The 214226-nt window shown below is 49.3% G+C and carries 179 protein-coding genes and 1 riboswitch (1 of these 180 cut by a window edge); of the genes, 32 read left to right on the top strand and 147 right to left on the bottom strand.

The window, feature by feature from the left end; all coding sequences use genetic code 11:
• Nucleotides 1-364 (top strand): LPXTG cell wall anchor domain-containing protein (locus ADU23_RS32080; protein WP_197286058.1); only part of this gene is annotated, 364 nt, incomplete at its 5' end.
• A gap of 154 nt (nucleotides 365-518) precedes the next feature.
• On the opposite strand, the gene ADU23_RS11110 is transcribed toward ADU23_RS32080, so the two are convergent.
• The 17 genes from ADU23_RS11110 to ADU23_RS11030 all read right to left on the bottom strand — a co-directional run bounded on the left by ADU23_RS11110 (nucleotide 519) and on the right by ADU23_RS11030 (nucleotide 30364).
• On the bottom strand, nucleotides 519-1247 hold the full coding sequence (locus ADU23_RS11110; RefSeq protein ID WP_053373810.1) for a response regulator: 729 nt from the start codon (nucleotides 1245-1247) through the stop codon (nucleotides 519-521).
• Nucleotides 1248-1251: 4 nt separating this feature from the next.
• On the bottom strand, nucleotides 1252-2412 hold the full coding sequence (locus ADU23_RS11105; RefSeq protein WP_053373809.1) for a sensor histidine kinase: 1161 nt from the start codon (nucleotides 2410-2412) through the stop codon (nucleotides 1252-1254).
• 77 nt (nucleotides 2413-2489) lie between these two features.
• A complete protein-coding gene (locus tag ADU23_RS11100; RefSeq protein ID WP_053373808.1) occupies nucleotides 2490-5198 on the bottom strand; it encodes a stalk domain-containing protein in 2709 nt (902 codons plus the stop codon).
• 177 nt (nucleotides 5199-5375) lie between these two features.
• On the bottom strand, nucleotides 5376-9761 hold the full coding sequence (locus ADU23_RS11095) for an Ig-like domain-containing protein (RefSeq protein WP_053373807.1): 4386 nt from the start codon (nucleotides 9759-9761) through the stop codon (nucleotides 5376-5378).
• A gap of 171 nt (nucleotides 9762-9932) precedes the next feature.
• Nucleotides 9933-11147, bottom strand: a complete 1215-nt coding sequence (metK, locus tag ADU23_RS11090; protein ID WP_053373806.1) for a methionine adenosyltransferase — start codon at nucleotides 11145-11147, stop codon at nucleotides 9933-9935.
• Between the two features lie 162 nt (nucleotides 11148-11309).
• Nucleotides 11310-11585 carry an alpha/beta-type small acid-soluble spore protein gene (locus ADU23_RS11085; RefSeq protein WP_053373805.1) on the bottom strand — a complete coding sequence of 92 codons (276 nt, stop codon included), beginning with the start codon at nucleotides 11583-11585 and terminating at the stop codon, nucleotides 11310-11312.
• Nucleotides 11586-11698: 113 nt separating this feature from the next.
• Nucleotides 11699-12178: a hypothetical protein gene (locus tag ADU23_RS11080; RefSeq protein ID WP_053377579.1), complete on the bottom strand. Its 480-nt coding sequence runs from the start codon at nucleotides 12176-12178 to the stop codon at nucleotides 11699-11701.
• Between the two features lie 86 nt (nucleotides 12179-12264).
• The gene (locus ADU23_RS11075; RefSeq protein WP_053373804.1) at nucleotides 12265-14367 is read right to left on the bottom strand and encodes a hypothetical protein; all 2103 of its coding nucleotides are present in this window, start codon (nucleotides 14365-14367) and stop codon (nucleotides 12265-12267) included.
• 201 nt (nucleotides 14368-14568) lie between these two features.
• Complete coding sequence (locus ADU23_RS11070; protein ID WP_053373803.1) at nucleotides 14569-17271, bottom strand: S-layer homology domain-containing protein; 2703 nt, start codon at nucleotides 17269-17271, stop codon at nucleotides 14569-14571.
• Between the two features lie 490 nt (nucleotides 17272-17761).
• Nucleotides 17762-21871: an S-layer homology domain-containing protein gene (locus tag ADU23_RS11065; protein ID WP_053373802.1), complete on the bottom strand. Its 4110-nt coding sequence runs from the start codon at nucleotides 21869-21871 to the stop codon at nucleotides 17762-17764.
• A 259-nt stretch (nucleotides 21872-22130) separates the two neighbouring features.
• Entirely contained in the window at nucleotides 22131-23273 is a 1143-nt protein-coding gene (locus ADU23_RS11060; RefSeq protein WP_053373801.1) for a glycosyltransferase family 4 protein, read from the bottom strand.
• Nucleotides 23274-23376: 103 nt separating this feature from the next.
• On the bottom strand, nucleotides 23377-24081 hold the full coding sequence (locus tag ADU23_RS11055; protein ID WP_082198476.1) for a WecB/TagA/CpsF family glycosyltransferase: 705 nt from the start codon (nucleotides 24079-24081) through the stop codon (nucleotides 23377-23379).
• Between the two features lie 64 nt (nucleotides 24082-24145).
• Nucleotides 24146-25324 carry a polysaccharide pyruvyl transferase CsaB gene (gene csaB, locus ADU23_RS11050; RefSeq protein WP_053373799.1) on the bottom strand — a complete coding sequence of 393 codons (1179 nt, stop codon included), beginning with the start codon at nucleotides 25322-25324 and terminating at the stop codon, nucleotides 24146-24148.
• A complete protein-coding gene (locus ADU23_RS11045) occupies nucleotides 25288-27429 on the bottom strand; it encodes a DUF5693 family protein (RefSeq protein WP_053373798.1) in 2142 nt (713 codons plus the stop codon). Before ADU23_RS11045 ends, csaB begins: the two co-directional genes overlap by 37 nt.
• 35 nt (nucleotides 27430-27464) lie before the next feature.
• Nucleotides 27465-29189, bottom strand: coding sequence for a phospho-sugar mutase (locus ADU23_RS11040; RefSeq protein ID WP_053373797.1), 1725 nt, complete (start codon nucleotides 29187-29189; stop codon nucleotides 27465-27467).
• Nucleotides 29190-29222: 33 nt separating this feature from the next.
• Nucleotides 29223-29654: a 3-hydroxyacyl-ACP dehydratase FabZ gene (gene fabZ, locus ADU23_RS11035; RefSeq protein ID WP_053373796.1), complete on the bottom strand. Its 432-nt coding sequence runs from the start codon at nucleotides 29652-29654 to the stop codon at nucleotides 29223-29225.
• Nucleotides 29655-29830: 176 nt separating this feature from the next.
• Nucleotides 29831-30364 carry a CDP-alcohol phosphatidyltransferase family protein gene (locus tag ADU23_RS11030; RefSeq protein ID WP_053373795.1) on the bottom strand — a complete coding sequence of 178 codons (534 nt, stop codon included), beginning with the start codon at nucleotides 30362-30364 and terminating at the stop codon, nucleotides 29831-29833.
• 245 nt (nucleotides 30365-30609) lie between these two features.
• On the opposite strand from ADU23_RS11030, the gene ADU23_RS11025 reads away from it, so the two are divergent.
• Complete coding sequence (locus ADU23_RS11025; protein ID WP_053373794.1) at nucleotides 30610-32820, top strand: Ig-like domain-containing protein; 2211 nt, start codon at nucleotides 30610-30612, stop codon at nucleotides 32818-32820.
• 136 nt (nucleotides 32821-32956) lie between these two features.
• Here the strand turns inward: ADU23_RS11025 and ADU23_RS11020 are convergent, their stop codons facing one another.
• The 60 genes from ADU23_RS11020 to spoIIR all read right to left on the bottom strand — a co-directional run bounded on the left by ADU23_RS11020 (nucleotide 32957) and on the right by spoIIR (nucleotide 95414).
• A complete protein-coding gene (locus tag ADU23_RS11020) occupies nucleotides 32957-33271 on the bottom strand; it encodes a DNA-directed RNA polymerase subunit beta (protein WP_231637354.1) in 315 nt (104 codons plus the stop codon).
• A 16-nt stretch (nucleotides 33272-33287) separates the two neighbouring features.
• Nucleotides 33288-34130, bottom strand: coding sequence for a flagellar hook-basal body protein (locus tag ADU23_RS11015; RefSeq protein WP_053373792.1), 843 nt, complete (start codon nucleotides 34128-34130; stop codon nucleotides 33288-33290).
• A gap of 32 nt (nucleotides 34131-34162) precedes the next feature.
• On the bottom strand, nucleotides 34163-35026 hold the full coding sequence (locus ADU23_RS11010; RefSeq protein ID WP_053373791.1) for a flagellar hook-basal body protein: 864 nt from the start codon (nucleotides 35024-35026) through the stop codon (nucleotides 34163-34165).
• Nucleotides 35027-35193: 167 nt separating this feature from the next.
• Nucleotides 35194-36186 (bottom strand): rod shape-determining protein MreB, encoded by a 993-nt coding sequence (gene mreB, locus ADU23_RS11005; protein ID WP_053373790.1) that lies wholly within the window; start codon nucleotides 36184-36186, stop codon nucleotides 35194-35196.
• A gap of 124 nt (nucleotides 36187-36310) precedes the next feature.
• Nucleotides 36311-36598, bottom strand: coding sequence for a sporulation transcriptional regulator SpoIIID (gene spoIIID / locus ADU23_RS11000; protein ID WP_053373789.1), 288 nt, complete (start codon nucleotides 36596-36598; stop codon nucleotides 36311-36313).
• A gap of 191 nt (nucleotides 36599-36789) precedes the next feature.
• Entirely contained in the window at nucleotides 36790-37530 is a 741-nt protein-coding gene (locus ADU23_RS10995) for a M23 family metallopeptidase (RefSeq protein WP_053373788.1), read from the bottom strand.
• Between the two features lie 80 nt (nucleotides 37531-37610).
• The gene (spoIID, locus tag ADU23_RS10990) at nucleotides 37611-38810 is read right to left on the bottom strand and encodes a stage II sporulation protein D (RefSeq protein WP_053373787.1); all 1200 of its coding nucleotides are present in this window, start codon (nucleotides 38808-38810) and stop codon (nucleotides 37611-37613) included.
• Nucleotides 38811-38935: 125 nt separating this feature from the next.
• Nucleotides 38936-40126: an ABC transporter permease gene (locus ADU23_RS10985; RefSeq protein ID WP_053373786.1), complete on the bottom strand. Its 1191-nt coding sequence runs from the start codon at nucleotides 40124-40126 to the stop codon at nucleotides 38936-38938.
• Nucleotides 40068-40829 carry an ABC transporter ATP-binding protein gene (locus ADU23_RS10980; protein WP_053373785.1) on the bottom strand — a complete coding sequence of 254 codons (762 nt, stop codon included), beginning with the start codon at nucleotides 40827-40829 and terminating at the stop codon, nucleotides 40068-40070. Before ADU23_RS10980 ends, ADU23_RS10985 begins: the two co-directional genes overlap by 59 nt.
• Complete coding sequence (locus ADU23_RS10975; RefSeq protein WP_053373784.1) at nucleotides 40826-42319, bottom strand: efflux RND transporter periplasmic adaptor subunit; 1494 nt, start codon at nucleotides 42317-42319, stop codon at nucleotides 40826-40828. Before ADU23_RS10975 ends, ADU23_RS10980 begins: the two co-directional genes overlap by 4 nt.
• A gap of 208 nt (nucleotides 42320-42527) precedes the next feature.
• Complete coding sequence (locus tag ADU23_RS10970; RefSeq protein ID WP_053373783.1) at nucleotides 42528-43478, bottom strand: carbohydrate kinase family protein; 951 nt, start codon at nucleotides 43476-43478, stop codon at nucleotides 42528-42530.
• 12 nt (nucleotides 43479-43490) lie between these two features.
• Nucleotides 43491-44945 (bottom strand): glycoside hydrolase family 32 protein, encoded by a 1455-nt coding sequence (locus ADU23_RS10965; protein WP_082311063.1) that lies wholly within the window; start codon nucleotides 44943-44945, stop codon nucleotides 43491-43493.
• 24 nt (nucleotides 44946-44969) lie between these two features.
• Nucleotides 44970-45797: a carbohydrate ABC transporter permease gene (locus tag ADU23_RS10960; protein WP_053373782.1), complete on the bottom strand. Its 828-nt coding sequence runs from the start codon at nucleotides 45795-45797 to the stop codon at nucleotides 44970-44972.
• Nucleotides 45797-46681 carry a carbohydrate ABC transporter permease gene (locus ADU23_RS10955; protein WP_053373781.1) on the bottom strand — a complete coding sequence of 295 codons (885 nt, stop codon included), beginning with the start codon at nucleotides 46679-46681 and terminating at the stop codon, nucleotides 45797-45799. Before ADU23_RS10955 ends, ADU23_RS10960 begins: the two co-directional genes overlap by 1 nt.
• Nucleotides 46682-46789: 108 nt before the next feature.
• On the bottom strand, nucleotides 46790-48124 hold the full coding sequence (locus ADU23_RS10950) for an ABC transporter substrate-binding protein (protein ID WP_053373780.1): 1335 nt from the start codon (nucleotides 48122-48124) through the stop codon (nucleotides 46790-46792).
• 179 nt (nucleotides 48125-48303) lie between these two features.
• Complete coding sequence (locus ADU23_RS10945) at nucleotides 48304-49281, bottom strand: LacI family DNA-binding transcriptional regulator (RefSeq protein WP_053373779.1); 978 nt, start codon at nucleotides 49279-49281, stop codon at nucleotides 48304-48306.
• A gap of 143 nt (nucleotides 49282-49424) precedes the next feature.
• Nucleotides 49425-50858, bottom strand: a complete 1434-nt coding sequence (gene murA, locus ADU23_RS10940) for a UDP-N-acetylglucosamine 1-carboxyvinyltransferase (protein ID WP_053373778.1) — start codon at nucleotides 50856-50858, stop codon at nucleotides 49425-49427.
• Between the two features lie 301 nt (nucleotides 50859-51159).
• A complete protein-coding gene (locus ADU23_RS10935) occupies nucleotides 51160-51426 on the bottom strand; it encodes a DUF1146 domain-containing protein (protein WP_053373777.1) in 267 nt (88 codons plus the stop codon).
• Nucleotides 51427-51497: 71 nt separating this feature from the next.
• Nucleotides 51498-54578, bottom strand: a complete 3081-nt coding sequence (locus ADU23_RS10930) for a S8 family peptidase (RefSeq protein WP_231637353.1) — start codon at nucleotides 54576-54578, stop codon at nucleotides 51498-51500.
• 486 nt (nucleotides 54579-55064) lie between these two features.
• The gene (locus tag ADU23_RS10920) at nucleotides 55065-56615 is read right to left on the bottom strand and encodes an NADH-quinone oxidoreductase subunit N (RefSeq protein ID WP_053373775.1); all 1551 of its coding nucleotides are present in this window, start codon (nucleotides 56613-56615) and stop codon (nucleotides 55065-55067) included.
• 3 nt (nucleotides 56616-56618) lie between these two features.
• Nucleotides 56619-58250, bottom strand: coding sequence for a complex I subunit 4 family protein (locus ADU23_RS10915; protein ID WP_231637352.1), 1632 nt, complete (start codon nucleotides 58248-58250; stop codon nucleotides 56619-56621).
• Nucleotides 58247-60118 carry an NADH-quinone oxidoreductase subunit L gene (gene nuoL, locus ADU23_RS10910; RefSeq protein ID WP_053373774.1) on the bottom strand — a complete coding sequence of 624 codons (1872 nt, stop codon included), beginning with the start codon at nucleotides 60116-60118 and terminating at the stop codon, nucleotides 58247-58249. Before nuoL ends, ADU23_RS10915 begins: the two co-directional genes overlap by 4 nt.
• 8 nt (nucleotides 60119-60126) lie before the next feature.
• On the bottom strand, nucleotides 60127-60429 hold the full coding sequence (gene nuoK / locus ADU23_RS10905; protein ID WP_053373773.1) for an NADH-quinone oxidoreductase subunit NuoK: 303 nt from the start codon (nucleotides 60427-60429) through the stop codon (nucleotides 60127-60129).
• A 4-nt stretch (nucleotides 60430-60433) separates the two neighbouring features.
• Nucleotides 60434-60949, bottom strand: a complete 516-nt coding sequence (locus ADU23_RS10900; RefSeq protein WP_053373772.1) for an NADH-quinone oxidoreductase subunit J — start codon at nucleotides 60947-60949, stop codon at nucleotides 60434-60436.
• Nucleotides 60950-61399, bottom strand: coding sequence for an NADH-quinone oxidoreductase subunit NuoI (gene nuoI / locus ADU23_RS10895; RefSeq protein WP_053373771.1), 450 nt, complete (start codon nucleotides 61397-61399; stop codon nucleotides 60950-60952).
• Nucleotides 61400-61415: 16 nt separating this feature from the next.
• Nucleotides 61416-62432, bottom strand: coding sequence for an NADH-quinone oxidoreductase subunit NuoH (nuoH, locus tag ADU23_RS10890; RefSeq protein ID WP_053373770.1), 1017 nt, complete (start codon nucleotides 62430-62432; stop codon nucleotides 61416-61418).
• Entirely contained in the window at nucleotides 62432-63532 is a 1101-nt protein-coding gene (locus ADU23_RS10885) for an NADH-quinone oxidoreductase subunit D (RefSeq protein ID WP_053373769.1), read from the bottom strand. The genes nuoH and ADU23_RS10885 overlap by 1 nt, the downstream gene beginning before the upstream one ends.
• A 7-nt stretch (nucleotides 63533-63539) precedes the next feature.
• A complete protein-coding gene (locus tag ADU23_RS10880) occupies nucleotides 63540-64190 on the bottom strand; it encodes an NADH-quinone oxidoreductase subunit C (protein ID WP_082311062.1) in 651 nt (216 codons plus the stop codon).
• Entirely contained in the window at nucleotides 64187-64705 is a 519-nt protein-coding gene (locus ADU23_RS10875) for a NuoB/complex I 20 kDa subunit family protein (RefSeq protein ID WP_053373768.1), read from the bottom strand. The genes ADU23_RS10880 and ADU23_RS10875 overlap by 4 nt, the downstream gene beginning before the upstream one ends.
• On the bottom strand, nucleotides 64690-65061 hold the full coding sequence (locus ADU23_RS10870; RefSeq protein WP_053377574.1) for an NADH-quinone oxidoreductase subunit A: 372 nt from the start codon (nucleotides 65059-65061) through the stop codon (nucleotides 64690-64692). The genes ADU23_RS10875 and ADU23_RS10870 overlap by 16 nt, the downstream gene beginning before the upstream one ends.
• 98 nt (nucleotides 65062-65159) lie before the next feature.
• Nucleotides 65160-66383, bottom strand: a complete 1224-nt coding sequence (locus tag ADU23_RS10865; protein WP_053373767.1) for a GerAB/ArcD/ProY family transporter — start codon at nucleotides 66381-66383, stop codon at nucleotides 65160-65162.
• On the bottom strand, nucleotides 66380-66631 hold the full coding sequence (locus ADU23_RS10860; RefSeq protein ID WP_053373766.1) for a hypothetical protein: 252 nt from the start codon (nucleotides 66629-66631) through the stop codon (nucleotides 66380-66382). The genes ADU23_RS10865 and ADU23_RS10860 overlap by 4 nt, the downstream gene beginning before the upstream one ends.
• A 9-nt stretch (nucleotides 66632-66640) precedes the next feature.
• Nucleotides 66641-67891, bottom strand: a complete 1251-nt coding sequence (locus tag ADU23_RS10855) for a Ger(x)C family spore germination protein (protein ID WP_053373765.1) — start codon at nucleotides 67889-67891, stop codon at nucleotides 66641-66643.
• The gene (locus ADU23_RS10850; RefSeq protein ID WP_082311061.1) at nucleotides 67888-69501 is read right to left on the bottom strand and encodes a spore germination protein; all 1614 of its coding nucleotides are present in this window, start codon (nucleotides 69499-69501) and stop codon (nucleotides 67888-67890) included. The genes ADU23_RS10855 and ADU23_RS10850 overlap by 4 nt, the downstream gene beginning before the upstream one ends.
• Nucleotides 69502-69697: 196 nt before the next feature.
• Nucleotides 69698-71920 carry a methyl-accepting chemotaxis protein gene (locus ADU23_RS10845; protein WP_053373764.1) on the bottom strand — a complete coding sequence of 741 codons (2223 nt, stop codon included), beginning with the start codon at nucleotides 71918-71920 and terminating at the stop codon, nucleotides 69698-69700.
• Between the two features lie 265 nt (nucleotides 71921-72185).
• Nucleotides 72186-72584, bottom strand: a complete 399-nt coding sequence (locus tag ADU23_RS10840; RefSeq protein ID WP_053373763.1) for a F0F1 ATP synthase subunit epsilon — start codon at nucleotides 72582-72584, stop codon at nucleotides 72186-72188.
• A gap of 24 nt (nucleotides 72585-72608) precedes the next feature.
• The gene (atpD, locus tag ADU23_RS10835) at nucleotides 72609-74012 is read right to left on the bottom strand and encodes a F0F1 ATP synthase subunit beta (protein WP_053373762.1); all 1404 of its coding nucleotides are present in this window, start codon (nucleotides 74010-74012) and stop codon (nucleotides 72609-72611) included.
• Between the two features lie 78 nt (nucleotides 74013-74090).
• Nucleotides 74091-74951, bottom strand: a complete 861-nt coding sequence (gene atpG, locus ADU23_RS10830; RefSeq protein ID WP_053373761.1) for an ATP synthase F1 subunit gamma — start codon at nucleotides 74949-74951, stop codon at nucleotides 74091-74093.
• Nucleotides 74952-75069: 118 nt separating this feature from the next.
• Nucleotides 75070-76584 (bottom strand): F0F1 ATP synthase subunit alpha, encoded by a 1515-nt coding sequence (atpA, locus tag ADU23_RS10825; protein WP_053373760.1) that lies wholly within the window; start codon nucleotides 76582-76584, stop codon nucleotides 75070-75072.
• Between the two features lie 25 nt (nucleotides 76585-76609).
• Nucleotides 76610-77149 carry a F0F1 ATP synthase subunit delta gene (locus ADU23_RS10820; RefSeq protein WP_053373759.1) on the bottom strand — a complete coding sequence of 180 codons (540 nt, stop codon included), beginning with the start codon at nucleotides 77147-77149 and terminating at the stop codon, nucleotides 76610-76612.
• Entirely contained in the window at nucleotides 77146-77628 is a 483-nt protein-coding gene (gene atpF, locus ADU23_RS10815; protein ID WP_053373758.1) for a F0F1 ATP synthase subunit B, read from the bottom strand. Before atpF ends, ADU23_RS10820 begins: the two co-directional genes overlap by 4 nt.
• Nucleotides 77629-77712: 84 nt before the next feature.
• Nucleotides 77713-77928, bottom strand: coding sequence for a F0F1 ATP synthase subunit C (gene atpE / locus ADU23_RS10810; RefSeq protein WP_053373757.1), 216 nt, complete (start codon nucleotides 77926-77928; stop codon nucleotides 77713-77715).
• Nucleotides 77929-78012: 84 nt separating this feature from the next.
• A complete protein-coding gene (gene atpB / locus ADU23_RS10805) occupies nucleotides 78013-78771 on the bottom strand; it encodes a F0F1 ATP synthase subunit A (RefSeq protein ID WP_053373756.1) in 759 nt (252 codons plus the stop codon).
• A gap of 22 nt (nucleotides 78772-78793) precedes the next feature.
• Nucleotides 78794-79162 (bottom strand): ATP synthase subunit I, encoded by a 369-nt coding sequence (locus tag ADU23_RS10800; protein WP_053373755.1) that lies wholly within the window; start codon nucleotides 79160-79162, stop codon nucleotides 78794-78796.
• Nucleotides 79155-79388 carry an AtpZ/AtpI family protein gene (locus ADU23_RS10795; RefSeq protein WP_053373754.1) on the bottom strand — a complete coding sequence of 78 codons (234 nt, stop codon included), beginning with the start codon at nucleotides 79386-79388 and terminating at the stop codon, nucleotides 79155-79157. The genes ADU23_RS10800 and ADU23_RS10795 overlap by 8 nt, the downstream gene beginning before the upstream one ends.
• Nucleotides 79389-79578: 190 nt before the next feature.
• Nucleotides 79579-80727 (bottom strand): non-hydrolyzing UDP-N-acetylglucosamine 2-epimerase, encoded by a 1149-nt coding sequence (gene wecB, locus ADU23_RS10790; protein WP_053373753.1) that lies wholly within the window; start codon nucleotides 80725-80727, stop codon nucleotides 79579-79581.
• A 38-nt stretch (nucleotides 80728-80765) separates the two neighbouring features.
• Complete coding sequence (upp, locus tag ADU23_RS10785) at nucleotides 80766-81395, bottom strand: uracil phosphoribosyltransferase (protein ID WP_053373752.1); 630 nt, start codon at nucleotides 81393-81395, stop codon at nucleotides 80766-80768.
• 169 nt (nucleotides 81396-81564) lie between these two features.
• Nucleotides 81565-82674 carry a hypothetical protein gene (locus ADU23_RS10780; protein ID WP_053373751.1) on the bottom strand — a complete coding sequence of 370 codons (1110 nt, stop codon included), beginning with the start codon at nucleotides 82672-82674 and terminating at the stop codon, nucleotides 81565-81567.
• A 422-nt stretch (nucleotides 82675-83096) separates the two neighbouring features.
• Entirely contained in the window at nucleotides 83097-84059 is a 963-nt protein-coding gene (locus ADU23_RS10775) for an ABC transporter ATP-binding protein (protein WP_053373750.1), read from the bottom strand.
• The gene (locus ADU23_RS10770; protein WP_053373749.1) at nucleotides 84056-85054 is read right to left on the bottom strand and encodes an ABC transporter ATP-binding protein; all 999 of its coding nucleotides are present in this window, start codon (nucleotides 85052-85054) and stop codon (nucleotides 84056-84058) included. The genes ADU23_RS10775 and ADU23_RS10770 overlap by 4 nt, the downstream gene beginning before the upstream one ends.
• A gap of 13 nt (nucleotides 85055-85067) precedes the next feature.
• Nucleotides 85068-85991 (bottom strand): ABC transporter permease, encoded by a 924-nt coding sequence (locus ADU23_RS10765; RefSeq protein WP_053373748.1) that lies wholly within the window; start codon nucleotides 85989-85991, stop codon nucleotides 85068-85070.
• On the bottom strand, nucleotides 85988-86923 hold the full coding sequence (locus tag ADU23_RS10760; RefSeq protein WP_053373747.1) for an ABC transporter permease: 936 nt from the start codon (nucleotides 86921-86923) through the stop codon (nucleotides 85988-85990). Before ADU23_RS10760 ends, ADU23_RS10765 begins: the two co-directional genes overlap by 4 nt.
• A 132-nt stretch (nucleotides 86924-87055) precedes the next feature.
• Nucleotides 87056-88738 carry a peptide ABC transporter substrate-binding protein gene (locus tag ADU23_RS10755; protein ID WP_053373746.1) on the bottom strand — a complete coding sequence of 561 codons (1683 nt, stop codon included), beginning with the start codon at nucleotides 88736-88738 and terminating at the stop codon, nucleotides 87056-87058.
• A gap of 750 nt (nucleotides 88739-89488) precedes the next feature.
• A complete protein-coding gene (glyA, locus tag ADU23_RS10750) occupies nucleotides 89489-90736 on the bottom strand; it encodes a serine hydroxymethyltransferase (protein WP_053373745.1) in 1248 nt (415 codons plus the stop codon).
• A 79-nt stretch (nucleotides 90737-90815) separates the two neighbouring features.
• Entirely contained in the window at nucleotides 90816-91421 is a 606-nt protein-coding gene (locus ADU23_RS10745; RefSeq protein WP_053373744.1) for a TIGR01440 family protein, read from the bottom strand.
• A gap of 16 nt (nucleotides 91422-91437) precedes the next feature.
• Entirely contained in the window at nucleotides 91438-91896 is a 459-nt protein-coding gene (rpiB, locus tag ADU23_RS10740) for a ribose 5-phosphate isomerase B (RefSeq protein WP_053373743.1), read from the bottom strand.
• 98 nt (nucleotides 91897-91994) lie between these two features.
• Nucleotides 91995-92075, bottom strand: a riboswitch (ZMP/ZTP riboswitch).
• A gap of 71 nt (nucleotides 92076-92146) precedes the next feature.
• On the bottom strand, nucleotides 92147-92725 hold the full coding sequence (locus ADU23_RS10735) for a low molecular weight protein arginine phosphatase (protein WP_053373742.1): 579 nt from the start codon (nucleotides 92723-92725) through the stop codon (nucleotides 92147-92149).
• 41 nt (nucleotides 92726-92766) lie between these two features.
• Complete coding sequence (locus ADU23_RS10730; RefSeq protein WP_053373741.1) at nucleotides 92767-93327, bottom strand: manganese efflux pump MntP; 561 nt, start codon at nucleotides 93325-93327, stop codon at nucleotides 92767-92769.
• A 136-nt stretch (nucleotides 93328-93463) separates the two neighbouring features.
• Nucleotides 93464-94525, bottom strand: a complete 1062-nt coding sequence (locus ADU23_RS10725) for an L-threonylcarbamoyladenylate synthase (RefSeq protein WP_053373740.1) — start codon at nucleotides 94523-94525, stop codon at nucleotides 93464-93466.
• 124 nt (nucleotides 94526-94649) lie between these two features.
• On the bottom strand, nucleotides 94650-95414 hold the full coding sequence (gene spoIIR / locus ADU23_RS10720; protein WP_082311060.1) for a stage II sporulation protein R: 765 nt from the start codon (nucleotides 95412-95414) through the stop codon (nucleotides 94650-94652).
• A gap of 279 nt (nucleotides 95415-95693) precedes the next feature.
• Between spoIIR and ADU23_RS10715 the strand changes: the two genes are divergently transcribed.
• Both ADU23_RS10715 and ADU23_RS10710 read left to right on the top strand, forming a co-directional pair.
• Nucleotides 95694-96566 (top strand): RNA polymerase sigma-70 factor, encoded by an 873-nt coding sequence (locus ADU23_RS10715; RefSeq protein ID WP_053373739.1) that lies wholly within the window; start codon nucleotides 95694-95696, stop codon nucleotides 96564-96566.
• Between the two features lie 157 nt (nucleotides 96567-96723).
• Nucleotides 96724-97161 (top strand): carboxymuconolactone decarboxylase family protein, encoded by a 438-nt coding sequence (locus ADU23_RS10710; protein WP_053373738.1) that lies wholly within the window; start codon nucleotides 96724-96726, stop codon nucleotides 97159-97161.
• A gap of 139 nt (nucleotides 97162-97300) precedes the next feature.
• Here the strand turns inward: ADU23_RS10710 and prmC are convergent, their stop codons facing one another.
• From prmC to ychF, 3 genes are all read right to left on the bottom strand, one after another.
• Complete coding sequence (prmC, locus tag ADU23_RS10705) at nucleotides 97301-98245, bottom strand: peptide chain release factor N(5)-glutamine methyltransferase (RefSeq protein ID WP_053373737.1); 945 nt, start codon at nucleotides 98243-98245, stop codon at nucleotides 97301-97303.
• Between the two features lie 114 nt (nucleotides 98246-98359).
• On the bottom strand, nucleotides 98360-99430 hold the full coding sequence (gene prfA / locus ADU23_RS10700; RefSeq protein WP_053377571.1) for a peptide chain release factor 1: 1071 nt from the start codon (nucleotides 99428-99430) through the stop codon (nucleotides 98360-98362).
• A gap of 168 nt (nucleotides 99431-99598) precedes the next feature.
• The gene (ychF, locus tag ADU23_RS10695) at nucleotides 99599-100699 is read right to left on the bottom strand and encodes a redox-regulated ATPase YchF (RefSeq protein WP_053373736.1); all 1101 of its coding nucleotides are present in this window, start codon (nucleotides 100697-100699) and stop codon (nucleotides 99599-99601) included.
• Nucleotides 100700-100915: 216 nt separating this feature from the next.
• Here ychF and ADU23_RS33170 point away from each other — a divergent pair, with 216 nt between their 5' ends.
• Nucleotides 100916-101059: a hypothetical protein gene (locus ADU23_RS33170; RefSeq protein WP_176707811.1), complete on the top strand. Its 144-nt coding sequence runs from the start codon at nucleotides 100916-100918 to the stop codon at nucleotides 101057-101059.
• An 86-nt stretch (nucleotides 101060-101145) separates the two neighbouring features.
• Here the strand turns inward: ADU23_RS33170 and ADU23_RS10690 are convergent, their stop codons facing one another.
• The 7 genes from ADU23_RS10690 to ADU23_RS10660 all read right to left on the bottom strand — a co-directional run bounded on the left by ADU23_RS10690 (nucleotide 101146) and on the right by ADU23_RS10660 (nucleotide 107606).
• The gene (locus tag ADU23_RS10690; protein ID WP_053373735.1) at nucleotides 101146-103530 is read right to left on the bottom strand and encodes an S-layer homology domain-containing protein; all 2385 of its coding nucleotides are present in this window, start codon (nucleotides 103528-103530) and stop codon (nucleotides 101146-101148) included.
• Nucleotides 103531-103671: 141 nt separating this feature from the next.
• On the bottom strand, nucleotides 103672-104934 hold the full coding sequence (locus tag ADU23_RS10685; protein WP_053373734.1) for a phospholipid carrier-dependent glycosyltransferase: 1263 nt from the start codon (nucleotides 104932-104934) through the stop codon (nucleotides 103672-103674).
• Nucleotides 104935-104965: 31 nt separating this feature from the next.
• Nucleotides 104966-105310 (bottom strand): EamA family transporter, encoded by a 345-nt coding sequence (locus ADU23_RS10680; protein ID WP_053373733.1) that lies wholly within the window; start codon nucleotides 105308-105310, stop codon nucleotides 104966-104968.
• Complete coding sequence (locus tag ADU23_RS10675; RefSeq protein WP_053373732.1) at nucleotides 105310-105654, bottom strand: DUF2304 domain-containing protein; 345 nt, start codon at nucleotides 105652-105654, stop codon at nucleotides 105310-105312. The genes ADU23_RS10680 and ADU23_RS10675 overlap by 1 nt, the downstream gene beginning before the upstream one ends.
• 94 nt (nucleotides 105655-105748) lie before the next feature.
• The gene (locus ADU23_RS10670; protein WP_231637351.1) at nucleotides 105749-106531 is read right to left on the bottom strand and encodes a glycosyltransferase family 2 protein; all 783 of its coding nucleotides are present in this window, start codon (nucleotides 106529-106531) and stop codon (nucleotides 105749-105751) included.
• 270 nt (nucleotides 106532-106801) lie between these two features.
• Nucleotides 106802-107113: a thioredoxin gene (gene trxA, locus ADU23_RS10665; protein ID WP_053373731.1), complete on the bottom strand. Its 312-nt coding sequence runs from the start codon at nucleotides 107111-107113 to the stop codon at nucleotides 106802-106804.
• Between the two features lie 73 nt (nucleotides 107114-107186).
• Nucleotides 107187-107606, bottom strand: coding sequence for an RrF2 family transcriptional regulator (locus ADU23_RS10660; protein WP_053373730.1), 420 nt, complete (start codon nucleotides 107604-107606; stop codon nucleotides 107187-107189).
• A 293-nt stretch (nucleotides 107607-107899) separates the two neighbouring features.
• Between ADU23_RS10660 and ADU23_RS10655 the strand changes: the two genes are divergently transcribed.
• Nucleotides 107900-108109 carry a hypothetical protein gene (locus tag ADU23_RS10655; RefSeq protein WP_053373729.1) on the top strand — a complete coding sequence of 70 codons (210 nt, stop codon included), beginning with the start codon at nucleotides 107900-107902 and terminating at the stop codon, nucleotides 108107-108109.
• A 72-nt stretch (nucleotides 108110-108181) separates the two neighbouring features.
• Here the strand turns inward: ADU23_RS10655 and ADU23_RS10650 are convergent, their stop codons facing one another.
• Nucleotides 108182-108859: a serine/threonine protein kinase gene (locus ADU23_RS10650; RefSeq protein ID WP_053377569.1), complete on the bottom strand. Its 678-nt coding sequence runs from the start codon at nucleotides 108857-108859 to the stop codon at nucleotides 108182-108184.
• Nucleotides 108860-109140: 281 nt separating this feature from the next.
• Here ADU23_RS10650 and ADU23_RS34045 point away from each other — a divergent pair, with 281 nt between their 5' ends.
• Complete coding sequence (locus tag ADU23_RS34045) at nucleotides 109141-112203, top strand: FAD-dependent oxidoreductase (RefSeq protein WP_331459232.1); 3063 nt, start codon at nucleotides 109141-109143, stop codon at nucleotides 112201-112203.
• Nucleotides 112204-112286: 83 nt separating this feature from the next.
• Here ADU23_RS34045 and ADU23_RS10640 read toward each other — a convergent pair whose 3' ends face one another.
• From ADU23_RS10640 to ADU23_RS10590, 11 genes are all read right to left on the bottom strand, one after another.
• Entirely contained in the window at nucleotides 112287-112610 is a 324-nt protein-coding gene (locus ADU23_RS10640; RefSeq protein ID WP_053373728.1) for a DMT family transporter, read from the bottom strand.
• 1 nt (nucleotide 112611) lies between these two features.
• Nucleotides 112612-113040 carry a DMT family transporter gene (locus ADU23_RS10635; protein ID WP_053373727.1) on the bottom strand — a complete coding sequence of 143 codons (429 nt, stop codon included), beginning with the start codon at nucleotides 113038-113040 and terminating at the stop codon, nucleotides 112612-112614.
• Between the two features lie 6 nt (nucleotides 113041-113046).
• On the bottom strand, nucleotides 113047-113649 hold the full coding sequence (locus ADU23_RS10630) for a TetR/AcrR family transcriptional regulator (RefSeq protein WP_053373726.1): 603 nt from the start codon (nucleotides 113647-113649) through the stop codon (nucleotides 113047-113049).
• A gap of 165 nt (nucleotides 113650-113814) precedes the next feature.
• The gene (locus ADU23_RS10625; protein ID WP_053373725.1) at nucleotides 113815-114252 is read right to left on the bottom strand and encodes a hypothetical protein; all 438 of its coding nucleotides are present in this window, start codon (nucleotides 114250-114252) and stop codon (nucleotides 113815-113817) included.
• Complete coding sequence (gene hisC / locus ADU23_RS10620) at nucleotides 114252-115313, bottom strand: histidinol-phosphate transaminase (protein WP_053373724.1); 1062 nt, start codon at nucleotides 115311-115313, stop codon at nucleotides 114252-114254. The genes ADU23_RS10625 and hisC overlap by 1 nt, the downstream gene beginning before the upstream one ends.
• A gap of 70 nt (nucleotides 115314-115383) precedes the next feature.
• On the bottom strand, nucleotides 115384-115836 hold the full coding sequence (locus tag ADU23_RS10615) for a VanZ family protein (RefSeq protein WP_053373723.1): 453 nt from the start codon (nucleotides 115834-115836) through the stop codon (nucleotides 115384-115386).
• A 31-nt stretch (nucleotides 115837-115867) separates the two neighbouring features.
• A complete protein-coding gene (locus ADU23_RS10610) occupies nucleotides 115868-116581 on the bottom strand; it encodes a metallophosphoesterase (protein ID WP_053373722.1) in 714 nt (237 codons plus the stop codon).
• The gene (locus ADU23_RS10605) at nucleotides 116578-117084 is read right to left on the bottom strand and encodes a GNAT family N-acetyltransferase (protein WP_053373721.1); all 507 of its coding nucleotides are present in this window, start codon (nucleotides 117082-117084) and stop codon (nucleotides 116578-116580) included. The genes ADU23_RS10610 and ADU23_RS10605 overlap by 4 nt, the downstream gene beginning before the upstream one ends.
• A 198-nt stretch (nucleotides 117085-117282) precedes the next feature.
• Nucleotides 117283-117876: a molybdenum cofactor guanylyltransferase gene (mobA, locus tag ADU23_RS10600; protein ID WP_053373720.1), complete on the bottom strand. Its 594-nt coding sequence runs from the start codon at nucleotides 117874-117876 to the stop codon at nucleotides 117283-117285.
• 79 nt (nucleotides 117877-117955) lie between these two features.
• Nucleotides 117956-119629: a glutamine--tRNA ligase/YqeY domain fusion protein gene (locus tag ADU23_RS10595; RefSeq protein WP_053373719.1), complete on the bottom strand. Its 1674-nt coding sequence runs from the start codon at nucleotides 119627-119629 to the stop codon at nucleotides 117956-117958.
• 187 nt (nucleotides 119630-119816) lie between these two features.
• Nucleotides 119817-120614, bottom strand: a complete 798-nt coding sequence (locus ADU23_RS10590; protein WP_053373718.1) for a hypothetical protein — start codon at nucleotides 120612-120614, stop codon at nucleotides 119817-119819.
• Between the two features lie 195 nt (nucleotides 120615-120809).
• On the opposite strand from ADU23_RS10590, the gene ADU23_RS10585 reads away from it, so the two are divergent.
• From ADU23_RS10585 to ADU23_RS10570, 4 genes are all read left to right on the top strand, one after another.
• The gene (locus tag ADU23_RS10585) at nucleotides 120810-121760 is read left to right on the top strand and encodes a polyprenyl synthetase family protein (RefSeq protein ID WP_053373717.1); all 951 of its coding nucleotides are present in this window, start codon (nucleotides 120810-120812) and stop codon (nucleotides 121758-121760) included.
• Nucleotides 121761-121857: 97 nt separating this feature from the next.
• A complete protein-coding gene (locus ADU23_RS10580; RefSeq protein ID WP_053373716.1) occupies nucleotides 121858-122046 on the top strand; it encodes a hypothetical protein in 189 nt (62 codons plus the stop codon).
• A 66-nt stretch (nucleotides 122047-122112) separates the two neighbouring features.
• On the top strand, nucleotides 122113-124269 hold the full coding sequence (locus ADU23_RS10575) for an ATP-binding protein (protein ID WP_053373715.1): 2157 nt from the start codon (nucleotides 122113-122115) through the stop codon (nucleotides 124267-124269).
• Nucleotides 124253-124906: a response regulator transcription factor gene (locus ADU23_RS10570; protein ID WP_053373714.1), complete on the top strand. Its 654-nt coding sequence runs from the start codon at nucleotides 124253-124255 to the stop codon at nucleotides 124904-124906. The genes ADU23_RS10575 and ADU23_RS10570 overlap by 17 nt, the downstream gene beginning before the upstream one ends.
• A gap of 14 nt (nucleotides 124907-124920) precedes the next feature.
• Here ADU23_RS10570 and ADU23_RS10565 read toward each other — a convergent pair whose 3' ends face one another.
• Nucleotides 124921-126255: a sodium-dependent transporter gene (locus tag ADU23_RS10565; RefSeq protein WP_053373713.1), complete on the bottom strand. Its 1335-nt coding sequence runs from the start codon at nucleotides 126253-126255 to the stop codon at nucleotides 124921-124923.
• A 159-nt stretch (nucleotides 126256-126414) separates the two neighbouring features.
• Between ADU23_RS10565 and ADU23_RS10560 the strand changes: the two genes are divergently transcribed.
• From ADU23_RS10560 to ADU23_RS10550, 3 genes are read left to right on the top strand one after another with little or no spacing between them, the layout of a single operon-like run.
• Nucleotides 126415-127632 (top strand): hypothetical protein, encoded by a 1218-nt coding sequence (locus tag ADU23_RS10560; RefSeq protein ID WP_053373712.1) that lies wholly within the window; start codon nucleotides 126415-126417, stop codon nucleotides 127630-127632.
• Nucleotides 127633-127654: 22 nt separating this feature from the next.
• Nucleotides 127655-128401, top strand: coding sequence for a glycosyltransferase family 2 protein (locus ADU23_RS10555; protein WP_053373711.1), 747 nt, complete (start codon nucleotides 127655-127657; stop codon nucleotides 128399-128401).
• Complete coding sequence (locus ADU23_RS10550) at nucleotides 128398-129534, top strand: glycosyltransferase family 4 protein (protein ID WP_053373710.1); 1137 nt, start codon at nucleotides 128398-128400, stop codon at nucleotides 129532-129534. The genes ADU23_RS10555 and ADU23_RS10550 overlap by 4 nt, the downstream gene beginning before the upstream one ends.
• Nucleotides 129535-129608: 74 nt before the next feature.
• Here the strand turns inward: ADU23_RS10550 and ADU23_RS10545 are convergent, their stop codons facing one another.
• From ADU23_RS10545 to ADU23_RS10525, 5 genes are read right to left on the bottom strand one after another with little or no spacing between them, the layout of a single operon-like run.
• Entirely contained in the window at nucleotides 129609-131612 is a 2004-nt protein-coding gene (locus ADU23_RS10545) for a tetratricopeptide repeat-containing glycosyltransferase family 2 protein (RefSeq protein WP_053373709.1), read from the bottom strand.
• The gene (locus ADU23_RS10540; protein ID WP_053373708.1) at nucleotides 131609-133159 is read right to left on the bottom strand and encodes a tetratricopeptide repeat-containing glycosyltransferase family 2 protein; all 1551 of its coding nucleotides are present in this window, start codon (nucleotides 133157-133159) and stop codon (nucleotides 131609-131611) included. Before ADU23_RS10540 ends, ADU23_RS10545 begins: the two co-directional genes overlap by 4 nt.
• The gene (locus ADU23_RS10535; RefSeq protein ID WP_053373707.1) at nucleotides 133110-135263 is read right to left on the bottom strand and encodes a glycosyltransferase family 2 protein; all 2154 of its coding nucleotides are present in this window, start codon (nucleotides 135261-135263) and stop codon (nucleotides 133110-133112) included. The genes ADU23_RS10540 and ADU23_RS10535 overlap by 50 nt, the downstream gene beginning before the upstream one ends.
• A 46-nt stretch (nucleotides 135264-135309) precedes the next feature.
• On the bottom strand, nucleotides 135310-136257 hold the full coding sequence (locus tag ADU23_RS10530) for a DUF6385 domain-containing protein (RefSeq protein ID WP_053373706.1): 948 nt from the start codon (nucleotides 136255-136257) through the stop codon (nucleotides 135310-135312).
• 53 nt (nucleotides 136258-136310) lie between these two features.
• Entirely contained in the window at nucleotides 136311-136613 is a 303-nt protein-coding gene (locus ADU23_RS10525; RefSeq protein ID WP_053373705.1) for a DUF6385 domain-containing protein, read from the bottom strand.
• A gap of 340 nt (nucleotides 136614-136953) precedes the next feature.
• Between ADU23_RS10525 and ADU23_RS32070 the strand changes: the two genes are divergently transcribed.
• Together ADU23_RS32070 and ADU23_RS10515 are read left to right on the top strand one after the other, a co-directional pair.
• The gene (locus tag ADU23_RS32070) at nucleotides 136954-137487 is read left to right on the top strand and encodes a hypothetical protein (protein WP_082198452.1); all 534 of its coding nucleotides are present in this window, start codon (nucleotides 136954-136956) and stop codon (nucleotides 137485-137487) included.
• A gap of 1 nt (nucleotide 137488) precedes the next feature.
• Nucleotides 137489-138070, top strand: coding sequence for a hypothetical protein (locus ADU23_RS10515; protein WP_053373703.1), 582 nt, complete (start codon nucleotides 137489-137491; stop codon nucleotides 138068-138070).
• Nucleotides 138071-138950: 880 nt separating this feature from the next.
• Here ADU23_RS10515 and ADU23_RS10505 read toward each other — a convergent pair.
• From ADU23_RS10505 to ADU23_RS10495, 3 genes are all read right to left on the bottom strand, one after another.
• Nucleotides 138951-139496, bottom strand: coding sequence for a glutathione peroxidase (locus tag ADU23_RS10505; RefSeq protein ID WP_053373701.1), 546 nt, complete (start codon nucleotides 139494-139496; stop codon nucleotides 138951-138953).
• A 208-nt stretch (nucleotides 139497-139704) separates the two neighbouring features.
• Nucleotides 139705-141051, bottom strand: a complete 1347-nt coding sequence (locus ADU23_RS10500; protein ID WP_053373700.1) for a DUF2252 domain-containing protein — start codon at nucleotides 141049-141051, stop codon at nucleotides 139705-139707.
• 19 nt (nucleotides 141052-141070) lie between these two features.
• Nucleotides 141071-141553 carry a CcdC family protein gene (locus ADU23_RS10495; protein ID WP_442950605.1) on the bottom strand — a complete coding sequence of 161 codons (483 nt, stop codon included), beginning with the start codon at nucleotides 141551-141553 and terminating at the stop codon, nucleotides 141071-141073.
• Between the two features lie 164 nt (nucleotides 141554-141717).
• Between ADU23_RS10495 and ADU23_RS10490 the strand changes: the two genes are divergently transcribed.
• Nucleotides 141718-142254, top strand: coding sequence for a DUF5362 family protein (locus tag ADU23_RS10490; RefSeq protein ID WP_053373699.1), 537 nt, complete (start codon nucleotides 141718-141720; stop codon nucleotides 142252-142254).
• A gap of 16 nt (nucleotides 142255-142270) precedes the next feature.
• Here ADU23_RS10490 and ADU23_RS10485 read toward each other — a convergent pair whose 3' ends face one another.
• Nucleotides 142271-143887 carry a response regulator transcription factor gene (locus tag ADU23_RS10485; protein ID WP_053373698.1) on the bottom strand — a complete coding sequence of 539 codons (1617 nt, stop codon included), beginning with the start codon at nucleotides 143885-143887 and terminating at the stop codon, nucleotides 142271-142273.
• Entirely contained in the window at nucleotides 143865-145784 is a 1920-nt protein-coding gene (locus tag ADU23_RS10480; protein ID WP_053373697.1) for a cache domain-containing sensor histidine kinase, read from the bottom strand. Before ADU23_RS10480 ends, ADU23_RS10485 begins: the two co-directional genes overlap by 23 nt.
• Nucleotides 145785-145917: 133 nt before the next feature.
• Here ADU23_RS10480 and ADU23_RS10475 point away from each other — a divergent pair, with 133 nt between their 5' ends.
• From ADU23_RS10475 to ADU23_RS10465, 3 genes are read left to right on the top strand one after another with little or no spacing between them, the layout of a single operon-like run.
• On the top strand, nucleotides 145918-146799 hold the full coding sequence (locus tag ADU23_RS10475) for a carbohydrate ABC transporter permease (RefSeq protein WP_053373696.1): 882 nt from the start codon (nucleotides 145918-145920) through the stop codon (nucleotides 146797-146799).
• The gene (locus ADU23_RS10470; protein WP_053373695.1) at nucleotides 146799-147632 is read left to right on the top strand and encodes a carbohydrate ABC transporter permease; all 834 of its coding nucleotides are present in this window, start codon (nucleotides 146799-146801) and stop codon (nucleotides 147630-147632) included. Before ADU23_RS10475 ends, ADU23_RS10470 begins: the two co-directional genes overlap by 1 nt.
• 60 nt (nucleotides 147633-147692) lie before the next feature.
• Nucleotides 147693-148979 (top strand): ABC transporter substrate-binding protein, encoded by a 1287-nt coding sequence (locus ADU23_RS10465; RefSeq protein ID WP_053373694.1) that lies wholly within the window; start codon nucleotides 147693-147695, stop codon nucleotides 148977-148979.
• A gap of 108 nt (nucleotides 148980-149087) precedes the next feature.
• Here the strand turns inward: ADU23_RS10465 and ADU23_RS10460 are convergent, their stop codons facing one another.
• The 12 genes from ADU23_RS10460 to ADU23_RS10405 form a co-directional block, all read right to left on the bottom strand.
• Nucleotides 149088-149921, bottom strand: coding sequence for an IclR family transcriptional regulator (locus tag ADU23_RS10460; RefSeq protein WP_231637349.1), 834 nt, complete (start codon nucleotides 149919-149921; stop codon nucleotides 149088-149090).
• Nucleotides 149922-149962: 41 nt separating this feature from the next.
• A complete protein-coding gene (locus ADU23_RS10455) occupies nucleotides 149963-150214 on the bottom strand; it encodes an aromatic amino acid lyase (RefSeq protein ID WP_197286057.1) in 252 nt (83 codons plus the stop codon).
• 37 nt (nucleotides 150215-150251) lie between these two features.
• A complete protein-coding gene (locus ADU23_RS10450; protein WP_053373692.1) occupies nucleotides 150252-151349 on the bottom strand; it encodes a DUF917 domain-containing protein in 1098 nt (365 codons plus the stop codon).
• Nucleotides 151350-151375: 26 nt separating this feature from the next.
• Entirely contained in the window at nucleotides 151376-153028 is a 1653-nt protein-coding gene (locus ADU23_RS10445) for a urocanate hydratase (RefSeq protein WP_269433072.1), read from the bottom strand.
• Between the two features lie 13 nt (nucleotides 153029-153041).
• Nucleotides 153042-153956 carry a DMT family transporter gene (locus ADU23_RS10440; RefSeq protein ID WP_053373691.1) on the bottom strand — a complete coding sequence of 305 codons (915 nt, stop codon included), beginning with the start codon at nucleotides 153954-153956 and terminating at the stop codon, nucleotides 153042-153044.
• 31 nt (nucleotides 153957-153987) lie between these two features.
• Entirely contained in the window at nucleotides 153988-154815 is an 828-nt protein-coding gene (locus tag ADU23_RS10435) for a DUF427 domain-containing protein (protein WP_053373690.1), read from the bottom strand.
• A 19-nt stretch (nucleotides 154816-154834) separates the two neighbouring features.
• Nucleotides 154835-156193: an LLM class flavin-dependent oxidoreductase gene (locus ADU23_RS10430; protein ID WP_053373689.1), complete on the bottom strand. Its 1359-nt coding sequence runs from the start codon at nucleotides 156191-156193 to the stop codon at nucleotides 154835-154837.
• Between the two features lie 29 nt (nucleotides 156194-156222).
• The gene (locus ADU23_RS10425) at nucleotides 156223-157173 is read right to left on the bottom strand and encodes an ABC transporter substrate-binding protein (RefSeq protein ID WP_053373688.1); all 951 of its coding nucleotides are present in this window, start codon (nucleotides 157171-157173) and stop codon (nucleotides 156223-156225) included.
• Between the two features lie 27 nt (nucleotides 157174-157200).
• Nucleotides 157201-157851, bottom strand: a complete 651-nt coding sequence (locus ADU23_RS10420; RefSeq protein ID WP_053373687.1) for an ABC transporter permease — start codon at nucleotides 157849-157851, stop codon at nucleotides 157201-157203.
• The gene (locus ADU23_RS10415) at nucleotides 157848-158984 is read right to left on the bottom strand and encodes a betaine/proline/choline family ABC transporter ATP-binding protein (RefSeq protein WP_053373686.1); all 1137 of its coding nucleotides are present in this window, start codon (nucleotides 158982-158984) and stop codon (nucleotides 157848-157850) included. Before ADU23_RS10415 ends, ADU23_RS10420 begins: the two co-directional genes overlap by 4 nt.
• A gap of 256 nt (nucleotides 158985-159240) precedes the next feature.
• A complete protein-coding gene (locus ADU23_RS10410) occupies nucleotides 159241-160077 on the bottom strand; it encodes a DUF427 domain-containing protein (protein ID WP_053373685.1) in 837 nt (278 codons plus the stop codon).
• A 200-nt stretch (nucleotides 160078-160277) separates the two neighbouring features.
• Nucleotides 160278-161102, bottom strand: a complete 825-nt coding sequence (locus ADU23_RS10405) for an AraC family transcriptional regulator (RefSeq protein ID WP_053373684.1) — start codon at nucleotides 161100-161102, stop codon at nucleotides 160278-160280.
• 204 nt (nucleotides 161103-161306) lie between these two features.
• On the opposite strand from ADU23_RS10405, the gene ADU23_RS10400 reads away from it, so the two are divergent.
• Together ADU23_RS10400 and ADU23_RS10395 are read left to right on the top strand one after the other, a co-directional pair.
• On the top strand, nucleotides 161307-162539 hold the full coding sequence (locus tag ADU23_RS10400) for an alpha-L-fucosidase (RefSeq protein ID WP_053373683.1): 1233 nt from the start codon (nucleotides 161307-161309) through the stop codon (nucleotides 162537-162539).
• 140 nt (nucleotides 162540-162679) lie between these two features.
• A complete protein-coding gene (locus ADU23_RS10395) occupies nucleotides 162680-163201 on the top strand; it encodes a GNAT family N-acetyltransferase (protein WP_053373682.1) in 522 nt (173 codons plus the stop codon).
• Nucleotides 163202-163230: 29 nt separating this feature from the next.
• On the opposite strand, the gene ADU23_RS10390 is transcribed toward ADU23_RS10395, so the two are convergent.
• The 5 genes from ADU23_RS10390 to cls form a co-directional block, all read right to left on the bottom strand.
• Entirely contained in the window at nucleotides 163231-163905 is a 675-nt protein-coding gene (locus ADU23_RS10390; protein ID WP_053373681.1) for a hypothetical protein, read from the bottom strand.
• A gap of 1052 nt (nucleotides 163906-164957) precedes the next feature.
• Nucleotides 164958-166412, bottom strand: coding sequence for a catalase (locus tag ADU23_RS10385; protein WP_053373680.1), 1455 nt, complete (start codon nucleotides 166410-166412; stop codon nucleotides 164958-164960).
• Nucleotides 166413-166583: 171 nt separating this feature from the next.
• Nucleotides 166584-167477 (bottom strand): winged helix-turn-helix transcriptional regulator, encoded by an 894-nt coding sequence (locus ADU23_RS10380; RefSeq protein WP_053373679.1) that lies wholly within the window; start codon nucleotides 167475-167477, stop codon nucleotides 166584-166586.
• A complete protein-coding gene (locus ADU23_RS10375; protein ID WP_053373678.1) occupies nucleotides 167456-167848 on the bottom strand; it encodes a Fur family transcriptional regulator in 393 nt (130 codons plus the stop codon). Before ADU23_RS10375 ends, ADU23_RS10380 begins: the two co-directional genes overlap by 22 nt.
• Nucleotides 167849-168417: 569 nt before the next feature.
• Nucleotides 168418-169866, bottom strand: a complete 1449-nt coding sequence (cls, locus tag ADU23_RS10370) for a cardiolipin synthase (protein WP_053373677.1) — start codon at nucleotides 169864-169866, stop codon at nucleotides 168418-168420.
• A 238-nt stretch (nucleotides 169867-170104) separates the two neighbouring features.
• Between cls and ADU23_RS10365 the strand changes: the two genes are divergently transcribed.
• The gene (locus ADU23_RS10365; RefSeq protein ID WP_053373676.1) at nucleotides 170105-171421 is read left to right on the top strand and encodes a deoxyguanosinetriphosphate triphosphohydrolase family protein; all 1317 of its coding nucleotides are present in this window, start codon (nucleotides 170105-170107) and stop codon (nucleotides 171419-171421) included.
• A gap of 72 nt (nucleotides 171422-171493) precedes the next feature.
• Here the strand turns inward: ADU23_RS10365 and ADU23_RS10360 are convergent, their stop codons facing one another.
• Nucleotides 171494-172465: a nucleoside hydrolase gene (locus tag ADU23_RS10360; RefSeq protein WP_053373675.1), complete on the bottom strand. Its 972-nt coding sequence runs from the start codon at nucleotides 172463-172465 to the stop codon at nucleotides 171494-171496.
• A 72-nt stretch (nucleotides 172466-172537) separates the two neighbouring features.
• On the opposite strand from ADU23_RS10360, the gene ADU23_RS32065 reads away from it, so the two are divergent.
• A complete protein-coding gene (locus ADU23_RS32065) occupies nucleotides 172538-172693 on the top strand; it encodes a DUF1540 domain-containing protein (protein ID WP_076266302.1) in 156 nt (51 codons plus the stop codon).
• A 105-nt stretch (nucleotides 172694-172798) separates the two neighbouring features.
• Here the strand turns inward: ADU23_RS32065 and ADU23_RS10355 are convergent, their stop codons facing one another.
• On the bottom strand, nucleotides 172799-173701 hold the full coding sequence (locus tag ADU23_RS10355; RefSeq protein WP_157265721.1) for a M15 family metallopeptidase: 903 nt from the start codon (nucleotides 173699-173701) through the stop codon (nucleotides 172799-172801).
• A 341-nt stretch (nucleotides 173702-174042) separates the two neighbouring features.
• Here ADU23_RS10355 and ADU23_RS10350 point away from each other — a divergent pair, with 341 nt between their 5' ends.
• Entirely contained in the window at nucleotides 174043-175905 is a 1863-nt protein-coding gene (locus ADU23_RS10350) for an LTA synthase family protein (RefSeq protein ID WP_053373673.1), read from the top strand.
• A gap of 75 nt (nucleotides 175906-175980) precedes the next feature.
• Here ADU23_RS10350 and bcp read toward each other — a convergent pair whose 3' ends face one another.
• The 5 genes from bcp to ADU23_RS10325 form a co-directional block, all read right to left on the bottom strand.
• The gene (gene bcp, locus ADU23_RS10345) at nucleotides 175981-176451 is read right to left on the bottom strand and encodes a thioredoxin-dependent thiol peroxidase (protein ID WP_053373672.1); all 471 of its coding nucleotides are present in this window, start codon (nucleotides 176449-176451) and stop codon (nucleotides 175981-175983) included.
• Between the two features lie 13 nt (nucleotides 176452-176464).
• Nucleotides 176465-177145 carry a VOC family protein gene (locus ADU23_RS10340; protein WP_053373671.1) on the bottom strand — a complete coding sequence of 227 codons (681 nt, stop codon included), beginning with the start codon at nucleotides 177143-177145 and terminating at the stop codon, nucleotides 176465-176467.
• A gap of 1 nt (nucleotide 177146) precedes the next feature.
• Nucleotides 177147-178205, bottom strand: a complete 1059-nt coding sequence (locus tag ADU23_RS10335; protein ID WP_053373670.1) for an asparaginase — start codon at nucleotides 178203-178205, stop codon at nucleotides 177147-177149.
• Nucleotides 178206-178435: 230 nt separating this feature from the next.
• Complete coding sequence (locus ADU23_RS10330; RefSeq protein ID WP_053373669.1) at nucleotides 178436-179767, bottom strand: ABC transporter substrate-binding protein; 1332 nt, start codon at nucleotides 179765-179767, stop codon at nucleotides 178436-178438.
• A 134-nt stretch (nucleotides 179768-179901) separates the two neighbouring features.
• Complete coding sequence (locus tag ADU23_RS10325; protein ID WP_053373668.1) at nucleotides 179902-181461, bottom strand: helix-turn-helix domain-containing protein; 1560 nt, start codon at nucleotides 181459-181461, stop codon at nucleotides 179902-179904.
• Nucleotides 181462-181651: 190 nt separating this feature from the next.
• Between ADU23_RS10325 and ADU23_RS10320 the strand changes: the two genes are divergently transcribed.
• The gene (locus ADU23_RS10320; RefSeq protein WP_053373667.1) at nucleotides 181652-182227 is read left to right on the top strand and encodes a PadR family transcriptional regulator; all 576 of its coding nucleotides are present in this window, start codon (nucleotides 181652-181654) and stop codon (nucleotides 182225-182227) included.
• Nucleotides 182228-182331: 104 nt separating this feature from the next.
• Here ADU23_RS10320 and ADU23_RS10315 read toward each other — a convergent pair whose 3' ends face one another.
• A complete protein-coding gene (locus tag ADU23_RS10315; protein WP_053373666.1) occupies nucleotides 182332-185547 on the bottom strand; it encodes an MMPL family transporter in 3216 nt (1071 codons plus the stop codon).
• 27 nt (nucleotides 185548-185574) lie between these two features.
• Nucleotides 185575-186018, bottom strand: a complete 444-nt coding sequence (locus ADU23_RS10310; protein ID WP_053373665.1) for a MarR family winged helix-turn-helix transcriptional regulator — start codon at nucleotides 186016-186018, stop codon at nucleotides 185575-185577.
• 317 nt (nucleotides 186019-186335) lie between these two features.
• On the opposite strand from ADU23_RS10310, the gene ADU23_RS10305 reads away from it, so the two are divergent.
• On the top strand, nucleotides 186336-188972 hold the full coding sequence (locus ADU23_RS10305; RefSeq protein ID WP_053373664.1) for a putative bifunctional diguanylate cyclase/phosphodiesterase: 2637 nt from the start codon (nucleotides 186336-186338) through the stop codon (nucleotides 188970-188972).
• A 76-nt stretch (nucleotides 188973-189048) separates the two neighbouring features.
• Here the strand turns inward: ADU23_RS10305 and ADU23_RS10300 are convergent, their stop codons facing one another.
• A complete protein-coding gene (locus tag ADU23_RS10300) occupies nucleotides 189049-190221 on the bottom strand; it encodes an SHOCT domain-containing protein (protein ID WP_157265715.1) in 1173 nt (390 codons plus the stop codon).
• A gap of 309 nt (nucleotides 190222-190530) precedes the next feature.
• Between ADU23_RS10300 and ADU23_RS10295 the strand changes: the two genes are divergently transcribed.
• Nucleotides 190531-192276 (top strand): methyl-accepting chemotaxis protein, encoded by a 1746-nt coding sequence (locus ADU23_RS10295; protein WP_053373662.1) that lies wholly within the window; start codon nucleotides 190531-190533, stop codon nucleotides 192274-192276.
• Between the two features lie 54 nt (nucleotides 192277-192330).
• On the opposite strand, the gene ADU23_RS10290 is transcribed toward ADU23_RS10295, so the two are convergent.
• Together ADU23_RS10290 and ADU23_RS10285 are read right to left on the bottom strand one after the other, a co-directional pair.
• Nucleotides 192331-194358 carry an ABC transporter ATP-binding protein gene (locus ADU23_RS10290; RefSeq protein WP_053373661.1) on the bottom strand — a complete coding sequence of 676 codons (2028 nt, stop codon included), beginning with the start codon at nucleotides 194356-194358 and terminating at the stop codon, nucleotides 192331-192333.
• A gap of 22 nt (nucleotides 194359-194380) precedes the next feature.
• Nucleotides 194381-196126: an ABC transporter ATP-binding protein gene (locus ADU23_RS10285; RefSeq protein WP_053373660.1), complete on the bottom strand. Its 1746-nt coding sequence runs from the start codon at nucleotides 196124-196126 to the stop codon at nucleotides 194381-194383.
• Nucleotides 196127-196757: 631 nt separating this feature from the next.
• Here ADU23_RS10285 and hmpA point away from each other — a divergent pair.
• On the top strand, nucleotides 196758-197993 hold the full coding sequence (gene hmpA, locus ADU23_RS10280) for an NO-inducible flavohemoprotein (RefSeq protein ID WP_053373659.1): 1236 nt from the start codon (nucleotides 196758-196760) through the stop codon (nucleotides 197991-197993).
• Between the two features lie 16 nt (nucleotides 197994-198009).
• Here hmpA and ADU23_RS10275 read toward each other — a convergent pair whose 3' ends face one another.
• Nucleotides 198010-198510 carry a Crp/Fnr family transcriptional regulator gene (locus ADU23_RS10275; protein WP_053377564.1) on the bottom strand — a complete coding sequence of 167 codons (501 nt, stop codon included), beginning with the start codon at nucleotides 198508-198510 and terminating at the stop codon, nucleotides 198010-198012.
• 206 nt (nucleotides 198511-198716) lie between these two features.
• Between ADU23_RS10275 and ADU23_RS10270 the strand changes: the two genes are divergently transcribed.
• Nucleotides 198717-199199 (top strand): HPP family protein, encoded by a 483-nt coding sequence (locus tag ADU23_RS10270; RefSeq protein ID WP_053373658.1) that lies wholly within the window; start codon nucleotides 198717-198719, stop codon nucleotides 199197-199199.
• 5 nt (nucleotides 199200-199204) lie between these two features.
• Here the strand turns inward: ADU23_RS10270 and ADU23_RS10265 are convergent, their stop codons facing one another.
• Nucleotides 199205-201502 (bottom strand): ATP-dependent DNA helicase, encoded by a 2298-nt coding sequence (locus ADU23_RS10265; RefSeq protein ID WP_053373657.1) that lies wholly within the window; start codon nucleotides 201500-201502, stop codon nucleotides 199205-199207.
• Nucleotides 201503-201766: 264 nt separating this feature from the next.
• On the opposite strand from ADU23_RS10265, the gene ADU23_RS10260 reads away from it, so the two are divergent.
• On the top strand, nucleotides 201767-203089 hold the full coding sequence (locus ADU23_RS10260; RefSeq protein ID WP_053372664.1) for an IS4 family transposase: 1323 nt from the start codon (nucleotides 201767-201769) through the stop codon (nucleotides 203087-203089).
• A 202-nt stretch (nucleotides 203090-203291) separates the two neighbouring features.
• On the opposite strand, the gene ADU23_RS10255 is transcribed toward ADU23_RS10260, so the two are convergent.
• The 3 genes from ADU23_RS10255 to ADU23_RS10245 form a co-directional block, all read right to left on the bottom strand.
• Nucleotides 203292-203684 carry a hypothetical protein gene (locus ADU23_RS10255; protein WP_053373656.1) on the bottom strand — a complete coding sequence of 131 codons (393 nt, stop codon included), beginning with the start codon at nucleotides 203682-203684 and terminating at the stop codon, nucleotides 203292-203294.
• Nucleotides 203685-203872: 188 nt separating this feature from the next.
• The gene (locus ADU23_RS10250; RefSeq protein WP_053373655.1) at nucleotides 203873-205063 is read right to left on the bottom strand and encodes a PP2C family protein-serine/threonine phosphatase; all 1191 of its coding nucleotides are present in this window, start codon (nucleotides 205061-205063) and stop codon (nucleotides 203873-203875) included.
• Between the two features lie 395 nt (nucleotides 205064-205458).
• Entirely contained in the window at nucleotides 205459-208575 is a 3117-nt protein-coding gene (locus ADU23_RS10245; RefSeq protein WP_053373654.1) for a beta-galactosidase, read from the bottom strand.
• A 133-nt stretch (nucleotides 208576-208708) separates the two neighbouring features.
• Between ADU23_RS10245 and ADU23_RS10240 the strand changes: the two genes are divergently transcribed.
• Nucleotides 208709-211054: a helix-turn-helix domain-containing protein gene (locus tag ADU23_RS10240; RefSeq protein ID WP_331459231.1), complete on the top strand. Its 2346-nt coding sequence runs from the start codon at nucleotides 208709-208711 to the stop codon at nucleotides 211052-211054.
• Between the two features lie 91 nt (nucleotides 211055-211145).
• Here the strand turns inward: ADU23_RS10240 and ADU23_RS10235 are convergent, their stop codons facing one another.
• The 3 genes from ADU23_RS10235 to ADU23_RS10225 all read right to left on the bottom strand — a co-directional run.
• Complete coding sequence (locus ADU23_RS10235) at nucleotides 211146-212753, bottom strand: extracellular solute-binding protein (protein ID WP_053373653.1); 1608 nt, start codon at nucleotides 212751-212753, stop codon at nucleotides 211146-211148.
• Between the two features lie 119 nt (nucleotides 212754-212872).
• Nucleotides 212873-213784 (bottom strand): carbohydrate ABC transporter permease, encoded by a 912-nt coding sequence (locus ADU23_RS10230; protein ID WP_053373652.1) that lies wholly within the window; start codon nucleotides 213782-213784, stop codon nucleotides 212873-212875.
• A 19-nt stretch (nucleotides 213785-213803) separates the two neighbouring features.
• Nucleotides 213804-214226 carry the final stretch of an ABC transporter permease gene (locus ADU23_RS10225; RefSeq protein WP_442950649.1) on the bottom strand. 492 nt of this gene lie beyond the right edge of the window, so only the last 423 of its 915 coding nucleotides appear in the window; the start codon falls outside the window, past its right edge; the stop codon is at nucleotides 213804-213806.

The following is a 214226-nucleotide window of genomic DNA, read 5'->3' as shown; positions in this document are numbered from 1 at the left end:
ACCGCCATCATCAGAACCTACACCGGTGACTACGCCTCAGAATACGCCTAACTCAACGACGCCAACACCTACGAGTACGCCAACCTCAACACCTGTTGTCTCGACTGCACCTACTCCTACATCATCACCCGAGGTTACTACAATCGTTGAGATCGTGGATGAGGAGCCGCCAATCGGAGGAATCGATGATAACGAAAATGGCGAGCCGCCTACAGATACCGTTATCGATGTAGCCGAGGATCAAGTTCCGCTTGATACGCTTCCAAAAACGGGCGATTCCAGTCCTATCCCGTATTATCTCATTGGCGCCTTTGCCCTTTCAGCCGGCTTCCTATCGCTTCGCAAGAAACGGCAAGGAAGATAACCGGTAGGATCAAACCATCTGATAATTGTATTTTCATCTCCGGAGCAGCCTAAAAGGCAGCTTCGGAGTTTTTTTTCGCAGCTCACACCTAACGGGAGCTAAGCATACAAAAAATCCCGCATCATCCGATACGGGATTTTTAATGATTTGAAATTTAAAGCGTAACCCAGCCATATTTGATCGATTGAATAACAGCTTGCGTCCGGTCATCAACTTCCATCTTTTGCAAAATGCTGCTGACGTGGTTTTTAACTGTTTTCTCACTGATAAATAGAAATTCACCAATTAGCTTATTGCTCTTGCCTTCAGCCATAAGTCTCAGCACCTCTGCCTCGCGGCGCGTTAGAGGGCTCTCGTCGCCTGCAACGAACTTCACTCCCGGCTCTTGTGCAGCAGCTGCTCCCGATACGATTCCCATCTCGTCCAAATAAGTCATGCGGCGAAGCTGGTTAATCAGCTTGCCAGTAACTTTAGGATGAATGTAGGCATGTCCTTGAACGACAGAGCGGATGGCATTAATTAACGATTCCGCTTCCATATCCTTAAGCAGGTAGCCTGTAGCCCCTTTGCGAAGCGTTTCAAATACATAGCTCTCATCGTCATGGATAGATAGAATGATTACCTTAACATCGGGAAACAAGCTTTTCAAACGCTCTGTCGTAACGACACCGTTCTCGATTGGCATATTAATATCCATCAAAACGATTTCAGGAATCGTGTGATTACAGAACTCCATCACTTGAATGCCGTCGCCGCATTCGCCAATGACTTCAAGATCGTCTTCCATATTCAGAATCCGTTTAAGTCCTTCACGAAATAGCTGGTGGTCATCCGCAAGTAAAATTTTGATTGTATTTGCACTGCTTGCAGGTTTCTGGATCATCATCTTACTCCTTTCTAGATTCGGCAGTCGTAGGTATGTCTATCATAATTTTCGTCCCTCTACCGGGATTTGAGTCTATATCCATCCTTCCCTCTATCAGCTCAATACGTTCTCTCATCCCCACCAATCCAAAGTGTGCGTTTTGGCTAGCATCCTGCTCAATTAGTTCGCTATGAAAACCAACGCCGTTGTCCTGAATAACGATAGAAATCTGTTGTGGCTGATAGTTAATTTCGAGCAAAACATGAGTAGCACTCGCATGCTTCAAAGCGTTGGTAAAGGCTTCCTGAACCAAGCGGTAAATAGCCGCTTCCATTGCAGAGGGCATCCGAGCTTCTTTACCGATTAGCTCGAATACGGTATGTATTTTCGTTTTCTCTTCAAAATCCTGCGTGAATTTGCGAAGAGTCGGCACAAGTCCCAAATCATCCAGCGCCATCGGACGCAAATTAAAAATAATTTTGCGAATTTCTTCTAGGCCGGAACGGACCTGTCCTTTCAAATCTACTAATTCTTCCTGTACCATCACAAATTCCTGCTTGATAAGCATTCGTTCTGCAATTTCTGTTCGAAGAACGATATTGGCGAGCGATTGTGCCGGACCGTCATGGATTTCTCTCGCGATCCGCTTTCGTTCTTCCTCTTGCGCCAATATGATTTTTAAGCCTAGCAGCTGCCTTGTTTTGGCGGATTCAATGATTCGAGTAACCTGGTTCAGGTCACCCGCTAAATACTCAAGCACAACATTTATTTGCGAAGCAATCGTTTCAGCTCGCTCAATCGAATTTTCCACATTGCGGACGCGTTTTTGCAAATCATCCCGACGTGCCTTCAAGTAAGACTCTTTCTCGCGATACACCATCAAATCCAATTGAATTTGAGTAGCCTTCTCATACGCTGACTTAATGTCGTCTTCCTTGTAGCGTACAAAATCCCGGCTTACTTCTGTTAACCGTATACGCGCACGACGGTAGTCCAGCTCCAGCTGATCGACCTTATCGATCGTCTTCACCGTTTCCTGAAGAACGATCTCAAGCTCCTGCTCCAGCGACTCCAGCTCCGTGCGCGCCGATTCACATATTTCATAAATCTGATATTTGCTGTCTTCCATCACTTCGATTGCATTCTTAATAACTCGATTTATATCGACGGTTAGGTGGTCCACGATAGATCGGCAACCTTTCTCTACTTAAAGGTTTATCTATTCTATCATAACACAGAATATAGCTATTTCGTCCATCGTTAATCGATGGTAATCTTTTTGGCTTTGCCGTCATAGCCCACTTTTAATCCCAGCTTCTCCGAGAATAGACGAACCGGAATTAGCGTGCGGTCGTTTCGAACGATCGGAGTTACTTCTGAGGTTTGACGCACGCCGTTTAAAATTAGATCTTTTTTCCCAAGCGTCATTTCCATCAGCTTATTGCCGCGCAGCACCGTAACTTGCCCCGTTTTACCATCAAAAAGCAGCTTGGATCCCATTGCGTCCGAAACGAACCGAACCGGTACATAAGTGACTCCATTCAGCACGATTGGCGCCGAATCCAGCTTGATCGCTTTACCATTAACCGTAGCAGCAGTCTTGCCTACGATCATCTCTACTTTCGTTTTTGAATCAACCGTTACGGACGGCGGATATTGCAGCTTCATGTTATCTAGTCCAATTGAACCAGATGCTGCCCGCTCATCCTGTCCCTCGGCAATCGTAACGATGTAGATGCGTTTGAGCTTAACCGGGAATTTCATTCCAGCTGACGATAGGTTCAGCTTCACATTTTTCCAGCCGTTGAAGTCCAGCTGCTTGGCAAGATCCAGAAGATGCGCTTTTCCGTCCGCATCAATAAACTCCGCACGTACCCAGTTCAGGCTGTTATCTCCGTATAGGTCTACGGTCATTGAGATTGGCGAGCCTTCGATTGCACGGCCTGTCGAATTAAACACTGCATAAGATGCTTTCGTACCTGTTCCATTCGTAAAATCATAATCCAGCTTTAACGCCTTCGCGGACGTTTGGCCCGGCAAATCAGACACTAGGTTTACGCTGCCAGCCGTTTCAGCAGGTGTCACCTGTGAAGTAATCGGATAGGTCGATTTCTCAAAGTCCTCGAAGGTGCTGACCGATTCTCCTTGCGTAAATGGAATCATAGCCGGATAACCGTCATAACGGGCAATTGCGTATCCTACAGTCGTTCCTGCATTAACCGATTGAACCGTTAGGCTATCTCCTTTTTGCGCGGCTGTGAAGCCAACAAATTCCCATTTTACGGAGTCGCCGCTTAGCTTATAGGTATTGCCGTTTTTGAGCTTCATCGTAAGCGGAACGGAAATGGTTGCTCCCTTAGCCAATACGCCCGCTGCCGTATCAATGGATAGCGAGGCAATTTGGTCTTGGCCAATGACTTCAATATCCTGTTTTGTCGATATTCCGCCCGACTTCACGCTGAGCGTCGTTTTCCCTGCTTTTGTCGCCGTAAACTCATTGCCTTGGAAAGTTCCGATCGCCTTCTCAGAGCTCCATACTGCTGTTCCATTATCAACATCATAGGGATTGTAATACGTATCATAACCCTTCAATGAATAGGAAGACTTCTGCCCTATTAGCATGACTTTAGATCCACTTACAGAAATACCTTTAAGCGTTCCTTTTGGCGCTGTTGTGAATACGCCTATTCCGTTAGCCACGCTCCGCTGCGTTGTGCCGTATTGCGTAGAATGAGCAAGCTGCAGCGCACTATTACCAAGCGGACGCTCGATCATCGTCGTTGAACCGCCGCCATCGAGATTGACGCCTTTATAAACGCCTAGCTGCACCATAATCTGCTGAAGCTCCTTCAAGCTCACACCCGTATTGCTGCCATATCGCTCACTCGTAATGAGATAGACTTTCGTTCCGTCCTGTGAGTAGCCGACACCAGTCCGCGAGGTATAAGAGGAACCGCTAACCCCCGTAATATCACGAGAGAACGCAGCAGCAGCGCCGGCATTAACCAGAAGCGTATGACCGCCTGCCATCATCTCGAAGGACGCAGGATCTACCTTCGCTCCCGTTGTCTGTGACACAAGCGAGTAGTCGGCTGTAATCGATTGTCCGATCTGCAAATGCTCTTTTACGTATGTAGCTGCTAGGCCGTGCGTACGAAGGATGTATCCATCGGCTGGCGCTTGTCCGGCTATTGCTTTATCAATGGAAATTTCCTCGATAATTCCGTTGCGAACCAATACCTCCGTAGGTGTGGAGCCTGAATTTTTGGGCCGTTCCGCCCCGCCCCAGGCACTAGTATAAATATACATCTTATTGACATGGCTAAAGTTCGTGCCTGTCGTTTCCGGAACATAGGCCGATTGGTTCAATCCCTCAAGCGGGAAGCTAGACCCATCTGCAGCCGTCACTAAGCCGTCGAAGGTATAATTATCGATCATTGGCTTGCGATCCTTCGATATCGAAAATGCATGCATCCCCTTTAGCTTAGCTGGGCTCGACATGAACATGCCGCTCGAGACTTGCCCTCCAAGAGGCGCGCCTTCATTGCCCATTACGAAGACGTCAGCATTGATTGCAGCTACCGCTCCGTTTTCTTTTGTCATATTAAGAATCGTGTTGACTTGACCAATGCTATTATTTCTCCCGCTCATCGCATTTAAGGATACGTAGGGATTCGTTAGGTCGACTTCTATGACATGAACATCGGTTTGTACCTTCGAGCTGCCGCGCGTCGCCGTGTATACGTAGTCAAGCCGCTTGGCTCCCGCTGTAACATATGATTGTTGTGACAGCTTAAGAACAGTATTGCTAGCAGCCGCCTCTGTGGGCTCCACAAGTGCCGTTTGCCAGCTTCCAGGCAAAAGTGACGCTACTGGCTGTACTAGCAACGCTCCACCTAACACAACGATAATGACGCGCTTCCCCAAGCTTTCTGTCTGCCGTCCGATGATTTTCTTAACCTTACCCATTAGATTAGCAACTCTCCCATCCATTAATCTAATAGTTATAGACTACAAGAGTAGTAGAAAAGTTACGTCCGATAAAAGAGTACTATCGTATTCTCTAGACTGATAGATATCGCCTATGTAATAAAAAAGGCTCAGACCGCACATTTGATGCACGGACCGAGCCATATTAATTGCTTATTACGGAGTCAAAAATTTCACCTTTTGCAGCAAGCGCAGGATCATAACGGATCCTTCCGCGCGCGTTGCATTGGTTTGCGGACTCAATGTCGCCGCCGTTTTACCGCTAATGACACCGATATAAATCGATTTTGCTACGTCAGACTGCGCCCATGCGCCAACTTTCCCGCGATCCGTGTACTTCTGGAGGTAGGAGGAAGCCGATTGAGGCAGCTGAACCGTTAGACCTGCTACACTAGCGGCTCTAATCATCATCACGGCCATTTCCTGACGCGTAATCGGATTGTTAGGCTTAAAGGTGCCATCGGTATTGCCAGCCACAATTCCTGCTGCCGATGCGGCGCCAATATAAGCTCCCATTGTCGTATTCGTATTGACATCCTTAAATCTGGCCGCTGCCGTCTTGTCGCTGCTTAGCCCTAGACCTTTGGCGATGTATGTGGCAAATTCACCGCGCGTAATCGCTTTATTCGGCTCAAACTTAGATGCAGTCCGGCCCTCTACGATGAATTTCCGCGACAATGTATGAATATTGGCCGCTGCCCAGTGATTGGCTAAATCCGAGAAGCTCGCTGAGTTAGTCACAAGCGCATATGAGCTATTGCCCTTCCGCTTGAACGTTGCTGTCGTCTTGCCTGAGCTTGTCGTAAGCTCAGTCGGCACATAGGAAAGCCCGCCTGTCGTAGGGTCGAACCACACGACTGCCGCCTTGCTCGTGTCCACGGACTGGTAAGTCTGAATCGTACGCGACACATAGCTGTTAAAATCATTCAATGGCTTCTGCACGGAACCGCTGACAGCGGTAACGTCGAAGTGGTAAGGGCCGGCTAGCATACCGACATTGGAGCTATTGATTTTTGAGTTGAGATCTCCCGTAAGCGTTGATGAACCTTGGTCGATTCGGATCAGCAATTGCCCCATTGAACTGTTGCCATTAAGCAAAGTATTTATTTTCGCAAAATCCGTCGCATTTAATTGCAGCTCATAAGTCGCATCGCCATATTGCACAGCGAATACGGATTTAGCATTGATGCGGGATGCCATATCCAGCGTGCTTATTGGAACAGACACAATCGCTGCACGTTCTGAGGAAGGCACTTTAAACGCGACACGAGGTATTGCGATACCGGCTGTACGAGCGGTTGAAAATGCCGTAAGCAGCTTCTCGCTCGATATTACATAACGATTTGCTTGTACGCCTGCTGGAGAAGTGTCCATTACAGTGGATGCTACTGACGTTTTTAAGCCAATTCCTCCACCATCAGATTCTTCATACTCACCTGATAAGCCATCCAAGATCGTTGTTTGATTGGCCGCATTTAGATTAGTGAAGCTATTTATCGTCGTCCCGCTATTCGTGCGAAGACCGGTAGTGCTCGAATAGTAGCTCACCGTCACCGTCTCTCCCATGCCAACTGGGGAGGCTAGCCTTAAAATGACCGATGATCCGCTCAAATCTACTCGCGATACTAATCGTACTGCGTTATTCGAATTTACTAGAAACTGAGAAATGCCAGGCACATAACTGCTGTTCATTGACTCAGCGAAAGTTAAGGTTATTGTAGAGCCTTTTGCAATAACGCCATAAATGGTGCCGTTTTGCCCTCCTCCGCCGCTACCTCCACTTCCAGACGTAACATTGGTAAAGGAGGATGCAGCATTTCCTGCCAAGTCTGTTATCAACGACATCGAGGCCAAGTACGATACGGATGCCACTTGTCCAGTTGTTATAGCTGATGAAAGTATTAATAGCACGGAATCACCAGAAATATTGATTTGTAGTACAGGACGTACGATGTTATCGACCAATACATTGAACTGTCCCACTGTTGGTACACTCTGTGTGTTCAAGTTCTTATTGTATTTCAATGTGACAATGTTGCTGTTAACGCTAATATATTGAAGGGTGGGCGTACCAGTATCAGGCACACTGTAAATACTGTAATTGTTAAAAGCCCCCAAGTAGTTGCCAGCCTTATCTCTAACTGGATTAGAGCCAGGCGTATAAGTCACATAAACGTTTTGATAGCTTTGAATCGATCCGTTAATCGTAAGCAAAATATTGTTTCCGTTGCTTGAGATGGAAGTCGTACTGTAATTAACGCCTCCGATGTTAACTGAGAATTGCAGATATGCGTAACTATTTACTTGCATTAGTTCTTTATTAAAAGATAAAGTAATGGCGCTTCCTGAAGCGTTACCGCTTATTACCGTAGGTGCTGTGACATCTTTTGCACCAGGCACATCCTGATTGGCAATGCTTGCTGCTTGATTGCCTGATGTATCTTGAATAAGCCCTACGGCTGCTTTAGAATATGACAGCTTCACTTGTTGTCCCGCAACAATTGGGCTAGAGAGTGTTAGGTAAACAGCTTCTCCTCTTACCTGAACGCCAGTCACTGGTCGCGGAGCTCCATTTACCGTCACATAGAAACTCCCCGTTGACGGGACCGAATGTACATTTAAATCTTCGTTAAAAGATAGAGTGATCGTTGATCCGCTCCACTCTAGCTTGCTAATCGTTGGCGCTGTTGTGTCCGAACCAAACGTATGAAAAGTCCATTGATACTCGTTTAGTATTCCTGCAAAGCTGTTTCCAGCTAAATCGGTTACAGCACTAGCATCAATCGTTATATAGTAGGCGGTTTTGGCATTCAATGCCTGTGATGGCGTAATAACTAATAAACTATTATTATTGCCGTCAATATAAAAATTCCCTGGAATAGGCTGCAGCGTGTTATCCCCTACAGGATTAAACATGATCGATCCTGTGCCCTTTTTGACAGGCTCGTTGAACGAAGCCGTAAAGGCTTGACTCAGCCCAACCGAAACCGCATTATTTACCGGATTCAGTAATGATAGTGTAGGCCTCACTGTATCCTGCGCAACCGTAAAGGACCAAGCTGACGAGGATGAAAGCCCTGCATAGTAATTGCCTGCCGCATCGCGAATTGCGCGATTGCCGATTGTAACATAATATTTTGTATTATTTACGAATGCCTTCTCGGCCTCGCCACTAATCGCTTTATTCGGATCAATCGTAATCTGATATGTTCCGCCACCCGTTACTCGCTCCGAAGTGACTGGAATCGAACGGAATAATGCTCCTGTTGCTGAATCTCTAATTTCAATTGCGCCGCTGCTTAGAAAAACGGGCTCATTAAACGTAATTTGCAAGAGAGAGCTCAAGCCGCTGATCGTTCCACCCGCCGCCGGCAAGACCGCTGTTGCAAGAGGCGGGGTCGTTTCATTGCCAGGATCCGTACTAAAATTCCATACGGAGGCGCCGGCAATCCCATGATACCATTGATCGCCATTTGGGTCCTGCTGGGTGAACGCACCTGCATCAATTAACACATAATAAGCTGTATTAGCCTCTAGATTTGAGCTTGGAGATATATGTACTTGATTATTAGTAACAGTTACTCGAGATGACAAAGCGCTAAAGCGTTCAAAGGTTGTGTTATTGCTTATCCGTCGTATTTCAATATATTTATCTGCACGTGCTTGAACATTTTTGTCAAATGTAATATTTAGCGTTGCAGTGATCGGCACCGATGTCGCATTGTCTGCTGGAACGAAAGGCGCTGCCACATTCACTGGTGCAGTATCCGTTGTAAAGCTCCACGTTGTGCCATTATAAAGATTGCCCGCCGCATCCTGAAAGGCTGTACTCGGAATCGTAACGGAATACGACGTGTTTGGCTGCAGTGCAGCTGGAGGCTGAATGATGATTTGGTTCGTCCCGCTGCCCCTAACCGCATTCGAAGTCACTGCAATCGTTCTATTATCCTCTGTAGAGTTGATTTGGATGCTGCCGCTTGCAACATATACCGCCTCATCGAAGGTAATGATAATAGGTGTCGTAATTGCCGCAGGCGAAACATTAGGAATTAGCTTTGTATGCGACGGCCTGGTCACATCCACTTCAGCAACCGTTCGGAAATTCCAGCTGCTAGCGCTATTGATCCCCGCATAACCGACATTGTTCGAAGTGTTAACAAAGGCACCGGCATCAACCAAAACATAATAATTTGTATTTAGCGCGAAATGATATGTCGGGTCTATCGTCACCGTTCTCTGAGATGCATCAATGGAGATTTGATTAGACGATAAAGGAATCCTTTCCACCAAGTTGCTCGTTGCATAATCGTAAATGGAAATGGATGTTGAATTAGACCCTTTGCTCACATTTTCATCAAAGGTCATTTTCAAATCAGCCGTAATCGATACGTTAATAAGATCATCAGCCGGGCTGAGGCTTAATACGACTGGACCCGTAGATGCTGCAGCCGCTTGCTGCGTGCCAAGAGGCCAGCTTGCCAAGCTTAATTGGAGAAACAGCATTACGGCGATAAATGAAGAAAGCTTGCTGGTTCGGTTCATTTCAATTCACTCCTCAAAAAATTACACTCGTACTCTATTTGTCGGTTAGTTGACATGAAAAATTTAGGTTAAACTCCTTTTTTGTGTCGAAAGGCAAACAAAAAAAGCTGACCACGGAGTAGTGTAACTACTTCAAGGTCAGCTTTTTGGTTCATCTATTTTAAAATTTGCTTATACTCCGCTTTGAACGCCAGCCTCTGCTTTAAGCTTCTCAGCTTTGTCAACGCGTTCCCAAGGAAGATCAACATCCGTACGACCGAAGTGGCCGTATGCAGCTGTTTGTCTGTAAATTGGACGACGTAGATCAAGCATCTTGATAATGCCAGCTGGACGAAGGTCAAAGTTGCTAGTGATAAGGTCAACGAGCTTATCTTCGCCAATTTTACCTGTTCCATAAGTATCTACGTTGATCGATACAGGTTGAGCTACACCAATAGCGTATGCCAATTGGATTTCGCATTTGTCTGCAAGTCCTGCAGCTACGATGTTCTTAGCTACGTAACGAGCAGCATAAGCCGCTGAACGGTCAACCTTTGTAGGATCCTTGCCGGAGAATGCGCCGCCGCCATGACGAGCGTAGCCGCCATACGTATCAACGATTATTTTACGGCCCGTCAAGCCTGCATCACCTTGAGGTCCGCCGATAACGAAACGGCCAGTTGGGTTGATGAAGTATTTAGTATCTGCATCAAGCCATTCAACAGGAACAACTGGCTTGATAACATGCTCAAGAATATCCTGTTGGATTTGCTCAAGCGTAATTTCTTCCGCATGCTGAGTAGAAACAACAATCGTATCAACGCGGACTGGTTTGCCATCTGCGTATTCGATTGTAACTTGCGTTTTACCGTCAGGACGAAGGTAAGCAAGCGTTTCGTTCTTACGAACTTCAGACAAGCGGCGTGCAATACGGTGCGACAGAGCGATTGGAAGCGGCATAAGCTCAGGTGTTTCGTTCGTAGCAAAACCGAACATAAGACCTTGGTCGCCAGCGCCGATATCTTCGTTCTCTTGCTTCATGTCCTTGCCATCACGAGTCTCAAGCGCAGCGTTAACGCCTTGCGCAATATCAGCCGACTGCTCATTAAGCGATGTCAATACTGCACATGTGCTGGAGTCAAAACCATATTTGGCGCGTGTATAACCAATTTCTTTAATAGTACGACGCGCGATTGCTGAAATATCAACATAATCCGCGCGGCTGCTAATTTCACCAATTACCAAAACAAGACCTGTAGCGACAGAAACCTCACAAGCGACACGCGCGTGTGGATCAGCTTCAAGGAATGCATCTAAGACAGCATCGGATATTTGATCACAAATCTTATCCGGATGGCCTTCAGTTACTGATTCCGATGTGAACAAGTGGCGTCCTTTAACCGACATCCATATCAACCTCCTACAACCTCAATATGAAATAAGTGCGAACATTCTACACAAAAAATGAACCTTTTCCCGGAGGAAAAGGTTGTTTGACAACTCTTCTAAGACAGTATGATACCTAAAATGTCGCATTGTGTCAATGGAAGTCGGGATTTACACAATATGTTAGTAACCACCAAGCACCGATTCTGCTTGTGCGATCAACCTTTTTGTAATCTCTCCACCCACTGAGCCAGCTTGCCGTGTAGACAAGGCTGACCAATGCACGCTTTGACCTCCTGTGCCTCCAGAGGACGCTCCAAGCTCGCCGGCAAATTCAGTATCTGCACCAGTGCCTGCATAGGCTCCTGAAGTTAATCCAAATTCTGCTGCGATTTCATACTTCAATTGATTAAGCGCTGCTTTACTTTGTTGCACTACCACTTTATTCGAACGACTCATAAAATGACACCTCCAAATGAATGTAAAACACATATGTATTGTGCGTCGATCCATCATTTTTGAAGCGTATAATCTATTGTCAGTTCGGGTAAAATGTAGAGCATCTAACCATATTATTGCAATGTATAGCTTCCTTTTACCAATACAGTAAGACCGTTCTTCTGATTTGGATCAGGAAGGATGCCTCGACCTTCACGTGGGAACAATAACAAATGGTTCGTAGGAACAGCTTTGCCTTTCGTCAAATCAGTACCGCCTGTAAGATCGGCAATACCGCTGGCGTCAGAGCTATATGCAATGGCTTTGCCTACGCGTACAATGACCTCAGTGCCTTGTCCAGCCATTAACGTCTTCCCAGCGGGAACAGTTACTACTTCTAACGCTGACTCTGCAACTGGCGTAGTACCGCCGCCAGGGGTGCCACCGCCCAATTTTGCAAGCTGCTCGTCCACATAACTTTTGGTGACCACTGGATCTTCTACGGAGCCTGGAGAAGTACTAACTCCATCTGCTTCAATTGTATTGGAATTCATCATTCCAATGACCAATCCAGTAGATACTAAAACAGCTCCAATTGTGAGTCTTACCATCATTTTTTTCAATTTAAGGAACCCTCCTAGCAAAAATCGAATACCTTTATAAAGATACTCGATTTTCGCTTCTTAAACTAGGTAAATTATTACTTTACTGCGGGATCGGCCCAATTCAAATATGGAGACCATTTGATTTGTTTGGTAACCAGTCTCGTTTTAAAGCCATTGATCTCTTCATATATGCTTACATTAAATGTAGGTGAAATCAGCTTGTTAGACATATTTTGAACAATATTTGTATAGTTGCTACCGGCTTTCCATACATATTGTCCTGATGCTGCTTCAATCTCAAAAGGTATTTGCAGCATGACTAAATTGGTTGATAGATCCTCGAAAACAAAACTGAATTTCTTATTTGTGAATCCATCATAGCTAGTATCGCGTGTAACGGTACCGTTAAGATCTACGTCAATCGTCGTATCATTCAAGAAAGCGATAATATTATCAATGTTAATGTTATAGGCACCAATTTTTAGATTACTGAAACTACTTCCTTCTTGCAATGGCAATGGAAGAGCGTAGCGTGCTGCATTAATATATCCCTTTATAGCTGCATCTGTTGCTTTTACGATACCCTCATCATTATAAGCTAATCCTAAAACGAGGCTTGCATTGGCCAAATCAACTTCTTTAGGCAACTCGGCCGTAACCAGTACTTGCTCTTTTTTGGAAGCGTTAATTAAATTGTTCGTTTTAATAATAGATACCGTGTACTTATTTCCTGATGCGGTTTCTAGATAGCCTGCCAAACGCGATGTAGCAATTGCAGTCTCTTGATTATTTGTTATATCCATATAAGCAGCGTACAAATTATTAGTTGACCCTTCTAATACTTTAACTTCCGTAACTTTTGTAGTGAGTTTCTGTCCAAATATGTTGATAGTATTTTCTGATCCAACGGCAACTGTTTTATTAGTAAGAACAGCAGGTGTATTCAACGTAGTAAGCTCACGCTGCGTTTCTCCTTCTTTCTCAAACAGTTTAAGCTTTAACTCAGTCAGAGATGTGCTCGCTGGAACTGTCCCAGTATAGTAAATCGAAATAGATCCGGATGGTGTCAACGAAACTTGTGAATCCGATAAAATTGGTTTAGTCGGGATTTCGGCATTATTACCTAGATACATAGCGCCAGATATCTTAGGTACTGGTGCAGTTTTAGTTCCGGAATTTGTAATTTCCATTTTGCTGATAATATTCACTTCGTTCAACCAAGAATAACGTTCGATTGAGCTCACTTTGACATTATAAGTGTAGTCACCATTCACATAAGCATAATTATTCGCTGTTGTTGATGATGCCGCATTCAAGCTCAAGAGAAATTTAACGATAGGTAATGATATTGAAGTAGCTGCCTCTCCGTATGACTGTGTTGCAACCAATTTCAAGCCTGTACTCGAAACTGCTTTGGGTAGAGAAACGGTTAGCTTAATATTTTCCAGAATTTTGGAACGCAATGTAACGCCTTGTGTTGTATCCGTTGTCGTCTTAATCTGATACATCGCACCATTATTGGCTTGAAGGTAGAATGAAAGATTCGACAAATTAACCTCGAAATTTTCTGTATTTCTCATCGCTAATTCAACATTAACGACATTATTATCCGTACCTTTAGAAATTGTCGATTTATTGATTCTCATGTTTATAACCGCATTATTTATCTTAACGCCTTTATAACCATTAACTTTTACATCATTGGAGTAAGACGCTGGGAACGTGAATTTCCCTAATTGCTTTTCATAACCCGCTACAGAAAAGTCGAATTTAATAACATTTAAAACAAGATTAGTCAAAGAAATAGAAGCTGGAACCTCGCTGTAAAAAGTGAGTGTAACATTTGACTTAGCTGGTACCATCTTTTTGGTCTTATCGCTTTCAATCAAATTCGCAACATACTTTGTACCGCTTGTCGATTTCAATCGTACCCAATAATCACGCAAATTAATCGGAGCACTTCCGCCATTATAAAATGTAACTGCGAAACTGGCCATTCTTCCTTTGCTGCTTGGAATAATATCTGCATTTTCAAGCTTTACGTATGAGTTGCTCGTTATGTACACTGGTTTGAAGCTTGTAACAGCCGCTGCCGCATTAGCGTTTGAAGGCAGAGACGGTAATATAAGAGCCATTATCAACAATATCGCTAAAATAAATTGGCTCTTGAAAAATCTTTTTCTTTCTAACATGTTCATAATTATTATCACTCCGCATCTTTTTTTATATAGACGTATAAAGCAAGCAATAGGTTTCGTTTTATTTAAATTATTTATTGCAACCTCCATTCACTTCACCTTATTGCTTTATTTATTATAACAAGAATATATGAATTATGTATGAACACACAAAAAAGAATCCGGTGAGTTTCCTCACCGGATTCCTTCATGTTGTGTAACTTATTTTTTTACAAGAACAATTGCTTTAGCAAGTGTGAAGTCACCATAGTTCGAATCGCCAACTACAGCGATCGAATACTTGGAGTTAGCTTCGCCAGCATAAGCTGTTACGTCTGCAAAGATTCCATCAGTAGACAATGTGTCAGACACTTTGTCGTATACATAGATTGCAGTACCGCTGTTCACATAGTATTTAGTTGTATCGCCTACAAAAGTGATTGTACCGTCAGACAAGCTAGCAGTAGCAATGTTTTTGTTAGCTGGAACAACACCCAATGTGTCATAAGCTGTGCTTGCTTCTTTGTGATCTTGTGCAGTTGCAGTTGCATCAACTGTATCTTTCAATACTACAAGTGTTTTCGAACCTGATTTGTAAGTCGAGTTACCAGCTGTCAAATCAGCAGCGATTGCATTGTAGATTTTCTTACCTTCAGAACCAGTAAGAGCGAAAGTTTCGTTTGTGCCTTTGATGTTAAGAGTTACGGAGTAGTCGTCGCCATTCGAGCTAGCATTTACGAACAAGCCGTATTTTGTTTCTTTAGCATCTTTAGCTGCTTTTTCAGTAACAATTACATATTTAGCAAACGTAGAAGCACCTTCAGTAATAAGAGTTACTTTATTACCAGCAGAAAGGCTAGCTAGGTTGCTTACAGAGATTGAACGATCGCCTGCATTTGCAGCGAATGCTTTAGTACCGTCAAGAACAACAGTGTTTTCGTTAATGTCGAAAGTAGTAGTTCCTGAACCAGTTGTTACTTTAAGAGTTTTGTCAGTTTTCTCAGAAATCGTAGTTGTTTTTGTCAAAGTACGGATTTCGTCGATACCGTTGATGCTGTTATCCGATTTTTTCAAGTTCCAGATAACGATAGCAGCTTGTGAATTGTTAAATGCTGCTGTTGGAGTAGTGTTCTCAACATCATCACCTAGTTTAACCAACGTACCATCTGAACCGTTAGTGTCATTCCAAGTTGCTTTGTTAAGATTAACGTTTTTAGTTGCGTTCTCTTTAATGGAATAGTATTTGAATACATCATTCGTTGAAGAGAATGCATCGGAACCTTTAACATTACCAGCTACGTTAAGAATAATGCCGTATTTAGCGTCAGCAGTTCCACCGCTCAACAACTCAGCGCCAGCAATTTTTCCGTCTTTGTTCAAGAACAATTTGTAAGAAGCATCTTTAACCAATTCTTTCGAACCAGTAAGAGCGCCAGTTACGGAATTGTAGTTTTTGCCATCTACAGTGTAGATTACAGTATTATCAGCTTGAGTGCTTTTGCTAGCAATTTTACCTTCAACAACAGTACGTGTTGCAGAAATTTTTACTGCTACTTTATCTTTGTTATAAACTACGTCAAGAACATCGTTTTTAACAAGATCAGTTACAGCTTTTGCTTCACCATTGATTGTAACTGAAGTAGTGTCACCAACAGTTGCAGATACATTGGATTGAGTCAAGATACGTGCTTTAGTAGTAGAAGTTGCTGCAATGTAAGAATCGAACAATGCATCAGCAGCGTTTACTTTTGTAAATGCAACTGCGCGAACTTTACCTACAACGCCCGCTTGAACGTTTGCAGCTGTGTTATCAAACAAGAACACAGAAACTTCAGTATCTTTAGCAATCGGGAAGTCAGTAGTAGCAGTAGCGTCGCTGTTTACATAGTAAGCAGAAGATGTTACTGTGTCATACTTGCTAACAGCAGAACCGATTTTAACTTCAAGTTGACCTGCGTTGTTGAATTGAGCATTAAGTTTACCTGAAATTACGTTGTCAGCAACTTGGTTATCCGTAATAGCGCGGATTTTACCGTCTGTATCTGTAAGTACAGTCAAGTTGTGAGCAAGAAGGTCAGACAAAGTTTTGCCGCCAGTAACGATAAATTTAGGTGCCAATGTTTTTGGAACGTTGTTCAAAACGATGCGACCGTTTGAATCAAGAACTGCAGAGTTCAAAACTTGCTCCGAAGTTGTTCCAAGACGTGAAATCAGCAATTTTCCAGTGTTAGTGTACAATTGCGCGTCAGCATTCCATTGAACTAGATCTTCGCCAAGAGCGTTGCTTACTAGTTGTGCAACTACACCACGTGTAGTAACAGTGCCTTGTGCAAGTGTTGTTTTGTTGAACAGGTTAAGCGATTCAGCTTTCAACAAAACGTTGTATGGCCAAGCGCCAGTCAAGTTTTTGTCTTGGTAACCAAGAGCACGAACAATGATAGCTGTTACTTCTTCAAACTTGATGTTGTCGCTTGGACGGAATTTACCAGTGCCTTTGTCGCCAAGCAAGAAGCCTTTACCAGCTGCTACGTTTATGTAGCCAGTGTACCATTCGTTTGTTTTAACATCTTTAAATTGCGATTTAACGTTTTGAAGTGCAAGAGCGGCTTTTTCGCTACCAGTTGCAGCAACGATTACTTTTGCCAATTCAGCGCGAGTAATGTTGTTTTCTGGTTTGAAAGTACCATCTTCATAACCTTTTAGGATATCAAGTGCTGCAAGCTCTTCAATCGCGGATTGATTTGGCTTACCTACTACATCAGATGGTGTTGTTGCTGCAAAAGCTGTAAGAGATGTTGGAAGTACTAACGCTGCCGATAGTACAAATGCTGCTATTTTTTTCTTCATAACCTTTATTTCTCCTCCTCTAAATACATGCGGTTGTTGAGAGTTTTGTTTAAATAGTGAATTGCTCTTTTTCCTCATAGCTGATTCACCCCCTTTCCAGAGTTGAGCATAGATTTGATATAAATGATGTCCACGATCATGATAAACCCATTTGTAAAATCATGTCGTAGAAACTTGTAAAAAAGGCTAGAAAATTGCTAGAGTAGCGACACCACTATAACATTATACAATGGGCGCGCCGTACCGTAAAGAGGAAGTTGAGAATTCATTCCAATTTGTTACCAGCAAGAGTAGGTCTAGCGCATCAAATCATGTGTTTGTTACAACGTCATGTATTTAAACGCACGCGACAGTGAAAAGTTGCGATGATTTTAAAAAAACTTTTAAAGTTTTTTCGTTCGTCTTTTTTCTCACTTATGTACTCCATCTGTATACCTTACAGATTACTTTGTTAGTATAGCTTGTTTTCATAGATAGCGTCGATGCTAAAGTTTTTCCATGGATAATGTTTCTCTTTATTGAGAGTGATAAAAACAGACCGGCTCGAATGCCGGTCTGTTAGGGCTTCTTACTTGCTATAGATATTAGGCAGCTTCTTCAAATCAGCCATTACTCTAGCCATTATTATGGCAGCATCGCTGCGAAGCAGTTTTGCTTTGGGTTCGAATACAGATCCGGATTTTGGATTGCTTGGATCAATTAAGGATCCTTGGATAAAACCTTTTTTCTGAATAGCGATAACCGCTGGTATTGAATAATAGTCAAAGTTACCGGAATCTTTGAACGTTTTATCAAGCGTTGCTTTTGCTTTTTTCGCATCTGTCTCCAGCTTCAGGTTCAGAGCCCTGGCCAAAACAACCGATGCATCTTGACGGGATAAATCTATATCTTCATCGAAGAATCCTGGTCTTGTGCCCCTTACAAACCCTGCACGTGCCGCTGTTTCGATATAACGATAATCATAAATGGCATTTGCGTTGCTTGCATTTGTGATTGTTTCTGGATAATAAGAGAAATGCATAGCCCCGCCATAATTCATAGGAATGTCTAATGCGCGAATGATCATACGCGTGAATTCACCGCGGGTTACATAACGATCGGCACCAAAAACACCAATCGGATCAACAGCATTCATAACGCCTTTTGAATAAATAGCCTCCATAGCCTCACGAGCATAAGGGTGGTCATTAATATCGTTATATCCACGAGTTAGTTTAACTGCAACATAATAGCCGAATTTTGTAAATGGAACCGTAATCGTGTGCTTCTTCTCATCTACGACACCGCCAATATTTTCCCATGTACTATTGTAAGGGTCAAAGCGGAATACCGTTATTGTTGTACCTGCGCTTTGCGAAACATTGCTGTCGTAAGATAGCGTAAGCTTACCCGGTGCGGTTGGAGCTAGCTCAAGTCCGAATTTATTCCAGCGTTTAGCAAAACTGTCCGTTGCTTTCCCTACAATGTTTGGAAACGGGAACGGGTCTGTTCCTGTAGTCACAGGATCAAACGCAGGCGAGCTTGGATCTGGATTATCCGCTTGTCCGCCATCTATCCAAAATAGCGGGCTCGCCTTAATGAATTGTCTGGCTTGATCTTGGAATCTAAATCCAATATGCAGGTTGCCTTCAGCCAAGCTATTTGCTGAATAGTTAGGCGGCTGGCTTTCGAATTCGTGACGGTCAACGATACCATCATTTGGATTTGCAATAGCAAACAAGATGTCATTGCCGTTATAGACTTGTCCCGAATAATTGGTAGAAGAATTATATGACGGACGTACCAGCTTGCTGTTCTTGGCAAATGCTAGGACAAGGTTGCCATCAAATACTTTATGAGAGCTTTGCATCTTCTGAAGATACTGTGCGCCTGGAATATTTGCCGGCTGATAGACCATTTTAAAGGAATCGTTAATTTTATCCTGTCCGCGCGTAATGGTGAATTTAATATCAGTATCCTTATTCGGTTTCAAATCCTTCACCGTGATGCTGAAAGCATCAATGAATTGCGGCGTGCTTTGACTATAGTCAATGAATTTCACTTTTTTGGCAACTTCTTTGCCAATTAGTAGTGTGTCAGCTCCTGGTGAAGCTATCACTACTTCGACGAAATTCTGGTTAGTCGTGCGCTTTTCAACAAGCGGTGCCAAAATGGAGTATGGAATTGATGTGGAATCAATCTCCATTCGATAGGTTGCCCTAGGGCCTGCCTCGCCGCTATTGAAAACGGTCATCGAATATACTTGAGAGCTTCCATCCTCAGGCATTTTTTGGTTAATGATTTTAAAGTAAAAGTATTGACCTTCTACGTCATAGAAGAAATCTACTTTAGCATCTCCATTAGATACGTTTTGGCCAGAACCGCTATTGTACGGAACTGTTGCATACGCCGGCAATGGCACCCCTTTTTTGGTAGGCGTAAATTCCTTCGTCAGATCCCATTTTATATCTGATTTCCAGTTCGGTGAGGAAATTCTAATAATGTATTGACCTTGAGTTGTTCCCAAATTCGTATGACCATTGCTAAAAGAAGTTTCCCCTCCAAGGTCAACGAAATCAAATGTGCCATAAACATTCAAACGAGCTTCTTTAGTCGTATAGATGCTTCCTTGTTTTGGAAAATTCGCATCGTTCGGCAGCGGTTGCGGCAGATTCGCGCTATATGGATACACTCCATCAGTTCCAGGAGCTGGGATGACTGGTAAGTTCGTCGGTACGACACTGAATTTAAAAGTATTCTCATAGTTATTTTTTTGCGTGCGGAAAACAAATTTAACTGTGTTCTCCCCTGCTTTATTAAGGATATTAAATATAGTTGCTGCTGAGCCCGTTGGTTTAAACTTTGTTTTCACTACATCTGCAGTGAGCGGAATCTCGACATTATTAATGTAGAGGAATACAGACTGTCCCACACCACTGTAAACAACTTCCGACTCATTGGCTACATTAAATAATTGTCCGCTAAACATACCCAATCTATTTAACAAAATCGTTGGGTCTGTCTCTCTTACCGAATCGTAATCCACCTTCATTCCTTCAACTAAAGTATTGAACTTCACGTAAGGTCCATACAATAATTTGGCAATGATTGTTTTTACTTCGCTTGTGCCGTTATTCAACTTGAAAGTGATTGAATTCGTTCCGGATGTTGGCAGCTTATTGATTTCAATAAACAACCGCAAAAACGGCGTTTGTTGGTTATTTACCGTACGGTAAACAATTTCGGAATGGTTAATTTGCGAAAAGCCGGAATCGGTATCCGCTTGTTTTTTCCCGTTTATCGTGAATAGGTCAGCGTAAGGGCTGGTAAGGCTGCCATAATTGCCGACCAATACTTCTACCCCCATTGGCATCGAATATACATTGACGCCGTCATTAGGAATATCTGTACCTTGCAATCCTTGAAGCCTTCCTGCATTTATAGGAGTAATCATGGAATGATCGTAGCCTGACAAATAATTGATATCGTAAATATAGGATTTCCCGCTATCACGTACGACAAATGGTATCCAATCCGAGCCTTGAAGAGTATTTGCATTGGGAGCAATAAAACGAATTTGATTGGATTGGTCATACGCTAGTGCAGGTAAATTATACTTGTAGGATACCGTAATGAATTTAGTTGTGCTATCAATGGTTCCTGGAGTAAATGTAACTGAGCCGGTAATCGGACTTGCAGATGTTGCTGCTGATGCTCCTTGTTTCAGTTCCATGCTTAACATTTTTTCAAGATTAGCTGCGGATACGGTCACGGTTTCAGCTTTATCTCCGTCACCATCGATGTCCGTCACATCATATAAAGGAAGCGGCAATATCACATTGCCGGATACTTGGATCGCGTCAGCTGTAATGGCGTCAGAAGAGAAGTTCAAATTCGGCTCCAAAGCAGCCGTTTGCGTATTTCTTGTCATCTTCAAATCATAAAATGTCACTTCACCGTTATAGAAGGCAACCTCGCGTGTCGTCTCTACCACTTGACCATTATTGTGTACTTTTAAAACAATGGTATTGATCCCCTTCTGTATGCTCAGCAAAGAGGTGCTAAACCGGCTGTCGCTAGTAGAATTAGAGACATTAAATTCGTAGCTTCTACCATTAATAACTACTGTTATTTTTTGCGCATTTGGCGCTTTACCAGAAATAACGATCTCCCCGTTTTGGATAACAACAGGCGCCGTTGAATAAAGCATAGTCGGTTGATCTTCCGGCATTGCATAGTCTTTGTTCTCAAAAGTAGTTTTTAGATCATAAAGCATAGGACTGTTGCGATACTCAATATAGATAGATTCGCTGACCGTAGATGTGCCTGCGATTCCTTTGAACGTTATCTTATTTAGACCAGGAAAGAGAGTTAGGTTAGAAATCACGATGCTGTTATCCCCACTGGATGTGGAGATGCCCGTTGTGATCTCTTCTGTTGTGTTCGTTTCTTTTTCTGTAGTTCCGTTTAGAGTAATTTGTTTTACATTGTAGCTGATTGAATTACCAACAACTCCGTTAATCGTACCCTCGAGCCTTACGGATTGACTGGATACAATGCGTGCACTTCCCGCTGATGCATTTTCGTTGGAAAATAGAAAATAAGAGCCTGCAGCCATAGCTGGCTGAGAGTTACCGAACGGCGGCAACAATGTAATCAACAATGCCAGCGTAAGCGCTAATGAAAGTATTCTTTTCAAAACAATGTTCCTCCTTTATGTATATGACGAGCATGGGTATTTGAGTATGAGATGAACAGACGACAGTGCTACTTGCTTCCGAATAAACCTTCCTCCCTTTTCCTCTTTAGCCAGCTTTCGAGCATTGCAGCAAGATACGCTGACCGCAGAAAAGTTCTGTATTGTAGTTATCGGTTTTTGGCTTCCATTTTTTTAGTGAAATGAGCAATTTAGCACAAAAAAAAGAGCCCTGATCCCCTTACGGAGTCAGAGCCCTTGATTATTTGGATCTGGATTCAGCATCAACCTTGAGCCGAAGCCTCATTCGGTTTAAAAAGTTTATTAGCGGCCTGCGCGTTTTGTCTACGATTCCGGTTACCTCTGCCCCGATTTGCAGGAAGAACATCAGCAAGCAAATGACGGCGAAGGTGATCCAGTTCGCAGCGCTTGATTGCACGACTGCCGATTGCACGATAGCCAAAGCGCCGAATATCGCAGCAACTCCCCAAATGATCAAGACGGTGCGGCGGTGGCTAAAGCCAAGGTCGCGCAGCCTGTGATGCAAGTGGCCTTTATCCGGTGCGAAAATCGGGCGTTTGTTCACCCAGCGGCGAACGATTGCGAAGAAGGTATCCGAAAGCGGTACGCCGATAATAAGTAGCGGCGTTACAAACGATACGATCGTCACTTGCTTGAATCCAAGCATCGAAAGCGTTGCTAGGCTAAAGCCGAGAAACAGCGAGCCGGAGTCGCCCATAAATATTTTTGCGGGATGGAAGTTGAATACGAGAAACCCTACGATTCCTCCAAGCAGCAACGTGCTTAGCAGGATAACCGGTTGGAAGCCCATCAGCGATGCCATCACGACGATCGTTGCGATTGCAATGCCGGATACTCCGGCAGCGAGTCCGTCTAGGCCGTCGATCAAGTTAATCGCATTCGTGACGCCAACGATCCATAGAATCGTGAGCGGAATGCTGATCCAGCCGGCGATCGGCTGCATCGTTTCGCCGAACGGAATGTTCAGCAGGTCGATCTTTACGTTAAAGCCAAACACGACAACGCATGCTGCTGCGACTTGGCCTAGAAGCTTAACTTTTGCCGACAGCTCGAAGCGGTCGTCGAATGCTCCTAAAATAATGATCATCGTACCGCCGACTAGCAGCGCGTTGATCATATTCGAATCTTGAGGGCGAAGCAGTCCCTCCGGAATAAATGGCGACAGTATAAAAAATGCGCCTACGAATGCAATATAAATAGCTAGACCGCCAAGACGCGGCATAATGCGCGTATGTACCTTGCGGTGGTTTGGTTTGTCTATTGCGCCAACTTTAAATGCGAACTTCTTAACAAGCGGCGTCATCGCAATGGCAAGTACTAGAGCGATTATGAACCCAATTGAATACAGCAAGCCAACCGGCATGTGTGCAACTCCCCTTTTTTCTCTACCGAAGTGAATTATACTCCGATTGAAAAAGAAACTCCAACTCCGTTTTCAACCAATTTTCATGGTTTTAACGAGATTTTCACGGTGTAGGCCTAGGTTTTGTTACGTTTTCTTTGTCGCGAAGCACTTTCACTACGAATTTCGGCAAAACAAGCATTCTTTTGTATCTTTTTGGCTCTTGAAGCAAGCGATAAAACCATTCCAGCCGAAGTTTTTGGAAAAGAACAGGGGCTCGTTTCAGTTTGCCAGACACAACATCAAAGCTGCCGCCGACGCCCATGATAAGAGGCACGTCTAGTTTTTTCTTAAACTTAACAATCCACGGCTCCTGCGTATCTGCTCCTCGGGCAACGAACAATAAGTCCGGCGCTGCCTCGCGGATCGCAGCTACCACTTCCTCGTCCTGCTCCGGTCCAAAAAATCCGTTTCGGTAACCAACGATCCGCACCTGCGGATACTGCAGCTGCAGCTTCTCGGCTGCCGCTTCAATAACCTCCTGCGAAGTCCCGAGCAGATAGGCTTTCCATTTGCGCGATTCGCCCTGCTGCAATAGCCGGTGCAAAAGATCAAATCCCGTCACTCGCTCGGCTACCGGATGGCCAACATATTTAGCTGCCCATACGACGCCTGCGCCATCGGGGACAATAAGGTCCGCACGGCGCATCATTGCGCTGTAATTCGAATCCTCGACCGCGGACATGATCATGATTGGATTAGCTGTAATGACGTGGGTTACGCGTCTCTCTTCGATAGCTGTTGTTAAATAATCAACCGTCTCATCCATGCTGGCTTTCGAGAACGGAATGCCGTATATCGGCACAGTCGGTAAACGTTTCGACAAGAGGAACTCACCTCGATATGTTATGACGCAATAAATGTACAATTTGTTGCGCCGGTTTTTGCGATTGTTGTTTTAAAAGGTCGATTGCAGGCTTATGCTTCGCTTGCCAGCCAGCCTTGTCCGCCAGCAGCGAGCTTGCCGCGTCTGCAAAAGCTTCGGCATCCAGCGACTCCGTCGTGCCGATTGCACTTAGCCCTAATCGATTCAGAAACTGATCGATTTTGGGATCGTATGAGAGGCCAAGCATGGGAACCATTTGGCCTGCTGCATAGATGAGCGCATGGAGGCGCATGCCGAACAAAGCGTCGCACCGGCTGACCTCAAGCAGCATTTGCTGCGGGTCGTCGCCGGGGGCGGCCAGCTCGGCGGTGGAGCCGGAGCCGAGCCTGCCGCGCAGCCGTTCCATCACCTGCTCCGACGTTTCTTGGTCGGAGGGGGTGTGGAACGGCAGGAAGCGCAGCCGCACAGGCATGCGCTTCGACAGCGCGACTAGCGCTTCGACGGCGCGGGCGAGATCGGCGCCGTCGCTGCGCCAGTGGCGCAGCGACACGCCGACTAGCGGCGGAGCTTCCGTACTTGGCGGAGCCGAGGCTTGTCCGACCTGCAAGCTGAGCTGAACTTCAGCATGCGCGCCTCCCGGCAGCGGCAAGCCCATAACCGGATCGGGAACAACCTCGATCTGCTCCGCCGGAACGCCAATTCGTCCCAGCAAAGCAGCGGATTCTGCATCGCGTACCGATACATACGCGCTGCGCTTCATGACGCTGCGGATGAGAGGGTCCATCCAGCGGCGATTCACAGGGCCAATTCCCTGCGAATATGCAAATGTAGGCTTGCCAAGCATCTGTGCGAGCTTCATGACTCCCGTATAATAAGGAATCGTTTTGGCGCTGGTAGCATCCTGCAAGAGACTGCCGCCTCCGCTAATCAGACCATCGCTGCCCCGCAGCGCTTTCCATAAATCAGCTGGGTGCATTCGCCTTACGGATTCAACGCCATACATCTGGCTTGTCCACGCCGGATCAGCCGACAGGACGATCGGTTCAATCCGAACGCCCTGCGCCGCTCCTTCTTCCTCCAATGCAAGCAATATCGATCTGAGCACCGCTTCGTCACCGCTATTGCTGAAGCCATAATAGCCCGATATTACTATTCGACGAATTTGCGAACGATTGCCGGTGCCCATTTACGTATTGCCCCTTCCACGATCTGCCATGCCACGATCAAAATACAGCCTATTATTGCGCCTACACCCAATCCGAGCAGTACTCGAATGATTGAAATGTAGAGCGGCGTATGAAGATGCGCGAACGTATCAACCATCGACAGCTGTCCAATCGAGCCGATAATGATAAGCAGCCATGCTGCGCGGTATCTCAGCGATAGGAAAAGTCCCAGCAGCAATAGCGGATGCGCGAGCAAAAACTCTTTAAAGCGCGGCCGCACGCCAACGGTTGATTCCAAAAAGCGGCGAATAACCAGCTCAATGGACGATACTTGTCCGCTGTTGCCTGTACGAGACAGATAGTAGTAGCCGATGATTCCGATCACTGCCGCCAAAATAATCCATGTCAACGTTATTGGCTTCGTAAGCAGTGCTTTCAATCTACCCACAGTAATCTGACTGTTGTATAGCAACACATAGATAGCAACGAGTGCTATAGGTGCCAAATGAAGCAAGCCCACGCCTCTGAATTGCTCCAGCTTCAAATTGTACGTAATGTTATTCAACAATCCGAATAAAATAGGAACGGCCATTAGCGAGATCAATGTCGCTACGATAAACCAGTTCAACGCCAGTCCAAAACGCCTTCCCGTGGACAATGCGGGGAACAGCCATTTCATGCGGGAGCCATTCTCATAGATGGCGCCTGGCTGTGGAGCTTGTCCTTGCTGGCTGCGGCCCACAGACCAATTAGGTCCGCCAATGACGCGCCGATCGCCAACCGTACGGGCATAAATCCGGTTCATCACCCATACAAGCGCGAGCGTAGGAGCTGCGATTGCCGCACCTAGAGCAAGCCCTTGCTCCATGATCGAGCTGTTGAGCTTATACAAGCCTGCGCTTCCGACAAGGCCGATTGCGAAGACTGGAATATATACACCGGGAATGAACGCGCCAACCAGCAAGGCGATGAGAGCAATTGCACCCAAGGCAACCACTGCCCGCACCGGCTTATTCCATGATGGCGGATCAAAGTCGAACGGTTTTGGCGTACCTGGCGTAAAGCCATCCTTCGAAAGCTTCGCGACCACGCCGTCTTCTGCGCTCATCGCTTCAGCAAGCCTATCCAAGGAATGAACGACTTTAGCTTTTTCGGTATTTGACTCTACCATGCCGTTAATGAAAAACATACGGATATTCCGGTCTTTTGCCGCCAAAAGAAAACGGTCCGAAATCGCGCTTGTCGTCATGGTCATCCCATCGGTCTCCGACAAGGAATATAACCTTACTGCATTATAGTTTGTAATATATGCTAATTTATTTATGCCTTCTTGCGGTTTTTTTAAATTTTCGATTACGGCAACGCCCATATCGTATTTTTTTAACAGCTCGCCGAATTCAGTAAGGCTGTTATCCGTCGCTTGATCGGATGCGCCCTTTACTTTATCGCCATCAAACAATACGCGATTTACGCCGTAGCCTTTTAAATTCGCAAGAACCTCTTCTGTATCCGCTTGGTTGTAAGGCTTAACGCGGTCAGAGAAACGCGGCAATATGCCTAGGCCTGCGTCGTGGATCGTTTGCAGCGACATCGGGTCAAAATCCAACGTTTTCATAATCGCTTCCGCAATCGGAATCTCAACGACAATGCCGTTGCGTCCGCCGAATGACCAATCGCTGTATACCGCTTCCGAACGATCGAATGCTTTACGGACAATTGGCCCGATCAGCTCTTCTTCCTTAGGTCCACTAAATAAAATATAAGTAAAGTTCTGGCCGACAGCTTCAAACTTGCCTTGCAGCATGGCTGCATCCCTTGAGCTGTAATACGTCAATCTGCCCGATAATTGCAGTTCCTTAAGCGAGCTCTCATAGACGGCCATCGTCGTAATGCCGGATTCCTTCAGCAACGCTAGCTTCTCCGTCAGGAAAGATAGCGGCCTAGCCTGCTTCTCAGCTACCTCGGCAATATCCCGGTAATCAAACACATACTCCACTTGCTTCGATGATTTCTCCATTTCCATACGGACGGCGCCGAGCGGCAATGCTGCCGCTACCCCTATTATTGCAATTACCCATAATACAAACCTTGCCCGCCGATTCCATTGCTGCCAACGTAAAAACACGTAATTCCTCCGTTCTAAACAGGTTGATTATCGTTCTATTCGTTTCGGTCTACCCGTTCCATAACGGCTGTCTTCAACGTTTGCAGCGCAGCAGAAGCAGAATCGTTCGACTCGCCCTTGACCGCAAAATAAACCTTGATCTTCGGCTCCGTACCGGATGGACGCAAGCAGAACCATGAGCCGTCCTCAAGCAAATATTTCAATACGTTTTCTGGGCGAAGCCCGTCTTGGCCCTTGCCGTAATCGAGCACACGCTCTACCTTAACGCCGCTAATTTCTGCTGGCGGATTTTGGCGCCAATCATCCATAATGGCACCGATTTTTTGTACCCCGTCAAAGCCTTTAAGCGTGCGTGACTCTAGCCCTTCTAAGTAGAAGCCAAACTTTGCGTAGAGCTCAAGCAGCACGTCATACAATGTTTTTCCTTGGCTGCTATAGTATGCCGCAGCTTCCGAAATCAATAACGCAGCAACAATAGCATCTTTATCGCGCGCATAGGTTCCCGTTAAATAACCATAGCTCTCTTCATAGCCAAACAAGAAGGAACGCTCGCCTGTTTGCTCATAGCGAGTCATTTTTTCTCCGATATATTTGAAGCCGGTTAACGTGTTCTCAACGGCTGCCCCGTACGAGCGGGCAATCTCCGCGCCGAGCTCGCTAGTCACGATTGTTTTAACGACAACGCCATTGTCTGGCAGCTGGCCGCGCTCCTTCAACTGGCTAAGCACATAATGAACCATCAGCGCACCGGATTGGTTGCCCGTAAGCACCACATATTCGCCCTCGTTGTTTTTCACCACAGCGCCCATTCGGTCGGCATCGGGGTCCGTACCGATAATGATATCGGCATCCACCTCCTGAGCAAGCTTAATCGCCAGCGTGAACGCTTCCCGCTCTTCGGGGTTAGGCGATTTCACCGTGCTGAAATAGCCGTCTGGCTGCTCCTGCTCGGGAACGATGTGGACATTGTTGAAGCCGACTTTTTTTAGCACTTCACGTACGGGCATATTGCCCGTCCCATGCAGCGGCGTAAACACGACGCTAAACTTTTCGCCGATTCCACCTTTAATAAGATCCGCATTTAAGCTTTGTGCAACTACCGTATCGATATATTGTTGATCGGCTTCCTCGCCAAGCCAGCGAAGCAAGCCTTTTGCTTCCGCTTCCTCGCGGCTTACCCTTTTCACTTCATCGAAACCAGCAATTTGGCTGATCGCTGAAATCACTTGTTCAGCTTCCTCAGGGATGAGCTGGCAGCCGTCAGAGCCGTATGCTTTGTAGCCGTTATATTCAGGCGGATTATGGCTAGCCGTAATAACGATACCGCTGGAGGCCTTTAGCTCGCGCACCGCATAGGAAAGCTGAGGTGTCGGACGAAGCGCAGAGAACAAATAAGTGACAATGCCGTTGCCTGCAAGCACAAGCGCAGCATCAAGCGCAAATTCAGGCGAATAGTTACGGGAGTCATGCGCAATGACAACCGACGGCGCAGCTTCGGCTGATGCGCCTGCAAGCAGCCAATTGGCAAGTCCTTGCGTCGCTTTGCCGACTGTATAGGCGTTCAAACGGTTTGTCCCTGCGCCCATCACGCCGCGCAAGCCCCCCGTACCGAACTCAAGGTCACGATAGAAACGATCCGTAATTTCCTTCTCTTGCCCTTCAAGGCCGCGAAGCTCTTCCTTCGTCGCTGTATCGATAAGCGGATCATTAAGCCAAGCCTCATATTTAGCAATCACAGTATCATTAGTTGGAGTTGTCATAATTATCAGCCTCTCTCATTCATCATTTTTAATTTATGAAGGATTTGATAAAGCAAACATTAGCTCGCCTTCGGCAACGATTTGATCGCCTACTCTTGCTGTTCCTTGCCCTTTGCCGATAGAACCCTTCAGCCTGGTTATTTGCACTTCAAGCGTCAGCGTGTCTCCAGGCTTTACTTGCCCCCGGAAACGGAAACCGTCAATGCCCGCAAAAAAGCCCAGCTTGCCGCGATTCGCTTCAATCATAAGCATCGCAACTGTTCCGACCTGCGCAAGCGCTTCTACTATAAGTACGCCAGGCATAACCGGATAGCCGGGAAAGTGACCTGCAAAGTAAGGCTCGTTCATCGTAACATTTTTCAAACCGACTGCTCTTACGCCTGGCTCAACCTCCAAAATACGATCGATTAGCAGAAACGGCGGGCGGTGCGGAATGATTTCTTGAATTTGATTAATGTCCAACATGTTAGAAAAAAGCCCCTTTCAAAGGTTGAGTAGTATAAAAACGGTGTAATTGTACGACACTATGCATATCCCTCATAAAACTGCAGTTTATGGAGGTTAAGATAAGGGGCTTGGCTGCTTGGACCAGAAGTGTCCTTCGCCAAGCCTCTTTGTTCATATGTAGAAGCCTAGGTAGATCATGAATGCCCGGTCGGCGTTCCCGGGGCAGCTTTATTGAGCGCCTTAAACATAACGACATACATAATAGAAGTAATGAACGAAAAGGCAATAACCGCCCATAAATACGAATGGGCATTTGGCGCTTCAAAGAAGATGAGCATAATCGCCACATAGAACAACACGGTTGTCAGCTTTCCCATCCAATTCGCCGGCACTGTCTTCTTTCCTCGAAAATGAGAAAACAATCCTCCAGCTATCATACCCAGATCGCGCAAAAACATCGCTGCTGCCGCCGCCCACGAAATATGGCCGGAAATGAGCAACGATACAATAACGGTTATGAGCATCAGCTTGTCAGCGAGCGGATCGAGCATAATGCCTACCATCGTAACCTGGCCGCTTCTGCGCGCGATATAACCATCCAGCACATCGGTAATGCCTGCAGCAACCATAATCAAGAAAGCGGGTATCATATGCCCATTTACGAATACCGCAATGTACACGGGAATCAATACAAAACGCAATGATGTTAATAGATTCGGCAGATTCAAACTCGCACGCTCCTCTACCTATTACTGACGTCCACCATGGTTCCCAACTATTATACAACTACCTCCCCTAAAAATAAAACTGTCGCTGGTCCGAGAAAGCCGAGTTTTTATGCATCAGTCGCCCCATCCTGCCTCTTTCGCAAAAGTTTTATTACCATATTATACCTTTGTTCTTCATTTTCGCCATCTCTTTACCGTTATTAATAGAAGACCATTTACTTTAACCAAGAAAGGACAGGGATGTAGTGAATTTTAGTTTACGCTTTGGCAAATCGTTAAAAGAAACTCGTAGGTGGCTGGCAGCAGCGCTGGCATTCGCAATCGTCATGACTTCGCTTACCGGAATAGTAAACGCGGCAGAGGAAACCGTAACCGGCATCGAATTTTCTTATGATCCAGATGATTACAACAACAGCACATCTTCGCTCAAAGTATTCGTTGAGGATGACAAGGTGAATTTATCCGTGTTTGCCCTTATTTCAGGCGCAACTAGCAAAAATGTAACTGCGGATGTAACATGGAAATCGTCCAATACAGCTCTCGTCAAAGTGGATAAAGGCGTATTAACAGCTGTCGGTAAAGGCACGGCGACAATTAGCGCTACTTATAAAGGCTTCACATCTTCCATCAAAGCGACATCCGATTATGTGTATGACTCCGTTGTTCTGAAGTATCTAAACGGAACGGTCGCACCGACAACGCAAGATATTGAAATCGGGCAACCTTTGGCCTTCATTCTTGACGGTACAAAAGCAAATACTAAAGATGAGAATGTTACAAGTGAAGCCGTTTGGACGACTTCAAACTCTGCTATTGCAACCGTAGATGAAGGTACGGTTACGCTGCTAGGCGTCGGTTCCGTTACGATTTCAGCCAAGCTGAAAGGCAAATCCGATTCCATTACACTTAATGTATCCTCACCTTACAAATCGATTGCAATTGGAGCAGGAGATTCCGGCAATTTAGTCCAGTTCGATATGGGCTCAGAAGACAAGACATTAACAGCATCCGTCGTTGTGAAGACAGGCGAAACACTTAACGTCACGGATGCAGCCAAATGGGTGAGCGCCAATGAAAAGGTCGTAACCGTTAAAAAAGGTGTTGTCACTGCGGTAGGCATCGGCAAAACAACGATTACAGTATCCCATAAGGGCGTATCCGCTTCTATCGATGTTGTCGTTCGCGCGGCTTTCCAATCGATTAGATTAACGCCCGAGAAGGAATATCACCTGCTTTTGCAGAGTGATGGGATTCAAGTAAAAGCTGAAGTGCAAAATAACTCAGGCACTACAGATGATGTAACCCAGGCTGCGGATTGGACGTCCTCGAACGTCGTAGTCGCTACCGTCAAGGAAGGCAAGGTTACGCCTAAGGCTGTTGGTTCAACTAAAATTACTGCAAGCCACAAAGGCGTTAGCCGCAGCATCGACATTACAGTCTACCCTACAGTAAGCGAGCTAAGCGTAGAGACCGAAACCATCGATGGCTTTAATGAGATGAGCGGCGACCTTCCTAAAGTTATGGCAACAACGTTTGACGGCTCTAAGGTCGATGTTTCAAAAATCGTAACCTGGACGTCCAAAGACGAGAAGATCGCGAACATCAAAGACGGGCAATGGTCAGCCAAAGCGCTCGGCGAAACGACACTGACGGCTACCGTGCAAGGGTATAAAGCCGAAGTAAAATTAATCGTTCATGTGAAGCCGTTGAAGCTGATCGCAAGCGTGAAGGATCTTAGCATTATTTTAGGAAAAGAAACGCCATACCCTTCTGTAACCGTCGTGAATGAAGATGGGGATGAAGAAGACATCTCAAGCAGAGTCAAATGGAAAACAACGTCTGAGGATATCGTTTTGAAGGATACGGTAATGAAGGGCCTAGAGGTGTCCAGCGTCACTCTAACAGCCACTTACTTGACCAAGAGCGTAACCGTCCGCGTAAAGGTTGAAGAGGAGATCGTGAAGCTCGTCGTTGAGCCTACCGCTCTCGATCTTTATCCCGGCAGATCCAAATCAATTAAAGTTACAGGCTACTACAAGAGCGGCAAGCAAGTTTCCCTTGGTTCAAAAATGAACTGGGAGTCCGGAAATCCGGACATCGCTAGTGTAAGCAGTACTTCCGTAAAAGCTATAGCTATCGGCACTACAAAAATCACGGGCTCCTACCAAGGCAAAACGGTTGTTGTTCCCATCATTGTGTCGCCGAAGCTAAAATCGCTTGTTCTTTCAAGCAAATCGGTACAGCTAAGCCCTGGCGGGACTTATTCCGCTAAGCTGCAAGCTAATTTCACAACCGGCAACCCGACTAACGCGACAGATGCTGCAGTATGGACTTCATCCAAAGCTAGCGTAGCGACCGTAGTAGGCGGCAAAATCGTTGCAGTCGGCAAAGGCTCCGCATCCATTAAAGCAACCTATGCTGGCAAGAGCGTAACCATTCGGGTAACGGTAAAATAGTTCTCGAATAAGCAAAAAAAAGCAGATCAAAGGCGAGAGCCCTGATCTGCTTTTTTTCATTTTTGCCCAAACAAAAAAAGGCCGCCCGCCACGCCGCAAATACCGCTGGATAGACAACCTTTTTATCGTATGATTATTAAGAATCAGCAAATACCAGGTCATAGAGATGCTGCCAGGTGGCCCAGCTGAACACTTCTTCGTTAGGCTGCTTGCCCACCACTACGTAACCAACATATAGGCCTGCAACAAGCATAATAACCATAATGAGCGGTACGATGCTTTTGCGTAAAAACCACAGCAGCACCCTTACTCCTTTGGGCCGTTGCTTCTTCTCAGAGCTCCCGTCAGCCTTCGCGCGACTTTTGCGCTTCTTCCTCCCGGAGCCGCTCTCTTCAGCTTGACTCCCGACCCCGCTTGCTTCGCGGTCGATTCGTTCATCGGCCATACTCATCAACATCATCCTATCCTTATGCGCGCAGCCCGTTTGTCAGGCTCATCATCGTATCGCTTGACGATAACGCTCTAGCCGCCAGTTGATAAGCGCGCTGCACATTAATAAGCTCGGTCATCTCGTCCGTTAGCTCAACATTCGATTGCTCCAAATAGCCTTGGCGCAACGTGATGAGATTTTCCGAATTGGGTACGATCTGCTGCACCACATCTCCAGCATTGATGCCGTTAGCAATAACAAATAAGTTGTCATTAACCGCAGTCAGCGCTGCCGGACGCGAAGCTTGCAGCAGCTTAATGCTGCCAAGCTCGATGGTGCGGTCAGACGAGACCCCAAGCACGGTTCCATCTGGATTAACTCGCAGGCTGAAACCTTGAGGCACAACAATATTGCCCTCTACGACGTTACCCGTCAGAGGGTCTTTAACATTCGCAACGACCGGATATCCGTCTTCCGTTGCCAAAATCGTATCACCGTTTGCACCGACCGTCAACTGAAAGGCGCCATTGCGCGTGTATCCGCGGTTGCCGGCGTCGTCCACCTCGACTTCAAACAATGCGTTTCCTTCAATCGCAAGATCGGTTTCTTTATTCGTTCCCTGCATGGGACCTTGCGATAGATTCGGCTGAACCATCGTCATTCGCGAGCCCCAACCTTGCGTAAAGTCCATAGGCGTAAGACGGCCAGGCTGATTAAACGCTTCGGGCTGGTTTCTTAAGTTCGTTAGAAGATCCTCAAAGGTAGCTTCTTTCCGCTTGTAGCCAACGGTATTCACATTAGCGATATTATCTGCAAGCAAATCTAGCTTCTGCTGAAGCCCATTCATCGATACCATTGCGTTAATCATTGAACTGTTCATGCTTCGTGCACCTCCGCTGCTTCAGCCTGCTGTTATACGCGACCTACTTCATTAACTGCTTTGCTCAAGCTCTGATCATAAAATTGAATAACCTTTTGGTTCGCTTCATATGCCCGGAGCGCTGACATAAGGTCTACAGCCGCTTGCGCAGTATCGACGTTCGAACGCTCTACGTAACCTTGCCTTACCTCGACACGCTCACCTGGAGCAACCGCAACTGCCGCACCGTCCGCTGTGGCGAATCTAAAGCTTCCGTTCCCTTCGCGTACGAGCAGATTCGGATTATCGACCCGGCTAATTAGCAGTTGAACGCCAATATCCTGTCCATTTACATCAAGAAAACGTTGATCGTTTGTCAATTTTAGACTCTCTAGACCTACGCCAACAGGCATCTGAATAGGCCGGCCATCTGCACCGAGCACGTTCGAGCCATCACTTGCCATAAGGAAGCCCTGCTCCGTTAGCGTAAATTTCCCGCCCCGCGTATATCTTATATCGCCATTTTGATCCTGAACGGTAAAAAAGGCTTGCGGCTGGAAAGTGACCGTGCCGTCTGGCGCGACATTTTTGCCGGATGCGTCAAAGGACAGCCCGTTTAATTCGATGTTCGAAATCAGCGCAAAATCAGACGAATTGTTCGTCTGCATGAGATCGCCCTGCAAATGAATGGATAAGCTCTCTTCCGCAAATACGCCGGTTGTCAGCTTCCCGATCTTGTCGACGCTCTCAGGGCCCGCTCCAGTCAATGACAGCATCATTTCCGGAAAAGAACGGGTCACCGCATTCGTCTGCTTATAACCAGGCGTGTTTATGTTGGAAATATTATTCGTTACCGTATCATGTCTTCGCTGCTGAGAAATCATGCCCGACGCTGCGGTATATAATCCTCTTAACATAGTTGTTACCCCCTTGGCCGCTTGCCTTCCAACTTCCTATATATGTTATCGGTTGAAAGCAAGGCTGCCTGAATAGCTTGTCCTGCGACCAATGACTCATTTACGCCTCGGCTGCGCCCCCCTAAGGCTCCCTACCCGCGCAAATTCATACATGGCCGCTCCTGCCCTTACTTCTTCCCGAGCTTGTCCAAGTTATCTAGAAGGATGCCAGTCCCTTTGACCACGCAGTGCATCGGATCTTCCGCAATGAGCACCGGAACTTTAAGCTCCTCTGCCAGCAATGCATCAAGCCCGCCAAGCAAAGCGCCTCCGCCCGTCAAAATAACGCCGCGGTCAATAATGTCGGCAGACAGCTCTGGCGGCGTGCGCTCAAGCACAGCCTTAGCCGCAGATACGATCGACATTACCGGGTCCCAAAGCGCCTCGCGGACTTCGCCGGAACGAATCGTCAACGTAAGCGGAAGCCCAGATACCATGTCACGGCCGCGAATGTCGATCTCCTCTTGGCGTCCGCCCTCAAGTACCGTACCGATCTTAATTTTAATATCCTCACTCGTTCTCTCACCGATCAGAAGCTTGTATTTATTCTTGATAAACTTCATGATCGCATCATCGAACTTGTCCCCTGCGACTTTAATAGAAGAGGCGGTCACAACGTCGCCCATAGAAAGAACGGCCACATCCGTTGTGCCCCCGCCAATGTCTACGACCATATTGCCGCTAGGCTGGAAGATATCCATTCCAGCCCCTATAGCGGCAGCTTTCGGCTCATCCTCGAGAAATACTTCCTTTGCGCCGCTGCGCTCGGCAGCCTCGCGAATGGCCTTCTGCTCAACTGAAGTAATATTCGTTGGCGCGCAAATAAGAATTCGGGGACGGCTAAACCATTTCCGTCCCTCGACACGATCAATAAATGCTTTAAGCATAATTTCCGTAATCTCAAAATCGGCAATAACACCATCACGCAATGGACGAATCGCTATAATGTTGCCTGGCGTCCGGCCTACCATTCTATGTGCTTCCTCACCAACAGCCAGCACTTTCTTCGAGTCGCTTTCAATCGCAACGACTGAAGGCTCATCGAGAACAACGCCTCTTCCTTTTACATGAATGGAAACATTGGCTGTTCCAAGATCGATCCCAATATCCTTGCTCAACATAAGGCTTAAGTCCCCCAACGAATAATAATTACAAAACGTACATTTGGTTCCCTTGACACAGAAACCGCTAACGTTTATTATTCGCCAAAAAAGACAAATTTCCTCTATAATTCGAGAAAAAACTTCACAGCTTGCCAGCAGCGAGTACTTCACGTTTCTTCGTGCTCGTTTTCTTGTATTTAATCTTGGTCGCTTCTCCCCCCCTCAGATGCCTGATTGATTTGTGGTATTCGAGAATGTGCTTAACCTGATCGGCCAAATCGGGGTTTATTTCAGGAAGCCGCTCAGTCAAGTCCTTGTGCACCGTGCTTTTGGATACACCGAACTCCTTGGCAATCGTACGCACCGTGTGCTTCGTTTCCACGATGCAGCGGCCTATTTTAATGGTTCGCTCCTTAATGTAATCGTGCACGTTCCCGCCTCCCTACTCGAGATAGTTTGGTACATTATATGAGTAGGTCACGTATATATTCGTTATGGTCAAGCCTAACAAGCCCGAATGTGAATAAATTTTCATAAAAACGTAAAACAGGCAGGGAATCGCTCCCTGCCTGTACGTCTAAAGACCTATTTTTTTGAGGAGAAGTTAATCTCCAGCCGCCATTACTCTTTAATCAATGAGCTTGGGTTAATCGGCTTGCCATTGTTGCGTGTTTCATAATGAAGGTGAATGCCAAGGTCGCGTTCAAGATCGTTCCGGCCAGCTTTTGCAATGACAGTGCCTTGTGTAACATCATCGCCTTCAGCAACCTGAATGTCCGTTAAGCTTTGGTACACGGTCACAAGGCCGCCTTCATGTGTAATTTCAACTACGTTGCCGTTTGTTGGTTCAGTCTTTACATAAGTGACTTTACCGGAAAGTGCGGCAAGTACGTCAAAGGTTTGGCCGCTTGGGTCAACAAAGTCGATACCCATATGCGGTGAGAACGTGTCTCCCACTTGAACCAGTGCAGCTTCGCGCTCCGCGTCGCTTGATTTTTCATCATAAAACGGAAGTTCTTCCTTCAAAGCCGCTTTGTTAGCGATTGGCCATTGCATCAATTCGTCACCAAGTACCACTTCAGGATTTTCTTCACCCTTGCCAGGCGCTTTCGTTTCCCCTTGTGTAGCTTCAGTAGGGTCCGTTTTTCCTGTTGTCGTTTTCGCTTGATCGGCCCCCTGATAGATCCACATTAAGGTTACGATAATTGCTGCCGCGGCCATGAAGATTGCTGGAGATACCCATCGCTTTGCAAAAAGGTTCTTCCATCCACTGCTAGATTTGGCGGCAGACGTTCCTCCCAGAACAGTTTTGGGAGTTTCTTCTGGTTTTTGCTTCGGTTTACTTTGATTTTGATCATTCATTTTCTATCACCTCACTAGCCATTGTTGCCAGATCTGCTAGGTTTATACGTGAGGCAATACGAAAAATTGAAAGATTTAAATTACGAGTGGCGAGAGAGCTGTTTCGAAAGCTTTGAAGCTTGCTCCACTTGAACGCTAGAGTAATAATGTTCCAAAATATCCTCGGCGCTTGCTCCCGTCTTAGCCATGCCGTTTGCGCCCCACTGGCTCATTCCGACGCCATGCCCGTAGCCATAGGTTGTAATCGTAATGGCACTTCCTTTGATGCTCCACGTGAATTGAGAGGATGCGAGACCTAGCGCCTCTCTCACTTCACGTCCTGTAAAAGCGGTTTCTCCTATGATGATCTTGCTTATGCGATTGCCTTCCGTCTTCTCTACCACGCGAATCGAAGGTTTGGCAGAGCCCTTCTTCCTCACGCCAAGCTTGCTATAAAAATCGTTTAAAGACAGCTTCACCGTTTCTTTGTATCGAGGAGAGATCGCTTCATCCCATGGGCTTGCCACACTCCGCAAATAAGGAATCTCTTGGTTCCAGTAGTCCTCTGAATTTTCGGTATAACCGTTGCTGGTGGAGAAAAAAGAAGCCTCTATCGGCTCGCCTTTATACGTTATGATTTTTCCTTTTGTCTGAGCGATCACTTCATTCAGCTTGCCCATGTTTTTCTTCTGCTCGTTCTTTGGCCATTTCCGAGCGAGCTCCGCCAAAGGAATATATACTTGATGCTCGATGGTATCGGTCACATCGGCTCCCTCTACAGGCACTCCGCTGTCGTTTCCTTGAACGATTCGCCGCACCATATAGGTGCGTGCAGCAATCGCTTGCGCCTTCAACGCTTCAAGTTCAAAATCGATTGGCATTTCCGCTGCGACCACACCGCGGACGTAGGTTTCCAGCGGAACCTTCTCTATCCTTTTGTCCTTCGTCACATAGACGCGGACGGTGACATGATCAAGTGCGCTTGACGTCTCCGTCTGCGATGTTTCGCTAGAGGATGGCTTAGCCGTTTGCCGAGGTTGATCCACGCCCTTGGACGGCTTCGCATCTGCTGATCCATCCGCAATGCCCGCTGAGGGATCCGCTTGAAATCCGTCCTTTACGCCGCTGGCATCTGTTAAAGTTCGAGCCGCTTGTACATTTCTCAGCTCATTCAGCGATAGCCTTACTAGCAGCATGGATGCACCCAGCATGGCACCGATTGCAAATAGCGCCATCCATCTGCTCGTCCGCAAACGACCGATTATCGAAACTATTGAAATCTTCCCTATCCTTCGACTCATGAGCTCTCCTTCCACCTTTGACGGTAAGAGAAAGCAGGAATCAGCTTGCGCCAGGCTGTTCTCTCTTAAACCGTTCCTGATGGTTCATTCTATGAGTCTGAATGATAGGGTAGAACTCCAAATGGCTAATCGTGGCGAAGTGCGTCAACCGGCCGCAGGCTTGCCGCTTTATTCGCCGGCAAATAGCCGAACACCACGCCAACGAATGCAGAAAAAGCAAAAGCCAACAATACCGTATCGCCAGGAACCTCTGTTTCTGTCTGCATCACCAATCCGATAACGATAGAGGCAGCGTATCCGAGCCCAATCCCTAGCGCGCCTCCCAGTCCGCTTATACAGACAGCCTCTACTAGGAATTGAAATAATATGTCCCGCTTCTTAGCTCCAAGCGATTTCCGAATGCCGATCTCCCTCGTCCTTTCCGTTACCGACACGAGCATGATGTTCATGATGCCGATTCCGCCTACGATAAGCGAAATGATCGCTACATAAATAAGCTGTCTGTTCATCGTTTCATTAACAGAATTCAACGTCTTCATCGCTTCCTCTTGGTTGAAGACGCGGTACGCATTCTCGTTCCCTCTGAATTTCTCATAAAGAACGGCTTCAATAGCCGTGACGGTTTCCTTCATGAGGTCCGTATCCGTCACTTTTAAGTTAATTGTAGAAACGCCGCTTGTTTTAAATATTTTTTGAGCGGTTGTCACCGGAATTAATATTTTCTCGTCGTTCGATCCCGTAAGCGAGCTGCCTTGCGACTCAAGCAGTCCTACTATTGTGAAAATATAGCCGTTAATCGTTATTTTTTTGCCGACTGCCGCAGAGGGGTCCTCACCCTCATCCTCAAACAGATCCTTCGCGGTATCTACGCCAATGAGCGCGACCTTCGTATTGTTATTAAGATCAGGAGAGGAGATATACCTGCCATCCTGAACCGGAAAATCCTTAACGTCTTCGTACGCAGCCGTAATCCCTTCCACCGTGACGGATACTTGCGTTTTCCCGTATTTCGCATAACCTGTCGTGCTGATTACCGGAGCCACTCCCGCCACGTTGACAACGTCCCCAAGCTCATTGGCTTCGTCAACGGAAAGCGTCGTAACCGTCCCGCGTCCAAATATCGTTACGGAGAGGGAGTTGGGACTTCCTAGCGAGGAAACCTGCTTGGCCACCTCATTGGAAGACGCCTTCCCCATGGCGACCAGCGCAATGACAGTAGCAACGCCTATCAGGATGCCGAGCATCGACAGTATCGTTCTAAGCTTGTTGGACAATACGCTCTTTATTGCCATCTTGAGTCCTTGCGAGAGTTTCATGGCTGACCCTCCTTTCCTGCTCCGTCAACACCCCATCCCGTATAATGACCGTACGTCTTGCCCGGCTTGCTATTTCCATATCATGCGTAATCAGCACGATCGTCTGGCCTGCCCGGTTCAGCTCCTCCATCATATCGAGCACTTCCAAACCCGTCTTCGAATCGAGCGCTCCTGTCGGCTCATCTGCAAGCAGCATCGGCGGGTTAGTAGCGAGGGCGCGCGCAATCCCGACACGCTGCTGCTGCCCGCCTGACAGCTCATTTTGGCGGTGGTTCATCTTTTGTCCAAGCCCCACCCGCTCTAGCGCTTCCATGGCCCGCATCCTCCGCTCCTTGCCTGGCAGGCCGCGATAGATAAGAGGGAGCTCGCAGTTCTCCAGCGCCGTAAGCTTGGGAAGCAAGTGATAGCCTTGAAAAATAAATCCGATTTTCTTATTGCGCATTTCGGTCAACTTGTTGTCGTTTTGTCCCGTTACTTCAAGCCCTTCCAGCTTATAGCTGCCTTCGCTTGGCAGGTCAAGGCAGCCAATAATGTTCATTAGCGTCGATTTGCCTGATCCGGATGGACCTACGATCGCCAAAAAGTCTCCATGGTTAACCGTTAGCGAAACCTCATGCAAAACCGTCGTTTTTTCGCGCGCCATCATATAGGATTTTGTAATATTGGTCATCTCAATCAGCGGGATGTTTGGATTTATGCTCATCGCGCACCACCGGTGCTGCGCATGCCGCCTCCGCCCATTCCTCCGCCGCCTCCGGGGAACATCATAMCCCCGCCTGCAGGGAAGCCGTCACGCTGAATCGTCGTCTCTTGGGAGCTCGTTCCCATGCCCGGCGTTCCTTGAGCGATTGGAATAAGCACGCTGTCTCCCTCTTTCAACCCGGATACGATTTCCACAAAATTCTCATTGCTTAGCCCCGTCGTCACCTCAACCAATTGTCCTCCCAGCGCATTAGGCATCCGTCCGCCGGCACGTCCTCCTGCTGCAAAGCCGCCTCCAGCGGATGCTCCGCCTTGGACGCCAGCTGCCGCACTTTGCGCACCCTGACCGGCTGCAGCTTGGTTCCGACCGCCTTGGGTGCCTTGGGTGCCTTGGGCTGCCGCTGCATCTCCGGCTGCTCCGCGGTTTGGCCGCTCGCCGCTTGCCGCACCTTGACCGGCCGCGCTTCCTTGCTGATTGCCGCCCGTCATTGCAGCCCGATCGGGTGCTTGTCCCTGTTGTTGGCCTTCCGCTGAAGCGGAAGCGTCTCCGCCCTCTTCAGACGGAATACGAACGAATGAACGTTTACCCATTTCGACAACCGCATTTACCGGCACTAGCACGATGTTTTCTTTGGAAGCGATCGTAATGGCTGCTTCGCCAGACATGCCTACTCTTACGCCTTCAATGTCCTTAAGAAGGATGCTTACATCAAAGGCAGAGGAACCGTTATTCGAGGTGCCCTCCAGCGCGATGTCGGAAACCGTTGCATCAATCGTTTTATCCGTAATCGAGCTTAATGTAATATCTACAGCTTGGCCTACCTTTACGTTAGAAATATCGAGTTCGTCAACAGAAGTTACAAACTCTAGCAGCGTATAGTCCACTATCGTAGCTATTGTCGTATTGGAGTTTACCTCATCGCCGACCTCAATATCCATCTCGGTAATTTCTCCGTCAATCGAAGCGACCACCGCTTTTTCCACTTTTTCCTGCTCTGCATAAATATCCTGCAATTGGTCGTTGTAATCCGCTATCTCGTCATTCGCGCTTTCTATATTTTTTTGCAGAGATTTTTTTGTAACTTCTTCATTTTCCGTTCCTGTCGCTTCCTTATAGCTTTCTTGATAATCTGCAATGGATTCCTGCAGCTTTTTAATGCTTTTTTCAATCGTTTTCACTTTGTCTTCATTATCATTCGTATCCTCAAAGGTAACAAGAACTTGACCTGCCTTGATCTTATCTCCTTTTTTGACGTTCACAGTCGCAATCGTGCCGCTTTTGCCCGCAGTCACCGTTTCTCTGGAATTAGCCGCTACCGTTCCGGTTCCGCTAATCTGCTTTACGATAGATCCTTTAGCAGCAGCAACGGTCAGCGACGTAGGCGTTACCCCTGCCGCTTCCTTGTCTTTAACGAAAAAGAAATAATAGGCACCTGCTCCGGCTGCAGCCAGAATAATAACAATGCTGAGCCCTATCGTCCATTTCTTCATTTGCTTTAATCCACCCTCCATCGGTCTTAGTGAGATAGACTATAGCATTCAAAAATGAACGGAAGATGAACAAGCTTTCGCTCCCTAAACCCCTACGTACGCTTATGCCCACTACGCCTCACCAAGCTCTCTGTCAAACAAAAAAAGAGTATTGCTCCTTCTCCGCCCTGCTCGGCGAGAACAAACAATACTCTTATAGAAACCTTCTTTATAGTGGCGGAAGCTCACTCAATACCGGTAGTGATGAGATTGCTCCTGCTCTGGTCGTCGTTAGCGCTGCTGCGGTATTGGCGAACGAGAGAATTCGCTCCGCCTTTTCCGCTCCAATCGTCTCTACGACTCCTTTATTTAATAGAAGCTGATATAACATCGCTCCAATAAAAGCATCTCCAGCACCAGTCGTATCCATGACGGATACTTTTTGGCCGGGCACGGAAACGTCGTAGGAGCGCATATACCATGCTGCTCCATCGGAGCCGCGCGTATAGACGACAGCTTGCACGTCACCGACAAACAGCGAGGAGATCGCCTCCTGCTCGTCTTCGATTCCTGTAATAAAGGCAAGCTCGTCCGAGCTTATTTTGACAAGGTGGCTCAAAGGTACAAATTGAAGGATCGTTTGCCTGCACTGCTCATGATCCTCCCATAGCGGGAGCCTTACGTTTGGATCAAAGCTGATCAGGCCGCCTGCCGCCTTCATCGCCGCTATCGCTTTAAGATGGGCATATTTCACCGGTGCCTCAATTAGATCAACGGAGCAATAGTGCAAAATATCCCCTTTCGCGAACCAATCCTCACCGATCTCGTCCTCCGTAAGAAGCATGTCCGCACTCGGATTGCGATAGAAGGAAAAATCTCTGTCGCCGTCTGCCTTCAAGCTTACAAATGCAAGAGCTGTATTCGCCTCTTTCGTCCGAAGCACATGCCCCGTATCGACGCCCACCGCCTCCAACGTTTCCACGAGAAAATCCCCAAAAGCATCCTGACCCAGCTTTCCGATAAATGCGCTGCTGCCGCCTAGCTTCGCTACCGCACAGGCAACATTCGCAGGAGCCCCTCCGGCTTCCTTCCTGAAGTTAACGACATTCTTCAGCTCGACTCCCCGTGAATCTGGAATAAAGTCAATGAGCGCTTCCCCAATTGTATATAGCTTAGACAGTTTAATTCCCTCCTACTTTATATCCCATTTTTTAAAGGATACCATAGAACATGATCCTTCGGCATACGCTTGAATGCCCAGCGAACCCGCACCCGGGTAGATTCGGCCCGTCATGACCTTTTCACCGCCTTGAATGAACACTTCGACAGACGATTTATCTACAAATACGCGCAGCGTGAGCAGGCCGTCCTTTAACGCGACCTTCGTTCTGCGCTCGCCGCCCAAACCGATTCCCGAGCGATCACGATTGAATCGAAACCGGCCTTCTGCTTGTCTGTAAGAAAGAACAGTCTCCTCCTCGCCGCCCACTCGCAGCTTTAGACCAAACTCTTCAGCCTGCTCGGCCTGAAATACAACCTCAAGCTCGTAGCAGTCCCCGCTCACTTCCATATCCTTAACACCGCTCAGGCTCAAATTCCCAGCTTCAAAAGCGTTATGACGATAAGCGCTCGTTTCTTCCAGCGGTTTAAACAACAATGATTCCCCGTCCAAAACAACCTCGCGCGGCATCGTCATTGCCCCAGCCCAATAATGACCAAGCTGCGTTGGAATCTCCGTCTCCCATGTCTCCATCCAAGCCATGACGATGCGTCTTCCTTTGTCGTCAATCGTTGTCTGCGGGGCATAAAAATCAAAGCCGCAGTCAATCGGCTCATACCGATCATAGCGGAAGCTTCCGCCCTCGATATCCAGCCGACCGATCATATAAGTAGTGGAGTGCAGATTTTGATAGTCATCCCCTTGTGCCGGCATGCGCTGCGGCGACATCATCAACACATCACGCCCGCCCAGCTCAAATAGATCCGGACATTCCCAATTGTCTCCGAGCTTGCCGTCGCTGCGCGCAATTTCCCCAACCAAGCTCCAATTAGCCAGATCATGCGAGCGATACAATAAAATAAGCCCGTGTCCCTGCCCATCGTTTGAGCCTAACACCACATAATAAACACCGTCGCGCTCGAACACTTTCGGATCCCGGAAGTCCTTCCGGCTTAGACCTGCCGGTATTTGTTCCGGACCGATAACCGGATTGCTCGTCAGCTTCTCGAACCGGATTCCGTCCTCGGAGACGGCGATGTTCTGGTTTTGGCGGTAATCATTATCCTTATCCGGGCCTGTTACTAGATGACCGGTATACATCAAATACAGCTTGCCGTCACGCTCAAAAGCGCTGCCAGAGAAACAGCCGTCGCGGTCGTAAGCTTGATCCGGCGCAAGAGCTACAGGCAGTTGCTTCCACTTCATTAGATCATGACTTACCGCGTGCCCCCAGTGCATAGGGCCCCATACGGGCTGGTACGGATAGTACTGGTAAAACATATGGTATTCGCCGTTATAGTAGATAAAGCCGTTCGGATCATTCATCCAGCCGAATTCGCTCATTAAATGAAAGGTTAGCCGGTATTCTTCGTTCAGCAAATATTTACGGTCAGCAATAAATTTATCGGCATTTTCTCTCGTGTACAAAATAAAGCATCCAACCCTTACTTGTTATTTGATTGAGCCCTGCATAACCCCTTGAATAATATATTTCTGCGCGAATAAGTAAACTACCAGCACAGGCAATATGGTCAGCATAAGACCCGCCATAAGCGGCCCATAATCAACCGTGTACGTCCCGAAGAAATAGAAGGTCGACAGCGGCAGCGTTCGCTCGTTCGGCGAAATCAATACGAGGGATGGCAATAAGAAATCATTCCAAATCCATAATACATTTAAGATTGCAATCGTAACCGTGGTTGGGGCCAGCACTGGAAAAACAATTCGGAAAAACGTCTGCGTTCTCGTACAGCCATCGATAAGCGCCGCTTCTTCCAGCTCCGCGGGTATGCTTTTTACAAACCCGTGATAAATGAAAACAGCCAGCGGACTGCCAAAGCCGATATACATATAAATGAGGGCCCATTTGCTATTCAAAAAGCCGATGGAGCCGTATATTTTGACGAGAGGGATCATAATGGCCTGAAACGGAATAATCATAGCCGCGACCATTAAGAAAAAGGTGTATTGATTCAGCTTCGATTGATTTCTTACAAAATAATGAGCCGTCATGGCAGCTAAAAAGGAAATAAGGGCGACGCTAAGCACCGTTATAACAACCGAGTTCGTAAAGGCAGAGACGTATTCCATTTTGCCAAAAGCATTCGTGTAATTCGCAAAGCTAAATCGATCCGGCAAGGAAAGCGGGCTTGATGTAATCGCCTTGTTCTCCTTAAAGGAGTTGACGAGCAGCATCAAGAAAGGAAATACAAACAGCAGCAAGCCAATGAAGAGGGCGATGAACTTTGTCCATGCCAGCGTTCCGTTTTTGTTTGCCATCACGCCTCAACCTCCAGCTTCTTGCTAAAATAAACCTGAGCAATCGTTATCGTCGCTACAAGCAGGAACAGGACGAACGCCTCAGCTTGGCCTACTCCGTAATCTCTCGATAGGAATGCCTTCTCGTACACGTGCATAGATACCATCTCCGTGCTTTTGAACGGCCCGCCCTTCGTTAACGAGAGGTTCAGGTCATACACCATAAAGCATCTTTGCAGCGATAGAAAGATACAGACGATAAATGAAGGAACCATAAGCGGCAAAATCATTTTGCGCATTTTGGTCCATAAGCTTGCACCATCGATGCTGGCTGCCTCCAAAATATCCTTTGGCACATTCATGAGCCCGGCTACATAAATAACCATCATATAACCTGCGTATTGCCATACCGTAACGATGATCATCGACCAGAATGCTTTATTCGGGTCGGCCAGCCATGAAGCGCTGAACAATGGAATGCTCAATTCTTTGCCTAAGTACACGATCACATTGGAAAAAATAAATTGCCATACGAAGCCGAGCACGATCCCGCCTACTAGGTTGGGAATAAAGAAGCCTGCCCGGAAAAGGCTTTGCCCCTTTAAGCCGCTCGATAATACAAAGGCTAGCAGGAAAGCGACCACATTAATAAGGCCGACAGAAATGAAAACATATTTTAACGTCAGCATAAATGATTTCCAAAAAACAGCGTCTTTAAATACCGAAACGTAATTAGCAAACCCTACTAGGCTGCTTGTCGTCGAAATGCCATCCCAATTCGTAAAGGTCAAATAGATGCCATACAGGAAAGGAATAATCATTACAGCAAGAAAAGCAAACAATGTAGGTCCGGTAAACAGCAGCCGCAGTCGCAAGCGATTCCACAGCCCTTTTTCCGTTATCATCATGATCCCTCGCATTCATGCATGGTTTGTAAAAAATAATCGTGCTTAAGAGTAAACGGCTTACCCCGTCACCTATGCGGGGTAAGCCAGCAGCTAGCTTTTAATAGGTTACTTAACCGTCTTCCAATATTCTTCGACTTCTTTGGTTAGAACAGCACGGTCAGCCGCACCCGCCAAATACTTTTGCATCGATGCGCCAAGCTTCGCCCAGTGATCGGCAGGCAACGTGCTCATTGAATCCTCTGTTTTGCCTTTTGCGATATGTTCAGAGATCGACTTCGCAAGGGGATCCTTAGCTTCGAGCGTAATATTCTTGAATGCAGGGATAATGTTCGCTTTGTTTACAAGGAAGTCTTGTCCCTTCTCGCTGTACACCATCCACTCCAAAAACGTTTTGGCAGCCGCTTGCTGCTCGGCCGTATTTTTTTCCTTGTCCAGCACCAAACGTTTCGAAACGGCGGAAGAAATTTGCGTATTGCCAAAGTCATCCGCATTGTTGCTTATCGGTACAGGCAGGAACCCGTATTGTCCGCTTGCCGTATCGAAGCTGCTGATTTGCGGCCAAGCCCAGTTTCCTTGGAACCAGATGCCTACTTCCCCTTTGCCAAGCACTTCTGGACCTCTCTCATACGTACCGGACAATGGAGAAGCTTTGTCGATATTGTATTTGGCCATGACGTCAAACGTATCGATCAAGCCATTAAATACAGCATTGCTGGCAAGGTCGACTTTTCCTGCTTTCAGATCATCTACGAACTTCGCAACCGCTTCCGTATCAGCGGATTGGCCTGCGTAAGCAAGCGGCAAGTAGTGTGCGCCAAGCGACCAATCCATTGGAGAGATGATAAGCGGCGCTTTGCCTGATGCTTCGATTTTTTTGAACAGCTCTTCAAGCGCGCTCGTTGTGTTAATCGTTGCCGGATCAAATGTGCCGCCTACCGCTTGATCAACAACCGCTTTGTTATAAATGAAGCCATAACCTTCAATGGCCAGTGGGAATGCGTAGTTCTTGCCATCGAACGTCGTTAGCGACGTGCTGCGGTCAACGGCATCCGCCATCCATTTCTCACCGCTAAGATCAAGAATGCGATCCTTGAACTTCTCAACGTCACCCGTATCGAGCATCGTAATAGTAGCCGGATTGCCTGAAGCGTAAAGCGCTGAAGCCTTCTCGAAAGGAGATTGCCCAGCCGGAACCGGGATAATTTCAAGTGTGATGTTCGGGTTGTCTTCTTTAAAAGCTTTTGCCGCTTCTTCCAGTTGGGCTTGTATTTCTCCTTTAGAATTAAGCAGCGTTATCTTTACTGCAGAGCCTTCGTTTTTTGATCCGGATTTGCCGGAATTGCCGGAGTTGCCAGAGTTGCCAGAGCCGCCACATGCAGTAACTGTCATTACGACGATAAGTGAAATTGCCAGCGCCTGTATCCATTTCCATGATTTCATTTTAATGCCCCCGATTCTTCATATTCATAAACGGATTACCGATCGTGTAAACCGCTTTCATAACGTATTATATATTCGGCACTTTTGTATGTCAATCGTTTGACATGTCAAACGATTGACATTATTTTTAGACAGCAAAAAAACCCTTGCAGGACAAGGGTTTTCCGTCATTTCCTTACTTATGTAGTTGCTCGCTCAATCAGCGATATGGGCAAAATATTTTCCGCCTCGAAGGGCTCATCGTTCATTTGCTTCACGATCAAGTCTACCGCCGTTCTGCCGATTTCGGCAATCGGCTGCTTGATAGTCGTGATCTCCGGGGTCATCCATCTTGCCGCATTAATATCATCATATCCAATGATCTTCACGTCCTCAGGAATACGCTTGCCGGCGGCTGCACATTCCTTAACCGCAAACGCTGCGATAATGTCACTTGTAGCGAACACGCCGTCTAGATCAGGATGCTCCTGAAACAGCCGATGGATGATCTGCTCATACTGCAATTGATCAAAAACGTTCATGTCCGTCTGAATGATCACATGCTCGATTCCTTTCGCCTTCATAATGGCTTGAAAAGCAATCGTCCGCTGGTTGGCGAGCAGCTGCAGCTCCAGATTGCCGCATATATGCGCAATCTTTTTGCAGCCTTTGTTAACCAGCAGTTCAGCAGCTAGACTCCCGCCAGAAAAATTATCGGATGAGATGTAAGGAATATCGCTGCTGATTTGGCGATCGATGGTTACGATCGGAGAACTCAGGTTTTTGTACTCCTCTACCTGAAGGGTATGGCTCCCCATAATGATGCCGTCAACGCGGTTCCGCTTGAGCATCTCAATGTAATCCTTCTCCTTCACCTTATCCAGCTGGGAGTTGCATAGCAGCATTTTGAAGCCCAGCTCATACGCGTAGTTCTCCACATGATTTGCAAGCTCGCTAAAGAATGGATGGGCGACGCTTGGGATGATCAGCCCGATGACGTTGGATTGTTTTCGCAGGAGAGACCGCGCGATCTCGTTAGGCTGGTAATTGAGCTCATCCATGATCTTGAATACCTTGGTTCTTGTTGCTTCGCTAATATAACCGCGATTATTTAAAACGCGAGACACCGTCGTTACGGATACGTTCGCTAATTTCGCCACATCATGTATCGTTGCCATGGCCGCCCCTTTGCATCTTGCAGTAGTCCCATTCATTATAGCTAAATCGCAGATATATTCCTACGGCAGCAAAAAAGAAGCTGTTTCAGATAAGTCCATGACGGCTTATTTGAAACAGCTTCTTTTTGATAAAAAGGGAAACGTTAAGCCCAAGTCGGCTGTATTTTGAGAACGGCAACTTCTTTCTCACGCTTGTAGGAAGCGGCCGATTCGCTCTCAGACGATGCCGTAATCGCAACTACGGAAGCGATATCCCGAGCTGGCAGCCCGTGGCTGCTTGAAGCTTGCTTGCTTGTCGTAGCCATAGCTGCGGCAACCTCTTGCTCGACACGGTGAATATCAGCGCCAAGCGCTGCGAGCTTGCCCGTAATATTGACGTAACCGCGATCCACATGATGCAGACCCGTTACTTCCGTCTCGCCGTCTGCGCGCAAAGCCGCGCATATAAGCGCCGCTCCTGCCCTCAAATCGGTTGCGCATACTTTTGCCCCTGTAAGAGGCAAGCCGCCGCTAACGATAGCTGTACGTCCATCCACCTTAATTTGAGCGTTCATCTTCTGGAACTCCTCGACGTGCATGAAGCGGTTCTCGAACACCGTTTCCGTCACGACGCTCGTTCCTTCGGATACAAGCAGCAGTGCCATCATTTGGGATTGCATATCCGTAGGGAAACCCGGATGCGGCAATGTTTTGACGTCAACCGATTTCAGCACAGTGCTGGATTGTACGCGAATACCGTTGTCGCTCTCCGTAATATCTACGCCCATTTCCTGAAGCTTGGAAATAACCGGCGTCAAATGGTCCGCAATAGCGCCTTCGACGAATACGTCTCCGCCTGTGATGGCTGCAGCGATCATATACGTGCCTGCTTCCACGCGGTCAGGAATGACATTATGCGCTGCGCCAAACATTTTGTCCACGCCTTCGATACGGATTACGCCCGTACCTGCGCCGCGAACCTTACCGCCCATCGCATTGATATAATTTGCTAAATCAACGATTTCAGGCTCTTTGGCTGCATTTTCAAGAATGGTTGTGCCCTCAGCCAAAGCGGCTGCCATCATAATATTTTCAGTTGCGCCTACGCTAGCCACGTCGAGGTAAATTTTCGCACCTTTAAGACGTGTCTTTGTGCTTGCTTCAATGAAGCCCTGCCCAAGCGTAATTTCTGCGCCCATCGCTTCAAAGCCCTTCAAATGCTGGTCAATCGGACGAGTTCCGATCGCGCAGCCGCCTGGCAGCGAAATTCTTACCTTGCCAATACGGCCCAAAAGAGGCCCCATGACAAGAAAAGATGCCCGCATTTTGCGAATAAGCTCATACGGAGCTTCGTAGGACGTAATCTCTTGCGCTGTAATGCGCATCGTTTCATTGTTATAAGTTAATTGTGCGCCCAAAGAGGCAAGCACTTTCTGAATCGTCATAACGTCGTCGAGGAGGGGTACGTCACAGATGACGCTGTCTCCTTCTGTCGCCAATAATGAGGCCGCTAAAATGGGGAGTACTGCATTTTTTGCTCCGCTAACACGGACCGTACCATTTAAACGCTGGCCTCCGCGGACGATAATTTTGGTCATCTTTTGGTTCCCTCCGCGAACTGCAATTTCTATTTCCTATTCGTGAATATTCTGGAATAGCTCTCTTTACCCAAACTTCATCTTATCACTCAATTACACGAATCGACAAGCGTTAAATTATTACTACTTTGTGCACACGCTTCCGGTGGCAATTTATGACTTTTTTCACCATAAACGACTCTGTTTTTCGGTAAAAAGTACGTTCCTCATCCACATTCAGGTCCTAATTAATACCTATTCGTGGCTCGTTTGCTTTTTGAGTCCGTCATGTATTACCCATTGTTGACATGTTTCGCTTTTGTTATTCGACAAAGCTTTTGAGAAGCACCGTGTAACCCCAATATTCCAAAATAAATTTGGCGAGCAAATGTCCCATAATGATGGCGACGATGACCTGAAACAGACGTGCTTTGGGGCTGCGCGGAAAACGAAAAAAGGTTTCCCACTTTACCTCTTGAATGACAAACCAAACAAAAATAATGCTGAGAATGACAATGACAATGGAAAACAAACCGGTCATGCCCGTGTAGGTTTGCATGTCATTGTAGAGCTCGTTGTCGACGTTCATGTTGCCTCCCTGGCTTCGCAGCTTAGTTACCATTCAAACGAGTTTGGATGCGAAAAGGTTATATGCAAATATTAGGATACGAAGCGGTGCAAAAGGACGGTGAAGTCAGCCCTGCTTGCCTCCTGCTTCGGTTTGTAGAGATTGGACTGCACCCCATCGATTTGACCATTCAGTCTCATCGCAAACAGCAAGGGGGCTGGCCAATGCGTTTTGGGAACATCGCCAAACGGATCGAACGTCGGAAGCCGCGGCTGTACGCCTTCGGCATGGCCGATGATAAACGCCATTTCCGCCCGCGTAATCGGCTGATCCGGCCTGAATGTATCATCCGGGAACCCTTTGATCCAGCCCTGCCTCACCGCGCTTGCGATGGCGTCATTTGCCCAATGGCTCACCCGAACATCCTTAAACCGCTTCGCTTGCCCCATACCGCTAGGCGTTATTGGCTTGTAAGCCTTGACGACCATCGCTATCGCCTCAGCCCTTGTAATCGAACGCTTAGGCTCAAAGCGATTGTCGCCCGTACCGTTAATGATGCCCTTCTTGTTTAAAGCGATAATTTCTTTTTGTGCCCAATGGTCCTTAATATCGCGGAAACCGGCTATCAGCTCCTCTGACTTAATTTTCAACCGATAATACTGCTTGTCAAAGGGAGCGTCTGCCGTCAGCTTCACATAATACAAGCCTGGCTGCAGCAGCAGCTCGCTCGTCTGAAGCTTCCCGCTAGCGCCGGTTCGTCCTGTCGCCAGCGATTTCATCCGTTTGTCATATACTTGGAGATTCAAATCGACATCGAGCGGCGTACCTCTGACCGTCATGCTAACGATGCTTGCGCTCGAAATCCGGTATTGAAACCAATCCACATCGGTGTAGCTGCCGATTACCCCAAGGTACTCTGTGCCTGGATTAATCACGAACGCTTCATACGATTTATCGTTTGGTTCATTCGGATCATCATATTTAGGCGTATAGTTCATCTTGAGCGTATAAGTGCCTATAGCCGGACTCGCTTCCGAGGAGATCGCATTATGAACACGAATATAATATTTGCCGGGAGTCACAGTTATGACAGGTGACTGCTCGGTTGCCCCTTCTCCCTCGTCATCGTAAACGAGCAGCTGCTGGCCCGCTCTTTGGAGAGCCAGCCCGGGATCAATGCGAGCCGTATTCGCGCTGAGCACGAGGCTGAGCTTCCCGCTTTGCGTAAAGGTAACGGCAAACCAATCCCGGTCAGCAGTTTGATGGAAATTGCCTGTTATCGATTGGGTCCTGGGCTGAAGCGTCGAGGCTTCGTACGACTTATCGTTTTTCTCGTAATCGTCCGGCTTCATCGTAAACGTCGATGTAAGCAAATAAGCCAGATCATCGTCGCTGCTCTGATTGATTAGCTCTAATTGAATAAGCTGCGGCCCTTTTTTGACCTCGATATCTATGGATCTGCTTGCAAGCTTCGTATCGCTCACGCTTTGCTTCACGCCATTCGCATAATGGGTAAGGCGAACGGGCGGCACGATTTTGCCGCTGGCAACAAGTCCTTCATAATGTACCGTCAACGTACCATCATATGGCGCATCGATTCGGTACCAATCGCGATCAGCGGTTCCTTGCAGCATGGCTGAAATATTCGAGTTAAGCGGAAAACGAGCTGCCGTTGACATGCTGTCATTCGGCTCGAAAATATCCGGATTTAAAGTGGCGCGAACCGCTTGGTCAACTTGAAGCACGCCATAGCCTGAATTGCGGTCTGCTCCGGAAGTGCCAATGTCCTTAGCTGTCTGGAGCAGCAGCGAGCGTACTTGGTAAGGCTTCAAGTCCTTGTAGCGTGCCCATATTAGAGCTGCTGCCGCAGCAACCTGAGGCGCTGCCATCGAGGTTCCCTCCTCGGCTTTGTACAAACCGCCAATCGCAGTCGTATACACATTCCAAGGCGCGACCAGATCAAGCTCCGAGCCCCGGTTGGACCTGCTGTCCACGGAATTATCCGATTTGACCCCGCCAACCGCGAGAACCGTCGGATAAGCTGCCGGGTACTTCACTTCCGCCTTCTCGCCGAGCGAGACGCCATCATTACCCGACGCCGCAACAAGCAGCACGTTTTTGCTTTCCGCATACTGCACGATATCGAGCATATAAGGGGAGTAACGATGTAGGCCTACCGAAAGCACGACGATGCTTGCACCGCTGCGAACCGCATACAAGATGGCTTCGCCGAGCTCCTGCTCCGTACCGTCGCCGCTGTGATCAAGCGCCTTGATCGGCATTATTTTGGCTTTCCAGAGTATGCCTGATACGCCTACTCCATTATTCCCAGACGCTGCTATGACGCCCGCCACGCTTGTTCCGTGACCGTTATCATCATCCGGCGGCTTGCCCGGGCTTACCAGGTTAGCGCCGGGAACCAGATTATCCTTCAAATCTGGATGGTCCAAATCGACGCCCGTATCCACGATCGCAATCGTTAGCTGCTGCTGCTCGCGCACGGTCTCCCACGCCTTGGGCGCGCCGATTTGGCTTAGATATCGCTGCTTAGGCAGCAGCGGATCATTCGCCTGCAGCGCAGCAGCCGCCGCTGCTCCCGCAAGCCTCGCTGAGGGCGGAGGCGCTGTCTCCTCCGCCTCTGGCGCTGCGGCTGCTTGCGAATCGGCTTCTGCCTCGCTGGCAGGCAAAGACAAGGCGTGCACCCGGTAATTCGGGTGCACGTATGCCACGCCCGGCATGCTTTGCAGCCGGCGCAGCCACTCTTGCACGTCCGCGCCTTCATCGGCCGGACGCACGAGCATGACCGCCGCCTCATCCTGGCGGCGCAGCACTTCTGTCCCGCGCGGCTCATGCGCCAGCGCGGGATCGCTCCATTTGAGCAGCCAGCTTTGCGGCTGCTCTTCGCCTGCGCCGGCGGCGTCAGCAGCCGCGCTAGCTGCGGCGGGAGCGAGCCCTGCGGGGGCTATGCCCCCGAGGGTAACGCTCGCGAGCAAGAGCGCGAGCAGCGCGCGGCGCAGGAGCGTGCGCGCGCTCGGCGTGCTCTTGGCGGCCGCCCGCTTGCGCAGGCGCGCTATTTTATTTTTGAGCGCAGGCCGCATGCCTGCGCTCGCTGCCTTATCGCAGTCTTTATGCGATTCTCGCGCTGGTCTTGATGCTATTTCATTAATCATCATATTCTGCCTTTTCGTATTGGAACGATTATAGTTTGTTCCCACTTTCAAATGGATAATGCTGTACCTATTATTTCTATTTACAGCTATCATTTCCCTTGTTACATACAGACAAAAGGACAAAAGACCTAGGAGACAGCCCTTCCGTATGCACAAAATACGGTTTCCCGACGTCATACGATGTTTTCTCGGTCATGTAGAACTAGAACGACCAACAACCTCAGCAGCCCTTCCATATCTCCAATCCTATAGAGATGAATCTTTACTCCCCTGCTGCTCCTTACCCACATCCCCGACCGCTGAAACAGGCGCAGCAGAGTGCCGCGCTCCACTTTTTCTCTACTCATTTCATAGATGAAAAAAAAGCAAGGTCGCTCCCCGCCTGCGAAGACCATACGCCCTCGAGAGAGTCTCACCTTGCTTCTCCTGCTTTCGCTAGATTTCTCTAGCTATTTCCTGCCTTTTCATGCTTCTCTAGCCCCTAATCACTTAACCAACCATCAAATCGCCTTTTATCGAGAACACCGCATCAATCCATTCCATAAGCGGCCCAGGGAATAGGCCTAGCGCAATCGTCGCCGCTACGCATAGCCAAATCACGATTGCTGTGCCGCCCGGGATACGAATCTCGTTCTCGTCATTCCCGCTTCGCATGAACATTTGGCGCACGAGGCCAAAGTAGAAGTAATAAGAGATGACGCTGCTGATTACCATAATAGCTACGAGCCAATATGCCTTGGCGCTTGCCGCGCCCAGCAAGATGAACAGCTTGCCAAAAAATCCGCCGGATACCGGCAGCCCAGCCAGCGACAATACGAAGATAACCATCGCCGCAGCCGTCCAAGGAGCACGGTAGTACATGCCCGCGAAACCTTTTATCTCGTCATGCAGAGAGGCTTTGCTCACGACGGTAAACACCGCGAATGCCCCTATGGTCATAAATAAGTATGCCACTAAATAATAAACAAACTCTGAGAAATTGCTGCTGTGCACAACCGTAATCGAAATTCCGATCGGCACGAGCATATAGCCGGCATTCGCTACTCCTGACAAAGCGAGCAATCGCTTCATATTTTTTTGCCTTAGCGCTGTCGTTGTCCCGACAAGCATCGCAGCCGCCGCAATGACCAGAATGGCGAAGAATACATCTTTAAATACTTCGGCACCGTCGCCCGTTACGGCAATTAGCGCAGTGCTGAAAATAATTCGGAATATAGCTGCAAGCGCCGCGCCCTTCGCGACAATCGCTAGAAAAGCAGATACCGGAGTAGGAGCGCCTTGATACACGTCAGGTGCCCAAGCGTGAAACGGCGCCGCTGCTATTTTGATGCCGAAGCCGGCAATCATGAAGAAGAACCCGACATAAGCAAGCGCTTTGAAATCATTCAAAGCACGAGGCAACGCCTCCGCGATCGTGCCAAGATCAACCGAACCTGTGATCCCGTATATGTACGACATCCCGAACAGCACCATGGCGGAGGAAATACCGCCCGTCACCACATACTTGAACGCCGCCTCGGCGGACTGCAACGATTTGCGCCTCATGCCAACGAGCACATAGCTTGTTAGACTAAGCAGCTCCAGCCCGATGTACAGCGTCACCAAGTTGCCTGATGAGGCCATCATCATCGCGCCAATAAGAGCAGGCAGCAGCATATAATAATATTCCGACTTATCCGTTATCGCTTCCTCATCACGCGCCGATCCGAGCGCGAGCAGCACGATAAGCGCCGTTCCCGTCAAAAACACGAGCTTCAGCAGGCTGGCAAAATCATCAATGCGGTAGCTATTGCCCAGCAGATGGATCGCTTCAGCAGATGCTCCGCCAATGTTCATGTCGATCATTCGCAGGACAACAAATAGCAGCGAAACGAGTATGCCAGCTAACGTTAACCAACCAATCGAGATTCTGTTTACGCGCTTTGGCAATAGCAAATCCAGCAGAATTAAAATCAAAAAAGCAGCAGCTAGCGAAAACTCCGGGGCAAGGTAGCGCATATCCGTCCATGTCAGTGGTATGAAAGAAACGCCTTCGTACATGGTCTAACCCCCCGCCCTTGTTGCAAGTAATTGTTCGAATAGCCCGCGGGTGCTATGCTGCACCGTATCCGTAAGAATGGAGGGATAACAGCCAAGCAGCACGATGAATGCAAGCAGCACGATCATGGGAACCGCTTCGATAAGCCTCGCGTCTTTAAGTGCGCCATACTTTTCCGGCTGCGGGCCAAACGTGATTTTAAGCACAGCTCGCAGTACGTAGACAGCGGTCAAAATAACGCCAAGCACCGCGGCCGCAGTCAGCCAGCGCAGCGATTCAAACAGGCCAAGCAGCGATAAAAACTCGCCAATAAAACCCGATAAGCCCGGCAAGCCAAGCGAAGCAAGCCCCGCCGCAAGCAATACGCCGCTAATAAACGGCATAGAGCGTGCCAAGCCGCCCAGCTCACCCAGCTCGGTCGTGCCCGTTCGCTCATAGATACTGCCGACGATTAAGAACAGCAGCGCGGAGATCAGCCCATGCGATACGAGCTGAAACACCGCCCCTTGCAAGCCGATTTCATTAAAGGCAGCAATGCCGAGCAATACGATCCCCATATGGCTTATCGAGGAATAGGCGAGCACCAGCTTGAACTCCTTCTGCCGGAAAGCAAGCAGCGCCCCGTACAAAATATTAATGACTCCCAGCACGGCGATTGTGACTGAAAAATCCCGTGCCTGCTCCGGGAAGAGCAGCAATCCAAAACGGAGCAAGCCGTATGCACCCATTTTTAGCAGGATGCCGGAATGAATCATCACGATGGAAGGCGGTGCTTCCGCATGGACCTTGAGCATCCACGTGTGGAAAGGAAAAATCGGCAGCTTAATTCCGAAAGCAACAAGCAGCATGATAAAAAGTACCCACTGCATCGTATCCGTCATTTGAAAAGGATTGATTGTGCCGAGCTGCTCGGGCGTCATATTCACCCAAGCGGCGGGATCGGCCATGTTCCGGAAAATATCCTCATAGCTCCCGCTATAAATGAAGCTCACCTGCTCGCCAATCTGATCGATCCGGAAGCCTGCCGTGCTCACAAGCAGCACGAAAGCAAACAGCATGATCGCTGAGCCAACGCCGTTATAGATCAAAAACTGGTTGGCGGCACGCTCTCGATTGAAATAACCCCATATCCCGATTAAAAAGTACATCGCAATAAGCGTAACCTCGAAAAATACAAAAAACAAAAACAGATCGCGGGCAAGAAACACGCCCAGCATCCCGATCTCAAGGATCAGAAACCATATAAAAAAGGATTTCCATCGTTTTTTAACGTGAACGGCAGCAAGCGCAGCCATCGCTGTTACGAGCGTCGTCAGCAGCAAAAGCGGAAGCGACAGCCCATCTACGCCAAGCGCATATTGCAATTGGAACGTATATTCAGTAACGCTGGACTGTGCCTCTTTATTAAGCGGAACCATCGCCCAGCTATGCTGCTCATCGAATGCCGCTCCGCCTTGCTGCTTGTCGAAATCGACGTACAGCCAAAAAGACAACACAAGCGGAACTAGCGTCGTGACTACAACAGTGGTCTTCATCCAGCTGCTCCGATGCTTAGGAAGCAATAATAAGACGAGTATGCCAAGCAAAGGCGACAGCAAAATAAGCGAAAGGACAGGAAGGTCATTCAGGATGCTCATGGCAGGAACCTCCTTCCGACTATAGCAAGCACAATAATGACAAAGCCGATTACGGCTGCTACCCCATAGGTTTGCACCTGACCGTTCTGCAGCCGTGCTGCCGCTCTTCCGCCGGAGCTTACCGCCGCTCCAGCTAACCGGACGATTCCGCCAATGACATAAGCGTCAAAAGCCATTAAAGCCGAGCCAAGCAGCTTCAGCGGCTTCACAATAATTACGGCATACAGCTCATCGATGTAATAACTGCGCTCAAGCAGTTTATAGAGCCATGGCGCCCACTCCTGGAAGGTCGCTCTGCTGACACTTCTCTTCCCATATACGAGCCATCCGATATATAGGCCTAGCAAGCCAACCGCAATCGACGCAACGATCGCTACTCCGCTCTCATGCGTTTCTACGCTTCCATCGTAGATCCATGATCCGAACCAGCCGTTCCATGGCGTCTCTACAAAACCGGAAGCGATAGCAAGCAAAGACAGCACGATCAGCGGCAGCGTCATGGAGAAAGGCGCTTCCTTCGCGTTAGCGGCTGCCGCGCTCGGTTCTCCCGTAAAGACAAGAAAAAACAGTCGCGACATGTAGAGTGCCGTACAAAAAGCTGCCGCCAAGCCGGCGACGAATAACAGCGGATTAGTCTCCCAAGCAACCGACAATATCAAATCCTTCGACCAGAAGCCGGATAGCGGCGGTATGCCCGCAAGCGCCAAAGCGCCTATGCCGAAGGTCCACGCCGTCACCCGCATTTTCGAGCCTAAGCCGCCCATTTCATTGATGTTTTGCGTATGTACGGCATGTATAATGCTTCCTGCTCCGAGGAACAGCAGCGCTTTGAAAAACGCATGCGTGAATAAATGAAAGATCCCGCCCGTAAGGGAGCCGAGACCAAGCGCCATCATCATATAGCCTAGCTGGCTGACCGTTGAGTAGGCCAAAATTCGTTTAATATCCTTTTGCACCAGCGCAATCGTCGCTGCGAGCAGTGCGGTAAAGCCGCCCACGTAAGCTACCGTTTCCATTGCGGCTGCCGAATCCTGAAAGATGTCATACGTCCGCGCAATAAGAAATACGCCTGCCGCTACCATTGTAGCCGCGTGAATAAGCGCACTGATCGGCGTTGGTCCTTCCATCGCATCGGGCAGCCAGACATGGAGCGGAAATTGACCTGATTTGCCAACGGCACCTAGAAAAATCAACAAGGCGATAAGCGTCGTTATCCCATTCGTAATGGCGCCGGATTGCCCGTCGAACACGCTTTGAATCGTTGTGAAGTCGAGCGCGTGGTCCGGCATATACCAGAACAACAGCAAAATCGCGAGCAGCAAGCCCGCATCTCCGATTCGCGTCACGATAAATGCCTTTTTGGCAGCGGCGCGCGCTTTGGGCAGCGTAAACCAAAATCCGATTAGCAAAAACGAGCATACGCCAACCAGCTCCCAGAAAATATAAAGCGATAATAAATTATCAGACAGAACGAGTCCGAGCATCGAGAATGTGAACAAGGCGACATAACCGTAAAATACAGTAATCCGCTCATCGCCTTTCATATAACCTGCCGAGTATACGTTAACGAGCAAGCTGACAAGCGTGACGACCACAAGCATAAGCGCCGTCAGATTCGTTATCTCAAACCCGATGCGGAGCGTATAATCACCGATCGCGATCCAATCGAAGGAATAGTTGTAATCAACCTCATTGGCGCCCAGCCGATCAATGACAATCAACAAGGAAAGAATGAATGCGGCGAGTGAACCGATACAGCCGATCATTACGCCTGCTCGCCTGTAGCTGCGGCCAAGCGCTGTCAAAACGAGGAATGCCGCCAGCGGGAACAGCGGAATTAACCATGCCGCCTGTGTGAACTTATCCATTTGCCGCGTTACCTCCTCATTTTGTCAAATTCGTCGACATTAACCGTCCCGCGCAATCGGAACAACGCAATCAAAATAGCTACCCCTATCGCCGCTTCAGCCGCGGCAACCGTAATCGTAAATAACGAAAAAATTTGGCCTGTCAGCGATGGAACGACGCCATATTTGGAGAACGCTACTAAATTCAAATTGACCGCGTTAAGCATAAGCTCGAGAGAGAGCAGAACGACAACCGCATTTCTCTTTACTAAGGCGCCATAAAGCCCGATACAGAACAAAATGGCCGCCATGGTTAAATAAGATGGAAGCATATGATTAATCCGCCTCCTTTTTGGCAAGCACGATCGCTCCAATAAATGCAACCGTCAGCAGGACGGAGAGCAGCTCGAACGGTATGACATAGCCCGTATACAACAGCTCGCCAATCGCCATCGTATTGTCTTCAGGCGCATGGAAGGGCTGCGGCTCGGGAAACGTCGTCGTGCGAATCGCATAAAACAACACGCCGAACAAGCTAAGCGCGCCAACCGCCGCAAGCGTCTCATGCAGCGGCTTCGCAGGCTCGCGCTCCCCAGCCTGATGCTTCGTCATCATAATGCCGAAAATCATCAAAATTGAAACCGCTCCGGCGTAGATCAGCACTTGAACGAACGCAACGAACTCCGCCTCAAGCAGTACAAACATGCCTGCTAAACCGATAAACACAGCCGCCATGGAAATAACCATATGAACGACCTTCTCTAAACTGATCATCAGCACGGCCCCGCATATCATAATCGCCGAGAAGATGAAAAAGGCAACGAACTCGCCTGTAAATGCTATATTGAACAACTATTTGCCGCCCCCTTTGGCCGGCGCTCCGATATTGTTATTATCCTGCCGGGTAAGCGTATTATTATCTGTCAGCCACTGCGCATCCTTAAACAGATCATCGCGGCTGAAGGATGCCAGTTCAAAATGGTTAGACATTACGATCGCTTCAGTCGGACAAACCTCGGTGCACAGATCGCATAAAATGCAAATTTCAAAATTAATATCAAACGTGTCGATCACTTTGCCTTTTTTTTCGGGATCGGGATTCGGCTTGCCCGTCAGCGTAATGCAATCCGTCGGACATATGCGCGCGCATTGATTGCAAACGATGCATAGATCCGGAATAAAGTGCTGTATGCCACGGAAACGGTCCGGCATGACAAAGGGCACGTCAGGATAGGAAGTGGTCACTTTTGGAGCCGTCATCGATTTGAGCGTAACGCCGAGTCCCTGCAGCATTCCTTTCATTTCCATCTCCCCTTTGCTAGTTCTTAATAAACAGCTCTAAATAAATGGCCGTCAGAAATACGTTGAGCAGCGATATGGGCAGCAGCACCTTCCAGCCGAGCCCCATGAGCTGATCCACGCGAATGCGCGGCAGCGTTGCGCGAATCCAGAATAGGAAAAACACGATAAACGCAAATTTGAGCAGAAACCAGATGATGCCGGGCACAAAGTCAAGAAATGGCGCAGGCGCATGCCAGCCGCCAAGAAACAGCACTGTGGTTAATGCGGCAATCGCATATACGTACACATATTCCGAAAGCATAAAAAACGCGAAGCGGAAGCCGCTGTATTCGACATGATAACCCGCGACAAGCTCGGATTCTGCCTCAGGCAGGTCGAAGGGCGTACGATTGAGCTCTGAGACCGCAGCAATAATGAATATGACGAAGCCGACAATTTGGGGCAGGAAATTCCAGTCCCAGAACCAGCCGCCATCCTGCGCGTCAACAATATCGCGCAAATTCAGGCTGCCGCTGAGCAAAATAACGCCGACTACCGAAATAACAAGCGGTACCTCATAGCTTATCATTTGTGCCGCCGAGCGCATACCCCCAAGTAGGGCATACTTATTATTGGAAGCCCAGCCGCCCAGCACGATCGCAAGCGTCGAGATGCCCGACAATGCTACATAATAGAGTAGGCCGACATTCAAATCCGCGAAATAAAGATTTTGGGTGTAGGGGATTACGGCCAGCACGGAGAAAGCCGGTATGTAAGCCAGTGCAGGCGCGATAATGAACAATACCCGATCAGCCTTGCGCGGTATCGTATCTTCCTTAATCAGCAATTTAAAAATATCGGCTACCGTCTGCAGCAGCCCGAATGGGCCAACACGATTAGGTCCGATGCGCAGCTGCATCCAGCCGATCACCTTGCGCTCGAAATAAATGGCATAGGTTACGAAGCCAAGCACGATGAATAGAAATACGACCGCCCAAAGAAACAGCACCAGCGCGTTTCCCCACGTCAGCGATTGGTTAAGCCAGGACTGCATCAGCAATCGACCTCCCCAACGACAATATCAATGCCGCCCAGTATCGTAATGAGGTTCGTCATCGTTTCTCCTACGAGCAGCTTCGGCAGTATTTGCAAATTAACGAATGAAGGCCTTCGAAACTTGAGCCGGTAAGGCTCAGCTTTGCCCTTGGATACGATATGGCAGCCGATCTCGCCGCGCGGCGATTCAATTCGCACGTAAACCTCGCCAGCAGGCGGCCGGATTACGCGCGGCACCTTGCCCATCGTCTCCCCATCGCTTGGGAACTGCTCCAGCGCCTGCTTTAGAATCCGCAAGCTTTGGCGAATTTCTTCCAGCCGAATGCGGTATCGGTCATAGCAATCACCGACGGTGCCAACCGGCACATCGAATTCAAACTGGCTGTACAAGCTATAAGGCTCAGCCTTGCGAATATCAAAGTCTACTCCGGTGCAGCGCAAATTAGCTCCTGTTAAGCCATAATCGATCGCAGTTGCGGCATCATATTGCCCGATCCCTTTAATGCGGGCAAGGAAAATCTCATTGCCGCTGACCAGCTTATCGTACTCCTCTAGTTTATTCTCCATATAGGGAATAAAGTCGCGCACCTTATCCAGCCATCCTGGCGGCGCATCCCATTTCACGCCGCCGACTCTCATATAATTGTATGTTAATCTAGCGCCGCATAGCTCATTGAACAAATCGATTATGATTTCTCTATCGCGGAAGGCGTATAGGAAAGGGCTCATTGCGCCAATATCAAGCAGATAGGTTCCCCACCAGACAAGATGGCTCGCCACGCGCTGCAGCTCCATGACGATTAGCCGAAGATACTCCGCCCGCTGCGGGACGGCAAGGCCCATCATCGTTTCAACCGCATGCACCAGCACGTAATTGTTTGTCATTGCTGAGACGTAATCCATACGGTCCGTATAAGGAATGATTTGCGTAAAATTCAAATTTTCCGCGATCTTCTCGGTGCCCCGGTGCAAATAGCCCATAACAGGCGTCGCCTCGGTAATGACTTCTCCATCAAGCTTAACGATGATTCGGAATACGCCATGGGTGCTTGGGTGCTGTGGTCCAACATTCAAGAGCAGTTCTTCTGTTCGGATCAAGGGCTGCCTACACCTCCGAGTCTAACGGTTCATAATCTTTGCGCAGCGGATGTCCCACCCAGTCGTCGGGCATCATAATGCGCCGCAAATCGGGATGTCCAGGGAAATCGACGCCAAGCAGATCGTAAATTTCGCGCTCGTTCCAATTCGCCGTCGCCCAGACGGGCGTCGCGGAATAGACGGCAGCCGCTTCGCGGTCTGCCTTAATCTTAACGGCGACCTCTCTCCTGCTGCCAAGCGAGAGCATATGATAAACCACTTCCATGTGCGTTTCATAATCGATGCCTGACACATTGCGCAAATAGTTAAATTGCAGCTGTACATGCCCCTTTAGCAGCTTAGCCGCCTCGCGCCAATAGGAATTGTTTACGATGATCATCGGCATATCGCCATTTAATTCATTCACATAAGCATCCTCAACCGCTGACACGCCGATTTCCTGCTTCAGCAGCGCTACGATGGCCTCCAGCTCCGGCTGCCGCGGTGAAGGGGGCTTGGGCTCCTCTGGCGCAGCTTCCGCAGCCTCCGCCTCCGCCTTCGCTGCCGCCCTTGCTGCACGTGCCTCAGCCGCTGCTTTCAGCTTTGCCTCTCGCTCAGCATCGACGGGAGGCGAATCTGCGGGCGATTGTTCTTCTTTGTTATTCTGACCCTCACTCATCGACCGGTCACCCGCTTCCCGGTTTTCGCCTCGTACCGAATTTTCTCCTGCAGCTTGTTAATGCCATAGATCAGCGCAGCCGGGTTAGGCGGACAGCCTGGAATGTATACATCAACAGGCACGATCTGGTCGACACCTTTAATGACCGAGTAAGATTTAATATATGGCCCGCCTGCTGTTGCGCATGAGCCCATCGCGATCACCCATTTCGGCTCAGGCATCTGGTCATACAACCTTCTTAAGAGCGGTCCCATCTTCTTCGTGACCGTTCCGGCCACGATCATCACGTCCGACTGGCGCGGCGAAGTCCGGAACATAACGCCGAAGCGGTCCAAATCATAATGGGACGCTCCCGTCCCCATCATTTCGATCGCACAGCATGCCAGCCCAAACGTCAGCGGCCATAACGAATTGCTCCTTGCCCATGCTTTTAATTGCTCCAATGTTCCCATAAATACGTTGCGTTCCAGCTCTTTGCGTTCCTCTAGCGAAATTGACTCTAAACTGAATTCCATTTCAGCACCTTCTTTTTCCAGGCATATAGAAGACCAATAAACAGCATTCCCGCAAAAATCAACATTTCGACTAGCACAAATAAGCCGAGCTTATTATATGCAACGGCCCACGGATATAAGAAAACGGTTTCTACATCAAAGATGACAAACATCAACGCAAACAAATAATAACGAATGTTAAAACGGACCTGTCCCTCACCTACCGGCTCATTGCCGCTCTCATAGGTGGTTTGCTTCAGTTCAGTTGGCTTATTCGGTCTAAGCAATCTTCCTACAGTCAGTGCAACAACCGGAAGCAAAATGCCAAGCACGATAAAAATAGCCACGACGACATAGTTATTGGCGTAGTTTTCCACACGATCGCCTCCGTCAATTGAATAGGTACGGACCGCCTGCGCTTGGTCAATTTTCCTCACAATTATAACAAATGCTTCCACACACGTCTATGACGGAGTTACGCCTGTGCAGGCTCCTTCTCCAGCATTTCCCCCGCATCATCAGACGTTTTTTGATTGGCTGCCCCGCCCTTGCCTTGCTGCTTCACCTCAGGAAAACGGCCGTCGCTGTTATCGCGCTTCCCCCTAATAATAGCTATGACAAGCAGGAACGTCGGCAGAACAAAACCTTGAAACAGGCTATATACGGTCCATACGCCCATCGCAAACTCTTTGGCATGAGCTACGTTTCGATAGACGATTAAAGAAAGCGGAACAATTATAACGGCATAAGGCACAACCAATGTCCGGTAGGTAGACAGCTTCAGCATTTGGGCGGTAATCACGGTCAGCACATACACACAAAGCGCCAGCTTCATGAACACCGTTCCGATCCAGACCATCGCTACCAAAATTTCGACCCGCACCAATATTTCCTCGATGTTGATGTTCTTCGCCATATCATACACGGCAAAAGGGCTTCGGCTTGCCTCATCCACCCCCATCACGCCTACTAAAAATACCGTTATGAGAATGCTTATAAACGTAATCAACGCGGCTGAGAGCTTTAATGATTTTCTAAGCTTTTTGCGATCTTTCTCGCGTACAAGCGGAAATATCATCGTTATGAATACAAATTCCCCAATCGGAAATCCCAAAATCGGAAAAACGCCCTTGACCGGCCTCTCCCACCCCGCATATAAGAAAGGCTCAAAGTTATGGAAATCAAATTGATTAAATAAAGAAAAAATAACGATAACAATAACGAGCATACCCCAGCTAAACAAAATTTCTCCCGTTCGCGCAATCGTCTCAATGCCTAAGAAAACACCGTAAATGATCACGATCATAAACGTGCTGTCAATGAACCACTCCGGCGTAAGCGGCAGTACGGAGAGGTTCAAGAAATCAGAAATGTTGCGAAGAACCAGCGCGCTAAGCAGCAGGAAAAAGAAAATATAAAGCAGCGTCACGATCTTCCCCCCCCATACCCCAAGCACCTTTTCCGAATATTGAGCCAGAGATAAATTAGGAAAACGATCCGCCAGCGCTAAAAGCGCGATTAATACGAAGTAATTAAATGGGCCGGCCAGCAGCATCGATATCCATCCGTCCTGCTTGGCAATGGCTGTTACAGAGGTTGGCAAAATAAGCGCCGCGCTCCCAAGCGCGAATAAAAACAAGATTTTCGCGCATTGGCCGGAAGTGATTTCCGCATTGTTCATGCCAGCGTATTTACTCATCTGTTTTTTATATCCTCCTCAACCCATTTTGTAATTGGCCGTGACATAGGCGTAAAAACAGCCGAAATCCAGTCCGTCGGATTGGGAACCGGAATGCGGAACTGTAGCGCGATAATGAGCAGGGTTCCTATTAATAAAATAAACAGGGCCCAGCCTCTCTCGCGCAAGCGCTGCTTATCGCGATTCCGTTTCCAAATCACTGTGCCTGTAAAGGCCGCCAACAGAACAACTACGATAGGAGCCATCATTGTAATCACTCACTTCACGATAGATTCGCCTCGTATACCCGATCCTTCGATTTCAGTGCTGCAATTCACTTTGCTTTGCACATTCGGAAAAACCGTCTCCCAGTCGCCTTCTATCCGTTTCCAGATGCCGGGCTGATGCAAATAAATCTCTTTTCCCCAACCAATCGCATCAATCTTCAGCTTTTTTTGCAGCTTTACGATTGTCGCCTCCATCTCATCCTTAACGGCTTGACTAGTCATCGCGCCGATTTGCTTCAGCACTTTCTCCTCCGATACATTGATATCCGTGCACATGATCTCTTGTACGCTGCCTGAGATCTTTGCGTTAATGAGAATAACCGGTTCACCCTTCTCGTCTCGTTTGACGTTGAGCTCCGTGGTAACGCCATGAACCTCCACAATCAAGTTCTCCTTCGAATTCGGGCATGCCAGCTTGACGACAGTGCTTTTTACCTTTCCTTGCAGCCAAGACAAACCTCTCGACTCCTTCGGCTTCAAATATTCGACCAGCTTCCCGTTTCGAAATACGGCCATAGTTGAAAGTACGGGACTGGCTTTCGCCGGAATGCTGTTCACATTTTCATTGGAGTGGCCCATTTCCTTCTGGCCTTCGATTCTCATCGATGGCAGCACAGCCTGCTCTTTTCCTTCCCCGTTCAGCCTCGTTAAATCATTGACCTGGACGACATAATTCATGGCATACGCAGATTGATTGGTCTCTACGATCGCGTGAATCTGATTTATGGGAATAGACTCCATTTGGGTCGTTAATTGCAGCAGCTCCTCCGCTTTCACGCCGCGTGTGACGAGCACGTAAATATCAGTACGTATGTCCGGGTTTCGCTCGATCAAATCGACCAAAGGGAATATCCCTTTCCTCGCCATCTTCTCCCCGATGATCAACATTTGCGTATGGGAGAAAAACAGCCTCCTCGACGTTTTCGCCGACATTTTGCGAATCGCTTCAAAAATCGTGTCGCCCGTTTCCGTAAACGTCGTTACAGCGGTCCCCCCAATCCCGCCCTTGCTTTCAGCGGCTACATTTTGCGGAAGGACGACTTGGACCGTCAGTCGAAGCTTCTGCTTGCCGCTGGGATCCTCATCCACGCCCAAAGCCAGCACGACCCCAAGCTTGTCCAAATAACGCAAATCCCAGCAGCCGCTTAGCAGGATCAGCATGCAAGCCGTCCACAGCAGCACCGATTTGCGGCATGCCCGAATGACTAAGCGCACGCGTTTGTCGCTTTTTCCACCGCTCATTGCCCTGGCTCCTTCCTATGCTCTGGATGCACTTCTTGCCTCACGACATTTTCGGTGGCCAGCTTTTGGGGGCGGTCACGCATCTTCCAAAGAGGGGCGCGAATAAGCGTATCCTTCATATCCCTTGGGAACATCGGAGCAAATGGCTTGATATAAGGCATGCCAAATGACCTGAGATTACTAAGGTGCAGGATAAGAATCAGCACAACTAAGCCAATGCCATAAAAGCCCAGCGTCGAAGCGGCGAGCAGCAGGAAAAATCGCAGCAGCCGAGCGGAGATGCCAAGGCTGTAGGATGGCGATACGAAGCTCGCAATGGCGGTAAATGAAACGACGATTACGACTGCCGGCGATACGATGCCTGCCTCCACCACCGATTGACCGATAACGAGACCGCCTACGATTGAGATGGTATTCCCCGCGGCGCTCGGCATTCGAACGACGGCTTCCCGCAAAATTTCGAATACCAATTCCATAATAAAAGCTTCCAAATAGGCAGGAAACGGTACGCCCTCCCTCTGTGCCGCCAGCTTGAGCAGCAGCTGCGTCGGTATCATTTCCTGATGGTAGCCGACGATAGCCACATAAATGGATGGCATGAGCAGCGCAATCAGAAATGAAACAAAACGAAGCATGCGCAAAAAAGTAGCAATATCATACCTTTGGTAATAATCCTCTGAGGCTTGAAAAAACATGTTTAGTATGGCAGGTACAATGAGAACAAACGGGGTGCCATCTACCAAAATAGCAATACGTCCTTCAAGCAGATTTCCCGCTACCGCATCCGGCCGCTCGACGCTCAGAACCGTTGGAAATGGCGTCCACATTTGATCCGTTATCAGCTCCTCGATATAGCCGGATTCTAAGATGCCGTCTATGTGGATCGCCTTTAACCGTTCTCTTAAATCCATGAGCACATTTTCATCCGCCAAACCTTTGACGTACATAATAGAAACAGGAGTTTGCGAAACCTCCCCAATCGTCCACTGCTCCATCCAAAGCTTTGGGCTACGTATTTTCCTGCGAATCATAGACGAATTAATCCGGATGGATTCCGTAAAGCCTTCCCTAGGACCGCGAATAGCCATTTCCGTTTTGGGCTCTTCTACGCCGCGCCTGGCTCCGCCCACTACGTTTGTCCCGATCGCATGGCTGGCGCCTTCTATCATAATGATGCAATAGCCCATGAACAGCTTTTGGAACAGCATCTTCCAATCGCAGATATCGTTCACGATGCCCGTCTCCAGCTGGCTGCTCTTCATATGCTCTAACAGCTCTTTTGGCGGCATGATCTCTTCATCTGGAAATTTAACGCGGTGCATAGGCTGAATAACAAACTCGTTCATGCGCTCGTCATCTACCATCCCCTGCACATAAACGATAAGCGCCTTCGTTTGATTGACATCCTTTAGCTGCAGCTCGCGGAAAATAATGTCCTGGCTCTCCCCCAGCTCACGTTTGATTGCCTCCGAATTCTGTTCCAGCGAAGTGAAAAGAGGCTTGTCCGAGAACGCATCCAGCTGCTCTTGCTCATGCTTCTCAGCCCGTGCTAATTTCTTATTGGCTTTCTTGCTAGCTTTGCCTCTGCCGCCCATAAACGAACCGGACATCTGCCCCTCTCCTTTCCTGTTCAAGCATTCGTTTCTGTCTTAGGATAACTATTCCATGGCATAATTATGTACTCCGGCATAAATGGATAGCATTGCTCTAAGACAACACAGGCACGTTTTGATTAATCCGAGCACGACAAAAAGAGCCGCAGCGCCGTTGCTAGAACGGCCTCCTGCGACTCCCCTTTTGGTACTTTTATCGAATACGTGATTCTGTCAGCTTAAACTGTCCGACGAGCTGCTGCAAAAATGTCGTAATCGACTCCACGCTTTGCGACGTTTGCCGAACATTCATCATTTCGTAAATGAGCTCCTGTACCTTGCTCTCCACGTCAGATGACACCTTGCGGTTCTCTCTGCTTACGAGAGCGATTTTTTCCATGAGCTGCACGACCTCATCGACAACCTGCGTTTTGCGCAAATCCTCGGCATGCGCCGCTGCAAGCGTAGTCGCGGCAGCCGCAACAAGCTGGTTGCCTTCCTCTACGACTCTTGTTCCCTCGTCCATAGAAGCGTAGGCTTGCTTCGCTTCGTCATAGATATGCCGGGTAATCGCATGAACCTCTTCCGTCGATTTCTTGGTCATGTCCGCTAGCTTGCGTATTTCCGATGCAACAACAGCAAAACCTCTGCCTTGCTCGCCTACTCTAGCAGCCTCGATCGAAGCATTTAGCGCGAGCAAATTCGTTTGGGCTGATATTTCTTCAATCACCTGCAGAACGCCTTGAATCTCCTGAACGGTATCCATAAACCTGTGTATGGTATGGTTCGTTTCGCCAACCTTAGCCGAAATATGATGCATCTTGTCGCCAATCCGGTCGACCTCGGTTTTAGCTACCGCAATTTGCTCGGCAGCCTGCTCCTCGATCTGCCTTAGGGTAGCCTGCATATCGCCAGCCGCATCCTTAGCCGTATCGATATCCTTGAGCTGCTGCCTGATGCTTCCGATCATATCCGTTACTTTGCCGCTGACCCTCTCCGTAGAGGCTGACGTGACTGCCGCCGATTCGTTAAGCACATGCTGGCTGGATAACACATCCGCGGAGGTAAGCCTGACCTGAAGCATAATGCCTTCCAAGGAATCGATCATATTGTTAATCCACTTGGCCAGTTCCTTCGATTCGTCGTTATCAAATTCGCTAAGCGGCAGCCGCTGCGTCAAATCACCCTTGCCCTCAGCGTTTATGCGAATAAATCGGTTAATTTTTTGCAAGTGCGATACGACTCTCGTAGATTCCCTCTTCTGAAAAATACCGCTGAACAATAAACCGAATATGAGATTGAAAAAGCCCGCCGCCGCCGCCGTTAGCTGAACCGGCGCACTATCAGCCATTAAGACAACGAGCAATGTCGTTAGCACACTCAAGCTAATAACCGATATAAGCTGAAGCTTCCGCTGCCTCCATCCCACGCTGCGTATGCGGTATACCTCTTCTAAGTCGCCTTCGCACATCATCCCCCATTGATCCGGACAATGCGGAAGCTGAAAGGTCACGCCTTTGCCGATTACAGAAATATGCCGGTAGTCGGAATAACCCGGAAATTCAACGAATAGATTGCTTCCATTGCGGATCGTATTCGCTACGCCTGGATGCAGCTGGCCAGTAGCCGGATCGGTAAACATTATTTCAAGCTCGGTGTGTTCTTTGATGGATACCATGCCCCAGTCCGTTGTCACGCCATCCTTCAAGTTTTCCCCGTGCGTAAATGTCCGGTCCTCAAAGCGGCTGCGGGAAAGCGCAGTTCCTGGCGCAATATGTTTATTCAAGCCGGCTTTTGCCATAAATAGATAATTGTCGCCCGAATCCGGATACACATGCCCCGATTCGCGTTGAATCAAATCGCCCAAGACATCGTTTGGCACTCTGCCGCACAGCGTCCCAGCAAAGCTGCCGTTTACCGTTAACGGGAGCATGAACATTAGCGTCATTTTGTCATGAAAAGCGGACGAACGCGCTCCTAGCTTAAGCGTAATCGGATCACTATAAGGGCCGTATAAGCAGTTCCGCAGGCTGCTCGCTTGTTTGGTATAGGCAAGACCCATTTGCAGGCTGCTGTCCGCCTCATAAGCCGTTCCTACGTGCGCTGCATACGTTGAGTATGCGACCGTTTGTTTGTCATCCAGCAAAAACAACTCCGTAAAATCAATTGCGCGCGCGTATGTTTTTTCAAATAATCTTTCTATTTGTGACTGTACAGTAGAAGTAGGAGAACTCTCGCTTTGACTGAGCGCCTCTGTCATTTGGTCGCTAAGCCGCTCTAAATGAATCCAATAATCCGTTGCCCATGAGGTCAGAAGCTCCTTACGCGTCTCTGCAATACCCTCAAAGCATTGTTCAACATCCGTCTTCAACTCTTTGTTCAAGTTCCATGACACCCAGAGCGGAAACCCTACCTTCACACCCAACCAGTCAAACATAGCGCTCTCCTCCTGCAACTCTATCTCTTATAATGTTAACTATATTAACATATATTTTTGGAGAAAACATACATATTATTTGATTTTTCGTCGAAATATAGCTTTTTTTGCGAAATGTAACACCAAAACCGCCTCAAAACACGAATATTAAACAAACCTGACATCGTTTTATATAATAATTTCCAAATCCTCCGTAAAAATCTAACATAATAAAAAAAGCACCGCCGCGCCTATACGGCGCTAACGGTGCTTTTTGGGATAAATCTTATTTATGCTTGATGTTCAGACGATTCATAGCACGCTGCAAAGCAAGCTCTGCGCGGCGGAAATCGACCTGATCTTGCTTAGCGGCAAGACGCTGCTGGGCACGCTGTTTAGCGGCTTCAGCACGTTCAATGTTAATATCGGTTGCAAGCTCAGCGCTCTCTGCAAGAATAACGATCTTATCCTTGCGTACTTCGATAAAGCCTCCGTTAACCGCTACAACATCAACCGAATTGCCACGTTTGATGGTGACAGGCGCGATACGAAGCGGCGTTACGAGCGGAATGTGGTTTGGCAATATGCCAAGCTCACCTTCAACACCAGATACGCTTACCATATTCGCAGTTTCTGCATACACCTTGCGTTCAGGTGTTACGATCTCTACCAAAAACGAACTCATGTGGATTCCTCCCGCCTTTCGCTATTAAAGCGTTTTGGCTTTCTCCACGGCTTCTTCAATCACACCAACGTATCGGAAAGATTCTTCCGGAAGGTCGTCATGTTTGCCCTCGAGAATTTCTTTAAAGCTGCGAACGGATTCTTTAACAGGTACATATTTACCTTCGATACCTGTGAACGGCTCAGCAACGTGGAACGGTTGAGATAGGAAGAGTTGAATTTTACGTGCGCGAGACACGGTCAATTTATCTTCTTCGCTTAGCTCGTCCATACCAAGGATTGCGATAATATCTTGAAGCTCTTTGTAGCGTTGAAGAATTTTCTTAACGCCTTGAGCCACGTTGTAGTGCTCTTCACCCAAAACAGATGGGCTAAGGATACGGGAAGACGAAGCGAGTGGATCAACCGCTGGGAAAATACCCATTTCGGAGATTTTACGCTCAAGGTTCGTCGTTGCATCCAAGTGGGCAAATGTCGTTGCTGGAGCCGGATCCGTATAGTCATCGGCAGGTACGTAGATCGCTTGGATCGAAGTAACCGAACCTTTTTTCGTAGACGTGATACGCTCTTGCAATTGACCCATTTCAGTTGCCAGCGTTGGCTGGTAACCTACCGCGGAAGGCATACGGCCTAGAAGGGCCGAAACCTCGGAGCCTGCTTGCGTGAAACGGAAGATGTTATCGACGAACAATAGTACGTCTTTGCCTTCTTCGTCACGGAAATATTCAGCCATTGTCAGACCAGTCAAAGCAACGCGTTGACGTGCGCCTGGCGGCTCATTCATTTGTCCGAATACCATCGCTGTTTTGCTAAGTACGCCGGAGTCTTTCATCTCGTGGTAAAGGTCATTACCTTCACGAGTACGCTCACCAACACCCGCGAATACGGAGATACCGCCGTGCTCTTGTGCGATGTTGTTGATAAGCTCTTGAATCGTAACCGTTTTACCTACGCCCGCGCCGCCGAAGAGGCCGATTTTACCGCCTTTTGCGTATGGAGCGAGAAGGTCGATTACTTTAATGCCTGTTTCAAGAATTTCCGCTTGCGTGGACAATTGGTCGAAAGCAGGTGCTTCGCGGTGAATTGGAAGGTTGATTGGCGATGTAACAACGCCAGCTTCGTCAATTGGCTCACCAAGTACGTTGAATACACGGCCAAGTGTTGGAGCGCCAACCGGAATAGTAATTGGTGCGCCTGTATCAACAGCGATCATACCGCGTACAAGACCGTCTGTTGTACTCATAGCTACGGCACGTACCTTATTGTCACCGAGGTGAACAGCTACTTCAAGCGTCAAGTTAATATCAATGCCGCCTGCTTCGCCCTTTTGCTCGATTTTGACAGCGTTCAAAATTTCCGGCAAATTGCCGCGTTCGAACTCTAAGTCTACGACCGGACCCATGACGGATACTACGTGTCCTTTTTTCATGGTTTTCCCTCCTGGTTCCTTCTTGTTACCGCAAGCCGGTTCACTTATCACAAGCGCCTAGCTCTTGCAGTGTATCGATTACGATTGAGCATTTGCCCCTGCAACGATCTCAGAAATTTCCTGCGTAATCGCTGCTTGACGCGCTCTGTTGTAAGTGAGCGTCAATTGGTTGATGATCTTCGTTGCATTTTTCGTTGCGCTTCCCATGGCAGTCATACGAGCGCCGAACTCACTTGCTTTACCGTCAAGAACTGCGCTGTAGATAAGCGTTTCCGCATATTTAGGCAGCAGCACTTCAAGTACGCCCTCTGGAGACGGCTCGTATTCATACGAGGTGACAGCTGTGTTTCCGCCCACTTCTTCAAGCGGCAGCAAACGTACATCTGTCGGTATTTGCGTAATCGCGTTAACGAATTCGTTATAGTACAAGTAAAGCTCGTCATAAGCGCCTTCCGAGAAATTCTTAACCGCGGAATAAGCGACCGATTTGATGTCAGCGAAAGAAGGAGCATCTGGCAAGCCAGTCACTTCCTCTACGATTGGCATGTTGCGGCGGCGGAAATAATCGCGGCCCTTACGGCCGATAACGAATAGCACGTATTCATCTGTCGACTTATGCTTTTCACGAATGGTTTGCGTTACTTTACGAAGAATATTCGCATTGTAGCCGCCTGCAAGACCACGATCGGAAGTAATAACGAGATAACCCGTTTTCTTTACCGGACGCGTTTCCAGCATCGGATGCTTCACATCCTTGGTGCCGGCTGCGATGCTTGCCACAACTTCCTTCAGCTTCTCAGCATAAGGACGTGCTGCTTGCGCGGCTTCCTGTGCTTTTCTTAGGCGGGAAGCGGCAACCATCTCCATCGCTTTCGTAATCTGCTTCGTATTTTGTTTGCTCTTGATTTCGCGTTTAATATCGCGCATACCTTTTGCCATTTGGTTTCACCCGCCTTTGTTGCTTTGGAGCTGCTCCAAAGCCTGGTGTTGGTGGAGTAAGCGGTCTAAGCCCGGACAACATGAACGGGCGAAGACCTTTATTGAAAGATGAAGAGATTTATGCCGTTACAGCGAAGCTCTTCTTGAATTTATTGATAGCGTCAACGAGAGCTTTCTCGTTGTCAGCAACGATGTCTTTTGTATCGCGAATCGATTGACCGATTTCTGGGCTGTTCGAATCCAAATACGCGTGGAACTCTTTCTCGAAACGAAGGATGTCGCCAACCGGAATCTCATCCAAGTGACCTTTAACAGCGGAGTAGATCGAGATAACTTGCTTCTCAACCGGCATCGGCTTGTTAACGTCTTGTTTAAGAATTTCCATCGTACGAGCACCGCGGTTAAGGCGGGCAAGCGTCGATTTGTCAAGGTCGGATCCGAATTGCGAGAACGCTTGAAGCTCGCGGTAAGCCGCAAGGTCAAGACGAAGCGTACCGGCTACCTTCTTCATCGCTTTAATTTGTGCGGAACCACCTACACGGGATACAGAGATACCAACGTTAACCGCTGGACGTTGACCCGAATAGAATAGATCTGCTTCAAGGAAGATTTGACCGTCAGTGATCGAGATAACATTCGTAGGAATGTATGCCGATACGTCGGATGCTTGCGTCTCAATGAATGGCAATGCCGTCATTGAACCGCCGCCTCTTGCGTCGCTAAGTTTTGCAGCGCGCTCAAGCAAACGGGAGTGAAGATAGAATACGTCACCTGGGTAAGCCTCACGACCCGGTGGACGGCGAAGCAAGAGCGAAAGCTCACGATAAGCTGCCGCTTGTTTCGATAGATCATCATAAATAACGAGAACGTGCTCGCCTTTGTACATGAAGTACTCACCCATCGTACAGCCCGCATAAGGAGCTAGGAAGAGAAGTGGAGCTGGCTCAGAAGCACCTGCAGTAACGATGATTGTGTACTCAAGCGCGCCGTGGCGACGAAGAGTTTCAACTACGTTAGCAACAGTGGATTGTTTTTGACCAACGGCAACATAGATACATTTTACGCCGTTGCCTTTTTGGTTGATGATTGCATCGATAGCAATCGCTGTTTTACCCGTTTGACGGTCACCGATGATAAGCTCACGTTGTCCGCGGCCTACTGGTACCATCGCGTCGATTGCTTTAATTCCCGTTTGCATGGGCTCATGAACCGATTTACGGTCGATAACGCCCGGCGCTGGAGATTCAATCGCACGGAATTGAGTGGTATTGATTGGTCCTTTGCCGTCAAGCGGCTGACCAAGCGGGTTTACTACGCGGCCAAGAAGCTCTTCGCCGACAGGTACTTCCATGATACGGCCTGTACGTTTAACTTGATCGCCTTCACGGATATCCGTGTATTGTCCAAGAATAACGACACCGACATTGCTTTCTTCCAAGTTCAAAGCCATACCGACAACACCGTTGGAGAATTCGAGCAGTTCGCCCTGCATCGCATTTTCCAAGCCGTGTACGCGGGCGATACCGTCACCGACATTGATTACGGTGCCGACGTCTACGACTTGAATTTCGGATTTATATTGTTCGATCTGTTGTTTAATCAGCGTGCTGATTTCATCAGGTCTGATACTCAATTCGTTCACCCCTATCTACAGTGCATTAGATTTTAAACGATTTTTGTAAACGTTCCAGCTTGCCAGACAGGCTGCCATCGTATAGACGGTCACCGATGCGCACTTGTACGCCGCCGAGCAAAGCAGGTTCTACCACTTGCTGTGCAATAATAGTTTTGCCGGTCAATTGTCCGAACTGCGCCGCTACACCGGCAAGCTCGTCATCAGACAAAGCTTTGGCGGAGTAAACCGTCGCATGCGCTTGACCAAGCGAATCTCCCGCAACCTTGGTGTATGCTGCATATACATCAGCAATAACATCCTGGCGGCGACGAGTGATTAGAATTTGTACAGTATTGAAAACGAGCGCAGATACACGATCGCCGAATGCTGCTTTTAGAACCGCAATTTTGCTTTCTGGATCAATGCTTGGAAGTGATAGAAACTTTTGAACGTCAGCGTCCTGCTCAAGAGCTTGCACGATCAGCTTAAGCTGCTCTTCTACCTCTGAAACAACCTGCTGCTTCTCAGCAACCTCGAACAGTGCTTTAGCGTAGCGCTTCGCTACGACTGCGTCGCGGCTCATTTATTTCCAACTTCTTTCAAATATTGACCAACCAGCTGCTCTTGCGATTTTTCATCCACTTGCTTCTCGATAATTTTCGACGCGATTTTCACGGAAATGCCGCCAACTTCTGTACGAAGCGCTGCAATTGCTTTGTTTTTCTCGCTTTCGATATCTTTGAGAGCATCGTCTTTCAGACGGGATGCTTCCGATTTTGCAGTTTGAACGATCTCTTCCGCTTGCTTAGAGCTCGTAGTTCTCGATTGCTCGATAATTTCGTAAGCTTCCTTGCGAGCTTGCTGGAGTGCAGCCTTTTGCTCTTCCATTTGCTGCTCGGCTGCTTTACGACTGCTTTCTGCTGTATTCATTTGTTCAAGCACAAGCTGTCTGCGCTTCTCCATTACTTCAAACAATGGACCAAACGCATACTTGCTCAACAGCCAGTACAGCACACCAAACGCGATCATCGCGATTACTGTCGATTCCCAATGCCATGCCATAGATGCCACTCCTTTCTCACCACAATATTGTCTTAATCATAACGAAGGCGAAGAGGGCTAGGCCTTCCCCGCCAGTTGCAGTTATTAAGCTTGGAAGAAAGCCAAGAAACCGATAACTACGCCGATGATAGGCACAACTTCGACGATACCTACACCGATAAACATTGTTGTTTGAAGCTTGCCTTGAAGCTCAGGCTGACGAGCGATACCTTCAACTGTTTTACTAACGATCATACCGTTACCTACGCCTGCGCCAACTGCACCCAAACCTACTGCCAAAGCTGCTGCTAATAATTCCATTTTTAAAATCCTCCTCGAAAATTGTTGTTTTTTTGTATAACCAACCGCGGTATTTCTTAAATAAACCGAGGCATAAAGCGTAAATTAATGTTCCTCATCGTGGATGGCAGCTTGCGAAATATATACCATCGTTAGAATCGTGAACAAGAAAGCTTGAATACCGCCGACAAAAAGACTGAAGCCCTGCCATGCGACTAGGAACGGCGTACCATACCAGCCAAGCATCAGGATCGTTGCAATAAGCACCTCACCTGCAAAGATGTTGGCGAACAACCGGAGCGCAAGCGTAACCGGCTTCGAGATTGTCTCAATAATGTTAACAGGGAAGAAAATTGGAAACGGATGGAAATAATGTTTCAGGTAGTGCTTTCTATTCTGCTTCAGACCAAGGAAATGGACGATTACGAATACGATAAGCGCAAGACCGGCTGTTACCGAAAGATCGGCAGTCGGAGATTTCCACCACGCAAGTTCAACATGTCCATGCTTCTCTTCCAACAACTCGTGCGTAACACCGATATTCTCGTTTACGCTAGTCGCTTCGGTAACAATACCAAATGGCAATCCCAACAAGTTGGAGACGAAGATGAACATAATGAGCGTCATCCCTAAAGAGATGAAGGGTCTGACTCGGTTTGCCGGCATTGTGCTGGAAATGAAGTTGTGTACGAAATCAACGACCCATTCCAAAAAGTTCTGCATCTTCGAAGGGTTGTCCACCGAAAGGTTGCGAACAGCCAGCTTAGCGATCAGAAACGTCACAATGACTGAAACCACAATTGCTACTAAGGTCGAAATATCAATATTAAACGGCCCCAGTGGCATCACCGGAAATTCATGCATCTAAAATTTTCACCCCTTTCCGCTAAGATTGTCGTTTATTGTGGATAAAAGCTGTTACCAAAAGAACAAACGGCATGACCATGCAGCCAGCTAAAGCGGCCGGCATGCTGAGATCCTCCGGAAAACGATAGGCGATCATGGCTACCAGCAGCACGGTCGCGATGCGGTTTCCAAGACCTAGACCTCTCTTACGCGGTCCTACCCCCGCTGCTCCTAGGGTGACCATTTCCACTCGGCGTCTCAGTAAAAACGCATTCATGGAACCTGCTGCCAATCCAACTAGAAGGCCGAGAGACACAGTACGCCATTCCGGAAGGAAAGCCCATACAATTAGGCATACCGCCATTGCATAAACAAGCGTACGTAAGGCTGTCTTCATAATGTTATCCATCGGGTTCCTCCATAACCTTCTTAACAAGCAGAATGGCTGAGAGTAGACCGACAGCCAGACCGACCAGTATGCCACCGAGCGACCATCCCTTCACGTCACCAAAACGGTTCCCGAGGGACGAGCCGATCCAATAGCCTAAAAAGATACATGCAGCGACTTGCACTCCGAGTGCGCCGACTAGGCCGGCTGCAAACAGCGGATTGTCCCTTCTGCCCTTTTTATTCATGGATCATACCCCTGTCAATCCTCATTTATTTTATCCAAGCGGCGACACGTTTGTCAATTGAATTAACTGCAAACATTTAGTGAAAAGATGCCCCAAAACCCTTGATACATAAGGTATTGCGACCCCCGAAAACCGTACAGTACTACTGTATGCTGTACATTCGCCTATCAGGCTATCGCCGCTGGTCAATCTATGAACGTTGTGTGAACGAATCCGGACGCTCCTTCAGCCTGCCAAAATGATGCAAAATCGCGTCTACAATACGCTCGGATGCCCGGCCATCGCCGTAAGGATTTGCGGCTTGGCTCATGCGAGCGTACAGCTGCGAATCAGTTAAAAGCGCATGCGCGCGGCTGTATACGAGCTCCTCGTCCGTGCCCACCAGCTCAAGCGTTCCTGCCTCGATGCCCTCAGGGCGCTCGGTTGTATCGCGAAGCACCAGCGTCGGCACGCCGAATGATGGAGCCTCCTCCTGCAAGCCGCCTGAATCCGTCATAATCATATGAGCATGCGGATAGAAATTGTGGAACTCGAACACATCAAGCGGATCAATCAAGCGAATCCGCGGGTGGTCGCCCAAAATTTCATTCGCAGGCTCTCTGACTGCTGGATTTGGATGAACCGCATAAACGACAACGACATCCTCATGCTCGTCAGCGATCCGTTTGACAGCGCGGAAAATATTCCGATGCGGCTCGCCAAGCGCTTCCCTGCGATGCGCCGTCATCAGAATCATCCGTTTTCCTTTCGCCCAGTCAATGACCGGATGCGAGAAGGACTCGTCCACCGTATATTGAAATACGTCAGTAGCGGTGTTCCCAGTCACATAAATGGCAGCATCCGACTTATTCTCTTTGCGCAAATTGCCGGCCGACCATTCTGTCGGTGCAAAGTGAACATCAGAGAGCACGCCGGCAAGCTGCCGATTCATTTCCTCCGGATACGGAGATAGCTTGTTCCAAGTACGAAGCCCCGCCTCAACGTGACCGACTTGTATTTGCTTTAGGAACGCTGCATAGCTCGCCAGGAAGGTCGTCTGCGTATCGCCGTGAACAAGCACGATATCAGGCTTCGCCTGCGTCAGAACGGGATCCAGCCCCTCTAGAACGCGCACTGTCGTCTCCGTTAATGTCTGACGATCCTTCATGACATTCAAATCGTAGTTCGGATGGATCTCAAAAAAGTCGAGAACCTGGTCCAGCATCTGGCGATGCTGCGCCGTTACGCACACGATCGATTCGATTTCGTCTTCGCGCTTCTGCAGCTCAAGCACGAGCGGCGCCATCTTGACTGCCTCCGGACGCGTTCCGAAAATGGTCATTACCTTCAGTTTAGACAAAAGCTTCCACTCCTATTATAAATTCATGCGAAATAGCGTTAATTGGTTCCGAACATGCGGTCTCCAGCGTCGCCTAAACCAGGCACGATGTAGCCCTTCTCGTCCAGACGCTCATCCAAGGCTGCGATATAAATATCAACATCCGGATGCGCTTCCTGCACGGCTTTTACGCCCTCAGGAGCAGCTATCAGACACATTAATTTAATTTGGTCACAATTATGGTTCTTCAGCGAAGAAATGGCAGCGATAGCCGAGCCGCCGGTTGCCAGCATCGGATCAATAACGATAAGCAAGCGATTCGGCGCATCAGTCGGCAGGTTAATATAATATTCCTTCGGCTGAAGCGTCTCATGATCGCGCGCCAAGCCGATATGTCCCACCTTTGCGGATGGAATCAGCTTCAATATACCGTCTACCATGCCAAGTCCGGCACGCAAAATCGGCACAAGGCCAAGCATTCTTCCTGATACTACTTTTGAATCCGTCTCAGCGACAGGCGTTTGCACCTTGATCGTATCAAGCGGTATTTCTCTCGTTAGTTCGTATGACATTAATGTAGCAACTTCATCAACCAATTCCCGAAAATCTTTTGTATTCGTCTCTTTATCCCGAATAAAAGTCAGCTTATGCTGAATTAACGGATGGTCGCAAATAATTACTTTGCTCATGGAGCGGTATTCCTCCCGTTTGTTGTTGTAGGCCTTGACACAATCCCGTATATTATAGCACTGTAAACTATCCGTTGCATCCCGAGTTTTTACGATTGTGTAAATAAAGACTGGCGCATCCCTATAAGGATGAACCAGCCTCCGGCCTGTCATTTCCTAATGTTACCTATTAGCTGCTGCAACCGCCGCCGCAGGAGGAGCCGCAGGACGATCCTCCGCCACCGCTGTCTCCCCCGCCGCTGCCGCAGGATGAATCGCCGCCTGATCCTCCGTCGCTCCCACCGCTGCCGCCGGAATGGTCCCGCCCATCATCAGACGAGCCGCTGCATGCATAAGTCGAGTCACCGCTGCCATTTGCTTTGCGCTGTTCCTCGCTTTGGGCTTGGTCCATCTGCTGGGTAAAATCACTTGGACTCGATAACGAATGATAAATAAGCATGCCAGATAGCAGTCCCGTTGCGCCAAGTGCAGAATCATAACCTAAGCCGCTCGAAGAATGACGGGCATCTCTCGCGTATGGAGGCTTGCCGCTTGAAGCAGCCGCAAGCTGAAATTTAGCTCGTTCGATTAAATAGTTGGAGCTTGCAAGCAAGTCCGCATAGCGGGCCGCCGCTTTAACGTTAAACCATTGAACGCGCAGCTCCTCAGGACTTAATTCCCCAAGCTCCTTTAGCTTTTGCTCCGGCATCTGGGTTCGGTAGAATGCCCCCCAAACTCTGCCGCTTGCCGGCGCTTGCTCGAACAGCTCGCCATACACCCAGTCGAACAAGGCTCGTTCTCCTGGTTGAGGCGAAGCACCTGGCGCATGAGGCGCATGATGAATCATTTCGCCGCAGAAACGGGTGCAAAACTGCTCATACTCCCTAGTGAACATCAGCATCTCATGCCACACCGCGTCAACCTGGCTGCTGTACATCGGAACGCTGCGCATAATGCCGCACATTAGAAAATAACGCTTCAGCTCAAACCAAGTCCAGTTCCACTCTTTATCCGTTATTTTCGGAAATTCCTTTAACACCCGGTCCTTTACCCGGCTCTCAAAATCCAGGCCCAGCGCTGACTCCAGACGCTCTGCCGCAGATCTTGCGGGGTGGCCCTGCGGTACGCCAAGCGCCGCCGGCGGCTCCGCGTTCGGCCAAGGCGCAAAAACATTCGTCCTGCCGGCATAACCCCTGCCGCTTGCCTGCCTGTTTCTTCTAGAGCCCCTCGAATTATTAATTGAACTAACTACAACGACCAGAATTACCGCAATCATTACAAATATTATTAATTGAGTCATTTTATCCTCCTAAGCCAATTCGTCGTATCCATATTTTAACACAACTGCTTTCAGGAGGGAGAGGGTTTTATCATCTTTAGAAGATCATAACAAGATGGATATGCACATAAAATGATCCACAACTTATTCTTATATACAGCCAACTCAGCAAAAACAAAAAAGATATGCACAGATAAACCATTAGTTATCCACACTCATCCACAGCTTATCAACAGTTTTGTGCACAATCCACAATAACTTTATAAATCGAATGGTTATCAACCTGGTATATCGAGGAGAGACAAATCTAACTTCTATACCTAATTTCTATACCTAATTTTCGCCAAGCTAACATTTCCCGCTCGCCAAATACAAAAGAAGGAGCTGTCCTTCAAGGGATATAACCCCTGTGACAGCTCCTCGATCATGTTCCATTCATTTTCTTACACAGACGCATAGTGGCAAGCGGCAAAATGCCCCTTCCGCACTTCAAGCAAAGCTGGTTCGTCCACCTTGCACTTGTTTGTCGCAATCGGACAACGCGTATGGAATTGGCAGCCTGTAGGCGGATTGATTGGACTTGGCAAATCACCCGTCAATACAATGCGTTCACGGCTTTCTTCCACCTCTGGATCCGGAATCGGAATGGCCGATAGCAGCGCCCGCGTATACGGATGCGCCGGCTTATCGTAGAGCTCGCTGCTCTCAGCAAGCTCTACGATTTTGCCAAGGTACATAACCGCTACGCGGTCGCTGATATGCTTAACCATCGACAAATCATGCGCGATGAAAAGATAGGTGAGTCCCATTTTGCGCTGCAAATCCTGCATCAGGTTGACAACCTGCGCTTGAATCGATACATCAAGCGCCGAGATCGGCTCATCCGCAATAATAAAGCGCGGATCAACCGCAAGCGCGCGCGCGATACCGATACGCTGGCGCTGACCGCCGGAGAACTCATGCGGATAACGTGTAGCATGATCCGGGTTCAAACCAACGACATCAAGCAAATGCTCCACACGAAGCTTCCGCTCCTTCTTGCTGCTTACAAGGTTATGAATATCAAGCGCTTCGCCGATAATATCCATAACCGTCATACGCGGATTCAAAGAAGCGTACGGGTCTTGGAATATCATCTGCATGTCTCTGCGCATCGCCTTAAGCTTCGCGCCCTTTAGACTGTAAATATCCTGCCCATCGAAAGTAACGCCTCCGCTAGTCGGCTCGTACAGCCGCATAATCGTGCGTCCAGCCGTCGATTTACCGCAGCCGGATTCACCAACCATACCAACGGTTTCCCCTTTTTGAATGGAGAATGTTATATCATTAACGGCTTGGAGCGTCGATCCACCGCCCAAATTAAAAAATTTGCGCAAATGATTGATCTCAATTAACGGTGCGCTCATACCGACACCTCCCGATTTGCATAAGGATGCGCAAGCCAGCATGCCGAAGCATGGGATTCATTGCCGTCTACCGGGAGCAATTCAGGATCATTGTCCACGCAAACCCGCATCGCCTCATCGCAACGCGCGCAGAAGCTGCAGCCCGTCGGCGGTTTAATCAAATCCGGCGGCATGCCGTAAATCGGCACAAGCGGCTCTTCCTTCTTCTGATCGAGACGCGGCAATGAACGCAGCAGCCCTCTTGTATAAGGATGTTTTGGATTTTTGAAAATTTCCCACTTGGTTCCGGTTTCTACCACTTTACCGGCATACATAACGATAACGCGGTCACACATATCTGCTACAACGCCTAAATCATGCGTAATAAGAATAATAGAAGTGCCTAGCTTTTGCTGCAAATCCTTCATCACGCGCATAATTTGCGCCTGAATCGTTACGTCGAGCGCCGTTGTTGGCTCATCCGCAATCAACAGAGACGGATTGCAAGCAAGCGCAATAGCGATCATCGCACGCTGGCGCATGCCTCCGGAGAACTGATGCGGATATTGGTTCACACGTGAAGCCGCGTTTGGAATACCTACAAGATCAAGCATTTCAACAGCCCGTGCGGTTGCCTTAGCGCCGCTGATACCTTGATGCTTAATCAGGCCTTCCGTAATTTGCCGCCCAATCGTCAAGGTTGGATTAAGAGAGGTCATTGGATCCTGAAAGATCATTCCCATCTCTTTGCCGCGAATGTCTTCCATCTGTTTATTGGACTTATTCAATATTTCTTCGCCTTTAAACATGATCGATCCGCTGGTCTCCGCCGGAGGCGATGGAATCAAACGCATAAGCGATTGAGCGGTCACGCTCTTGCCGCAACCCGATTCCCCAACAATGGCTACTGCTTCTCCTTTATTAACATGAAAATTAACGCCGCGAACCGCTTTAACGATACCGCCGCGAACTTTGAAATTAACGCGAAGGTTTTTTACTTCAAGCAACTTCTCCATCCTTGTCCACCTCCTACTTCTTCATTTTCGGATCAAGCGCATCTCTCAGACCATCGCCAAAAATATTAAAGCAAAGCATCGTAATACTGATAACTGCCGCCGGGAAAATCATTCTCCACGGGTACAGCGTCCAGGCTTTAATAGCGTCATTGATCATCGTACCGAGCGAGGCTGCCGGAGATTGTACGCCTAGTCCCAAGAAGCTGAGGAACGCCTCTGCGAAGATCGCGCTTGGAACGGTAAGCGTCAACGTTACGATAATCGGACCCATCGCATTAGGAATGAGATGGCGGAACAGAATACGTGCCGTGCCTGCGCCGAGCGCTTGAGCAGCCATAACGTACTCTTGGTTTTTGAGCTGCATGATCTGGCCGCGCACGATCCAAGCCATACTGATCCAACCGGTTATACTAAGCGCAAGCACGATCGTGAACATGCTCGGCTCTAAAATGACAATCAACAGAATGATAATAAGCATGCTTGGAATGGAATACAGGATTTCGCAAAAACGGTTCAATATCTCATCGACACGTCCGCCGAAATAACCCATAATTCCGCCGATAATAACACCGAGAACCAAGTCGGCTAGCGCAGCATAGATACCAACCTGGAGTGAAATTCCTGCCCCCATCCAAGTACGGGTGAAGAGATCCCGCCCGAGATCATCTGTACCGAACCAGTAGGTGCCGTTAGGACTGAGATTCTTTTCCTTCAAGTGATTCGTTTGAAAATCTTGCTCCGATATAATCGGGCCAAAAATCGCCGTAAGGGAGACGAGCAGCAGAACAACTAAGCTGAACATCGCTATTTTGTTGGAACGTAGACGCAGCCAAGCATCTTTCCATGCCGAGATGCTCTCGCGAACGACAACTTCCGTCTGCTTCTCGTCTTTGTTCAACTTAGCGAATTGATCCGGCGTAAAGGTGTTATCCTTCATCCTTTTCCGCCTCCTCTACTCAGCTTGATACGCGGATCGACAAAGCCATAAGCAACGTCAGTCAAGAACCGCGCAACCATCAGGATAATTCCATAAAATAAAGTAAGCCCCATTATGAGCGTATAGTCGCGGTTAGTAATACTTTGTACAAAATATTTCCCAATTCCACCTATACCAAAAATTTGTTCGACAACGACAGATCCGGTAATAATGTTAGCGGTCATCGGTCCGATATAAGTTACTACTGGCAAAATAGCATTGCGTAGAGCATGACGAACCAAGATAATGCGGCCGCTGAGACCTTTGGCGCGTGCCGTCTTAATGTAGTCAGCGGATAGTACTTCCAGCATCGTCGAACGCGTCAGACGCGCGATAAATGCAGCCGGAAGGAACGAGAGCGCAAGCACAGGCATAATGAAATCCGTAGGATCGTTAAGACCCGATACATTAAGCCAACGCAGCTTGCTGCCTAGAACGAATTGTAAAATTGAAGCTGCCAAAAAGTTAGGAATCGATACCCCAAGCACCGCAATAACAATCGTGAAGCTATCCAAAAATTTACGATGATTAAGCGCGGCAATAATACCTAGAATCAAACCTAATGCGAGTGACACAATGACGGCGAAAAGGCCGATTTGCGCAGAATAGATAAAGCTCTCTTTGATAATACGAGTTACGGACATATATTGCTGCTTCATTGACATCCCTAAGTCGCCATGAAGCAAATTGTTCAAATACATCAAATATTGTTTCCATACCGGCTGATCAAGGCCGTACATTTGCAAGAGGTGCTCTCTTATTTTCTCAGGAATGGCCTTCTCCCTGATGAAGGGATCGCCCGGGATGATTTTCATAAGAAAGAACGTAGCCGACGCAAGTACAAACAACGAAACAAACATGGACAGAAACTTCTTGGATACATATTTTATCAACGCAATGGACACCTCCTTACAGAATATAAACAAGAAGAAATGCTGGCGTGCAAGAGTCTAAATCAGTCAATAAGAAAGGGATATATGCGGTCATCCCGCATATATCCCTGCCTTCAGATGCTCGAAGGATGACTAATTCGCTTGGTAGTAACCTCTTGTGTAGTCGATGTCCCCTTTGTAGTCCAAGAAGATGTTCTTGAATCCAGGTTTAAGCATGTAAACGTTGCTGTAGTAGTAGATCGGCATGATCGGCATATATTCCATAAGAATTTTTTCTGCCTCAGTCATAGCCGCAATACGTTCAGCTTGATCTCCGCTTGCATTCGCTTTTTTGATCAAAGCGTCATATTCAGGAGAAGCAAAGCCAGTGTTGTTTTGACCGCCGCCAGTTACGAACATATCCAAGTAAGTCATTGGATCGTTGTAGTCAGCTCCCCAACCTGCGCGAGCGATTTGGTAGTTCATTGCAGTACGGTTTTTCAGAAGAACGGCAAACTCTTGGTTCTCGATACCAACTTCGATACCAAGGTTTTGACGCCACATTTCAACGATCGCTTCAGCAATTTTCTTGTGGCCGTCGCTTGTGTTGAACGTCAATGTTACTTTAGGGAACTTAGCAAGCTTAAGCTCAGCTAGACCTTCAGCAAGCAATTTTTTCGCTTCGTCAACATTCTCAGTGAAGTAATCATCCTTCACTTCGTTACGGTAATCTTCTTTCAAACCGATGATGCCTGGTGGTACAAAACCAAACGAAGGAACTTCGCCGGCCATCGTTACGCTCTCAACGATTGCTTGACGGTCGATCGCCATTGCGAGTGCTTTACGAACTTTCACGTTGTTGAAAGGAACTTCTTCTGTGTTGAATTGGTAGTAGTACGAGCTTGCGATACCTTTTGTAACGATCTCGTCTTTTTTCGATTCTTTCAGAACCGGAATTTGTTCAGCTGGAATTTCACCAGTTGGTTTACCAGTGTAATCAAGTTTGTCTGTCTCATAGTTAGCAAGCTCAGTTGCAGACTCGGCGATCATTGTAAAGTCAACGCCAGTAAATTTCACTTGAGCTTTATCGTAGTAGTTTTCGTTAGGAACAAGCTTAATGGACGTATTGTGCTGCCATTCGCTCATTTTGAAAGGACCGTTACCGATGATTGTTTTCGCATCAGCAGCCCAAGCTTCGTTGTCTTTCACGGATTGGTGAACAGGGTTGTAAACATAGAAAGAAGTAAGGCTCAAGAAGTACGGAGTAGGTGAAACGAGCTTAACTTCAAGCGTTTGAGCATCAAGCGCTTTGATGCCTACAGCATCAGTGTTTGTCGTTTTGCCTTCGTTATAATCTTGTGCTCCAACGATGTAGTAGAATTGGTAAGCGTAAGTTGAACCTACAGCAGGATCAAGCGCACGTTTCCAAGAGAATTCGTAGTCATTTGCAGTAACAGGGTCGCCGTTACTCCATTTTGCGTCTTTACGGATTTTGAAAGTGTACGTTTTGCCGTCTTCTGATTTTTCCCAGCTTTCAGCAGTTGCAGGAATGGATTCACCATTCTCGTTTTTACGAGTCAAACCTTCGTAAATACCAGTTGCGAGTGTACCTGATACGTTGTCTTCCATTAGTGCCGGGTCAAGAGTTGAAGGCTCAGAGTGAATGTTCATTCTGAATACTTTCCCTTCGGATGATCCGCCATTAGTAGCACCGGATGTTTCTCCATTTGTAGCACCGTTGTTGCCTGTCTCTTGTTTCGGCGTACAACCTACTGCGACAATAGCAAGAATGAGTAAAGCAGCAATAAAGGATAAAGCAGACTTTCTTGTTCTCATTGTAATCCTCCCGTGTTTTTTCTTCCGTGTTCATCGTGGGCAGAATCGACCACCTCACTCGCGTTACATACAAACGTTTGCATTGCCTTACAGCTTGTACGATGCAAAAGCATGTATCCCCCTGAGTTGCAGTTTATGCACCCTTCCCCTTCAAACATAGAGATTATAGTTTACTAATATTTTTCACTATACATCCATGTTAATTATTTATCAACAAAATGTCAGGTGTAAATTTATGTATGAAATGACTTTTATACTACAGACTTTAGCACTTTGACGCGTTTATTCAGCTAATTATTTTGTTGCTTTAATGCTTTACAGCGTTTATTCAGTCTAATATTCTGCTACTTTAACGCTTTGAAGCAAATCAACATAAATTATCAATAAAAAAGTGATAATTTATGGAAATACAAAATATTGTTCTTATCCTTTTAATTACCATTTTAAGAGCATGTTTTTCGCTCTTTCACGATTTTAACTGCAATTGACTTACAAAAACCTGTGCAATTGTTAACAATTCATGACTTCACATAATTGTCACTCGCTATTATCAACTCGATTTTTAAGCAAATTCATTCAATAATTTTACTAAAAAAAGGACGAATCTTATGTCGAAATTGTCTCATTATCTTTCTTCCAGTGCCAACATTTTATACTGGACAATTAGCTGCAAGAAGACAAAGACAAAAAAAAGACCTATTCGGCACCTGGATGCCAAATAGGTCTTGCTTTTAAAAAAGGAGATTAAAATTAGTAAGTCATACCTGGATAAAGTGGGTACTGCGCAGTAAGATCACGAACCAATCCGCGAGCTTTGGCAAGCACTTCTTCATCTTGCGGGCTGTTAAGGACAAGTGCAATTACCTCAGCAATCACTTTCATTGCTTTCTCATCCATGCCGCGAGCCGTAGCTGCCGGTGTGCCGATACGGATACCGGATGTGACGAATGGGCTAGTTGGATCAAATGGAATTGCGTTTTTGTTTACCGTAATGCCTACTTCATCAAGCACATGCTCAGCTGCTTTGCCCGTGATGTTCAGGCTGCGCGTGTCGAGCAGCATCAAGTGGTTATCCGTACCGCCGGATACGATGTTGAAGCCTTTTGCGACTAGCTCTTCGGAAAGAACTTTTGCATTTTTTACGACTTGTGTCGCGTATTGTTTAAATTCCGGTTGAAGCGCTTCGCCGAAAGCAACTGCTTTAGCAGCAATAATATGCATTAACGGGCCGCCTTGCGAGCCTGGGAATACCGCTTTATCGATTGCCGCTGCCCATGGCTTACGGCAAAGGATCATACCGCCGCGAGGACCACGAAGCGTTTTGTGAGTTGTTGTCGTTACGAAATGTGCATGCGGCACTGGGCTCGGGTGCAAGCCTGCTGCTACCAAACCAGCGATATGCGCCATATCTACCATGAACAATGCGCCTACGTCGTTAGCAATTTGGCCAAGCTTTTCGAAATCGATGGTGCGCGGGTAAGCACTTGCGCCAGCTACGAGCATGCGCGGACGGTGTTTGAAAGCTAGCTTGCGCACTTCTTCGTAATCGATTGTGAAGGAATCCTCTTGCACGCCGTATGCAACGAAATTGTAAAGCAAGCCGGATGCGTTAACCGGGCTGCCGTGCGTCAAGTGACCGCCATGCGCCAGGTTCATACCAAGAACCGTGTCGCCAGGCTGCAAAGCCGCTAGGTAAACAGCCATGTTCGCTTGTGCGCCGGAGTGTGGCTGTACGTTCGCATGCTCAGCGCCAAACAGTTCTTTTGCACGGTTGCGAGCGATGTCCTCAACGATGTCAACATGCTCACAGCCGCCGTAGAAACGCTTGCTCGGGTAACCTTCTGCATATTTGTTAGTCAGGACGCTTCCCATTGCTTCGAGCACCGCTTCGCTAACGATGTTCTCGGATGCGATAAGCTCGATATTGTCGCGTTGACGGCCAAGCTCTAGGCCTAGCGCTTTTAGAACCTCAGGATCTTGCTTGCGTAAATTTTCCATTTCAGTATTCCTCCTCAAGTTAGATAGCCTGTATTTTAAAATGGTTAAAAATCAACTCATTATGGCTCAAAAATGTAACCTAATCGCATGTTCCAGCAGCTTGATCAGCCGTTATATTCGTCTCCAGCTCATATACCGCACGGGAACCGCCTATAAGCTTCGGCCTTGTAACGGCCATCGTCACATGCGCCTCGCCAATGCGGCGAATCGTCGGACGAACCGGTACGGCCACTCTCTTCAAATGCATGCCGATGAACGTATCTCCGATATCGACGCCCGCGTGCGCTTGCACAGCTTCTACTAAACAAGGTGACTCGAGCTGACGATAGGCGTATGCCGCCATCGACCCGCCTGCTTTTGGCACAGGTACCGCACCTACAATGTCTAATCCATAACGCTCAGCGGCAGCTTGCTCGATAACGAGCGCGCGATTCAGATGCTCGCAGCATTGATACGCCGGAATGAAACCAATATCCCTGCGGACAGCTTCCACGCCTGCATAGATCTGCTCAGCCGTCTCCGTTGTCCCTGCTGTACCGATGCGATGCCCAAGCACTTCACTTGTACTTACACCAATGACAAGCAACTGACTCATACCGATTCCGCCAGCGGACACCAGCTCTCGAACAATCGTCTCTACTTGCTCTGCAATGACTCCTGGCTGTAATTGGATGTTTTCACTCATTGCGATGGCCCCCTAATTAGGACTGGCTAATATATTGCTCTTCAATTTGCTTGACTTTATTAACCCGGCCAACATGGCGCTCGCCGTTTGAGAACGGCGTTTCAAGCCAGATCCGAACAATCTCCAGCGCAATCCCAGGGCCGATAACTCGCTCCCCAAGCGCCAATACATTCGTATCGTTATGCTCGCGAGTGGCTTTCGCCGAGAACATATCATTTACTAGCGCGCAGCGGATGCCCCGCACTTTGTTGGCAGCAATCGACATGCCGATTCCTGTCCCGCAAATCAAGATACCGCGCTCTGCTTTGCCGCTCGTAACAAGGTCGCATACAGGCAATGCATAGTCCGGATAATCAACCGATTGGTCGCAGCTGCAGCCAACATCTTCAATTTCATGACCGAGCGATTGAAGAAAAGGAACGACCTCATCCTTCAAACGATAACCTGCATGATCGGCACCAATAGCAATTTTCAACGCAAAAGACCTCCTTCGAAATGATACATCACAGTGCTAGTATACCTATTTTTGCAAAAAAAGACGAAAAAAGAGCAAGACATGCTGAATAGCATGCTGCTCTTTGCCCAGGCGACCGGCCGTATATTCCGATGCTCCACCGTGGTTACCCACTTCCGTCGCCAGTTACATCGGAAACCGTATATTGTCCTTTTATAATAGCCGAACCTTCGTGAAAAATCAATCTATATCGCATTGGGCAATTGCGGAATTACCTCTTCGAAAGCTTGTCCAGCAGCTTCACGAGCGCGTCCTCAATTTCATTCGCGCTGGTGCTGTAAACCGACAACGAGCCGCCGAATGGATCAACGATGTCGAAGCTTGGTATACGGCGCTCCAGCTCAAGCAGCCGGCTTCTCTCAGCGGAGGTCAACTGCTGCCCCAGCGCCTGCTTCATATGAAGTTCTGAATATAGACGCTCCAGCTCTTCGATATCAGCCAGTACGCGCGCGTCCTGATTGGCGTATTCTTTGAGCGTATAGGTTTTGTCGATCGCCTCCGGATGCCATTGCAAAAGCCCGCGCTTATGGTTTGCCGTCATCGTCAAAATTATATCCGCCCAGCCGACCGCTTCGCTCGTCAGCGCAAGCGACGTGCTTTTGTGATCGATGTCGCGTTGTCTAAGCGTCTCTACCGCATGTGCCGAAACCGGAAGCCCATCAATCGTAGATATGCCCGCAGAACGTACAGCAACCGTAATGTTTCTCAGAGCAGCCATCCGGCGAAGCATAGCCTCCGCCATCGGCGAGCGGCATGTATTGCCGGTACAAACAAATAAAATACGCTTCACACTGCCAACTCCTTTTCTACCCGAATCTAAGTGTCTGTCCATCAAAAAATAAACAAGATGCCAAAGACGAGCAAAATGGCCCCGCCTATGGCTTCGCCATATTCACCAAGATTGTTGCTTACTTTGCGCCCAAGCATTAAGCCCAGCACCGACATCAGCCCGCCAAAAAAACCAATCAGCAGAATGGTCGTCCACAAATTAGCTGCAAACATGCCAAGCGTGATGCCAACGGAGAAGGAATCAATGCTGACGCTTAGCGAAAGCACCAGCAAGCCCCATAGGGACCGATGGTCAAAGGACTGCACCGCGTCTCCGCGCAGCGAGCTATAAACCATATGACCGCCTAGCAGAACTAGCAAAATACCGGCTGCAGTCGTTGCCACATCTCCAAGCAAGCCGCCTACATACTGCCCGGTATATATGCCCGCAAGCGGCATTATAACATGAAACAGAGCAATCACAATGCCGAGCTTTAAAATATCCAGCAGCCGAATACCTTTCAGCCCAATGCCAAGTCCAAGTGAAAACGCGTCTAAACCGAGCGCCAACGCTATAATGAGCAGCGTCAACAGCTGTCCGGCATGCAAATGTGCTTCGACCACAGTCAATCTCCCCCATGTCCGCCTGTATTCTTTACCAAACATATGCGGGCATGAGGACAAACATACTATTTGCTGTGCCAAGCTAAATTTTCAATGACTGGAAATAACGTGAAACCCAAGCTTTTCTTGTAGCTGCCTATACGAAAATAATTCGGTTACCCGCCGCCTTAGCCAGCCGGTTCATCAAGGCTGCGCCAATGCCATGAATGCTGCAGCACTCCGCCCATATGCGCTGCGCGCCTGCGCCGTCAAACTCACGCAAGGCTGCGTATAGCAGATGCGCTGCTGCATCAAGCTCTAACTCGCTTCCCAATGAAAGCACAGTATCCGACTCATAGCGGCCAAGACGTTCTTCAAAGGCGAGCACGCCCGTAATCTCGCCGCGCGCTCGCGCAGCTGTCACTTGCGCCTGAATGTACGCGACGACAGCTTCAGAATCGCCTTGTACAAGCTCCAGCTCCCCTTGCGGCGCATAATGCGTATATTTCATGCCGGGGGAACGAGGCGCCGTCTCTGGCTCCTCTGTTATGCCGCTGTCGATTTCAGCAGCCGGCGCCGCCTGCTGCAGCGCTTCAAGCGTTATGCCTCCTGGACGCAATATCCGAATGTCCTTGTCGCCGACCAGCTCTATCACCGTCGATTCCAAGCCAACGCCCGTCGGCCCGTCGTCAACTACACCATCGATACGTCCATCTAGATCCTCCAGCACATGCTCGGCAAGCGTCGGGCTTGGCCTGCCGGATCGATTGGCGCTTGGCGCGGCAACCGGGCAGCCCGCCTGCACAAGCAGAGCAAGCGCCGTAGGGTGGTCCGGCATCCGGATGCCCACGGTTGATAAGCCAGCCGTCACTAGCGGGGAAAGCACGCCCGGACGGACAGGCAGCACAATCGTAAGCGGCCCCGGCCAAAAATGGTCCATAAGATCCGCAGCCAGCTGCGGATATGGCAGCACCAGCTCATTCAATTGCTCGCGCTGAGCGATATGAACGATAAGGGGATTGTCCGAAGGACGCCCCTTTGCGGTAAATATTCGCTCTACGGCTGCTGTGTTTCGCGCATCCGCGCCAAGTCCATACACCGTCTCCGTCGGAAAAGCAATTACGCCGCCGTCTTTCAGCTGACATGCGGCCTGTGCGAGCTCTTCGCGCAGCCGATTGTCATCAGCCTTTTTTACACGCCATATATTAGTTGTCGTCATCTTTATCCTTCAATCCTTGCCGCTAAAATTAAATTGTCCATTCATCCATTATTATAGCATAAGCGCTCCAAAACGAGCAGAAACGGCAGCTCCTCCCCGCAAAATCAGAAGGAACTGCCGCTTCTTATGCAAACAATGATTTGATCCAATCGATAAGCGATTTGATCATCTCCCAGAGAAAAAACTTCGCTTCCGGCGCTTCTCCTGCAGCAGGCGCATCTGCCGCCGCTGCTTGCAGCGCGGCCGCCTTCTCTGGAGCAGCATCCGCCTTCTCCGCTGCTGCCTTTGCCGTCTCCTCGGCTGGCGCAGCCGAAGCCTCGCCAGTTGCAGCATCAATGAAGCAAAGCGGCGGGAACAGCACGCACCACCAATTTTGACCTTTGCCTTCGCCAAGCGTAATGCGAAGCGCTTCATAGTCACCGGCTGGATAAACCTGATTGCCGTACATTTTTGTAGGGAAAGGAACCATGCCAAGCTCGGCGGCGGAACCATATTCAAAGCCGCGGCTCTTTAATACCTTTGCTGTAATCCGTTCAATTTCAGGCATATTGGCGATAATCGTCTGACGTGCTTCCTCAATCGTCTGAGGGCCCGTAACCCAGCCGTTCATCGCTTTAACGATCTCATCCCGGACAACGCGCTTCACGACTTGGTCCGCGGGATTATCGGAGTTGGCTAATATACGTAAACGAATCGCTTCCTGCGGAATTTCGCCGCCAGCAACCGCTGCATCCATCTTCTGGGCTTCCCAGCTCATAATTAAAATAATAATGGCAAAAACAATAAAACCATATGATCTGCGATAAGCGGATTTTTGGGCGCGCACCGAATAAGAAGGAGTGGACTTCGAAACATTGGAATAAGAATGAATGGAAAAATGGCTGGACATACACACAAGCTCCTCTCGTCGCACCCGTCAGTGCGTCTGCTTGCGTTCCGGAACGTATCTATCCGTCATTATGTCCGCCTACCGGAAAATATAAACCTAGCAATCTATCTTTTTTAATTCGGTTCCGAGAGTGACTAGAGCGGGAAAAAAGCTAGACGATAAAAACTTTAGCTTTTCACACCCGTCGGTTGGCAAGCTATAATGGTGTCAATAAACATACAAACGAAGGCAGCATCGTTGATGCGCCTCGATTCTTCATGCAGATAAGGATGGTTGCCCATGAATTTTGAAACTGCCTACACCACCTATCGGCCGCTGCTTCATTCGATTGCCTACCGCATGCTTGGCTCCTTCAGCGAGGCCGAGGATATGGTTCAGGACGTATTTGCGGATTACAGCCGGCTGGACGCAAGCGACATAAGCAATGAAAAAGCCTACTTGGTTCGAATGGTTACGAACCGCAGCTTGAATCTGAATCAATCCGCGCGCAAGCGCAGGGAGGTTTATACCGGGCAGTGGCTCCCTGAGCCTGATGTCACGACGATTAAGCAGGACCCGGCCGAGCTGTATGACCTTCATGAATCGGTGTCCTATGCGCTGCTCGTTATGCTTGAGCAGCTCTCCGCTGTCGAGCGGGCCGTATTCATTCTAAGGGAATCGCTGCAATACGATTACGAGGAAATCGCAGCTTGCTTGCAGAAATCGGAGGCCAACTGCCGGAAGATCTACAGCCGCGCGAAAGAAAAGCTGCAAAAGGAACGGAACCTGCTGCCGGTAAACTCGGAAAAAGCCCAGCCGCTCGCCATCACGTTTATAGAGGCGGCAGCGACCGGCAATTTCGACAAGCTGATCTCGCTTTTGACGGAAGAGGCTGTGCTTGTTTCCGATGGCGGAGGAAAAGTCCGTGCGGCGATATTCGCCATTATTAGCAGAGATCGCGTTATTGCGTTTTTGCAGGGCGTTATTCCTAAAACTTTTCTAGGCGACAGCCATAAGTTTGCGATCGTTAACGGACAATTCGGCATCATTATCATAAAAGACGGCAAACCTAGAAGCGTCATCAGCTTCCGGCTAGACGAGTCCGAGCAAAAGGTTGAGCGCATATACGTCATGCTGAATCCCGACAAACTGCAGCATGTTCGGCTGGATTAAGCACATCCGCTTACATCTAGGCACACTTGCGCTCACCCGAAAAAACTTTTTTTCATCTTCTGTCACAACCGGAGCGGCTGCTTTGTCTTAGATGACGAAGAAACGCATTCAGCCTCACAAAGGCTAACCAATCGGATGATAGAGGAGAATGAAGAACATGACCGAAAGAACCGTAATTATGAAAGAAGCCCCTGCCGCATACCAAGCGATGCTCGGATTGGAAAAATATTTGGGCACTGCCAGCATCGGTAAACAGCTGAAGGAATTGATAAAAATTCGCGCATCGCAAATAAACGGCTGCGCATACTGCATCAATATGCATACCAAGGACGCAAGAGAGCTTGGCGAAACCGAGCAGCGGATCTATGCTTTGAGCGCTTGGCGCGATACGCCTTACTTCACGCCTGCAGAGCGTGCCGTGCTTGCCTTGACCGAGTCGGTTACCGTTATTACGAAGGAGCATGTGCCCGATGCGGTGTACGATGAGGTTGCGAACTATTTCGACAGCACGCAGGTAGCGGAGATTATTATGGCCATCGTTACGATTAACGCTTGGAACCGTATTGCGATTAGTACGAATATGATGCCGGAGTAAGAGAGTTTCTGCAGCGTGAGTTGTCATGCGAGGCGGAATTTTAAAAAAGGATGCGGCCGAAAATCCAATTTTCGGCTGCATCCTTTTTATTTCGCCCTATCAGGCGCGGCATAACGAGTCAGATAAAAACAATATTCACTCAGCGTGGCTGCGACTGAATGGCAATGACATGCCGCTCAATACCGGCATAGTCGTTAATGATGCGGATATCATCCCATGCGCCCATGCTGCGCATCATGTCTGCGACGATGCGAGGCTGGCCCATGCCGAGCTCGAAGGCGACGATGCGAGGCATCTGTACGAGCAGCGGAAGCTGTTCCAGCATGCGGCGGTACGGGTCTAAGCCGTCCGCCCCGCCTTCCAGCGCGAGATGCGGCTCATAGTCGCGCACCTCGCGCTGCAGGCCTGGCATATCCGCCGCAGGGATGTACGGCGGATTCGAGACTAGCACGTCGATGCGCAGCCGCTCGTGCGGGGGTTCACCCTGCTCATGCCCGGGTATGAAGGGCATGAGCAGGTCGCCCTGCACGAACGCCATCCGGTCCGCCGCTTCATGGCGGGCCGCGTTCGCGCGGGCGACTGCCAGCGCGTCCGGCGACAGGTCGGACGCGCTCACGCGCCACGCGGGACGCTGCGAAGCTAGCGTGACGGCGATGGCGCCGCTGCCTGTACCGACGTCAACGACCGTCGGCGCCTGCCCTTCGCCCGCTGCCTGCGGCCAGATTAGATCGGCCGCTTCCAGTACGGCCTCAACGAGCAGCTCCGTCTCGGGGCGGGGAATGAGTACCGCCGGCGATACGGCAAAAGGGCGGCCGTAGAACCACTGCTCGCCAATCATGTATTGAACAGGCTCACCCAGAGCCTTCCGGCGCACGAGCTGCTCCCAATCGGCAAGCTTATTGGGCGGGAAAGGATCCCCTCCGTCGCGAAGCAGCGCAGCCCGGTCGATATCGAGCAAATGCATGAGCAGCAGCTCCGCATTGTTGCGCGGCTCCTCTACCGCCTCTTCCTTCAAGAGTGAGGCGGCTCGCATGCTTGCTTCGCGAATCGATAGCGGCAGCGTAAACCATTGACCACTATTCATGTTGATCACTCCTTCCATGCTCTTTCTTCAGCTCCAAGAGCTGCCCATAACCTAATAAAACGCCGGGCCGCCGGATGCTTATCGCAAGCATCCGACAACCCAGCGCATTATGGTTTAAGCCATTTCACGTTCCATTAGATCAGCTTGCTCCGCAATCGTAAGCGACGAAATGACTTCCGTCAAATCACCGTTCATGACGGAATCAAGCTTATGCAGCGTAAGTCCGATGCGGTGATCCGTTACACGGCTTTGCGGGAAGTTGTACGTGCGAATACGTTCGCTGCGATCTCCCGTTCCAACCTTGCTCTTCCGCTCGCCAGCATATTTCGCTTCTTCCTCTTGGCGACGAACATCCGAGATACGTGCGCGAAGCACGGCTAGCGCCTTCGCTTTGTTTTCATTTTGCGATTTGCCATCTTGGCAAGTCGCCATGATGCCTGTCGGAACATGCAATACGCGAACCGCGGATTTCGTCGTATTAACCGATTGACCGCCTGCTCCGCTGGAGCAGAACGTATCGACGCGAATATCCTTGTCTAAAATCTCAACCTCAACATCTTCAACCTCCGGCATTACGGCTACCGTCGAAGTCGAGGTATGAATGCGTCCGCCTGATTCCGTTACCGGAATACGCTGCACGCGGTGCGCGCCGCTCTCGAACTTGAGCTTGCTGTACGCGCCTTTGCCCGTAACCATGAAGATAACCTCTTTGAAGCCGCCCAGATCGTTCTCGCTGAAATCCATCAGCTCCACTCTCCAGCCTTGCGTATCGGCAAACTTCGTATACATGCGATACAGCTCATATGCGAACAAAGCTGCTTCATCGCCGCCGGCAGCGCCGCGAATTTCTACGATAACGTTCTTGTCGTCATTCGGGTCCTTCGGCAATAGTACGATGCGAATTTTCTCATCAAGCTCAGCTTGGCGCTTGCTTAATTCGTCAATTTCCATCTTTACCATTTCACGCATTTCGTCATCGAGCTTCTCTGCCTGCATCAGCTTGGCATCGTCAAGCTGCTCGGTAACTTGTTTATATTCCGTAAAGGCATCATAAGCCTCTTGTAAATCCGACTGCTCCTTGGAAAGCTCTCTAAGCCGCTTGGGATCACTGGATACATCTGGATCACACAAAAGCTCGCTCAGCTTCTCATACCGGTCTGCGAGTGCTTGTAAACGGTCAAACACGATCATTCACCTCTGTTTATTCCATTAGGATAATGTTCATTATACCATATCAACGGCATTGTATCGACTGCTGGTTTGGAATTGCGACCAGTAAACTGCGCCCAAATTCGAAATAAAGCCCCGCGAGCGCAGTGCAGCACTCACAGGGCCTTATTATTGCCAATTGTTTTACACGTTAAAACGGAAATGGATAACGTCGCCGTCGCGCACGACATATTCCTTGCCCTCAAGGCGAACTTGGCCCTTCTCGCGGGCCGCTACCATGGAGCCAGCCGCTGCAAGGTCCGTAAAGGATACAACTTCGGCACGAATGAATCCACGCTCGAAATCGGTATGAATGACGCCAGCCGCTTGCGGCGCTTTCGTTCCTTTGCGAATCGTCCATGCACGAACCTCTTGCACGCCTGCCGTGAAATACGTGTATAGCCCAAGCAATTTATAAGCCGCGCTGATCAAACGGTTCAAGCCGGATTCTGACATGCCAAGCTCCTCAAGGAACATTTCCTTGTCCTCGCCTTCAAGCTCGGCAATTTCCGCCTCTACCTTCGCGCTGATCGGCACAACTTCCGCGCCTTCCGCAGCCGCGAAATCACGAACGCGCTGAACATACTCGTTGCCGTCTGAGTTTGAAACCTCATCCTCGCTTACGTTCGCAGCGTACAATACCGTTTTCATCGTCAGCAAATGCAGATCGCGAACGAGCAGCTTCTCATCGTCGCTAAGCTCTACGCTGCGCGCAGGCATGTCGTTGTACAATGCTTCCTTGATGCGCTCAAGCACTTCAATTTCTTGGGCAACCTTCTTGTCGCCGCCTTTTAGGTTTTTGCGGGAACGCTCGATCTTCTTATCAACGGAATCGATATCCGCCAAAATCAGCTCCAGGTTAATGGTCTGAATGTCGCTGATCGGATCCACTTTACCGGATACATGCGTTATGTTGTCATCTTGGAAGCAGCGAACCACGTGAACGATCGCATCAACCTCGCGGATATGCGCCAAAAACTTGTTGCCAAGTCCTTCGCCCTTGCTCGCGCCGGCTACTAGGCCAGCGATATCAACAAATTCGAATGCCGTTGGCACAATGCTCTTCGGAACGACAAGCTCAACCAGCTTGTTCAAACGCTCATCCGGCACCTCAACAACACCAACGTTAGGATCTATTGTACAAAAAGGATAGTTGGCAGATTCTGCCCCTGCTTGTGTAATTGCGTTAAATAAAGTCGATTTGCCGACGTTCGGCAAGCCTACGATTCCAGCTTTCAATGCCATGCTATAAGACACCCCTATTTTCCCGAAAGTAAACAACTCCAGCTATTATACCCCAGCGTCCCCTACATTGAAAGTGCCAACGGCTTCCGTCAGCCACTTTAATCAGCCTTTAAAGCGAATAAATGATGGATTGTGTACACAAGCTATGTATCCGCAAATGTAAACTTACTCGTACGGAGCAAGCTGCCAATAAGCACATCCGAAGGAGGTGAGCCCATGGAAAATCAGACGCACAAAGGCAATTACAAAGGAACGACGAATATGAAGGCAAAAAATCAGGATATGGCATTCGTCAACGATACGATCGAGGATACGAAGTCCACATCCAATTTCACTTCCAAAAAGAAGAAAACGGATTAGCTATCGTCCTTCAACTATCAAACAGCCTGAATACCGCCCGCTCATCGCCGGCTGTATTCAGGCTGTTTTTATTCCTTATGAAATGGCTACATACGGATCGGCGCTTCCTGCAGCTCGGCGCGCGATTGCAGATAGCGGAAGAACGCAACCGATGCCTCGCCTCGCGTCACCTGCTTCTTAGGCAAAAACTTGCCGTCAGAGAGGCTCATGATTTTGAGACCAACGACGATTGCCGCCTGCCCTTTGTTCTCGATTTGCGTGGCATCCTTAAATGTCGCTTTAAAAATATGATCATAATTCGCAAGCGCGTTATAGCCAAGCGCACGCACAATCAGCTCTGCCATCTCATCACGGGATACTTTGCCCCCTGGATTGAAGGACCCGTCGCCCACATCAATTAGATTTTGCTCCAAAGCAGATTCTACATACAAGAAATAGTTAGAGCCGTAAGCAACATCATTAAATGAGGCTTTAGCTCCTGCGCTATCGGCTGAAGAAAGCATGCTCGGCAACCGCCCGCTATTTCTGGCCAGCACCAGCATCTTGATCAGCTCTCCGCGCGTAACCAGCTCATTTGGACGCACTTGGCCATCTTTTACGTCGAGCGCTTTATAAGCAACCATCAGCTCCAGCTGACGCTGCGCAAAATGCCCCTCGATGTCCTGTGCCTTCGGCTTCTCGAGCTGCGTCGCTTCGCCGGTATCCCGGTTGCGCCAGCTGCCCGTCTCTGCGTCAAGAAATACTTGCTCATCCATCAATCTCGGCACTAATCGGTAGACGAGCTCGGCTTCCGTAGCCGTCTCCACCTCGTTGCCCTTTATTTCACCCGAAGCGAGCATCAGGTTATACTTCTCGATCGGAATCGGCTGGCCGTTCCATGAAAATTGCTGAATCAAGCGATACGTAAGCTGCGTACGATAATAAGTTAACCACTCTGCTACTGCCTGCTCTTTTTTGATCAACGCTGGCGCATCAGCAGGGTACTCAAAATCCGACAGGTTCGTATCATAATTGAGGATCTCGCCCGTACGTGAATCGATGGATACGTTGATGCGGTCAAATTCGACTTCCGCGCCATGTATTTTGTGCACAAAATTAAAATAGTATTGACGATTCTCGCTTGCGCTTAGTCCCTCATATTGCTTAGGATCAGGCTTTACCAAATACAGCTCATCCGTCAGCCATGGCAGATGTTTTTTCACTGCATCCGTCGCCAGTGCCGATGCTTGCTCAAGCGTTACGCTTGGACTACCTGACGGCGCTTGCTCATTGTACGTATACGTATAAAAATTACGGACAACGCCGTTACGCCCATCGACAGAAGCGGATGCGGAGCCAAGCTCCTTGCCGTCCTTCTTAATCGACCAATTCAAATGCCAATACGCCTCTAGCTTGCCGGTGCTCTCGTTATTGTTTTCACTGTAATTCGAACCGTTCAGCTCCGCCCCTGCCGGCAGCTTAAAAGCCGCTTTCACCGCATCTGCTGCTTGCTTCTCCGTAACCGTTGTCGCCTTAGGCTCCTCGCCTAACGGTTTGTCTGTCAAAGGAGTATCAGAAACGGTGCCCGCTCGAAAGTACGCATCCTTTGACGGTCCTTTTATTTCTCCCGTAACCGCATCGATGGATATAGCCTGTAGCTCATAGCTGAGCACGGGTTTTCTTTTTCCCTGCATATTGCGAGGCACGATATAAGCAAGCTTAGGATCAGAAGCTGCTCGAAGCTTAGCGTTGGCTTCTTCTAAAGTAAGCTTCGCGTCGACCTTCGGGAAAGTAATCGTATCATCCCATTGCAGCGAAAACCTCTGTATATGACCTTCGCTATCCACTTCCAGCTCGATATAGTTATCCACGTACGGAATGTCCTGAACCACACGGTCAAAGCGGAGCGAATGCACCACCTGACCCGATAATGGCGGCAGAAGCTGAACTCCGTATTCCGGATTGTACTTCAATTGTGCTTTATAATCCGAAGCGATCTTATCTATGAATTGGAGCGCGATTTGCTGTGCTGCGTCACGTTCGACCTTAAGCGGGTATGTCGGCTTAGCAGACGGATTATCGGTGTAAGAGTTAAATTCGAGCAGCTGTCCTTTGTCCGCATGAATACGGACATAAATGCTGCCCAAATGCTTGCCGTTTACTTTCTTCACGAAATCAAGGCCCCAAGAATTACGCTTCCCGCCTGCCAGCATTTCCATCGAAAGATTAGCTCCTTGGAGCACGTACTCCTTCGGTATGCTCACATACTGCCTAGCCAACGCCTCTGCCTTCTCCTTCGTAATGGCAACGTTCACCGGAGCCTCAAATGCTTCTCCCATCTTATCTCCTCCCGACGAAGGCGCTGCTTGCGCAACTGCACTCGTCCCTACAGGCTTGTTAACGCTTTCGGCAAATGCCGCAGCAGGCAATACGCTCATCAGCATCACCGTCGACAGCATAACAGCAAGCTTCTTCCGATTATTCCTCTTCACTGCTTCACCCTCCAATGCTTTTCCAATTTATTCATAAATTAGACGTTTCCTGCTGAGGGGAAGTTGCACAAAAAACGAAAAAAAGACTGTCTCAGGCTTGCAACCTGACGACAGTCTCTCATTAATAAACGATAATTGCGGTTATGCAGTTTTTCTACGCGAGAAGTACGCCCCTATTTTTTGCAAAATATAAACGCCCAGCCAAGTCGACAAAATAATAAACAACGGCATAACGGTAAAATTATAACGATACTCCGGTACAAATACGAGCCTGATCATCGACATAATGATGATGACTACCGCGAGCATAGCTGCCGGATGACGCCATCTCCATATAAGGGCAAGCAGCGGAATGATCGTACTGTATACAATCAATATATGCAAGTAGGCTACATGCGGATAAGCATGATATATGGGTGAATGCCCAGAGCCAAAGAACATATGCGTATACGTATATTTGAGCTTGCCTACCGTGTACCATTTTACGTATTTCCATGTTTGCTGAGTGAAGCCTGCTTTAATGCGCGCCCAAGCGTATTCATTTTGCGACATTCCATTTTGCACAACGATTTTATCGGTATAATCTTTGTTTGGATATGTACCGGCTTTGAACGGATTCGATTGGGATGCTGTCATAACAAACTCATTTAACGTTACAACGTTGCGAATCCACCATGGAAGCATTGTCGCCGAGAGGCATAAGCCCGTAATGATGCCAAGCAATGCGACTTTTTTGAAAATGGCAAGCTTAGAGGCTGTAGCCACTTTCTGCTCTGACCTTGGCCTGAACCATTGCTGAAGCAAGAACACACCATACAACGGAACAAATAAGGGCAAGAATTCCGCTCTTACGAGTACCGTAATCCCTAATAACACGCCAGCGAGAGCTGCATCGCGCTTTCTTTGCGTTCGAAAGGCATGAAGCTGCATCGACAAGTAACCCATTAGAAAAAATAACGCGAGCGTCTCAGTAAGAACGGCGCCGTTGGCCCAAATAAAAGGATGGTAAATCGCAGAAATAAACAGCGATATAATGGCAATCCATTTGTTTCTCGTAGCTTGCATGGCTATCATATAAATCAAAATTAAGGTTGCTAAGCTGATGAGCACCTGCACCCACCGGATCAGCGGGAATGGCTCTACGCCGATTTGATCTGCTACGACGTACATAGCGGTCATAAACAACGGGTATCCTGGAGTTACCCTTGCATTAGAAACCTCTTCCTTATAGGCATAAATGCCTTTGTCCAGCAGCCGATGAACCATCTCATCGTAATATTTCGTATCATGCGATACGGTATGCTTGACCGAAGTAAGAAAGTCAGCTCTAAGCCAAGTGGCCAACACAAAAATAAGGACAATCGCTATTGTCCATGCTTTGTTTTTTCTAATCCATTCAACCACGTTCGTTAATCCCCCTCAATTCTAAAAGCACCTATTTCCAAGCGAGTACTATGACACCGGTCAAAATAATGGCAGCACCGATCCAGCGCTGCAGCGGCACCGATTCATGAAAGATAAATACAGCTGCTACCAAAGCGATTACATAGGCCAAGCTTTGAAGCGGATAGGCCAAGCTAAGCGGCAGTTTCTTAAGTACGTAAAGCCACAGAACCGTCGCAATCCCGTACAATACAAGACCTGACCAAATATGCGGCGACCACAGCAGCGTTACCCATGAATCTCCCTTAGCGGTATCCAGCTTATTCATGCCTGTTTTCCACAGAAGCTGACCTGAAACGAGCAGTATAATATTAAAAAACAATACAATATATGCCATTAGGAATCCGACCTTTTGCGTTCATGTAATTCGTGATGCAAAATACCAAGCTCTTGCGTAAGACGAATAACCTTTTCCGATAATTTGGAGACGATGACAGTTAGATGAAGAATCAAAGCAACACAGAACAAAATTCCAACGAGAAATAAGAGTGCGGGCGCGTAATTGATTCCAATCGCATGTGCGAGCGTATCAATAATTTGGACGCGTACGGACAAGATCAGCATCACTACGCCAAATAGCAGCCAAAGCATGGAGTATTGCTCGCGCAGCAACCTCCGATTAATCAACATAATGAGAACGAGCAAAAAAACGATACTTGTGATAATCCACAAGGCTTGCATGGTGTATCCTCCTCAAAGTTTGCGAAGCAAACTCACTTCGTAAGCATAGACATAGTTGCTTAACAAAACCCACTTCGTGTGCATGAACTTATTTCTACGATTGAACATCAACGGGCTTTGTCGCTTTTAAGCTGCGGATAAATAAGGACAATGTTACCTTAACCATATAATAGACAGAGCGCATTGCATTGATGGAGGAAGTTCCGCCTGTGCGCGCCTCCATCACTACGGCTACCTCGCTTGTACGCAGGCCGCTCCGGTGAATAAGCACAATCGAGTCCACCTCTGGGTAATCCGTTGCGTAATCACTTTGAAATACAGCGATCGCACGCTTATTGGCAGCACGAAAGCCGGATGTTACGTCAAGAACGCGTTTATGCGTCATGGCGCTGACAATAGTAGATAAAATTTTAATTCCGACTCTCCGCGTTGCTGAAGACAAGAAGCCCGTCTGTTCAATAAAACGCGAGCCAATCGCCAGATCTGCTTTTCCGCTCAGTACAGGATCCAAAATAAGGTGAAGCTGCTCCGCTTTATGCTGTCCGTCGCCATCCACCTGAACGGCAACATCATAGCCATAACGATATGCGTAACGATATCCGGTCTGCATAGCGCCGCCGATACCTAGATTCGTCGGAAGTGTAACAACAGCTGCACCATTCGCTTCAGCTACCTCGCGAGTACGGTCCTTTGAGCCATCGTTAATGACCAATATATGAGCAGACGGGCAATGAGTCTTCACATCATGAATCACATGGCTTATGCTGTGCTCTTCGTTATAAGCCGGTATTATGATCAGTATTTTTGAAGACGTCAACCCTTGCCGCAGGGACTCCCCGGTAACCGCGCTGTCCTTTTTCTTCATGTCTGCGTTCACTCAATCACCACTCCATAAACCATAGTTTGGGCACGCTCATGCGCACAATTATATCAATTCTACTAGATAACTCTATTAGAAAGCAACAGAAACGATTGTGAAAATGTGTAAAATATGGTCAATCTGCGAGGAATATCTGCCCATTTGATGGATAATATAGTATTTCATGATTAATAGATGGAAGGCTTTTACGAAAAAAATATCGCCCGGTAACCAGCCATTGACTGATACCAGACGATACTTAGACGATTATTCATTTAAAAAAGTTGCTTACATTTGACCGGAGATTTTTGCTTTCAAAGCGTCTTTGCTTTGTACGCCGACCATTTTGTCAACGGGTTGACCGTCTTTGAACAAAATCAATGTCGGAATGCTCATAACGCCGAATTGGGAAGCCAGTTCAGGCTGCTCATCAACGTTGATTTTAGCGATTACGGCTTGGCCTTCAAGCTCTGTTGAAAGCTCCTCAACGATTGGAAGCTGCATTTTGCAAGGTCCGCACCAAGGGGCCCAGAAGTCTACAAGGGAAACGCCGTTTTGAATGCTCTCGTTAAAGTTTTCTTTAGTCAATGCTACTGCCATTTCAATCATCCTCTCCAAACAATGTGTATGATAAAGGGAATACCCGTCTCACCGCTTAATGAATCATCATTTGCTAACCGCATGCGTGAATTTGTTTCAATACATCTTGAATCGTTATCGCGCTAAAATGGCTTTCGAGCTGCTTCTCCGCTGTGCAAAAAATACCGAACATCACTTGAGTCATATTCGATCCAACGACACAATCCATCTCTGGATTGCCCGAGCACCAGCTCGGAATAAGCGAGCCTTGTGCCATCACGCGATAAATATCGGCTAATGTTACCACGCTCGGATCAATCGTCAGCCGATAGCCGCCTCCCGATCCTTCACGCGTATCCACATATCCACTGCGGCGCAAACCACTCATTACCTTACGAACGCGAGCAGAGTGCGTGCCGACATTCTCGGCAATCATATCGCTGCTAGCCATTTTCTCCGGTAAATAAGCCAAGTAAACGAGACTGTGTACGGCAATCGTAAATTCGCTGTTCACTGTTTAAGGGCCTCCCTGCTTTGTACTGTAATTTTATCAGTTACAGTTAAGTTTGTCAATAGACAGGTCGCCAACTCACTTCCATAGCATACGGCATGGCTCAAACAGTTATGCTCCATCAGATATTGGATAGATCGTGAAAGTATTTTTCGTTTCGCTGTCATGTTTGAATGCTGTGGCTGAATAAATATGATATGTGCATCCTTATTCGGTTTGAACATGCAAGCCAAGCCGGAGAGCACATGCTTCCTATACCGGTTTTACTATGTAAAACTTTAAGGAGGTGACGCATAATGGCATTATTTTGGAATCGTTGGATACCCGTTCGTACAGAAGGAGGTTCTAGATCGGAATTAATTGACCGATTGCAGGCCCATTTCAAAGCAAATGGATTGAAATCCAAAATTACCATTGAAGGCAATTCCTTGAGACGGATTCATGTGCTTAAAAAGGACGCCGATCTCGCCAAGGTGCTGCTTGACGCCTTTGACGAAGAGCATTAATGCGAGGGTTTAGGGAATGCTTTGCCTAGCAGCGGCTGCTCAAACAGAGCAGCCGCTGCTTCGGTCTAATCATTAGGACGAGCGTCCCGTTACTGTAGAGCTTCGCATCCAGCGGTAGCCTTTGCGAACGCCATTGAGCACCCATTCGGGTACGGGCCTTGGCTTTTTGGACAGGAAAGGCATATAGATCTTGTTGTACGCTTTTTTGAGATCATCCCACATCGTGCATGGCTCTTCCTTCAAAAAATCCGAAATGTCGAGGACGATGCCCCGCCCATCCTTCACCATCACATTTTTGCCATGGACGTCATGCGGGTATAAGCCGCGGGAGCGAGCATAGTCGAGCGCCTGATCGATATCTTCAATGACCTTGTTTGGAATAGCTACCCCATCGATAATGCATTGATAAAGCGTCTTCCCCTTCAATCGCTTTAAAATCAAATAATAATGCCCGTTATGCTCCCCTGCGTGGTAACACATCGAATAAGCAGGATGCTTGCCGATTAATCGGTAAACCTCGCATTCGCTTTCCCAACCCTCGCGGTTAGGCGCATATACCTTGACCGCTATATCCGGATAATCGCCATGCGTAAATACGCCAGCGTAGTTCCCTGCTCCAAGCAGCTTCCATCCGAGCGGCAGTACAGCCACGCGAATCGGATTTTTGGGGTCTATGCTGCTAAGCTCAACTTCAGATAGCAGCGACCGTTCGGTTAACGAGATCAGCATCTCCAACTGCCGGTCATCCATCATGTATCATCCCGCTTTTCCCTTTAGTTTCATCTTATTCCTCCATATTGTAAAACGAGCTGGTTCAAAAATAAAGCACACCCGTTTAGCTTTTCATTTCCGCCCTGCCTATTCTTACTATTTCCTTAACAAATCGCCTTACTCCTTAACGATTTCTAACGATAAATTTCACCTTGCTTATCATTGCATTAAGGTTGCTGCAGAATTATTGAACCGCCCCAGGCGCCGTGATACTTTCGTGAAGATTCCAATCCAAACACGAAAGGGCGGGCCTTAAAACTATGACACCGAACCTGCAAAACAGAAACGAACAGATTCCCGAGCTTCAGATCGCAAGGGCGCTCGCAATGCTCGGCGTGCTGTCTGTTCATGCCAGCGCATCCGCGACAATTTCCATGCTGAAATCAGGCTACTACTCCCTTTACAATTTCATTAACGTTTTCATGAAGTTTGGTACACCGACGTTTATATTGCTAAGCAGCTTTTTATTATTTTACAGCTATTATACTCGTCCGCTGGATACCAAGCTTATGACGAGCTTCTATAAGAAAAGACTGCTTTACATCATCATTCCTTATTTCATATTTTCTGCCCTGTATTTCGTCTTGGTGCAGCTAATCCAGCATGAGCCGATCTTCTCGCTCGGCGCGCTAGCCAGCTTCTCCAAAAAGCTTTTGCTCGGAAAAGCGTTCTCCCATCTTTATTTTATTTTTATTAGCATTCAATTTTATTTGTTATTTCCGGCGATTCTTTGGCTGGCGAAGAAAAAAGCCGCTCTCGTGCCTTGGTTTATTCCGATGGGCTTCGCCCTTCAATGGGCCTTTGTCTTGTTCAACAAATATTATTTTCAGGTGCCAAACAAAGGGAATTGGTCCTTCTCTTATTTTTCTTTCTTCTTTCTTGGAGCTGCGATGGGTATTTATTTCCCTAAAATCAAAGCATGGCTCATGATTAGCAAACAAAATGTTACCCTTTACCGGCTATCGGCCTGGGCAATCATCTGGATTGCTTGGCTTGCGTTTGCATTGTCCCATGTCTTGATCAATTACAATGCCCGTTTGCTTGGAACGCGCTATAATTCGCTGCTGTATGAATTTTTATGGAGCTTCCATACCGTGCTATCCGCTCTTGCCCTAGTTCAGGCTTCTTTCATTATTTACCGCTTCCTGCCCGGTATAGTTTCCAAAACATTTTATCGCCTAGGACAATTATCCTTCGGTATTTATCTGATTCATCTTTTTTACTTATTTGTCTACGATCGGTACATACCGAGCTTCGGAATTAGCTGGCTAAGCCACTTCCGCTACTTAGGAAGCTGGATATTCATGCTGGGAGCATCGTGGCTGACAGTGGAATTGGCAAGCAGGCTCAACCCTTACGCTTCGTTTGTATTCGGCAGGCTGCCGGAGAGAAAGGAAAACAAGCGAATTCTAACAGGCAAAATGATTGCTCTCGGTTCTGCCGCCTTGCTGCTTGTCTTCGCAGCTGTCTTCGGGATTTGGCAGAAGAAGTCAGACGATACGAGCAACCCTTCCCGGCGCCAGCAGCTATTATCCGTTCAATCGGAAACCAATCTTAGCGGGAATTATGATGTCATCGTCGTCGGAACAGAGCCAGAGGGCGTTGTCGCAGCCGTTTCCGCTGCCCGCAATGGACTGAAAACGTTATTGGTTGACGGAAAGAACCGTGAAATATTAGGCGGCCTTATGACAGTGGGAGGCTTAAATACGCTGGATCTCAACTACTCGCCTAAAAATAAAACTTCACTCGGCAAGCACATTTTTTTAAATAAAGGCATTTTCCAAGAATGGTACGACAAAATAGAAGGAACGTCCTTTGATACCCATACGGCGGCTAATGCTTTTTATGAAATGGTTGCAAATGAACCAAACATTGACCTGTTGATGAAAACTCGAAAAATGGCTCCGATCATCCATACGCAGACAAACGGAAACAAAGCAGTAACCGGACTGCATGTCGTGCTCGAGGATGGCAATGAACGCGAGATTCAAGCTAATTCGGTGATCGACGCGACGCAGGACGGAGACATTGCTGCAGCAGCGGGGGCGCCGTATACGATAGGCCGTGAAGATCTGGGCGACCCGAATGCGCAAATGGCTGTGACGCTTGTGTTCAAGCTAAGCGGCGTCACGCAACAACTTTGGGATTCGTTCGCTAAACATAAAAATACGGGGATAGATAAAATGAGCGCCTGGGGCTTTCCTGAGGCTAAGGAGTATGTATCGAGCAATCCGGAGCGCGTTCGCATTCGCGGACTTAATATCGGGCGGCAAAATGATAACACCATCCTTATTAATGCGATGCACATTTTTAAAGTCGACCCGCTTGACCCCGAGTCTGTGGCAGAGGCGCTTGAAATCGGCAAGCAAGAGGCTCCTCGCATCGCTGCGTATTTAAAGAAGGAGTTCCGTGAATTTAAAAATCTTGAATTTGCCGGCACCGCGGATGAACTATATGTTAGGGAAACCCGCCATTTTGAAGGGGAGTATCGTTTGACCGCAGCCGATTTGCTCGATAATCGCGATCATTGGGATGCCATTGCGTACGGCTCTTACAAGTTGGATATTCAAAGCACCAATTATAAGGATAACGGCATCATCATCATGGCCCCTATTCAATATGGCGTACCGTTCCGCAGCTTGGTTCCGAAGGAGGTTGACGGAATGCTCATCGTGGGCCGGTCTGCCAGCTTCGATTCGCTGCCGCACGGCAGCGCCAGAGCTATTCCGCTTGGCATGGCGACCGCAGAAGCCGCCGGTGCGGCAGCAAAGCTTGCAGCCGAGAACAAGATAAGCTTTCGCGAGCTTTCACAGTCACGCGATCTGATAAGCACCCTCCGGGAAAGGCTGACTGCACAGGGCATGGACCTTAGCATGAATGATTTTGAAGCGCCTGCCTACAAGAGCCACAAAGCATACAAAGGATTAATCGCAGCTGTAAGCATGCTTTTGACAAGCGGATCCGTTGATAACAAAAGCTTTGAGCTGGATGCTCCGTCAAATGCCCAACGCTTCGTCAATAATATGAACAATGTAAAAAACAGGCATCCCGCTTTTTTTACAGGAAAATCAGTTGCCGCTATTGATGGCATGAGCAATCCATCCGCTATGCCGCTGACACTCGAGCAAGCCTTCAAGACGATTGCTCATACAATCGACAACGAGAACGCTGCTGAGCTGAGAAGCAGCGAAATCATTAGCCGGGGCTGGATTCAACCCGAAACCATAGACGCGATCGCCAATCCAGCCAAGGTAACTAACGGCGAGGCATTTATGCTCATACGAGATTTAATGGAATACTACGCAAATATCGTGTACGAGTGAGAGCCCTTCCTGCTCCCAAAGAAAAGAGTCTGCTTCTGCAAGGTCAATGACCTCGCAGAAGCAGACTCTTCCAAAAATTTCAACTAATGCCCTCCGCTGACAACCTTTAGTCCAATAACGCCACAAATAATCATCGATAAAAATAACACCTTACGCCAATCACGCGATTCGCCAAAAATAAACATGCCGAGCAAAACGCTGCCGATCGAGCCGATTCCCGTCCATATCCCGTATGCCGTGCTTATCGGAATGGTTTGGAGCGCTTTGGATAAGAAGAAAAAGCTGATAAAGCCTGCTCCGATTGCTCCAACGGTACCTTTCCATTTCTTAAAACCGTCAGACAGTTTCATGAACGTTACGCCGCCGACCTCGCCTAAGCCGGATATAATTAAAAAGACCCAAGCCATGTTACGTACCCACCTTTTCACGATCTTTGTTGTTTGTTCTTATCGCTGATTCCGTTGAGCGCTCCTGAATGGATGAGGATGCCTCTGCTTGTTCATCTGTTGGCGCCGGTTTATCCTTCGACACAAGCTTAAGCCCAACGATCCCGCCGACCAATATTGCAATAAAGAACAAACGCCAGAAATCAGCCGGTTCATTTAATATAAAAATGCCTGCTATAACCGTTCCGACAGTCCCAATACCTGTAAACATAGCGTAAGCAACGCCTATTTCAATCGTTCTCATCGCACGGGCAAATAGCATAAAGCTTACGGCAAGCAGCACGATGGTCACGATACTTGGAACAAGCTGTGTAAAGCCCTCCGAATATTTGAGGCCAAATGTCCAGCCAACCTCCAGAAAGCCTGCTAATAATAAATAAATCCACTGCATGATTTTTCAATCCTCTCTCGCTGTCATCGTCCAAAGCTGCCATAATGATTGCCACACCATTTGCTTCCTTTTTTCGAACAGCTCTTCCTCATATAATTGGTTTTCGACCAGAATGCCATCGACACACACGTAAAAGGAGGCAATCAGCCGCTCCTCGTCACGGTTGAATAATCCCTCAGAAGCACCTTTATGCAGCACCTCTACAAGTCCTTCGGTTAACCCATTTTCATGCCGCATGAAATCCTGCCTAAGCTGATCACGCAAATGCCGTGGCGGTACAAGAATCGTCCGCTTCAAAAATGCCTGCCCAGTCGACATATGCTTAAGATTGGTGAAAAAATCAAATAATCGATAGACCTGTTGTTTGATTGGGTCCTGCTCAATCGCTTGAAGCAGCTCTAAATATTGTTTGCGCTCCTCCGCGATCACTTCTTGAATGAGCTGCAGAAACAGCTGCTCCTTTGATTTATAATGCGCATAAATGGACGGCGTCTTGATGCCGACCGCATTGGCAATTTCTGATAAGGATGCTCCTTCATAACCAGATTCCGTGAACATCGTTAACGCCGCCAGCTTGATTCTCTCCGCCGTAGAAGGCTCCTTACTCATCTTTATCCCTCCTGCTGCCTCGTCCGTTCCCTTGCCTAACGAACGTTAGTTTAACAGAATTGTAAGACGGATCAGGCCAAAAGTCAAGGTATAAATCATCGGACAAAAAAAGCTGTGCATGCTCCTTTTTTAAGAGGAGAAACATGCACAGCTTATGAATTAGAATTATTGCTTTTTGTTCTGCTTCATTCGATGCCATAACATCCAACCCGTATTTATGATAATGCCTAATGCGATGCTAAGCACCATAACAGCGACATTCAATATAAGGCAGTAAACGAGCAGCAGCCCAAAATCGACATAATCATCTGTTACCGGAAGCACTTGGCTAAGCACAAATGCAAGCAGGACGCTGAACGGTATCCAAAACAAGAAGATGAAGGCCGGAAAGTACCAATGCTGATTGCGAAAGAGCTTCACTATCGGCAGCACGAATGCGATTACCATCACCGTACAAATAAGGTAGCTCCACTCTATAACGCTGCTGTTAAAGTAGGCAGAATAGAGATAAACATTGCTTACTACGGCATAAATGGCGCTTAGCAACAGCACCGACTTCATCGAACGCTTAAACAACATCGGCTCCTTTGCTGCCGCTTCCATTATACGCCTACAATTTCTTGAAGCGCCGCAATGAAAGCATCCATCTCGTCATCCGTGCCAATGCTAACCCGCAAATATTCATGAATCCGGGGCTGATTGAAGTAGCGTACAAGCACGCCCTTATCCCGCAGCTGCTGGAAAATGCTCTCTGCCGCCATGCTTGGATGCGAAATAAAGACGAAATTCGCCTTCGAATCCGTTACTTTGAAGCCCGCCTCAAGCAGCTGCTTCGTTACCCGCTCGCGCGTAGCGATCACCTTCGCAGTCGTTTCACGGAAATAAGCATCGTCCTCGAGAGAAGCAACGGCGCCTGCTAAGGCGAGCCGGTCAATTGTATAAGAGTTAAATGAATTTTTGATCCGATTAAGCCCCTCGATCAGCTCTTCGCTGCCGAAGGCAAAGCCAACGCGAAGTCCTGCCAAAGAACGTGACTTCGAGAGCGTCTGCACGACGAGCAGATTCGGATAATCCTTAACCAGCTCGACCGCCGATTGCCCGCCAAAGTCGATATAAGCCTCGTCAATGATGACCGCCTGATTCGGATGGCTCGCAAGCAGCTTGCGAATACTCTCGAGCGGAATCAGCTCCGCTGTCGGCGCATTCGGATTCGGGATAATGATGCCGCCGTTATCCGCATGGTAGGCTTCCACCTGCACATGAAACTGCTCGTCCAGCGGAATAAGCTCCGTTTGCAAACCGTAAAGCTTCGCATACACCTTATAGAAGCTGTACGTGATATCCGGGAACAGCACTTTCTTCGCCGGGTCAAAAAACGCTGCAAACGCAAATGCTAAAATTTCATCCGAGCCGTTGCCGACAAATACTTGCTCAGCGGGCAGGCCGTAAAAGCTTGCAGCCGCTTGCACAAGTTCCTCGCAAGTAGGATCGGGATACAAACGCAAATCCGCATTCGCCGCATCCTTGATAGCCTGGGTTACCTTCGGGGATGGCGGATATGGATTTTCATTCGTATTCAGCTTAATATACGTTTTATCCTTCGGCTGCTCGCCTGGCACATAAGGCACGAGCGACGCGGTTAGCGGACTCCAAAATTTACTCATTCGTCATTCTTCCTTTCGTTGCCTTGATTCTATTTCATTGCTTTTATTTTAACATTAATAGATATGCCAGTCACAGTGGCTGACGAAGGGCGGACCGTGTTATCAGCAAGCCGATCATCGCCCCGAAGGTATTCAATATAATATCATCGATGTCGAAGCTGCCCACCCGCGTTAGCATTTGCGTCAGCTCGACAATTGTAATCAATAGGATAGAGGCTGCGGCAAGCGCGAGCACATGTCTGTATTTCTTATTAAATAACGGCAAAAAAAGCCCGATCGGTATAAATAATACGATATTTCCGAATAAGTTTTTGAACCAGGTATCAAAATTAAAATGATCATGGTAAATGATATATTTTTTTATCGTAAAGAGTGGAACTAGATTATAGCTGTAGCCTTCGCCAAAATAGCGGCCGCGGTAAAATAACAGCCAGCCCATAATAAGTGCGTAAACTAAGGCAAGCGCCGTAAGCAAAACATTCAGCAGCAAGCTTTTGTAATGAGCATTAGCGTACATCCGCATTCCATTTCACCTCTTTATATGAACAGCTGCCCTATAATCTCCAAGGTACAGAATACGTTTTAAACTCGTCTGCTCCTGTTATCGCTAATCCGTTGAGCTGATGCCCGTTTGCGCATCCGCCGTCAACGCCGATTTTGCCGGGGCCGAACCAAATATCCGGCTTGCCGTGAATGTCGATCGTTTTGGTGTGGCCGAAAACAACCGTTTTGTTCACATTGGTCGGCCTGGTAAGGAATGGCTGCTTAATATAGAGAAAATCTCTTTGCGGCTGATCTTTCCAGTTCAAATAATTAGGATTAAGGCCGGCATGCACATAAATAAAATGTTCGTCCTCATGGTAATACGGAAGATTGTCAAGAAACGTCATATGATGCGGATAATGCTCGTGAACCGCCGCCTTCGCGCATTCGATTACATGCTCGATCGGGCCTTGCTTAATGCCGGCATAGCTCTCGGCCGTCTGTCTTCCGCCGTGTCCGGAAAACTTCAGCAGCGCTTGTTCATTCCGCTCCAGCATGACGTCAACAAGCCTCTCGTCGTGATTGCCTTGAATGGCAATCGCGCCATCCTTTTGCACCAGGCCAATGACCTGCTCCACCACATCCTTGCTTCTTGGACCACGGTCAACAAAGTCGCCGAGCAGCAAAAGCTGATCCTCGCCCGGGCAATAGTTCATAAGCGCAAGCAGATCATTAAATGGCGTATAACAGCCGTGAATGTCACTAATGACTAACGTTCGCTTCATACGCGTCTCCCCGAGATCACAAGATCTCTCTCTACGCCGTCAAGCACCGCCACCTTAGGCAAATGCCCCCAAACCTCAAACCCGAACTTGCGAAGCAGCGCCAAGCTTGGCTCATTATGTCCGAACACGAAGCCAAGCAGCGTGTTAAGCCCCAAACGCGGGCATTCTTCGATTGCCTTCTGAATCAACACCGAGCCAAGGCCGCGGGAACGGTATTCCTCCGCGATATAAATGCTGATCTCCGCCGTTGTATTGTAGGCAGGTCTGCCATAGAACGATTGAAAGCTGAACCACGCCGCAATTTCCCCTTCGATTCGCAGTACCCATAATGGCCGGAAATCGGCAGAGTGCTCATCGAACCATTTTCTTTTGCTCAGAGCTGTTGCCGGTTCCAGATCTGCCGTAACCATTCGGCTTGCAATCGTTGAATTATAAATGTCGACAATACGCTCCAAATCGCTTAGCTGAGCGTCGATAATTTCATATTGTAGCTGCCAAGACATACTCGCCACCTCGTACCTTCCTATGTGTCGCTTGCGTGCTTCCTGCTGCTTATTTATTAACGATTTATGAAGGCCTAACGCCTCTCCCAACTTTGACAAATTATATCACAACGCCGATTGTTTGAGCATCCAAAAATAAAAGCCCGCCAAGCAAATCGCTCAGCAGGCCGCATGAACCAAAACCTTGCTTTGCATCCCTTACTTGCCTATATATTTGTTGTAATCATCAGGCGTATTGAGGTTCGTTGCGACTATTTCGCGGCCATTCCCCGAGGGACTAACCACAAGAGTATGCAGCCTGCTAAGCAGCCGCATGACGCGGTAATCCTGCGCATCAAGCGCAGCCGCTATTTGCGTGGCCGTTCTTGTATGATACAGCGCATGAAACGGCTGTCCATCGGCGTGAATAACGTCCGCTCCGCTATCGATATGAGCCATGAGCTGCGCGAGCAGCTCCTCGGACAGCTCCGGCATATCGCAAGCCATAACGAATACGTAACCTTCAGCGGCAGCAGATAAGCCTGCATGCAGACCGGACAAAGGACCGCATCCTTGAGCATGATCCAAGGCGAAGCTCACTGTTCCTCCCCGTTCCTCGAGGGATTCGCGGTAGAGCGCCTCCCGCTCCGATGATCCAACCGATATAATCACATGCTGCGTCAGAGCGCTTAACTGCTCGACCAGCCGGTACAGCAGCGGCTTGCCCTCGATGGGCAGCAGCGCTTTGTCCGTTCCCATTCTCGTACTAAGCCCGCCAGCCAAAATTAAACCGTTAATGCGATGTTTCCCCACAACCTCGCCCCCTCTGCCAGATAGAAAGAAAGCCTGCCGAGTGTAAAAATCTCGGCAGGCTTCTGCGCTTCGTTTGCGTTTAGGCTTTGGATGGATCGAACGAGCTCTTCAGCGAAACGATACGGTTGAATGCCAGCTTCTCTGCCGTCGTATCCTTCGGATCTACATTAAAGTAGCCATGGCGGAAAAACTGGAACTTGTCGCCGCCAACCGCATCCTTCATGTTCGGCTCAACGAAGCCCTGCAGCACCTCAAGCGAATTCGGATTGATGCATTCAAGGAATGGCTTGCCTTCCTCTTCCGCCTCACTCGTAATAAGCGGCTCGAACAAACGGAAATCGGCAGTTACGGCTTGAGACGCTTCTACCCAGTGAATCGTGCCTTTCACTTTACGCTCATTAAAGCCGGATCCGCTCTTCGTCTTCGGATCATACGTGCAGTGCAGCTCGATAACGTTGCCGTCCGCGTCCTTGATCACATCTTGGCATGTAATAAAATACGCATGCTTGAGGCGTACTTCATTGCCGGGGAAGAGACGGAAATATTTGCTCGGAGGATTTTCCATAAAATCATCCTGTTCAATGTAAATCTCGCGGGAAAACGGAATTTGACGCGTTCCCATCGCTTCGTTCTCCGCATTGTTCTCCGCTTCCAGCAGCTCGGTTTGGCCTTCTGGATAGTTCGTAATAACCACTTTCAGAGGGCGTAATACCGCCATCGTGCGAAGAGCTTTCAGCTTCAAATCTTCTCTTATAAAATGCTCAAGGTTGCGCTCGTCCACAAGGCTGTTGCTCTTCGACACGCCGATTTCGCGGCAAAATGCACGCATGGCTTCCGGCGTGTAGCCTTTGCGGCGCAAGCCGCTAATGGTCGGCATGCGGGGATCATCCCAGCCATCCACAACCGCCTCGTCTACCAATTGCTTAAGCTTGCGCTTGCTCATAACGGTATTCGTCACGTTCAGGCGGGCAAATTCATATTGGCGAGGAGTAGCTTCCATCTCGCATTCCGCGATCGTCCAGTCATATAAAGGACGGTGATCCTCAAACTCCAGCGTACAGATGGAGTGCGTAATGCCTTCAATCGCATCGCTTAGCGGGTGGGCATAATCATACATCGGATAAATGCACCAAGCGTCGCCCGTACGGTGATGATGCGTATGCGCAATACGGTACAGCACCGGATCACGCAGCGTGATGTTCGGCGAAGCCATGTCGATCTTAGCGCGAAGCACCCGCTCGCCGTCCTTGAACTCGCCCGCGCGCATGCGCGTAAACAAGTCGAGGTTCTCCTCGACAGAACGGTTCCGATTAGGGCTTTCTTTGCCAGGCTCGGTCAACGTGCCGCGATATTCGCGCATTTGCTCAGCCGTAAGATCGCACACGTAAGCTTTGCCCTTCTTAATTAGCAAGACAGCGCGGTTATAAAGCTCTTCAAAATAATCCGACGCAAAACGAAGATCATCCCATTCAAAGCCAAGCCAGCGGACATCCTCTTGAATGGATTCCACATACTCGGTATCTTCTTTGAGCGGATTCGTATCGTCAAAACGCAGATTGGTTCTGCCTTTAAACTCATCGGCGAGCTCAAAGTTCAAACAAATCGACTTGGCATGTCCAATATGCAAATAGCCGTTCGGCTCCGGCGGGAAACGAGTCACAATTTCCTGCACAAGGCCGCTCTTCAAATCTTCGACTACGATGTTTTTTATAAAATTCGAGGATGATGACTTGTTCTCTACTGCATTCTCCATCTGCGACCAACCTTTCCCACGGAAAATATTTATCCTCTTATAATACACAAATTTCCGCGAAATTATAATACTCCCTGCTTGCGGGCGTCATTTCAGCAGCAAACGAAACAACCCGGCCTCGATCGAGGCGGGCTGCAATTGTTGTTTACGCTTATGTTTCTCTATTAACTTCTTTAATTTTGACGATTCATTGTATCAGTTCTTTGTTTGTCTCTCTGATCAATTTCATAATTAATATACAGCTTATGAGAACAACTGCGCCGTACCCCCAAACAAACGTCCCCATACCTGGCAATTGCACGCTGTAAGCGGCTATTAAATGAACGGGATCAATGATCTTAATATGAAAAACCTCAGATATGACCAGCAGCCCCATATAGAACAAAAACGGAGAAGCCATCACCGCATAGCGGTTTTTGAGCAGCGCCGAAAACGAAAACCCGAGAATGCCGTACAATCCGCCAAACACTGCGTTCGTCCCTATAATAAATAAAATGTAGGGAAAGGGATGCTCCTGATAATAAGCTGCTCCGGGTCCTTGTGGCACAAAATTCATATCGGTATTGGGCAAGTGCAGCGGAAACAAGGCAGCAACGATTAAAAACAAAATGAACAATATAGCAATGGCAGTCAATCCGCCTGCGAGGAAGTTAACGACTATTTTTGATCTCATATACTTGGCAAAAGAAACTCTGGCCAAGACGGCTTTTGAATAGCCTGTTTTTTTATCATGCAGAAAACTATCACAATAGGGCAGACCTATAAGGAGTGGCAAAAGGAGCTGGAGCATAGCCCCCGAACCGAGGCCCAGACAATACAGCCACGCTTCAAAAGCTGAAATCGAGGTGTCTAACTGATATATTTTATAGTAGGATGTATCCGAATAATAAGGGAATAGCCCTATCAGGCCAATGATTACTCCGAAGGAGACAGCAACGTAAAAGAGCTTGTTTTTGGACAAGCGTCTCAGCTCTACACATAGCATCCTTATGCTCCTATTCTAACAAATTAATATCACCCCTTAGTATAGTAAATGGAGCAAGGATTGTCCCCCCACATAAATGTAGTCTTTCCCCAAGAAAATTTAAGGCAGTAACTACTTGCATAATCCGGATTTATATAGCTATCCTTACCAAAAAGCAAATTATCCATCTATAAGTAGGAAGGAAGAATCAAATCCATGCAAGAAAGCGCTCCTGCCGGCTCATATGAACAACGCTCCATGCTCGACTATGTTTCTATTGAATTATTTAAAATCATAGACAAACACTTTTATGAAGAGAGCTATAATCGGATCATTAGAAGCTATATTCAATATAAAAAATCAGAAACAACGTTATGGTCCGAGTTGACGCTGTATACCCACTACATGCTCGGCGGCAGCTCTCCGGCTATTTATCATGCGGCTGCCCAAACGGAACTGCTTATTCTAAGTTTGGATATATTCGATGATCTGCAGGATCAGGACAACTTCATCCCGCCATGGATGCATGACGAGCCATCTGTTGCCATGAACTGCGCTTCAGGCATAATGGCTGCCGCAATTGCAGGCTATCTGAACAAACCGCTTGGCTCGGATATTCTTCAACTGCTTACAACGGCTCATAATGGCCAGCACAAGGATATTCAAAACACCGTCACAAAGGAAGAAGAGTATCTTCAGCTTATTTCCGAGAAGTCCGCTTCGCTCCTTGGCGCTGCTATTAAGCTAGGCTATCAACTCGTTGATCAGCCAGATGCTTCTATAGCAATAAAGCTCGCAGATTTTGCACAGTTCATCGGGATTGCCGCCCAGCTGCGCAATGATGTCAAAAACTTATCCATCCTTCAAGAACGGAATGATATCGTTCAGCGCAAAAGGACGCTTGCTACTTTGTATTTGCTCGATCACAGCGAAGGAAACTTTCCCTTTCTCAGAAAATATTACGACGGTATAATAGGAATGGAGGAGTTGCCTGCTCACGAGCAGCAGCTTGTTGAATTTATCCATACATCCGGCGTTTCGGAGTATACGTCGGCTGTTCAAAAGCTGTATCTGCTGCAAGCGGATCATCTTTTGACTACGATACCCGTTAGCCAGCCTTGGGAGCATCATTTCAGGGCGATCACCATCGGCCATTTCCGTAAATAAAATTGCGGCTTGCCCTAAAAACATTAGGGAAATCCTCTCTATCTTTTTTGCTATAATTTAATTTGTAAAGATACCATTTTTTAGGGGGAATTTAACCATGTGGTCACCGCAGCTTAAAGAAACCGCTCTTCAGTATGCAGCTAACAAAAACTCAAAAGACAAGCTTTCAATAATACTAGCCGAAGCTACGATTTCCATGGAACAGAAGCAGGTTCTCAAACTATCCTATGCAACTCCGGCAGCAGCACTTAGCAATGGAACTGCCTCATCCGATTATTGGGCTTAATTCCATAATACAGAGCCTGACCAATGAGTCAGGCTTTTTATTATGTATTCTGAAAGGATTACTGCCATGCATAAATTACCGCATTTCAAGCGGTTTATCTTTATTTTTGTAGGAGCCGGCCTGCTGCTGATTCATTCATGGGTCAGCTATGTTACGTTTCATTACCCTTACCTCGGCATTGGCGTGAGCTCTACCGACAACATTAATTGGTCAATCTCGGAAATCTATGAAGACGGCGCAGCCGAGAAAATGGGGCTTATCGTCAACGATACCGTGCTGCGCATCAATGGTGGGCCTACGGGCGAACATTTCACCGTGCTAAAATTCCGAGATATTGAACAAGCCCATTCGATTGAAATCATGCGAAACGGCCAGCGATATACCTTTGATATCAAAAATAACACGAACGAGCTCTCATCCAGGTACGTGCTGGGAATAATAGGCGAGCTTGTTCTATTTGCCATTTCCGTCTTTCTTTATTTTAACGTGAAGCATTCGCGATCCATTTATTATTTACTCGCTGTGTTCATATTAATGGGACTTGCCTTCATGTGCGCCGAAGCCTCTTCACGCTCAGACGCGCTTGCCAAATTCATTACGCTTAATGCGATGTCATTTATTCCGCTCCTGTTTGCAAAGTTCATCTATTTCTTTCTTAAGGAAAAGGGCTATAAGCTCTTTCATCAACGCTGGCTCAAATACGCTTTCGCTTTGCTTACTTTCCTGGCAGCGATACGGATCGTCTATTTTCTGGACATGCCCCTCCATCGCTATTTCTTGATTGACCGCTTTATCAGCTTGTTATGCTTTGCATTAGGATCGCTGCTTACGATCATTCTCTTAATCGTGATTTACATAGAGAAGCGCCATGAATACTCCTTCTCAGCCAAGGTGATCAAAATCATTTTCATCGCTTTTCTTCTGTCATTCTTGCCTTTTTTGCTTTTGTCGGTCGTTCCTGACTTACTGGGAAAACCGGTAGTCAGCTACGCTTATGCCGTATGGTTCATCACGCTATTTCCGCTGACCTTTATTTATTACACCGTTAAGGAGACGCTCTATAAGAACAATGGAACGGTCAGCTTTCTCTTTCCGATAAAAAATAGACGGCTTGGCGCGTTTTATCGTATTCTGACAGAGCATGGGCAGATCAAGAAGCTAGAGGATGCGAAGTTTAGCCTGCTGCCTCAGATTTGCACGGCACTTGGGCTTGAAGCGGCAGCGCTGCGATTCCATGACAACTCCCGCATCAGGCTGGTGACCCATGGACCGCTCAATAAAACAGAGCTGGAGCATGCTGTCCTTACGGATGACTCGCCCCCCTCAAAGCACATCGTATATGCCATAAATTCAGAACTGGATTTCACCAGCCATATTATTATGAAAAAAATATCGCCTGATCTGCCTTTCAGCGATGAACAGCAGCAATGGATCGCTATATTAAAAAGCCAGCTTTCTATTTTGATCGAGAATGTATACTTATCCGAGAAGCTCTCCATGAAAGTGAGCGAGCTCATTTCCGAGCCAGCCGCCGCAGCGGACATGCCTGCTGATTATTACTTATGGTTTAGAAAATCGCTCTATCAGATGCAGGAAAAGGAACGCCGCCGGGTTGCGACGGATCTGCATGACACGGTGATGCAGGATATTTATTTTGCCAAGCAGCGGGTCACAGCCATTCAAAACGGGAGGCTCGAGCCAGCCGCCCTGCAAACGGAATTAAAAGAGCTGGCGGAGTATTTGGATATTATTAATTTGAACGTGAGGGAAACGGGATTTCAATTGTATCCTCATCTGCTGAAAGAGGTTGGCTTCGCCGTAACGGTATCCAATCTCATCGAGACGGAGAGGATGAATGTCCCCTTTAAGCTGCAATTGCGCATTGAACAAAAGACGGAGTGGGAACAGCTTGATACCGATGTCCATCATCATTTATTTCGGATCATGCAGGAGCTGCTCTCTAATGCGAAGAAGCATTCCAAAGCGAATGAGGTCGATTTCCACCTCTACTACGCCAATCAAACCTTTGTACTCGAATATGATGATGATGGCATCGGATTAAACGAAAAAGAGCATAGCGGGGGCATCGGCTGGCATGGCATCAATCATCGCATCAACAGCCTGGAAGGTAAAATGCAGTATTTTACGTCCATCAATAAAGGGTTAAAGCTTATCCTCACGCTGCCTGCAGAAGGGAAAGACACTTATGAATCAAGAAATTAAAATACTCATTATCGATGATCATCCGGCAATGGCGCTTGGCATCAAGTTCCTATTGGAGCAAGATCAAAGCATAAAGGTGCTTGGCATCGCAGCAAGCGGCTCGGAGGGCATCGAGATGGTTCGAGAGCAGCTCCCTTCCGTTGTTGTTCTTGATTTGAACCTTCCGGATGATACCGGCGTTCATATTGCCGCTGCGATCAAGGAGCAGCATCCTGCGATACATATCATCATCCATACCGGATATGACTATATTCCCTATTTCAATCGCCTTATCGAGTGCGGCGTAAGCGGGATTTTGAATAAGAGCGCTTCGCCCCAGGACATTCTGGACATGATCCATACCGTTATTCGCGGGTATACGATCATGCCGCTGCCTATTTTTAGACAGGTTCAGCTGCAGCGCCCGGATCATGTCAAGCACTACTGGGAAGCGGATCTGACCACGACCGAAGAGAAAATTTTATCGATGGTGGCCGACAAATATACGAACAGCAAAATAGCCGGCATCATTCACGTTAGCGAGAGCTCCGTCGAAAACTATTTGAAAAAAATTTACGGCAAGCTGGGCGTTAAATCCAAGGTCGAGGCGCTTGCCAAAATTACGCAGGACGACCGCTTTCAGCGCGTCGACAATTAAAATCAGCTTCTGCTTTAAAACGCAATAATGCCTGATGAGTAAAGAAAGACGAGCAGCACTAATACCGGAGCCACGTAGCGCAGCATGAACATCCACACGCGCAGCCACCATGAAGACAAGCCCGCTTCCTCCGCCGCCCCCTTCCAAGCATATCCGACGAACAAGGTTACGACTAATCCGCCGAGCGGAAGGATTATATTCGAGCAGACGAAGTCAACCCAATCAAAAAAAGGCTTGCCGCCAAACGTTAGCCACGGCGCTTTATCTCCTAATGATAAAGCGGACGGCAGCCCGACCAAGAAGCAAAGCAGCGTCAGCATCGCGGCAGAAAAGGTACGGCTCCAGTCGAATGCCTCGCGAACGAAGGCAACCGGCACTTCAAGCAGCGACACCATGGATGTCAGCGCCGCAAAAGCTAGCAGCACAAAGAACAAGCCTCCAAAAACCGCGCCTAACGGCATCGCGGAGAATGCAGCCGGCAGCGCCACAAACACGAGGCCTGGCCCTTGCGATGCCTCAAGCCCATATACAAAGGTTGTTGGGAAAATAATCAGCCCCGCCAGAAAAGCGTATGCTAAATCCCCGATTCCGATAGCCAGCGTAGCGAGTCCCAGCGATTGCCGCTTGTCCACATAGGCACCGTAAGTCATAATCGCCCCCATGCCTAGCGAAAGCGAAAAGAAAGCATGTCCCAGCGCAACGAGCGCCGACTCTGCCGAGAGCTTGCTAAAGTCGGGCTTTAGGAAAAAGGATACGCCCTCCCCTGCTCCCTCTAACGAAAGCGCGCGAACGCAAAGCACAAGAAGCAAAATGACGAGCCCCGGAATGAGAATCTTATTGAACCGCTCGATGCCTGCCGACACGCCCCGAATGATGACGAAACCCGTTAGCACCATCACGATAAATTGCCAAAGGACAGGCATCCAGCTGGCATTGAAATCATGAAAAAGCAGCGCGTAATCCTTATGCACGAACAGCTTTCCCGTGAAAGAAAGCATCGCATAGTGCAGCGTCCAGCCTGCAACTACCGCATAAAAGGACAAGATGACAAACGCGCCTACTATCGTAATAAACCCTAAGCCGCCCCACAGCTTTTGCCCGCTAAGGCGAATGAGCGAGGTCGCCGCATTTCCTCTGCCGCCCCTTCCTACCGAAAGCTCGGCAAGCAGCACCGGCAGGCCAACAAGCAACAAGCAAATGACGAATAACATAAAAAAGGCCGCGCCCCCGTATTGTCCTGTTATATAAGGGAACTTCCACATATTTCCTAGACCGACTGCGCTTCCGATTGCCGCTAAAATAAATCCCGAGGACGAAAACCTCTCGTCTGTGCGATATTGATCCTTCATTACCCTAATTCCTCCCGCTTCTATGCTTACCAGAATTTCTCTAGAGGTGCTGATGGGTAGTATGACCATTTCCGAAAAATATATCTGCATTCGTACATGCATGCCCTGCATAGGCTTCATAAAAGCGAATACATAACTCACAGGATGGAAGGTGAATCGATGGCGGCTGCTTCGTCCTTTGTTATTTTCCCGGATGGCGGCTGGAATAGCCTCCCCGCTCCCTTTCAACAGCTGTTCAGCAAGCTTAGTGATAAATATGCGATTTATATCGTTTCGGAAAGCCCCGTCCCTGCACAGGCGCCACCAGAAGTAACGTCTCTTTCCTTGAAACAGGCGGAGCAGTTCAACTGGGAGCAGGCTGCCGCCGTCGTTTTGCATCCTTGCTGGATTCAAACGGCGATGGCCGCTAAGCCGCTTATGCTTATTGCGATGCCGGAATCTCCCCAGCAAGGCGAGCCTGCACTTTGGACAAAATGCCGGAAATGGTTATGCGCGCATGCTGATTTAATCATCACGGAATCGGAGACTTATTATTTGGAGCAATCCTTTTGCACGGAGCATGTCTTCCTGCTCGACGGACGGGATGAGGTATGCGACTTGCTGGCAAAGCAGGCTTTCAACTGGATGCTCAGCGGCTTCTCCCCTAAGCCGCTTATTCGTTTGCAGCAGCGCAGCCTTGCGGAATGGTACAGCAAACTGCTCAGCGCAGGGGCTGGGCAGCCGGAGACGAGCAGGCTGCAGCCTTTATTTTTCCACGCGGTTTATCGGTATCTGATTTGTGATCTGGAACGAGCAAAGGAAGCGCTGCTTGCTTCATTCGAGCTTGCCGTTATGGAAGGAAAAGAGGACGCGCTAAGTACGTATTACCGTTTTTTGTCCGCCATTGAACTAAAGCAGGGACTGACCAAACAAGCCGTTCAAACGTACAGCTTCACCGCCGTCACGGAGGAGGAGAAGCAAACGGTCAGCTATCTGGATGATTGGCTTCATCAAGGGAAAGACGGGCTTGCAGGAGCGCTGCTCTATCGTCTGAACGATGATTTTAAGCAGTCGCTTGAGCGGCTGGAGCTGATTGAAGCAGAACCGATGGCCGAACGGCTCGCCACCGAGTCCTGCATACAGAGCGGACGGCTAATGAAGGCGATCGCCCTCCTATCACCGGAGCATCTGACGACCGATGAGGAACGGCAGCAATATTTGCTGCTTCGGGGAACCACGTTTCTGCTTGAAGGGAAACGCCACGAGGCGATTCATGCTTTTTTGGAGGCAGCGGAAAACGGCTTGGAGGCGCTTGGCAATATCGCCGAGCTGGCGGTACTAGACGCGTCTGTGCTCGAGCTCGCCAATGATGTTAGCAGGAGAGCCTCAGATATATAAAAGCGAAGAAGGAGGACGTTCCATGGACGACGGACGCATTTGGCGGCGCAAGAAGAACGGCAATAAGCTGACGGCCATTTTGCAGGTGCGAAATGAACAGGGCCGGTACTTGGAAGCGGTATTGTCCGAGCTATCCGGCTTTGTCGACGAGCTAGTTATTGTGGATGACGCCAGCACGGATGGAACCTATGAGCTATGCCGCTCCTTCGATAAAGTCGTGAAGCTGGTCCGTCTCGATACGCCTCTTTTTCGCTCGGAGTGGCAGCTGAGGCAAAGACTGTGGCAGGAAACCGTAGCGACAGAGCCCGATTGGATTTTGTCGGTGGACGCGGATGAAATCTATGAGCAGCGGGCAGCCAAAGCGATTAGGACATTAATCAATCAGGAGCAATATGATTGGTTTGGTTTTCGCATGTTCGATTTCTGGGGCTCGCTCACTCATTACCGCGAGGATGAATGGTGGAATTTGCACAAGCGGCATACGATGACGCTCGTTCGCTATTTGCCGGGCTACCATTATTTCTATCCGCAATGGGAGCATCATGTGCCGAGACTGCCCATTACTGCCGCTGCGCTGCCGGGCGCTTGTACCGAATTTCGGATAAAGCATTTGGGCTGGGCAGGAAGCGGCGCCGATCGGCGTGCGAAGTACGAGCGTTACAAACAAATTGATCCATTCGGCAAGTGGGGCAGCCTTGCGCATTACGAGTCGATACTCGATCCGAAGCCGAATTTGATCCGCTGGCGCGAGGAGGCGATTGAGGATTGAGCGAGACTGAACGGGATACGGTTACGATTTTGACGCATAGTTATTTAGATGGCTATACACAAAATATTTCGCGCCCGTTCGGCGGGGGCTTAGAGAGGTATGTGCATGCACTCTGCCAAGTCGTAACGGGCATGGGGCTTCGCCCCGTCGTGTATCAGCTCTCTTACTTTGGCGCATTTGATACGGTCTACGAAGGCGTTCGCGTTCGAGGCTGGACCTATGAGACCGATAAAATCGCCGCCGCTTTCGAGGAGATGGCCGAGGCTGCCGACGGATTGATCATTTATGGCAGCTGTATCTGGCATCCCATTCGCTACAGACCGCGCAGCATCGGCATTTGCCACGGCATTAGCTGGGATCGGCATGATATGACGCGGGAGGCCAAGCAGGATGTCGCCGCCATCATCAACGAAGCGATCAGGCAGCTCGACCGCGTCGTTTCCGTTGACTCGCAATTTTTAACTTACTGCCGCTCCGTCTGCTGCTATTCCGATCCCGCCAGCATTATTCTGCTCCCAAACGCGGTCGATACGGATTGGTTTACGCCGGGCAGAGGCAGCGAAGCTCAGAGCAAGCCTCTGCGCGTGTTGTTTCCGCGAAGACTCAGCTATGAACGCGGAGTCGTTCCGATGATGCTGCTCACAGATGCGATTTTGCAGGAGTACCCGAACGTAATTATCGAGTTCGCCGGCGAGCTGGTTGAAGGAACGACGATCGCTGCCGCTTTCCACCTTTGGGTAGACGCCCATCCGAATAAAGCCCGAATCGCGCATCGCACCTACTCGTTCAGCGAAGTCCGAGAGGCTTACAGAAATGCCGACATCGCCGTTATCCCGACGATTTTCTCAGAAGGCACGTCGCTTGCCTGCTTGGAAGCCATGAGCTGCGGCCTCCCCGTCGTATCCGCCAATGTCGGCGGACTAAACGATATCGTCATCGACGGCATGAACGGCAGGCTTGTCTCTCCAAGGGCACAAGCGCTCACCGAAGCGGTTCGCGCTTTGCTGGACGATGAGGACAAACGCCTCTCCATGAGCCAAATGGCCAGGCAAACCGCCCTCGCATTCGATCAGCGCAAATGGAATGAGCAGTGGAGAGGAATCATTGCGGAGCAGCTGGGGAGATTGAGGTGACTTCGGGCGCGGGGGTAGGTTGTTAGAGGGTTCGCCTAGCTAAAAAATCAATAAACGATTCAATCGTATATTGATTATGAAAATAGCGCAGAGACGGCTCTCAGCCTCGTCTCTGCTTCCACTTGCAGCGGCGGCATTGCTATCGCCGCAGCTACCGCGGCGCGAGCGCGCGCCGCGAACGCTGCCGCCAGCCCTGCTGCGGCGGCGCGGGCAACCCATGGCTGCGCCGCCGCAGACGTCGCGGCGCTGCCAAAGCTGCCAGCCGCAGCGCGCCAGTCGGCTGCTGCGGCTGCAAGCACGCCCGCGGCAAGCTGCGCGGGCGCCGAGCTGCCGCTCGCGAGCGCATAGCGCTGCGGTGCGCGGGCACCCTGCGGTGCGCGAATAACCGCGCACCATTGCAGCGGCGGCAGAGCCGATATGCCGCCCGCACCCGCAAGATCCACCCATGCTTGCCAAGCGCGAACGCGCAGCAGCGCCTGCTCCAGCGGCGCCGAACACTCCCGCGCCGGCACAATCCCCCCGCCCGCTTCGCGAAGCGCAAGCGCGTACAAATAAAGCGCTCGCCGCTCGTCAGCCTCCGGCAATTGCTCCCACAGCTCGCGCCCCTGCTCGCAGTCGCCTAGCTGCACGCATAACAGTCCTCGCCAGAACAAAGCTTGCTGCTTGTGATCAGCCCCAAAAACAGAAGCTATTAGCTTTTCAACGATTGGAACTTCGCTATTTTTGACGTAGCCTAGTTTCCCCTCAGCCTGCGACCCGTCTTCATTCCGGGCAAGCGTTTCAAACCCTGCATCGCCCATCCGCTCCAGAAGCGCTTCGCCTACTGCCTTTATCTCCTGCTCACTACCCTCATCTAGCAGCTTGCTCAAAGCCTCCAACAAACGCAATCGAAATCGATCATCCACCGTCCCCAGCAGCATCAGTCGTTCCCATGCGGCTAAATAACGAGGCTGCCGAGCTGCCGACCTGCTGTAGCAATCTGCCGCCTTTTCCCAAGCGTACAAGCGCTCGCAAACTATGCCTGCCGCATGCAACGTCCGGTAGCTTCCCGCTCCAGGAGCGGTCGAATAATAGTCGGGAACACTCCCAATATGGAGTGCCTGTTCAAGCACAGCAAGCGACTCCGCGTTTCTATCCTGCTCTTGCAAAGCTAATGCCAACGCTTCATAAAGATCCGGAAAATCTGCAAATCCGAGCTCTACGATGCCTTTTCTCGCCCATTTCTCCGCAGCGTGAAGCCTGCCAAGCGCAAGACAGGCGTAGCTCAGCTTTAATAGAAGATCGGAAGCGTAGCCGTCATTTGCCTTTAATTGCTGCGCGACCGGTTCAAGCCAAGCTGCCGCCTCCGCCCAGTTGCGATAAGTAAAGCATTCTGTCCCCATGGCGTAATGCAGAACAGGATCTTCAGGATTATGATGCAGAGCAGCTTGCAAAATCCGCCTATTCCGCTCCCGCTTCCCCTTCCTTGCTACAACTTCAGCTCGATAGCCCTCATGCCACACTGTCACCGGAGCATAAGCCAGTGCCCTTTCCCCAAACGACGTTATGCTTGTAGCTGCCTCTTCATGCAGCGCTCCTCTAAACCGGATTTGCGGATCATTGCGAAACAAGCGGCATACCGCATCCGCAATAAAGGCATCGCCCGCTTCAAGCACGTTGCCTCCTTCTATGCTTGACCCGATCCAGCTGCACAGCTTAATGTAATATCCGGCGCATGCCGTATTCGCAAGCAAGTCCTCCCAAATATCCAGCGCGGCGGGCTCAATCCGTTCATCCGCATCCAGCACCAGCACCCAAGGCTGCTTAGCCTGTTCAAGCCCTAAATTGCGCGCTGCCGCAAAATCATCAGTCCAAACCGCGCGTACAACCTTCGCTCCAAAACCTTCTGCAATTTGGACCGTACGATCTGTCGATCCCGTATCTACGATGATGATTTCAGATACATACGCTTGAGCGGATGCTAGACATGCAGGCAAAAGGGTCTCCTCGTCCCTGACGATCATACATAACGAAACAGGCGGCTTCCTAGCCATAGTTTGAGTATTCGCGCTTACAGCGTCCTTATCCTCAGCATTCATCGGCGAGGCCCCCAGCCTTCCTCGCATGGAAGGAGCAGCCTAAGAGCAGTTACGGCTTTATTGGAGCGCTGCAGCCGCTCCAAATGCCAATCCGCTCGGAGGCACATCTCTGAAAATAAACCCGACGTACCTATCGGCGTTTGCACGGGTTCCTGCTCCTGCTCCTGCTCCTGCTCCTGCCCCTGATCCCGCAACAATCCCCGCTCCGTTTTCTGCCCCTTCTCCTCATCCCCCACTCCACCAATTCGCTCGAACCATGCCTCCAGCCGTCGTCTCTGTTCATCGCTATGCTGAGCTGCATGCCAGTTCACCCATTCGATGGCCGCCTGCTCGCAGCCGCTTTCCGCGATAACATCCGCTACCTTCAATACAGCCTCCTCATTATGGCAGGCGAGCTGAGCTGCCAGTATCGCCGCTAGTCGATCTGCTTCTCCGGCGATGCGCAAATATCTGCACAGCCTGTACAGAGGCGGCATTAGTGAGGAATGCTGACGGAGAGAAGCGATATACGCGCGAATAACGCCTTGTGTATCAAGCTGCGCTTCCTTCAGCCTGCCGAGCATATAGGACGTGCGGTAAGTGCCGATTCCATCCTCCGTATGATACTGCGGCGGAGCCGCTCCAAGCTGCAACGCCTTCTCGGCAGCATGCACTGCTTGTCGCAGCTGGCCGTTCTGCGCCAGCGATAATGAGTGATAATGGTGCATATCGGGATAGTCGGCGAATTGCGCCGTCCCCTTAGTTGCGGCATCAACCGATTCAGCCCAGCGATGAAGGGAAAGCAAGCTCCTCACTTCATATTTCAATACCAGATGCGCATAGCTTAGCTGTCCGAACCCTTCCTGCTTCTTGACGAAACGAAACGCCTCAAGCGCCTTCTCTGGCATGCCCGCCCGCAAAAACTCTACGCCCAAATTATAGCGATGAAAGACGTTATTCGGCTCTTCCAGAACCGCCCGCTCCAGCAGCTCCATATTGCGCTGCAGCTTATTTTTCTCAAGCACAATATCATGCCGATAGCCATAGTGAAAAATTTTTGCATCCGTCAGCCGAAACACGGCCTCCGGCCATCTCCGTAAAATAGAGGCCGCGATCTGCTCGTGAATTCTGCCTTCGAACCGAATATGGGGGTCATTGCGAAACAATCGCAAAACAGGGTGAACCGTCCCTCCCCGTTCATCGTCGCTTGAACCGACCACATTCCATATTTGCAAAAACAGCCCTGAAGCCTCGTGATCAGCCTCCACTCGCAGCTGACTGCCCGTTGCAGCATCAAGCATCTCGTCTGCATCAAGAAACAGCACCCATTCGCCTTGAGCTCGTGCAAGACCAACATTTCGTGCCTTGGCAAAATCCTGCTCCCACTCCGCCCGCACGACGATCGCCCCAAATTGCTCCGCTACTTCAATCGTGCGATCCGAGGAGCCTGTATCGACGATGATAATCTCGTCAACAATACCTTGCACGCTCTTCAGGCAGCGAGGCAGCTGCTGCTCTTCATTCCGGACGATCATGCATAAGGAAATCAGCTTCCGCAGCTTCTCCATTCGCTCGCCTCCTTTGCATGCCGTTCCATTTCGTTTTCCAGCCCAGCGCATCTAGGCGCTTTATAACTTCCTGCAGTCTGCTCGCATCGGATTCAGCCCAGCTTCCATCCCAGCCTCTGCTGCTCCCCGCGCCTGTTAACTCCAGCGCTTCTAAAGCAAGCTGCAAGCTGGCTGCGGCTGAACCGAGCGTTGATCGGTCTGCCGTACCGCCATCTGTCGACCATCCAGCCGACGCACCGCGCTCGAACATGCCCAGCGCTTCGCTATAAAGACTCTTATTGTAAAGCAGCTCACCCAAGCGAAACCAATGCCCGCTGTTTAAATCTCCTTCTTCCGAGAAACGGCGCAGCATCCATTCAGCGGCAGCATCCTTATAACCTTGGTCGTACACCACATGCTCAAAATATACCGATAGCGCTGCATCCGTATCCGCCAACCGCTTTGCAAGCCGAAGCATCCCCAAAGACACGGCTCGCTCAAGCAGCTCTTTGGCAATAGCCATTTCCTGCTTCTGGGCAAGCCAAGTTTCTTCCTTATTAGCCGAGTAAGGAGCATCTGCCAGCATCGTCTCGATTATTTTTAACCATCCGCTATCGCTCTCAGGCCATATCGCTTTAGCCGCGTAATCCAATTCTTCATCTGCCAGAGCACGGCTATCGTTCCAAAAGCACAGCGCTGCGGCTATCGCTATTTCCCGGAGCAGCGCTTCCCCACTTCCTCCTTGTCGCCGCTCCAGCTCCTTCAACAGCATTTCTCCCGCTTCCGCATAATGCCCCGTGCCGATAAGTGCGGCAGCAAACCCGTGAACATCCTGCAGCGATCCATGCTCAGCAAGCACATCGCTTTCCACACGCCTCCACAGCGGAAGCGCTATGCCAAAAGCGCCTATTCGCGTCAAGCATCGGGCAAGCCATAGTTCCCCTGATTGCGGCATGCCAACCACCTTTACGAGCCGGTCACGAATAGCCGTATCACTTAAACCTTTTTGGTGAAGCACGTCTGCCAGCCCACAGTAAGCTGGCTCCMAATGCGGAATTTCCGTTACCAATTGCTCGAACAGCAGCTCAGACCGCTCCAGCTCTCCTAGCTCCAGCCATACGTCAGCGAGTGCAAAACGTGGCAGCACGCCGCCCGCTTCCGCTTCCGATACATAACCCGACACGCTTTTGCCTACTGCAATAGCCGCCTCATAAGCTGCTGCCGCTTCAAGCAGCATGCCGGTTGAGCGAAGAGCATCCCCGTACAATAGCTGCAAATCCGAATAACCACTGTATCTCTCAGCCTCTGCTTGCAGCATAGCTGCGGCTTCCTCTGCATGATGAAGCGCAAGCAGTACTTTTGCGTAATCCCGTACTAAAGTTGGCCGAAACGGAGCATCTGCCGCTACCTCATCGAGCGCATGTCTGAACGCTATTCGAGCATCCTCCACTCTGCCAAGCTGGCACATCGTAACGCCATAATTGTAAAGGCAAAAAGGATCATTGGGACGCCTAGTCAGCTGCCTCGCAATGATCCGTAAGTTTCGTTCCGCTTTTTTCTTGCGCGCTATTACCGAAGGCTTATATCCATCATGTTTAATGGTTAGTCCGCTCTCGCTTATTGGTCCGTCAACATCAAGCACCCGGCCTGATTGGCTCCCGCCGGCTGCCGGCTTGACAAGCTGTTCGTGAATTTCTCCTACGTACAGGTATCCGCGATCAGCGCGAAATACCCGCACGGCATCATTCACCTGCTGATTGCCCACACCTTCAGAGCTCAGCTCATGCTCCATCCGAATACGAAGTGCAGCCGACGTCGTCCGCTTTAGCTCCTCCCGCAGCTTCAGCCCCGACTGAACAGACTCCGCCAACCACTCATCAGCATCCAACACGAGCACCCACAGCGTTCGTGCATGCAGCAAGGCTTCATTTCTAACTACGGAGAAATCATCCTGCCAAGCAACGGGCAGCACTCTAGCGCCATACCGCTTCGCTATATCTACCGTATCGTCTGTAGAGCCTGTGTCTGCAACAATGATCTCATCTGCAAATGCTTTTACGCTTTGCAAGCAGCGCTCAAGCACATCAGCCTCGTTACGCGCTATTACGTGTACGCCGAGCAGCATTCGCTACCCTCCCAAATAATAAATCATTATTTTGCTGAAGCACGCATTAAGTGCCTTGTCCGTTAAAATAAGCATCAATGGTTGTCGGCAAGCCAGCCGCGCTAGAACGATAGGAAAGTCTCGTATATTTCAAAAAGCGCTGCGGCACAAGTACGTCCACAGAGCCTACTGCGACTCCCGTTACCGTATCGACATCGTCATACCAGTTCGTTCCGTTAGCGCTGATCTCTACCCGCGCATCTACCGCATTCGTACCTGGGCCTCTATTGTATACAAAAAACGAATACGTACCGAATACGCTCGTCGTTACGGCTGGCAAAGGCGTGAACGCATCGACCGTCGGAAGGTTCAAGCTGCTCGATTCTTGGAAGCTCTTCTGCGAAATGGACGTCACACTGCTTAGTGTTCCCGCCGTAATTGTCGCTCCAAGCACGCTATTGACTGTACTCAGCGTTCCCGCGGTGATCGTCGCTCCGAGCACACTGTTAACCGCGCTCAACGTTCCCGCTGTAATCGTCGCTCCGAGTATGCTATCGACCGTACTTAGCGTTCCCGCGGTGATTGTCGCTCCGAGCACACTGTTAACCGCGCTCAACGTTCCCGCTGTAATTGTCGCTCCGAGCACACTATTCACTGTACTCAGTGTTCCCGCCGTGATCGTCGCTCCGAGCACGCTGTTTACTGTGCTCAACGTTCCCGCCGTAATCGTCGCTCCAAGCACACTGTTTACTGTGCTCAACGTTCCCGCCGTAATCGTCGCTCCGAGCACGCTGTTGATCGTTCCTGCCGTGATCGTCGCCCCGAGCACGCTTGTAATCGTCCCCGCGGTAATGGTCACGCCCATGAGGTTGCTGATCGTACCGTCTAACATAATATTCAAAATATGACCTGCGGTGTCAGTCGCTAATGCTTGCGGGGTATCCGTGCTGTCTCTGCCGAAAATGAGTGTGCGTAATTTATCCGGATTGGGGTTAAACGACGAGAAGTTTGGCATTGTTTATTCACCTTTTTCCTTTGGGAATGTGTGCGGCCACGAGGGAGGGCCGGCTATCTGGCTTGCTGCGCTTGAAAATAGACTTGCAGCACCGTCGGCTGCCCTTGCTGCTCAGACTTCATTTTCAGCCGAGAGTAACGCATGAATTTGGAAGGAACAATGACCTCCGTCATCCCCTTCCCTACTACACCCTCTATGTCAATCGCATAATCGGAGCCGTTAGGACCCACTTCAAGACGAAGCTCAGCCGGATGCTCGCCATGATTAACAACGGCGTACGAGTACATCATTTTGTTCGAGGTATCCTGCATCGGAAGCGGCTTGAAATGATCGGTAGTCCTCACGTCCTTATACACAATTTCACAAAATCTTGAAGGCGTGCAGGCTGCGGAATGCTTGCGATGACGGCATTTGCGATTGCGTTTTGGTCTTCTCGGAGGTGATAAGGAATGTTTATTACAAACCTTTTTCTTAACAGCCCCTTCACAACGACTCGCTGATTTTGGCATCTCCTCTTCTTCCCCTCGTGTCCATGCTTCGATAATCTATGTCATTTCTACAAGGTTTGAAACGGCGATTGTTACTTCTTTCATGAATTTAGACCCTAAAAATTCCACATTACCCAAACTAACAAGCTGTTGGCGCCATATAATGCTCATGATAGAACTCTATTCAAAAAAAGAAGAGGTCTTCCCTATGACAAATAACGCGGTATTTAATAATGAGAACAACCCCCTTTATATGCTCATCAATAATCCATACAGCACCTCTGCGTCTATCGCTCCGCCAGAGACAAACGCCTCAAGCAATGGAAGACTCTTTATGGTTACAACTGCAAGCGCAGCAATTGCCGGAGGCTCGAACCAGCTTGTCCAAATTACAAATCCTAACTTGAGCGGCCGGTCCTTATATATTTCTAGAATCTCCGGCGGCACTACTTCAGCGGCTACCCTTATCTTATATTCCGGCGGGACTGTAACGGGTGGAACTACGCCCACTCCCTTTAACTGCCAATTCGGAAACGCTACAACCAGCATCGCTACAGCAAGAACATCCTCCGGCACAGTCGGCGGCACGCCAACCCAATTCATGTCGCTGCCGATGGCGACAGGCATGTTTAATCTTGATTTTACTGGCGGCATCATCGTTCCTCCCAACCGTTCCATAACGCTTTCTCTCGGCCCGGGCGCCATTACTGCTGCAACGAATATCACATGGTGGGAGGTTTAACGTGCCTAACTATAATCCGATTGACAACCCCCGTAACGAGGCTTTTGGCGAGGCTGTAAATGGCTATAATGATCCAGGCTCCGCTTCCTTTCCTACAACCGGTGCCGCTCGAGCGGGCAGATATTTTTCAGCTGAGGCCAATACCAGCGCAAGTCTAGGCGTACTCGGCGGAACCGTTAACATCACCATACTGCTAAACAATCCGGCCGCGAGCGGCAAAAAATTACTCGTTCACAGTATTGGCGGTACAATTGACATCTCGCTCAGCTTGCTTTCCAGCTTTTCAGGACAAGTAACGATGAACAGCGGGGGCACGCTCACCTCCCCTTCGGCGGTGACTGCTTCTAATTTGAATCTAGAAAGCTCTGTAACCAGTGCCGCAACGCTTACCTCTTCAACCAGTGCGCCAACCGGCGGGACTACCTTCATGATCTACCCCCTTTTCCCTCAGCCTTTTCGTTTAACTTACACGGGAGGAATTGCCATTCCTCAAGGCCAATCCTTGGTCGTCAACGTAAGAGGATCACTAACGCTGCTCGGTTTGCTCGGTACGAGAGTCAATATTTCTTGGTGGGAAGCCTAAATGCAATCGAATTTCCCTATCTTATTTCACACACGATTTTTTCTGCCCTCCGCTCACTCGATCAACGTTTTAATTTTCAGCATCATTGAAATAAAAGTTTCATATTTTTGTATTTTTAACCCCTAAACACAAACAAATATCAAACATTAAATTTCGATAAAATATCACTTAATAAAAGGGATTTTTCAAAATATCCATCTATGAACCCGAAAAAAATATTGCATATTTAAACCTAATTCACACATCCATCTTCACATCGTAAATGCAGGTCTCAAAGACTCCCAAACACAAAAAAATAGATAGAAACGAAATTTCCGTTTCTATCTATTTTCAACTTGTCATTTCAATAAGCTTCCTATCCAGCATTAAACGTGAATTCAATATATGCAGATGCGTTAGCGTACGGGATGAGGGACCAGATCCGTGATCGCTTCATCGTTCTAAGCTGCTGCAATAGAGTAAGACAAGCCCAGTAGGAAGCCGTATTTTGCCCGTGAAAAAGTGAATAAGCAAGTGTCCGCAATAGATTCGGCTACAACCCTTTAATAGTGCCCGGTATCTAGCTGCTATAGCCATATTCCGTTGATTCCGTGCCATAGAGTTGACCAAAGCAGCTCTGCTTTATTAATGCGGCTGCTTCTACAGCATCCTTAAACAAAACTTTTTCTTTCGGGAGGCTAGCAGCTGCCTCTCTTCCAAATAAACAGCAGCCCTTTGCCGTTTACGCATATTCCGAGTCATTTCACAGTTTGTCCCTTGCTCGCTGAACAAGATTTCGCCAACCTGCTGCACTTCTCGCTCTAAATCGACTAAAAAAGCCATTAACTGGGCTTTTTTTCGCCGGGAAGCCGCATCTATTTCATTTTTCAGTGAGGGAGCACTAGAGCAGCTGTTCGATATCGGCCTTCATATCGAGGGGCTCGTCGGTCGATTCGAACCGTTTGATGACATTGCCTTCCCGATCGATCAAGAACTTCGTGAAGTTCCATTTGACCGAGTTGCCCTCAAGGTAGTGTGGCAGCTTTTCCTGAAGGAAGGCGTTGAGCATTTTGCCGCTAGGGTCGCTAAGCTCAAAACCGTTAAAAGGCGCTTCCTCGGTCAAATGCTTAAATAGCGGATGAGCCGTTTCGTCCCTTACATCCGTCTTAGCAAAAAGAGGGAAGGAGACGCCGTAATTCAATTGGCAAAAGCTTTGCACATCAGAATTGGCTCCTGGCTCCTGCTCGCCGAACTGGTTGCTAGGGAATCCGAGAATTTCGAGCCCTTGCTCTTTGTACTCCTCGTACAGCTTCTGCAGATCGGAATATTGCGGCGTAAAGCCACATTTGCTAGCTGTGTTGACGACAATCAACACCTTGCCCTTATATTGTTCCATGCTTATTTGTTCACCTTTAATGGTTTCTAGCTCATGCGAATAAATGCTCATAGTTTACAGCCTCCTGTAGGTTCACATATATTTCAGTAAATTAAATTGCATACAATTTAATTACTAGTAAAGAATACCATAAAATTTCACGGCTTGTCAAACCAAATAATTAGAAATTCACGGACAATCGGAGATTATAAAAAAATAAAAGGACTGCTCCCTAAGCGAGTGGCCTCGCCTCTTGAGAGCAATCCTTTCTTCAAACGGTTTACGATGACGCCGGCTTCTTTCTTCCGCTTAACCAATCCGTGAACAACCCATAATCATGCTCTACCTGATCGGCATAGGAAATTGCCCAGTTCGCAATCGACGTGCAAAAGGCATCCTCGTCATTGCCCATCGCCTTCACGATTTCCACTTCACTGTGGTAGGCAAGTATGCCTTGAGCTACATCAGCATCCGCGCGCGCGTGCATCTTAGCCATTAATTTGCCCATACTGTCCGTCACCGACAGCACATCACCGACCGTTTCAAGCGATTCCAGCTTAAGCCGCTTCTTATACGGGGACCGCTCGCGCACGTAGAACTGCCTGTCTCCGATCGACAGCCATCCAAGGTAAGGGTCGGCTTCGTGGTGCATCGCCTTCTGCGTCATCGTCACCCTCTTGCCCTGATGCTCGAACATCGCCCAAAACGTTTCGTTATAAGGCATGAAGTACGCCGGAACCGGAACGCGCACTTCCTTCACCTCCAGCACGACATCATCCTCACCCTGCGCTTCTTCGCCAGCTTCAATCAGTACATAGAAACGGTCGAGCCCGATAGAGGCCGTCCCTGAGCCATGCTTCACCGCGATATCCTTCACCTGAAAATGGCGCAGCTCCTCCGCATCATCAGCTGCGACCGTAGCCAAATAACCAGGCCAAGCTTCCAGCAAAGCCGCTCGCTCTTCGTCGGTAGGCGGTACGATCTCATCGGTCGAAGCAAATTGCCTATGCTCCTGTACGAGTGCCGTCACCTTCTCCAGGAAGTGCTGGTCCTTGCGTTTTTGCAGCTTTTTGAGCAGCTTCTTCACCGGACCCTCCGCTTGCTCAATGTCGATCGCAAACGTGCCGGGATCATCCTTCCCTTTTACGAATCGACGCATTTGCTTGGAATAAGCCTGCAGATAAGCTTCAATCGCGCTGATCTGGTTATCGTAGGTCTGCCCCTTGAGCCTGCCGACAAGCGCGATGCTCACGGACATCCGCAGCAGGTCGTATAAATAAGAGCCCAAATAACCTTCATCAAAATCGTTCACGTCATAGACGAGCGTCCCCCGTTCATTCCGAAAGGCGCCAAAGTTCTCAAAATGCAAATCGCCTTGAATCCAAGTCGGACGATTCAGCGGCGTATGGTAAGGAAACCATTCCCGGGATACGTCAAAATAAAACAAATAAGCGCTGCCGCGAAAAAACGAAAATGGCGTCTCCGACATTTTCAAATATTTTTCCTCGCGTTTGCCGCGCGCAAGCTTCATTATTTTTTGATCAAACTCTTGAAAAATTGCGGATAAAGTCCGCTTTCTTAGCTTATTCTGCGTCAGCTTTACCCGTTCGGTCAGCTTCGGATCCATAGCTCTTCCCCCATTCAGACTATGACTCTACTTTTTGCAGCCTCATATAATCGCTAATCATAGCAACCCGCCAAGGTATAATCATGCCAAACGCCAGCAAATAGAAGATAGCGCCGGTTTGCGGGATCGACATATACTGCTCCACGACGCTATGAAGCGACAATCTAATAATGAACAGCGTCAGCATAATAAATATAAACGCCTTCGAGCGCCTGACATAGATTTCGGATTCCACGCGCTCTAGGCGCGTCGTAACGATAAGCGGAAATGCAAAGATCAGCATGCCGGTTAGAAAAGCGGACAAGCCCCACACCCAAGGAATATGAGTCGCCGAGAATGCAAACATAACGAAGCCCGTTGCCATGCCAAGCGGAGGAATGATGATTTTGCGCAAGGAGGTGGGCTGTTTCCCGGCACGAATACGAAGAATGATAAGCGTAAGCCCTGCTAAAGCCGATACAATGATCGAGCTCATTTGAATGAAATAGGTAGAGAACAACACCGCGTCCTCCCTTATGTATTGGTATGAGTGTCTTATTATTTCTTTCATCGTACTGCAAAACAGGAATCACTGCAAACCGCAGTATAACCGCTAAGAAACTTATGGCGTTTTACTAGCGTATACCCCTATAATTGGAAAAAAGGTATGTTAAGGAGAGAGTTTACTTGCAGACGAATGCACAGGCAGAATCCCCCTATGAATGGCCAAATTCTTCCGCGGCTTCATTATTGCCCGAAACCGGCGGCGGCATGCAGCAGGAGCTTCAGAGAGTATGGCAAAAGCTTGCTTTTTGGATGCGGGTATCTGCCGTTTTCACGCTGTTATTTGGTCTATTTCAAACCTGTATCGGCATCATCAACTTTGGCTGGGGAACGATTGCCGGGCTTCTCGAGCTCGTCATTGCCGTTTTGCTCCTCATCATGGCAAGCGCAGCGAAGCGGCTGCAAGCAAATCCGGGCGAAGAGCAGACGATCACCAAGCTTGCGCGGCATCTCACGCTGTACTTTAAGCTGCAAGCCGCTTTTGTCTTCGTTTTTTCGTTCGTCATTATTATGCTTGTCGTGACGATTTTGCAATTTTTAACCGACTGGGACTGGCTCGTCCATCTTGTCAATGAAGGCAAAAAGCTGGACAAGCTAGTCATTAAATTACAGGGATGGTACGAAACGATCGCGGATTGGGTGACGAAACTATTCGGATAGCCGGCTGTTTTCCTTCCTATTCCGTCTCGCCAAGGCGATACGCCTTCGGCGAGATGCCCTCCTGCTTCTTGAACACCTTGCTAAAATATTTCTCGTCATGAAATCCAACCATTTCGGCGATTTTCGTAATGCGCAGGTTCGGATTGACCATCAGCAGCTTCGCTTTCTCGATTCGTTTGCCGGAAATGTAATCCGTAATGTTGATGCCATACTCCTGCTTGAACTTGCGCGACACGTACTCGCGGCTGACGAAAAACCGTTTCGCAATATCCTGCAGCGACAGCTCGGCTTGATAATTTTGCTCGATAAAGGCTGCAATGTCGCTCATTTTCGCTTTCTCTTGCGCCTGACGCTGCACGATTGCCAGCGATAACCGCATTAATAGCAAGCGAGACCACTCGCGCCAATCCTGCAGCGATAGCACAGCAGCATTCACATGCGGCGACTTCTCCGCAAGCTCCTCCAGAATCATCAGCGTCTCCTCGTCCGCCGCATGGCGGCCTTGTGCATCGCGATTCATTCTGACACAGAAAAGAAGCGCATCCGTCTTATAATCCTCAAGCATTTGCGGCGACAAATACCCGCTCGAGCGTGCCGCTTCAAGCCACAGCTCCGATGCAGCGGCGAGCTGCTCCTCATTGCCGCTAAGCACCGATAGCTTCCACTCTTCTTCCCATTCCGCGAAAGCGATTCTACTGCCGCTCTTGGCCTCTTCAAAGAGATGAATATAGTGATTGGCATCCATCATATTCCGGCGCCACAAAGCAGTTAGCGCATCATCGTATTGGCTCGGCAGCGCATCAGGAAACGCCCCCGGCATGCTCGTTCCCATATGGATCCGGCGCTGAAGCGTCACAAATAAGCCCTCATTGATGGCTTGAAGAACAGCGGGCATCTGATCCACTTCTTCCCATAACGCAATAACGATTTCCGTAGGCGCTCCCCAGTGCCGGAAGGCGACGCCCTTTTGACCCGGCAGCAGAAACTCATTGCAAATATTAATAATCGCAAAATGAAGCAATTCACTGTCCCACGCGAAGCGCTCATGCAGCTGTCTGTCGCCTGCATCAACCTGCATGAGCGCAAGCCGCGCAGCGCGCGCCCCTTCTGGAACGAGCCGCTCCTCCCGCAATCTGCGCAAAGCCGCTTGCGCCGTAGCCGGCTCCGTGATTAACCCGGTAAGCAGCTTCTCGCCATAGACCGGCTTGAATTCATTAAGCCGCATGCTCTGCTTTTGCCGGTCAGCCCGCTCCTTCTCCTCCACCCGCCACTGCGCGGCTGCCTTCGCCACCGCCGCATTAATAGCCTCCGGTTCAATAGGCTTCAACAAATAATCGATTCCGCCATGCCGGACTGCCTCGCGTACGAAGTCGAAATCCCCGCGTCCGCTCACGACTATAAATTTGATCGTTCCGGCAAATTCATTTACCGCTGCCATTAGATCAACGCCGCTGCCCTCCGGCATCATCATATCCATAATGACAATGGCGGGCTTGTCCTGCCTCATCCGCTCGATAGCTTCGAATCCGCCGCTTGCTTCCTCTATTTCATCAATGCCATGCGTCTCCCAGTTCACAAGCAGCCGAACGGCTTTTCTAACGCGTGCTTCATCATCCACGATCAGTGCTTTCATCATTCGTCCTCCCCTCATCCACCGTCCTCTTAATCAGAAGCGTAATCTGTACGCCTTGAGGCTCTTTGTTCTTGATCTCAAGCCGCGCTTCATCGCCATAAACCATCTTCATGCGCGCCAGTACATTGTTTAAACCAATCTTCGGCTCGGCATCATCCTGTGCAAGCTTTAACGATCGGTTGATATTATCCGCAGCAAGCTTCGTTTGTTCCTCTATGCCGCTTGCGCCCCGGGCCGGAGCATCCTCCCGCTCTCGATGCGAATAGGCTACACTAGCCAGCTCTCGGCGCAGCTCGGACAACCGCCCCTCTGGTATCGCCGCCCCGTTATTTTCGACAATGATTGCAAGCAGCCCATCCTCACGCTCATGCGCACGCAGAAGCAGCACGCCATCCTCCGCCGACTTATCCATGCCATGCTTAAAATAATTTTCAATAATGGGCTGCAAAATCATTTTCGGCATTTGCGCTTCCATCAGCCTATCGTCCACATCGACATGAAAAACAAACCGATTCTCATAACGCTCCTTCTGAAGCTCCACATAAGCCTTCAAATGATCCAGCTCATCCCGCAGCGTAATGGCGCTTGCCTCATTGTCCATGCTGTAGCGCATCATGCGAGCAAGCGCGGACAGCAGCGCATAAATGCGCGGCACTCCCAGCTCCAGCGCCAATGTCCCGATAATTTGGATCGTATTATTTAGAAAATGCGGATTAATCTGCGCTTGCAGCGCCCGCAGCTGATTCGTCTTATTCGCCAGCTCCAGCTTATACTCGCGCAAAATTAAATTGTTGATCGTATCCATCATGCTTCGGAAGCGAACGACAACAAGGCCGATTTCATCATTTCCGGATGGCTGGATCGGCACGTTCAAATTGCCGGCTTGCACCTGGTTCATATAGCGGACCAGCTGCTTGACGGGAGCCGTTATGCGCAGCGAAACGACGATGGTCGCCGTGACAATAACGGCAAGCGACAAAGCGAGCAGCATAAGATTAATAGCCGCGGCTTGATTCGCCTCCCGAATAAGGTAGGAAGTCGGAATGCGTTTGATGATCGTCCAGCCCGCTACCTCCGTCTGCACTCGCTCATAGACGAGCAGCGCGCCGCCTTGCTCAAAGTGGCCGCTCTCCTCGCCGCCGGCTGCCAATGAGCCGCTGAACCAAGACGCCTTAAGCGGCTTTCCAAGCAGCCTTTCATCATCTGCAAATACGACATAGCCGTTATCGTCGATCACATACAAATCCTCTTCGCCGACGTCATAGAGCTGCCCCACGATGTCTGTAAGCAGCGACAGCTTCACATCCATCGAGACATACCCAAGCTTCTCGCTAGAAGGAATCCGCTCAATGCGCCTGTGCAGCGTGAAGACCAGCTCGCTGGGCTGCTGGGGCTGCAATGAGGAAAATCCATACGTATGGCTTTTATGAGTCGGTTGAAGCGAAATGCTCTCACCGCTGCCTACATAGGCATCCAGATCCGGGAAAGGCGCGATATCGCTCGCCCGCTTGGCGCCCGCTACATTCGTGACGATCGTAGCCCGTTTGCCGAGGCTGGCGTATAAGTAAACCTGGTGCACCGCCGGCACCGAGGACTTCATATAAGATAGAGCCGCGAATACGCGGCTGTCCGTCTGAAAGTCGGCTAATCCCGTTTGCAGCTGCCGATACAGCTCTGCATCCGAATACACGTTAAGCGAACCGAGATTAAGCTCCTCCAGAACGGCGGTTACGTTCCGCTGCCCTTGATACAGCAGGTTTTGCGCATCCTCGAGCGCCCTCTCCTTCATTGACTTCGCCGTATAGCTGTAGGTCACAATCATCGTCGTCACAATCGGCACGATGGTCGCAATCAGCATAAAAACAATTAATTTAGTCCGTATGCTATTGAATCTCAAAACTAAGCCGCCTCCGCTCCCGATCAATATATTGCACCTGACCGGTCACATCCGTCGGTGTTTATCACTCTCTGTCCCTTGCATAATTAAACATACAATAGTTTTCTGGTGAAAAGAAAGGGGAGTTGCAACGATGGGCAGCAAGAGAATGTCTGGATGGTGGCCGCAATTGGTGTTTGTGGGGCCCGTTACCGTCTTTTTTCTACTTATTATGATTATCCCGTTTCTGCTTGGCATGTACTACTCGTTTACCGATTGGAACGGCGTTGCAGGGACTGTAAATTGGGTCGGGTTCGACAACTTCAAACAAATTTTTACGAATGATGCCGACTTCTGGTCTTCCTTCTGGTTTACGATTCGGTTCACCGTCGTTGGCGTTATTTTAACCAACTTGGTCGGGTTCTTCCTAGCCTACCTGCTTACAAAGAAGCTAAAATCACGCAACGTCCTGCGGACGATTTTCTTTATGCCTAACGTAATCGGCGGCTTGCTGCTCGGCTTCATTTGGCAGTTTATATTCGTAAAAGGCTTCTCCACCGTCGGCGACATGACCGGCTGGTCCTTCTTCAACCTTCCTTGGCTTGGCGATGAAACGACTGGCTTCTGGGGCATCACGATGGTATTCGTCTGGCAGTCAGCCGGCTATCTGATGGTCGTGTACATTGCTTCCCTTACGAACGTTTCGAAGGAAGTGCTTGAGGCTGCTGAGATCGATGGCGCCACTCGCTTGCAGGTGCTTCGCAGCATTATTTTGCCGCTTATTATGCCTGCCGTTACCGTCTGTCTGTTCCTTGCAATCTCATGGTCGTTCAAAATGTTCGACCTTAACCTATCGCTCACCAAGGGCGGGCCGTTCAAATCAACGGAATCCGTCGCGCTCAACATTTATGCGGAAGCGTTCCAAAACAACCGCTACGGTCTTGGTACCGCTAAGTCGCTTATCTTCTTTATCGTCGTTGCCGTCATTACGCTTATACAGGTTCGCGTCACCAAGAGCAAGGAGGTTGAAGCTTAATGGATACGAAAAAATATACCGGAAAGCTGTTCATAACCGAAGCGATCATGATTATCGTCGGCCTATTATTCCTTGCGCCCTTTTATTTTCTGCTCGTTAACTCGGTTAAGCCGTTCGGCGAAATTATGGCCAATTCGGCAAGCTGGCCGCAGGTGTTCAACTGGGAGAACTACTCCCGCGCTTGGAAGTTGACGAGATTCCCGCAAGCCTTCAGCAACTCCATGATCATCACGGTCGTCACCGTTGTTCTGACCGCTCTCATCAGCGCGATGGGCGCTTACCGGATGGTTCGTTCCAATACGCGCTTTAACCGCATTTTGTTTATGCTTTTTGTAGCCGCTATGGTTATTCCGTTCCAGTCGATTATGATCCCGCTCCTAAAAGTCGTGAACGTGCTGGGCGTCAACAATAGTATGTACGGTCTTATTATGTGTTATCTCGGTCTCGGCGCTCCGCTCTCGCTCTTTCTATTTCACGGCTTCGTCAAAGCGATTCCGCTAGAAATTGAAGAAGCGGCGACCGTTGACGGCTGCAACCCGATTACGGTATTTTTCCGAATCGTGCTTCCGCTGCTAAAGCCGATGCTTATGACCGTCATTATTTTGAACTGCCTGTGGGTATGGAATGATTACTTGCTTCCGTCGCTTATTTTGCAGAAGCCCGATATGCGTACGATTCCGCTTGCGACCTTCGCGTTCTTCGGACAATATACGAAGCAATGGGACCTTGCGCTTCCAGCGCTTGTACTTGGCATAACGCCTATCGTAGCTTTCTTCTTATTATTGCAGCGTTACATCGTTGAGGGAGTTGCGGCTGGTTCGGTTAAAGGCTAACGCTTATAATCAAACGGTCGATTCCATATACTAAAACTTGAATCAAGGGGGATTTGCATCATGAATAAAAAGCTGACCATGCTATCGCTTAGCCTTGTGCTGGCCATGAGCATCATCTTGTCCGCGTGCGGCGGAAGCAACAATGAAGGCGGCGGCACGGACAAAGACAAGGGCGAGACAAAAACCGTAACCATTTTCCAATTCAAAACCGAAATTGTGGAAGGCCTTAACGAATTGGCTGTGGAGTTTAATAAAGAATACCCTAACATTAAGCTGGACATTCAAACGGTAGGCGGCGGCGCTGACTATGGCGCTTCCCTCAAAACAAAGTTCGCGGCAGGCGACGCGCCTGACATTTTCTCTAATGGCGGTTACGCAGAAATGGAAATGTGGCTGGACAAGCTCGAGGATCTATCCGACCAAGCATGGGTGAAGGATCTTGTACCTTTGGCTGCTGAGCCTATGACCAAAGACGGCAAAGTATACGGCATGGCGATGAACCTTGAAGGCTTCGGCTACATCTATAATAAGGATCTTTTTGCTAAAGCGGGCATTACGGAGCTTCCGAAAACGTACTCTCAGCTAGAAGCTGCCGCTAAAACGTTAAAAGCAGCAGGCATTACGCCGTTCGCCAACGCGTACCAAGAGTGGTGGCTGATGGGTAACCAAGGCATTAACCCTGCATTTGCGCAACAACCGGACGTCAATGCTTTTATCGCCGGCCTTAACGATGGCTCTGTAAAGATTCCAGGCAACGAAAAATTCGCAGAATGGGCCAAGCTGATGAAGCTGACGGTTGATTACGGCAACAAAAACCCGCTGACAACGGATTACAACACGCAAGTATCGTTGTTTGCCAGCGGCGAAGCTGCAATGATGCAGGAAGGCAACTGGGCACAAGTGCAAATCGACAGCATCAATCCTGATATGAACCTAGGCGTGCTGCCGATGCCGCTTGGCGAGGATGCTGAAGCGAACGACAAGCTGAACGTTGGTATTCCCGCTAACCTTGTAATCAACAAAGAATCCGACGTGAAGGAAGAAGCGAAAACATTCCTGAACTGGCTCGTTACTTCCGATATCGGCAAAGAATACATCGTGAAGAAATTCAAATTCATTCCTGCTCTTTCCACGATTACGGCTACTCCTGAGGATATGGGCGATATCGGAACCGAGGTTTACAACTACGTACAAGCTGACAAAGTACTTGGTTTGCAATCCTCGAAATACCCCGATGGCGTAACGCAGGAATTTGCCAGCGTCATTCAACAGTACATCGCAGGCAGAATCGATGAGTCCGCATGGGAGACTGGCATGCAAGGCGCTTGGGATAAGCTGAAAAAATAAGCTTTAAATAAAGAAAACAGCCGTTTAACCGTCCATCATGGAGGTTGAGCGGCTGTTTTTGTATTTATCTCAGAGAAGGGCACGCTCGCATTGGCAGGCTCTTCGTTTTTATTCTTTGCCCAGCTTGCGCGACACCTGCTCGGCAGCATGCTGCACCGCTTGGATCGATAGTCGCCTTAGCTTATCATCAAAGCGGTATTTGGGACCGGCTATCGACAAGCTCGCCACAAGCGCTCCTCTTGAGTCGAATATAGGCGCGCCAACTGCGCATACATCGGGATCAATTTCCCCCTGTGTGAGCGCATAACCCTGCTCGCGGATATGATGCAGCTCTTGCAGCAGCGTATCCTTGGATAAGTTCGGCGCAAATTTGTCGAGCACGTTCTGGATCGTTTTTTCGCTCTCGTAGGCTAATATGGCTTTGCCTGAAGCACCCAAATAAAGCGGCAGCATTCTTCCGTTCTCGGCGGAATATTGAATGAGCGCCTTGCTCCTGACCGTCTGAATGCTGATCGCGCTTGTGCCCGAACGGACAAACAGCAGCGAGGTCTCGTTCGTCTCCTGCGTCAATTCCTCCATGATAGGGAGTGCAAGCGGTACCAGCTCTCTGTGCACCTGTTGACTGAGACTCCGCGCTAGGTCCAATATCCGCATGCCAAGGCCGATTTGCCCTTTGCCTCTGCGCTCCACGATCCCATTCTGCTCCAGCGTTTGCAAGAAACGATAAATGGAGCTCTCCGGTATGGATACCTTCTGTGCGATGTCGCTCACGGACAAAGCTCCGTCCGCTTCGGCAAGCGCAAAGAGGATGTCCAGCGCTCTGCTCAGCGTCTGTGTTCCATTCATCGACCTTGCTTCGGCATTTGTGCTTGGATTCTCTTCTATATATTTAGTTGTCAGCTTATAAACCCCTTTCCCCGAGATGGGCTGCCGGTTTCTCATCATCTCCCAGATGATGAATGAGCGTACCGCTTTTCAATAGCTTATATGCGGCATGGATATCTCCAGTCAGGCTTCGATCCTGATCCAAAAAAGGAATGACGGACCACCACGCGGTCTTTATTCCAGCCTACGCCCCGGTTAAAGCCGTATATAGGAACATCGCTTGATGACTGGCTTAACACAAATTTTCCGGAGCGATCAAGCCCTTGCCAAGCTTCCTCCGCAATTTCCACACGAGCAAAATCATCCGCTACCCGCTGCACGTCTTCTATCGTCAACGTACTTCCATTCAATAAAAGGCTCCGGTCCTTCTGCTTGGTGGTCATCGGCCTATTCCTGTATGCCTTCCAGCGCGTAGGCTGCAAGCGGTATGCCAAGCGCCTTCTCTACCTCAGGATATACAGTTGGATCTTTGACGCTTGAGCTTAACGGAACCTCGCTCTTATTGATGGACAATACGGCAAGCTTGCTTCCTACCTCCACATGACCGACGCTGACCGGCAAGCCCGTTTCCGTAGACAGCGTCGTAATGACATCCGGGTACGTCGTTAACCGATTGCCGCGGCTGTCGTCGGCTGCCATATATTCATTCATTACGTGAAGGGTGATCGTATCTCCATCTACGTTCACATCAATGGTCCCAATATCGAAAGCACCTGAATAATGGACTTCTCTGCGCGTAACCACACCCTCCCCAAGAATGGTACCGTTTGTCTGAGTGACAATCGTATCGATCACCGCCTGCGCGCCTTGCGGCTGCGCTGCGATAATCGCCTTGCCAAGCTCGATTGCAATCGTGATGCCGCCGATTGCAGCATGCTTCTTAATGTAGGAAGCCGGTAGCGGATGGCGCGCCGATGCGATGAAGCCTCCCGCTTGATCGGCGGCCGTACGCAATATGTTTGAAGTCTTAGAGGGCGAGCCTTTGACAACCAGCTCAAGATAAGAGCCATTTTCGCGTTTTCCTCCGACGACAACTTGAATCGTTTCGAAATCGTCCAAGGCGGCGAGTCCCATCGAGCCCATTTTCCCAGTTGGATGAGCGCGTATGTCCCCTGTTGCATCAACGACAACCAAATCAAGCAGCGCGGCCGGAAGCCAGCCGTTAATGGTGCTCGACATCCCGTTTTGAGGAGTCATGACGCCCGCGATTTTGCCATCGTAGTTCTCTTGCAGCAGCTTCACCGCTTTAATATAATCCGTTCCAAGCATTTGCCAATCTGTCCCTGCCGGCGCACCAATCGCCGTTGCGGTAATAATAATAGCGTCATCTGGAAGCTCATCGACGGATACGAGCCGCGGCTGCCCGATCGCTACGGCCGCTCCTCCGATTTGCAACCCATGGTCCACCCAGCCCCCGCCTCCGCATGCAAAGACGGAGCCTCCTCTTACCGCTGCCCATACATCCTCATTTGTCAGAATACGCATCGTCATTCCCCCTATTTCATTCTCGTTTACGAGTTTGTTATAATCCGCCTAATTCCTTTGCGCTCTACTTCATCCAGCGATTCCTCATACCCGGCATCTGCGTATCGCAAAACGCCGAGGCCAGTATCATTATTTAACGTAGTCTCTAGGCGAATGCCGCTTTCAGCTGACCCATCCGCAACCAATGTAACGCCAGCGCTTGTCATGTAACCGGAATATCCGCCGCCGCCAGAGTGAATCGTCACAAGATCAGCCATGGAAGAGCAATTCAACATCGCGTTCAAAAGCGGCCAATCCGCGATGGCATCGCTGCCATCCTTCATTTTCTCCGTCATAATATTGGGATGGGTCATCGACGCGGCATCTAGATGATCGCGTGAGAATGCCACCGGACCGCTCAAAATGCCCTCTCGCACCATTTGGTTCACGGCAAGTGCAAGCTTCGTCCGTTCCCCGTGACCGAACCAGCCAATTCTTGCGGGCAAACCCTCAACGGGGACATGCTCGCGCGCCAGCCGAATCCAATTGACGATAATGTCGTTATCTGCGAACGCTTCGAGAATATATTCGTCGATCACTTGTATATCGCGTGCCTCGCCGCTGAGCGCAACCCAGCGGAAAGGGCCGATAGCCCTTGCGAACAAAGGTCGGAGGAACGCTTCTGTGAAAATATCAATTTCAAACGCCTGCTCCACGCCGTACCGCTGCGCCTGTGAGCGAATGTTGTTCCCGTTGTCGAACACGATGGAGCCCCGTTCTTTAAATGCCAGCATCGCCCTTACTTCCCTTGCGATAGAAGCACCAGCAGCATCCTGCAGTCTAGCGGGCTCCTGTTCTCTCAGAGCCTGTAGGTCCTCTGCACGGTATCCGGCAGGAATATAGCCATAAAGCAAATCATGCGCAGAGGTCTGATCCGTTACAATATCGGGCACGATGCCGCGCTGCACAATGGCTGGATAAATATCCGCCGCATTGCCGACAAGCCCCACCGACAGCGCTGCCTTGTTCTTAACGGCATCCTCGATCCACTCAAGTGCCTCGTCCAAGCTGTCCGTCTTACGCTGCAAATAACCCGATTGAATGCGGCGGTCGACCCGCTCCTCGGATACTTCAACGCAGAGAATAGCAGCCCCGGCAAGCGTTCCGGCAAGCGGCTGCGCGCCTCCCATGCCGCCAAGGCCGGCGGTAAGAATAAACCTGCCGTGCAGATGGCTGTCAAAATACTTCCTCGCGATGCTCTGAAAGATCTCATAGGTGCCTTGAACAACGCCTTGGGACCCAATGTATTGCCACGCCGCAGCCGTTAATCCGCCCCAAATGAGCAGACCTTTTTCCTCCAGCCGGTAAAAGTTCTCACTCGTAGCCCATCGCCCGACCAAATTGCAATTCGCCATTACGATCAGCGGCGCAAAGCGGTGCGTCTTAAATATGCCGATCGGCTTCCCTGATTGGATCACCAGCGTTTCATCTTCTTCCAGCTCTTTAAGCGTTCTCACAATTGCATGGTAAGAAGGCCAATCGCGTGCTGCCTTAGCGAGTGCCGCATATACAATCAAATCCTTCTGGTTCTCTCCGTTCTCGAGCACATTCTCCAGCATCCGAAGCAGCGCTTCCTGTCTCCAGCCTTTGCAGCGAAGCTCCGTGCCCCTAGCTGCGGTTATTCGTTCCATTAGGATCATCCTTTCCTCTTCATTATCCAGATTTTCCTACCTCTGCTGCCGGCTTCTTATTCCATGAATAAGTAGAAATAAATACGCCCGCCAATATAATAATTCCACCGAGCAGCTGAGTCGCTTCAATGGCATCCCCTAGCAGCAAGAAGCCTGCTAGGAGAGCGATAAATGGCGGCAAATTGTTAAATAGCGAGGCGGTTCCGGCTCCCACAACCGCAACGCCGTGGGTCCACCACCAGCCTGCCAGCACATTCAGCAGCCCGGCGGCGGCAAGAAGCGCCCACATGATGCCATCCCTGCTTACTTCAAGCTTGCTAAAAATACTTTCGCTAGCCGCAAGCGGGAGCATAAGCGATCCGCCAATGAACGCGGAATACAGATTAACCGAAAACGCCGAAAGCTTTTGAGACAACCTAGGAATAAACAACAAGCTGACCGAGAAGCCCAGCATCGCAATAATTAAATAGAGATCGCCAATCGACACGCCAAGGGCTGAGCGGCCCGGGACCACAATGACAAGGACGCCTGTGAAGCCAAGAAGCGCCCCGCCCAGCTTTTTGCCTTCCAGCCTCACCCGGAAAAATACGGCCTCCAGCAGAAGGGTCACCAGCGGAGCAACCGCATAAATAAGAGAGCCATTAGCAGCAGTCGAGTACTGTAGTCCAAGAAAATAAAAGGGCTGCTGAATCAAGGTGAAAAAAAAGGAGGACGCGAGCAGCAGCAGCCACTCGGTCCTTGTTGGTTGCTGAAGGGACTGCGTTCTGCTAATGGCAAACAGAACCACTCCCGTCACTAGAATCCGAAGAAAAGATAAGAGCACGGGTGAAAAACCTCTAAGCAGATAAGCGCTAAGGACGTAGCTGATTCCCCACAAAAACGTAACGGCAAACAGCCCCATGTAAGCCGTTTTACTCGATGGCAGCGCTGCTGGCATTACGACCACTCCCTCATCGGCGGCCTGATCATCAGAAGGGAGACGCGGAGTTTTTGTAAGGGAGCCGGTCCTCTTCCTGCAGCTTCCACTGCACGCCATCGATATAAATGGCATCTACTTCCTCATTGTAAAAGCTGAGCCGCCCGGCTATTTCATGTACCTCTGGCAGCGCTTCGGCATAGCTCCACACAATATCTTTGGTCGTTTGCCCATCCTCGTGTAGAGCGGACCAATAGGTGGCGGTCCCTTTGTACGGGCATTGCGTCGTCGTAGCGGACGGCTTCAGCAGATCGAACCGAATATCCTCTTTCGGCAAATAATAACGGGGCGTCAGACCGGTTTCGTACAAAATAACCGGACGACGGCTATCCGCGATCAGCTTGCCGCCTATGTACACCTGCACATGGCGGGAGCTTGGAATCGCGTCGATTCGCGAATACGGATCTCTGGCATGCACGAAAATTTGCTCTTCTTCCTCATACCACGCATCCGCTTGCTTCCAGGCAAAGGAGATATAGCCTTTAATGATCGAGCTCTCGCCCGCAGGTTCCGGATATTGCCATGCTGCCCGCTCGAATACAAGATTATCGACTGTAATATCTCCATATACAGCCTCCCCCTTGTTCCCTTGATTCTCGCGCTGCTCCGACCAAGCGATAAGCTCCGTCTTCACATCCTCCAGGGGGAAATAATAGACAGGCAGCCTGCCCGTTTCCGTCACGACCAATACTTGCTTGCTATCGGCTACCGTAACTCCGCCAAAGACGACACGAATCCATTTGGGGCTGCGCTCCGCTCGAATTTGCCACCCTTCGCGCTGACCGTCCCGCAATGACCATTGTGGATCTATATGCGACATTTCCCATCACTCCTTTGTCTTAAATACGTACCGACGTATTCCGATTGGCTGGTCGCTGCAAATTCAAGTGGTCGCGAAGCGTGCGGCCTGTATACTCCGTACGGAACAAACCGCGGCGCTGCAGTTCAGGAATAACCAAGTTAACGAAATCATCGAGGCTGCCCGGCAGATGCGGGAATGCGATATTGAACCCGTCAGCCGCGCCGTTTACGAACCACTCCTCCAAATGGTCAGCGATCTGCTCCGGCGTACCGGCGAAGCCGCGCTTGTTCGTTACCCGCTGATACAACTGGCGAAGCGTCAGAGGCTCTTGCTTCAAAATTTCCAGTATCCGTTCCAAACCGCTCTTGCTCTGATTAAAGCTATCGATTTCAGGAATGAAAGGCAGCGGCTCATCAAGCGGATAGCCGGAAATATCGTGACCCAAATAATGCGACAGCAAATCCAGTCCAAGCTTCTGCGGCGTCAGCTCCTCAATTACCGCAAGGCGCTCCTTGGCCTCCGACTCCGTACGGCCGATAATCGGCATGATGCCCGGCAATATTTTCAGCTCGTCTGGATGCCTGTTGTATTTGACCATTCTGTCTTTAATATCCTTGTACAGCCGCTGTCCATCCTCCAGCAAGCCGCCCGGCGCAAACGTCGAGCCCGGGGCAAAAACAACCTCCGACTTGGCAGCCGCCAGCTCTTTGCCAGCCTCGGATGCGCCTGCTTGGATAAGCACGGGATAACCTTGCGGCGGACGAGATACGTTAAGCGGCCCTCGCACGTTAAAATCATTGCCTTTATGGTCCAGATTATGAAGCTTATCCTTATCCGCAAAATAACCCGTTTCTTTGTCGAAGAGCAGGGCATCATCCTCCCAGCTGTCCCACAAGCCTTGCGTCACCTCTACGAATTCGCTTGCCCGCTCATATCTAAGCGCATGCTGGAGATGCTTCTCCTTGCCGAAGTTGCGCGCTTCCTCATCCGTTTGAGAGGTTACGATATTCCACGCCGAACGTCCGTTGCTTAAGAAATCGAGCGTAGCCAGCTTTCTAGCGATATGATAAGGCTCGTTATACGTCGTGGAGATGGTCGCAGCCAGCCCGATGCGCTCGGTTACAACCGATAGTGCCGATAGAAGGGTGAAAGGCTCCGGCCGGATGCTGTTGGAATGGCTTACGCCCGATTCGAACCGATCCCAAACGTACAGCTCATCCGCATAAAAGAACATATCGAACTTGCCGCGCTCGGCCGTCTGCACAATTCGTTTGTAATAATCGAAATTAAGCAGTCCCTCCGCTTCCGCCTCCGGGTGACGCCAGCTGGAAATATGCTCGCCTGCGGGAAAATACATCATGGCGCCTAATGCCATTTGTTTTTTTGGTGTGCTCATTTTACGATCACAGCTCCTTCGTATTGTTGTTATTTTTCAATCAAGCCGTTAGCCGTCAGCCACTCTTTGGCAACATCCAATGCCGGTCTTTGCTTTAATTCCACTTCGCCGTTCAGCTTCTGCATTTCCGCATCGGTAATTTTTCCGGAAAGCTTATTCAAGACCTTCTCCAGCTCAGGATGCTCCTTCAGCACCTCGTCACGAACGATTGGCACCGCATAATACGGAAGGAAAACATGCTTATCGTCTTCGAGTACAACAATCGGCTTCACCGTGATCTGGCTGTCTGTCGTATATAAAATCATTGAGTCAATCAGCTTTTGGTCGATCGCCTGATACGCGAGGCCAGGGTTTTGAATCGTTTTGATTTCTTTGAACTTCGGATTGTATTTCTCAAGAATTGGAGGCCAAGCATCGGGACGGTTAATGAATTCCTCGCTTGCGCCGAAGATCAGCTCGCCGGATTTCTCTGCCAGCTGGCTAGTCGTCTTGATCCCGTATTTATCCGCTTGGTCCTTATGCAGGCCAAATGCATACGTGTTGTTGAACCCTATTGGGTCCAGCACGGTCAGCTGGTTTTTCTCTTTCAGTTCTTTTTTCACCTTATCGTAGGCTACCTGAGGATCAAACTCCGGCTCCGCTTTAAGAATATTGATCAGTGCCGTTCCTGTGTACTCCGCATAAACATCCACTTTATCCTCGTTTAAAGCGTTCCAAAGCAACGAGTTATCCAGCGTCTCTACATTCGCTTTCAGCTTCGTATCATTCTCGATAAGCAGCTTGAACGCATTCGCCAAAATATCCGACTCCGCAAATCCTTTGGTTGCGATGTTGATCGTGCTAGACTTGCCTGAGCCTGTAGCTGAGCATCCGCTCATCACGGCAATTAACAATACTGCTGCCCCCAAAATAACGGTATTGCGAAGCGAATATTTCCCCCTGTTGCTGTTGCTGCTTGCTGTCGAATGACTTGCTTTCATTGTCGTTTTCCCCTTTCGTGTTTTTCCTTATATTTTGGATTGCTCGCGGAGGCCCTTAGGCGTTAAGCGGCGGTTAAGCAGAAGCAGCAGTAAATTGACCACGATGACGAGCAGGGAAACGGGAATCGCTCCCGCTAAAATCACATTCGTATTGATCATCGAAATGCCCCTCGTAATAATGTCGCCCAGCCCGCCTGCGGCAATATAAGTCGCAATCGTCGCTAAGCTGATCGTCTGTACCGCTACCACGCGAACGCCTGCCATTATAAAGCTGCGTGCGATTGGCAGTTGAACCATCCACAGAATTTGCCCGCGTGTCATGCCCATTCCTGTGCCGGCTTCGATTAACGCCGGATTGACGCCAGATATGCCTACGTACGTATTCTGCAAAATGGGCAGCAGCGCGTAGAGCGTCAACGCGATGATGGCAGGCTTGGTGCCGATGCCCACCAGCGGAATCATAAAGCCGAACAACGCGAGGCTCGGGATCGTCTGAATGACGGATACGACCGTTATGATGCCATTGGCGAGACGCTTGTGCGTCGTGAGAAAAATACCGATTGGAATGGCGATCACGCAGGCAATCACAACCGATACGAGCGACAGCTCCATATGCTCAATCGTCTTTTGCAAAATGTTCTCCCAGTCCGCTATTATCGTGTTCCAAAACTGATTCATGCAAGCATCTCCTCCTTGTTGAACTGCTTCCCAAACGCCTCGATTAGACTCGTTTGCGTAACTGCGCCCAGAAAATGATGCGATGCGTCAACGACAGGAACGATCCTGTTTTTGCGCAGCAGCTCAAAAATGCGGGATATCGGCGCATCGCCTCTTACGTAAGGAGCATCTGTCCGCATAATTTCATTAATCGGCCGTTCGCCGCGCTGCGCCGCTTCGCTCCGCAGCTGCTCAAGTCCGATAATGCCTAGATACGTGTTGGCCGCGCTCGTGACAGCGAGCGCCTCCAGCTCATGCTTCTCCACATAATGAAGCGCATCGACTGCAGTGAGGTGGGAGTGGATGGATAAATGATGGGCGAGCACACTTTCAACCGTATGCTGCGGCACATTCGGCTGGAATCGTTCTTGTCCGATAAATTCACGGACGAACGCATCCGCGGGATGGTTAAGCAGCTCCTCCGGCGTGCCTGCTTGCACAACTCTTCCGTCCTTGAGCAGCACGATGAGATCCGCGATCTTCAGCGCTTCGTCAATGTCATGCGTGACGAAGACGATCGTTTTCTTCACCTGCTCGTTCAGCTTGATCAGCTCCTTCTGCAGCTGAATGCGGCTGATCGGGTCAAGCGCGCTGAACGGCTCATCCATAAGGACGATGGAAGGATCGGCAGCCAGCGCCCGGGCAACGCCGATTCTTTGCTGCTGGCCTCCGCTTAATTCATGCGGATACCGTTTGCGATACGATTCGGGGTCCAAGCCGATAAGCGATAGCAGCTCTTCCGTGCGGGCTTTCAGCTGCCGCTTCGCCTCTCCCTTCAGCCGAGGCACGACAGAGATGTTCTCCTCGATGGTCATATGCGGGAATAATCCGATTTGCTGAATGACGTATCCGATATTCCTCCTTAGCTCGACTGGATCCAAAGAACCGATATCGCTGCCTTCGAGCAGGATCTGTCCGGCCTCCGGCTCGATCAGACGATTAATCATTTTGAGAATCGTCGTTTTTCCGCAGCCGGAAGGGCCTATAATCGTCACAATCTTTTCCTTAGGCACCGTCAGATCAAAGTTTTCCAGCACGAATCCCGCGCCATAATTTTTGCTTACCTGCTTGAACTCTACGGCAGCTTCGCTCATCCCCATCCATCCCTTCTAAAAAAATAAAAGGCCCCACTCTCCTGTAAAGGAAAATGAGACCTCCTAGCGTAAGGTTGACCTCTAATATTATTAACATATGATAACCAATGACTATATTGCAATAATATTACAGGCTTAAATCGTTGTCAATCATTATTTATACTAATCCTATAGGAATTAAATGTTTAAACGAAGGTATAAAAAAAGACCTCCTGTCAACAGGTCAGTCATCACTAGCTAAGCTTGTATTTTTGTGCTACCCCTTAATCTCGCTGGCATTAAAAAAGTCCAGCGCAGAGCGGTACCAGCTTGGCTCCGCTTCCTTCACTCCGTCTACGAAAATGGCGTCCACCCGCTCATTGTAAAAGGAGTGCAGACCGGCAATTTTCGGAATTTCCGGAATCGGATTCGGATAGCTCCACAAAATATTTTCATACGACTGGCCGTTGACGTCAGCAGATAAATAGGCAGCCGTCCCTTTGTATGGGCAGCTCGTTTGCAGATTCGATTCGGTAAAGTACTCCTGGCGAATGTCCTCAATTGGCAGGTAGTAGCGTACAGGCACTCCCGTCTCAAACACGATAACCGGACGCTTGCTCTCCGCTACCGTCACCCCGTTCAGCACAACCTGAATATGGCGGGAACTGGCGATGGCATCCACCCGCTTGTACGGATCACGAGGATGAACGAAAATTTCTTCCTCTTCCTCAAGCCATTTATCGACCTTATCCCAGTAAAAGGCGACATGTCCGCGCAGCGCTTCGCTCTGAGGGATCGGGTTCTCGTAACCCCACACCGCGTTTTCAATAAGGCGCTCGCCCACTTGGATGCTCCAATAAGAGGCGTCTCCCTTCAAAGGGCAATGGGTTTGATGCCCGGATGGCACCAGCAAATCCTTGCGGACATCCGCTTCCGGAAAATAATAGACAGGCAAATGCCCCCGCTCATGCAGCGTCAATACCGATTTGCTGTCTGCAATGGTCACACCTCCCACCTGTACACGAACCCAACGTGGATTCAGCTCCGCTTTCAGATTTTTCCTCGATGGATCTGCTGCCTGACAGGATTGCTGCTCCGTTTGATGAAGACTCATCCAATTCCCTCCTCGTTAATCTCATTTATAGATAATTAATTATCACTATTACATAATATCATCGCATTTTTCATTTCTCAATAGTTATTCAGATAAAACCAATAGGAATTTAAGTATATAGATTTAGGAAGCTTGAATTCGAAAAAAGACGCTCCGCGGGCCGCATTGCGGCACTGTGAAACGCCTTTACAATCTTACGCTTATATGCGCTGATTCAACCGATGCTGCTGCCTGAATTCATTCGGCGAAAAGCCTGTAAACCTTTTAAACATACGGGATAAATACGGAGTCTGCATGCCCAATTGCTCGGCAATTTCGGCGATTGTTTTCTCCGAATGAAGCAGCAAAGCGCTTGCCTTTTGCATTCGCTTCTTGTTGATATAGACGATAGGCGAGACTCCAAGCATCGATTTGAAATAGTGCAAAAAATATTTCGGGTGAAAGTGGACAAGCTGGGACAACGTTTCGACTGTTATTTGCTCGGTTAGATGTTTTTCGATATATTGCAGCACGATATACAGCTTATGAACGGACGGAATCGATGCGGTTTGCAGCGGATCTGCCGTTGATCGTTCAATGAATCTTGACATCATATGAAACAAAATCGACTTGACGATAAAAGGCGCTGCCAGCTCATCGCTCTCATGCTGGTCAATCAGCTCTTGAAATTGATTTTTGACCGATTCGTCATTTCTTAGGGCGATGTTATGAGGCGCGATCAGCAAATCGAACAAATTATTTTCCCCGACGGTCGCGGTAAAATGGCACCAATATTTGAAAAAAGGATTCTTCTCCTCCGTGGAGCAAGAAATACGCGTGCCTGCCGGCACTAGAAATAGATCACCCGGAACGGGGTAATATTCCATATTATTTATTTTCAGCCGGCCTTCTCCATCCAGAAAATAATAGAGTGCATTTTCTCCTTGAATGGTATTGACGCCGCCCCAGTCAGGACGAACTCTCGTCAGAGCGCCTGTCGTCATGTGGATCTGCGTATTCGATAAATACGTGCGAGCCAAATTCATCCTGCCACACATCCTTATTCATGAAGATAGCTTACTATTGTGCAAAAACCTCATATTATTATACATTCATTTCCCCGGTTCCGCATCTTACAATGTAGGAACAACAGGTGCAGGACAGCGCATGGATGAGAGAACACAACACGGTAAATGAACATTATTACAAGGAATCATACACAACACATGACTCGAAAGGGGATTATGGCAATGAAACAAACAGAACTAGCTAAGCCAACGAAACAGCAGCTCATGTGGCAGGACATGGAAATCGGAATGTTTTGCCACTTTGGGATGAATACGTTTTGCGATCAGGAGTGGGGAGAAGGCAATGACTCGCCGGAGCTGTTCAACCCGACGCAGCTTGACGCCCGGCAATGGGTCCGCACAGCCAAACAAGCGGGGTTCGCTTACTTTGTATTAACGGCCAAGCATCATGACGGCTTCTGTTTATGGCCGACAAAGACAACTGATTATTCCGTAAAATCGAGTCCTTGGAAAAATGGGCAAGGCGATGTGGTTCGCGAGGTTGCTGACGCTTGCAAGGAAGAAGGCATCCGCTTTGGCTTGTATTTGTCGCCTTGGGATCGGCATGAGCCTTGTTATTCAGACAAAGCGGCTTATGACGACTTTTACGCCGCGCAGCTTACGGAGCTTCTAACCGAGTACGGACCGCTTGTCGAGGTCTGGTTCGACGGAGCCGGATCGCATGGCAGAGAATACGATTGGAGACGCATCATTGGAATCGTGAACCAATACCAGCCGGATGCGATGGTATTCAATATGGGGGTGCCAACCATTCGCTGGGTAGGCAATGAGGACGGCGTTGCTCCTTATCCTTGCTGGAACACGACAGATTCAGCCAAGCTGAGCATGTACACGGACGATATGGCGACTTGGCTGCCGGAAACTCCGCCATGGGTGCCTGCCGAATGCGATGTGCCGATCCGCAAGGAGCGCTGGTTCTGGCATCCGAATGACGAGCACACGCTTCGCTCGCTGGACAACCTGCTCGATATCTATTATCGCTCTGTCGGACATGGCTGTACGCTCCTGCTGAATCTGGCTCCCGATAACCGTGGACTCCTGCCAGAGGCTGACGTTAACCGGCTGCTTGAGCTTATGGAGGAAATTCAGCGTAGATTCTCCAGCCCCATTGCCCAAACCGAGGGCGAGGGAAATTCGGTACTTCTATCGTTTGGCTCGGCTGCCGACGTCAATCACGTAATTTTGATGGAAGACATCGCCCACGGCGAGCGCATCCGCTCTTACGTGCTCGAGGCGGAGCAGCAAGGGGAGTGGGTGGAGCTGGCCAGAGGAAGCGCGATCGGCCACAAAAAGATCGACCGCTTTGACACGGTTCACACCAAAGAGCTGCGGCTGCGAATTACCTCTAGCGTGGACGAAGCATTAATACGGAGCTTTGCCGGTTATTATTGTTGATTTTATGAGCAGTCCGTTTCTTTCGATTTTATCGATTGAAATGGGCTTTTTTTTGATTGAGCACTGTGAAGCGGCTATAAATCGGTATAATACAGAAAAGCATCATGGATAGATATTCATTCAAGAAAGGTGAGGATTTAATGGCAGCGAGTGTCTCATTGGTAAAACCGACCTTAGCATTAAAAGACGCCTACTTGCACTTTTATCAGGAATGGATCGAGAGCAAAGAAGATATCGTGCCATGGGTGGTCAGCTTGGACCCGGCCGACTTTCAGGGCATGGTGCAGTCTTTGCTGGCTAACGAGAAAGGCGAGCATTTGCCCGAAGGGTGGGTGCCGGACTCTACCTTTTGGCTTGTTACTGAAAACAAACGGATCGTCGGAGCGGTGAACATTCGACATGGGCTTACCGAGAAGCTGATGAATTGCGGCGGTCATATTGGTTACGGCATCCGTCCTTCCGAGAGACGCAAAGGCTACGCCACGAAGCTATTGGCACTAGCATTAGAGGAAGCGCGGAAGCTAGGCGTCCACAAAGCACTTGTCGTATGCGACGAAAGCAATGTGCCGTCGGAGAGAACGATTTTGCGCAATGGCGGCGTGGAGGATACCTCGTTCGTTGAAGAAAACGGCAATGTGATTAAGCGATTTTGGATTGGCTAATGGAGCATGGAGACGGAAGGGGGGTCCTTCTAGTCCTCTAAGTTACGAAAGAAATCATGGGCAAGCTCGTATCGGACGATTCGCTCTCTATTGCCGCGATATGAGGGCAGCAGCCAGCCTTTGGCGCATAGCTTTCGCAAAAGGTTAACCGCCGTTTTGTGATCGATCTCAAAATGCTTCTCCACATCCTTTGGTCGAATGGGCTCCGCTTGCTGAATCGCGAGCCGAATAACTTCTTTCTCGGAAAGCATGACGCGAGTGATTGGCGACTGGCTGGATTGATGCCTGCCTATCACCATGCGTAGCATCGACATGCAAAGCGCGGGATTTCTCTCTGCATCATCGTAGGCGAATGAGATTACGTGGTAGCCCATCGCGTGAAGGAACGCTTCGCGGTTCAGCTCATTGCAATATTTTTGCCGATCCATATCGCGTACATGCGAAGCATAACCCTTGATTTCAAAAATAAGCTTTACCCTACCCGGAAGCCAAGCGAAATCGGCAAAGTATGGCCTCCCCCGCCAGTCGAGCACCTCGTACTCAGGATGCAAATGCTGAAAGTCACCACGAAGCGGCCACCATACGTTACGCAAAAACAAAGATTCTGCGTGTCCATATCCTCGTTCCAGCCTCCCGCGTCGTTCTCCCGACCTTTTGTCGATATGATCCTGAATAAAGGAACGAAACGCCTCTTCATTGCCCATTTTCATCCATCCTCTCTGGAAAATAGAAAACGCCCCGCTGCCACTCACTTTCGAGTGTTAACGGGACGTTCTTCGTCTCTTGCCTCTGATTATAAAATAATTGGAATGAAATGGCTAGTCCCATTTTTCCCGGGATTCACGGCACTTTAAGGGAATCAGCCCAGCGCTTCAGCGGGATGCTGCAGCGGCATCTTGGCTCTAATGATTTAACAGGAATTCCTCCTGCTAAATCATCATATTTTCGCGGAAAAAGGGACTTAACTGGAATTTCTCCAGCTAATTTTCAGAAATCACCCTCGCAGCGGCCTATTCCGAGAAATTAACGGGAGTTTCTCCTGTTAAAGGTTTTTTAAGGGCTCCCCTGCTCACAATTAGCAGGAGGTTTTCCAGCTAATTTCAGCCGTAACCAACGCCACCGTCCCTAACTCGCTAAAAAACCCAATAACTAGCAGCATGTCTCTTCCAAGTCCATTACTAGCGCATTTAGGTTCCATTAGCATACTAAAATTCCCATCAAACATAGCAACTTCACCTCATACCGGCATCATACCCGCCAGCGCAAAGCCGCTCAAAAAACTAATATTACTTCAAACACCAATCAGCATATACGCCGCATTTAGGTGCCATTTAGCAAGCTATAACTCCCATCAAACATAGCAACTTCACCTCATACCAGCCTCATCCCGCCCACGCAGAGCCACTCAACTAATTAATATTACTGTCAAACAGCAAGCAGCGGACGCGTGGTTTGTGTTGGTGCCATTTGATCGGAATCAAGCCCACTTCGCCAATATGATTTAACAGGAATTCCTCCTGCTAAATCATCATATTTTCGCGAAAAAACGCACTTAACTGGAATTTCTCCAGCTAATTTTCAGAAATCACCCGCGCAGCGGCCTATTCCGAGAAATTAACGGGAGTTTCTCCTGTTAAAGGTCCGATAACGGCTCCCCTGCTCACAATTAGCAGGAGCTTTTCCCGTAAATACATTCCCGCCGAGCCTGCCCCAACTGTCCACAGCACAAAGGGAGGCCCTATGCCTCCCTCTCTTCTTATCCCCTCGGGATAAACTTGCTTATATCTACGCCGAGCGCTTGCGACAGCTTCATGCCAAATGTCCGGTCGGCACGGAAAAAGTTGCAGATGGCGCGTAGACGGATGTCGTCGTTCGTCTGCTCCAGCTCGCCAACCACGTTGGCGATTAGATTCGCCTGCTGCTCCTCCGGCAAAGAACGGAATCGCTCGCCTGCCTGGGTGAAATCGTCGGTTTTGTCGATTCTTTGACGGCCTGCCGAGCCTTGAAGGGGAGCATAAGAATCAGCATAAGCCGGTGCTTCTTTCGGGCTCTCGGGCGAGCTGTTAGGCTCGTAATTAACCGGTGATGGGTTAGCTTGCATCGTCATTGCGCCATCACGTTGATGGTTGCGAACGGGAGCATATGGGCAATTAACCGGGATATGCAGGTAGTTTGCGCCTAAGCGGTAACGCTGCGTGTCCGGATAGGAGAACAAACGGCCCTGCAGCAGCTTGTCCTCCGACGGCTCGATGCCGGGAACTAACGCGCCAGGAGAAAACGCCGACTGCTCCACCTCTGCGAAATAGTTAACCGGATTGCGGTTTAACGTCATCGTCCCTACCTTTTGCAACGGGTACATGTCCTCCGGCCATACCTTCGTTGGATCAAGCGGATCAAACGCGTAACGCTCCACATGGTCAACCGGCATCAGTTGCACATGAAGCTCCCACTCCGGGAAGTTGCCAAGCTCGATCGCATCATGCAAGTCACGTGTCGCATGGTTAAAATCTTTGCCTTGCATCTCGCTTGCTTCCGCCGCCGTAAAGTTGCGCACGCCCTGCAGCGATTTCCAATGATATTTGACGTAAGTCTGCTTGCCGGCGTCATTGATCCATTTGAAGGCATGTACGCCGAAGCCGTCCATTTCGCGGTAAGTGGCAGGCGTGCCATCATCCGAGAACAGCCAGGTCAGCATATGAGTGGATTCGGGCGATAGCGTCATGAAGTCCCAGTAGCGCGCAGGATCTTGAATATTCGTATTTGGCGCCGGCTTCAAGGAATGCACCATATCCGGAAACTTCATCGCGTCACGGATGAAAAATACAGGCAAATGGTTGCCTACGATATCATAATTGCCTTCCTGCGTATAAAATTTAACCGCAAAACCCCGCGGATCGCGCGCCGTCTCCGGCGAGCCTGTTCCATTGATAACGGTCGAAAACCGTACGAATACAGGCGTTTCCGCCCCAGCCTCCTGCATGAAATGAGCCTTCGTATGCCCCTTCATGCTGGCCTCTGTACGGAACACGCCGTGAGCGCCCGCGCCCCGTGCATGGACGACACGCTCCGGAATGCGCTCCCGGTCAAAATGCGCAAGCTTCTCAAGCAGATGGTAATCCTCCAATAATGCGGGGCCTCGCTGCCCTGCCGTGCGTGAGTTTTGATTATCGCCTACAGGCGTTCCTAGATTAGTCGTTAGGTAGTTTTCCATATTAGCACCTCATCGATTAGTTTATATATTTAGACTTGATCTAAATCTTTAAACTAATCATATCGAATAGGTGCAGGGCTGTCATGAAAACACCATGAATGAACGATGAACGTTTCGTGAAAAGGAAGCTAACTCCACGTGCATCTAGCCAGAGGAAGGAGCTGCTAATGCTTAACGGTCCCGAATATCCGCAAGCCGATAACCCACGCCCCGAACTGTTACAATATATTTAGGCGCTACTGCGCTGTCTTTGAGCTTCTTGCGCAAGCTCTTAATATGAGCGTCAACCAAGTTGCTGCCGCCATAAAATTGCAAGCCCCATACCGTATCGAGCAAAGACTCCCGCGTCAGGACGGAACCATCCGAGGATATGAAATGCAGCAGCAAATCATATTCCGTCTTCGTCAGATCGATGCGCTGCCCGGCGCGGTCCACCGTCATTTTCTTCAGATCGATCTCAATATCTTTGAACGATCGAATGTCTTCCGCTGGCACTTTGGCAGCGCCGGTCGGACGATTCAGCAGCATGCGATTGATTTGCTTGACCGCTTGCTCCGGTTTAGCCGGCCACACAAGCAGCTCCGCCGTCCCCAGTGCGAAGGTGCCGCGCGTATCATACGACTTCTGATCCAGCAAAATAAGGACGGGCACCGCGTGCATTTCGGCAGATTCCAGCAATTCGGCCCCCGCTTGCAGCGTATTGCCGCCAGAAGCATGGACAACCGGGATCGCATCATAGACGAGCAGCTCCGGCTGCAGGCTTTGCAGCATGCTTTTGTTGAAATCATGCAGCGAAAACACGTCAAAGCACTCGGAAGACAGCGCGACCAGCAAGCTTTTGACCCGTTCAGGCATCGGACTAATAATCATGACCCTCTGGGTAAGCGAGCAAAGCATCCCGTTTTGAAGCAGCTCTTCCTCCGACAAGCTTGCTGCCTCATCCTGATTTAAAGAGCTTTCGGCTTTCATGGATGACTCGTCTATCCTGATTTCTGCTTCGCTTTGCTCTAAGGAAGCCAACCTAATCCTTGCTTCCTCATCCATTATGATTGCTTCGTCGCGCATGATTCACAAACCCCCTCTAATACGACCTGAGCGTGCTCGATTTTATATTTCGTCTCCGAAGCTACCTGCTGGAGCCATACGTTCGGCAATTCGGTAAGCACCTCATCCACGCGGCCGCAGACCGTGCACACGATATGCTGGTGCTCGTCAGTGCGGGCATCATAACGGCTGACCGCCTCACCCAGCTTCAGCTCTCTAATGAGGCCCGCATCCGTCAAATACCTCAGTGAGTTGTATACCGTGCCATAGGCGAAGTTGAAGCCTTTGGCGCGCAAACGGTCAATGACATCCGCCGCCGTCGGGTGGTCAACCGCATGCTGCACGACTTCTAATATCGCTTTACGCTGTATCGTTAAGTTAATTTTGTTCATATGAACATCAATCCTTCTATTAATGACTTTAGACTAAGTATAAATTCATGCAATCAAATGGTCAACCTCGTCAGCCTATCCGTGAGCCGATCCACATCCCTTAAACACACTTCTACGTCAAACCAAGCAACTTTGAAAACGCTGCAAATTTTTTGTCGAAAAGAATAATCTGAATATTTACAAAATTCTAATAAAGGTGTATACTAAGCCTATCTTAAACGAGAGGGGATAGCCCATTGAAGTAGGTTAGCGAAGCATGTCTCATTAACTCGGGAAGGAGTACCGAAGGAAATAAAAGGACATGCGGGGACAAAAGCGAACGATTTGTAAACGACCATTTGGATGACAGGTACTTATGGAAGGAAAGGATTTGAAACAAATCGAAAGGATGTTGATCGAGGTCAAGAAGGATAGGATCGAAGTCGATAAGGTTTGTAACAAATTCGAAAGGACAAAGAAGATTAAGGAAGAAGCGGATTGGAGCGTTTGAATAAATTGAATAGTAGTCTGCCAAGCAGGTGAAGGGCTTCTGGTTATCTTAGATAAGCAGAAGCCCTTCTTACGTCTGTCTATAGGATCGGACTGAGCAGCCTTGAGATCGACTCCTTGAAACGGTTCATGAGCGGACGTTTGCCATAAACCTCAGCCGTCAGCTTCGTACAATTTTCCATATCAGTCTCAAAGATCTGTTGCAGCTTAGCCGATGTCTGCGTATCATAGATAAACGCGTTCATCTCAAAATTCAGCTTGAAGCTGCGAATATCGAGATTGGCTGTACCGACGGAAGCGACCTTGCCATCGATAACGAGCGTTTTCGCATGAAGGAACCCTTTCTCGTACAAATAACATTTGACCCCTCCGGCAATAAGCTCGCCCAAATAGGAATGAGTCGCCCAGTATACGAAAAAATGATCCGGTTTGCTCGGCAGCATGATACGTACATCAACTCCGGACAAGGACGCGATCTTCAGCGCTGTCATTAAGCTTTCATCCGGCACAAAATAAGGCGTTTGCAGGCAAATGGTCTTTTTGGCCGCATAAATCATTTTGATATACGCATCCTTAATTTGCTGATACTCGGTATCCGGGCCGCTAGCGACCAACTGCATGCCAATCGTGCCAAGATCATCGCTCACAATCGGAAAATACAGCTCGTTCAGCAAAATTTTGCCGGATGCCGCCAGATTCCAATCCATCAAAAACTGGGCCTGCATTTGAAGCACCGCATTGCCCTGCACCCTCAAATGCGTATCTCTCCACTCGCCGAAATGCTTATCCAGCCCCAAATATTCGTCTCCGATGTTAAATCCGCCGATATATCCGACTTGACCGTCAATGATTACGAGCTTGCGATGATTGCGGTAATTGATTTTCAAGTTCAAATAAGGAATTCTCGAAGGGAAAAATGCCGCCTCTTGGCCCCCTGCCGCGATTAACTCATGAAAGTACCGCTTCGGCAAGCTGGAGCTTCCAATATGATCGTACAAAAACTTAACCTCAACACCCTCTGCCGCCTTCGCTGCGAGCGCCTTCACCAGCCTTCTGCCAAGCTCGTCGTCACGGACAATATAGTATACGAGATGGATATGATGTTTAGCGGCTGCAATATCCTGAAGCAGAGCGTCGAACTTCTGATTGCCCTCGGTGAAGATATCCACCGCATTGTTGCTCGTAAACACCGCATAGCTCGTTTTCAGGTTCATATAAATCATATCCTGATAACTATGCATCGCCGGATCATGAAAAGAGATTTCACCGTCGCGAAGCTGGCGCATCTGCCTCTCGATCGTGTGCTCGATAATGCGCTGGCTGTCGCCTAGCAGCTTATACAGCTTCCTTTTGCGTACCTTCTGCCCCAAAATTAAGTACATGACAAACCCGATAACCGGTATAAAGAAAAGCACCATCAGCCAAGCCCATGTCGTACTCGCATTGCGCCTTTCGAGAAAAATGACGGTAACCGCCAAAAAAATGTTAAGAATCATAATAATCGCGTATGCGTTTTGCATAATGGCCATCCGTATAATAAGCACCTCAATCTAATGTAAAAGCTAATGCGATCATACTCCAAGGACGGTGTATGTTCAAGCTTCATTATATGCTACAATTCAAGCAGAAACGCCATACTATTCATTATGAAGAAGAAAGATTCGCCTTTCTTAACAATAAGCCAAAAATTCAAGGCTGAAACGGTAGACTCCATTTCTTTTTTATAAAACAATAAGACCCCGCAGAAGTGGTACTGGAGGAACTGCAATGGACATACGCAAATTTAGATTAGACGAGAAAGCTCTCGGCACCTATAGCGAGGAGCGCGATGAATATGAACGGGATTATGCAAGGCTCATTCAATCCCCTGCCTTCCGCCGCCTGCAAGGCAAATCGCAAGTATTCGGCGCCGGCACGGGCGACTATTATAGGACAAGATTAACCCATTCGCTTGAAGTGTCCCAGATTGCTCGCGAAGTCGCGCGCAGGCTTAATAAGCAATACGCATTTCTATCGCGCAAGGAGCATCCGGGACTTATTTTGGATCCGGCGGTCGTAGAAATTGCTGCGCTTGCCCATGATCTCGGCCATCCGCCGTTTGGGCATAAAGGCGAGGAAGTGCTGAATCATCTGCTCATGGCGGAATACGGCATTCCCTATGAGGGCAATGCCCAGAACTTTCGCATACTGATGTTTCTGGAGAAACGCGCCGGAAGCGGCAGCGGCCTTGATCTGACCGCTGCCGTGCTGCTCGCCATTAACAAATATCCGTTTAGCCTTGACGAGCCTGGTCGGCTAAAGGGCTTGTACAGCTCCGAATGGGGAGAGATTGAACAAATCCGCCTGTCATGGAAGATGCCAATCGGCTGTTCGACGCTGGAAGCCCAGCTTATGGACCTATGCGATGACATCGCTTATTCGACGCATGATATCGAGGACGGCATTCGTGCCGGCAAAATTCATATGAACCGCACCTTCTTTGAGGACAGCAGGCTCATTGACCATGTCGTACAAGAAATTGTAGAGGACAAGGTCAATAACGGCATCGGCTGGGGAGAGGTCGATATTCCCGCCATGGTCAAACGTGTGCTCGTCTCTTATTTCGAGCAATGGGAATCACTGTACGTGAGCTGCGAGCGCGAGCCTTCCCGCACGAGAAGGGAAATGAAGGCGCGCTGGGTCAGCTTGTTCGCAGGCAAGGTCGGCATCATTGACGACACGTCACGCGGCTGGAAGAAGGTTACGTTCGTCAACAACGGGCAGCAGGATATCGAATTGCTGCGCACGATGGAAATACTGAAGAAGCTCGCTTGGGTGACGCTCATCAAAGATTTCCGCGTTCAGCGGCTGCAAATGCGCAGCGAGATCATGGTCCGCAGGCTGTGGGACAGCTTTAAGGTGCCCGACTCCGGCCGCCTCATCATCCCGCCTGACTGGATCGAGAATTATGAGATCCATAAGAACAAGTGGAGCTGGCCGCGCTTTGTCGCGGATTATATCTCAGGCATGACCGATGCCTACGCGGAGAAGGTTTACGCCGAGCTTTATGCCAGCAAATCCGGTTCCATATACGAAATGGATTAACCATAACAAAGCGCAGCTCCGAATGAGATGATCTCATTCGAGGGCTGCGCTTTTTTTAAGTAATTGTAGCTTCTAGCCTTGTCCCGCATTCGCGCTTACCGCGCTCGCGGATAGGTCTGTAATGTAATCAAAGAAACGAACGGGATCAACGTCATAAACAAGGCTTACGGGGCGACCATCGGCACGCTCTACCGTACGGCCTTGGCTAGGTCCATCCTTGATAACGCCGCTCTGCACCGTCTTGATTTCCACGAGCCCCGGGTTTCCGACGACAGCCGTCGTAAGCACATCCCATAAGTAGTAGGTCGAATTCGTTTCCATATAAACAAGCGGAGGGCATGCCGCATAACATTGCCCAACAAAGTCGAGACCTTCGTGCTTGCGCAGCGAAGCCCAGCGATTGCGAACGTCCATCGTGAGGGGAACCTTATTCGTGCTCTCAAGCGCGACAAGCAAAATCGGAATGCTGCTTGCCCATACGCGGTGCACAGCCTCTGGGTCCCAGAAGGCGTTCCATTCTGCGGTGCCGTCATGCTCAGGCTCTTGGACGTTGCCCTTTTCATTAAACGTGCCGCCCATCCAGACAAGCTTCTCGATCTTCGCTTCCACGTCCGGCGCTTCATCCAAAGCTCTCGCCAAATCAGTCAGCGGCCCTGTAAATAGCAGCGTCACCTTCTCGTCAGAGCGGCGCAGCTGCTCGATCATATGCTGATGGGCAGGCAGCGCGGCAACCTTCGTGCGGATCGTGCCTGATTCATTAAGTATAGGCAGCGCATCTACAAAAAACGTATGCATCCGCCATTCAGCCGGGAACGGATTGACGCCGCGCGAATTTGATCTTGCGACCTCGATCGTCTCCGTTTTCGCCGGTTTGCCGAAACGGTCGATGATTTTGCGGCTCGCCTTCTCGCCCGGCTCCAAATAACCGTCAGCGGGAATAACCGATACGCCAATAAGCTCAACGTCCTTCATTTGCAGCAAAAGAAACAAAGATACCAAGTCATCAACACCGGCATCGTGATTAAAATAAAGTTTAGTTCCCATATCAATCCGTCCTTCCTGAGTATAAAACGATATATCGTTTGTCCATCCTATAAATAAGGAGGTGAATTGTCAATGGCTAAGGATGTGTTATGCGAAGTGAATTCATGCAAGTTCTGGGCAGCAGGAAATCACTGCGGCGCCTCATCTATTTATGTTGTTAGCAATCGCGGCAAGCAAGCCAGCAACTCCGAAGAAACAGATTGCAAAACCTTTGAAGCAAAGATCTAACGAAGGGCTTTATCAATAGAAAGCAGCGCAAGCGCTATGTGCGAGTGAACTTCCTGTGACGAAGTCAGTTGCCGCTTGAGCCTTGCGCTGCTGCTATTGCTTTTTTTATTTGGCAACGGGTACCGCATCCATATACTCCTCAAGCGTCTCGCCGCTCTCAGCGATCTTAGCTGCCGTATCCTTGCCTACGTAACGGATATGCCATGGCTCGTATTGATAACCCGTAATCTCTTCCTTGCCCTCCGGGTAGCGGATAATAAATCCGTATTCATGGGCATGCTTCTTAAGCCAAGCCGCTTCCTTCGTATCCGCAAAGCAATCAGCCGCGGCACATTTGCCGTCGCTGCCGGAAACATCGATGGCAAGGCCTGTCTCATGCTCGCTTGTGCCAGGAAATGCGCTGTACGTTCTTGCCTTCTCTAGGCCGTCTCTCTTCACGTAACGCTCAAACAACGTTTTTTGCGTGCTGTGCGAGCGGTAAGCAGATACGCCTGCCAGCTGGATGCTGTCATTCTCGGCAGCTTTAAACATATTCTCCAGCGCCGTCGCCGCTTCTTGCCGCATTTTGCGCTTTTCTATCTTCTCTGAAAATATAAACCGAACGTCTGGAAACACTAAGTCCGAAGGGTTATATTCCTCTGGCAGCTTGTGCTGTTTATTCACGAGCACAGCTATTTCTGCAGGTTGTGCAATGACCGCCATTCCATCCTCGGTCTGCTCAGCTTGTCCGCCACCAGACTCTCCGCTCGGTTTATCCGTCGCCTGGCCATTGCCTCCAGTTCCCGCATTTCCATCTGCCGGTGTCTCAGTCTTGCCCGGCGCACCGCCATTTGGATCCGCTGCTCCGGCATCTCCCGACACTTCCCCGCCGCTTTCAACCGAACCATCGCCAGCCGCCTGCTTAGTCGGTATCGTTGCCGAATCGCCCGTCTTTAGAAAAGAGTAACCAATGACCATAGCCGCGCATACCATAACGAACAACAGCAGCCTTCCTCTTCTTTTTTTCATCATTTGCCTCCAGCATATATTTTACATATATTTCATGTAATTATACTCGTATTCATGCTTTGTCCAATAGCAACTAACTAATAGACTACTAAAATGGCGGTAATGTTTCAATCTAATAGCATGGTAATCATGTAACGTAATAGAAATAGAACAAAAACATGTATGTACTGCTAATTAGACAATTATAAGACTGGGCATGGAGGAGCCTTTTGCCTTTTGACATTCGACTATAATTAGGAGCATAATGGGATAAGAATTTACAGAACGCATATATATTATTATGAGCGGGCTGGCTGCCTCGGAGAGACGGCCTGTTTTTGCTGTGAAAGGTAGGCGGTTATATGACATTTTTAACTCCAAAACGACTGCTAAGCACTCGTCCCATCCTGTTTTTCTCGTTTATCATGCTGCTTAAGAGCTACCTGGCTTGGATGGTGATTTTCGAGGATGGGTTTTCCTGGACTACGATTTTAAAAGAAATTCCGTTTGTGCTTATCGTTTACTGTCTCATTGAATATTTTGCATCCAAACGCAAGCTTATCTACTATTTGATTGCGAACCTATTAATGACCCTTATTCTATTCGCCGTCATCATGTACTATAAGTATTACGGCGTTATCGTGACTTATCTCGCGCTAGAACAGGTGAATCAGGTAACAGCGGTCAAAAACAGCGTATTCTCGCTAATGGATCCATACTACCTGCTTATCTTTATCGACATTATTATCATGGCAGTATTGCTGTTTCGCCGCAAGAAGGCCGTCAATTGGAAGAAAGCAAGCTCCCGCAAAGAGAGCAAACGCCTAGTCGTTGCGCTGTTTACCATTTCGATCGCGCTTTGCTTATTCAACATTTTGCCAAACCGCGCCAGCATGAATGAGATTGTCAAAGCGGAGCAAATGGGTATTCTTAACTACGAGGCTTATATGATTTTCTCGAACAAAGATATTGATTTCGTTGATCCAAACCATATTACTCAAACTAAAATCGATAGCGTCAAAAAAATCGAGAAGCCGGCGGCTCCGTTTTTATGGAAGACAGCGGCTGGCAAAAACGTCATTATCATTCAAATGGAGTCGTTCCAAAACTTCCTCGTCAACCTTAAAATCGACGGGAAAGAGATTACGCCGAACATCAACAAGCTCGTGAATGAAAACTACTATTTCAAACATTTCTACCAGCAGGTCGGCCAAGGCAATACATCCGATGCTGAATTTGTCGTCAATACGTCGTTCTACATCCCGCCTCGCGGCGCGGCAACGATGATCTACGCGGACAAAGAGCTTCCAAGCTTGCCGAAGCTGCTTAAGGCGAATGGCTATGATACGACCACATTCCATACGAACGTCGTTGAGTTCTGGAACCGGGGCGAGCTTTACAAGGCGCTTGGTTTCGACCGTTATTATGATCAGAAGTTTTTTGGCAATGAAGATACGGTGTTCTTCGGCGCCTCCGACGAGCAGCTCTACAAGAAAACAGCAGCTGAGATGGAACGCATGAGCCAAAACGGCAAGCCGTTCTACTCGCACGTCATCTCGATGACATCGCATCACCCGTTTACGATACCTGCGGACAAATACAAAATGACGCTCCCAGAGCGTTATGAGAACACCTTCGTAGGCGATTATATCCGTGCTCAAAACTATGCCGACTTCGCGCTTGGCAAGTTCATTGCCGATTTGAAGGAACGCGGCATTTGGGATAACAGCTTGATTTTGCTCTATGGCGACCATCTCGGCCTTCCGATTTACTCGCTGGACCGTGACGACAAAGCGCTTATGGCTGAAATTTACGGCCATGAATACAGCTACACCGATATGATCAATATCCCGCTTGTTGTTGCATCAACAGGCTTAACCGAAGGAAAAGTATTCGATCAGCTTGGCGGTCAGGTGGACGTTTTGCCAACGATTGCGAACATGCTCGGCATTTCCTTGGATGATCATATCCACTTCGGGCAAGATTTGTTCAATCAGTCCTATAACGTGCTTCCACAGCGTTATTATCTCCCAACAGGCTCATTCTTAAGCAGCAAAGAGCTGTTCATGTCGGGAAGCGGCTACGAGGATGGCAAGCATTACTCGCTCGCGGGTGATGGCATCAAGGAGCAGGAAGCAACAGAGGATGAGTACCAGCGTGCACTCGAGCTGCTCAACCTCTCCGACAGCTACGTAAGCCAATTGCCTAGCTGGAAGAAAAACTAAAGAACACACAAAAGGCTCACTTCGAAGCGCGATAAGCTGCTTCAAGGTGAGCCTTTTTTTTTCGTTCAAAATAGTTTAGATGCTTTTTACAGCCTCAAGCACTTCCTTGACATGCCCGTCTACGCTGACGCTGCGCCATTCCTTCACAAGCTTGCCCTGCTCGTCCAGCAGGAAGGTTGAGCGCTCGATACCCATGAACTCCTCGCCGTTCCAGCTCCGCAGCTTCCAAACGCCAAACAGCTCGGACACCGTATGCTCCGTATCCGACAGCAGCAAAAACGGCAGCTCATGCTTGCTCACGAATTCCTCATGGGATGCCAGATCATCCGGGCTGATGCCGATAACCGCAGCGTTATTTGTACCAAACTCACCGTTAAAGTCGCGGAAGTCGCAGGATTCGGTCGTGCAGCCAGGCGTCATATCCCTTGGATAAAAATAAATAACGAGCTTCTTGCCCGCATAATCCGCCAGCTCTACATCTTTGCCGTTTGATGCGTGCAGCTTGAAATTTGGAACGATGTCACCCGTTTTCAATTGCTCTCCCATTGCACATGCTACTCTAATTTATATTTTCAATCGTCAAGCCATGCTCATTGCTGCTGAAAGACAGCCCGCCCGCCTCGCGTATGTGGACTCGCACCGGGAAGCTCTCAGCCGTTTTGTTCGTGAAATGCCATCTTCTTCCCGTCGATACGACCAATAACAAGCCGTTATCGTCACCGATCGGATTAAAGCTTCCATTGGTCGTTTTATAAGACATCAGGCCAAGCTTCGCCAAATGCTCTACCGCAGCCGGAATATCGGCAGTTGGAACGCCAATCTCGCTAATGCAAATGATATCCTCTTTCGGGTCGAACGGCCGCTCTACGCTATTGTCCATCGTATGGCGAGCGATCAGCTCCAAAATATTACCCGCGGGGTCCTCAAAATAAACAGAATGCGAGTTCCATGATTCGCTGTATGACACATCCTCGCCTGCCTCCGTACCTATCGGAACCCTCGCCTCGATCCAAGCTTTCGCTTCCGGCAGCTTGTTCTCCGGGATCGTAAAAGCGAAGTGATAGTAATGCTCCCCATCAGCTTCATCGCTTCTCTCCTGAAAGGTTAGCTCGCTCCAGCCAGCCTGTACCGTGAAGCTGCCTTGTTCGGAGCGAATAACCGGAAATCCAAGAATGTCGCTGTAGAAAGGCTGAAGGCTTGCCGAGTTTGCGGTTACTAGCGCTAGCTTTTCAATAATCATTTTACACCTCGTTATGTTCATAATACAAAGTGGTTTGCGTTACAAATGCTTTGGCCTCTTCTTTATCCTCATATAATCCATATGCCAGCATGAGTTTGGTCAGTGCTGCTTCAACAGACAGCTTCTCAATGACGATTGCCCCCGCTTCAATAAGCCGCAGTGATGATGAATAAAGCGCATCCGATCGGTTTCTTATCGGACATATGTAGACATCGATGCCTTGCTCCTTGCAGCGTTCGATAAACTGCACAAGCGAATGCGGGCCTTCCTCGATCGCGCTCGCCGTGCCGGAATGATGCAGATCATGGAGCACTGCCTTCGGCTGATTCGACGAGAAATCATAATAAGAATAATTCAAGCCGGGATAAGGCCTAATATAGACGATGCCATGCTCAAGGCGCAGCGCCTTTGGCTCCCAGTTATATGATGCTGCCTGTGCAAGGCGCAGCGATTCGGGCTTCGGGTTGCGATCATGCTCAAGCCAGTTGAACACTCGGCCTGCCATCGCCCCGTAAGGGATGCCGTAAGGACTTCCAAATTGATCGGTAAAAGATATCGCCTGCGTAATTCTCGTTCCGAGATAAACAAGCGGCACCCCTTTGTCATCCTCATACACGACAAACACGCCAGGAAGCTGCGCATCCGCGATAAAATCAATGGCATTCGCAAAGTTGCGGCGGCCGTTGCTGCGCTCATCCGCAAGCGGGTAATTGCTTGCGGTCAGCACGATTGGAATATTCGAATCGGCAAACAAATAACTGATCAAAGCAGCGCTATACGCCAGCGTATCCGAGCCATGCGTAATAACTAGGCCTTCATATTGCGATAGATCCATGCCCCGAATCGCTTCAGCCAGCGTAATCCAATCATCCGTCGTCATATTCTCGCTCAGCAGATTAAGCGGCTGCACCGCATGCAGCGCTACATCGTCTCTCTTCTCAGAGCTGTTGCTGTATACATCAATAAGCATATAAGAGCCTGATTGATTTACATCAATGCCCTCTCCTTGTTTTAAACTTCCGATCGTTCCTCCTGTAAATACGACTAACAATTGCTTCACTACTGTTCCTCCTTGCTATATAGCTGTCGCTACATCTGCGATAATCATTTCATGATTGCTATTATCGTATATGCGGCGCTGCATCAGGTCAAGACGTCAAGCCGTTCTTAACAGGTTACCCCTCGGCGCCCGCTTCATACGAAACCCGCGAAGCGCCTCATGCACATACGCATAGACAAGAGGAGGATGCTTCAAGGCTAATCCATCGCCTTGCCGCATCCTCCTCATCCTTATTTGCCCGCTGCATCTCTTTGCCTCAGCCAGAAGTCGTCGAACTGCTTCAGCAGCGTCTTAGCCGATATGCTTTCCTGCAGAAATTGGCGTCCTGCTTTCGTGCACATTTGATAATATTCGCTGTATCTCGTATATTGGCTTGGCCTTTTGACGCCCCGGAAACGAATGGGGTTGTTCTCCATCAGCATATACGGCGCATAAGGTCCGGTCGAATACTTCTCCACATCGTAGTCGTCATTATATATCGATACGACTCCTGTTGAATCGGTGAAGGCACGATTATTGTCCTGCGACGACAGGTAAGAAATGAATGCCCACGCCTCATCCTTATGGCCGGATTGCTTCGCAATGCCCCAGCCGGCCGCACCAACATTATAATGCGAAACGTCCTGCGGGCCCGTAGGCAAAGGCGCTGTAGCCCATTCGCCTTCCTTCAGCTTCTCTTGAATCGTGGCGATGACGTCAGAATCCTGAATAAGCATCGCGGCCTTGCCATCCACAAACGCTTCAACCTGCTCCTTAAAGCCCCAATCTATCGATGTCGGATGCGCAGTCTCTACATAAATCTTGCGGTACAGCTCAAGCGCCTCGGCCGCACGCTCGCCAGTAAAGATCGTTGATCCGTCCGTATTGAACATGGAATCGTTGGCGTCGACCTTGTCGCCGTTATAATCCTGTATGATGCTCGACAGCATGCTTGCTGCGCCTAAGCCGCCTCGAAAGGCAAAGCCGTATTGCTGGATTTCCGGTTTCGTCAGCTGCTTGCCGACAAAAAAGAGCTGTTCCCACGTTTCCGGCACCTGAAGCGCTTTCGCATCAAACCAATCCTTGCGATAGTAAAGCTGCACCTGAAAAAGGCTGCTCGGAATAAAGTAAGTAATATTGTCGAAATCCCTAGCCATCAACCTGGCATTCTCACTAAGATGCATATAGTTGCTCCACGTAGCAATGTAATTCTCCAGGCTTGCAAGAAGATCATGGGAGGCATATTCATGCACCGTAATATCTCGAACCTCCACGATGTCGACCTGCCGCTTATTTTCCAGCATATCCAAAATTTTCTCGTCAGCCGTCTCGTAATCCGGCGAAACCAGCTCAATGCTTATGTTAGGGTTTACCGATTCGAAATGTTCGATTAATTTCCTAAGCTGCGCTGTCCGCTGCGGAGTCGTCAGGCTTTGCACGACCTTCAAAGTCACTTTATCAGGAGCGGCTGTCGGTTCCTTCTTATCTGTCCTACCACCTGTATGCATACAGCCGCTTATAAAAGAGACCATGATTATCAACGAGAGCGGGTATAATGCTTTTCCCATTAGTTTGAGTTTCATCAAATTCCCCCGATTCAAAGTAAAGGCTCTTAACGGTTCATTGCCATTACTTTATTTATCGGCTTCATGCTCCCTAAATGATAACCATTTCGTTCTATTTTTATCTAAAAAATCTTGCTTAGGCTATGAGTCTGCTATTGTGCGGAACTTAGCAAATGCCGGACCGTTTCGTCGATGAGACTATCATGTACGGTCGGATTATAATTCAAGCGATCATGATAGCCGATGAAGATGCATCTTCTCTTCTGATCCGTTTGTCTTAAGCGCCGCCAGCTTTCCTCCAGCTGGTCGCAGTAAGCGCGGGATGCCTCTGCCGGTACGAGAAAGAGGACGCTGCTGCAGCCTAATTCAGCGATCTCATCAAGCGAGTTCGTATCCAGAAAGCCGATTTGATGCGCCGACTTCGGTGAAGCCATTTGCAAATCATCATAAAAGAAGTCCTTCATCTTGCGCCGGCGCGGGCCGAACATGCGAAAGCTGCTCTGCCCTGCATGCACGAGCAGAATGGGCTCATCGCCCAAGCTGCTTTGGAGCTGTACTCTCGCATTTTGAACCTTCATTTCATAATAGGTGAGCCACCGCTCCGCAACCGAGGATAAGCCTAGCGCCTCGCTTATATCCAATAGCCGCTCCTTCCAAGAGTAGGACTTCCATTCCAGCACCAATACCGGTGCAATAGCAGAGCATGCCGCGTGCATCTCTTCGCCCAGCGGTCCGGCAAGGATGAGCTCGGGCTCCGCCTCGCGCAGCTGCTGCAGCACTTTCTCTCGCTGTAGATTGTCGACCTTGATAAAAGATGCGCATGCCGTCATGCCGACGGCAGACAAATCTCCGGTAAAGACCGATACGAGCGTCGCCACCCTTTTTTTCGCTAGCTGAGCGTATTCCGTCGGCGCCAGCCCCATTTGCTTCTTGAACAGCCTGCTAAAGTAATACTCGTCCGGATACCCAACGGAATGGGCAATGTCAACGATCGAGGAGGTTGTGCCCGAGAGCAGGCGCATCGAAGCATCCAGCCTCAGCTTGGTCATATATTTGAGCGGGCTTAAGCCCGTATAGCTGCGAAACGCTTGGTAAAACCGGCTTGCGCTAACGCCAGAGGATCTAGCCAGCTCCTCCATGTCGAGCGGAAGATTGAACTGCTCGATCATGAACTGCTTGGTCTGCTCGACGAAGCTGATCAGTTCAGCCTCGGTCTCTCTCGGCTGCTGCACAGCTTGCAGCAGCGCGGCAGCCATTGCATAAAGCTGCGACTGCAGCTGGTAATACAACGCTGGATCGCTTAAGCCGCAGTCGCTTTGAAAATCCTGAATCCAGCTGCGCGCTTGAGGCATTCTCAGCAGCTTCAGACCCTTGCTGTCTCTGTAAGGAAGCAGCTCCGCAGCATCCTCCGCTTCCTCTGAGCGCTCGCAGTGAAAGCGGATAAGGACAACCTCCGCTTGCTGAATCCCCGCATTATGCAGCGTGCAGACGCTATGCGGCGGAATGAGAAACAGCTCCCCGCCAACCGCTTTATTTGAGATGCGCGATTCCTTCTTCACAAGCGTAACCTTTATTTTCTGCTGAAGCACAAAAGCGAAGCAGTGCTCCCGCCGATTCAGCAGCTGCAACTGCTGGCCTGCCGAAAGCTTGACTTCTTCCGTGCTATCGTACGTCATGATTCTGTAATTTGCTGAATTCGGCTGTTGCGACATGTTCGCTCACATCCTTTTTTTCATATTATTTTATAAATTGTAAATAATAATAATAATCATTGTCAATGCTGTTAGAGAGAAAAGCAGCTGTTAAATCATGCAAATGAATGAACCGAGACGCAAAGCTTAGCCACTTAACATAAGCTAGCCAGCGTCATACTCTATGATAATGACCGAGGTGACCCAAAAGATGGATCAATTGATCGATGATGAGCGCCGTGGCAGCGGCAAAAGATATTTCAGCCGCGGCGGTGTCAAATTTGCCCTTCTCACGCTGCTTGAGAGCGAGCCTATGCATGGCTATCAAATGATGAAGGCGCTGGAAGAGCAATCAGGCGGCCTCTATATCCCAAGCGCGGGCTCCATCTATCCAACGCTGCAAATGCTTGTAAGACGCGGCTTTACGGCGGTAATGGACGAGGAAGGCGGTAAAAAAGTATATCGCATTACCGATCAAGGCCGTACCGCCTTAAAACTGCTTTCTAATAAAACGAAATCTGATGCTGCTGAGAATGAACGTTACGCACCTCAGGCAGAGTCATTTCGAAACGATAAAATTCGCATGAAGCTAGGCTTGTCGCATGCATCCTATGATCTTCTTAGATTGGTGAAACAAGCCGAACAGGAAGCGTCCGCCAGCATGGAGCGCAAGGAGAGGCTGCAGCGTCTGATAAACGATCAGCATCAACAGCTTAAAGCTTTTTTAGCTTCGCGCGAGCATGATGCGGCGGCGGCTGCACGTGAAGTTATACTTGCTTCTAAATGAACATGAAATAGACGCTGTAAGGTTATACGTGCAAGAATACAAAAAGGGATCACCTTTTAAGTCTTTGATAAGACTTAGGCGATCCCTCATTTTTTTTATATCAATTAATGCGTTGAATCCGGCGACACGCGGTGCCCCTTAAGGCTCTGGCCATCATGGACGCGGTTGCCTTGCTCACCATCCTGCTTGCGCGCCATAAACGGCCACCAGTTGGCTGGTCCGAAAGTGCGTACCATCACAGGTATAAATAACGGCAGCATCAGCAGCGCGTACATAAACAGTCCGCAAAGCACGATCGTCGCGATTTGCAAGAGCGACATAACGCCCGAAGGCAGCATCGCAGCGAACGTTCCGCCGAGAATGACCGCCGCCGACATGATGACGGTACCCATGTTTTTCATCGCTTCGAGAATAGCTTGCGTTGGAGACAAATGACGGTACTCCTTGAAGCGATCCATCAAGAAGATACTGTAGTCGATGCCAAGCGCCACCAGCATGACGAAGCCGAAGAACGGCACTGCCCAGCTGATGCCCGACTGTCCGAGCAGCCTTACGAATATAACCTCAGCAATCGCCATCGAGGAATAGAACGTAACGAGAAGCGATGCGATCATATAAAGCGGCATGACGATCGAACGGAACAAAATAATGAGAATGATGGAGATACCGATCAGCATCAGAATAACGGTGCGTGAGTAATCGGCTTTTGAAATGTTGCTTAAGTCATGGTTCATGCTTGTAACGCCGCCGATGGCAACTTGGGCACCGCTGTAATCCGTGCCTTGAATGGCACGATTAACGGCTGCTTCCAGCCCGTCGATCTCAGCCATCGTTTCTTGCGCGTATGGGTTGCCGCTAAATACGACATCGAATTTCGCCGTTTGGCGGTCCTCCGACATATAAACGTCGAGCGCAGCCTGGAACTCCTTGTTCGCAATGGCTTCCTCAGGAATATMCCAGCCAGTCATTTGCTTATTTGGCGATCCGGCAAGGCCGTTCAAGTAACCGCCGGCTGAATTCAATCCTTCCGTTACCTGCGATAAGCCGTCAACGCTTTGATCAAGCCCGTTTGTGAGCTCGCCGAGCTGATCGTTTAACGAAGCAAAGCCTGCTTGAAGCTCCTTCTGACCATCCGACAGCTCGTTAAAGCCTTGCGTTACGCTTGGCAGCTTCGAAATGATTTGCCCTTGGCCTGCCGCAGCCTGCGAGATCCCCTTCTGGAGCTCCCCCAGTCCGGCAGCCAGCTTGCCAAGACCTGACGCAAGCGCCGATTGCCCTTCCGATGCTTGCAGGAAGCCCGCATTAGCCTGCGTCATGCCTGACGATAAGCCGGAAAGCTGCTCATTCAGCTGCGACAGCTGCCCGCTTATGCCTGCTGCTCCTTGTTGAAGCTGACCAAGCGTACTAAGCGCCTGCTTGAATTTCTCGTCGTTTTGCAGCTCGGGATAACTCTCTTGCAGGCCAGATAAGCCCTGCTCCACGCCCGATAGTCCGTCAGCCAGCTTCGCTTGCTCAGATGCGATTGCGCTGTATGCGCCCGTCAACTGACCAAGGCCGCCGCCTAGCTGCTCATAGCTGCCTAACAATTTGCGGCTTGCGCCTGCCAGCTGCTCCGCGCTTGATTGCGCCTGCTTCAGCCCTTCGCTGAGCTCTCCAGCGCCGACTGAACCATCCTTCAGCCCCTGTTGAATTTGCTTCAGCCCCGTGCCAAGCTGTACGATGCCTGCCTTAAGCTCATTCATGCCGTCGACAAGCTGGCCTGCCCCATCAACCGCCTCGTTCAACTTCGGCGCATTTTTGCTTAGCGCGGTGCTTGCCTCGGTCAAACCGTCTCCGATTTTGCCTAAGCCTTCACCGCTCTGGCCAAGTCCGTCCTCAAGCGTAACGACTTGATCCGATACGAGGAATTGCTCCATGACATCGCCTGTTGGGCGAGTTGCGCTGCGGACGGCTTTGACGCCTCCCGTATTCGCAAGCTCACGGCTCACTTGCTCCAACGTTGCCAGCCCCTCAGGCGTATCCATCGGCTTGTCGGTCTTGACAATGACCGTTGTCGGCAATGAATCGCCAGGCCCGAAGCTATCCGAAATCATATTAAACGCTTTGACCGAATCGTATTTGTCGCCAATCTCATCAAGCGAGTTAAAGGATATCGTCCCTTTGTAAGCCGTCAGGAACGGTACGATGATGACCGCCAAAATAATAAGCGCCCACAATGGACGTTTCAATGAAAATTTGCCGACTGTGCCCCATAGCTTGCTTGGCTTATGCTCCAAGGAGCCTTTGGCCGGCCAAAACAGCTTCGTGCCTAGCACCGCCATAAAGAACGGCACGATCGTAAACAATGCGATAAGAAGCACGGCAACCCCGACAGCAACAGCTACCGCAGAGCGGTAAAGCATAAAGGTTGAGAAGCCAATCGCTGCGAAGCCGACAAGCACCGCCAAGCCTGAAAATAATACGGTTCTGCCTGCTGTGCGGTAGGTTTGGATAATCGCTTCCGTTTTATCCCCTCCGCTGTGCGTAAGCTCTTCTTTAAAGCGGCTGATAAGCAAGATACAATAGTCCGTTCCAATCCCGAACAATACGGCAACTAGGAATATTTGCGTAAAGTTAGAGAGCGGAAAATCAAAATATTCGACTAAGTAAGCGATAATCGATTGCGATATTAAGTAAGTGAAGCCAACTGCCACCAGCGGTACTAGCGGCGCGATAGCCGAACGGAATACGACGAATAAGATGATCAAAATAAAGCCAAGCGTAATGAACTCCGTTTTCTTAAGCCCTTCTTGGGAGCTTTGCACGACATCCTCAGAAATGATCCAATTGCCGGTGTAATAATGCTCCACCTTCACATCGGAAATCGCCTCATAAAGACCGTCGCGCAGTTCTACAAGCTCACGGTCGCCTGCTTCGACATTAACAAGTGCAAGGACTGTGCTTCCATCCTTCGATACCATTTGCTCTTCCAGCTCTTTAGTATCAAAGTGGGTCGTGACCGAAAGAACGCCGATGCCCTCTCCTTCGCTCTTCAGCTTATTAATGCCGCTCTTTACCTCGGCTAAATCAGTATCTGATAAGCCGCCCTCTTTGTGAAAAACGAGGACAGTCGCCATGCCGCTGCTTGAGCTGGCGCCGTCTTTCTCTCCGATTGCTTTTTCCAGTTCGTTTGCCATGGTCGATGAGTAGCCGTCAGGAACATTAATTTGCCCTTTCGTGCGCACAAGCTCTTCCATGCCTGGCGCGCTGAGCATCAGCCCTACTGCAGCAACGAGCCACAGCGCCAGAACCACCCATCTAAATTTCAGTACGGTTCTCATCTCTGTATTCCCTCCAATAGAATAAGACTAAGATTGCATCATTTCCTTCGCCAGCTTCTCGAAGGTCGTTATAAAATCAAGCGCCTCCTGCTCGTCAAAATGTTTAATGTATTTGGCTAGAAGCACTTGAATCTTATCCTCCATTCCGTCGCACAACCGATTGCCTTCCTCGGTAAGCGCCAAATAAATGACGCGGCGGTCCTTCTCATCAGGCAGCCTTGTAATCAAATTTTTGCCAAATAGCCTGTTAATGATCGCGGTTATCGAGCTTTTGCCTACGCAAAATATATCCGCTAATTCGGAAGAGGTGCTCTTATCCCGCGTTCGCAAATAGCGCATAACGGTAAATTGGTCAACGGTCAGATCATGCGGCATCAGCTCGCGGAACATCGCGTTTAGCCTACGATTAACGACAAAATTGGCTGCCTCGTAGCGATCGATGATTTGTTTCAATAATGCTCGATCATCCACTCTGGTGTCCTCCCTAAAATACAGCCATCAAATGACCGCTAAATTAATTCTATTATAGAATAGTTTCACAATAGAACTATATCAAACAAATATGTGCAAATCAACGCTCGAATTATGAATAGTTCGTGAACATATTTTGGAAATAAATGCGGGGCATTCGATTCAATAGCGGCATTTGCCTGTAGGAAAAAGGATTACAGAGGCTATTGTCGAATAATAGTGGAAATGAGCGATACACCGTATCTTTTGAAAAAAGGCCACGGTTTGCAAGCTCTAAACTAAACGGTTTTTGTCACAATTTCAGGAGGCCGCAGCAGGTGAGTAAACCATTCGATCAGCCACGCAACAAACAAGTGACGGTTGTTTTCGCATTTGCCATATGCATGCTTCTAGCGCTAGCGGCTGAATCGAACCATTTTCATTTTTTATATGGGATTACCTTTTCATTTACGAGCTTGTTCGTGCTGCTTGGCTTGCGCTTATTCGGCTATTGGCCAGGGCTCTTAATTGCTGCTGTTGTTCTCGCCCTTGGTACGTTTCTGCATGAGGAGCCTGTCTCCCATTACATCTTATTTCTTGAAGCAGCCATAGTCGGACTGTTCCTCCGTAAAAATAAAAACCGCCTTTTCGGGCTCGATGTCGCGTTCTGGCTTCTTATCGGAATACCTTCCCTCTTCTGCCTTTACATGACCGAATCTATGCTCGCCTCAAAGGATTTGCTGCTTGTAGCAGCCATACTCGCGATGAACGGCATGATCAATGCCTTGTTCACAGAAATTGTCTATCAGTATACGCCCCTGCCAAAATGGAGCGGCTACTCCTTCAACATGCGCCGGCCCAATTCCTTTAGCAAAGTATTGTTCCATTTCTCCATCGGCATTGTGTTCATTTCGTTTTTGCTCAATATATTCATGAACAGCTTAAGCTCCTTTAAGGAGGTTAGCTTGTATGCGCAGCGCATCTCCTCGACTGAAGTGGAGCGTATCGCAAAGGCATGGGATAATTGGCAGCTGCCCAGCACTCGCATGCTTGAGCCCGAGCAGGTCAGCTTCTTTCAATACATGCTTGAGGGCACGCCGGCTGATTTGCACATTTCGGTGACGAATGCAGAGCATTTCATCGCCGCATCCAACCATTCGGATGAGATTGGCCAGACGCTGGACCTTGCCAAAGACCGCAAATTAACGTCCATTAGCCCCAAGTCCTATGTAGCGATGCCTAATGTAAAAATGAATTCGCTGCATTCCCAAACATGGCATGATGGATATTTCGTATATTCGGATACGATTTCGACGAACCAATGGTATATATACGTTCAAATTCCGCTAAGCAATTATCAAAATTATTTGTTCTCAAAATATTTCACCCATTTCGTTTATTTGATAGGACTCGCCGTTTTTACCGCCATCGTTGCTTATTTAATTAATCGCTGGCTCTCACGCGGCCTAACGAAGCTAGCCGCAGCGACGACGGATTTGCCGCTTAAGCTCAAGCAAATGAATACGATAGAATGGCCCTCCAGCAGCATTGTGGAGGTTCACTCCTTAATTACGAATTTCAAGCAAATGTCGACGAACTTAATTCATATGTTCCAAGAATCGCAGCGGAATAATGAGAGGCTTGAAGCACAGGCCTTCATGCTCCAACAATCGGAGGAGCGGCTGCACCAGCTTGCTTACTACGATATGCTGACCGGCCTGCCGAATCGGTTGCAGTTCTCGCTGCATGCCAAAGATTTATTCGCCAACTATACGAATATCAATAAACCGATTGCCGTCATGTATGCGGACATTAACCGTTTCAAACAAATTAACGATACGCTAGGCCATGCGGTCGGGGATATTTTGCTTCAAAAAGCGGCTGAACGCTTCGGTGCTTCCGCCATCGGCGACTGCGCCGTGTTCCGATTGGGCGGCGATGAATTCGTGTTCGCAGGCTATTATGAGCATGAAGCCGACCTAGCCTCTAACGCTCAAGCGGTCGTCGATTCGTTCAATGAGCCCTTTGTCATCGATGGCGCCATGCTCTTCTTGACCGTAAGCGTCGGAATCAGCGTATATCCGCAGGATGGCGGCGATATGGATACCATCATCCGCAATGCCGATATTGCCATGTACAACGCCAAGGAGCAGGGTGACGGCTGTTATCGTTTCTTTATGCCAACGCTCGTTAACGCGATGACAGAGAAGATGCAGCTCGAGAACGGCCTGTACCATGCGCTTAAAGAAAATCAGTTTTCGCTGCACTACCAGCCGAAAATAAACGCAGCAACCGGCGAGCTTTGCGGAATCGAGGCGCTGATACGCTGGCGGCATCCGGAGCTGGGCATGATACCGCCGGATAAGTTTATTCCGCTCGCCGAGCAGTCCGGGTTTATCCTCGATATCGACAGCTGGGTTTTCCGCGAGGCCTGCCGCCAGAACAAAGCTTGGCAGGACGCGGGTTTGCAGCGCATATGCGTATCTGTAAACATTTCGGCGCGACATTTTTACCAAGGCCACTTGTCAGAGATGATCGTTGGGGCATTAAAGGATACCGGGCTCGAGGCCCAATATGTCAGCCTTGAAATAACGGAGGGCGTATTTATGCGGAACTTGGATCAGGTCATTGAAACCATTCGGTTCCTGCGGGGGCTTGGCATTCAAATTTCAATCGATGATTTCGGAACGGGCTACTCTTCCTTGAATCAATTGCAGCGTTTGCCGATATCCGACGTGAAGCTAGACCGCTCCTTTATTCAGGGCATTGTGGATGACGAGAAAAAATCGTCCATCGTCAAAGCCATTATTGAGCTTGTGCACAGTATGAACATGAAGGTTGTTGCGGAAGGCGTCGAGACGGCTGCCGAATCGCAGTTCTGCACCGATCTGAACTGCGATGAGCTGCAAGGCTATCTATTCAGCAAACCTGTGCCGCCGCAGGAGCTTGCGCTTATGCTTAAAAAAACCGGCTAATGCGGGAAAATGAAGCACCACACACAAAGGAGCAGCGCTCCAAGGCCAAACCTTGGAACGCTGCTCCTTTTCTATTCTATGCAGTTGAAGCTGAGGAGCCGGCGGCATCAGTCGCCGGCTGCTCCTTCGCAGCAGCTCCATCATGACGATCGCCGCGAGGCCCCTTACCGCCTCTGCCCCCTTCACCACGCGCCGGCAGCTCGCCGTTCACATGCTCAGTGGCATGCTCGACTGCAGCTGCCAGCCTCGTATCGTACTGCTCCTGTGTGATCGTTCCGGCTGCCAATTGCTCAGCAAGCTTTGCTTTTTGATCCTTTACCTGCAAATCGATTAGCGTTTGGAGCGCAACACCCTTCTCCGCAGCCACTGCTGCAATCGTCTTGCCTGCGTCCAGCTCTGCCTTCAGTTCATCTGCCGTCAAGCTAAGCGCCGCGGCAATCTCGTCCAGATTTCGTCCAAAGCCGCCGCCTTCGCTACGCTGCGGCAGCACGCCATTAACTTGCTGGGTCGCATGATCAACCGCTTCCGCGATCTCCGTATCGTATTGTTCTTGTGTGATCGTTCCTGCTGCCAGTTCCTCTGCCAGCTTCGTCTTCCGGTCACTTACCAGTGCCGTTATAACCGCCTGCACATCAATTTTTTTCTCGGCAGCGATAGCTGCAATCGTCTTGCCAGCCTCTTGTTCAGCCCGCAGCTCTTCCACCGTGAGGCCAAGCGCCGCAGCCGCTGCATCTAGGTTTTTGCCAAATCCGCGCTCTCCGCCGCCATGCTTCCCCATGCCGAAGCCTTTCGAATCAAGCAGCTTGTCCGCAATGGTCGATGCATCCGGCTTTGTTAGCTGCTTATCAGAAGCAGGCTGCTTGTCCGCATCGTCTGCTTCCGCAGCAGCTTCTGCCGCTTCAAGCCACGCTACAAGCTTCGTCTTCAGCTCTTCTCTGGTTTTCCCTTGCTGGGTCGCAATCTCCGCCAGCGTCAACGTTTGGAGCTTCGTTTGAAGTGCCTCTTCCTCTAACCCTAAGTACGTTAACAGCTGTTCTTGTATCTGTTCAAAGCCGTGGCCGAATCCGCCGCGCTTGCCCGCACGATCCTTCTTAACCGCAGTATTTTCTGCTTTCGCACGCTGCTCAAGCTGCTTGTCGCTGCTGCTGGCCGTTGCCGCATTTACATATTGGCTCGCCCACAAGCCTCCGCCGCCAATGGTCAGCGTAAGTGCGATTGCACCTGCTGTTATTGCTTTTGCTCTCTTCAAGATAGGTTCCACCTTTCGCTTTCGATTTGTTGTTACAGGTCCTATCTTAACCAGCAATGCTTAAACCTCCTTTAACGCCCGCTGAAAGTTGGCTGAAGACTGGATTAATGTGGTTATTTTCCTTTTATTAGATTCTTTAATTGAATACTTTTCTAACACCCTGCCAAGTATTTTTCTAATAGATGTTTGTTATTGTTATGGAGGATTATTCGGTTGAATTTGTATGATTTTGGATTTAATAATTCATCTACATTTATCGACAGTTTTCGACGATATACTACATAACTTTACATTAAGAGGTGTGATTGCATGTTGCGAATCAAAGACAAAAGCTTAGTCCTTACCAGTTCGATTGTATTAGCGCTTCTTTTGGTTATTGTGATTGGCGTTACCGAGTACCTATCTTACAGCACGCAGAAAAAATCGTACTTATCCGAGATCGAACGGATAGGCGAAACGCTCAGCTATCAAATGGAGGCCGGCCATAATCTGCTTACGTTTGGCTATAACGAGGTGACCGCTGGCAATGATACCAACAATGAAACATTCAAGCTGTTCAAGCTGCAGCTGGACGTCATGACCAAAAACGATATCATCACCAACGCTTATGTGTACATGCCTGATATCGTTGAACGGGACGGTAAAAAAAGTCTAGTGATGATGCAAAGCAATGAAGCGTTATCCGCCGCGGGTCTTGTGCCAGGAGCCGAATATGAGATGGATCCCGCATTCGCCGCCAAAGTGGATGAAGCATTTGAGAAGGGCTCGTCTTTGACTGATGTAGTCGTAGATGAATACGGCCAATGGATTTCTTATTTAGCAAGGCTCAAAGACCCTGGCGGCAAGGTTATCGGCTTGTTCGGCGTCGACGTCGATTACGGGCAAATCGACAAGGCTTTGACAGCTATGCTATGGAAAAGCATCGGCATTTCCGCCCTGTTTTCCGCTATTGCCATTCTTATTATCGTCGTACTGATTCGATTGACGCTGAAGCCGCTCAAACGACTGGCTGAAGTATCCTCGCTCGCGGCGAAAGGTGATTTGACGCTATCCGTCCCTGTCAAAGGCGGCAACGAAATCGCCCAGGTCTCAACCGCGTTTAACGAAATGATTGCAAGCCTGCGCCTCCTTACGAGCAATATCCGCACCACCTCAGGAGAGCTGGCAGGCTCGGCGTCCAATATGCAGCAAAGCGCGGAGCAAACCTCGCGGGCGACCGAAGAGGTAACGGAGGCTATACAAGAGGTTGCTTCCGGCTCCGAAACGCAGCTTCAAAGCTTCCAAGAATGCCAGCGCGCCATGACCGAAATGACGATCGGCATTCAGCGGATTGCAGAATCGTCCTCATCGGTATCGGAGCTTGCAGCCGATACCACAGCGCTTGCATCCGGCGGCGAAGCGGTCATCGATCAGACGCTGAAGCAAATGCAGGCCATTGAGTCCAATGTTGGCGAAACGGTATCTACCCTGCAGGAATTGAAAGAGCAAAGCGACAAGATCGGCAACATTCTCGCATTGATCGGCGATGTCGCGAATCAAACGAACCTGCTTGCACTTAATGCCTCAATAGAAGCGGCGCGTGCCGGCGAACATGGCAAGGGCTTCGCCGTCGTTGCCCATGAAATCCGCAAGCTCGCTGAACGCTCAAAGGAATCATCCGAGCAAATCGGCACTATTCTCTACAGCATCGGAAGCCATACCTCGGCGGCTGTCTCCTCCATGGAGCAATCCGTTGAAGCAGCGCGGGTCGGCTCAACCATTTCGAGCCAAGCCGGCGAATCCTTCCGGGCGATCGTATCGTCCATCCGCGAGGTGTCCAGCCAGGTTCAGGAAGTGTCGGCTGCGTCAGAGCAAATGTCGGCTGGCAGCGAGCAAATCGCCGCTTCGCTGGATGAGCTGGAGACGATAACGGCAAGCGCCGCAGGCAATTCGCAGCGCGTCGCTGCCGCATCCGAAGAGCAGCTTGCCTCCATGCAGGAGGTCGCAAGCTCGTCCGAGCAGCTTCGCAATTTGGCAGCAAGCTTGAATGAGGCTGTCGGCCGCTTCAAAACCTAGCACCGCAAAATAAAAAACGGCTAAGCGGGATTTACTCCCGCTTAGCCGTTTTGTTTATGCCGGTAAAGCTGCGCCTAGCTGCAGCTGATACATGGCGTAATATTTGCCTTGGTGCTCCATTAGTTCATCATGGTTGCCACGCTCGACGATAACGCCGCGGTCAAGCACGAGAATTTGATCGGCATTTCGAATCGTCGACAGACGATGCGCGATAACGAAGGTCGTGCGGCCCTTCTTCAGCACATTAAGCGCGTCTTGAATGATCGCTTCCGTCTCGGTATCAATGCTTGCTGTCGCTTCATCGAGTATGAGAATCGCGGGATCATAAGCGAGTGCTCTCGCGAACGAGATCAACTGCCGCTGACCGGCAGACAGTGTGCTTCCCTTCTCAATAACAGGTGCATCGATGCCGCCCTTCAGCTGGCTGAACATCTCGTACGCGCCGACATCGCGGAGCGACTGCTCGATCTTCTCCCGGCTAATCGCCGGATTATCAAGGCTGATATTCGATGCGATCGTTCCCGTGAACAGGAACGGGTCCTGCAGCACGATGCCCATATGCTGGCGAAGATGCTGCTTCGGAATGTCCTGCACATCCGTACCGTCCACGATGATCTTGCCCTCGTTCGAATCATAGAAACGGAACAGCAGGTTCAGAATCGAGCTTTTGCCTGAGCCGGTATGGCCTACAAGCGCTACGGTCTCGCCTTGGCGTGCATGGAAGGAAATATGCTTCAGCACATATTCATCCTTCTTGTAAGCAAACGAAACATCGTCGAACTTAACATCGCCTTTATAGCGCTCCATCTTGCCCGGTACTACATCGATTCCTTCCTCATCCATCAGCTTGAAGACACGCTCTGCGGACACCCGCGCCGTCTCCAAATTGGATAGCTGGTTCACGATCCCGACAATCGGCGCAAACATCCGGTTCATGTAATCGACGAATGCGTAGAGCACGCCGACCGATACCGCCGCGCGGAGCGAGTCGCCCCAGAACATCCAAAGGACGATAAGGAACAAAATGTTCCGTATGACGTTAACCAGATTATGAGACGTAATCGAATTGAGGCTGAGCAGCTTATTTTGATACTTGTAATAGTACTCGTTCATCTCTTCGAATTCCTTAGTCGTCTCCTTCTGGCGGCGGAACGCCTGAATGATCGTCATCCCTTGAATCGACTCATTGATCATCCCGTTAATTTCACTCAGCTTCGAGCGAATAATCCGGTTATAACGAGCCGCGTACTTCCGGTAAACGATAATCCAAACGATAAGGATTGGCACCAGCGGCAGCGCTAATAGCGCTAGGCGCACATCCAATAAGAACAAAGCACCGTAAATAGCTACCATATAAATAATGCCCGTGAAAAAATTCGCCAGCACCGCGACATAAAGCTCGCGGATAGCTTCCGTATCATTCGTTACGCGCGAGACGACCTGCCCGGCCGACAAGTTATCGTAGTAGTTCACCGGCAGCCGCTGCGTGTGCGCGAAAATATCGGTACGCATCTTGCGTACGATCCGGTTCGCCGACGTTTGCAGCATAAGCCGCTGCCCATACGTGAACACCGCAACCAATAGCAAAAAGCCAAAATACATAAACGCCAGCTTCATTAATGATGGAAACTCCGGTTTATAGAAGGAATAAAGCTCCTGCTTGCTCAGCTTCGATACCGGATAAGTAACGGTCTCTCCCGTATCCTTGTTTGTCACACTCAGGGTATTCCCCTCTACGACGCGCTTGCCTTCCTCGGACTTAAGCGCCCCGTCCAGCCAATAAAATTGGCGTCCCACTTGAAGCACGCGAACCTCTTTACCCTTCTGCTCCCCAGCGCCAGCGGCAAAGTGATCCTCGCGCTTATACCATTTATCTTTATAAAGAACCGCATATTGCTGCTCTGCCTCGACCTCATGCCATTTCTTCTCGATGCCGAGAATGTTTTGGTCGATCATCCGTTTCGCAATCAACGGTCCTGCAAGCTCTGCGCATACCGCAAGCACGAGCAGCAAAAGCGCCAGCAGAATCGGTTTCTTATAAAGCATGGCGTATTGAAACAATCGTTTTCCTGTATTGCCCATTGTCCTTCACGCCTCCATTTTATTACGTTTCAATAATGGCCTCTAGCTGCTGGCGATCATATTGCTCGCGATACCAGCCGCCTTGCTCCAGCAATTGCTCATGCGTGCCTTCCTGCACGATCCGTCCGTCATCAAGGACGATAATCCAGTCCGCATGCTGCACCGCCGATAAGCGATGCGTTGTAATGAGCGTCGTCTTGCCTGCTCTTTCCGTACGGATGCCTTCAATAATTTCGGCTTCCGTCTTCCCGTCAACCGCCGACAAAGCATCGTCCATCAGCAGGATCTCCGGATCAGCGATGAGCGCACGCGCAATGCTGACGCGCTGCTTCTGACCGCCGGATAATGCAACGCCACGCTCGCCAACCATCGTTTCCAGCCCATCAGGCAGGAACTTGATATCCTTCGCGAACGAAGCGCGCTCAAGCGCCCGCTGCAAATCCTCGTCAGTACCCTCTTTGAGGCCAAAAAATATATTTTCGCGAATCGTCTTCGAGAACAAAATCGGCTGCTGCGGCACATAACCGATCCAGCCAAGCAAGTCATCGATCTTCAAGCTGCCGAGCGATGTGCCGGATACGCTGATTTCGCCCCGGCCAAGCGGATACTCGCGCAGAAGCTGCTTCAGCAGCGTCGTTTTGCCGCTGCCGGTTCTTCCGACGATCCCAAGCGTCTGCCCTTGATGAAGCTTAAAGGAAACATCGCCGAGGTTATCCGTCGTAGAAGTAGGATAGCGGAACGTCACATTACGGAATTGCAGCGAGGATGGCTCCTCGACATGCACCGGCACATTTGCGTCGGCAACATCCGGCTTGTAGCCAAGCGTCTCGTTGACACGATCCAGAGAAGCATTGCCGCGCTGCATAATGTTAATGAGCTCGCCAATGGCGAACATCGGCCAGATCAGCATCCCGAGGAATACGTTGAAGGATACCAATTCACCAAGTGTAATTTCGTTATGGAACACGAGGTAGCCGCCATAACACAGGCCGATCAGATAGCTGAGTCCGACAAGTATTTTCATCGTTGGCTCAAACAACGCGTCGATACGCGCTACGGCGATATTTTTGTCCAATACTTCATTGGTTTTGGCGCTAAAGCGCGCCTCGCTTGCTTCTTCCTGCACAAAGGCTCTAATGACCCGTACGCCCGATACCGATTCCAGCACCTGATCGTTCAAATCGCCGAATGCGTCCTGCGCATCCATAAACCGCTCGTGGATTTTCTTGCCATAATGCTTCATCGCCAGTGCCATAAGCGGCAGCGGCAGCAAGGCAGCAAGCGTGAGCTTCACGCTGATGAGCCCCGCCATGACGATTAGAATCGTAATCATAAACAAAGTCGAATCGATCAATGTCAAAATACCAAAGCCCGCTGTTTGCGCTACCGCTCCAAGGTCATTGGTTGAGCGCGCCATTAGATCGCCCGTCCGATTGCGTTCATAGAAGGTCGGAGTCATCCGCAGAAAATGGCCCATCAGCCGCGATCTCAACAGCTTCTCCAGCACGAATGCCCCGCCAAACAGCTTGTAATGCCATATGTACGTGATGCCGTAACCAACTACCGTAAGCGCGATCCAGCTGTACAGGATGCGATTAAACTCTGCCTGCCCAAGCAAATCCTGATGAATGCCATCAATCGTGTAGCCGATCAGCCATGGGGGAATGACATCGATAAAGCCTGTAAAAATAAGGAGTGAAATGGCCAGCGTATAACGCTTCCAGTTCATTTTGAAAAACCAGCTTAATTTTTTGAGTACACTAAACATGCTTCTCTACCACACCTTCCGCTATCCATCCATACATCGTTAACCTTCAATTTATTCCCGAAATAAGCGCAAACGGATGTCTTCGGCTTTACGCGGCCGAAGCTCGTTATGCGTTGAAATAGAGGTGCACAATTAATAATAATCACCTATATTTGCAAAAAAAGAAGCGTGTCGCCGTAACGACACGCTTCTTCATCTTGCCAAACGCAGCCTAGAAAACGGCCGTGTCCCGCACACATAAAAAAGGCGCATGATTACAGTGACGTAACCATGCGCCTCTAATGATCGGAATATCCTTGATCAAGGAGAAACGACGCGCGGATGGATTACGTTATTCATGTTCAAACCGTTGTTCATTGCAGCAGTTGGGTGAAAATCAATGTGAATGTTCATGTAACGCAATCCTCCTCTCGTAAAATATATTAGTCACTTTACCATCGGTTCAAAATACTGTCAATACCCGAAAGCGCTTTTTTTCCAGCCCCCATTTAGGACGAACCCCATTTCCCCCTCCGCCAGAAGCTCTTCTGCTGTCACAACTTGTTGCGAATTGCTGTGATCTTGATCACAAGGCTAGGCGATTTCTGCGGCTATACTTGGCTTATTCAATAAGACGCTGGAGGGGTTACACATGTTAAGCGCGCACTCGGTTCAAATCATTAAATCAACGGTACCCGTACTGGAGGTTCACGGTGTAACGATTACGAAACGCTTCTATCAACTGCTGTTCACCAATCATCCTGAGCTGATGAATCTATTCAATCACGCTAACCAGAAGCAGGGCAGACAGCAAACCGCGCTCGCCAATGCCGTTTATGCAGCTGCGCTCCATATCGACAACCTCGCGGCTATCATTCCCGTCGTGAAGCAAATCGGGCATAAGCACCGCAGTCTAGGCGTCAAACCCGAGCATTACCCCGTTGTCGGCACATATTTGCTTATGGCCATTAAGGATGTGCTGGGTGAAGCGGCTACGGATGATATTTTAAATGCGTGGGAAGAGGCATACGGCATTATTGCGGACGCTTTTATCAGCATCGAGAAAGAGATGTATACGGAGGCGCATACGCAAGCAGGCGGATGGGAAGGCTTTCGCGCGTTTCGCGTGGAGCGGAAGGAGAAGGAGAGCGAAGTCATTGCTTCTTTCTATTTGGTCCCAGAGGATGGCGGTGCGTTAGCAAGCTTTGAGCCAGGCCAGTATATAAGCGTCAAAATCGATCAGGAAGGCGCGGAGCACACACAAATCCGGCAGTATAGCTTATCCGATGCTTCCGGGAAATCCTATTACCGGATTTCGGTGAAACGCGAGGATGGCGCATCAGATCGCAGCGCTGGCCAAGTATCCACCTATTTGCACAACCATGTAGACGAGGGCGCGACTTTGTGGCTGTCGGCTCCAGCGGGTGATTTCACGCTGAATACGGCAGATGAACGCCCCGTGGTGCTGCTTAGCGGGGGAGTCGGCTTGACGCCTATGCTCAGCATGCTGAATACGCTCGTTGAGCGCTATCCCGAGCGTCCGGTCACCTTCATACATGCTGCTCAGAACGGTGATGCCCACGCCATGAGATTGCAAGTGAATCAGCTTGCAAGCAAGCATCCGCAGCTTTCTGTCTACTACTGCTACGGGAAACCGACCTCAAGCGACTACATTCAGCAGCATTTTCATAAAGAGGGCTATATTGATCTGCCATGGCTGCAAACGGTCATTCCGGAGAAGAACGCTGCCTTTTACTTCTGCGGACCAACACCGTTCATGGCTACGATCAATCATTCGCTTCGCCAGTGGGGCATCCCGGAATCGGATATTCATTTCGAGTTTTTCGGCCCTGCTGCTAGTCTTGAGCAAAGCACGGCACAAGTCTAGAATTCATAGGTTAAATTTACTTTGATTGCGCGCGCAGCAGCCGATTAACCGTTTCGCGGCGGAGGCCGATAAGCTGTCCAATCTCATCCTGCGTCAGTACATCCGTGATTGCGGCGGGACCAATGTAATCCGCGAACCAACCTTGAAGCTTGCCCAGCTTATCAACGGGCGCGACTTGGGTAAGTTGGTCGATTCGCTGCTGCATCATTCTCAGCTTGCTTTGAAGGAGAAGGGCGACCTCGCGGCTTTTCTCAGCGCTTTGCCTTAGCTCCTCGTACCATTGTTGAGGCGATACCATATCCACCTCGCTTGTGACGAGCGCTATCGCCGTTCCATGATAGGGCATAGGGCTGATCAACGAGTGATGCGGGATCATTTCGTCAGGCACGATAATATTAACAAGAAACGGACTGCCATCCTCATGCACGCGGACGATCTTGAGCAAGCCGCTCCTCAGGTGAAAGAGCGAGCCGCTCTCCCCTTGATGGAACAACGCTTCTCCTTTATGCAGCAGCATCGTATCCCCCCTTTTTTTAGCGAGCCCATCCGGTTTTCCGGCTGGGCTTTTTTTATTTTGGCGCTGCAAGCCAGCAGACATCCTATCGCAACATGTCATATATAGGCGATTGACGGTACCAGAAAGCGAGGGGTAAAATGTTACATGATCAGCCCTAGCTCCTCTAACCGGCGTATCTTACTTTTGAAAGAAGGCGTTCCCTCAACATGCGTATTAGAACCTATGCCATTTGCTTATACATCATCCTGATTTACTGGATTTCCTTGCATATTCCGAATATGCATGCCTTGTTTTTCCCCACGTTGGGGTCATTCAGCTTACTCTTCATCTCACGTCCGTTCGAGAAGGCGGAGATTCGCAAAATTGCGTTCGGCGCTGTCATAGCTTCGATTATCGGATCCGTATTCGTCTACTTTAATTCGGGCGCATGGTCGCTGTTTCTGACTCTGCTGATCGTCATTTACTTAATTAACCGATTCAAATGGAACTCTCCGCCGATTCTAGCCGTTTCGCTTATTCCCTTCTTTGCCCAATCCTCGGTATTATGGATCATTCCGTTATCGGTCTTCGGGGCACTGCTCGGTTTGATGATTACCTTATCCGCTTCCGCTTATGTGGAGAAAAGATGCAGCGTCTTGCCCTTCTTTGCCAAAAGATCAGTCAAAGCGGAGTCAGATACCGCAATGTAATGCGGCTAACCCTTCCACTCCTCCGGCAGCAGCCGTTGATATTGCGTTTGCAAATACCGATCGTCTATGAGCACGAGCGTTCCGCGATCGGTTTCGGAGCGAATGAGACGGCCGCCCGCTTGCAGCACCTTGTTCATTCCCGGGAAGACGTAAGCATAATCGTAGCCGCTCTTGCCCTGTTCGTTAAAATATTCCTTCAGCATATTGCGCTCCACGCCCAGCTGCGGCAATCCAACGCCAACCACGATCACGCCGATCAATCGCTCTCCGGCCAAATCAACGCCCTCCGAGAACACGCCGCCCATTACCGCAAAACCAAGCAAAGACTTCCCGCTCCCAGCTTGAAACGTCTCCAAAAAACGGTCACGCTCTTCCTCCGACATATCAGGCTTTTGCAGCAGCACCTCCGCGTCCGAAGGATCGCCGGCAGGAGTCGACCACTCCCTAAGCTCCATATAAGTCTCATAAACAGCGTTCATATAGGCGTAGGAGGGGAAGAAGACAAAGTAATTGCCCGGCCGCTCGTCCATCAGCTTCATGATCAGCTTGGCAATCGGCAGCTTGGATTCATCCCGGTCATGGTACCTCGTAGAGAGCGGTTTAATGATGACATCCAGCTGCTCCCGTGCAAAAGGCGACGGTACCGCAAGCGTATAATCATCCTCTCCCGCTCCAAGCATGTCCATATAATACGAAACCGGCGAGAGCGTTGCAGAGAAATAAATATGCGAGCGATAGCCCTTGCCCATATGCTGCAGCAGCTGCGAAGGATCAAGGCAAAACAGCTTCAGCCGGACATCGCTCTTCGAGAGCTCAATGTAAACGACATAACGCTCGTCAAACAGCTTCGCGGTGCGAACAAAGTTTTGCGCGTTAAAATAAGCATCAAGAATGGAGCCGCCAACGCCGGCTGCCAGCGCTTGCTCCGCCGCCGAAGCGAATGCTTCAGCCAGCTCAACCAGCTCCTCCGGCAGCTGCCGCTGAACGAGATGCGGCGAGCCGTCGCTGCTTTTGCGCAGCGCGATAAAATAATCGTTGATCGCTTTTGCCGTGCGATAGCCCTCGTTATGCACGCCCTTCAGCTCACGCTGCAAAGCGAGGAACGGAGCCTTCGCCAGCTCCGCTGAGAACATCTCGCGCGCCCGGTCGACGAGATTATGCGCCTCGTCCACGAGCAGCGCCGTCCGCTTCTTCATCTCTGCATACTGGCGCTTAAACGATATGCGCGGGTCAAAAATATAATTATAATCGCATACGACCGCATCCGCGGCATAAGCCAAATCAAGCGAAAATTCGAACGGGCATACACGGTGCTTGTGCGAATAAGCCTCGATGACCGATCTGGTCATGACCGTCTCCTTCTCCAATATATCAAGCACCGCGCCGTTAATGCGATCATAGTAGCCGTCCGCATAGGGGCAATGCTCCTTCTCGCAGCGCACTTCCTCTTGAAAACAAATCTTATCCTTCGCCGTAATCGTTACGGCATGAAGATGCAGTCCCTTGTCGCGCATCAATAATAAAGCGTCCTCGGCTGCCGCCCTCGTCGTCGTGCGCGCCGTCAAATAATAAAAGCGCTGCAGCATGCCCGCGCCCATCGCTTTGAGGGTCGGATAGGTCGTCGAAATGGTCTTGCCGATGCCTGTAGGGGCCTTCGCAAATAATCGAACGCCCTCCTCAATCGACTTGTAGACCGCGCCCGCCAGCTTGCGCTGCCCAGCCCGGTAAGCATCAAACGGAAAAGCCAGCTCGCGAATGCTCTCGTTTCTAGCCTGCTCATGCCTGCGGCGCAGCTGCGCATAGGGCGCGTAACGCGCAATAACCTCATGCACATACTGCTCCAGCTCCGCGAAGCTGGCTTCTCGAACGAATCGCCGCTCCTCCTCCGTCGCGGTCTGGACATAGGTGAGCTGTATGCGCATCGCCGCCTGCTCATGCTCCTTGGCGTACATGTAGGCATAGAACAAAGCCTGCGCCCAGTGCACGGGATAACCATCCTCGGTTATTCGCTCCAAATCGCCGCCGGTTGATTTAATCTCATCAACGGTCAGCAGCGGCTCTGTCCCAAGCAGCCCGTCACAGCGTCCATCCACAACAAATAACAGATCATCCACCGCGATGTCCGCTTTGACGTAGACCTCCTTCCGGTCCTGCTCGCCGTAAGTCCGCTGCACTCTCTGATGTGCCTTCGTGCCTTCGTGCATCGTGTCGATCGCATTTAGCCTTACGTCGATGCTTCCGCTAAGAAATACATATTCGACTAAGTTTCGCACCGATATCGTAACCGTATCATGGATTTGCATAACGTATCATTACCGCTCCCATAAAGAACATTTGTTCTTCAATTGTACCACAGTCGGTGCTTATGTTTCGTTAACCCGTCCATAAAAAAAGAGACGCCTATGCGTCAATGTCATTAAGATAAGGCGCAGGGCCAAAAATCAAAAAAAGAGCAAGGCTATCGAAAAGATAACCTGCTCTTTTTTTGTACAAAAATGTGAATAGGACTTGACAGATAGAAGGAATTGTGTGGCGAAGCCCCTTGAAAAAACGAGGAGGTTACGCCAATGGATACTTACGCAAATTCATTAAAAAAAACGCTGACATCCCTCATACAAGAAATGTCAGCCGCACCAGCACCTTATGTCAAAAACCCTGAAAAGGATTTTACCCGAAAGAAAAAGCTTCCCTTTGAAACAGTTATGCAACTCCTGATCTCCATGGGGGGCAACAGCCTATATAAGGAACTCTTGGAATCACAAGGCTATGATGTAAACACCGCAACCGCTTCAGCTTTTGTCCAACAGAGGAATAAAATTCTGCCATCTGCTGTGGAATTCTTGTTTCATGAATTTACAGAGTCGCATACGGATATCAAGGACTATCGCGGGTATCGATTACTTGCCGTTGACGGTTCGGATTTGCATATCGCAACGGACCCTGCGGACAAGGATACCTATTTTCAAAGTCAACCGAACACGAAAGGTTATAATCTTCTGCATTTGAATACAGCCTATGACCTCTGCAACAGACTCTACGTGGATGCGATTGTTCAGCCACGAAGGTTGTGCAACGAGGGAAGGGCGCTGGCTGCGATGGTTGACCGTTCTCCCATCAAGGGCAAAACGATTGTGGTTGCTGATCGAGGTTATGAAAGTTACAACAATTTCGCGCATATTGAACGCAAAGGGTGGAACTACGTCATACGAGTAAAGGATTTGGATTCCAATGGTATTCTTTCGGGCTTGCGTTTGCCCGCTAGCGGAGCGTTTGATATTGACGTTCATCTAACACTCACTAAAAAACAAACCAAAGAGATCAAGGCTCATCCCGAAATGTACAAATTCGTCCCTTCCACGTCTACCTTTGATTTTTTGGATGTGCAAGATAATTTGTATTACCCAATTTCCTTTCGGGTTGTTCGTTTCATCCTGCCCAGTGGCGGTTATGAAACCGTCATTACGAATCTTTTTGCCGCTGATTTCCCACCGAATGAAATCAAGTCCATTTATAACATGCGATGGGGCATTGAGACCTCTTTCCGGGCATTAAAATACACTGTCGGTCTGACTAGTTTTCACGCAAAAAAGCAAGAGTTCATCGTCCAAGAGATTTTCGCAAGAATGATCATGTACAATTTCGCTGAAATGATGACCTCGCACGTCGTCATTTCGCAAATGGATAAACGGCACGCCTACCAAGTCAACTTCACGGTTGCCGTTCATGTTTGTAGACATTTCTTGTGGTTACGCGACGATGAACTCCTGCCCGATGTTGAAGCACTGATTCGAAAAAACATTTTGCCGATTCGACCCATTCGCCCAGGTCAGAAGAATACACGCAAAATCCGTTATAAATCAGCGGTTAGCTTCGTTTACAGAGTAGCATAATTCGGTTCACTTGAACATTTTTTAAGCGGATATTGTATCCGCTTTGTTTGCTGTACGCTTTTTTACTTGGTTGAACTAAAAAACAAACGGCATAGGGCTTCTCCCCATGCCGTTTCGAATTCCGCTTTATTTCCGGTTTTGTCTTTTAGCTTAACTTAATGACATTGGCCTATGCGTCCCTTCTGCATGTTGTTTGAGAACATCAAAGCGTATCCTCTTCCGTCTCATCCTCCGGATGATTGCCGACGCCATTCAACAAATCAGTGCCGTGGAACTCCTCACCGGGGGAGGCCGGGTCAATCGGGCTGCCTTGCGCAATGGCATCCGCATCAGGAACGGCAGCCAGCTCCTCCGATATTTCTTCTGCGGTGTCTGCTTCGGAGCTGAGCTCGTCTCTCGCCTCTACGGCATCCGGAATATGCGACTCATGCACATGCTCGTTATGCTGCGGGTACTGCTTCCGCAGCAGCTCGGTTGCATCCGATACCGCACCGCCCTGCGCTTCTTCCGTAAATAACCCAAACGATGGGTCTATATCCTTCTCCGTCACTAGGCTGTTAGATGTATGGTTATCGCGATCATGTCTGTTTGCCATTTCGATTACCTCCTCAGTCTTTTCTACCCTATAGTACCCACTATCTGGGCTGTTCTAACCAAAAAATAAAACGGATTTTGGCGAACCGAGGGGACAGGCAGATCGAAAAAGCTTATACGGACTGATCTTACTCTATCGAAAAGGCTCAACCGCCCGGCTCGATTTATCCCTAAGCTGCTATGAGCAGGCTATGAGCAGGCTATGACCATGATAGTCGCATTATCCTGATAAGGCCTTTGCTGCGCGAGGACATGCTCCAAAATAAATGCGGCCGCCTGCTGCGGATCATGACGGACAGCCTCCTGCAGCAATGGCTCTGATAAATCATCATAAAGCCCGTCGCTGACGAGTAAAATGAAGTCGCCTGCCATCAGTTGCAGCGGAGCTTGGTTAGCATCGATCTCCGTTATCCGGGGAATGCCCAGATAGCTCGTCAATAAATGACGTTCAGGATGCGAATCCGCTTCCTCTTGCGTCAGCTTGCCTGCTTTCACCGACTCATTCAGCCGATTCGCATAGACATGATCCCGCGTCAACGGAATCAACACGCCGCCCCGATACAGGTAAATGCGGCTGTCCCCTGCCGAGATCCAGTGTAGCTGCTGCTCCCTGACATCAACGGCAATCAGCGTCGTTCCTACGCTCCATTCCAGCCCATGCTCCAGAGCCAGCTCATAGACCGCTTTGTTCGCCATATGCAGCGAATGCTCCAGTGCCTGCGGAATAGAGTAAGCCGATGCCGCTGTGCCCATATGTTCGCTTAGCATCGTCTGCACCGCAAGCTCACCGGCCTCCTTGCCCATGGCATAACCGCCCATCCCGTCGGCAAGCACTGCAAAAACACCGTTTTGTTTGCTTCCAAAAGGTTGCGCTAGTGGAGAAAAGCCAAACGCATCCTGCTGCTCCTCGCGCTCGCCAATATGCTGCGCATAGCCAGTAATGACCGTAAATGGTTCGGCTTCCTCTCGGTTAGATGCAGCAGGCGGTGTGGGGGGATTGGGCGCAGCCGTCATTAACGGTTCAATGGTTTGTTTTATTGAAGGAGGAATTGGTGGAATTGGCGGAGGCTCTGATGGCGGCGTAATCGTTGGCGCGATCGCAAGCTCCACCTTTGGCTTCGTTCGGGATTGAGCCTGCAGCGCGGCGTCTCTCTGATCGCTTGTGCGTCTCCGGCCAGCAGGCAGATCGAACACGAATACTGCTAGCAATGCTCCAAAACCAATCATGCCGCCTATAATCATCCTTTCGATAAACTCGATCTGATCCTTGGCCCAAAGTTGATCCAATTGCTCAACCGGTATGGCTTTCATTCCGATAAACACAATGACCAACAGCAGCAAAACAATCGCCAACCCCCTGTTTATCCACTTTTTCACCATACGATCCCCGCCTCGCCTCAGCTTGTCACTCATCATCTACATTGTTATTTCTCGGTGTATCTTTTTATGCCGAAACCTTATTCATTTACAGGAAAGAAATCGCTAGTAAACCAGCTTGATGATAGGGCTAGCTTGCTTAAAACCGTATGCGCGTCGAGCTAATCCACTGTGCCCCTTCATGTACACTGCACAAACTGCACTAGAAACCTGACATGACGAACAAAAGATGAAGCTACGCTGCAGAAACGCAGTAAAATGACCTCTATATCGGGAATTAACATCCTAGTATGTCTCCATACCTCGCCAGAAATCAAAAAAGGAAAGCCCCGCCCGAAGGCGGAGCTTTCCTCTATTCGTTTGCTTCCCTCACGGCAAAAGCGCCGCGCATTGCAAGTTTAGACCGCGATATCCCGGTAGGATGCCAGCACATGGCCATCCAAATCCGTCGCAAATAAAACCGAGCGCTCGCTCTCGAGCACGAAGCTGTAGCTCTTATTGCTCGCTTCGTCCCGCACAGTAACGGGGCAGTCCATGCCCGCCTCTGATACAAACGTATACAAACTGCCCTGCTTAAACTGCAGCTTGCTTCCGAAGACGCCCGGGTGATCTCCTCCAGCTTCCCATGTCATGCCCGGCTTCAAGTCGTCCGCTTCGTTCAGCGCAGCCTCATATAGCGCCTTCAATGTATCCGTACGCTCGTTAAGCTCAAGCGGCAGCGGACACCACATCAGCTTCCCTTTTCCGTGGGCGATTGTGCGAACGGCTGCAATGCCGTCCGGCACGCCCCCATTGCCGAGCGCCACCTCTTTGTTCAGCTCCCCAATCTTCTTGCCTCCGAAAGATGCTGCGTAGGTACGCTCGCCAATTTGCAGCCTTTCCTCTCGCGACAAATTGCTTAGACGGTAAGGTCCCACAAGCGATTCCGCCCGTGATGTTGGCTTCCAGTATTCATCAAGCCCAATCGGCCCGGTGAACAGCAGCGTGCCTCCGTTAGCTTCAATATGCGCAAACAGCTCCGTCAGCGCAGCATTGCTGAAATTGTGGGCGCTCGGCACGATAATAAGCTTCGGCTTATCCCGCTGCAGCGTCTCCAAGTGGAACTCTCCTATGCCGCGATGCGGAAGCTTCATTTCGTAACCAAGCACGCGGGTTAGGTTGCCTGTCGCCTCGCAAGCAAAGCGGCGGCTTGAGAAATCATTCGAGTAAGGGAACACAACAGCGATCTCCTCCAGCTGGCGCTCCTCAAACAGGCTCGAAATCCGGCCAATAAACTTGCCAAAGTCATACGATACATCGGCTTCCGGCTTCTGGGTTCCGTCAGCGCGCAGCGCTCCAATGTTCGACTCGCAAACGTTATCCATGAAGTAGTTCGTGTTCCACAGCCACTGCACCGCACCCGCGCCGCCAGCGGCAAAAGCATATGCGTATTTGCGCTCCAAGATGTTCCTCAGCTCTTCCTCTGTGCGCTTCGCCCGGTTATCCGGCATTTCCACGTACATAATGCCCGTCTCCTGAATCAGCGTCGGCTTGCTAGGGTCTTTGCCGTACACGCTGTCCCATAGCAGCCTGTCATTTAGCCACCATGTGTGCACGGTCGTGTAGTCGACGCTTTCTGCATACATCAGCGGCGAAGGCCGCGGCCCCATCCCAAGCGCTTCGTCCTGGCCAACGGTCACAAGCTGCCTAGGCTGTATCGCATGAATCGTTGCCGTTAGCTCTCCCACCCAGCGATTATGCATGTCCATCGTAAACCGCGTGTAATCCAGCCAGCGCGTGTTTTTCTTAAGCTTCTTCACGTCTTGGATATCAAAAGCGATATCCGTTTGCTCCGGAAGCGTCACCGCTTCAAAGTCAGGCAATTCCGTGCTCGTCATATTCCACCGCGCCTGCAAGTGGCCGATCGATTCATGCCGCTGCTTCAGCCAATTCACATAAGCTGCTTTTTCATAAGGATCGTGCATCGAGCGCGGGCCGGAGAATATGCGCATGTGATCAAACAACGAAGGCTCATTGATCAAATCCCACTGCACATTCGTTGTGTGCTTATGCCGGGATACGATCGCAGCAATAAACCGTTTTTGCGCTTGAACGCTTCTTGGATCAAGATATGGATTTTTGCCTTCCCAAGCTTCCGGTGCAAATGCAAAAAAGCTGAACGTCATTTCAATCTCATGCTTAGCCGCCGTCAAAATAAAAGCATCAATCGCACGCAGCAGCTCCTCCGACGCATGCCCGTCCTCAAACATTAGATGCCGCCAAGCCGTCCATAGGCCGGTGCGGATCAGGTTGATTCCCGCCTCTTTCATCGTCGCCATATCTTGGTCCCAAATCGCGATATTCGGCAAAAACACAAATTTCCGCCCTACGTCCGAAGTCATGTAGGTCATCCCGACGATAGGGAAAGGGGCGCCGTTTTTCTCAAAATAATCACGTCCTACAGCAAGCGGAGTACCCTTCTCAAGCAATTCGCGGTCATGGCCCCAGAAGCCCTGCCGCAAAACTCGCTTCTCCCCGCTTGCAGCTTCCGCTTCGCACACGATCTCGTACATGCCCGGCGCAACAGCAAGCGGCACGCTGATCGACTTGTATTCGATTTCGCTTCCGACGCTCAGGCTCAAGCTATGCCGCCAAATCGCCTCTTCCTCTCCTTGCTTGTAAACCGAAATAGCCATCGCCCAGTTCTCGGGCTTGTTGCCCTGCCCATAGCGATCAGCCGATAGGATCTGCTGCGCTTGAAGCGTAAGATGCGGTCTCTCTGCCTCATAATAAACGGCATAGCTTGGCTTAATCCAAAGCTCGGTAACGCCGCCAGCGCAAAAAGCCGCCCATTCCGCTAGAGCATCCGCACCCTCGCCTGACCAAAAACAATCCGACAGCTGCTGATTGACAAATAACCAGCGTCCGCCCGCAAATGGCCCCCTTGTGTGCTCCATCAGCACGACAGGAGCCGATACTTCCCTTCCGTCAGTAGACAAACCCTTTAGAAGCGGACGAATATGCGCGTTCATCGGTCCCGCCGAGCCCGTAGCCTGATTCAACTGATCCCGCTCATGCGTAACATGCAAAATAAGGCCGTAGGTCGGTTCGATCGTAAACAAATGCTCCTTGCCCTGAAGCAGCGGCAGCTCCTCATTGCGGCTTAGCACGGTCGAGCGCGTATGATCCACAGCTAACGCCTCATGAATAAAAATTTCCTGATGATAAGCGGTCAATTCCGGCTCGATCTCCCATTGATCGCCATCACGGCTCACCGGGTGCTTAAAAGGAGCTCCGCCCGTATGAATGAGTCCTCCGCCACGCTGCACAAATGCTGCTATATCCGGCCAAGCTGCTTTAGGAAAATAAGGCCCATGCAGATGAATCAGGCAATCTACTCCGTCTTCTCTAAGCGCAAGCGACAGTCCCTCCGCATCGGTAACTTTGAACTGTCCATTCAGCTTTTCAAGGGATCCCGCATCTGGCGCACAGCCGTTCAACGGAAATGCCGGGTCATAAAATAGTACTGCTTTCATCGTTCTCGCTCCTATCCTTTATTTATCGTTTATGGATCTTTGCTTTCCTTGATCCGCTATTTATTGCATAATGAAAGACTAGGCACAAAGAAAGCTCTTTCATTTCAACTACGCACTGGAGGCGAATACAGTCGTGCCAAAGCTCACTTACAAGTCAACTTCGTTGTCACGAGCCAAAAAAAATTGGAATCATATGAAGTCAAGCCTGCTTCTAAAATACGCCTTATCCTATATACTCATCTTTCTTATTCCATTGACCGGAGTCACTGTATTTGTATATGAAAACGCAGTCAATAGCCTCCGCTCCGAGATTGAACAGTCCAATGTGAATCAATTGAATCAGGTCAAAATGACGATTGACGACCGGATGAGAGAGCTTCAGGAAATCGCCAGCAAAATCGCCTACGACGAGCATTTAACGCCCTATATGGTACGTCATCCTTATTACGGCTGGGAGGCTATCCGGCAGCTTTCTACCTACAAAGCCAACAGCAGCATTTTGGAAGATTTATTTCTATATTTCCATGACGATTCTACTATTTACTCTTCGCGCGGCCTCACCGATGTGGACGTCGTATTCAACCAAACCTATCAATTTAAAAATGGGAGCAAAGAGGACCTGCTTCGCGATCTAAATGAGGCTACCCACCCTGTCATGCGTCCCGCCGAGCAAGTTAACGTAAACTACCGCAAGGAGTCGATGCTGACCCTGCTCGTGCCGATTATGCCTAACGATCCGTTTCCATATGGAACCGTTGTCTATCTGATGGAAGAGTCCAAGCTGACCGGGGTCATGGATTCCATTCTTAACGAGTTTTCCGGAAGCAGCTATATTTTTGACCAGGACGGGAAAATGCTGACTTCCAACAATCACGGGGCAACCATGCCGCAGGACGAGCTATCTGTCCTCTCCGCATTGCAGCCCGGCATTCACAACCTGACGCTGAACAACGAAAAGCAGTCGGTCGTCGCCGTGCTCTCGCAGGAGAATGGATGGACTTACGTCACCGCGATGCCGAGCCATCAATTTTTCAGCCGTGTCGTTCACATTCAAACGTTAATTCTGCTTGTATTCAGCATCGTGGTCCTAACGGGAATTGCCGCAGCCATGCTGCTTGCCAAGCGCCAATACCATCCGATCAAGGATTTGATGGAGTTCGCTAGGCTAAAAAGCAAAAGCACCGCCTTGGATTCCGCCAAAATCAGCAATGAGTGGGATTGGATTAAGCAGACCATCCACGATTACAATGCCCGGATCGATATACAGGAGCCTTATGTGCGCAACCAATGCTTGCTGCTTCTGCTTAAGCACGGCAAGCCTGACGATCCTGAGATTGAGCAGTTGATCTTGGGCGCGGGGCTTGAGCTTCCGCAGGGGCAAGGCTTGTATTTCTCCGTTATTTTGGCTTGGAACGCTTCCTATGCGGGCGAGAATGCCCGGCACGAGCGCCAACAGATGCAGGAATTGCTTCATGAGCTAGAGCTTCCCGACCTTCAAGCACAGGTTTATGGCATTGAGTTCTCTCCATCGGAGCAATTTGCGCTCATGGTTAGCCTGGTACCGTCAGAGACTGCGGCCTTGCAGCAGCAGATCGAGCAAATCGTGGAAACCGTAAAGCTCATGGTCATCGAAAACTCGCAGCTCATGCCATCCATAGGGGTAGGCACAGCTTACGAGAACCTGGCAGAGCTTAACCAATCCTTTATCGAGGCGGCAACCGCGCTGGAATTCCGATTGGCAGGCGGCAATGGCCACGTGACCTATTTCGAGCACTTGGCGGAGCTTAGCTCGCCGGATGCCGAAACCTTCTGGATCTCCAAGAAGTCGCTGCTCAAGCTGGAGCAAAGTCTTAAGCAAGGAAATGAATCCGTAGCCAGACAAATGATCAGCAGCATAATTTCCGATATCAAAAATGAATCATTATCCGTCCCGCTGCTGCGCTGCATCTGCTACGATCTTCTGAATGCCATGCTGCGTGTAGCTTCTGAAATGGGCATGCACAGCGTCATCCAGCATATTTCTTCCTTGGCATCGTTCGACACGCTGGACGATACCGAGCAGAAGCTGAACGGGCTCGCTGAGCAAATCTGCGCGCAGGTGGAGCGCAATACCGAAACCGAGCAGCATTCTTTGATGGACGATATCGTAGCCTACGTCGATCAGCAATATGCCGACTATACGCTCAGCCTGGAGCATATCGCCTTGAAGTACTCGATTTCGACTTCCTATTTGAGCCGCAGCTTCAAAGAAAAAACGGGGCTCAACTTTTCCCAATATATTTCGCGCTGCCGCATTGATGAGGTGATTCGTTTGCTGCTGGCCACCGATGCGCCGCTGAAAGACATCATTGAACGTGTCGGGTATTTGGATACGCCAAACTTTATCCGCAAATTCAAGAAGGAAACAGGCTTTACACCTGGGCAGTACCGCAAGCTTAACGCGCCCGAAGCCACGTCCGCGAAGGAAAACGCGCTTTAGTTATTAAGCGCATCTTCGCCATAAAGCCCATAATCAAAGCCAACTCTTAAGCACTGATTCGGTGCTAAGAGTTGGCTTATTTAGATGGAGATTAGCTCGTTTTCCAGCGGTCGTATGCCGTTTGGTAAATCTCAGCTATCCGTTGTCCACCCATTTTTTTGATCGTGTCCACATATTTATCCCAGCCGCTGATCGAATCTTGGCCGGTGATGAATTTTGCTTCCATTTGCATGACGTAAGTGCTCAGGTCCGAGCGCAGCTTCGTTACCTCAGCCGACTCTTCCGCTGTTAGGAACAACGCCGGGAATGGCACTTTTGCGCCGCGATCCAGAAGCTTTTCCTTAGATTCCTTCGTTACCCACTCATCAAATTCCGTTTTCAGACCAATCGTAAGATCATCGCTAATCACCATCGGCGCGGAAATGCCGTAGTTAGGCGTCAGCGTGGAGCGGAACTCTTCGCGATCGCCGCCGCCGGGAACAGGCAGCCATTCCTTCGTCATAGAAGCTTTGTCCGTATACTTCCACAATGTGCCTTCTGGGCCTTTGTCGAACAGCATCGCACCATCATAGGAGTACAAATAATCGACCCAACGCATCGATGCTTCCGGCGCTTTATTGCTGCTCGAGATGGCGAATGCTCCGGTAGCGTAGCCTTTATTTTTCGCAATAGCAGGCGCTTCTACCATGTCGCTCTTCACTGGGCTGAACATCACATCTTCTGTGTTTGGCTCGCCGCCATGCGTAAAGTATGCATGCCAATCCGAGAACAAGCCGATTTGATTGTTTTTCGCTTTTGCTTTCTTCTGGTCGTCCGTTTGGGAGAAGGACTCATGATCAAGCAATTCCTCGCTCCAAAGGCGATTCATATATTCGAGGTATGCCTTGTACGGCTCTTCCATCGGCGTATAGTGAACAACATCCTTCTCATCGGCATAAATCTCTTCCTCATATGCGCCAAACGCGCCGAGAATCCATGTACGCAGGTCTCTCATCTTGGAGGAGGAAGCGAGCGGAATTTCGTCCTTTTTGCCATTGCCGTTCGGATCTTCTTCTTTGACCCGCTTCAAATAGGTGTACAATTCTTCCGTCGTTTCAGGAAGCTTCTTGATATCAAGCGCTTTCAGAAAATCGCCGTTATACCAAAGCGGGTTGCGGTACCATGGCTGGTTGAACTCGATCCGCGGCAGCGAATAAATATGCCCGTCCGGTGCTGTGATCGATTTGCGGATATCCGGGTAATCCTCAAGCAGCTTCTTCACGTTAGGCGCATATTCATCAATTAGGCCTTCGAGCGGAATAAGGATGCCTTGTCCGCCGTAGTTAAGCTCCTCCGCTTGCGTCAGCTTCGCGCCGAAAAATACATCGGGATAGTCGCCGCTTGCGAACACCAAGTTTTTCTTCGTATCGAAGCTGTCTCTTGGCGCGTTCAAATATTCGAATTTAATGCCCGTCAGCTTCTCCATCTCCGACATGACCGGCATGTCCTTCCAGTTCTGAATGCCGATGTCCGGCGCCATTAGCGATAAGGTAATGCTCTCGTTAACGATCGGGAATCCTTCTTTATTTACGCTTTCGGCTGCTCCCGCTCCTGCCGTGTTTCCTTTTTCCTTGTCGCCGGACGAGCCGCAGCCAGCCAGCAATGTAACCGTCATCACTCCTGCCAGCAGCAGCGACCAAGCTTTTCTTGATTTGTGCATGCTTAAATCCTCCCTTTTTTCCCTCTAATGTATTTGGTCATGCTATATAATAAGCGAAGAAATAATTTCCCTCGTCCATTATCTCACAAAGTGCTGCCCAGCGGCCCCGAATAGGGCAACTAACCTTTTACAGAGCCAATCATTACGCCTTGCACGAAGTAACGCTGCAGGAATGGATATACCGCAATAATCGGTAGCGTCGATACGATGATGACCGCATATTTGACCAAAGAAGCGGCGTCCGCCTTGGAGTTCATCGCCATCGCTACCTCTCCGCTAACCGCGGCTCCAGTTGTCTCTGCCGTCATCTCCTGAAGCACGAGAATTTGGCGCAGGATCATCTGAAGCGGATATTTCGCCTCGTCATTCAAGTAAATCAAAGCCGAAAAATAGCTATTCCAATGCCCGACTCCATAAAACAGAGCCATAACGGCAATAATCGGAGACGATAGCGGCAAAATGATCCGGACGAACAGCTTCATGTTCGTGCATCCGTCCATATGCGCAGCCTCCTGCAGCTCCTTCGGAATCGTAGACTGGAAGAAGGTCCGCGCCACGATAATATTCCATACAGAGGCAGCAACCGGCAAAATAAGCGCACCCATGCTGTTGATAAGACCTAGGTTCTTAATTAACAGGTAGCTTGGCACAAGCCCCCCGCTAAAGAACATCGTAACCAGAATGATGCCCATAAACAGCTTGCGGCCGATGAAATCGGTTCTGCTCAGCGCGTAGGCGGCAGGCAGCGTAACGACTAGATTAAGCAAGGTTCCAAGAACCGTATAAATAATCGTATTTAGATACCCATTCCATATTTTCGCGTTATCGAATACCAGCTTGTACCCTTCCCAAGTAATGCCCTTCGGAAACAGCCACATTTCGCCCGAATTTACGAGCTTGGGATCGCTTATCGAAGCGCTGACCATATAAAGCACCGGATACAGCACAACGACTAGTGCAAGCAGCAAATAAATATAGTTCATCATCAGAAACAGCTTATCGCCCTTTGATTCTTTTACAGCTGTAACCATACGTTTCTGTTCCTCCTTCCTACCAAAGGCTTGTCTCGCTTGTGCGTTTTGCAATTTTATTAACCATAATGAGCAAGAGGGCATTCACTACTGAATTGAACAAGCCAACTGCCGTAGAGAAGCTATACTGCGCATCCACTAGCCCGGAACGGTATACGAATGTAGAAATAACGTCGGATGACCCCATATTGAGCGGATTTTGCAGCAGCAAAATTTTCTCGAAACCTACGCCCAGGATGTTGCCCATGTTCAAAATCAATAGGATCGTAATGGTCGGCACAATCGTTGGCAGGTTAATGTGCAGCACACGCTTGAACCTGCTCGCGCCATCGACGATAGCAGCCTCATGCAGCTGCGGATCTACGCCTGACAATGCCGCTAGGTAAATAATCGTCCCCCAGCCCGCGCTTTGCCACACGCCTGACAAGACGTACACCGTCTT

It is taken from the genome of Paenibacillus sp. FJAT-27812 (assembly GCF_001273905.1).
In the GTDB taxonomy this organism is placed as follows: Bacteria; Bacillota; Bacilli; order Paenibacillales; family Paenibacillaceae; genus Pristimantibacillus.
The sequence above is the reverse complement of the archived record's forward strand: the minus strand, read 5'-3'. Positions and strand labels throughout refer to the sequence as shown.

Coding starts and splice junctions, on each gene's coding strand:
- ADU23_RS11110 (WP_053373810.1), bottom strand. CDS start 1,247: ATGATCCAGAAACCTGCAAGCAGTGCAAATACAATCAAAATTTTACTT.
- ADU23_RS11100 (WP_053373808.1), bottom strand. CDS start 5,198: ATGGGTAAGGTTAAGAAAATCATCGGACGGCAGACAGAAAGCTTGGGG.
- ADU23_RS11095 (WP_053373807.1), bottom strand. CDS start 9,761: ATGAACCGAACCAGCAAGCTTTCTTCATTTATCGCCGTAATGCTGTTT.
- metK (WP_053373806.1), bottom strand. CDS start 11,147: ATGTCGGTTAAAGGACGCCACTTGTTCACATCGGAATCAGTAACTGAA.
- ADU23_RS11085 (WP_053373805.1), bottom strand. CDS start 11,585: ATGAGTCGTTCGAATAAAGTGGTAGTGCAACAAAGTAAAGCAGCGCTT.
- ADU23_RS11080 (WP_053377579.1), bottom strand. CDS start 12,178: ATGATGGTAAGACTCACAATTGGAGCTGTTTTAGTATCTACTGGATTG.
- ADU23_RS11075 (WP_053373804.1), bottom strand. CDS start 14,367: ATGAACATGTTAGAAAGAAAAAGATTTTTCAAGAGCCAATTTATTTTA.
- ADU23_RS11070 (WP_053373803.1), bottom strand. CDS start 17,271: ATGAGGAAAAAGAGCAATTCACTATTTAAACAAAACTCTCAACAACCG.
- ADU23_RS11060 (WP_053373801.1), bottom strand. CDS start 23,273: ATGCCGGTTGGCTTGCTGTATTCAATTGGGTTCATAATCGCTCTAGTA.
- ADU23_RS11055 (WP_082198476.1), bottom strand. CDS start 24,081: ATGGATGAGACGGTTGATTATTTAACAACAGCTATCGAAGAGAGACGC.
- csaB (WP_053373799.1), bottom strand. CDS start 25,324: ATGGGCACCGGCAATCGTTCGCAAATTCGTCGAATAGTAATATCGGGC.
- ADU23_RS11040 (WP_053373797.1), bottom strand. CDS start 29,189: ATGACAACTCCAACTAATGATACTGTGATTGCTAAATATGAGGCTTGG.
- fabZ (WP_053373796.1), bottom strand. CDS start 29,654: ATGTTGGACATTAATCAAATTCAAGAAATCATTCCGCACCGCCCGCCG.
- ADU23_RS11020 (WP_231637354.1), bottom strand. CDS start 33,271: ATGAGTATGGCCGATGAACGAATCGACCGCGAAGCAAGCGGGGTCGGG.
- ADU23_RS11015 (WP_053373792.1), bottom strand. CDS start 34,130: ATGAACAGTTCAATGATTAACGCAATGGTATCGATGAATGGGCTTCAG.
- ADU23_RS11010 (WP_053373791.1), bottom strand. CDS start 35,026: ATGTTAAGAGGATTATATACCGCAGCGTCGGGCATGATTTCTCAGCAG.
- mreB (WP_053373790.1), bottom strand. CDS start 36,186: ATGTTGAGCAAGGATATTGGGATCGATCTTGGAACAGCCAATGTTTCC.
- ADU23_RS10995 (WP_053373788.1), bottom strand. CDS start 37,530: ATGAATGATCAAAATCAAAGTAAACCGAAGCAAAAACCAGAAGAAACT.
- spoIID (WP_053373787.1), bottom strand. CDS start 38,810: ATGAGTCGAAGGATAGGGAAGATTTCAATAGTTTCGATAATCGGTCGT.
- ADU23_RS10985 (WP_053373786.1), bottom strand. CDS start 40,126: ATGAAACTCTCGCAAGGACTCAAGATGGCAATAAAGAGCGTATTGTCC.
- ADU23_RS10980 (WP_053373785.1), bottom strand. CDS start 40,829: ATGAGCATAAATCCAAACATCCCGCTGATTGAGATGACCAATATTACA.
- ADU23_RS10960 (WP_053373782.1), bottom strand. CDS start 45,797: ATGGCAAACAAAAACGGAACGCTGGCATGGACAAAGTTCATCGCCCTC.
- ADU23_RS10955 (WP_053373781.1), bottom strand. CDS start 46,681: ATGATAACGGAAAAAGGGCTGTGGAATCGCTTGCGACTGCGGCTGCTG.
- ADU23_RS10950 (WP_053373780.1), bottom strand. CDS start 48,124: ATGAAATCATGGAAATGGATACAGGCGCTGGCAATTTCACTTATCGTC.
- ADU23_RS10945 (WP_053373779.1), bottom strand. CDS start 49,281: ATGGCAACGATACATGATGTGGCGAAATTAGCGAACGTATCCGTAACG.
- murA (WP_053373778.1), bottom strand. CDS start 50,858: ATGACCAAAATTATCGTCCGCGGAGGCCAGCGTTTAAATGGTACGGTC.
- ADU23_RS10935 (WP_053373777.1), bottom strand. CDS start 51,426: ATGAACGTCGACAACGAGCTCTACAATGACATGCAAACCTACACGGGC.
- ADU23_RS10930 (WP_231637353.1), bottom strand. CDS start 54,578: ATGATGATTAATGAAATAGCATCAAGACCAGCGCGAGAATCGCATAAA.
- ADU23_RS10920 (WP_053373775.1), bottom strand. CDS start 56,615: ATGTACGAAGGCGTTTCTTTCATACCACTGACATGGACGGATATGCGC.
- ADU23_RS10915 (WP_231637352.1), bottom strand. CDS start 58,250: ATGAGCATCCTGAATGACCTTCCTGTCCTTTCGCTTATTTTGCTGTCG.
- nuoL (WP_053373774.1), bottom strand. CDS start 60,118: ATGGATAAGTTCACACAGGCGGCATGGTTAATTCCGCTGTTCCCGCTG.
- nuoK (WP_053373773.1), bottom strand. CDS start 60,429: ATGCTTCCATCTTATTTAACCATGGCGGCCATTTTGTTCTGTATCGGG.
- nuoI (WP_053373771.1), bottom strand. CDS start 61,399: ATGAAAGGAATGCTGCAGGGACTCGGCGTTACGCTCAAATCGATGACG.
- nuoH (WP_053373770.1), bottom strand. CDS start 62,432: ATGCAGTCCTGGCTTAACCAATCGCTGACGTGGGGAAACGCGCTGGTG.
- ADU23_RS10880 (WP_082311062.1), bottom strand. CDS start 64,190: ATGAGTGAGGGTCAGAATAACAAAGAAGAACAATCGCCCGCAGATTCG.
- ADU23_RS10875 (WP_053373768.1), bottom strand. CDS start 64,705: ATGGAATTCAGTTTAGAGTCAATTTCGCTAGAGGAACGCAAAGAGCTG.
- ADU23_RS10865 (WP_053373767.1), bottom strand. CDS start 66,383: ATGAGTAAATACGCTGGCATGAACAATGCGGAAATCACTTCCGGCCAA.
- ADU23_RS10860 (WP_053373766.1), bottom strand. CDS start 66,631: ATGATGGCTCCTATCGTAGTTGTTCTGTTGGCGGCCTTTACAGGCACA.
- ADU23_RS10855 (WP_053373765.1), bottom strand. CDS start 67,891: ATGAGCGGTGGAAAAAGCGACAAACGCGTGCGCTTAGTCATTCGGGCA.
- ADU23_RS10850 (WP_082311061.1), bottom strand. CDS start 69,501: ATGTCCGGTTCGTTTATGGGCGGCAGAGGCAAAGCTAGCAAGAAAGCC.
- ADU23_RS10845 (WP_053373764.1), bottom strand. CDS start 71,920: ATGTTTGACTGGTTGGGTGTGAAGGTAGGGTTTCCGCTCTGGGTGTCA.
- ADU23_RS10840 (WP_053373763.1), bottom strand. CDS start 72,584: ATGAGTTCGTTTTTGGTAGAGATCGTAACACCTGAACGCAAGGTGTAT.
- atpD (WP_053373762.1), bottom strand. CDS start 74,012: ATGAAAAAAGGACACGTAGTATCCGTCATGGGTCCGGTCGTAGACTTA.
- atpG (WP_053373761.1), bottom strand. CDS start 74,951: ATGGCAAAAGGTATGCGCGATATTAAACGCGAAATCAAGAGCAAACAA.
- ADU23_RS10820 (WP_053373759.1), bottom strand. CDS start 77,149: ATGAGCCGCGACGCAGTCGTAGCGAAGCGCTACGCTAAAGCACTGTTC.
- atpF (WP_053373758.1), bottom strand. CDS start 77,628: ATGGCATGGCATTGGGAATCGACAGTAATCGCGATGATCGCGTTTGGT.
- atpE (WP_053373757.1), bottom strand. CDS start 77,928: ATGGAATTATTAGCAGCAGCTTTGGCAGTAGGTTTGGGTGCAGTTGGC.
- atpB (WP_053373756.1), bottom strand. CDS start 78,771: ATGCATGAATTTCCGGTGATGCCACTGGGGCCGTTTAATATTGATATT.
- ADU23_RS10800 (WP_053373755.1), bottom strand. CDS start 79,162: ATGGATAACATTATGAAGACAGCCTTACGTACGCTTGTTTATGCAATG.
- ADU23_RS10795 (WP_053373754.1), bottom strand. CDS start 79,388: ATGAATAAAAAGGGCAGAAGGGACAATCCGCTGTTTGCAGCCGGCCTA.
- upp (WP_053373752.1), bottom strand. CDS start 81,395: ATGAGCAAAGTAATTATTTGCGACCATCCGTTAATTCAGCATAAGCTG.
- ADU23_RS10780 (WP_053373751.1), bottom strand. CDS start 82,674: ATGACTCAATTAATAATATTTGTAATGATTGCGGTAATTCTGGTCGTT.
- ADU23_RS10775 (WP_053373750.1), bottom strand. CDS start 84,059: ATGAGCGCACCGTTAATTGAGATCAATCATTTGCGCAAATTTTTTAAT.
- ADU23_RS10770 (WP_053373749.1), bottom strand. CDS start 85,054: ATGGAGAAGTTGCTTGAAGTAAAAAACCTTCGCGTTAATTTCAAAGTT.
- ADU23_RS10765 (WP_053373748.1), bottom strand. CDS start 85,991: ATGAAGGATAACACCTTTACGCCGGATCAATTCGCTAAGTTGAACAAA.
- ADU23_RS10755 (WP_053373746.1), bottom strand. CDS start 88,738: ATGAGAACAAGAAAGTCTGCTTTATCCTTTATTGCTGCTTTACTCATT.
- glyA (WP_053373745.1), bottom strand. CDS start 90,736: ATGGAAAATTTACGCAAGCAAGATCCTGAGGTTCTAAAAGCGCTAGGC.
- ADU23_RS10745 (WP_053373744.1), bottom strand. CDS start 91,421: ATGAGTGAAAACATCCAATTACAGCCAGGAGTCATTGCAGAGCAAGTA.
- ADU23_RS10725 (WP_053373740.1), bottom strand. CDS start 94,525: ATGACGACAACTAATATATGGCGTGTAAAAAAGGCTGATGACAATCGG.
- spoIIR (WP_082311060.1), bottom strand. CDS start 95,414: ATGTCCAGCCATTTTTCCATTCATTCTTATTCCAATGTTTCGAAGTCC.
- ADU23_RS10715 (WP_053373739.1), top strand. CDS start 95,694: ATGAATTTTGAAACTGCCTACACCACCTATCGGCCGCTGCTTCATTCG.
- ADU23_RS10710 (WP_053373738.1), top strand. CDS start 96,724: ATGACCGAAAGAACCGTAATTATGAAAGAAGCCCCTGCCGCATACCAA.
- prmC (WP_053373737.1), bottom strand. CDS start 98,245: ATGAATAGTGGTCAATGGTTTACGCTGCCGCTATCGATTCGCGAAGCA.
- ychF (WP_053373736.1), bottom strand. CDS start 100,699: ATGGCATTGAAAGCTGGAATCGTAGGCTTGCCGAACGTCGGCAAATCG.
- ADU23_RS33170 (WP_176707811.1), top strand. CDS start 100,916: ATGGAAAATCAGACGCACAAAGGCAATTACAAAGGAACGACGAATATG.
- ADU23_RS10680 (WP_053373733.1), bottom strand. CDS start 105,310: ATGGCATATATTGTATTGTTTTTTAATATTATACTGCTCGTTTCAGGT.
- ADU23_RS10675 (WP_053373732.1), bottom strand. CDS start 105,654: ATGCAAGCCTTGTGGATTATCACAAGTATCGTTTTTTTGCTCGTTCTC.
- trxA (WP_053373731.1), bottom strand. CDS start 107,113: ATGGCAGTAGCATTGACTAAAGAAAACTTTAACGAGAGCATTCAAAAC.
- ADU23_RS10655 (WP_053373729.1), top strand. CDS start 107,900: ATGGCATTATTTTGGAATCGTTGGATACCCGTTCGTACAGAAGGAGGT.
- ADU23_RS10650 (WP_053377569.1), bottom strand. CDS start 108,859: ATGGATGACCGGCAGTTGGAGATGCTGATCTCGTTAACCGAACGGTCG.
- ADU23_RS34045 (WP_331459232.1), top strand. CDS start 109,141: ATGACACCGAACCTGCAAAACAGAAACGAACAGATTCCCGAGCTTCAG.
- ADU23_RS10640 (WP_053373728.1), bottom strand. CDS start 112,610: ATGGCTTGGGTCTTTTTAATTATATCCGGCTTAGGCGAGGTCGGCGGC.
- ADU23_RS10635 (WP_053373727.1), bottom strand. CDS start 113,040: ATGCAGTGGATTTATTTATTATTAGCAGGCTTTCTGGAGGTTGGCTGG.
- ADU23_RS10630 (WP_053373726.1), bottom strand. CDS start 113,649: ATGAGTAAGGAGCCTTCTACGGCGGAGAGAATCAAGCTGGCGGCGTTA.
- ADU23_RS10625 (WP_053373725.1), bottom strand. CDS start 114,252: ATGGAAGCGGCAGCAAAGGAGCCGATGTTGTTTAAGCGTTCGATGAAG.
- hisC (WP_053373724.1), bottom strand. CDS start 115,313: ATGAGTAAATTTTGGAGTCCGCTAACCGCGTCGCTCGTGCCTTATGTG.
- ADU23_RS10615 (WP_053373723.1), bottom strand. CDS start 115,836: ATGCGGATGTACGCTAATGCTCATTACAAAAGCTTGCTGCTGAATGTT.
- ADU23_RS10610 (WP_053373722.1), bottom strand. CDS start 116,581: ATGAAGCGAACGTTAGTCATTAGTGACATTCACGGCTGTTATACGCCA.
- ADU23_RS10605 (WP_053373721.1), bottom strand. CDS start 117,084: ATGTCTTGGCAGCTACAATATGAAATTATCGACGCTCAGCTAAGCGAT.
- ADU23_RS10595 (WP_053373719.1), bottom strand. CDS start 119,629: ATGGAGAATGCAGTAGAGAACAAGTCATCATCCTCGAATTTTATAAAA.
- ADU23_RS10590 (WP_053373718.1), bottom strand. CDS start 120,614: ATGCTATGTGTAGAGCTGAGACGCTTGTCCAAAAACAAGCTCTTTTAC.
- ADU23_RS10585 (WP_053373717.1), top strand. CDS start 120,810: ATGCAAGAAAGCGCTCCTGCCGGCTCATATGAACAACGCTCCATGCTC.
- ADU23_RS10580 (WP_053373716.1), top strand. CDS start 121,858: ATGTGGTCACCGCAGCTTAAAGAAACCGCTCTTCAGTATGCAGCTAAC.
- ADU23_RS10575 (WP_053373715.1), top strand. CDS start 122,113: ATGCATAAATTACCGCATTTCAAGCGGTTTATCTTTATTTTTGTAGGA.
- ADU23_RS10570 (WP_053373714.1), top strand. CDS start 124,253: ATGAATCAAGAAATTAAAATACTCATTATCGATGATCATCCGGCAATG.
- ADU23_RS10565 (WP_053373713.1), bottom strand. CDS start 126,255: ATGAAGGATCAATATCGCACAGACGAGAGGTTTTCGTCCTCGGGATTT.
- ADU23_RS10560 (WP_053373712.1), top strand. CDS start 126,415: ATGGCGGCTGCTTCGTCCTTTGTTATTTTCCCGGATGGCGGCTGGAAT.
- ADU23_RS10555 (WP_053373711.1), top strand. CDS start 127,655: ATGGACGACGGACGCATTTGGCGGCGCAAGAAGAACGGCAATAAGCTG.
- ADU23_RS10545 (WP_053373709.1), bottom strand. CDS start 131,612: ATGAATGCTGAGGATAAGGACGCTGTAAGCGCGAATACTCAAACTATG.
- ADU23_RS10540 (WP_053373708.1), bottom strand. CDS start 133,159: ATGGAGAAGCTGCGGAAGCTGATTTCCTTATGCATGATCGTCCGGAAT.
- ADU23_RS10530 (WP_053373706.1), bottom strand. CDS start 136,257: ATGCCAAACTTCTCGTCGTTTAACCCCAATCCGGATAAATTACGCACA.
- ADU23_RS32070 (WP_082198452.1), top strand. CDS start 136,954: ATGACAAATAACGCGGTATTTAATAATGAGAACAACCCCCTTTATATG.
- ADU23_RS10505 (WP_053373701.1), bottom strand. CDS start 139,496: ATGAGCATTTATTCGCATGAGCTAGAAACCATTAAAGGTGAACAAATA.
- ADU23_RS10500 (WP_053373700.1), bottom strand. CDS start 141,051: ATGGATCCGAAGCTGACCGAACGGGTAAAGCTGACGCAGAATAAGCTA.
- ADU23_RS10485 (WP_053373698.1), bottom strand. CDS start 143,887: ATGAAAGCACTGATCGTGGATGATGAAGCACGCGTTAGAAAAGCCGTT.
- ADU23_RS10475 (WP_053373696.1), top strand. CDS start 145,918: ATGGGCAGCAAGAGAATGTCTGGATGGTGGCCGCAATTGGTGTTTGTG.
- ADU23_RS10470 (WP_053373695.1), top strand. CDS start 146,799: ATGGATACGAAAAAATATACCGGAAAGCTGTTCATAACCGAAGCGATC.
- ADU23_RS10465 (WP_053373694.1), top strand. CDS start 147,693: ATGAATAAAAAGCTGACCATGCTATCGCTTAGCCTTGTGCTGGCCATG.
- ADU23_RS10460 (WP_231637349.1), bottom strand. CDS start 149,921: ATGAGAAACCGGCAGCCCATCTCGGGGAAAGGGGTTTATAAGCTGACA.
- ADU23_RS10450 (WP_053373692.1), bottom strand. CDS start 151,349: ATGCGTATTCTGACAAATGAGGATGTATGGGCAGCGGTAAGAGGAGGC.
- ADU23_RS10445 (WP_269433072.1), bottom strand. CDS start 153,028: ATGATCCTAATGGAACGAATAACCGCAGCTAGGGGCACGGAGCTTCGC.
- ADU23_RS10440 (WP_053373691.1), bottom strand. CDS start 153,956: ATGCCAGCAGCGCTGCCATCGAGTAAAACGGCTTACATGGGGCTGTTT.
- ADU23_RS10435 (WP_053373690.1), bottom strand. CDS start 154,815: ATGTCGCATATAGATCCACAATGGTCATTGCGGGACGGTCAGCGCGAA.
- ADU23_RS10430 (WP_053373689.1), bottom strand. CDS start 156,193: ATGAGCACACCAAAAAAACAAATGGCATTAGGCGCCATGATGTATTTT.
- ADU23_RS10425 (WP_053373688.1), bottom strand. CDS start 157,173: ATGAAAGCAAGTCATTCGACAGCAAGCAGCAACAGCAACAGGGGGAAA.
- ADU23_RS10420 (WP_053373687.1), bottom strand. CDS start 157,851: ATGAATCAGTTTTGGAACACGATAATAGCGGACTGGGAGAACATTTTG.
- ADU23_RS10415 (WP_053373686.1), bottom strand. CDS start 158,984: ATGAGCGAAGCTGCCGTAGAGTTCAAGCAGGTAAGCAAAAATTATGGC.
- ADU23_RS10410 (WP_053373685.1), bottom strand. CDS start 160,077: ATGAGTCTTCATCAAACGGAGCAGCAATCCTGTCAGGCAGCAGATCCA.
- ADU23_RS10405 (WP_053373684.1), bottom strand. CDS start 161,102: ATGAATTTGGCTCGCACGTATTTATCGAATACGCAGATCCACATGACG.
- ADU23_RS10400 (WP_053373683.1), top strand. CDS start 161,307: ATGAAACAAACAGAACTAGCTAAGCCAACGAAACAGCAGCTCATGTGG.
- ADU23_RS10395 (WP_053373682.1), top strand. CDS start 162,680: ATGGCAGCGAGTGTCTCATTGGTAAAACCGACCTTAGCATTAAAAGAC.
- ADU23_RS10390 (WP_053373681.1), bottom strand. CDS start 163,905: ATGGGCAATGAAGAGGCGTTTCGTTCCTTTATTCAGGATCATATCGAC.
- ADU23_RS10385 (WP_053373680.1), bottom strand. CDS start 166,412: ATGGAAAACTACCTAACGACTAATCTAGGAACGCCTGTAGGCGATAAT.
- ADU23_RS10380 (WP_053373679.1), bottom strand. CDS start 167,477: ATGCGCGACGAAGCAATCATAATGGATGAGGAAGCAAGGATTAGGTTG.
- ADU23_RS10375 (WP_053373678.1), bottom strand. CDS start 167,848: ATGAACAAAATTAACTTAACGATACAGCGTAAAGCGATATTAGAAGTC.
- cls (WP_053373677.1), bottom strand. CDS start 169,866: ATGGCCATTATGCAAAACGCATACGCGATTATTATGATTCTTAACATT.
- ADU23_RS10365 (WP_053373676.1), top strand. CDS start 170,105: ATGGACATACGCAAATTTAGATTAGACGAGAAAGCTCTCGGCACCTAT.
- ADU23_RS10360 (WP_053373675.1), bottom strand. CDS start 172,465: ATGGGAACTAAACTTTATTTTAATCACGATGCCGGTGTTGATGACTTG.
- ADU23_RS32065 (WP_076266302.1), top strand. CDS start 172,538: ATGGCTAAGGATGTGTTATGCGAAGTGAATTCATGCAAGTTCTGGGCA.
- ADU23_RS10355 (WP_157265721.1), bottom strand. CDS start 173,701: ATGAAAAAAAGAAGAGGAAGGCTGCTGTTGTTCGTTATGGTATGCGCG.
- ADU23_RS10350 (WP_053373673.1), top strand. CDS start 174,043: ATGACATTTTTAACTCCAAAACGACTGCTAAGCACTCGTCCCATCCTG.
- bcp (WP_053373672.1), bottom strand. CDS start 176,451: ATGGGAGAGCAATTGAAAACGGGTGACATCGTTCCAAATTTCAAGCTG.
- ADU23_RS10340 (WP_053373671.1), bottom strand. CDS start 177,145: ATGATTATTGAAAAGCTAGCGCTAGTAACCGCAAACTCGGCAAGCCTT.
- ADU23_RS10330 (WP_053373669.1), bottom strand. CDS start 179,767: ATGAAACTCAAACTAATGGGAAAAGCATTATACCCGCTCTCGTTGATA.
- ADU23_RS10325 (WP_053373668.1), bottom strand. CDS start 181,461: ATGTCGCAACAGCCGAATTCAGCAAATTACAGAATCATGACGTACGAT.
- ADU23_RS10320 (WP_053373667.1), top strand. CDS start 181,652: ATGGATCAATTGATCGATGATGAGCGCCGTGGCAGCGGCAAAAGATAT.
- ADU23_RS10295 (WP_053373662.1), top strand. CDS start 190,531: ATGTTGCGAATCAAAGACAAAAGCTTAGTCCTTACCAGTTCGATTGTA.
- ADU23_RS10290 (WP_053373661.1), bottom strand. CDS start 194,358: ATGGGCAATACAGGAAAACGATTGTTTCAATACGCCATGCTTTATAAG.
- ADU23_RS10285 (WP_053373660.1), bottom strand. CDS start 196,126: ATGTTTAGTGTACTCAAAAAATTAAGCTGGTTTTTCAAAATGAACTGG.
- hmpA (WP_053373659.1), top strand. CDS start 196,758: ATGTTAAGCGCGCACTCGGTTCAAATCATTAAATCAACGGTACCCGTA.
- ADU23_RS10275 (WP_053377564.1), bottom strand. CDS start 198,510: ATGCTGCTGCATAAAGGAGAAGCGTTGTTCCATCAAGGGGAGAGCGGC.
- ADU23_RS10270 (WP_053373658.1), top strand. CDS start 198,717: ATGCGTATTAGAACCTATGCCATTTGCTTATACATCATCCTGATTTAC.
- ADU23_RS10265 (WP_053373657.1), bottom strand. CDS start 201,502: ATGCAAATCCATGATACGGTTACGATATCGGTGCGAAACTTAGTCGAA.
- ADU23_RS10260 (WP_053372664.1), top strand. CDS start 201,767: ATGGATACTTACGCAAATTCATTAAAAAAAACGCTGACATCCCTCATA.
- ADU23_RS10255 (WP_053373656.1), bottom strand. CDS start 203,684: ATGGCAAACAGACATGATCGCGATAACCATACATCTAACAGCCTAGTG.
- ADU23_RS10250 (WP_053373655.1), bottom strand. CDS start 205,063: ATGGTGAAAAAGTGGATAAACAGGGGGTTGGCGATTGTTTTGCTGCTG.
- ADU23_RS10245 (WP_053373654.1), bottom strand. CDS start 208,575: ATGAAAGCAGTACTATTTTATGACCCGGCATTTCCGTTGAACGGCTGT.
- ADU23_RS10235 (WP_053373653.1), bottom strand. CDS start 212,753: ATGCACAAATCAAGAAAAGCTTGGTCGCTGCTGCTGGCAGGAGTGATG.
- ADU23_RS10230 (WP_053373652.1), bottom strand. CDS start 213,784: ATGGTTACAGCTGTAAAAGAATCAAAGGGCGATAAGCTGTTTCTGATG.